118 protein-coding genes and 1 pseudogene (1 of these 119 running past the window's edge) are annotated in these 187,628 nt (G+C 35.8%); 41 read left to right on the top strand and 78 right to left on the bottom strand.

Annotated features, from left to right (window positions below):
- Window positions 1–242: 242 nt before the first annotated feature.
- The 7 genes from VB798_RS09340 to VB798_RS09310 form a co-directional block, all read right to left on the bottom strand.
- Window positions 243–563 carry a DUF3817 domain-containing protein gene (locus VB798_RS09340; protein WP_323258202.1) on the bottom strand — a complete coding sequence of 107 codons (321 nt, stop codon included), beginning with the start codon at window positions 561–563 and terminating at the stop codon, window positions 243–245.
- Between the two features lies 1 nt (window position 564).
- Window positions 565–1,026 (bottom strand): hypothetical protein, encoded by a 462-nt coding sequence (locus tag VB798_RS09335; RefSeq protein ID WP_323258201.1) that lies wholly within the window; start codon window positions 1,024–1,026, stop codon window positions 565–567.
- 70 nt (window positions 1,027–1,096) lie between these two features.
- On the bottom strand, window positions 1,097–1,687 hold the full coding sequence (locus tag VB798_RS09330) for a TetR/AcrR family transcriptional regulator (protein WP_323258200.1): 591 nt from the start codon (window positions 1,685–1,687) through the stop codon (window positions 1,097–1,099).
- A 133-nt stretch (window positions 1,688–1,820) separates the two neighbouring features.
- Window positions 1,821–2,612, bottom strand: a complete 792-nt coding sequence (locus tag VB798_RS09325) for a cyanophycinase (RefSeq protein ID WP_323258199.1) — start codon at window positions 2,610–2,612, stop codon at window positions 1,821–1,823.
- A 285-nt stretch (window positions 2,613–2,897) separates the two neighbouring features.
- Window positions 2,898–3,902: an NADP-dependent oxidoreductase gene (locus VB798_RS09320; protein WP_323258198.1), complete on the bottom strand. Its 1,005-nt coding sequence runs from the start codon at window positions 3,900–3,902 to the stop codon at window positions 2,898–2,900.
- An 11-nt stretch (window positions 3,903–3,913) separates the two neighbouring features.
- On the bottom strand, window positions 3,914–4,816 hold the full coding sequence (locus VB798_RS09315) for an alpha/beta fold hydrolase (protein WP_323258197.1): 903 nt from the start codon (window positions 4,814–4,816) through the stop codon (window positions 3,914–3,916).
- A gap of 1 nt (window position 4,817) precedes the next feature.
- A complete protein-coding gene (locus VB798_RS09310; protein WP_323258196.1) occupies window positions 4,818–5,618 on the bottom strand; it encodes an SDR family oxidoreductase in 801 nt (266 codons plus the stop codon).
- Window positions 5,619–5,718: 100 nt separating this feature from the next.
- Here VB798_RS09310 and VB798_RS09305 point away from each other — a divergent pair, with 100 nt between their 5' ends.
- The gene (locus VB798_RS09305) at window positions 5,719–6,153 is read left to right on the top strand and encodes a winged helix-turn-helix transcriptional regulator (protein WP_323258195.1); all 435 of its coding nucleotides are present in this window, start codon (window positions 5,719–5,721) and stop codon (window positions 6,151–6,153) included.
- A gap of 226 nt (window positions 6,154–6,379) precedes the next feature.
- Here VB798_RS09305 and VB798_RS09300 read toward each other — a convergent pair whose 3' ends face one another.
- Window positions 6,380–8,752, bottom strand: a complete 2,373-nt coding sequence (locus VB798_RS09300) for a glycoside hydrolase family 127 protein (protein WP_323258194.1) — start codon at window positions 8,750–8,752, stop codon at window positions 6,380–6,382.
- A 242-nt stretch (window positions 8,753–8,994) separates the two neighbouring features.
- Between VB798_RS09300 and VB798_RS09295 the strand changes: the two genes are divergently transcribed.
- A complete protein-coding gene (locus tag VB798_RS09295) occupies window positions 8,995–9,984 on the top strand; it encodes a PDDEXK nuclease domain-containing protein (protein WP_323258207.1) in 990 nt (329 codons plus the stop codon).
- A 56-nt stretch (window positions 9,985–10,040) separates the two neighbouring features.
- Here the strand turns inward: VB798_RS09295 and VB798_RS09290 are convergent, their stop codons facing one another.
- The 30 genes from VB798_RS09290 to VB798_RS09145 all read right to left on the bottom strand — a co-directional run bounded on the left by VB798_RS09290 (window position 10,041) and on the right by VB798_RS09145 (window position 68,660).
- A complete protein-coding gene (locus tag VB798_RS09290) occupies window positions 10,041–12,017 on the bottom strand; it encodes a glycoside hydrolase family 127 protein (protein WP_323258193.1) in 1,977 nt (658 codons plus the stop codon).
- 5 nt (window positions 12,018–12,022) lie between these two features.
- Window positions 12,023–15,355 (bottom strand): CRTAC1 family protein, encoded by a 3,333-nt coding sequence (locus tag VB798_RS09285; RefSeq protein ID WP_323258192.1) that lies wholly within the window; start codon window positions 15,353–15,355, stop codon window positions 12,023–12,025.
- 15 nt (window positions 15,356–15,370) lie between these two features.
- Window positions 15,371–18,676 carry a VCBS repeat-containing protein gene (locus VB798_RS09280; RefSeq protein ID WP_407654141.1) on the bottom strand — a complete coding sequence of 1,102 codons (3,306 nt, stop codon included), beginning with the start codon at window positions 18,674–18,676 and terminating at the stop codon, window positions 15,371–15,373.
- A gap of 36 nt (window positions 18,677–18,712) precedes the next feature.
- Entirely contained in the window at window positions 18,713–19,294 is a 582-nt protein-coding gene (locus VB798_RS09275; protein ID WP_323258190.1) for a hypothetical protein, read from the bottom strand.
- 15 nt (window positions 19,295–19,309) lie between these two features.
- The gene (locus VB798_RS09270; RefSeq protein WP_323258189.1) at window positions 19,310–22,609 is read right to left on the bottom strand and encodes a VCBS repeat-containing protein; all 3,300 of its coding nucleotides are present in this window, start codon (window positions 22,607–22,609) and stop codon (window positions 19,310–19,312) included.
- A 587-nt stretch (window positions 22,610–23,196) separates the two neighbouring features.
- Window positions 23,197–24,723, bottom strand: a complete 1,527-nt coding sequence (locus tag VB798_RS09265; RefSeq protein WP_323258188.1) for a RagB/SusD family nutrient uptake outer membrane protein — start codon at window positions 24,721–24,723, stop codon at window positions 23,197–23,199.
- 20 nt (window positions 24,724–24,743) lie between these two features.
- Complete coding sequence (locus tag VB798_RS09260; RefSeq protein WP_323258187.1) at window positions 24,744–28,010, bottom strand: SusC/RagA family TonB-linked outer membrane protein; 3,267 nt, start codon at window positions 28,008–28,010, stop codon at window positions 24,744–24,746.
- Between the two features lie 373 nt (window positions 28,011–28,383).
- Window positions 28,384–29,499 (bottom strand): FecR family protein, encoded by a 1,116-nt coding sequence (locus VB798_RS09255; RefSeq protein WP_323258186.1) that lies wholly within the window; start codon window positions 29,497–29,499, stop codon window positions 28,384–28,386.
- A gap of 115 nt (window positions 29,500–29,614) precedes the next feature.
- Entirely contained in the window at window positions 29,615–30,214 is a 600-nt protein-coding gene (locus tag VB798_RS09250; RefSeq protein ID WP_323258185.1) for an RNA polymerase sigma factor, read from the bottom strand.
- Window positions 30,215–30,421: 207 nt separating this feature from the next.
- A complete protein-coding gene (locus VB798_RS09245) occupies window positions 30,422–31,702 on the bottom strand; it encodes a bile acid:sodium symporter family protein (protein ID WP_323258184.1) in 1,281 nt (426 codons plus the stop codon).
- Window positions 31,699–32,364, bottom strand: a complete 666-nt coding sequence (locus tag VB798_RS09240) for an aspartate/glutamate racemase family protein (RefSeq protein WP_323258183.1) — start codon at window positions 32,362–32,364, stop codon at window positions 31,699–31,701. Before VB798_RS09240 ends, VB798_RS09245 begins: the two co-directional genes overlap by 4 nt.
- Before the next feature lie 26 nt (window positions 32,365–32,390).
- Window positions 32,391–33,728: a four-carbon acid sugar kinase family protein gene (locus tag VB798_RS09235; RefSeq protein ID WP_323258182.1), complete on the bottom strand. Its 1,338-nt coding sequence runs from the start codon at window positions 33,726–33,728 to the stop codon at window positions 32,391–32,393.
- A gap of 1 nt (window position 33,729) precedes the next feature.
- On the bottom strand, window positions 33,730–34,974 hold the full coding sequence (locus VB798_RS09230) for a ribulose-bisphosphate carboxylase large subunit family protein (protein WP_323258180.1): 1,245 nt from the start codon (window positions 34,972–34,974) through the stop codon (window positions 33,730–33,732).
- 6 nt (window positions 34,975–34,980) lie between these two features.
- A complete protein-coding gene (locus VB798_RS09225; RefSeq protein ID WP_323258178.1) occupies window positions 34,981–37,011 on the bottom strand; it encodes an aceric acid hydrolase in 2,031 nt (676 codons plus the stop codon).
- Window positions 37,012–37,037: 26 nt separating this feature from the next.
- Window positions 37,038–40,334, bottom strand: a complete 3,297-nt coding sequence (locus VB798_RS09220) for a glycoside hydrolase family 2 TIM barrel-domain containing protein (protein ID WP_323258176.1) — start codon at window positions 40,332–40,334, stop codon at window positions 37,038–37,040.
- A gap of 39 nt (window positions 40,335–40,373) precedes the next feature.
- Complete coding sequence (locus VB798_RS09215; protein ID WP_323258174.1) at window positions 40,374–41,447, bottom strand: mandelate racemase/muconate lactonizing enzyme family protein; 1,074 nt, start codon at window positions 41,445–41,447, stop codon at window positions 40,374–40,376.
- Window positions 41,448–41,895: 448 nt separating this feature from the next.
- Entirely contained in the window at window positions 41,896–45,417 is a 3,522-nt protein-coding gene (locus VB798_RS09210; protein WP_323258172.1) for a glycosyl hydrolase, read from the bottom strand.
- The gene (galB, locus tag VB798_RS09205; protein WP_323258171.1) at window positions 45,414–47,825 is read right to left on the bottom strand and encodes a beta-galactosidase GalB; all 2,412 of its coding nucleotides are present in this window, start codon (window positions 47,823–47,825) and stop codon (window positions 45,414–45,416) included. The genes VB798_RS09210 and galB overlap by 4 nt, the downstream gene beginning before the upstream one ends.
- Before the next feature lie 69 nt (window positions 47,826–47,894).
- Window positions 47,895–49,001: a glycoside hydrolase family protein gene (locus tag VB798_RS09200; RefSeq protein WP_323258170.1), complete on the bottom strand. Its 1,107-nt coding sequence runs from the start codon at window positions 48,999–49,001 to the stop codon at window positions 47,895–47,897.
- A gap of 11 nt (window positions 49,002–49,012) precedes the next feature.
- On the bottom strand, window positions 49,013–51,772 hold the full coding sequence (locus tag VB798_RS09195; RefSeq protein WP_323258168.1) for a family 78 glycoside hydrolase catalytic domain: 2,760 nt from the start codon (window positions 51,770–51,772) through the stop codon (window positions 49,013–49,015).
- Window positions 51,773–52,347: 575 nt separating this feature from the next.
- A complete protein-coding gene (locus VB798_RS09190; protein ID WP_323258166.1) occupies window positions 52,348–53,196 on the bottom strand; it encodes a sugar phosphate isomerase/epimerase family protein in 849 nt (282 codons plus the stop codon).
- 86 nt (window positions 53,197–53,282) lie between these two features.
- Entirely contained in the window at window positions 53,283–54,404 is a 1,122-nt protein-coding gene (locus VB798_RS09185; protein ID WP_323258164.1) for a Gfo/Idh/MocA family protein, read from the bottom strand.
- A gap of 80 nt (window positions 54,405–54,484) precedes the next feature.
- Window positions 54,485–55,249, bottom strand: coding sequence for a ThuA domain-containing protein (locus VB798_RS09180; RefSeq protein WP_323258162.1), 765 nt, complete (start codon window positions 55,247–55,249; stop codon window positions 54,485–54,487).
- 32 nt (window positions 55,250–55,281) lie between these two features.
- The gene (locus tag VB798_RS09175) at window positions 55,282–58,854 is read right to left on the bottom strand and encodes a PVC-type heme-binding CxxCH protein (RefSeq protein ID WP_323258160.1); all 3,573 of its coding nucleotides are present in this window, start codon (window positions 58,852–58,854) and stop codon (window positions 55,282–55,284) included.
- Between the two features lie 62 nt (window positions 58,855–58,916).
- Window positions 58,917–60,443: an MFS transporter gene (locus VB798_RS09170; RefSeq protein ID WP_323258159.1), complete on the bottom strand. Its 1,527-nt coding sequence runs from the start codon at window positions 60,441–60,443 to the stop codon at window positions 58,917–58,919.
- A gap of 117 nt (window positions 60,444–60,560) precedes the next feature.
- The gene (locus VB798_RS09165; protein ID WP_323258157.1) at window positions 60,561–61,265 is read right to left on the bottom strand and encodes a DUF3823 domain-containing protein; all 705 of its coding nucleotides are present in this window, start codon (window positions 61,263–61,265) and stop codon (window positions 60,561–60,563) included.
- 28 nt (window positions 61,266–61,293) lie between these two features.
- On the bottom strand, window positions 61,294–63,183 hold the full coding sequence (locus VB798_RS09160; protein WP_323258155.1) for a RagB/SusD family nutrient uptake outer membrane protein: 1,890 nt from the start codon (window positions 63,181–63,183) through the stop codon (window positions 61,294–61,296).
- 19 nt (window positions 63,184–63,202) lie between these two features.
- Window positions 63,203–66,667, bottom strand: coding sequence for a TonB-dependent receptor (locus VB798_RS09155; RefSeq protein WP_323258153.1), 3,465 nt, complete (start codon window positions 66,665–66,667; stop codon window positions 63,203–63,205).
- Window positions 66,668–66,880: 213 nt separating this feature from the next.
- Entirely contained in the window at window positions 66,881–68,008 is a 1,128-nt protein-coding gene (locus tag VB798_RS09150) for a FecR family protein (RefSeq protein WP_323258151.1), read from the bottom strand.
- Window positions 68,009–68,069: 61 nt separating this feature from the next.
- Entirely contained in the window at window positions 68,070–68,660 is a 591-nt protein-coding gene (locus VB798_RS09145; protein ID WP_323258148.1) for an RNA polymerase sigma factor, read from the bottom strand.
- A gap of 1,436 nt (window positions 68,661–70,096) precedes the next feature.
- Here VB798_RS09145 and VB798_RS09140 point away from each other — a divergent pair.
- Window positions 70,097–71,503, top strand: coding sequence for a replication initiation protein (locus tag VB798_RS09140; protein ID WP_323258146.1), 1,407 nt, complete (start codon window positions 70,097–70,099; stop codon window positions 71,501–71,503).
- Between the two features lie 105 nt (window positions 71,504–71,608).
- On the opposite strand, the gene VB798_RS09135 is transcribed toward VB798_RS09140, so the two are convergent.
- From VB798_RS09135 to VB798_RS09125, 3 genes are all read right to left on the bottom strand, one after another.
- Entirely contained in the window at window positions 71,609–72,475 is an 867-nt protein-coding gene (locus VB798_RS09135) for a ParB N-terminal domain-containing protein (RefSeq protein ID WP_323258144.1), read from the bottom strand.
- Between the two features lies 1 nt (window position 72,476).
- On the bottom strand, window positions 72,477–73,421 hold the full coding sequence (locus tag VB798_RS09130; RefSeq protein ID WP_323258142.1) for a ParA family protein: 945 nt from the start codon (window positions 73,419–73,421) through the stop codon (window positions 72,477–72,479).
- Window positions 73,422–73,755: 334 nt separating this feature from the next.
- On the bottom strand, window positions 73,756–74,625 hold the full coding sequence (locus VB798_RS09125; protein ID WP_323258140.1) for an AraC family transcriptional regulator: 870 nt from the start codon (window positions 74,623–74,625) through the stop codon (window positions 73,756–73,758).
- Between the two features lie 455 nt (window positions 74,626–75,080).
- Between VB798_RS09125 and VB798_RS09120 the strand changes: the two genes are divergently transcribed.
- The 24 genes from VB798_RS09120 to VB798_RS09005 all read left to right on the top strand — a co-directional run bounded on the left by VB798_RS09120 (window position 75,081) and on the right by VB798_RS09005 (window position 123,044).
- Window positions 75,081–75,773: a DUF3826 domain-containing protein gene (locus VB798_RS09120; RefSeq protein ID WP_323258138.1), complete on the top strand. Its 693-nt coding sequence runs from the start codon at window positions 75,081–75,083 to the stop codon at window positions 75,771–75,773.
- A 275-nt stretch (window positions 75,774–76,048) separates the two neighbouring features.
- The gene (locus tag VB798_RS09115; protein ID WP_323258136.1) at window positions 76,049–79,318 is read left to right on the top strand and encodes a SusC/RagA family TonB-linked outer membrane protein; all 3,270 of its coding nucleotides are present in this window, start codon (window positions 76,049–76,051) and stop codon (window positions 79,316–79,318) included.
- A 77-nt stretch (window positions 79,319–79,395) separates the two neighbouring features.
- Window positions 79,396–81,225 carry a RagB/SusD family nutrient uptake outer membrane protein gene (locus VB798_RS09110; protein WP_323258134.1) on the top strand — a complete coding sequence of 610 codons (1,830 nt, stop codon included), beginning with the start codon at window positions 79,396–79,398 and terminating at the stop codon, window positions 81,223–81,225.
- A gap of 319 nt (window positions 81,226–81,544) precedes the next feature.
- Complete coding sequence (locus VB798_RS09105) at window positions 81,545–83,185, top strand: pectate lyase family protein (RefSeq protein ID WP_323258132.1); 1,641 nt, start codon at window positions 81,545–81,547, stop codon at window positions 83,183–83,185.
- 469 nt (window positions 83,186–83,654) lie between these two features.
- Window positions 83,655–86,801 (top strand): DUF6298 domain-containing protein, encoded by a 3,147-nt coding sequence (locus tag VB798_RS09100; protein ID WP_323258130.1) that lies wholly within the window; start codon window positions 83,655–83,657, stop codon window positions 86,799–86,801.
- Window positions 86,798–88,195 (top strand): glycoside hydrolase family 140 protein, encoded by a 1,398-nt coding sequence (locus VB798_RS09095; RefSeq protein WP_323258128.1) that lies wholly within the window; start codon window positions 86,798–86,800, stop codon window positions 88,193–88,195. The genes VB798_RS09100 and VB798_RS09095 overlap by 4 nt, the downstream gene beginning before the upstream one ends.
- Window positions 88,196–88,207: 12 nt before the next feature.
- On the top strand, window positions 88,208–89,128 hold the full coding sequence (locus VB798_RS09090; protein WP_323258126.1) for a glycoside hydrolase family 43 protein: 921 nt from the start codon (window positions 88,208–88,210) through the stop codon (window positions 89,126–89,128).
- A 6-nt stretch (window positions 89,129–89,134) separates the two neighbouring features.
- Window positions 89,135–90,979, top strand: a complete 1,845-nt coding sequence (locus VB798_RS09085) for an exo-alpha-sialidase (protein ID WP_323258124.1) — start codon at window positions 89,135–89,137, stop codon at window positions 90,977–90,979.
- Window positions 90,980–91,073: 94 nt separating this feature from the next.
- Window positions 91,074–92,396: a sialate O-acetylesterase gene (locus VB798_RS09080; RefSeq protein ID WP_323258122.1), complete on the top strand. Its 1,323-nt coding sequence runs from the start codon at window positions 91,074–91,076 to the stop codon at window positions 92,394–92,396.
- Window positions 92,396–95,170: a glycoside hydrolase family 2 protein gene (locus tag VB798_RS09075; RefSeq protein ID WP_323258120.1), complete on the top strand. Its 2,775-nt coding sequence runs from the start codon at window positions 92,396–92,398 to the stop codon at window positions 95,168–95,170. Before VB798_RS09080 ends, VB798_RS09075 begins: the two co-directional genes overlap by 1 nt.
- Before the next feature lie 274 nt (window positions 95,171–95,444).
- Complete coding sequence (locus tag VB798_RS09070; RefSeq protein ID WP_323258118.1) at window positions 95,445–98,201, top strand: alpha-L-rhamnosidase; 2,757 nt, start codon at window positions 95,445–95,447, stop codon at window positions 98,199–98,201.
- Between the two features lie 50 nt (window positions 98,202–98,251).
- A complete protein-coding gene (locus VB798_RS09065) occupies window positions 98,252–99,382 on the top strand; it encodes a sialidase family protein (protein ID WP_323258116.1) in 1,131 nt (376 codons plus the stop codon).
- A 4-nt stretch (window positions 99,383–99,386) separates the two neighbouring features.
- Window positions 99,387–100,778, top strand: a complete 1,392-nt coding sequence (locus tag VB798_RS09060) for an alpha/beta hydrolase family protein (RefSeq protein ID WP_323258114.1) — start codon at window positions 99,387–99,389, stop codon at window positions 100,776–100,778.
- A gap of 5 nt (window positions 100,779–100,783) precedes the next feature.
- Window positions 100,784–101,662, top strand: a complete 879-nt coding sequence (locus tag VB798_RS09055; protein ID WP_323258113.1) for a sugar phosphate isomerase/epimerase family protein — start codon at window positions 100,784–100,786, stop codon at window positions 101,660–101,662.
- A 51-nt stretch (window positions 101,663–101,713) separates the two neighbouring features.
- A complete protein-coding gene (locus tag VB798_RS09050) occupies window positions 101,714–104,182 on the top strand; it encodes an L-rhamnose mutarotase (RefSeq protein ID WP_323258111.1) in 2,469 nt (822 codons plus the stop codon).
- Window positions 104,183–104,217: 35 nt separating this feature from the next.
- The gene (locus VB798_RS09045) at window positions 104,218–105,306 is read left to right on the top strand and encodes a Gfo/Idh/MocA family protein (protein WP_323258109.1); all 1,089 of its coding nucleotides are present in this window, start codon (window positions 104,218–104,220) and stop codon (window positions 105,304–105,306) included.
- Complete coding sequence (locus tag VB798_RS09040; protein WP_323258107.1) at window positions 105,306–106,889, top strand: sodium:solute symporter family transporter; 1,584 nt, start codon at window positions 105,306–105,308, stop codon at window positions 106,887–106,889. Before VB798_RS09045 ends, VB798_RS09040 begins: the two co-directional genes overlap by 1 nt.
- A gap of 18 nt (window positions 106,890–106,907) precedes the next feature.
- Window positions 106,908–109,100, top strand: coding sequence for an alpha-L-rhamnosidase-related protein (locus VB798_RS09035; protein ID WP_323258105.1), 2,193 nt, complete (start codon window positions 106,908–106,910; stop codon window positions 109,098–109,100).
- Between the two features lie 334 nt (window positions 109,101–109,434).
- Complete coding sequence (locus VB798_RS09030) at window positions 109,435–112,185, top strand: alpha-d-galacturonidase (RefSeq protein ID WP_323258103.1); 2,751 nt, start codon at window positions 109,435–109,437, stop codon at window positions 112,183–112,185.
- 60 nt (window positions 112,186–112,245) lie between these two features.
- Window positions 112,246–113,793, top strand: a complete 1,548-nt coding sequence (locus VB798_RS09025; protein WP_323258101.1) for an MGH1-like glycoside hydrolase domain-containing protein — start codon at window positions 112,246–112,248, stop codon at window positions 113,791–113,793.
- A gap of 111 nt (window positions 113,794–113,904) precedes the next feature.
- A complete protein-coding gene (locus tag VB798_RS09020; RefSeq protein WP_323258099.1) occupies window positions 113,905–116,712 on the top strand; it encodes a glycoside hydrolase family 95 protein in 2,808 nt (935 codons plus the stop codon).
- A complete protein-coding gene (locus VB798_RS09015) occupies window positions 116,712–120,230 on the top strand; it encodes a malectin domain-containing carbohydrate-binding protein (RefSeq protein ID WP_323258098.1) in 3,519 nt (1,172 codons plus the stop codon). Before VB798_RS09020 ends, VB798_RS09015 begins: the two co-directional genes overlap by 1 nt.
- Before the next feature lie 167 nt (window positions 120,231–120,397).
- A complete protein-coding gene (locus VB798_RS09010; RefSeq protein WP_323258096.1) occupies window positions 120,398–121,948 on the top strand; it encodes a sodium:solute symporter in 1,551 nt (516 codons plus the stop codon).
- Window positions 121,949–122,105: 157 nt separating this feature from the next.
- Window positions 122,106–123,044 (top strand): dihydrodipicolinate synthase family protein, encoded by a 939-nt coding sequence (locus VB798_RS09005; RefSeq protein ID WP_323258095.1) that lies wholly within the window; start codon window positions 122,106–122,108, stop codon window positions 123,042–123,044.
- Between the two features lie 27 nt (window positions 123,045–123,071).
- Here VB798_RS09005 and VB798_RS09000 read toward each other — a convergent pair whose 3' ends face one another.
- The 4 genes from VB798_RS09000 to VB798_RS08985 all read right to left on the bottom strand — a co-directional run bounded on the left by VB798_RS09000 (window position 123,072) and on the right by VB798_RS08985 (window position 127,807).
- Window positions 123,072–123,557: a Fur family transcriptional regulator gene (locus VB798_RS09000; protein ID WP_323258094.1), complete on the bottom strand. Its 486-nt coding sequence runs from the start codon at window positions 123,555–123,557 to the stop codon at window positions 123,072–123,074.
- Window positions 123,558–123,773: 216 nt separating this feature from the next.
- Window positions 123,774–124,166, bottom strand: coding sequence for a hypothetical protein (locus tag VB798_RS08995; protein WP_323258092.1), 393 nt, complete (start codon window positions 124,164–124,166; stop codon window positions 123,774–123,776).
- A 13-nt stretch (window positions 124,167–124,179) separates the two neighbouring features.
- Entirely contained in the window at window positions 124,180–125,487 is a 1,308-nt protein-coding gene (locus VB798_RS08990; RefSeq protein WP_323258090.1) for a Kelch repeat-containing protein, read from the bottom strand.
- Window positions 125,488–125,494: 7 nt separating this feature from the next.
- On the bottom strand, window positions 125,495–127,807 hold the full coding sequence (locus VB798_RS08985; RefSeq protein WP_323258088.1) for a TonB-dependent receptor: 2,313 nt from the start codon (window positions 127,805–127,807) through the stop codon (window positions 125,495–125,497).
- Between the two features lie 87 nt (window positions 127,808–127,894).
- Here VB798_RS08985 and VB798_RS08980 point away from each other — a divergent pair, with 87 nt between their 5' ends.
- The 3 genes from VB798_RS08980 to VB798_RS08970 are packed head-to-tail and all read left to right on the top strand — an operon-like array spanning window position 127,895 to window position 130,143.
- The gene (locus tag VB798_RS08980; protein ID WP_323258087.1) at window positions 127,895–128,206 is read left to right on the top strand and encodes a hypothetical protein; all 312 of its coding nucleotides are present in this window, start codon (window positions 127,895–127,897) and stop codon (window positions 128,204–128,206) included.
- Window positions 128,196–128,477, top strand: a complete 282-nt coding sequence (locus tag VB798_RS08975; protein WP_323258086.1) for a hypothetical protein — start codon at window positions 128,196–128,198, stop codon at window positions 128,475–128,477. Before VB798_RS08980 ends, VB798_RS08975 begins: the two co-directional genes overlap by 11 nt.
- A 1-nt stretch (window position 128,478) precedes the next feature.
- A complete protein-coding gene (locus VB798_RS08970) occupies window positions 128,479–130,143 on the top strand; it encodes a PepSY-associated TM helix domain-containing protein (protein ID WP_323258085.1) in 1,665 nt (554 codons plus the stop codon).
- 10 nt (window positions 130,144–130,153) lie between these two features.
- Here the strand turns inward: VB798_RS08970 and VB798_RS08965 are convergent, their stop codons facing one another.
- A complete protein-coding gene (locus VB798_RS08965; protein WP_323258083.1) occupies window positions 130,154–131,029 on the bottom strand; it encodes an AraC family transcriptional regulator in 876 nt (291 codons plus the stop codon).
- Between the two features lie 134 nt (window positions 131,030–131,163).
- On the opposite strand from VB798_RS08965, the gene VB798_RS08960 reads away from it, so the two are divergent.
- Genes VB798_RS08960 through VB798_RS08945 form a run of 4 tightly spaced genes read left to right on the top strand, consistent with a single transcriptional unit; the run spans window position 131,164 to window position 139,353 of the window.
- Window positions 131,164–134,391: a DUF1553 domain-containing protein gene (locus tag VB798_RS08960; RefSeq protein WP_323258081.1), complete on the top strand. Its 3,228-nt coding sequence runs from the start codon at window positions 131,164–131,166 to the stop codon at window positions 134,389–134,391.
- 3 nt (window positions 134,392–134,394) lie between these two features.
- A complete protein-coding gene (locus VB798_RS08955) occupies window positions 134,395–135,912 on the top strand; it encodes a DUF1501 domain-containing protein (RefSeq protein ID WP_323258079.1) in 1,518 nt (505 codons plus the stop codon).
- A 26-nt stretch (window positions 135,913–135,938) separates the two neighbouring features.
- Window positions 135,939–137,048: an NHL repeat-containing protein gene (locus VB798_RS08950; protein ID WP_323258078.1), complete on the top strand. Its 1,110-nt coding sequence runs from the start codon at window positions 135,939–135,941 to the stop codon at window positions 137,046–137,048.
- A gap of 16 nt (window positions 137,049–137,064) precedes the next feature.
- Complete coding sequence (locus VB798_RS08945) at window positions 137,065–139,353, top strand: DUF5703 domain-containing protein (RefSeq protein WP_323258076.1); 2,289 nt, start codon at window positions 137,065–137,067, stop codon at window positions 139,351–139,353.
- An 80-nt stretch (window positions 139,354–139,433) separates the two neighbouring features.
- Here VB798_RS08945 and VB798_RS08940 read toward each other — a convergent pair whose 3' ends face one another.
- On the bottom strand, window positions 139,434–139,709 hold the full coding sequence (locus VB798_RS08940) for an FUSC family protein (RefSeq protein ID WP_323258074.1): 276 nt from the start codon (window positions 139,707–139,709) through the stop codon (window positions 139,434–139,436).
- Between the two features lie 262 nt (window positions 139,710–139,971).
- Here VB798_RS08940 and VB798_RS08935 point away from each other — a divergent pair, with 262 nt between their 5' ends.
- A complete protein-coding gene (locus tag VB798_RS08935; RefSeq protein ID WP_323258072.1) occupies window positions 139,972–140,706 on the top strand; it encodes a 3-keto-disaccharide hydrolase in 735 nt (244 codons plus the stop codon).
- Window positions 140,707–140,831: 125 nt separating this feature from the next.
- Here the strand turns inward: VB798_RS08935 and VB798_RS08930 are convergent, their stop codons facing one another.
- From VB798_RS08930 to pcaH, 15 genes and pseudogenes are all read right to left on the bottom strand, one after another.
- Window positions 140,832–141,620 carry a PhzF family phenazine biosynthesis protein gene (locus tag VB798_RS08930; RefSeq protein ID WP_323258070.1) on the bottom strand — a complete coding sequence of 263 codons (789 nt, stop codon included), beginning with the start codon at window positions 141,618–141,620 and terminating at the stop codon, window positions 140,832–140,834.
- Window positions 141,621–141,703: 83 nt separating this feature from the next.
- Complete coding sequence (locus VB798_RS08925) at window positions 141,704–142,264, bottom strand: hypothetical protein (RefSeq protein WP_323258068.1); 561 nt, start codon at window positions 142,262–142,264, stop codon at window positions 141,704–141,706.
- Window positions 142,265–143,016: 752 nt separating this feature from the next.
- The gene (locus VB798_RS08920; RefSeq protein WP_323258206.1) at window positions 143,017–143,670 is read right to left on the bottom strand and encodes a 3-oxoacid CoA-transferase subunit B; all 654 of its coding nucleotides are present in this window, start codon (window positions 143,668–143,670) and stop codon (window positions 143,017–143,019) included.
- 60 nt (window positions 143,671–143,730) lie between these two features.
- Window positions 143,731–144,417, bottom strand: a pseudogene (locus tag VB798_RS08915) (CoA transferase subunit A); the annotation flags it as partial.
- 182 nt (window positions 144,418–144,599) lie between these two features.
- Complete coding sequence (gene pcaF, locus VB798_RS08910) at window positions 144,600–145,808, bottom strand: 3-oxoadipyl-CoA thiolase (RefSeq protein WP_323258066.1); 1,209 nt, start codon at window positions 145,806–145,808, stop codon at window positions 144,600–144,602.
- Between the two features lie 211 nt (window positions 145,809–146,019).
- Window positions 146,020–146,784 carry a malonate transporter subunit MadM gene (madM, locus tag VB798_RS08905; RefSeq protein ID WP_323258064.1) on the bottom strand — a complete coding sequence of 255 codons (765 nt, stop codon included), beginning with the start codon at window positions 146,782–146,784 and terminating at the stop codon, window positions 146,020–146,022.
- Window position 146,785: 1 nt separating this feature from the next.
- On the bottom strand, window positions 146,786–147,154 hold the full coding sequence (gene madL / locus VB798_RS08900) for a malonate transporter subunit MadL (RefSeq protein WP_323258063.1): 369 nt from the start codon (window positions 147,152–147,154) through the stop codon (window positions 146,786–146,788).
- A 141-nt stretch (window positions 147,155–147,295) separates the two neighbouring features.
- Window positions 147,296–148,780: an acyl-CoA synthetase gene (locus VB798_RS08895; RefSeq protein ID WP_323258061.1), complete on the bottom strand. Its 1,485-nt coding sequence runs from the start codon at window positions 148,778–148,780 to the stop codon at window positions 147,296–147,298.
- Window positions 148,781–148,899: 119 nt separating this feature from the next.
- Window positions 148,900–150,030 carry an ATP-binding protein gene (locus VB798_RS08890; protein WP_323258059.1) on the bottom strand — a complete coding sequence of 377 codons (1,131 nt, stop codon included), beginning with the start codon at window positions 150,028–150,030 and terminating at the stop codon, window positions 148,900–148,902.
- A 154-nt stretch (window positions 150,031–150,184) separates the two neighbouring features.
- Window positions 150,185–151,528 carry a 3-oxoacid CoA-transferase gene (locus VB798_RS08885; RefSeq protein ID WP_323258056.1) on the bottom strand — a complete coding sequence of 448 codons (1,344 nt, stop codon included), beginning with the start codon at window positions 151,526–151,528 and terminating at the stop codon, window positions 150,185–150,187.
- Between the two features lie 117 nt (window positions 151,529–151,645).
- Entirely contained in the window at window positions 151,646–152,815 is a 1,170-nt protein-coding gene (locus VB798_RS08880) for a 4-hydroxybenzoate 3-monooxygenase (RefSeq protein WP_323258054.1), read from the bottom strand.
- Between the two features lie 130 nt (window positions 152,816–152,945).
- Window positions 152,946–154,070 (bottom strand): bifunctional 3-oxoadipate enol-lactonase/4-carboxymuconolactone decarboxylase PcaDC, encoded by a 1,125-nt coding sequence (gene pcaDC, locus VB798_RS08875; RefSeq protein WP_323258052.1) that lies wholly within the window; start codon window positions 154,068–154,070, stop codon window positions 152,946–152,948.
- 126 nt (window positions 154,071–154,196) lie between these two features.
- Entirely contained in the window at window positions 154,197–155,525 is a 1,329-nt protein-coding gene (gene pcaB, locus VB798_RS08870) for a 3-carboxy-cis,cis-muconate cycloisomerase (RefSeq protein ID WP_323258050.1), read from the bottom strand.
- A complete protein-coding gene (gene pcaG, locus VB798_RS08865; RefSeq protein WP_323258049.1) occupies window positions 155,522–156,046 on the bottom strand; it encodes a protocatechuate 3,4-dioxygenase subunit alpha in 525 nt (174 codons plus the stop codon). The genes pcaB and pcaG overlap by 4 nt, the downstream gene beginning before the upstream one ends.
- A 194-nt stretch (window positions 156,047–156,240) precedes the next feature.
- Window positions 156,241–156,948: a protocatechuate 3,4-dioxygenase subunit beta gene (gene pcaH / locus VB798_RS08860; protein WP_323258047.1), complete on the bottom strand. Its 708-nt coding sequence runs from the start codon at window positions 156,946–156,948 to the stop codon at window positions 156,241–156,243.
- Between the two features lie 141 nt (window positions 156,949–157,089).
- On the opposite strand from pcaH, the gene VB798_RS08855 reads away from it, so the two are divergent.
- Entirely contained in the window at window positions 157,090–157,992 is a 903-nt protein-coding gene (locus VB798_RS08855) for a helix-turn-helix domain-containing protein (protein ID WP_323258045.1), read from the top strand.
- A 185-nt stretch (window positions 157,993–158,177) separates the two neighbouring features.
- On the opposite strand, the gene VB798_RS08850 is transcribed toward VB798_RS08855, so the two are convergent.
- The 7 genes from VB798_RS08850 to VB798_RS08820 form a co-directional block, all read right to left on the bottom strand.
- A complete protein-coding gene (locus VB798_RS08850; RefSeq protein ID WP_323258043.1) occupies window positions 158,178–159,554 on the bottom strand; it encodes an alkaline phosphatase family protein in 1,377 nt (458 codons plus the stop codon).
- Between the two features lie 206 nt (window positions 159,555–159,760).
- A complete protein-coding gene (gene eboE, locus VB798_RS08845) occupies window positions 159,761–160,972 on the bottom strand; it encodes a metabolite traffic protein EboE (RefSeq protein ID WP_323258041.1) in 1,212 nt (403 codons plus the stop codon).
- Between the two features lie 3 nt (window positions 160,973–160,975).
- Window positions 160,976–162,133: a 3-dehydroquinate synthase gene (locus tag VB798_RS08840; RefSeq protein ID WP_323258039.1), complete on the bottom strand. Its 1,158-nt coding sequence runs from the start codon at window positions 162,131–162,133 to the stop codon at window positions 160,976–160,978.
- A 32-nt stretch (window positions 162,134–162,165) separates the two neighbouring features.
- Window positions 162,166–163,047: a UbiA-like protein EboC gene (gene eboC / locus VB798_RS08835; protein ID WP_323258037.1), complete on the bottom strand. Its 882-nt coding sequence runs from the start codon at window positions 163,045–163,047 to the stop codon at window positions 162,166–162,168.
- Between the two features lie 3 nt (window positions 163,048–163,050).
- Window positions 163,051–164,070, bottom strand: a complete 1,020-nt coding sequence (locus VB798_RS08830) for a TatD family hydrolase (protein ID WP_323258035.1) — start codon at window positions 164,068–164,070, stop codon at window positions 163,051–163,053.
- A 126-nt stretch (window positions 164,071–164,196) separates the two neighbouring features.
- Entirely contained in the window at window positions 164,197–165,012 is an 816-nt protein-coding gene (locus VB798_RS08825; RefSeq protein ID WP_323258033.1) for an EboA domain-containing protein, read from the bottom strand.
- A gap of 84 nt (window positions 165,013–165,096) precedes the next feature.
- A complete protein-coding gene (locus VB798_RS08820; protein WP_323258031.1) occupies window positions 165,097–165,780 on the bottom strand; it encodes a recombinase family protein in 684 nt (227 codons plus the stop codon).
- A 492-nt stretch (window positions 165,781–166,272) separates the two neighbouring features.
- On the opposite strand from VB798_RS08820, the gene VB798_RS08815 reads away from it, so the two are divergent.
- Genes VB798_RS08815 through VB798_RS08805 form a run of 3 tightly spaced genes read left to right on the top strand, consistent with a single transcriptional unit; the run spans window position 166,273 to window position 169,392 of the window.
- Window positions 166,273–167,247, top strand: coding sequence for a lipid A deacylase LpxR family protein (locus VB798_RS08815; protein WP_323258030.1), 975 nt, complete (start codon window positions 166,273–166,275; stop codon window positions 167,245–167,247).
- A 43-nt stretch (window positions 167,248–167,290) separates the two neighbouring features.
- On the top strand, window positions 167,291–168,250 hold the full coding sequence (locus VB798_RS08810) for a D-2-hydroxyacid dehydrogenase (protein ID WP_323258028.1): 960 nt from the start codon (window positions 167,291–167,293) through the stop codon (window positions 168,248–168,250).
- Window positions 168,247–169,392, top strand: a complete 1,146-nt coding sequence (locus tag VB798_RS08805) for a glycerate kinase (RefSeq protein WP_323258027.1) — start codon at window positions 168,247–168,249, stop codon at window positions 169,390–169,392. The genes VB798_RS08810 and VB798_RS08805 overlap by 4 nt, the downstream gene beginning before the upstream one ends.
- Before the next feature lie 31 nt (window positions 169,393–169,423).
- On the opposite strand, the gene VB798_RS08800 is transcribed toward VB798_RS08805, so the two are convergent.
- The 8 genes from VB798_RS08800 to VB798_RS08765 all read right to left on the bottom strand — a co-directional run bounded on the left by VB798_RS08800 (window position 169,424) and on the right by VB798_RS08765 (window position 180,473).
- Window positions 169,424–169,954 (bottom strand): YceI family protein, encoded by a 531-nt coding sequence (locus VB798_RS08800; protein WP_323258026.1) that lies wholly within the window; start codon window positions 169,952–169,954, stop codon window positions 169,424–169,426.
- A 54-nt stretch (window positions 169,955–170,008) separates the two neighbouring features.
- Entirely contained in the window at window positions 170,009–170,638 is a 630-nt protein-coding gene (locus tag VB798_RS08795; RefSeq protein ID WP_323258025.1) for an alpha/beta hydrolase, read from the bottom strand.
- A gap of 16 nt (window positions 170,639–170,654) precedes the next feature.
- The gene (locus tag VB798_RS08790; protein WP_323258024.1) at window positions 170,655–171,593 is read right to left on the bottom strand and encodes a ring-cleaving dioxygenase; all 939 of its coding nucleotides are present in this window, start codon (window positions 171,591–171,593) and stop codon (window positions 170,655–170,657) included.
- Window positions 171,594–171,770: 177 nt separating this feature from the next.
- On the bottom strand, window positions 171,771–174,182 hold the full coding sequence (locus tag VB798_RS08785; RefSeq protein WP_323258022.1) for a glycoside hydrolase family 127 protein: 2,412 nt from the start codon (window positions 174,180–174,182) through the stop codon (window positions 171,771–171,773).
- A 34-nt stretch (window positions 174,183–174,216) separates the two neighbouring features.
- Window positions 174,217–175,650, bottom strand: coding sequence for an APC family permease (locus VB798_RS08780; protein WP_323258020.1), 1,434 nt, complete (start codon window positions 175,648–175,650; stop codon window positions 174,217–174,219).
- Between the two features lie 30 nt (window positions 175,651–175,680).
- The gene (locus VB798_RS08775; RefSeq protein ID WP_323258019.1) at window positions 175,681–176,682 is read right to left on the bottom strand and encodes a 4-hydroxyproline epimerase; all 1,002 of its coding nucleotides are present in this window, start codon (window positions 176,680–176,682) and stop codon (window positions 175,681–175,683) included.
- A 211-nt stretch (window positions 176,683–176,893) separates the two neighbouring features.
- Window positions 176,894–177,811 carry a dihydrodipicolinate synthase family protein gene (locus tag VB798_RS08770; protein WP_323258205.1) on the bottom strand — a complete coding sequence of 306 codons (918 nt, stop codon included), beginning with the start codon at window positions 177,809–177,811 and terminating at the stop codon, window positions 176,894–176,896.
- Between the two features lie 292 nt (window positions 177,812–178,103).
- Window positions 178,104–180,473, bottom strand: coding sequence for a beta-L-arabinofuranosidase domain-containing protein (locus tag VB798_RS08765; protein ID WP_323258017.1), 2,370 nt, complete (start codon window positions 180,471–180,473; stop codon window positions 178,104–178,106).
- 483 nt (window positions 180,474–180,956) lie between these two features.
- Here VB798_RS08765 and VB798_RS08760 point away from each other — a divergent pair, with 483 nt between their 5' ends.
- A complete protein-coding gene (locus VB798_RS08760; RefSeq protein WP_323258015.1) occupies window positions 180,957–185,099 on the top strand; it encodes a hybrid sensor histidine kinase/response regulator in 4,143 nt (1,380 codons plus the stop codon).
- A 63-nt stretch (window positions 185,100–185,162) separates the two neighbouring features.
- Here VB798_RS08760 and VB798_RS08755 read toward each other — a convergent pair whose 3' ends face one another.
- Window positions 185,163–186,668: an esterase/lipase family protein gene (locus VB798_RS08755; RefSeq protein WP_323258014.1), complete on the bottom strand. Its 1,506-nt coding sequence runs from the start codon at window positions 186,666–186,668 to the stop codon at window positions 185,163–185,165.
- 233 nt (window positions 186,669–186,901) lie between these two features.
- Between VB798_RS08755 and VB798_RS08750 the strand changes: the two genes are divergently transcribed.
- Window positions 186,902–187,628, top strand: the start of a protein-coding gene (locus tag VB798_RS08750; RefSeq protein WP_323258012.1) for a T9SS type A sorting domain-containing protein. The gene runs 3,581 nt beyond the window's last position; 727 of the gene's 4,308 nt are visible here — the first part of the coding sequence; the start codon lies at window positions 186,902–186,904; its stop codon lies off the right edge, out of view.

Here is a 187,628-nt window from a genome sequence, read left to right as displayed (position 1 = left end):
TAAATTGCCCTGCCTAAAGTGCATGGAAATGAATTCCTGATTTGGTAATGCAATTTATAAAAATATTTAATCAAATGAACTTGTTTCTTAACACAGCACCTTGATACAAGAAAAGTAACAAAAGAAATTCAAGAATTCCGAAACTCGCTTCGCTCAAACAGTAGGAATTCGTTTCCCATCAATCATAAAAAAGGGGTCAAAATTAGTTCTTATTCATTATGTTTTAAAAACAAAAATCATAGTTAAGCTTCTTTACTTTTCTGTATTTCCTTCAAAATCGTGTGGTCAATATAAAAAGTGCCAAATGGTAAAATACTGGCTAACAATACTTTCCAAGTTGTACTTGTAAATTTCCAGTTTTCTTCAACACTAACACTCAAAGCATTCAGGATAAAAATAATGAATAATGCGCCGTGAATTGGTCCTAATATTTTTGTTCCTGCCGGACTATCCATGTAATATTTCATCGGTGTGGCGATAAAAAGTAACAGGATAAATGATACTCCTTCTAAAAAAGCAATGATGCGTAAACGCCCAATATTGGTTGAAAATAATGTTTTCATCTTAAAAATGTCTAAAAAATACTCTGTGTGCGAAAGGAGAAAATGGCCAAGGAATAGCAATAAAAATCATGAATAAAGCTAAAGAAAACCAAACTAAAATCGTTTTGAATTTTTCTTCATCGGTTTTTCTTCTTTTTGCTAAAGCTGAGCCAATTGTTAAAACAATAATGGCTATCGACATCAAAAAGATGTGTATCAAACCGAAAAAAGTAAATTCTAAGTTTTTACTAGCCTCTTTAAAATTACTCAAAAAATATTGAACCGTCGGACTTTTGAAGTAAAGATTAATACCAACTGCCAATTGAATATGCGCAATCGTTGCCGTCCAATGCCGTACTGCATTATCTGTTTTACTAAACAAAGCTTGATTTTTCAAACCCCGATAAGCCCTAAAAAGCGAATAAATAATGCTGATTAAGACAAACCATCTTATCAGCGAATGTATAAATAAAAGTATCTGCATCTATGTTTGAATGTTAATGATGCAAAGATATTCCAAAAACATACCAAATAGTATGTTTTTGGAGAAAAAATTATTGTAAACTATCAAGATATGACTTTAAAGCCTTTAAATAAGCTTGATAATAATTACTTGTTCCATATAATTTGCCAAGATTTCTGATTCCGCCATAACCAGAAGCTATAAAGATTGATACCTCTTTACTACTAACTTCTGATTTTACCAAACCCAGATTTTTTGCTTTTTCTATCGCATTTTCCATTGCCAAAAGCATTTGATTCATAATTTTGGAAAGTGATTCACTAAATTTTTCATTCAATGGAGCCATTTCTTGAATCAAATTATTGGTTGGACAACCGTATTTTATCTGTAAATATGGGTCTTGAATCAATAAATATTCCATCATTTCATAAATGGCATTGAGCGGATTTTCTGAAGATAAAAGCGGTTCTAGCAACATTTTGCCCATTGTTTGCTCCATCATTTCATTAATTACAGCCAAACCCATTTCTTCTTTATTCTTGAAATGATAGAAAAAAGCACCTTTTGTTACTTGGGTAGTAGCAATAATATCATCAATACTGGTCGATTGATAACCATTAATATAAATCAATTCAAACGCTTTTTGAAGTATTGTCAATCGAGTTGCAGCGGCTTTGCCCATGAAATTTAAGATTATTGAATGCTTTTAATTACACAAAGATGCGTGATTTCTTTAAAATTTACTTGCCACAAAAATTTGCCTTTGAAAATTATCCATGGAATTTTCAAAGGCAAATCTATCGGTAACCAAAATATTATATTTTTACTTTCTTCCTTTTAACTAAATCAAACTTATCTCCTTTTTTCAAAAAGTAAAGTTTCATAGCTTCTTTGCTTTGTTGTGCATCAAAAATCAAGACTTGACTTTCCCCAAAAACCTCAGCTGATTTATTATTTTGCACATAAACGGCAGTGTTTTCATCAATACCAATGCCTAATAAAATTGGATATTGAAGGATTAAACCCATCAAACGGTTTTCCCTTTGGCGTTTGATAAAGTGTTGATCTACAATCGCATTAGTCAGTAATCCCAAACCTTTTTTGGTTTCTACTTGTGTGCCATCAATAACGTCTAGCTTTCCATTACCAGTAATCATTTTCTCAGACATAATCGCTGTTCCAGCACTTGTTCCGGAAAAAACAACATTGTTGTGATACCTTTCGTGCATAGCCTTAAAAAGCGTTTCATCTTCCAACACTTTCATGATTCTAACTTGGTCGCCACCCGTAAAGAAAACGCCTTTGGCAGATTTCAATTGATTCAAGAGTTTTGCTTTTGATTCAGGTGTCAGCGGAGAAAAAGGTGCGGAAACAACTTTTATAGGCGACAGTGCAGCAATATCTTTTTTGATAGATTCAACACCAACTTCTTGTTCACCACTTGCCCAAGGAATAATTAAGATTTCGCCTTGTTCTTTACCACTTAATTCAATCAGTTTATTAAGTGCATCCGCTGGACGTTTGCCACCTCCAATAACGATTAAATGTTCTTGAGCATAAGTAAAACTAGTACAAAATAAGATGATGGATAAGATTTTCTGAAGCATAAATTGTAAGGATTATTTGTTGAAGAATTTTCTTACAATATCGTAAATCTAAACTGGAAAAAATAGCGTTAACATATTCTGTTTTGTTTTCTTGACTTTATTAAGGTTTGTTCTGCAAGGTATAGGAAGGAATTATCACTCGAAGTTTTACTCCTCCAAGTTGGAGCAAGAAAAGACTGTATAATAAATACTTAGCAGAAAGCTGTTTTTGAGTTTTATTTTAAATTTAATCGCATATTAATAAGCCAGATGCTACTTTACCAAAGTAGCCCTGCATAGACAAAACTACTTAACTTTGACAACGACTTTTCCTCTTGAACGACCAGTTTCAACGTAAGACAAAGCTTCATTCGTTTGCACAAACGGAAACACTTTATCAATGACAGGTTTACTTATATCTGCTTCAATCAGTTTTGTGATTTCACCTAATTGTTTGCCTTCTGCTCTCATAAACAAGAATACAAAATTTGTATTAAGCTTCTGTGCTTTTTTCTTAGCACTTAAACTAATCAATTTCGTAACTAATTTTAAATACCAAGGCAAACCAATCTGGTTTGCAAATTCAGGTGTTGGTGGTCCGACTAACGAAATAAGTTGCCCATCAGGCTTTAAAATACTTAGTGATTTTTCTAGAATTTTTGTATCTCTATTACTGTGTAATACCAAATCATACTCTTTTAATTTGGTTTCAAAATCTTCAGTTTTGTAATCGATAATAAGGTCAGCACCAAGGCTTTTTACCAAGTCAATATTTTTTGCACTTGTAGTTGTAGCAACAAAAGCACCTAAATGTTTTGCTAACTGAATGGCAAATGTACCGACACCACCCGAACCAGCTTGAATGAAAACTTTTTGCCCTTTTTTAATTTTCCCTATTTCAACAAGAGCTTGCCAAGCAGTTAAACCAACCAACGGAATTGAGCTTGCTTCTTCCATTGAAAGATTTTTTGGTTTTAAAGCCACGTCATTTTCATCAATAGAAATATATTCAGCAAATGTACCAATACGATAATCTGATACACGGGAATATACTTCATCGCCTACTTTGAACTTACTAACTTTTGAACCTACTTTGGTAACAACACCAGCCACATCGTGACCATTTACAAATGGTGGTTTGTATGGTAAAAACAATTTGAATTCGCCATTTCTAATGAGTGAATCCAACAAATTAACACCTGCTGAATGGACTTGCACCAAAACATCATTCTCTTTTACAATTGGTTCTGTCCAATCAGTTAAATGCAACTTTTCATTTTTGCCGTAGCGTTTTACTATGAATGCTTTCATTGTTTTTTATTTTATTTAGTTAAAAATGGTAATGCTTTTTTAAGAAATTCTTCGTGATACTGGAATATACCCCCATGCCCTGAATTTGGATAAATTACAATTTCAGAATTAGTAAAACGATTTGCCAAATCATACGAATTTGGTGTAGGCACCATTCTATCGTTATCACCATTGACTACTAACACAGGATGCTTAAAAACACTCAAATCGGCAGGCTTATCATTTCCCCAATTTTTAATGGCTTTAAGTTGTTTTTTCAACACACTTAGTTTTACTTTCTTATCTCGGTTTTCGGTTCTTTCTTTCAATCTTTTCAGAAAATCACGAGCGGCAACCTTACCTACTTTATTTTGTGTAAAGAACAAATAAAATTTAGGGTCTCTGAAAGTGAAGAGTCCTTTAAAAATATCCTTGTAAGTTAAGCCGACTACATCGCTAACACCTTTACCACCACGAGGACCAGTGCCCGCAAGTACAATTTTTCGAGCCAAGGTAGGTTCTATTAAAAGTAATTCCTGAGTAATAAAACCTCCCATAGAAAATGCTACAATATCCACTTGTTTATATCCCAAGGCATGAATAAAGGCAATAGCATCTTTTGCCATATCAGGAATACTTGTTCCCTGATCACCAGTAGTTGCACCTACGCCCCGGTAATCAAAAGAAATAATTTGACGCTTTGCCGCAATGGCATCCATTATTCTTGGGTCGCAATTATCAAGATTAGCGGTTAGGTGATTAAAATAAATAACAGGTATATCACCTTCTTTACCATAAGAACGGTATGCAAATTTTATACCGTTAGCTTCTACAAATTTGGTGGGAACTGTTACGTAAGAGTAGGTTCCACTTTGTGCATTTGTTGCTGTCATTTTTAGAATGATTAAAATTGCTAGAAAAAATGTATTTTTCATTTTAAGCATTGTTTAATTGTTTGAGAACATTTTTTTCTAAAATTCCATAAGCAAAATGCTGCAAATTAATCAAGACAGAAGTGCCTTTACCCACAATATTCCTAAATTTTGGCTTATCTGTTTGAACTACTTTAAGCACTTTTTCTGCAACCATTTCAGGGTCTTCGGCTTGTTCTACTAAGTCGTTAGTAAATTTTTCAATCTTGCCTCTTAAAGAATTATAATCTTCAATTTTATTTAAGGTCGTTGATGAATTATCTAAAATATTGGTTTTGAAAGCAGCAGGTTCAATCATAGAAACACTGATATTAAATTCGTTCAGTTCATAACGTAATGATTTAAAATAACCCTCTAATGCGTGTTTTGAAGCAGCATAATAAGCGGCATTGGGAAATGACACAAGTCCAATTATTGAGCCCACAGTTATTATTTGACCGAATTTTTGTTTTCTAAAGTAAGGTAATACCGCATTTGTTACTTTGATAGTTCCCCAAAAGTTTGTTTCCAATTGTTGCCTACCTAACTCAATTGGCGTTTCTTCTGCAATACCTGACACTAAAAAACCAGCATTATTGATAAGAATATCCAACTGACCTATTTCCTTGAAAATTCTTTCTGGAAAAGTGTTTATTGATTGTTCTGAATCAAGGTCTAAAGCTATCATTTTGAAAGGCAACTTTGAAGCATACTTTTCTGGGTTGCGACTTGTGCCGATTACTTTATATCCACTTTTATGAAGCTTATTTGCGATTAGAAGCCCAAACCCTGATGACGCCCCTGTTACTAAAATTGTTTTACTCATGATTACTTGATTTAAAATTTTACTTGTAAATTTACTTTCAAATTGCAAGTGCAAATATACAAACAACTTTCAAAATGCAAGTTGTTTTTAAAGATATTTTATGAACACAAATAAAAAAAGATCTGACTGCCCATTGAGTTGTTCGCTTGACGTATTCGGCGACAAGTGGTCATTACTCATCATCCGAGACTTGATGTTCGGAAATAAATGTACCTATAATGACTTTTTAAAATCAGAAGAAGGTATTGCTACCAATATTTTAGCCTCAAGACTGAAAGGACTTGAAGAAAATGGTGTAATTGAAAAATCAGCACACCCCGACAGTAAGGCAAAAATTTTGTACAGACTTACACAAAAAGGAATTGACTTATTGCCAATTTTAATGGAAGTTTACATTTGGTCGGAAAAGTATTATGAAATACCAACCGACATAAAAGCTACAATCAAAGAAGCCAAAAAAGATAAAGATAAATTTGTAAAACAGGTTACAGAAACATTGAAAAACAAAATAATCGAGAATAAAAGCAGTAGCTAATAAGGGGTGTGAAGCGAATGGCTTAGCGCCAACTAGTCCAAGTTTTAAGCGAAGCGTCACTTGGATTTTTAAGTTGAAAATATTTACATAAATCCGGTTTCAATCAATAGGGGTGGACTTAAGTCCACCCCTATTGATTGAAACCGGAAAATGTTTTGCTAACTGGTACAAGTCTTAGGCAAAACGTCACTTGGACTTTTAGATGCTAAACCTATATATCAATAAGCTACTTCTTCATCAATCTAATACTATAAATTGCGCCAGTACTTTGCTTATTTTTTGCGACAAATTTGATATTAATGAGCTTTTTATTCCATTCCGCAGGCAATTCATAATCTACTTCAAATGGCTTTCTTGATTTTACAGCCTCGAATTGAACGGATTTAAATAACTGATTATCAATTAAAATATCAAAATCTCTTACTCTGTTTTCATTGCCGAAAGTAATTCTAATTTTCTGAGCATTTTGCTCGTTATTTCTTAAATCATAACTTATCCAGTCGGTAGTACTTCTCCAAAAAGCCCTGAGTTCTCCGCCTACATTCGATTGATTTCCTTGAAAATGATGGTCGGCTTCGGGTTGCTGTTCTCCCAAAGCAATTTGGTCAACGGTTTGTTGTTCTAAAGCCAATTTTACTAGTTCCTTCTCTTTCATTTCCTGAATTTTTCCCGCCAATTTCTCCTGATTCATCACAGGAAAATATAGCATATAACGGGCATCGTGCAATTGATAAAAAGGAATCAAAGTAAGCGATTGGTACTTGGTTGGATAAAGTGCATCGCCCATTGAAAACGCTAATTTTTGGTTTTTAATCGGCTGAATTTTAGATAAATAATCATTAGAATTACTTACCAAAATTGGTGCTTCGTCTAAAGGATATAATTTTCCAGACGCTTCGTGTCCCATTCTGCTATTATCAGCAAAAAGTCCTTTTAAGTCTGTTGTGTCTGTTTTCGCTGCCAAAACAATTGGCCCATGCACAAACGAAACCCAAGGCGAGCCGTCGGGAAGAGTTTCAGCAGTTGTCTCCATCGGAAAAGTAAGCGATACTTTATCGCCCGATTTCCAAGTTCTGTTAATGACAATAAATGAAGACGGTTTTTCATTCACTGTAAAAGTTTTACCATTTACTTTCACTTGAAAAGCCTTGTCTTTCACCCATTTCGGATAGCGAATATAGAGCGTAAAAGTTTGTGGTTTATTCAGTTTTAACGTAATTTCTGAGTTTGAAGCATTCGGAAATTGTGTGTTTTGCGTTAGCGTCAAGCCTTTTTCTTTCCAATTCAACGTAGAAGCCATAAATAGATTTACATACAAATCTTTGTCGGTATGTGCATAAATCATTTCGCCATACTTTCCATGATTTTCTATCCCAGAACCCACACAGCACCAAAAACCTTCTTGTGGCTGAGAATACACACGATAATGGCGTGGACGAATGGGCGTAAAATAGACAAAACCGCCTTTTGTCGGATGTTGCGAAGACAAAATATGATTGAAAAGCGTGCGTTCAAAAAAGTCGATATAATTAGCTTGGGGTTCTGACAAAAACAAAGATTTCGTCAGTTTCAACATATTGTATGAATTACAAGTTTCTGGCCCTTGATTGGATTCCAACATGGGCGTAAAATCATTGACAGGATTAAAATGTTCTCTGAAACTATTTCCGCCAAAAGAAACGCTACGTTTTGTACTCACATTTTCCCAGAAAAAATTCGCCGCATTTGCCCAGTCTTGGTTATGCGTTAAGTCAGCAATTTTTTGAAAACCAATTACTTTTGGAATTTGTGTATTGGCGTGCAAACCAGTCAAAGCATCTTTTTGAGCCAACAATGGGTCTAGTATAGCACGATGTGATATTTTTTGAGCAATTGCTAAATACTTTTTTTCATGCGTGATTTCATAAAGATTAGCAAACACTTCGTTCATGCCACCGTGTTCTGTTTTCAGCATTTTTTGAATTTGTTCATCATCCAAATTCTGAATTGTTTGGGCAAACCAATCCGCTAATTTTATCAAAACGTTCAGCGCTTGTTTATTTCCTGCAACGGTATAAGCATCTTGCAAACCCGCAAATAATTTATGAATGTTGTACAAAGGCACCCAAGTATTATTCAAGCCAAAACCACTTCCATCTAAGTCTCCTTTGGCGATTCTACTCCAAAATACTTTTCCTTGCGGAATACCACCGACATAACCATCCCCATTTTTTTGCTGACATTTTGCCAATTCCGACACCATGTAATCCAGCCTTTTTTTCATGTCAAGGTTATCCGTAGAAGCGTACATCAATGCCAAAGCAGATAAATAATGTCCGCCGATATGTCCGTCTAAACCAGAATTTTCCCAGTTTCCGTAGCGTTCAGCTTTCAATGGCAAACCTGCATCAATCAAGTATGGCGCCAATAATCTATCAGGATTCATAGCCAAAATATACTTTAAATCAACCTGCTGGGCATTTAAAAATGGACCCGCCTTTAAACGAACAGATTGAAGTGGAAAGCTTTGAATAATTGTATTATGGGTATTTTCTTGTGCATAAGCACTAGAAAGAAACATACTTAGACACAAGTATAAAATTTGTTTTTTAGCACGCATTGAGATAAAATCGTTAAATAGTTAATATTTTCTTTTGAAGAAAAGAGTAATGTGTAAAATTGACACAAATTAAAGTGTTTTTATTTTGAATATTATAATAATAGGCATTTTTAATATTTTAAATAGTATTTTTCCTTCATCTTTTGGAAATAGTATTCTCTATTATCTTTACAGAAAGATAATGAATAAACATAAATGCTCATGAGTAATCTCAATCTTACAAAAATCACTACGAAGGGCTAATTCAAAAAATCAGTTCTATTTTAAAAAACAATCAACTAAAAGCGTATCAAGCTGTAAACACTATTTTAGTTGAGACTTATTGGTATATTGGCAAGTATATTGTTGATTTTGAGCAAGATGGCAAACAAAAAGCTATTTATGGGAATGAATTACTTTCAACTATTTCAAAAGACTTGAAAACACAATATGGCAAAGGTTTTAGCAAGTCAAACCTCTACCTTATGCGCCAGCTATACTTAAAGTTTCCAATTTTCCAGACAGTGTCTGGAAAATTAAGTTGGTCTCATTATGCTGAAATCTTACCTGTATCCAACGACCTTGCTTTTAAGTTTTATTTGAATCAATGTGAACAAGAAAAATGGTCTGTTCGTGAACTTAAAAGACAAATTGATAGCGGATTATTTGAGCGTATTGCCCTAAGCAAAGATAAAAAAGGGGTTCTTTCACTTGCCCAAGAAGGACAAAATATCTCTCAACCAGAAGATATTATCAAAAACCCATACATATTTGAATTTCTAAATCTGCCAGAAAAGCAAAATTGGCTTGAAAAAGATTTAGAAGATGCTTTAGTTAATAAACTTGGTCAATTTTTGTTAGAATTAGGTAAAGGGTTTGCCTTTGTTGGAAAACAGTACCGAATAACATTAGATAATACTCATTTTTATATTGATTTGGTTTTTTATCATAGAATTTTAAAATGCTTTGTGTTAATTGAGCTAAAAAAAGGTAGAGTAAATCACCAAGATATTGGACAAATGAATCTGTATTTAAATTATTTCAAAGCTGAGGAAAGTACAGAAGGAGATAACCCTCCTATTGGCATTGTATTAGGAGCTGATAAAAATGATATTTTAGTTGAATACGCTACTGCTGGTATTACGAACCAATTATTTGTGTCAAAATATCAGCTTTACCTACCGAATAAAGAACAATTACAAAAAGAAGTTGAGTTACTTTTAAATGATAGTATTCAGGAAATAAAAGATTGAAATTATAGATGTTGATACTGTTATGTTATCAACATCTATAATTTCAATCTCTATCATTAATTCTTCCCTAACCAAACAGCCATCGGTTTAATCTCTCGGTGTCCCCAAACTACATAAGGAACCATCTGAATAAGCACTTCTTGTTTTCCTTCGTTGGTATTTATCCAGCCTTTCCCTTTTAAAACTGTTACTCCGTTCAATAAATCTTTTTGATATTCTGCCGTCAAAGGTGCTTGTTCGTTCAAGGAAATATCTAAAGCGTGATTGTCATTGTCTTGTGCTTCTACGCAAAATAACATTGGTCCTCTTTGAACAGCTACTTTATTCGCATTTGCCTTGATATTGGCGTTACTTGTTAAAGTTTTGTTTTCCATCGGGAAACTGATACTTACTTTATCGCCACTTTTCCAAGCATGATTAATTAAAGCATAGCCATTTTCGATTTTATAAGTAACCGCTTTACCATTTAATTTAATGATGGTTTTGGCAGATGAAGTAGCGTTGAAATAATATAAATCACTTGGTACAGCTTCGTTTTGCGACCAACCTGGAATACGAATACGTAAAGTAGCAGGCGTTAATTTTGAAGTTTTGACTGATAAATTTACTTCGCCACTCCAAGGATAATTCGTTGTTTGAGCCAATTGAATTGTTTGATTATTTACCGCTAAAGTCGCTTCCGAATTCATAAATAAGTTGACGAAAATGCTGTTATCTTTTACTGCATACACATAACCCGAAACCGAAGGCACAAATCTTGAAAGATTGGAAGGACAGCATGAACAATCAAACCACGGACTGCGACAAGTAGCTCCTTGATTGAATTTTTCTTTTCCATCAAATACAAGTGGATTTGGATAAAAGAATTTGTCTCCTTCTAAAGATAAACCCGACATCAAACCATTGTACAAAGTTCTTTCTAAAACATCCATGTATTTAGATTCGCCATGCAATAAAAACATACGGTGATTCCAATAAACATTCGCAATGGCTGCACAGGTCTCTGCATAAGCGTCGTTTGGTAAAGCATAAGCTACATCAAAACCTTCGATGCCATGTGCCGCTCCCAAACCACCTGTTACGTACATTTTTTTACTAACAATATCTTCCCAAAGTTTGTCAATCGCTTTGAGGTACGCTTTGTCTCCAGTAATGGCTGCAATATCTGCCATTGCCGCATACATATAAACCGCACGAACAGAATGGCCAACGGCTTCATCTTGTTGAGTAACAGGCAAGTGGTCTTGTGAATAAGCAGGACTATCAAAGTCGGTCTTTTTACCAGTAAGTGGCTGATGACCACGTCTTTCAAGCAATAATTTTGCTAAGTCAAGGTACTTTTTATTATTGGTTACTCTGAATAATTTAATCAAACCCAACTCTATTTCTTGATGTCCCGAATAGCTTTGTAAACCTTTATTTACACACAAATCATAAATCAAATCTGCATTTTTAGTAGCAATATTCAAGAATGTTTTTTTTCCAGTAGCGACATAATGGGCAACCGCTGCTTCATACATGTGACCAGCGTCATAAAACTCATGGCTCATTTTTTCACCCAAAAATCTACCTTTAGGGTCATAAGAACAACATTGGAATTTGTTGTAATCATTCGCTTTCAAAGTCCAAGCCGTATATAAATAGCCATCATCTTCTTGAGCAGCGTCGATGTACGAAATTACTTTGTCCAAATAAGCGTCCAATTTAGGATTGCGTTCGTTCATCAAAGAGTAAGAAGCTCCTTCGATGATTTTATAAACGTCCGAATCATCAAAGCCAAAACTTCCTTTAAATTTTCCTTCTTTTAGTCCGCCAGCAAAAATAAAATTATTGATTCTGCCTGTTTCCTCGCATTTCTGAAAAGCATAAGGAATCGTTTTGTTTTCAACAGTATCTAAACGACTTTTCCAGAAACCGCCTGTTACTTTTACTTTCGTAAAATCAATCGGTTTGATGGGATAATCATAAGAAAGCTTTTGGGCATTGGCATAAAAAGCCAAAAGCCAACACGCCATACAAAGTACTTTTTTCATAATATTTATTGTTGATTTTTAAAAAATTGAAATAATTGGATATGTTCGTTATTGTTTGCTATCAAAAGACAATCACGATTTCCGAGCCGAATTGATTGAATATCACGTACTTCTTTTGAAATATTAAAACCGCTTTTATAAGCTGGAATATGATTAAAATTACCTTTTGAATTGCCTTCTGAATATGTACCGACACTTGCCTTCATCATCCCAATATTGGGCTTGAATCCTGAAAAATTGCCACCAGAAACCAAATCATTTTTTCCATCTTGATTAAAATCTTTGGTACAAAAAGCGTAAATCGGAGCAAACTGAAAATGTTTCGGAAGTACTTTTATTTGAAAATTACTTTGTCCGTCATTGATTAATTGGAGCGATTCAAACGTTTCTACTTTTTTAATCACAGCATTTTTTTTGAGTGCTTCTGGAAAAATATCTTTCAATTGACTCACCGCAAAAAACTTATACTCATGAAAACGATTTTGAATCATGGGCATTTGCTTTTTGATTTCGTCCAAGCCTTCATAGAGCCTTTCTTGTCCATTTCTGAAATGACAAATAATCGGGTCAGTAGAAAAACTATTGTCGAAATCTTTCACCATCAATGTCACTGGATTTGCAGTACTCGCTCTCAAATCTGAATTAATGCCTCGGTTCCCTGCTAAAATATCAAGGTCTCCGTCATTGTCTAAATCACAGGCTTTCAAACAATTCCACCAACCTGCCGTATGTTCAATAATTCTTTTGGAGAAAATACCATTCGCTTCTCTTTTCAAAATAGTAATCGGCATCCAATCTCCAGCAACGACCAACTCTCTACTTTTGGGCAACCAAATGGCAGAAGTAACCATGCCTAAGTTTCTGAATACGACTGTTTTTTCACTTGTGTCTAAAGTAAACTCTCCATTTCCTTGATTCATCAGCACATAACTATCTGCTGAAATACCATATTGTTTTACAATAGAACGCACTCCTACAAAAATATCCATTCGCTTGTCATCATTGAAATCTGCCGTCACCAAACAAGATTTATTACTCCAAAGTAAAGGCAATTCTTTTGGCGAACGACTAAAGTTTGCTTTGCCATCATTCAAGTACAATCTTAATGGCGTAAGACTCGCCTCATTCGTTTGTCCCCCTGCACTCAGTATCAACAAGTCTAAATCGTTATCATTATCAGCATCAAAAAATTGAATATCAGCATCTTCGTATTGTTTATCTTTAATAAATGCCTGCTGATTCCCTAGTACAAATTTTTCGTTTTTCTGTAGATACAAAACCCCTGCTTGGTTCATGGCTCCGCCCACAAAAAAGTCTTCCAAACCGTCACCATTCACATCTGCCACTGCTAATTTGGGACCTTGTGTGGATAGCATTTGTGGCATTAAACGTTCATTAGCAAAATCTAAATAAGGGTTTTCTTGATGAACAAATTTGAGATTACTTTGCTCAGTAATATCTTGCCAGGGTGTTTTTTTTAGATTTTCGGGTAAAGATTTTTTACGAAAAGCATTCTTTTCAGAAACGATAAGCAATTGATTAACAGGCACATTTTTCAATACTTGTACTTTACCATTTGCCCAAGTTACTTTTATTTCTTGAATCGTTTTAATTGCTCCTAAACCGAAATTCAAGACATAATCTACCGAAGAAAGCCAACCACGAGTAGGCTGTAATTCCTGAACAATTTTACCTTTTGGGGTGACTATTTCTACTTTTGCTCCAATACCAAAGGGATTTTTCCCTTCGCCTTTTAGTTGAATTTTTAAGTAATGATTTTCTTCCGCATTCGATTTGTTTTCATAGATGGAAGCCAAAGCATTGAGGTTATTGATGACTAAATCCAAATCGCCATCATTGTCTAAATCAGTATAAGCCGTTCCCATCGAATAGCCCACGGTTGAAAAACCCCAAGCTTGCGAAACATCCTCATATTGTAAGTTACCCTGATTTCTATACGCAAAGTTATGTTCTGCTCCACTTGGCATCATTTGTGAAAGTTTCAAAGAAGAACTTTTTTTGACATTTTTCTGGTAGGTATAATTGATATAATCTAAATCATTCGGGCGACGATAAATGCCGTTTGAAACAAAAATATCCTTAAAACCATCGTTGTCTAAATCTACCAAAAGTGTTGACCAACTCCAATCAGTAGCATCCACGCCTGCCAACTGACCAATTTCTGAAAATTGACAACCAATTTTTCCATCCAAATTTCCTTGATTCAATTGCAGCATATTCCTTGGAAATTGTGCTTGATAACCAAAACTAAGTTTGAACTGAAATATATCAAAAGGGTCTGCACCTGCCGACTGTTTTCTAACAATATCATCGTCGGGCTTCATGTCTAAAGTCATAATATCCAGCAAACCATCATTATTAATATCGGCAATGTCACTTCCCATCGAAAAATTACTGGTGTAAGTCGTCGCTTCTTTACTTTTTTCCAGAAAAGTGCCGTCGCCTTGATTGAAATAGATATAATCATTTTCATGGAAATCATTGGAAACATAAATGTCAGCAAAGCCATTATTATCTAAATCAGCGACACCAACTGCCAAACCATAAGCAGCAGCCCAACCCCAAATACCTGCTTTTTCGCTGACATCAACAAATTTCCCATTATCATTTCTTAATAATTTATCGCCTGCTAAAGAGTCTCTTTTACTGCGCAGATTCGTGTTAAGATATACTTCTGGACTATGAACCGAATGATTCAATTGATATAAATCTAAATCGCCATCGTTATCATAATCAAAAAAAGCCGCTTGCTGACAGTAACCAACTAAATCAAGCTGATACTCTTTTGCTTTCTCGGAAAAAGTAAGATTATGATTATTGACAAACAAAAGGTTTCTCCCAATAAAACCCTTATAACCAGATACTTGACTAACATAAATATCTAACCAACCATCATGATTAATATCTACCATCACAACTCCTGTTGTCCAATATTTTTTACCCAAAAGCCCTTTTACATCTGCTTTTTCGGTAATATCTTCAAAGCTAATCTGTTCATTTTCTTTGCTTTTATTTAGGTACAGCGTATTGCCAGATTGATTAGCTGTAAAGTACATATCAGGAAAACCATCATTATTAATGTCGCCAACCGCCACGCCACCACCATTATAGGCATATAAATATTCGTTCAGATTTACTTCATCTGTTTCTAAAAAGCGATTTACGAAGTCAACTTTAGTGTTTTTATTATCTAATAATTGAAACAAAGGCTTTTTTTCAGAAGAACAAGCAACGAACAAAAGCAGGCACAAAAAAGCTTGAATAACTCTTTTGAAGTATAAATCATTACAAACGCTATTTGCTTTTTTTACAATCATTGCATTTATAAGTGGTTACTTTTCTTTACAAAAAACCTGAAACTTAGCCCCATTTTTAGCGACCATTAATACTTCTTTTTTGCCAACTTTCAAGGTTTTGAAATCTCTGATTTGCCCTTCTACATAAATACCAGCCGATTTATTCGGCATGACCGAAAAAGTACCATCGCCTTTTCCTAATAAGCAAAGTCCACGACCAGCATCGTATCTGCCTACTTCTGGTTTCGCTTCGTAGAGATTTCCACCCACAATTAAATCTGGAAATTTATCGTGGTTTATGTCTGTTACATAAATAGCATAAATCGGAAAAAGCTGTGCTTGATAAGGCAATTTTTGTACCTTAAATCCCTCTTTTTGTTGATTGATTAGTACGACACTTTCTAAAGTATTTACTTCCAGTTTTTTCGCTTTTAACAATTGCTCATTCGTAAATAAATCATTGATTTTCTGATTTTTATAACTTTCATTTTTCAAGTACTTCGTCTTCAAATAAGGCAATTGAGCCGTAATATTTTGGTGTAAAACCAAAGGATAAGATTCTTCGCCATTATAAGTACACAGAATTTGCTCAAAGAAACCATTGTTATCAAAATCACTGGCAAAAAGTTGAATCGGCATGCTTTCAGAAGCTCTAAATCTGGAATTTAATCCATGATTTCCGAGTATTAAATCTTCATCGCCATCATTATCCAAATCAGCAGATTGAATTGTATTCCACCAACCTTTTAAATTTGACAAGCCTAATTTTTCCGAAATATCTTCAAATTTTCCATGCGAATTTTTGAAGATATGAACGCCCATCCATTCGCCGATAATTACCAAATCAGGCTGTTTGTCTTTATCAACATCAATCCATTTTGCATCACGAATCAAACCGATTTGATTTAAAGCTGGAGCAATTTTTGGTGTAATATTGCTAAAAAGCCCTTTGCCATTATTTTGCAAAAAATAGCCATTTTGTGGCAAACCATAATGTCGATTAGCGGCACGAATGCCCACAAACAAATCAATATCGCCATCTTGGTCAAAATCAGCCGGTTTTACACAAGCCGAATTTTCAAATTTAATCGTTGGTAAAAATTGAAATGATTTTGCAAAATTCCCTTTGCCATCATTAAAATACAATCGATCGCTCAGTTCATTACTTTGCTCTTCTGCCTCACTCCCACCGCTTGCCACGTACAAATCCAAATCATGGTCTTGGTCGGCATCAAAGAAAACGGCATCAACATCTTCTGATTTTTTGTCCATTTCCCAAAGCTTTTGATTGGTCTGTACAAAACTGCCATCTGTTTTTTGTTGTAATAATTTAGCAGGAAATCCTTTTCCTGTACCGATAAAAATATCTTCTAAACCATCCCCATTTACATCTGCTACTGCCAAATGTGGTCCTTCGGTTGAGAGCATTTGGAAGAGTAAAGGCACATCGTCAAAATCGCTATATGTATTTTCTTGATGCGAAAAATCTGCTGAAAAATCCTTAGAAATGTCTTTCCATAAGGTAATATTTTGCTTGCTTGATTCAGAATTTAGGGTAAAAGTTGAAGCTTTTTTTTCATCAAAAACTAAAGTTTGATTTACTTTCACTTGATACATTTTAGTAAACAAACCTCTTGGCCAACGAATCAATAAGGAGTCAACTTTAGCGTTTTTCCCTAAACCAATTTGTAAGACATTACTTACCGAAGATTGAAAACCACGAGACGGAATTTGCTCAACCATGTACTGTTTTCCTGCTGAAAAGGCTATTACTTTTGCTCCAATTGCTGCGGTATTCTTATCTTTTCCTTTGAGTTGTATTTTTAAAAAATTGCCTTTAGGAATACCTGTATTACTTTCATTTCTATACACAAAGGCAGGCATATTGACGTTGTTTACAACTAAATCTAAATCACCATCATTGTCTAAGTCTCCATAAGCTGAACCATTAGAAAAACTGGGTGTATTAAGTCCCCAAGCTTTGGTTTTGTCTTCAAAAGCTAAATCAGGTTTGCCTGCAAAAACATAATTTTCAATCGGTTTGGATGGAATAATGTCGATTAGTTTCTTATAATCCACACCATCTTTTGAGATAACCGTTTTGGCAAAAGCATCGCTTGAAATAAATTTCAAATAATCTTGATTCAAAATATCTTTATAAATGCCATTACTCACATAAATATCTCGCCAACCGTCATTATCAAAATCTACCATCAAAGCCCCCCAACTCCAGTCGGTCGCTTCTACGCCAGCAAATCTGCCTATTTCACTAAATGAGCCTTTAGAAAGCTCATTTACTCCATTGTTGAGTTGCAACATATTGCGTGTAAACTGCTGATGATAACCATACTTTTGGTTGTATTGATACTTATTCCAATTCTCGAAAGTCATGGAAGTTTTCAGCCTTTCTTCGTCTTTCGGTAACATTTCAGTCACAAACAATTCTGGCAAAGCATCATGGTTTAAATCGGCGGCGTCTGCACCCATACTTGCCTGAGAAATGGAAGGCATTTGCTGAGTAAGTTCCTCTGAAAAAGTACCATCGTGTTGATTGATGTAGAGATAGTCTCTTTCAAAAAAATCGTTACAGACATACATATCCAACCAGCCATCGTTGTTAAAATCGGAAACAACTAAACCTAAACCAAAACCAATCGCACTGCCATAAATATGTGCTTCTTGGCTAACATCTTTAAACTTTCCCCCATCATTTCTATACAATTTATCACCTCCTAACTCATCTCTTGTATCTCTGTCAATAGTCGCCAAATTAAATGAGCCAATTGGGCGATAGGAATTATTTAAAATATAAACATCCAAATCACCATCTTGGTCATAATCAAAAAAAGAAGCGTGCGTTGACAAGCCTTTGTCTGCCAAGCCGTATTCTTCGGCTTTTTCGCTAAAAGTACCGTTTTGATTATTGATGAAAAGTTCGTTTTGTTTGTCGTCGCCTTTTACATCTCCCGAATTACAAACATAAATATCTAACCAACCATCGCCATTTACATCAGCCATCGTCACGCCTGTTGACCATGCTTTTGTGCCTTCTACGCCTGCTTTTTTAGCAATATCCTCAAATTTCCCATTACCCTTGTTCAAGTACAATTTGTTTTTCCCAATGTTGGCAGTAAAGTAAATATCTTGCCAACCATCGTTATTGATGTCGCCAATAGCTACGCCACCGCCATTATAAAAATTTCGATAAGTATAAATATTGAAATCTTTGGTATCGGTTACGGTATTCTGAAAATCAATGCCTGTTTCGGCAGCCGACAATTCGGTAAACAAAGGTTTTTCACTTTGACTCCACTGACAAGCCCAACAAGTAAATGATAGCATCAGACCCCATATATTTCTTTTCAAACCTTGCATGAACTACTGTTTTGGGGCTAATAAATCTATAAATCTTACATTGATGACATTGCTTTGGGCTTCTTCCGAAACTACAATTCTACAATTTCCACGAACCGTAACAAAAACATCATTTTTGAAAAAGTAAGGACTATTTATCTTGATAAATTTTCGTTGATACCAAGATTCTAAAAGCTGAATTACATCGCTCAAAAGTTTATCATTACTTGCTCCAACTTTCCACGCTACGGCATCTTGATAATAAAAAGCGGAATTTACTTCAGCTATTTTTTGGGCTTTAAAGGTTGGGAAAAAGTTAATTTCTAAGGTTTTACGATTGGGCACTTGTATTTTCGTCGTAATCCAAGCGCTATTTTTTTGTCCGCCTTGAAAGAAATCTTTATGAATGTTTTTCTTCAAACAAAAATCAAAAAAAGTAGAATCTTTCATGCCCAAGTAAAGTCCTTTAAAAAGCTTATCATGACGAACTTTTGTCGCTAATTCATCCGACTCTAAGCTTAAATATTGTTCTTCTGGCGTTTGTTCACAAGCTCCAAAAAGTAGAACAAACAGCAAAGACCAAATATATAATTGATTGATTTTCATAAATTTCCCTATCTATTACAAAGTATGCTTAATAATACTTATTTTTTCGTTCTTCTTAGCAATTAGCCAATGTGCTTTCCCTTTGACGGCTATTTTGTTGATGCTCCTAATTTCTCCTTTGATACACAAACCAGACTTTGCCATTGAATAAACTTTGAAATGCCCTTTGCCATCGCCTTTTAATAATTGCCCTACACTGGCATCGTAAATGCCTACTTCTGGTTTGGCGGTATGTAAATTTCCGCCACAGAGTATGTCTAATTGTTTATCTCCATCAAAATCATCCAATACCAAAGTATAAATCGGTGCAATTTGGGCTTCAATCGGTAAAGCTCTTTCGATAAATGTCCCTCGCTGATTGATAAAACAAGTAGATGCAGTTGTAAACACAGAAGATTTTTTTGCCTGATGTAAAATATCTTCATTAAACAAATCTTCTATTTTGGTATGTGCATAATCTTTTGCCAAAGGCAATTTGCGTTTCAACAATGGCAATTCTGCTAACAAATCTTTGCGAGTTGCCAAAGGATATGCTTCTTCGCCATTATATGCCGTGATGATTTGTTCGTTCTTTCCATTTTGGTCAAAATCATGAGCGTACATGGTTAAAGGTTTTTCTAATGAAGCTCTTAAACGAGTATTTTCGCCTAAATTTCCTGCTACAATATCTGGAAATCCGTCTTGGTTTACATCAGCCACCGCAAGACAAGTCCAAAAACCATTGCTGTTTTCAAAGCCTAATGCTTTACTTTTTTCCGTAAATTTTCCTTTATTATTTTCAAATAATTTGATGCCCATCCATTCACCTACGAGTACAAAATCTAAATCATGGTCTTGGTCATAATCCAGCCAAGCGGCGTCTGTCACCATTCCGATTTTTTGTAAAGCAGGGGCAATTTGCTTACTTACTTCCCTAAAATTCCCTTTACCATCATTTTGTAAAAGATGGGCATTCACCGAAAATCCATAATAAAAAGCTTTCGCTCTTGTGCCGACCAGTAAATCTTCGTCGCCATCTTGGTCAAAATCTCCTGCTTTTACGCAAGAAGTATTTTCTAAAATGTTCGGTAAAGCATTTTCTACCAATTGAAATTTCCCTTTTCCATCATTGATAAAAAGTCTATCTTTCAATTCTGGAGCATTGTCGATAAATGCCGTTCCGCCACTGGCAATGTATAAATCTGGGAAAGTATCGCCATTGGCATCAAAGAAGAGTACGGCGGTATCTTCATGAAATTTATCTTTTTCAAAACACGTTTGTGTCGATACTTCAAATTTCCCTGCTTTGGTTTGAAGATATAATTGTCCTGCTTTTCCAAAAGAGCCTGCTACAAAAAAGTCCTCTAATCCATCGCCATTCACATCTGCCACTGCCGTCTGAGTACTCTTATTTTCAATACCATGAAAGAGTAATGGGTCACGATTGAAATCAATGAAAGTGCTTTTTTGATGTTGATAATTCAATCCAAATTCATTGGTGACGTCTTGGAAAATCGTCTTTTCAACCATCTGTTTCTGAGCTTGAATAGGTTCAGAAACTTCTTGCTGAATCGTTAAAAATTGATTCGTTTTTATTTTTTTCAGTACTTGTGAGCTTTGATTTGACCAAAGAATTTGGATTGAATCGACTTCCTGAATATCGCCTAAACCAAAATGCAATCTATCATCTACGGTAGATTGATACCCTCGCATCGGTGCTAATTCTTGATAAAAACGTTTCCCTTGTTCATACACCGTTACTTGTGTGCCTAAAGCAGCGGTGTTTTTTCCTAAACCTTTGAGCTTGATACTTAAAAAATGTTGGTTTGGATTCACCGCTCTGGCATTATTTCGCAAAACCATTGCTGGCATATTTACATTATTGATGACCAAATCTAAATCGCCATCATTGTCTAAATCACCATAAGCTGAACCATTTGAAAAGCTTGGAATATCCAAACCCCAATCTTTGGCAATGTTACTAAACTGAAAAGCTGAAGCTCTATTTCCTTGATTTTGAAATACATAATTTGACAAAGGATTGGAAGGAATAGCATCAATCAATTCCTTTAAAAACTTCCCTTTTTCTTGCATCAATCTTTTAATGGTAATAGGGTCGGCGTAATAATTGATATAATCTAAATCGGTTAAATCTTTAAAAATGCCATTTGCCACATAAATATCTTTGAAACCATCATTGTCTAAATCTACCATCAAAGCGCCCCAACTCCAGTCCGTCGCACTTACACCTGCCAAGCGAGAAATCTCACTAAATGCCATTTCGCCCGTATTTGTTTTTCCTAAACTGAGCTGTAATACATTTCTGGGAAATTGTTTGTGATAACCCGTTGAGATATTGCTGTGGTATTTATTCCAATCTTCAAAAGCCGTTTTTGTTTTAATTCGCTCGTTACTTTCTGGCAACATTTCGGTGACAAATACATCAGGATATGTATCGTTATTAATATCAGCCATATCTGCCCCCATCGACCCGAGACTAATTTCGCCCATATACTGTTCTAAGGATTCCGAAAAAGTACCATCTTTTTGGTTAATATAGAGGTAATCTTTTTCAAAGAAATCGTTTGAAACATAAATGTCTTGCCAACCGTCTTTATTAATATCGCCAATCGTGACTCCCAAACCAAAACCGATGGCACTGCCATAAATCCCTGCTTGCTCGCTAACATCCTCAAAAGTATTTCCATTATTTCTGTATAATTTATTCGCTCCTTTTGGGTCACGAATCTTGCGTTGGTCTTTGATTAAATCATAAATACCAACCGTTCTGATAGAGTTATTGAGCAAATACATATCCAAATCTCCATCTTTATCATAATCAAAAAAGGCTGCGTGGGTCGAAAGCCCATAATCTGCAATGCCGTACTCAGTAGCTTTATCAGTAAAAGTGGGAATGTTTGTTCCTGCTTTTACACCGTTGTTGATGTATAATGAATTTTTGCGTTCAGCACCGCCTGGTTTTCCCGATTTACAAACATAAATATCTAACCAACCATCGCCATTCACATCCGCCATACTTACTCCTGTTGACCATACCTCTTGGGTAGTCAAACCTGCATTTTGGGTGATGTCTTCAAAACTTAAATCACCTTTATTGAGGTACAATTTATTGCTGACCATATTGCCACAGAAGAAAACATCGGGCAAACCATCATTATTCAAATCGCCAATGGCTACTCCGCCACCATTGTAAAAGTTTCGGTAGGTATAAGTGTTAAATGCTTCAGTATAAGTAAGGTTATTTTCAAAATCAATGTTTGTTTCAGAAGCGGGTAAATTGCTAAACATCTTTTGTTCGCCAAAGTATGATGACATTTTTTCGCAAGAAAAAAGCAAGCAACAAAATGGAATCAGCCAACAAAATCGTTTTTGAACAAACATGTATTTCTTTGTTTTGATATTTTGACAATCTCTTGTCATTACTTGTGTCTTCACGAGCAATTTACAAATTATGTTAGAACACATTGTCGCCCGTGGTGACACGGGCAACGGCAAAAGTGTAATTCTATCTTTAGGATAGGAAATCTCATCTTTTAGATAGCTCAATCCATCTCGGAGATAGAAGAATCTATCATTTTGATGGCTTGTCCTATCTCTGAGATAGGTTGTCGATTCATTTTTGCGGTTTTTTGCGTGAAAAAGATAGAAAATCCTATCTCGGAGATAGTTTTATCCATCTTTTTCACGCAATTTACCGTATAAAAACGATAAAAACCGCAAATTCAAAAATAAAAGGAAGTTGTGAATTGTGAATGAGTGAATCAAAATTGGATAAATAGGAATTCACTAATGCCATTGCTCGTGTCTCACGAGCAATAATTTACACACATTGTTGCCCGTGATGACACGGGCAACGGCAAGAGCTAAATTCACCATTCACTAACTCACTCTTTCCCTAAATATCAATACCCGGCATTCTGCTTGAAGTTTGGATTACCATTCAGCTGACTTGTTGGTACTGGAAATACCAATTTTGCCACAGTTGATTCTGGTTTTTCCCAACGAGCTCTGGTAAATTTCCCAAAACGAATAGCGTTCGTTCTTGAATGTCCTTCATAAGCCATTTCACGCATAATTTCTTTGTAAAGATTATCTTCGTTCAATGGTGTTAAAGCTGGCAAAGAAGCTCTGCTACGAATTTGGTTAATTAAATTAGCAGCTTCAACACTATTATTATCCAAACGCCAAAGTGCTTCGGCACGCATTAAAACCACGTCTGCGAATCTCAATATTGGGAAATCATTATCCATATTGGTTTGAATTCCTTTTTGGAATTCAAATTTTCCTAATCTCGCTCCCGACTGACTGAAACATTTTGGCGTAAGTTCGTTGATGTATGGTGTGAAAATTAATGGCGTTCCATCAGGGTCTTTTGCTCCTTTTGAATCTACTTCTGTTGCACCATTCGGGTCTTGAATTGGTTTACCATCCGAAGTATATTGTTGCCCAACGATAAATTGTTTTTTACGAGCATCATTATCTGGAAATGAATTATAGAATTCTTCCAAAGCTGTAAAACCATTCCAAGGACCAGAAGCAAAATTATAAGTATCCTTGTTTAATGGATGCAAAGTTTGCATGTGCAAACTGAAGCCGTTGGCATTTCCATTTTCGTAAGGAACGATAAAAATGTTTTCACGAGAAGCATTATTTTTTACAATGAAATTATTGAAGTAATTTCCCTCTAAAGCATATTTATTACCATCAATTACTAGTTTTGCCGTTGATGCCGCCAAAGCCCATTCAGTCTTGCCAGTATAAACGCCAGCATTCAAATAGAGTTTGGTCAGAATTGTTAAAGCACTCCATTTATTGATACGTCCATAAGTTGTAGCATTAACTGCTTCTGGCAAATTCGGAATAATTTCATTCAATTCCTTTACGATAAAAGCATATACTTCTGCACGTGGTTTTCTGGCTGGATTGGCTTCTGCGGCTGAGAAAGAAGTAATCAGTGGCGCATCACCAAACATATCAATCATCAAGAAATAATAAAAGGCTCTCAAGGCTCTTAATTCTGCCACGAAAGCGGCTGATTTATCAGGCGGAGCTAAAGCAGTGAGTTGTTCAATCAAACGGTTACAAGTAGAAATTCCACCAAAACCCATGTTCCAAGCCGTATTGAATGCACCAAAATTTGGATTGAACTGATGTCTGTGTAAGGCTGCCCACACACCGCCATCGTCCCAAGGACCAAATTTAGCGGGTGCCGCACTGGTTTCTGAACTCAATTCCTGAATCGTCCAAGGGTCGCCCGCATAAGAATATAGCGGAGTATATGCTGTACCAAGTGCTGCAACGAACTGGTCATCATTCTTGAAGAAATCATTTGGAGTAAGTTCACTATATAATTTTGAGTCTAAATCAGTACATGACAAGCATAAAAATGCAAGTATCGGCATGACTGAAGCTTTATACCATCTTTTCATAATACAATTTTTTTAAGTTCTTAGAATCCGATATTTACACCAAAAGTGAACGTCTTAGTTCTGAAATATGAAGTACGTTGATCAATACCCGGCGCTAAAGGCGTACCAGTAGTTCCTCCTTCATTATAATGTACTTCAGGATCTACGCCTGTATAGCCAGAAATAACAAATAGATTTTGTCCAGAAGCATAAAATCTAATTTTCTTGAAAGCCGATTTCTTGCTCAAGTTCACATTGTAACCTACAGTAATGTTATCAAGCTTTACAAAATCTGCTTTTTCTACGTAATAGCTATTCCAAGATTCTCCTTGTTTCAGGTTCGATAAATAGTATTTCGTTCTTACAGGGTTATAGTTATTCGATGCCGCTGGACTTTCATAATAAGCTCTGTTGATGTTCACCAAACTATGACCAAATGCACCACGGATTAAGAAATTCAAATCGAAATTTTTGTATTCAAGACTGTTATTCCAAGCCAATTCAAACTTAGGCAAACCATTTCCGACTACTACATAATCAGCTCTAGTGATTTGTCCATCGCCATTTTGGTCTTTAATAATTCTTGCTCCTTTATCATCCACTCCTTCAAAAATTGGCGCCATAATATCACCGATTTTCTCTCCTTCTTTCAAACGAACGACTAAAGTACCGTTCAAACCCGGAGGGCCTAGATTGGCTAAGAAAATCTCAGATTGCTTTCCATCAAAACTTACCAATTTGGTATTATAAGTAGAATAGACCAAACCTGTATTATACACCAAACCTTTGATTGCTTTTGGCATTACAGCATAGTTCAGTCCTACTTCCAAGCCATTACTTTTTAATTTACCGATGTTCAATAAGGATGTTCCGAAAAAATTTGGGGGTACAGAAACACTTACTGTTTGCAATACATCTTTGGTATTACGGACATAATAATCAACTGAACCCGTCAAACGATTGTCAATCAAACCGAAATCTAAACCAATGTTGGTTTCTGCTTTTTGCTCCCATTTCAAATCTGGATTTGGGTTTGAAGCCACCGCAACACTTGGCACGAAGTTACCTTCAAATAAGAATCTTGGTCCAGTGCCCAAACGTTGCAAATACTCATAGTTTTGATTTGGTAAAGCACCCGTTACACCATAACCAGCTCTTAGTTTAAGCGTAGTTAATGCTGAAATTTTCAAGGCTTTCAATAAATCAGCCCCACCACTTACTGAATAAAAATTTCCCCATCTGTGATTCGGTCCAAATTTAGAAGAACCCTCATGTCTGATTGCCGCTGATAAGAAGTAACTATCTTTATAATTCAACATAGCTCTACCAAAGAAAGCTACTAATCTTGATTCTTCTTTTGCACTGCTAATTCCAGCTAATTTATTGGCAATATCAAGTCCTAAACCTAAGTTATTATACAATAAATCATCGGTGATAAAGTTACCGTTAGCAGCATACACATTTTCAAAAGATAACATTTGTCTTGAATAACCACCCACTACATTTACTTTCAAATCGTTAAAAGTCTTTTTGTAAGAAGTAGTCATTTCAAATAATTCGTTATTGCCATCTTGCGAGAATTTCGTTGCTAAACCGCCTCTACCACTTGCTGCTCCGTATCGCATTTTTGAACTTAAATACGTAGAAGCCATATTGTTATCAATTTGATTCGAATAGAAAGCACCTACATTCCAGCCATCTAATACCTCAAAATCTGCACGAATACTTCCTACCAATGTTTTAATTTTCCCTTCCGAAGTAGCTTCTTTGGCAATGGCTACAGGATTATGAAATTCTGGACTGTTTGGCTCTAAATATCCTTTAGCGGGGTCATTATCGATATACACTGGAGCAGTCGGATTGGCAATAATAGCAAAACGAAGTCCGTCAGTAAAGCCATAACTTGCATTACGGTTGGTTACCCCAACGTTGAAAGACAAAGTCAAACGGTCGTTAATAGCTCTTTGGGTTAAATTCAAACGAGCATTAATTTGCTTGAAGCCTGTTCCGATATAAATCCCTTCAACATTTCTGTAGTTGATAGAACCTGTATAACTTGTTGAACCAGCAGAATTTGAAAATGATAAATTATGAACATTCGAGATGCCTTTTCTCGTTACTAAATCTAACCAGTTTGTTTTAGCACCAAGGTCTTGTCCGCCCGCCTCAACGAATTGCTCAGGTGTTGAGTTTTGAACAAATCTTGCTACTTCTTCGCTAGAAACATAAGTATTGTATTCAATACTTGCTTTACCATCTGTCGTTCCTCTTTTAGTCGTCACAATAATTACGCCTGACGAACCACGAGTACCATAAATTGCTGCGGCTGAAGCATCTTTCAGTACTTCAATAGATTTAATATCATTTGGATCTAAAGCATTTAATGAACCACCAATTACTCCGTCAATTACAATCAAAGGCTGAGAGTTTGCCCCAAAAGTAGAAAGTCCTCTTAATCTGATACTAAAATCTTCGTTAGGATTACCGCCCGGTCTTACAATTGATAAACCCGCTACTTTCCCTTGTAATAATTGTGCTGGATTATTTACGTTTCCTCTATTGAAATTCTTTGCATCAATTTTAGCGACAGAACTAGTTAATTCTTTTCTTTCAACCGTACCATAACCAATTACAACTACTTCATTCAATTGTGTATTATCATCTTCAAGAACAATATTGAATACCTTTTGTGAGCCAACCGCTGCCTGAAAAGGCTTATAGCCAACCGAAGTAAATACTAAAATTGATTTTTCATTTTTTACTGCAATTGTATATTTACCGCTTGCATCCGAAACGACCCCGTTTCCTGTACCTTCTTCTCTAATACTTACACCCGGTACTGCTTCACCTTTACTGTTAGTAACCGTACCAGTTACTTCAGTCAAGACAACAGCATTATCCATTGTATTATTAGCGGGGTCTTCGTTTTTTTGAGATTCCGTTACTTCGTTAGAACTCAATAAAATTCTCTTTTTACTAACCTCATAGCTAATCTTGAGAGGCAAAAGAAGCCTATCTAATACTTCAGAAAGTTTCTCGTTTCTCGCCGAAAACGATACTTTCCTCTTTGCCTGAATTACTTCGGCACTATACATAAACTTGACATCCGTCAGTTTTTCTACTTGCGTTAAAATCGTTTTGATATCTCGGTTCTCAATAGTCAAAGAAATTTGCTGATTGAGTACCTCCTGTGCATGAGAATCCCGAGCGAAAACAAAGCTCGTGAATAAAACAACCATGCAAATTTGAATCAACGTCACCTTCATAATTCCCAATAGTAATCGTTGTAAATTGTGCTTTTTTTTCATACTTTTGACTGTTTTGTACGGTTTTTAGACATATCTGGACAAAATATTCCCCTGAGGTTTTGTGCAAAAAAACCTCGAAATTAAAATCCGTTTTTGGGGAGACGTAATGGAATGGAGTCGGTAGTGGTGCAAACACTATCGGCTTTTTTCATGTAAAGTAAACTTATGTTTTCATAATTAAATTTGGGGTTATGGTTCGTATTTATAAATGGTAATTCATGTAATTCAGGTCTAAAAACCGCAATAAATTCAATAACGCTTTTCTTATACGTTTTACTAATTCACAAAAAGCATTTACGCCAATATCAATTCTTAAATCTTACCTACCTTACCTAAAGTCATCAAGTCTTAAATCTTGCGTCTTGCTTCTCTCCTATTTCTTACAACTCTTCACATTCATCACAATTTGTCCATCAATCATTTCATAATTTCCGTGGATAATTTTGCTAATGAGATTGAGTTTTTCAATCAAAGGTTCATCTGATAAAGTAGCCGTAAGCGTACAATTAGCCACTTGGTTTTCGTCAACAACGATTTTGATACCGTAAGCTTTCTCCAGTTTTTCAAAAACATCCATCAATGGCGTCTCGTCAAAAGTAAAATCATTTTCAGAAAGTACTGGATTGATAATCGCTGGACTATCTACCAGTTTCTTTTCAAACTTTGCTGTTTCTTTCAAATACTCTACCTTCTGATTCGCAGTAATGATTACTCCACGAACAGCAGGGTTGGTATCATTTTTCAACTTTTGCCATTCATTATTTTCAAAGACTGATACTTTTCCAGTTTTCACCAATACTTGCATTTTGTTGTCTCCCTTGGGTGCGCTGATGGTAAAACTTGTCCCTAATACTTTGACAACCAATTCATTAAAATGTACAATAAAAGGCTGATCAGGATTTTTTACTACATCGAAAAAAGCTTCTCCAACTAAATTTACTTCTCTTAATTCTTTATCAAAACTCTCTGGATAACTCACAGAACTGTTAGGTTCTAGCGTTACTTTAGAGCCATCGGGCAAAAGCACATTCATGCTTTCTGTTCCTTTGTTTACTTTTTCTATTTGGTCAGATGATTGGTCGTTGATAAACAACTCTGAAATTAAACTATTCACGCTTTGCTCACGGTTGGGCAACAAAACCCACATCAAGCCAACAATCAAACAAACAGATGCCGCAGCGACGAGCCAATCTACAATTCTAAATTTCTTTGCTGGTTCAATATCCTCAATATTCAAGTTTTTTTCTTCAGCTTTTTTCCAAAAATCTTGTATTTTATCTTCTACATATTCCTCAGAAATTTCAGGTTGCATATTGTGAATATTCAATAAATACATTCTCGCTTTTTCTAATTCATGACGGTTACTTTGGCTATTTGATAACCAAAGCAACAAATCATCATTAGCATCGAGTTCTTTGTTGAATACCCAAGCCCTAAATGCTTGATGATTCACAAAGTCTATTGCCTTGAAATTATCATAATTATTCATATATAAATCAAAATTTGTACTCGTTTAATTAGATTAGAAAAATGAAGGACTGAGATACTCGTTTTTTGACAAAAAAAACGAAAAATAATTACATAAAAATTCAATGATTTGATAATCAATCTATTAAACTCAATAAAAAGATGGAAGCTAACCAGTTATTTCTGAGAATAACGATGCTTTGTTGGAGAAGATTCGAAACCGATTGCTTGTTAATATCCATAATAGCAGAGATTTCTTCGTGGCTAAGGTTCTCGTAATATCGCAAGTACAAGGCTTCTTTCTGACGCTTGGTCAGTAATTTGAAGTATTCATTAAATTTAGAAAGCAATTCATTTAAATCATCTTCTTGCAAAAGCATGAATTCGATGTTTTCAAACTCAATCATTTGCTCGTCTTCTTGTTCAAGAAAATCAGTCGATAAATTACTTTTATTAACAGCTCTGATTAAATTATTTCGAAGTGCTTTGAATAAATAATTTTTTACAGAAGCTGGCGTAGAAAGGTAGGCTTTACGTTCTAATAATTCTAAAAATAAATCCTGAATGGTGTCTTCAATCAAAGATTTATTTTTGGTGAATTTTGTACCATACTGCAAAAGAGAGCGAAAATATCGTCTCATCAACTCGCTCAGTGCATCTCCGTCTCCATTTTTGAAGTTAAGCCATAAAAGGCTGTCAGAAACATGCTCTTTAGTATGTAATGTTACAATTTTCATATTCAAATGATTCTCGGATGCTCAAACACAAAGAGCATCTGCAAATACATACAAATGCTACATTGGGTTTTACATTGAAAAGTTTAAATGTGTTTAATTGACACAAAACTATATGTTTTTTTCTTATAATAATACTTTTATCCAAAAATATATTTGTATAATTAAATATTAAAAGAGATTATATTCAGAAATGGTTTAAAATCATCTTTACTCCTCATTTTCAACACTTTTCTTGCGCCAGTAATTTGCTAGAATTGAGCCTGAAATATTCATCCACGGACTGAATACTGCGGCTGGTAAACCAACAGTTCCGAGTTTCCCCATTCCACCTGCTAAACCAGATGCCATTCCACCATTTTGTAAGCCTACTTCAAAGGCAATGGTTCTCGATGAGTTTTTATCTAAGCCAAACAAACGACTCAGCCAATAACCAAAAAAGTAACCAGAAGCATTATGAATCACAGAACTGATAAATAATAAAAAGCCAACTTTCATTAAATTTTCTCTCCCAGCAGCGGTTGTTACTGTTGTAAAATAGATGATTCCAAACATTGAAATATAGGGCATAATTTTATCTAATTTAGGAAAAAGCTTAGCTCCTTGATGATACAAAACACCGACAACAATGGCAGCCAATAAGAAACTAAAAACTTCTAAAGATTGAAGTACTTCGGAAGAAAGTGATGATGATTCGAACCAATGCCAAAGTCCAAAAGGTAAAGCGAGTAGCCAAATTAAGGAAATGAACAAAAGAACATTTACATTTTTCTTTCCTTGTGGCGAAGCCATTTTCAAATAATCATGCAATAATGCCGCACTGATGGGAACAATAACGATTTTAATGATTTCCATCATCATATTGATAAAATGAATCTCGATTAAAGTTCCCGCTAATAATTTCATGATAAGCGGTGTTAAAAACGGTGCTACCAATGTTGCCATTGCCGTTACCACAACCGATAAAACGAGATTTGCCTTAGCTAAATACACCATCACATTTGAAGCCAAACCACTTGAACATGAACCGATTAGAATAATTCCCGCAGCAATTTCTGGTTCAAAATCAAATATCTTAGTCAATAACCAACCCATAAATGGCATGATTGAAAAATGACAAAGTAAACCAATGGCAACGCCTTTACCCGTTGAAGCCAATCCAGAAAAATCATGAATACTCATCTGAATGCCCATGCCAAACATCACAAATTGAATGATGATTAAAATAAGCCATTTGTTTCTTAAATCAATCGTTCCCCAATGTGTAAAAGCGGCAGGATAAACCATTCCTGCCACCACAGCCGTGATAATCCAGGCAGTGTATTGATAGTTTTTCAAGGATGGAATGCAAACCATGCCAATTGTAAAACTAAGTGCTGTTAAAACAGCCGTTATTCGACTCAATAATAGGTTTTCTTGCAGAATCGCATACAACAAAACCAATATTGATACAGCACTTACTCCTAATAGAAATTGCTGAATACTTTTCATGACAAAAGAATGGTTGCAAGATGTTGAACAGCAATGGTTGGACTCGCCAAAATAGGTACTTTTTTATCTGCTTCATCAAAAGTATCTACAACTCTCGCCATTGAAGCTTGCGCTAATAAAATAACATCTACTTTGGTCACTAATTCTTTCAAAGCAGCAGCTACCATTTCATCATGTTTAGGCGCATCGCCACTCATCAATGCTTCAAAAGCACCTTCGCATAATACTGAAACTAATTCAATTTCTTTATCTGCTTTTTCAGCACGACGAAGTACTAAATCGCTAGTTGGTCCTAAAGTAGTTGGAAGTGTTGCAATTACTCCAATTCTTTTTCCCGTTTGTACTGCTAAATCCGCCATCGGTTGGTCAACTCGTAAAACGGGTACGCCTGTCAAAGCCTCAGAAGCTTCCACCGCCGAACCGATTGAAGAACAAGTAACCATGATAAAATCTGCGCCAGCAGCTTCAGCCGAACCCACATAATTTACCACTCTTCTTGACACGTCTGGTCTAAGTTCGCCATGTTTGATAACGTTCTTTATCAGGCTATCATCCACAATATTAAACACTTGAATTCCAGGCAAGTATTCGTTACAAAGTTGTTGAAAAACAGGCACTAACGTTGCCGAAGTATGAATTAATCCTAAAGTTTTTGCTTGCATTTTTTTATCGCTAATGATTAATTGCTTTATAATTTTCCGTCTAATAATATTCCGAAGTATCGTTCATCGCCTACTTGTCCGCCTTTAAAATTTACTTCAATGCCATTGATAAAAGGATTGGCTGAACGAGCTTTACAAACTGGTGCGCCTGCCACTAAAGGTGCAATCATTTCTACTGCTTCAATTTCCATCGCTCTTGCGGCATAACTTGAAGTATCGCCTCCTGCAATCACAACTCTTTTTACTTCGCTTTCAGATACAACTTTTTTGGCAATCAAACCCAATGCTTTTCCTAGTTTTTCGGAAGATAACGTTGTTTGAACATTGGTTTTACTTCCATTGGTATGAATGATTATGTGATGACCTTCTTGGGCTAAACTCACAGCCTTTTTAATGTATTCTTTCAGCAATACCTCATTGATTTCGCCATCACAAATTGCCTGAGCGTCTATGATGATTTCTTTAAATCCATGTTCCAAAGCCCAAGAAATTTGTCGTGAAGTAACGGGCGAACAACTTCCTGCAATGACTAATAAGGGATTAGCTTTTTCGAGTTTTTCCCAAGTCGTAGCGGCTTGAAGTTCTTGGGTTTCGTTCCAATATTTCCCCAATGCCATTTCTATTCCCGAAGAACCTACCGAAAATAAAGGTTGTTCAGCATCTGCTAATTCATCTAATAATCTACCAATATTTAAAAATTGCGATTCATACATGGCATCAATCAAGAGTACTTCAGCTTGTACTTCCAGTTGTTTTTTCAACCCTTCTTTTAATTCCTGATAAGGTTTTGCTACTTCGAGAATATCCAACAAACCTATTTTTTTATCGGTCTGTTTCGCTAAATGTATTCTTAAATCACTTTCATCTGCAGGGGTTACAGGATGTTTACTCATAGAAGGATGGCGGTCAAGTCTGTGAATTTGTCCTTCACTCCCGATTCCCATTCTAGCAAATAAATTTCCAAAAGCACAATAACGCCCCAAAGAAGGCGCTGCAACTAATAAAGGAATACAAGTATTTTTGAAAACGGACGCTCCAACATCAATGGCTTTTCCGATACTTCCAATATTAGGAGAAGAATCAAAAGTTGAGCATACTTTATAATGCACGTGTTTTACACCCAACGCTTTTAAGGCTGAGAAGGTCGGAAAGAGTGTTTCTTCCATCTGCACTGGCGACATCGACCTCGACAAGCCCGCTACGCCAATAGCTTTTAAATCGGAATAAGCGGATAATTGTGTAGCCGTTGGTGCTTCGATAAAAAGTGCTGTCTTCGCTCCTGCCCTACTCAGAAACTCCAAGGCATCCGTCGAACCTGTAAAATCATCGCCATAATATGCCATGAGTAAATGATGATTCGCCATATTATTTCGAGCCAAATTTTTCTACAGATTTCGCAAATTCAGGATAGATTTTCGCTGCTCCTTCAATATCTAAACCATCTACTGCTGCTTGCCAAGCTTGTTGTAAAGCGGTTACGCCAGCGGCTGGTCCCATAGGATGCGCCAAAATTCCACCACCAGCCATGTACAATAAGTCTGTTGTTTTGGTACGACGATAGGTTTCGGGTGCTTGTCCGCCCCACTGTCCTGATGAAACTACTGGTAAAACTTCGTATCCGCCTAACATTGGTTTTAGGCAAGCTTCAATCGAAGCCACGACAGAATCATCACTTTCCCAGAATTTATTTTGAATACCATTTACGTGCAATTGGTCAACGCCAGCTAAACGCCAAAGTTTTTGATAGGCTCTAAAATCTATTCCTAATAATGGATGTCTGGTTAACATTCCCCAACCATTTCTATGACCATGAATTGCCAATGCTCCTTGGTCGCAAATCTTTTTAGTACCAGCCAGACCAACACTATTGATACTAACCATCGCACAAGTTCCGCCAGCATTCACTACTTTTTCGTAACGGGCTAACATTTCGTCTATTTCACCACTGATGTTAAAAGCATACATGATTTTCTTGCCTGTTTTATCTGCAAAACGATTAATCACGTTCATTACTTCATCGACTCTTTCATTGAAAGGCGAGTTAGCTGTTGAAGAAAGTAGTTCATCATCTTTGATAAAATCTATGCCAGCTTCGGCAAGTGTTCCTACTAAAGTTGCTGTTTGTTGTGGTGTTAAACCTACACTTGGTTTTATGATTGTTCCAATTAAAGGACGATTTTGTACGTCCGTTAATTTTCTACAACCTGCAATGCCAAATTTTGGTCCTGAAAAATGGTTGGCATAACTCTCAGGAATGTCAATATCCATCAATTTCAATCCTGTAAATTGACGAATTTCGTATAAATTACCTTGTAAGGAAGAAATCAAAACGGGCAAATTATAGCCAAAATTTTCAATCGACCATGATACTTTTACGATGGCACGATGATACTGATTGTCTTTACTTTCTGAGCCAGGAATAGCGGGCGTTGAAACCGTTTCCAGAAATTCAACTGATTCTACTCTGGCAGCGAATCTTTGTTTTAATTCTTCCGTTTCGCCCGGTACTTCGGTGAAAGTACCAGAAGATTGTTCTCCTGCTAAAACTGCGGCAGCAGATGCTGGCTCGAAAGGCGTTTCTATAAAATATGTTGCTGTTATTCTTTCCATAAAATTTTATCGGCTAATAGGAATCCAAACTTCCATTTCTGAGTGCCCACGGTTACTCCAAGCATAATATGGAATTAAACGTACTTTGGTTGAAACGGGCGTTTGTTCTGATACTTCTCTGTATAATTTATTTGACCAAGTACTTGCATCAACAATTTTTGCTTCGCCGTCTAAGGCTGTAATCGGACTGTTTTCAATTGTCATGCTACTGGTTTTCCATTTACTTTTTGGTGAAATAGCAAGTGTATTTAATTTCACATTGGCATTATCAACCGATTCCAAACAATATACTATTGGTCCTCTTTTTACAGCTACTTGGTTTCTGATTTCTTCTGCTAACGGATTGGCTTCAATCATTTTCACCGTCATTGGTAAAACAATTTCAATTTTATCCGAAGCCGACCATTTTCTATTTAATTCAACATAAGTTCCTGTTTCAATTTTTCCTGCAAATAATTTTCCGTTGATTTTGATACTTGCGCCTTTACTCCATTCAGGAATTCTTACAAAAACTGAAAAAGGATTTTTAGCAACTTCTTTCAACTCAATGCTGATATTGCCATCCCAAGGATAATTCGTTATTTGCACCAAACTAATTTTTGAACCATCTTTTAAAGAAGTAGAAAGCGTATTGGCTCCGTACAAATTCAACCATAAACCCTTGTCAGAAACGCTGTAGGCATAAGTATTGATTTGGGCGATGGTTCTAACCGTATTTGGCGGACAGCAATTTGATTTACTGATATATTTTTGTCTGCCACCCATCCAACGCAATTGGTAAGGGTAATCATCCGAAGCACTTAAAGGATTGGTGTAAAAAAACTTATCGCCATCTAAACTAATGCCCGATAAAATGCTGTTGTACAAAGCCAATTCCATCACATCGGCATACTTGGCTTCGCCTGTAATTTGTAGCATTCGCCAATTCCATAATAAATTTCCAATGTTCGCACAGGTTTCGTTATGAGCAGAATGGTTGGGTAATTGATACGATTTTCCATAAGATTGATGTACTTTTTGAACGGTATCAGGTTTGTAAGAAGTACCTTCTGGCGAAACGCCATCGTATAAAGCTCCACAACCACCCGTGATGTACATTTTGTGATTAATGACATCGTCCCACATCAAATCTAATGTCGATAATAAAGTACTGTCGCCCGTTTCTGCAAAAATATCAGCTGCACCAGCAAACAAATAATTCGCTCGCACAGCATGACCAACTACTTTTTTCATTTGTCTGAACGGTACTCTGTCTGAATTATCATCTGTTCCTTCCGAAAGTCCACGAATATTGATAAGTCGCTTCGCTAATGCTAAGTATTTAGGTTCTGAAGTAGTTCTGTACATTTCAATAATACCCATATAATGCGATGGACAAATGGCATTTCTTGCTTGTTCTGGACTTGCATTATTGTAAAATTCAATCAGGAAATCTGTCGCTTTTTTGGCAATATTCAATAAAGATGTTTTGCCTGTTACTCTATAATGTACGCAAGCTGCCGTCATTAAATGTCCGAAATTATAAGCTTCAAAACTTAGCTTATCGTCAAACATCTTTTGTTCGCCTGTTTTCTTTTGCTGGATAATTGCCTTTGTATAAATATAACCATCAGGCTTTTGGGCTTTACCGATTACTTCGATGGCATGATCCATCAATTCATCCAATTTTTTATCTTTCGTAGAAGCGTACATACTCGCTACGGCTTCCAAGGTTTTATAAAAATCACCATCATGAAAAGACGGACCTTTGAAAGCTCCATTCTCTAAGCCAGCAGCAATCTCAAAATTTTTGAAAGAATGACTCAAATTTGCATCCGTATAATTTTTCCATAAAGTAGGAACCATCGACGAACGACACACCGAAAAGCGGTCTGCCCAAAAACCAGAAGTCCACGTTACATCACCAAAATCTATACTTTGTAATTTGGCATTTGGACTTTTTGCCGTATTGACCAAGCCTTTATTTTGGGCTTGAGAATGACTCACGGAAAGTATTAGCAAACACAATACTCCTATTTGTTTCATTAATGTTTTCATATTTTCTTCAACGTTGAAACTGTCTTTTAAAACTTAAGCGCTTTTACTTTTGAACTAATTGATTCTTTTCCAGCAATATATGGTGTAATGTAAAAAGTATATTGATACGGTTTCGCTTTGATTTGGTATTCCTCTAAAGGTGCAGCGACGTCGCTCCAACTGTCATTTCCGCCCACGCCCATTTGTCTTATATCAATATTGAGGTTGATAAAACCAGCATCTTTTAGCTTATATGTATGTTTTGCAGTTTCAATGTTTTGGTCGGTATAAGGTCTAGCACTCATGCTCAACAAACTATCTGCCATCACTAATAAACCTTCTTGTTTTTTATTTGATAAGTACATCCAACGCACATCCGTTCTGTTTCCATTTTCTTGTGGAACAGCATAAGGCTCCATAAAATCTTGAATATTTTGCTGATAAATGCCTACATCAAAACCGTAAGAGCGGTCAACATAATTTTCTAATTCGCCTTTTCCGTACCAAGAAATGTTTTCAAAAGTTCTTTCAATACCGCATTGCATTCCTACTTTTGGCATATTAGGCAAAGCAAAAGATGGCTTAAAATCGTAAGCTACTTTAATAACGCCATCGCCATTGATGCTATAATTTATTTGAACAAAAGCACTATCGTTCACCAAAGAGTAATTTGTACTGATTTGAATAATTCCTTTTGAAATTGTTTTGGTGACACAACTTTTCAGTTTTAAATCAACATTATACCATTGCTTTAATTTGCGTTGCGCTTTCCAACCACGACGGTCGTTGTCTGTCAGCGGGCGACTAAATTTTGGCAATAGCGGACTAAAAATTTGTTCTTTCCCTTTGAAAAGATATGAACTTAAAGCTCCATTTGATTTATCAATCTTGATTTGAAAACTCTTTCCTTTAATTGTAAAAGCTGTATTTTCTTCCACCAACGCTAAAGTTGGAAATGTTTTATTGAGTGATTCTTTTTGAGAGAATCCTGTCAAAGAAAATTGATTGGATGCTACTTCAAAACCTTTTTCAGCCCAAACTTCATTTTTTGAAAGTACTACATGAAACTCAGCAAAAAACTCTGTATTTTCCTTGAATTTTGGTAAATGAGGAACTAAACTAAAAAGCGTATCTTTTCCTGCTTGCAAATTCATTTTAGGTAATTCTTTGGTAGAAATTACTTTTCCATCTTCCAAAATCTTTATGAAAATGGTATAGTCGCCCAAAGATTTGGTGGCATAACGATTTGAAATTCTTATCGTTGCTGTTTCAGCATTCTCTAAAGTACTTTCTATGCCTTGGAATACTCTTTTGCATTCGTACATCGCAGCTTTTGCTCTGCCATCAGAAGCGACTACTCCTTTTATCGTGAAATTATCGAAGTATTTTTCGCCAAAATCTCCCCCATAAGCATAAAAATCTTTACCAGATTCAGCATCTTTTTTCAATAAACCTTGGTCTTTAAATTCCCAAATACAGCCTCCAATTACTCTTTTTGTTTTTCGGAATAAATCCCAAAATTCTTTTAAATTTCCCGCACTATTTCCCATTGCATGGGCATACTCACAAAAGAAAATCGGTCTGGTATCTCCATTCGGCTGATTTGCCAAAAGTTCAGGTGTGTACATCGCAGGATACATTCTGCTGACAATGTCCACATAATATTGGTCTAAGGGATTTTGAATACGATGCGAATGGTCGTTTGGTTTTAAATATTTCGGGTCTTTATTGTCCATATACCCATCCATATTCGGACTTCCCATCGCTGGTTCGTAATGAACAGGACGAGTAATATCAAAATCATGAATCCAAGCTGCCATTGCCGCATGGTTTGGTCCACGACCAGCTTCATTACCCAAACTCCAAAAAATAATAGAAGGATGATTTTTATCTCGCAAAGCCATTCGATTACTTCGTTCCAAATAGGCGCCCGTCCAAGCAGCATCATTACTTAGTTTAGAACCCAAACCATGTGTTTCAAGATTGGCTTCATCAATCACCAAAATGCCATATTCATCGCATAAATCATATAAATAAGGATCGCTGGGATAATGGCTGGTGCGAATGCAATTAAAATTAAAGCGTTTTATCGTGAGAATATCTTGTAAAATGTCTTCACGAGAAAGTGCTTTTCCTTTGGTTGGATGATGGTCTGGTCGATTAACGCCATATAAATACGTTACTTTTCCGTTGATTAAGAGTTTACTATTTTCTTTGGAAAATTCAATGGAACGAAATCCTAATTTACAGCTTTTTGCTTCCAATAAATTGCCGACACTATCTTCCAAAGAAAGCACCAAAGTGTATAAATTTGGAATTTCATCACTCCATTTTTCTGGATTTTTTATTGGTGTTTCTAATAAACCAAACTTGGTATTATCTAATCGTGGATAGATTTCATTAATGATAGATTCTACACTTTTTTCTAGTGGTTTTTCCAAAACAGGCTGATTGTTTTTATCAAATAACTGTGCTTTTAACTGATAACCAACAACTTCTTTTCCAGTTAAATTCTCCATTCTTGGACGAATACTCAACAAGGCATCTTTATAATCTTTATCCAATTTGGTTTGATAGAAAAAATCCGCAATTCTTAATTTCGGTTCTGCATGAAGAAATACTTCACGATGAATACCACTTAAACGCCATTGGTCTTGGTCTTCCAAAAAAGAACCATCACTCCAACGAATCACCCAAACAGATAATACATTTTCTCCATCTTGTAAATAAGGAGTAATATTGAATTCAGAAGAAAGAAAACTATCTTCGGCATATCCCACAAATTTGCCATTCAGCCAAACTTTATAGGCTGAACTTATTCCACCAAAATGTAAAGTAACGTTACTTTCTTTCCAATTAGCAGGCACAGAAAATGAACGCTGATAACAGCCAACCCCATTATAATCTTTTGGAACAAAAGGAGGATTTACGGGCCTGAAAGGATAAACTGCACTTTTATAAATCGGTTTATCATAACCTTGCATTTCCCAGTTAGAAGGCACAGGAATTTTCTTCCATCCTGTTACTTTGCTTTTATAAAAATCTTTTGGCGCATCAGCAGGTTTTAGGGCAAAACTAAAATCCCATTCACCATTTAATGAAAGATAACGATTCGACTTTTCACGTTTCCCTTGTAAAGCACTCTGTACATTATCAAAAGAATAAGCAGTAGCCCTGGAAGCATCTCGGTTGATTCCACTGACGGTTGGGTCTTCATAAGGTTCTGTCTGATAAATACTTGGTGCATTCGGAACGGCAGCGGGCGTTTTATCGACCAACTGAGCCTTTATTCCGAACGGAATCAAACTGGAGAGAAATAACAATAAATATTTTAACTTCTTCATCTTATAAATGCTAAAAACTTGTGTGTGAATGGCTGAGAATTAAATCGCTGTCAGACATTCATCTTTGAATGAAAAACCCCAACCAGCACGGTCGTGAGGTTTTGCCATACCATTCTGAATTTGCAAAGGATGATCAATCAGTGGGTCAATCCAATCGAAAGACTCCGCTCCTACTCCATTTGAAATCGTGCAAAGCAATGGAATATCGTAATCTTTATAATAATGTGGCAACACTGGAATGTTAAAACTTCCAGCCAAAGCGGCACTGTTTCGCCAAGCTTCTACGCCACCCAAGCGTAAAATATCGGGTTGCCAAATATCGATAGCGTTTCTTTGCAATAATTCTCGCAAGGGTAAAGTCGAATATTCTCTTTCGCCCATTGCCAAAGAAATTCCCGCTTGCGTTCTTAATAATTGATAGCCTTCAAAATCTGTATGGTCAATTGGCTCTTCAAACCATTGAATATTCAATGCTCTGGCGGCTCTTGCCAAAGCCAACGCATTCGGCACATTCATTCCTTGGTTGGCATCCATCATGATATTAATGTCGTTGCCAACTGCTTCACGAACTAATTTTAGGCGTTCTAAATCTTCTTGCCAGTCGGGTTTTCCTACTTTTATTTTTACTGCTTTGAAACCTCTGGCTTTATAATTACTTACTTCGTCAATCAATTCTTCTGTACTGTACGAAATCCAACCGCCACTCCCATAAATAGGTACTTCGCTTCTCGACGAACCCAAAACTTTCCAAATCGGCTGGTTCAAAATTTTACACCAAGCGTCCCACATAGCAATATTATAAGCAGCTTGTGCCCAACGGTTTATACCTTCCATTCCAAAATACTCATTGGCATGATTAAGTTTTTCGAAAACTTTTACTGTATTAAAAACTTGTTCGCCAACAAGCATTTCGCCCACATCTTTCAAAGCTCCAGCGATAGCTCGTGGACTGTATTGAAAACTCAGCAGATAGGATTCTCCGATGATTCCATGAATGGTTTCGATTCTTAATACCAAAAAAGAAATTTCCGTCAGGGTATGCGTAGCGTCTGAGATAGGTTTTGCAAGTTTGGCTTTCGCTGAAAAAACTGCATATTTTTTGATAGCGTACATATTAAAAGGGTTTCGATAAAAAACCAAAATTAATAGCAATATACCTGTATTATATATAACATTTTCACAAGATATTGTAGGATGTTTGCATAAAGAGGATTTACTCATTTTCTGATTAAAATGAGTAAATAGAAAGATGAATCATCCAAAATTTTACCAAAAAATAGAGATTTTAGAGGGTCAAAATAAAATAGCCTCATAGAGGCGAAATATCGGTAGCGACATTTGCAGTAAAATGAAAATAATATTCACATCTAGCCCCTTTTGGGGCGAAATATTTCGCCCCAAAAGGGGCTAGATGGAGTGTAAAAATAGATACCCCTACCGATATTTAGTTCCTAACGGAACTGTAACTAAATAAAAAATCTGCCGAAATTAGTTTTTCGACAGATTTTCTTTGATTTTAAAATTCGGGATGACTCTTTTTAGAAAGAAACATACAATTGAATTATTCGTTTCCTTCACTTTGTAAAAGCTTTACTGGCCCAATCAAGCCTGATTCGTATAAAGTTTTCGTTTCTAAATATTTCATCGGAGCGGTTGTTTTTGTTGTTCTTTGATTTTCTGGTAAAAGCATATCGCCAATTAATCGATTTGCCCAAGTATTAGTTACTTCGATACTAAACTCGTTTTTGCCAATTTTTAAAGCTTTGCTGATGTCCAATCGGTAAGGAGTTGTCCAGACAATTCCGCAAGCAATTCCATTTACTTTTACTTCGGCAAGATTGGCTACTTTGCCTAAATCCAACCAAATTTCTTGATTTTTCTTGGGAAAAGAACTTACTTCAAAACTCTGATGATAATTAGCCGTACCAGCATAATAACGAATCAATGAATCTGTATTTACTGTCCAATCACTTAGCTTTTCAAAAGTTTTAGTAATTCTTTGATTCGTTTTTGAATGTTCAAAATCAACTTTCCAAACTTTATCTAAAGTCTGGATTGCTTTAAATTCCTGCCAGTTTTTTGCTTTGTCAACGCTTACTTTAACGTTGACAACTTTTGAAAAGTTGTCAAAACTATTTTTAAAAATCACAAAAACAGAAGCATTTGCTTCTAATTTCAATGTTAAAACCGTTCTCCCATTTTCAACTTTCCATGATGTTGGCAAAAAAGTTTTATCGCTCACCGCATCGTACAATTTAATACTTTTCCCATTGGCCCTTAAAGAAAAATGCAATACTCTTTCCGTATTTTGCTGATTAGCAAGAAAGTACAACTCTAAATCTGATGCTTTCCTGTGTGTCCAAGCAATTCCTTTCGCATAATTTCCTTGTTCATCTTTCACATTCACATCTTGCTCAATACCCAATTTTGCTAAAGTATTGGCTTCAAAAGGACTTTTTACTACTTTTCCTTTGCCAACATTTTTATAGAAAATTTTATCAGTACCATCCATCATTACTTCAAAATCTCCTTCCCAACATTGTTTCGCAAAGTTTTCAAGCGATTTACTGCTTTTTGTACCTGCTTCTATTTCGGGTTTGTCCCCAATAATCAATGTTGCGCCGTCGTTCACTAAGGCTAATAATTTTTCAGCCGTTTGGGCTGACATTGTATTGGCATTGGGAGTCATTGCATGTTTTTTGGGTAAAATTAAGACGCTATAACTGGTGCCATCACCAAAAATCACTTTCCCATTTTTTACTTTGGCAGTATTCAATAAAGCATCAGGATTGAAAGAATCATAAGCATAACCACGTAAAGCATTTACCCATTTTTCTGGATCAGCCATGTTGGCTGAATGCGTAACACTTGTAGGAATTTGTCTTAAAGGCTGACCTTCATTTTTCAATCGTTTTGCTTCTTGTTCCACTACTTCTTTTCCAAAAAGTCCTGTTAAAGTTGGTACTAATCTATCTGGCAAAACTGAACGTCTTGGAATTTCATCGCCAATAAAAACGGCTAAATCTGCTACAGGAAAGCCTTTTTGTAATAATGACTGACAACGTTGTGCATAGTCAACCCAAGCTTTTCCGGCTTTCCACCAAGTTTGGTCTCGTTGAAAATATAAGCCTACTCCGTCTAAAGTCATTCCAGGTTTTCTGTCTAACCAAGGATTGTGCATGAAAACATGATATACTAATTTATTAATTCCCAAAGCATAATTTCTGTCTTGGAGTGTTTTCAACATGGCTGGATGTTCGTTCCAAGTCATTCGTAAAGTAGTAAATGCTTCTGCTTGAATGGTAGGTTTTCCATAGATATGTCCCGCCGAAATAGCATCCAACATATCGTTGGGTTTATCATGCGTTGGGCTATTCAACCAAAATTCTCCCATAGGTACATCGACTAATTTATAATGCGCTAATCCATCACTCGTCATGGTTGGTGCTACACTTTCAGCTGAGAATTTTACACCTTTTTCTTTCGCTAAATCCGCAAGCGTTTTATAAAAAGTATCGACAACTAATTCCGAAACTGTTTGGCGAAAATCGTATAAAAATTTCTCCGAAAACGCTGCATTTTCAACTGGAATTCCTGCAACAATTGGCAAATAAGGTAACAAATCGTAGCCTCTTCTTTTCCTAAACTCCTCTCTGAAAACTGGCGACCAGTTCTGACTACCGCATTCCCAACTATCTACATGAAAAACCTTTAAAGCTTTTTTACTCAGTTCTGAGCCAAGTTGACGTTGAGCTTCGCCAAACCATTTATCAAATTGTAATTTGATGGCTTCAGGATTAAACTTATCGCATTCTAGTCCTTTTCCAGCACCACCAGTTGCATTTGTATGCCCTGTAGAAGTATGTCCGATTCTAAGAATCGTCCACGAACCCGCTGGAACATCCCAAGTCAATCGCCCATCAGCTGTTACTTTATCCGAAATATTAATGACTTTTTGTTGAGGAACACAAATACTATCCGCCAATTGCTCGGCTGTTGAAGCCTTACTTATTCGCCAAACTTCGGCAGCTTTTCCTTCAAATTGATGAATAACAGGTTCAGCCGAAAGTTCAATCCCAATGGTTTTAAAACTTGGTTTCCATTTGGCTGCATCTAAATCTTCAGCGCCTGGTTCTGTTCCAGTTTTGTCATAAACAAATCGGAAATATTTGGCAGTGGTTGGCGTAATTGCGTGTGTAATGTCGGTATCTGTATCTTGCCAGCCATGTCTTGGTGAGTCTAATCTGCCAATTGAACGAAAGTTTTTGCCATCATCACTTACTTCAATCAATAAACGTTGTGCTTGATAATTGTTTCCTCCAGTTTTTACAACGACCGTTCTGCAAATAAATGGCTTTTCAAAAGCGTACTGAATCCAGCAAGGTTCATCACTTTTAAAACCTTCTTTATTGCCTTCTTTTACCAAAAACTGTGGGTTTACATCGGCTTTGCTGGAAGTGACAACTGGAACAATCGATTTAGTAGATTGTCCTGTTCCTGTTAAGGATGGAAAAGCATAAACGGCAATATCTTGATAATAATTTTCATTCTTTTCAGGCTGAGGTAATTGAATGTCAATGTGTTGATTTCCTTTGATATTTAGTTTTGATGAAACAACTTTTTGCATGGAAAGTGCTGGCGTAATCCAAGGTCCGCCCGCCAATGCAAAACCGTCACTCACGTGCATTCCCATTTCTAGGTTTAGTCGAGCAGCTTCGCTCATTGCGTGCTTTACCATTTCCCACCAAAGCGGACTGAGCTGTTCAACCACTGGCGTAAAAATTGGCGGATTCGTCGCTCCTTTTATCGGCATTAAGTAAGCACCACCGATGCCTGCTTTTTTCATGGCTTCCAAATCTGCCGTGATGCCTTCTTTAGAAACAGCCGCTTGCATCCAATACCAAAATACCCACGGTTTTGAATCTTTGATACTCTTTTCCGTTTGGGGAATAATTGTACTCAAACCTGTTTTGGTTTGTGCTAAAGAAAGGTTTTTATTGAAAATAAAAAACGTAAAAATCAGTACAAAAAGCCTTCCTAAACAGACTCCTCTCCTATCTATTTGAAAATTTAATTCGCTCATTTTGTAGTTTCTATCATAATTGTATCCGACTGTAAACCTTCTGCACTAGCTTTTAAAGTAATCTTTCCTACTTTTTCAGAAGCTTGAACAATAGCTAAACAAAGTCCATTAAATGCTCTTCGATAATTTGCTTTGAAAGGTTCTAAACTTGCTTGATAACCATTATCAACGCCCACTATTGAACCTACTCCTTCCAAACTAAAATTCACTAAATGGTTGGCTTCTGGCACAAGGTTTCCATTTTCATCAACAATGCTTACTTTGATAAAAGACAAATCTTCACCATTGGCTTTGATACTTTGGCGGTCAGCCGATAATTTTATTTTAAAAGCTTTGCCTGCTGTTTTTACTTCTTCTGTCAATACGATTTTTCCATCTTTTCTTGAAACAGCTTTTAAAGTACCTACTTCATAATTGACCGACCATTTTACATGAAAATCATTTACGCCTTTTTTTCGAATGCCTAAAGATTTATCGTTCAAAAACAATTCTACTTCATCCGCTTGCGAATAATATGCCCATACTTCTACCGTTTTGCCTTTTTCCCAATTCCAATGTGGCAATAAATGAAGAACAGGTTTTTCAGTCCACTCACTTTGATACATATAATAAACGTCTTTCGGAAAGCCCGCTAAATCTATAATGCCAAAATAGGAACTGCGTGCTGGCCACGGATATGGATGTGGTTCGCCCAAATAATCAAAGCCCGTCCACACATAAGTACCTGAGATGAAATGCGCATTTTTTACTGCTTTCCAAGCTTCTTCGTGGGTCGTTCCCCAATAAGCAGCTACATTATCATAAGCTGAGGTCGTCCAATCGGCATTTCTGGTTTGTGTTTTTACATCTCTTGATGAAAATTGAATATTTTCTTGAGGCATTTCATAACGTCCTCTCGATTCCAAAGCTGAGGCAGTTTCAGAAGCTATAAATTTCTGATTTGGGAAATTCTTGAGGAAATCTGTATAGCCTTCGTGTTTATAATTAAAGCCAAGTAAATCCAACGCACCCGACTGAAAAATGAAATTTTTATCGGGTACATTTTCCGTTAAAGCAGAAGTAACTAAACGAGTATTGTCTAATTTCTTGACGATTTGAGCAAGCTCTTTGGTAATCGTGATGCCAGTACTGTCAAATTGTTCTCTGATTTCATTTCCGATACTCCACATAAAAATCGAAGGATGATTTCGGTCTCTTTTGATAAAATCTTCCAAATCTTTTTGATGCCAAGCCGTCCAATCTGAAGAGTAATCTTTTTTAGATTTTCTCTTCTTCCACATATCAAAAGCCTCATCCATGACGATAAAGCCCATTTTGTCGCATAAATCTAAAATTTCTGGAGCAGGAGGATTATGCGCTGTGCGGATGCCATTACAACCCATCGCCTTTAAAATCTCTAGCTGACGTTCCATCGCTCGTACATTCACAGCCGCACCCAAAGCACCTAAATCGTGGTGCATACAAACGCCTTGAATTTTTGTTGGTTTTCCATTCAATGAAAAACCTTTTTCTGTTTCAATATTGAAAAAACGAATTCCTAACGTACTTTCATAAACATCAATTTCATGATTTTGCTGAAAAACTTTAGTAATTACTTTGTATAAATATGGTTTTTCAATCGACCACAATTGAGGTTTTTTAATTTTCAGAAGTTGAAAATACTTTCCAGTACTGTCTTTTAAAGATAGATTTTTAGTGTGTTCGCTAACGATTACCTTTCCTCCCGAATCGACAATAATATTCTGAATATCAACAACTTGATTTTTTTTAGCACGATTTAGCAAATTCACTTCAACCTTTATTTCAGCTTCTTCTTGGCTTACTTTTGGTGTCGTCGCAAAAACGCCCCATTTGTCGATGGCAATTTGAGAAGTAATAACCAAGCGTACATTTCTATAAATTCCAGAACCTGTGTACCAACGAGAATTCGGTTGTTCTGAATTATCAACTTTTACAGCAATGATATTTTTCTCTTTCCCAAATTTTAAAAATTTCGATAATCCATAACGGAAAGAAGTATAACCACTTGGGCGTTTGCCTAAATAATGTCCGTTAATCCAAACTTCGCTGTTGCGATACACGCCATCAAATTCTATCCAAACTACTTTATTTTGAGCGGTCATTGGCATAGAAAAACTTTTTCTGTACCATGCCAAACCAGTAGGCAATGCGCCACCTTGTGTTGTTGATAAATGTTGTTCGCTAAATTGTCCTTCAATACTCCAATCGTGTGGAAGATTCAGTACTCGCCAATTCGCATCATTGAACTGATTCGTAATTGCCTTCTCATTATTTTCAAATGAAAATTTCCAAGACTTATTAAAATTGATTGTTTCTCTGCTTTTCGGTTGAGCAAAACCATCAATTGAAATGGCAATAAGTAATAATATATAAAAGAATTTCTTCATTGAAATTGACATGATTTAAACGATGCCTGAACGTTAAGAGTTTTGAATTGTGAATGATGAATTGATGATTTAATGGACCATAAAATTCAAGATACTTTTTCCTAAATCTTTGGAAGTAGCCACGGCAATACCTCTTTGGTCTTTTTTGTTTACGGCACAGTAAAAATGATAGACAACGCCTTTGTACTTCATCACATACGATTTGTGCGCATACAATTCATCATAAGATTCAGACGAATCTACCAAATTTGCACCGTTCCAATCTGTCCAATGAATTAAATCTTTAGAAGCCGCAAAACGATTGAAAGCTCCTTTTCTATCTTTCCAGAAGGCCCCAAAATAAAACATTACCCAAGTATCGCCAATTTTTTGAAGTTGCGGGTCGCCCGTAATTCCGACGGGATGATGAACGATTGGCTCATCAATCATGCGTTTCCAATCCAGCATATTATCAGAAACCGCCATCCCGATGCGTTCGTACCAACGAGTTTTGATGTTATTTTTGGCAGAATCGCCATTGGCATTATAATACATCACGAAGGAATGACCCGTCAAACGCTTTTTATCTTCAATCACCGTACTTTTAAAAAGTTTTCTATTTTCCCACCATCTTACATCATTATCTTTTGCCGTTAAAATTGGTGTTGATTTTCTTTGCCATTCATGTGCCACAGTTGGGTCTTCTGAAGTAAAAGCTATTCCTGCTGATAAATCTCCAGCTTCGTAACCACGAGTATTTCCACCAAAATACGACATCCAATATTTACCATCGTACTTTTTTAAGGCATAACTTCCAGCCCATTTGGTATCTTGCAAAGCCACATAACCTGCTTTTTGATTGCCATCCCATTGCGTAGTATCTGTGAAGGACATTATCTTCCCAACATTTTCCCAATGCAATAAATCATTACTTTTTGCCAACCAAGTTTCATAACCTCTTCCTCCATAAATAATGTAACTCATATACCATTTTTTGCCTTTTTTGAAAACCGTCGGACAATCCATTTTCTGTGAATTGTCGGTTGGTGTTAATACCAATCCATATTTATGAGGTGTTTTTACTGCTTCGTAAATGGCTTTCATTTCACTTTCAGGAACATCCGTATTCGCCTTTTGAGCAAATATTGACATTGAAAAAAGAGAAATTACGACAAAAGTTATGTTACTGATTTTCATGAGATTAATGCTTAATTTTCTACAATAAAATGATAATTCCCTGAACCGATTTCCACGATCGATTTACCATTTTCAAATCCTTGTTGCTTGATATTTTTATTCGTAATGAGTTCTTTGATCCTTGTATTTGCTTTTGAAGGCAAATAAATTTTAGCAGAAGTATTCGCAGGAATACTTACTTTTAATTCAAAAGTATTTGCGTTCTTTTTCCATTCCGATTGAATTTTCCCAAAAGGTGAATCATAATAACCTTTCGCAAAAGTAAGGTCGCCAACTACTTGCGGATTGATTTCAATCTGTTTGAAGGCCTGTGAATTTTCAGGTTGTTTAATCCCTAAAACGCCCGCATAAAACCACTCCATTAAATGCCCCAACATAAAATGATTGTTTGAAACCGTTGGAAGCGCTTGCCAAGATTCCGTCAATGCCGTAGCACCTTTGGCTAATTGATAACCATAACCTGGCACATCAGAGCGATTGTTCATGTCAAAAATCACATCCGAACGACCAGCATCCTCTAATACTCTTAGCACATAACGATAGCCAATATCGCCAGCAGTAAGGCTATTATTTCTTCCTTTTATTTCTTGAATCAAGTTTTCAATGACCGCTTCCTTATATTCAGGTTCAACCAGTTTCATGTAAACTGCCATTGCATTGGCAGTCTGACTGCCAGTAGCATATTGTTTGGTTACTGGATTGAAAAAGGTTTTATTGAAAGCATTTTTTACTTCAATTGATAAGGTTTTGAATTGCTTTGCATCTTCCGTTTTGCCTAAAATATTGGCGATTTTTTCCATAATGGTTAAATCATAATAGAAAATTGCCGTACCTGTTACACCCATCGGCGTTAATTGCGAAACGCCGGGTGGCTTTGGTCCAAGATCGTACCAATCGCCCAAACCTTGTGTCAGAATATTATTTTTACCTTTTGTAATCAAATAATCCACATAGCGTTTCATCATTGGATAACTTTCTTCCAGTTCTCTTTTTTCGCCATACCATTCATATAAATACCAAGGCACGATGATTCCGCTACTTCCCCATTCGGGAGAATCTCTAAACATATCGCCTCCCCATTCAAATTTTACATATTCTGGTGCAATTTCTGGAATGAGTCCTTCGGCAGTTTGCGAATGCTTCATATCCTGAATACCTTTTTTGAATAAATTCTGAGTTTGGTAATTGTAATGCACCGAACTTCCTACTAAATGAAGTTCTTCTAACCAACCCAATTTTTCACGATGCGGACAATCCGTAAATACAGAAACCATGTTACTCTTAATTCCCCAATCAATCAATTCTTTGGTTTTATTGAACAATTCATTTGAACTGCTAAAATCTCCAGCGGTTTCTGCGGCATTTCGTATGTGCAAACCTTTTAAATCAAGTAAAGTGGCTTTATTTTGTGGATTTTCTTCACCTTGTGGCGTAGCGCCTTTTACTTCTAAATATCTGAAACCATAATACGAAAATCTCGGTTGCCAAGTTTCTATGCCGTCTCCTTTCAAAATGTATTCAAAATAATAAGGACTTCCGGAAGCTTTTTGATTGCCAGAACCGTCTTCTTTCAGCAATTCAGCAGGAATAACACGCACAGTGTCGCCCATTTTTCCTTTTACTTTCAACTGAATAATACCAGAAGCATTTTGTCCTAAATCATAAATCCAATTGCCAGAAGGAAGCTTTTTAATACTTTTTGCCGAAAAATTATCGAAGACTTTTATGGGGTCTTGCATTTGGGCTACAAGCTCAATATCGCCGTCCACAATCTTAGCAGGTTTCCAAGATTGGTCGTTAAAAGTCGGCGTATCCCATCCTTTTTGTTCTAAATTGGCATTGTAGTTTTCGCCGCCATAAATACTTGAAAAAGTAATTGGACTAGGCGACATTTTCCAAGAATTATCACTCAGAATTGTGGACTTAGAACCATCTGAATATTCTAAAGCTAATCGACAAATCATTTTTGGATAACCAAAAGTCACTTTCAATTTTCTATAACGCTCTTTTACTGGTGGGATATAGTAAAAGCCATTTCCCAACATCACACCCACCACATTTTCGCCTTTTTGAATTTGCTTTGTCAAATCAAAAGTTACGTATTGTGCTTGTTTGTTGTACTTCGTCCAACCAGCATCTAAAAAATGGTCTCCTACTTTTTTGCCGTTTAAACTCATTTCAAAATGTCCCAAACCAGCAATAAACATGGTTGCTTTTTTTACTGTTTTTGCTATAGCAAAGCTTTTTCTGAAAATGGGTAAAATATTATTGCCTTGTACTTTGTCTTTTTTGCCATCTGTCGGTAAAGGATTCGCCAAAGTATCAGCCAATTTTTCATAAGCAATCCAATTTGCACCTTTCCAATCCGCTTTGCTCAATAAGCCCATTTGCCAGAAATGTGCTTTACTCCAAGCTGTGATGTGTTGTTGATTATCCCAGATTTTTACTTTCCAGAAATAGGTCTTGGTTGCCAACAAAGGTTTTCCTTGATACTTTACTTGGATAGAATTATCAGATAAGATTTTACCAGAATCCCAAACATTGCCTTGGTTTTTAGCCAACGCTTCGGGAGTATCCGCTACTAAAATTTGATAGGCATTTTGTAAAATATTTCTTTGCGAAGATTGTATTTGCCAACTTAGGTTTGGTGTGTTCGTTTGAACACCCAGCGGATTCAAGCGATACTCGCAACGTAAATGACTGATTTGTAAGTCTTGCGCTATTGTTTCCAATGATAACAAACAGCAAAGAATGAATATAATTTTTTTCATATAAAAGGTATGCTGATAGCTGAGATTAATTAGAATATACTTTAAAATATTTATATTATTTATGCCGAAAAAGAATTAAATCCTCCTTCTTAGGCTTTACTTTTCTTTCCTTGATGAAAGAAAAGTAACAAAAGAAAATCAAGAAATTCCGAAACTCGCTTCGCTCAAACAGCGGAATTTCGGAAAATGCTGACGCAAGAATTACTCTTTTCCAAAAAATATTCTATGGTATCTTCAAATATATTTATGTTAACTTTTAGGAATAGATTTTATAGCTTACAAAGGTAATAATCGCTAAAAGTACATATTTGTACCATTTTCTCAATGTATTATACAATTTTATCTTTAACAGATAGAGAAACATTATACAATTTGTGCATGACAAACTTTGTTCTTTTAGCTACTGCATAGCTACAAAAAAAGTCTGATAATTCACAGCCATAAACTGTGCCTTACCAGACTTTTTATTAGAGAATTGTTTTTAAAATTAAATGGTTAATGTTTGCTATATCTACAGCATGCAATAATTACCTGTCTTTTAAGTAAATATTGATTACTGTTAACTAATGACATTTTTACCTAAACATTGTTTGATAAAAATCTAGCCCTTCTTGGGCTAATTCGTCGGCACTATTTGCCAAAGGTCGCCAAATAGAAGCCGCTCTGGCTAATTCTTTAGAAGGTGCGCCAAAAGTTTCTACCACAATAGCTCCTTGATAATCAATTTCTAATAATGCTTCTTTGATTCCTTGCCAATCTAAATGACCTGTTCCGGGCGTTCCACGGTCGCTTTCATTTCCTTGAATATGACAAAGTAATTCTTTCCCAATTTTTCGAATGGCATTCGGAATATTTTTCTCTTCAATATTGGCATGAAAAGTATCCAACAAAATTTGGATATTAGGATTTGATACTTCTTTTACCAAAGAAATTACTTGGTCAACCGTATTAATCATATCGGTTTCAAAACGGTTTAAAGGCTCTACTCCTACAATAATTCCATAATCCTCAGCCACTTTTCCGACCGATTGAAGTGTTTCAACACACCATGCTCTTTCTTGCTTTTTTTGTTCCTCAGCGACCAAACGGGTTTTGCCCACTGCTGAATAAACTGGTCCACCAAAAACGGGACTTCCCATAAAATCAGCAATTTTGATACAATCAATGATGTACTTTTTCCCTTGCTCACGAATGGTAGCATCAGTACTTGAAATATCACGGTCAGCACCAAAAGCACCACTGATGGTTACTTTCAAGTCGATGTCACGAACTATCTCTCTAAGTTTTAACCAATCTATTCTATCGGCATCTTCTACGGCTACTTCAATAATATCATAGCCCATTCGCTTTACTTTGTGGACAATGTCAAAATTTTCGGTAGAAAATGGGGAAGCCCAAACAAAAGTACTTGCTCCAAATAGCATATTCAATTCATTTTAAAGGATAAAAAACAGGAGAATAAAATACTCTCCTGTTAAAAAAAACCTAATATTCAATCCTAGTTTAAATTTTATTCAAGCTCAAAATCTGGAATAAACACTCTTTTTCCGCCATTCATGGCCGACTCATGTGCACAGATTCCTGCACAAGTATAATTCGCCGCAACGTCGGCATCCACCGCTGAGTTTCTATTCTCGATAATTGCCGCCACAAATTCTTGTACCAAATGCGGATGCGAACCGCCATGACCTGCCCCTTGTAAAAAAGAAACGTGATTTGGGTCGTCGATTTTTTCTCTTTTGGTAAAATGTGCAATTTCGTCAATCAATAATTCGTCGGTGTCAGGCACATCAATTCTAACTGCATTTTCTCCACCATCAAAAATCACGTGTGATTCATCCTGTAATTGTTCCCATTCAAAAGACATTTTGTCGCCATAAACATCATAACTTTCACGATATTGACGAACTACATCAAATAAAGAGCGAGTAGCTTCTGCCACAACATCCGAATTTTTCAAAGTAAAAGTTGCCGTTTCAACTGCAAATGGCGAACCATAACGTTTTGTCAAATCTTCGCCCAATCTTCCCGAACCATGACAAACCACAGATTCAGCTTTGGTATTATTGATGCGTAATAAAGGTGAAATAGCGTGCGTTCCGTTCAACATTGGGGGGAAACCTTTCCAATATTCGCCCCAGCCTTCCATACTCATATCTTGAATATGTGAACCTCTAACAAACTGAATTCTACCCAATTGTCCCGTTTCAGCTAATTTCAACCCATACAAAAATTCACGAGTATAAAGTGCTGTTTCCATCATCATATATACTTTGTTCGCTTTGCGTTTTGCATCAACAATTGCTTGGCAATCTTCCACCGTCATCGCCATTGGAATGGTACAAGCTGTATGTTTGTTGGCATTCAACGAAGCGAGTGTCATCTGTGCGTGTTCTGGCACTGGCGTTACAATATGAATCGCATCGACGTCATCTCTTTTGGGTACATCTTCAAAATTCTCAAAACATAAGTTTCTGTCTAAATTGAATTTCGTCGCTAATTCATCTATCGTTTTAGGATTTCTTGTACAAATACCAACCGCTTTGATATTTGGATGATTTTGGTAAATAGGAATAAATTCTTTCCCAAAGCCCATTCCTACAATAACCACCGTGATTTTTTTCTGACTCATGACTAAACTATTTAAGAAATTATTAATATCTATTTTTTATTTAACTAATTGACAATAAGATAATTGAATCAAACTTAGCTCTATTTTTTAGCAACCCATTTCAAGGTATTCCTGAGTAAAGTTTGGTAAGGCAAATAGTTGTGCGATTCGGCATCATGCCCTAAAGTAAAGCCCACAATTTTCGCTTTTGGATGTTTTACGACGAATAAAAGCGGATATACTTTATCTGAACCAGCCATATTTCCAATGGCTAATACTTCAATTCCTGGACCATTTGGGTCTATTTGAAAATGATATAATTCATCTTTCAAAGTAAATTGCGCTTGGGTTTTCTTTGTAATTGGATGCTTTGGATTTACAATTTTCACATCAAACGCCCCATAACGGTCGTGGTTGCGTGTGCCACCACTTACCAAGTTTGCATTGTATGCCGACCAATCAGCCCAGTTGTACCAAAGTGCCGCATGACATAAAATCAAACCTTTTCCAGCTTCCACAAAATCAAAAATGGCTTTTCTGGTTGCTTCATCAGCAATTGGCTGATTGTTACACAAAATCAAAACGTCGACTTCGGGTAAGGTTGCCAAGATAGATTTTGGGTCGTTGGTATAAATAACTTTTGCCAAACCGTCTTTTTCTAAGGTTTCAACATCGGCAGTTTTATACCATTTGTCAAAATCGTGTGAGGAACCACCACCAACGATTAAAGCCCTAATACTTTTACTTTTTTTCTTGAAAAAAGGCTGATGAGCCAAGCTTGTCGAAAGACTAACTATCGAAAGCAAAAGCATCAATAAAGTGCCTTTTTTGACTATTCGAGAAAAAAATAAATGATAATTTTTCATGTTCAATCTATTTTAAAATGATTCTTTAAAAGCTATTTTACAATTCTTAAAATACCGTTCATCCCTCGCCAATGCCCCGGAAAAGTACAGACAAACACATAGTCACCAGCTTGCGTAGGTGCGGTGAATTCTAGCGTTACAGTTTCGTCGGTATTAATCAATTTGGTGGCAAACAGTACTTCTGGCATTTTCGGAACATAATTTTTCTCAGCACCTTTTGGGTCACGAGCCAACATATCGGCTGTAGCTCCTACTTTATTCAATGTTCCCGGTTTGATAATGACAAAATTGTGTTGCATACCATCTGGGTTTTCGATGTTGATGGTAATTTTCTGACCAGCTTTTACTTGAATCAATTTTTGGTCGAATTGCATCAATTCTTTTTCAATTTTCAAATCAATCGTCGAAGCCGTTGAAACAGCTTTCACTTCTGTTTTTTCGTTTGAAGCATTTGAATGATGATGTTCATGATTAGCTTCCATTACTTTAGGCTTTTTAAGTTCTAAAGAAACGTTTTGAAGATTTCCGCTTAAATTAAATGCACCTTGATAAGTACCTATTTTGGTTTCATCTTCAAAATCAAAACCTGTTCTTAAAGCGGTTGCTAATGGTTTTTCAAATAAAATGACGCCTTTGTTATTGGCTACGGATTTCCCGTCAATTTTAATCGTAGCACCTTCGTTGGCAGAAATTTCAGCAACTAATTCAAATTTTTCTGGCAAAGCTTCCTTACTTTCGGTTTGAATTGATTTACCATCTTTATTGAAAACAAGCTTTATTTTTCCATCTTGAATGAACAAAGCGTAGCCGTTATTTTTATCGCCTTGTGCCAAAATCATTCCTTGCAATTCACGATTATTATTAGGCTTCGCCAAATTTGCTTTGATGATGATTTCTTTGCCCATTACGTTTGGTGAATACTGCATCACATTTCTTCTTCCCAAAGTATATACTTCTTTGTTGATGGCCTCAACGATACTTTTCGTAAAAGCTGATTCTTGAATTTCTGGATTACTGTTTTTGTTAAATGCTTTGATAAATCCATCTTCATGCGTAATTGCGGCTACAAACAAAGCTTTAGAAAGCCATTCGTCTTTCGCATTCTTCTCATCTTTCGAAGCATTATAAAGTAGTTCTCCTAAGCTTTCAGAAGCAGAAGTTTCTGCCATTGCCAACAAAACTGATTTACGAACATTCAGATTTTTATCGAACAAAGCACCACTTTTCAGCATATTATCAAACACTTGCTGATTTTTCGGCAATACTTCAATCGCTGCTTTACGAACACCAGCCGCTGGATGAGACATCGCTTTGAAAACTACTTGCAATGCTTCTGGATTTGAGCCATCCAAAAGATTTAATCCGTGTAATGTCCAAAGTGCATGAACCGCTGGACTGTTTAAGCCAATTTCATCGACATTCGTTTTGTTGATAATAGCATACAATGCTGGTGCAACCGAAGTATTGTTACTTTCTACCAATAATCGTTGAGCCGTCATTCTCCAGAACATATTATCGTTTTCTAAAGCCGACAATAAGCCTGAAATATCATCTTTTGATAATTTCAGATTCGTTTCTTTTTTAGCATTTTTATAGACTACTCTGTAGATACGCCCGTGATTGGTATCTCTTAAAGGACTTGAAAAAGCATTTCCTTTTCCGTGTGGTTGACTGGTATTAGGAGGTAAAATTGTACCAGAAGGCGCTTGTGCTGGCACAAAAACATTGTGCTGAATGATAAAATTATACCAATCGGCTACCCAAACCGCTCCGTCTGGACCAACTTCAGCATGTACTGGACCGAACCATTCATCTGAACTTACCATTAAATTCCAGCCGTCTTTTTCTTTAAAACCTGCTCCATCTGGTTCAATAATCGCATTATGAATCAACCTTACTGTTGGTTCTGTCACCAAAGCGATTCTATTCCAATACTCTTTCGGAAAATTTCTAGCCGTGTATAAATGATGTCCTGCGGCAGCCGTAAAACCACCAACCACATCTACTTGTCGTAAATTTGGCGTCATTACGTGCACGTCATAATGTCCATCAATTTTTTGAACTGGCTGAATACCGCCTTGAAAAGTACGCTGGGTAAGTTTGGCTGGCATTGAATAATAGGCACTATGCGTATTATTGGCAGTTGAAATAAAGACGTTATTATCTTCCGAAAAGCCTAATCCCCAAGTATTATTGCTGGTTGAAGACAAGTATTCAAGGTTTTTACCATTTGGACTGAAACGATATACTCCTTGTCCGAAGTTTTGTTTTTTTCCATCCACAACTGCATTGAATCCTGAAAAGCCCAATACGCCCCAAATTTTATTATCAAAACCGTATTGTAAATTTGATGGACCTGCGTGCGTATCATTTTTTCCCCAACCCGACATGATGATTTCTCTCACATCAGCTTTATCGTCACCATTTGTGTCTTTCAAGAATACAAAATGTGGAGCCATCGAAACTATTACACCACCATTGGCAAAAACCATACTGGTCGGAATATTCAAATCGTCAGCAAAAACGGTGAATTTATCTGCTTTGCCATCGCCATCAGTATCTTCACAAATCTTGATTCTATCGTTGGCTACACCGTCAGTTTCTTTAAAAGTATTCGGATAATCTACAGATTCTACAATCCATAAACGTCCTTTTTCATCCCAAGCCATTGCGATTGGGTTAATAATGTCAGGTTCAGAGGCAAAAAGTTTTACATCAAAATCAACCGCTACTTGTGTTAATTTTTGTGATTGTTCGGGCGATAAAGCTTCTTGAATTTTTGGTACATTATGACGAACCGCATAATTCGCAATTGAATCTGAATTATAAATATCAACATCAGGAATGTTCAATTGACTAATGCGTTTCTTTACATCATCGCCCAAAGCCCAAAGTACGCCGTTTCTTACTAAATCCAAATAGCCTTTGTTCGTCCAAGTGCTATCGTTATGACCGTAAGCGGTGTAAAAAACACGTCCCTTTCCTTGATTTCTTACCCAAGTATAAGCTTCATGAACGCCATTTTCCACTCTTTCTGTCAAGATTTTTCTATCAGGATTCGTGTTTTTATGCACGTAGGTTTCATCCCAAGTTTTAAAATCGGTAATACCTTTCATGATGGGATGTGAAGCATTTACAATTGTTGCAGGAAATGTTCCTACTTCATGCGATTTGAATTGTCCACCAATGGTTTTTATGTACCAATCTGAATTTTTAAAACAACCTGCGGCAGAATGCAAAGGGATGAGTCCTTTTCCACCTTCTACAAAATTTTTCAAAGCTGATTCTTGCGAAGATGACAGCGAATCGTGATTAGCATAAATAATCAGGGCATCATATTTACTGAGATTCTCAGCATTCAAATCGCTAACGGTTGTGGTATAGGTCAAGTTAACCCCACTTTTGAATAATTTAATGGCAAGCCAAGGAGCATATTTTCCCGAATCGTGATGCTTACTGTTATGTCCTAAAAATAGTACTTCTGCTCTTCTCGCTCCTTTTTGCTGGGCAATTTCATTACTTGCGGTTTTTCCAGACAAGTTTTTATTATTGGTACAGGTTTGGAAAAACAATCCAACCAATACCAGTAAAATACATTTTCTCATATTTACTGAATGTTAAAATTATATTGAGGCAATAGGTTTATTGCTTGAAAACCACGTAAAAATTATTCCTTATCAATTAACAAAACGGGTTTATAACCACCTTTGAATTTGAAATAAAATATTAAAGCGATATAGCAAAGTAACATCAAGATTGGGAAGAGTGCGACGGTCTTTAAAGCATCCTTTTTTGCATCTTCTTGCGTCTGTGTTATTGTTTGTACTATTACTGGATTTGCACTCGCAAATTTATCTGTATCAAGTACTTTATAGGTACCAAATAATCCTGATTTTTCTTTATTCACATAGCTTGAATGAATTTCTGTATGATGCTGATAAAGATTTTTATCAAATTCTTTATCTTGAACAAAACCAAGAATTACCGCTCCGATTACTCCTACTCCTACTTGCCCAACAGCTCCTGTAAAATTCAAAGCTAAAGCGCCACCTTTAGGAAATTGTTCAGAAACTACACCAAGCATTGTCCCCCAAAAAAAGGTTTTACCAAGTGCATAAATTGTGGCTGCTAGAATGATGACAAAGCCTGTAGAAAACGATAAAAATTGTAAACCAATTGAGGCTGTTAAAGCACTGACCGCTAACAAACCCAAAGGTGAAAATTTGTGCACGATTGGTCCTGAATAGAACCTTAAAATCGCCATGATTAATGAAGTGTAAATCAAAACCCAGCCACCTTGTAGTCCCACTTTTTTCATCTCTGGTGTCATTAAATCCGTAATCCAGCTATCTGTGCCTAGTTCGGTAGTAGCCAGTGGAATCATGATTAGGAGCAATAAAATAAAGAGTGGACGCCCAAGTGAACGGACAAAATATCCAAAAGTACTGGTTAAAATAGCAATAGTGATTAGGTTTGTCGCTAATGACCAGTTAAATAGACTTCCCAATTGGAAAATACATAAAGAAACAATAATTAAAGCGCCAAGAATTCCGACTTCTTCTAGCATTTCTAAATAGCTAACGCCAGCCTTTACACGTTCGTTAACAGGAAATTCTTGATTAAAAATCAACCACGCATAAATCAGCGTTGGCAACATGATAAAAGCAATGATAATGTTCCAATTGAACTCAAAATGTAACATTCCAATACCAAGCAAACCTGCCAGAACCATTCCTGTTGGCCAACCTGCATGCAAAATATTCAACCATTTTGTCTTCTCTTTTGGGAACATACTTGCAACTACAGGATTTACCACCGCTTCAGCGGCGCCATTTCCCAATGCAAACAAGAGTGTTCCGATGTAAAGCATCCAGTAACCATCTGCAAAAATGGTAATGACTACTGAAAGCGAATGACAGATGAAGGCAAAAATCATTGATTTTTTGTAGCCAACTTGGTCGATAATAAGACTAAAAAAAACAATGCTAATTCCGAAAGGCCAAAAACTTACGCCAAAAATTTCGCCTTGCTGGGTTTTACTTAGTCCAAATTGTGTACCCCATTGTGCCATTAAAAAAGCACGAAAAACAAAGCCAAAAGCCGAGGCAACTAATACCATAAAACAACCCCAAAATAAGCGTTTATGGGCGGTATCCGCTTGGGAAGTGTTTTCTAGTTTGTTCAGTGAATTCATAGTTATACTCAGAATAAAATTATTATTCTTGATTAAATAAAAGACAAGCGTCTAATAACCCCTTCTCAAAAACTGAGAAGGGGAATTTTCATAAATTGGATAATAAATCAAAAAAGACTACTTGTACTGTATTTTCTGAACTGGAGAGAAAATCATGTCTTCGACACCACTGATTTTTACGCCAATTCTAGCAAATACATAATTTTGGGCTGGTGAAATCGTAGGAATATCAACAGTAAGATTTACATTGCTCAAATCAGTAATTGCTCCTCCGGCAATGTTGGTTGTGCCAACATTATTAGCCCCAGAAACAAATTGCGTTTTGTTAATGTATAATGATACTCTTTCAATGGTTTTAGCATTGGCATCCGTGATGATTTTATCGATTTTACAAGAAGCCGTTACTTTATTTTCACCTTTAGAAAAACTTGCATTTCTAAGCATGTAATAAGGCATTACTTCAATGTCCATCGTTTGGCTACCTTTCAAATCAATGTAAAGTGTATCTTTTACTGTTGTATTGATAACGTTGGTCATAAATGGACCTTCACCTTTAGGAAATAACATTTTGTATTTTCCTGTAAAAAGTACCGCTGAATAGTTTCCTTCTTGCGTAATGGCAACGTCAATTGGAGCAAGTTTACCCCAGCCTGGCTCCCATAATTGGAAACGCACTTGATTGGCTTCAACATTAATCGGTTCGCCTTTATAAACAATCCGACCTTTAAAATCGCTGTTTGGCGCCACGTAGTTGTCCATCGAACAAGATGTCATAAAAACACCTAGAGCGGCCACAAATAAAGAATAAATTGATAATCTCATGATATATATCGTTTAGATGTTATCGTATCTATTGATTTGGATTTCTAATAATTTTCGGATTGTTATTGATAATATCATCTCCGATTCTTGAATAATAATTCCCAAATTGGAATCTATCAGCACCTGTTACACGGCTTAGTTTTACGATTTTAAAAATCCACTTTCCATCATTTTCTGAACTTGGGTCGTAAATTTTATAAGGCCATAAAGCATAAGGTTGTGTGCTTCTTTTGGTTGCTTTCTCAATGTCTTGTACTAAATCTGTCGGAGTAATTGTACCACCATCAAGTACTAAGTGAGCAATTCTCCAACGTTTCATGTCGTAGAAGTAATGTCCTTCAAAAGCTAACTCAGCTCTTCTTTCATGAGCAATTCTATCAAAAGTAATTTCGCTGCTTGTCAAAGGTTTTACTAAGCCTGCTCTGGCACGAACTTGGTTCATATAAGTTGCAGCTACGGCTGGCTGACCTAATTCAAAGGCTGCTTCTGCGGCATTCAACAATACTTCAGAGAAACGATAACGGATAAACCAAACTTCACTTTGAACCCCACGCTGACCAGAACCTGTAACTGGATCTAAGTATTTACGTAAATAAAAACCAGATTGAGCTGTAAATTCAAAACCATCAATTGGACCATCGAAACCTACTACTTGCTCACGAGTTGTTTTGCCCGGTAAAGTTTTTTGCGCACCACGGTCATCACCACTGATAATACTTCCGTTTGCTAACTGAAAACCTGCCCAAATATCAACCGTTCTGCCTTTGAATCTTGTTCCTGGCAACATGACTGTTCCTGCTAAACGAGCATCTCTGTTTGCAAAAATATCGGTGATGTTTGTATAGTAATTGTAAGCACCTGAAGGAGCATTGGTTTCAAGCGGAGCAAAAGTATTATCCAATTTTTCGAAAGATTGTACTAAGTTCAAAGATGGGTTGATTCTTCCGCCTTCTTCTTCCTCAGCACCATATCTTGGCTGATTGGCAATTGTAAAACCATGTACTTTTCCGCTTTGTAATTTAAAATCTTCTACAAAAATCGCTTCTGGGTTATTGGCTTTATCATAAAAAATACTTGAGAAGTTTTCCGATAAATCAGGTTTTTTATTGTACAAAGCATAAGCACCTGCTTTGCCTTCAATGATTTCCTTTGCTGCACTTAAAGCTTTTGTGTAGTATCCTGTCGCTAAACTTGCTGAAATTCCTACTTCACCACCTTGTAAACTTACTGAAGGAGTTGTGCTACCATATTTAGCAATAGAACCTGCATAAAGTGCCGCACGAGCTTGCATTGCCAATACTGCACCGAGCGTTGCTCTTGATTTTTCAGCCGTATTGACAGGCAATTTTGTTTTGATTTCATCAACTTCTTTAATGATAAAATCGTACACTTCTGATTCCTTCGCTCTTGGATTACGCAAATAACTTGGGTCGCCACTGAAATCGTAAGTCATAGGTTCTGTAATCAATGGAACACCACCCATGCGTTTTACTAATTCAAAGTAATAAGCTGCACGCAAGAAACGAGCTTCAGCTAAAAATCTATCTTTAACAGCTACATCCAATTTATCAGTTGCCGAACATTTTTGGATGAATAAGTTAATATCACGGATATAAGCATAGTCCCAAATTCCCCAAGCACCATAATCATATCCATTGTTTTGGAAGTTTCCATACTGACCTGCTTCCGACCAGAAAGCTTCGTTGAAATCTGATGTTGAAGTCCAACTTTTTACGGTTGAATAATCGTTATAGCGATTGTACAAATCACCTAATACCGACAATACTTGGTCTGGGCTACTCCAAATCACTTCGTTTGTAAGAATATTGGTAGGTTTTCTATCCAAAAATTCATCGTCATTACATCCCCAGCTTATCGCTAGTAAGACTAATAGTTTTATCAATAAAATCTTTTTCATTGCCAATTATTTTTATATTTTAAAGAGAAAGATTGATTCCAATATTCACAAACTTATTTTGTGGGTATTGCAAACCGTTGTCGTCTGCAATTTCTGGATCTACTCCGTACTCTTTTAGATTATCCACTGAAAACAAGTTATAGCCATTTACATACACTCTTGCTTTTTGAATTTTCAGTTTGTCGAGTAATGTTTTTGGTAAAGAGTAAGATACTTCTAATGTTCTAGCTCTTAAATACTTAACATTTTGTAACCAGAAAGTAGAGTTTCTATTGTAATTACTATGACCACCATCGTTATAACGGAATGCTGGGAATCTACCCGGAATCCACTCGCTGTTTACATCAAATACATCAGCTCTATGCCATCTGTCTGTTAAAAGTTTGTTCAAAGCACCATCGTTTTGATAAGCCCAACGTTGTTCCCAGTTTTGATTCCAAGAATACATTCCACCACCAGAGAAATCAGCAGAGAAAGTAAAGCCTTTCCAACCTAACATGAAGTTCAAACCGAAGTTTACATTTGGCTGACCAGTCGTTGTATAGCCGATTGGGCGTTGGTCATATCCATCTATTCTACCGTCTCCATTTACGTCTTTGTAAATCAAATCTCCAGGATTTAGCGTTCTGTTTCCTTGTCCATCAATATTTACAGGATATTCATTGATTTGATCTCTTGATTGAAATTGTCCAATTGTTTCGTAACCCCAGAAAATATTACTGTAACGACCTTCAGCAGAGTTTCTGTAATAATCCCATGAGTTATTGAAAATTGGCTTGTAAGAAGAAACAAATTTACTTCTAGCATAAGACATATTTCCACCAATCGAATAAGTAAAGTCTCCTGATTTGCCATTGTAATTTAAAGAGAATTCACCACCAAACTGTGCATCGCTGTTCACGTTTTCATCAGGTAAGCTATAACCTAATTCACTTGGTACTAATAAATCGTATTTACGTCCCCTCAAACCAGTTCTCAAACGGTAGAAGTAATCTACACTACCCGTTAATTTTGTTCCTAAGAGCGAGAAATCAGCTCCAACATCGGTAATTTTACTTTTAAACCAAGAAATATTCGTAATTACCTGCCCTTTATCTCTTGAAGTAACAACTGGAGTGCCACTTAAAATTACGTTTCCAACATTGTAATTATAACCCGAAAGGTAATCGTAAGCACCAATACCAACGTTATCATCCCCTAAAATACCATAAGAAGCTCTGAATTTTAAATCATCCAAGATAGAACCACCACCTAAAAGATTCTTTGCGAAGTTTTCTTCGGTAATTCTCCAACCAATTGATGCTGATGGGAAAACGCCTGAACGTCTGTCTGGAGCAAACTTCCAAGAAGCATCTCTACGAGCAGAAACTTCAAAGTAATATTTGTTCGAATAATTGTAATTAAATCTACCGATATAACCTATACGTGCTTCTTGGTCATCCGCATCATTATAAGTATCAACCGTTGGGAAATAAATCAAAGGCAATACGTTTGTTTTAGGCACAGAGTGTACCCATTGGTCTTGAACACGCTGTTCTTGTCGCTCTGCTACGAATACTCCACCTACTGTGTGTTTGCCAAAAGTATTGTTGTAATTCAATTGTCCTTGGTAAATATTACGCATTACTTTTCTTGTACCACGTTCACGCCAAGGGTTTGTACTACCACCAGTCACTGTATAAGTATCGTTTGCTGGATTATAAGTATAAGCTTGATAAGTGTATTCGTGACCGTTCATTACTCTATCAGCGATGTAATACGAATACATTCCTTTCAACATCAATCCTTTAATTCCCGGAACTTGGTATTCTGCATTAAAGTTTGTTTGCAATACTCTCCAGTCTTCACGCCAGTAACCCCCTAGTTTTTTGTTGTTATAAGCCCAGTTTGTTTCGTTGTGCTTAATATCGTTCAAATACAATGGGTTATCGTTGGCATAAGGACGTTCGAAAGGACGGTTTCTTAAAATGGCAAAACGTGGTAACCAATAATCATCCCCACCCGGAACACCCGGCTGATCTCTCGTTTCAATTCTTCCATTAATTTGAACACCCACTTTAAGATTATTAGAAATCTTTGCATCAACGTTACTTTGAATGTTACTTCTTGCAAAAGTAAATTCACGACCTAATACTGAATTTTGGCTCAAACGAGTAGCAGAAATATAATAACTAATTTTATCTGAACCACCTGAAGTATTAATGTTGATTGAACTTAATGGAGAATTTCCTTTGATGATAAAATCTTTCCAGTTAAATGACTGATAACCAGGCTCTGTTCCAGCTTTATATTTATCTAATTCAGCTTGTGTAATGGCTGTTCTTCCGAATTGGTTGATTTCAGCATCTGCTTTACCTAATTGCCATTCATAAGAATTATTCACAACGTCTGGGAATCTCGACCAGTTCTGCCATCCAGTGTAAGCATCAATGTTTACTGTATTTTTGCTTCCAGCCTTGCCTCTTTTGGTAGTAACAACCACTACCCCATTGGCAGCACGAACCCCATAAATTGCCGCTGAGGCATCTTTAAGTACCGAGATACTCTCAATATCATTTGGCGCTAAGTTATTGAACTGACCAGCATCTTGCTGAATACCATCAATAACGAAAAGTGGGCTTCCCATGTTACGAATTTGAATATTCGCACTTGCACCTGGGCGACCATCAGCCATTCTGAAAGAAACTCCCGGAATTTTACCAGCTAAACCAGAACTAACTGTTGAACCACCGTGTACTCTCTCTAAATCTTTACTTGTAACAATGGCAATGGCACCCGTTAAAGATTCTTTCTTTTGTGTGCTATAACCTACAACAACTACTTCGTCGAGTCCTTGATTATCAGGTGCCAATTTAACATCTACAATCGAACGACCATTAACCGAAATCTCTTGTGATACATAGCCTACTGATGAAAAAATAAGAACCGCATTGCCATTTGGCAAAGAAAAACCATACTCACCATTATTATTGGTGGTAGTTCCCTTGTTTGTAGAGCCTTTCACCAAAATATTAACCCCCGGCAAACCAACATTATTTTCGTCGGTAACCTTACCTTTTATTGAAAATTCTAGGCTTTGGGGCACTATTTTGGAAGATTCTTCCTTTAAGAGTATTTGCGTGGCTTTAGCAGCTTGGGCACTCAGAATAATCTGGCTTCCAGCTACATCGTATTGTAAATTTAAAGGCTTTAATAGCCTTTCTAACACTTCTCCTAAAGTAACATTAGGAAGGTTTAAAGATACAGTGCGGCTTGATTGAATTATTTGCGGACTATAAGAAAACCTGACACCTGCCACGGTTTCTATATCCTTCAAGACAGCCTTTATCTTTTTGTCGGATACTTGTAAAGTCACTTTGCGATTTAATAATTCCTGAGCCGATAATTCTCTTGCCCAAGATACGCTAATGAAGAAACAAGCAATAAAGAGTTGCACCAACGAAATTTTCATACATTGGAATAGTAAAATTCTTAATTGTTTCATACTTTTGATTGTTTTGATCGTAATGACTAAATTTTCGAGCAAAAGAAGTCCCTGCCAGCCTAAATCATTTTAAGCTGTTTCTTGGATTCACAAGCCAATGATGGTACGAACATCGTTGGCTTTTTTCTTTTTTTAAATTAATCAGAAGTGGTAAGTAATTATGTTTTCATTTGTTAAACAGAGGGAGTTAAAAGGTACAATTATTTATTTAAGTTAATTTGATTGACACATTTTTGAATTGATAATTATCTGAGCATCAATTATTTCGTATGTTGCTCCGATAGATTTGCAAATAATATTGAGTTTATCTTGCAATGATTCTTCTTCCATAGATGAGGTTAACTGGCACGATTGCATCATCTCTCGATTAAAAATGATTTCTACTCCATAAGCTTTCGAAATTTCATCTAATACCGCTACAACGGGTGCTTCATCATAAATAAAAGTCGGTTTAGAAATATGTTGGGCTATTAAAAGTATTGGTTGTTCTACAATAGTTTTTTTAAAAAAGTCTTTTTCTCTTGAAAAAGTAACTTGTTGATTTGGTTTCAGTAAAACGCCTAGTTTTTCAATATTAGAGAGCGTCACTTTATCAAACTTCGGATTTTTATAAACACTTACTTTTCCACTTAATACTTTAACAATCACATCTTTTTCGTTATCAAAAGAAAAAACTTCAAATTTAGTACCTAATACTTTGGTAACCAATTCATTAGCATACACATAAAATGGTTTTGAAGGCATTTTCACCACATCAAAAACTGCTTTTCCGGACAAATAAACCGTTCGATTCTCTTTTCCAAAATTATTGACATAGCTAATTTTACTATTGGGCGAAAGATAAATCAATGAACCATCAGGAAGTTTTATCGTATCTATAGTCGTTTTATCATTCACTTTTTCGGTAAGCTTCTCTTCAGCAAATACTGCCATTTGTTTTTCATAAACTGATTCTGGCTGAATACTTTTATTAAAATATAGTACTTTTAAGCCTAAAAAAAGGATAAAACAAGCCGCCATTACTTGAAACCACGACTGTCGCCAAATTGGTATTGACTTTACTTCCTTTTCATCGCTTTCTGCATTGGTGATTAAAATTCGCTGCAATAAACTTTCCTCGGCTTCTTTTGATAAATAGGTACGAACATATTCACTAAGACCAAGCTGAACCGCTTCAATCAATTTTTGAGCCGCTAGCCACTCTTCTTTTTTTTCTGGATGATTACTCAGCCAGCTTTCCCAAAAAGCTTTTGAAGAATCAGTTGGTGATAAATAATGATTTAGAAAAGCATCATCTGTCACAAAGTCTGAAGAACTAAATTGTTCGTAGTGTATATTCACGGATTATGATATTTTAACAGTAGATGACAAAAAGCTATTTTTCATACTCACTAAAATCAAATTATTCTTGAAAAAAGACAAAAATTAAAATTGATAGCCAAGTTCTCAATTTTTCAACGGCTCTGAAGACGATATTTTGTGCCGATTGTTTATTGACTAACATGATTTCAGCAATTTGTTCATAGTTCATGTTTTCGGCAAATCTCAAACGCAAAGCTTCTTGTTGGCGATGCGAAAGCTGACTTACTAATTTGGTAATCATCTCTTGCCTATTGCTTGCTTCTTCTTTCTGAGTGAAGATTTCTTCGGCTGAAGGCTCTACCAAAAAATCCTCAAATTCTTCATTAAATGTTTCATGCGACCGTTCTTTTCTACTCAATAAATGTAAAATTCTATTTTTTAATGCTTTTAATAAGTAATATCGAACGTTATCGGGTACAATCAATCTATTTCTTTTAATCCAAATTTCAGTGAAAACATCATGAATACAATCGAATACAAAAGCCTCTGAAGCAGCAACAAGACTCATGCCGTATCGATACATTGCTTTTACATGTAATCGGTACAGTTCTGTATAAGCTTCTTCATCTCCCAATAAAAAAGCTTCCCACATTTCCTGTTCTTTATTTGATTCTTCCGTGATTTGATTCATCTTAAGTTTAATATCAAGTTAAATAAGTTAAATGCTGTTTTTATCTTTTACTTTTTTAAAAGAAACAAGGCTTGAATGCCAAAAGTATTTTACTCAAGCAAATCGAATTATACTTTAATGATAATAAATTTGAATTTACTCAGATAATGAGTTAGTAAAGATAGTTTGAAAAGATATGATAGGAAAGCCAATTTTCTTGGATTAGTCTTAAAAAACCTTGAAAACATCTATTTTGAGACATATTGAATAAAGTTTGAAACATTTCATCAAATGCTGCTTTCAATTTTGTACTTCTATCAAAGTCTTATTTCTCCATAATTTTCCTTTTGCTTTTCAATTTTTCTAAAAACGACTTTTGTGGGGTGAGATACCTAAGGTTAATTATCTGAATAAAAAACGACTTTTATGGGGTTTGTTAATTTGTTTAACGATAAAACTTACTCTTAATTTCTAAAAACGACTTTTATGGGCTAAAAAAACTCTCTGTTATAAAGTTGTTTCAAAATCAATTAAAGTGTTCATTTATTAAAAACGACCTTTATGGGGTTAAGTACTTTAAATGATTAAATTAAAGCATCTTGATAAAATTTTTCGGAGTTAAAAACTAAAAACGACTTTTATGGGGTGCTGAAGTATTCCTCTGTTTTCATTTAATATCCAATAAAAGTGTTGAACGAGAAAAACTCAAAAACGACTTTTATGGGGCTTGCGATTTCAGTGTAAGTTTAAATTTTACAATGATTTAATCTTTACAATCATTGACATTTTTAAAATGATACAATTCTCAGAGGAAATGATTAGAAAAGAAATATACTTTTCTAAAAACGACTTTTATGGGCTATAAAAAGGGAACGTATAGCGAACAAAAAACGACTTTTATGGGCTTGCCGTTTATTTTATTTTCAAAAATGTAAATAGAACCAATGTGACTATGAATGAGAAAATCAAAAATACAAAAACGACTTTTATGGGGTCTGATTTTTTATGAATATGAATAGAGCAAGCGTATTTTTATAGAAAATATTCACTAAATCATTTTAAATAAAGAATCTTCACTCAACAAATGTTATTCTTTGTTGTATTTCTTATTCTTTATTTCTTTTGTCTTTCAGCTTCCATAAGTGCTTGTAATAAAGTAATTTAACTATGCCAAAAACGACCTTTATGGGATGTATCGACGACTTTTATGGGGTACATCAACGACCTTTATGGGGCATATCAACGACTTCTATGGGGTACATCAACGACCTTTATGGGGTCTATCACGACTTTTATGGGCTGATTAAAACGACTCCTATGGGGTTGAACAAACGACTATGTTTTATTTGTCGTCGTTTTATTTTGTTTTTAGCAATTAAAGTATTTTTTTTGTAAAACGACTCTAAAAAAGTATCAGTCGTACATGCTATTTTTCATCTCAAACTGTTGGCAAGCGAATGAGTAACGAGAAAAACGATAAAAGAGACAAAGCAATCAACGCAATTTCGAAAGATCCTTATAGAATTATCAAAGGTAATCCGATTATCAATGCAAAATTTGATATTTCGGCGATTCAAATGAAAATCTTCTTGCACATGATTGCCAGTATCGACCAAGCAAAAGATTCCATACCTATCATTAAAATTACAGTAAAAGATTTTCAGCGACTTACAGGCATCAATAGCAATAATATTTACGCCCACGTAGAAAAAGAAGCAATGAAGATGAGAGAAAAACGGATTTTTTTCTCGAACAATAAAATCACCTTTGATGCCAACCTTATCAGTGCTTTTGTATATTATAAAGATGAAGGATATTTCACCTTAGAAATTCCGCAGGCACTTCACCCCTTTTTGCTACAGATTAAAGAAAATTTTACAGTACTTGATATTCGAAATATTTTAAGACTTGACAGCGTTTATGCCATGCGTTTTTACGAATTCTGTAAAGAGTATGAACGTTTCGGGAAATTCAGATTTGATGTAGATGAATTGAAAGCTACTTTGGGTTTGTCGGCTAGGTATAAAAATTACTTTGATTTTAAGAAAAAAGTAATTGAACAGGCTAAGAAAGAACTTTCACTCAATGCTGAAATTTACTTTGAATATCAGGAAATCAAAAATGGTAAAAAAGTAGAAAGCATAGAATTTCATATCAAGAAAAATGTAATTATTAATGACGACGTTCAAACGATTTCGATTATTAAAAATACTGATTTTGAAGAAAGCCCAGAAAGTACAACAGATTTGGCATCAGCGGTCAATCAAATTTTTTCAAAAGTAAAAGATTATGAAATTACCTTAAAAACCGTTGAGAATTGGTTAAAAGAAATTCCAGAAGAACAAATCATACTAGGAATTGATTATGTATTGAATGAAGTAAAAACAGGGAAAAAAATCACTAACGTTGGCGGTTACTTGAATCAAATGGTTAGGAATCCGATTTTGTTTGAAAAGAGTACACAAACAAAAAGCGAGGCATTAAAGAAAAAACAGCAGAATAAAGAAGAACAGAAAAAGCAAGATGATGCTAAAAAACTAGAGGCAAAAAGAGAAGAATTGAAAGTAGCGTTTTCAAACGCAAAAAGAGAAGTAGCTTTGAAAATTTTAGTATCAAACCCAGAATTGTATTTATTGGTATTGAATAAATTACAAGGAAGTTTATTGGGACAAATGAATTACAACAGTTATATGAATTACTGCGAGAAAAGGGTTTCTAACGAATCGTTCATTCAATACTTCACAGATGATGCTTCGTTTTTTGCAGGAGTAATGAATGCGATGACATCAGAATTTCCAGATATTATGGCTGTAAAAACTCAATTTGAAAAAACAGCCAATCGTTTAGGAATACAATTAATCTAATCTTAAATTTATTCTCAACAAAAAAACCAAAGTGACAGCCTGTCACTTTGGTTTTTTTGTTTGGTTTTTTGTTGGACTAAACCAAAGTGACAACGTGTCACTTTGCTATAATATTTCTAACAATTGATGAATTCTACTAAGCATTGATTCACAATCGTATTTGCTTAAATTTCCTTTAGCAATTTCTCTAATCTCACTTTGTAATTTAATTACTTGATTATTTTGTTGGTTTTCAGAAGTAGCAGAAAAAACTTGATTGTTTTTTGACAATTCGTCGGTGATTTGCTCAATACTTTCTAATGGCTCAGACGTTTCTAATTTTGAAATGGCATTGATTGTTGCTTTCGGTAGTTTTTGTTTTCCTGTCAGGATTTCTTGTTTTAAACTAGTCGATAATTTATTCAAACCAGAAGCAAATTCTCCGTCTCTTTTAATCGTTCGGCTGCTTACTCCATATTCAGTTCCGAGAGCGATGGATACATCTTGCTGACCTTCTGTTGAGAATTTATCGCCACCACGCATTGATTTTTGTTGAAGATAGCGTAAGCCTCTTAAATATGAAGCTTGTTCAGGAGATAAATTTCTACGCCCTAATTGAAAATCAATCATGTAGTCTTTTACTTCATCGAGCGAAGTAAATTTCAACAGATTGATACGATAGTCTAAACGATTCTTTTTACAAATATCATAACGGTTGTGACCGTCGATTAACACATATACTGGCGTATTGCTGTCGTCAATTTTAGCAATCGAAGCGGTAGTTTCCCAAATAGATAGAGGGTCTTTTACGCCATGTTTAAGAATGTTGAGTTCTAATTGATGTAATTCGTCGCCAGTAAGGGGTGGAATTAACTCACGGAGTTGGTCAAGTATTACAATTTGACTTTTTATATTTTCTTCAGAAGATAAAAGAGAGGGGCGAAGATCGCTAGTTTTCTCTTTCATGATATTCATAAAATCTTTCTTTGCCATATTAAAGAACCATTATTTCAGTTGCCAAATTGTGATATTGTTGCCATGAAGAAGATTTTGGGGCATAAGTAAACAAATCTTCTTTCGCAACTTGCGACTGCTTAATCACTGTTGAGCCTTCAATAATCGTATTATAAATATTAAAACTCTTAAATTTTTCTTCGATGTGCGTCATCATACTTTTGTGTACACTTTGGTTTTTATGAACCATCGTAAACACAATTCCTTTAACTGTTAAAGTTGGATTAATATAAGCACGCACTTCTGCTATTCTATTAAACAGACTTTCTACACCATGATAAGCACTCGCTTCTGGTTGAATCGGTACTACACAGTAATTAGAAGCTACCAATGAACAAGTAGTACAAATTCCCAAACTTGGCGGACAGTCGATTAATATATAATCAAACATTCCTTTTACTTCGTCAAGTTTTAAAGAAAGCCTTCTGTCGGCACCAATTGCATTTGCCAATTCAGATTCTTTGTAAGCCATTCTGATGTCGGAAGGAGCTAAGAACATACTTTCTGTAATGGGAATGATTGGTAATTCAGTATTACCCAATAAAGCATCAATCACCTGATTTTGGGGTTCATGCACACCAAAACATTGTGATAAATTTCCTTGAGAATCCATATCCACCATCAATACTTTATTTCCCAATAAACTCAACGCTTTTCCGACATTGATAGTTGTGGTCGTCTTTCCAACGCCACCTTTGTGGTTTACGATTGAAATAACGACAGCTTTATCAAACATTGTTTCAGAATAACCGTATTGTCTGAGGGCTTCGTCGATGGCAGGTAAATGTTTGGTTGGAATATCTTTTTGTTCAGCTAATGCTTTATGTAAAGTTTTGGAAGGAATCCCAGCTTCTTTTTCAATTTGAGTCAAGTTAAGAGCCTGCTTTGAGCGTAAAAACTTAACAACCTTTTCTTGTGTAATCATTTTTTAGGAGGGATAAAAAATTATCTTTTGTAAATGTAAAAATAACTTTTTTTATCCAAAAGAATTTTGACGAAAACTTGCTCGAAAAAGCAAAAAGAATTTTCAGAAAAAGAAAAACCAGAGGGTAGGAGGGAAGCAAATTGAGAAAAAAGGGATAATAATGATTTTTTTTCGCTTTGTAGAAAGAAAATATTGGTCAGAATTCTTAATAATTTTTTCTGTAGAAATCTCAAGCTTTTGATTTAAGATTTATTTTAGTGTAAATGTCTGAAAATTAGCAGTTTAAAAAGATTCTATGTTGATTTTTAAACTGCTAGATGAAATGAAAATTTGCCTATTGAGTCAGATATTTCCTTTTATATTCTAAAGGAGTTATGCCCGTTACTTTTTTGAAGTGTCGATAAAAATTTGAAACATTATTGAAACCACAATCGAAACAGATTACTTCTGTGGGCAGTTTGTCTTCAACCAAAGCTCTACAAGCATGGCTAATTCTAATTTCGATAAGAAAATCATAATAGGTTTTTTTCGTCATCAATTTAAAATATCGACAAAACGAAGTAACGCTAAGGTTGCTGATGGCAGAAATTTCTTCTAAAGTAATATCCTTTTTATAATTGGAAAGCGTATAAGTACAAACCTTATTCAAACGAATGGTATCCGATTCATTAGATTGATAAAAACTATGGTCGGTAGCAATCGTTGTGTATTCATCTGTTTCGGCAAGGATATTTAAAATAGATAAAAGTAAAATGATTCTTTCTAAATTATTTGCCTTAGTTACTTCGTGCATCAGTTTTGCTACTTTTTCACGAGCTTCACCACCAATCACCATTCCGCATTTTGCTTTTTCATACAATTTAGGAATCATGTAAGCTTCTGGTAAAGTCAATAAGTATTTTCCTAGGCAATCGGGTAAAAAATGAATCACAATTGCTTCTACACCAAGGTTAGGATTGTTTTCAAAATACTCTTCTTTACAACGCCAAGTATGGGGAAGGTTTTCGCCCATCAAAATGATTTCTCCATAAGAAAAGTTGCTGATATTATCCCCAATAAAGCGAACACCTTCTCCTTTAATGATATAATGCAATTCTAATTCTGGATGATAATGCCAGATGGTATCAAAATTGGGTCTTATATCATGACGAATACTGAATGAACTCTCAGGTTTTACAGGAACTTTATGAAAAAGTGGCTTCATTTCTGCTATATTTTTTATTTAAAATAAATTTTCTGATAAAGAGTTGGACTATAGTAATGATTCATAAAAAGAACGAAAATTCTATCAAATTATGCTACGAAGTACCAAATGTAACGATTCTTAGTTTAATTATGACAATATCATATACTAAGTTGGTAAAAATTTATACTAAAATACCTTTTTGATTGATGAAATTTGTATTCTAGTCATGTATTATGATACAATAGAAAAAGATAAGATATTATAATCAATTTATGTTTTGTAGGTTTTAGTAAATTTTCTCAGTAAAAGATATAAGTAAGAAAACTTAAAAATATACTGATTGTATTTGAGGAAAGACGAGTAAAAAGTATCAAGAGTAGTATTGCTTAGATAAAAGACCAAATGCTTTTATTAATAGCTTTTAGGAATGATAAATTAATACAATAAACAGCATAACATTATCAAATATTATTATGGAAAAAGTAGCGAAAAAAGTATTGGTAGTATTGACTTTGATGATTGTATCATCGAAAATGCTTTGGGCTCAGGATGTTCAAACGAAAGAGCAAAAAGAAGCAAATTACACCAAAATGATTACAGACAGAGCGGCGAAAATTGTAACATCGCTAGATATTAGCGATGTAGAAAAAAGTATTAAAGTAAGAGATATTATTAGCAAACAATATCGTGATTTAAGTGAAATCCATGATTTGAGAAAAGAAAAGCTGAAAATTGCGAAAGAAAAAGCAAAAGAAGATAAAGAGAAAAGCGAAGCTGAAGTAAAACAAGCAGAATCTGAGGCTGAATTAGCAATGAATAAATTGCATAAAAAATATTTGAAAAATCTATCCAAAAAACTCTCTGATAGCCAAGTAGAAAAAGTAAAAGACGGTATGACTTATGGCGTTTTACCGATTACTTATAAAGGCTATCAAGAAATGCTTCCAAGCCTTAGCGAAGCACAAAAGACGCAGATATTAGCATACTTAACAGAAGCACGTGAACATGCAATGGATGCTGAATCATCAGAAAAAAAACATGCTTGGTTCGGAAAATACAAAGGTAAAATCAACAATTATTTGTCTGCCGCAGGGATTGATATGAAAAAAGCAGGCTTGGAATGGGAGCAAAGAATAGCCGCTACCAAAGCCGCTAAGCAAAATTAATAGTACACAATAAAGGTAAAATATGCTTTATATTATCATAGAAAGCCTAATGCATGATAATATCTTATAATATCTTGAAAAAATTATATACAAAATTGGGCTAATATTACTCTAATTTTGATGCGTAGTAATTATGTTCAGACGAGGCATTTTTTTGTCATTTTTGAAATATAAATATTTAGAGAAAAAACCACATAAAATATAGTTTTTAATATTCCGCTTTTTAGTAACCCATTGATTTAATCTCATTTTTAAATTTTAAGATACCAAGTATTATGGAATTATTTTTACAAACCCAGCCCAATTTGGTAAAGAAGTCATTACTGGCTTGCTCGCCAATTTTGGCTGTACTTTTGTTCTCAGGAACATCCTTTGCAACAAAGCATAAAGAGGTTGCAGCCTCGAAACAGTCAATTTCAGCCATCAAAAAAGCAAACACGCCTGTAAAAGGGGTTGTGAAAGATGCCTCAGGAGAAGCTGTAGCAGGAGTAAGTGTAAGAGTAAAAGGAGGAAAATTAGGAACTGTAACTGATGCAAAAGGTGCATTTAGTTTAGATCTTCCAAAAGGAAATGAAACGCTAGTATTTACTTCTGTCGGTTTAAAAACACAGGAAGTTGCTGTGAATGGTCGTTCTGAAATCAATTTAACGATGGAAGATGATGTTTCTGCTTTAGATGAAGTAGTATTTGTAGGTTATGGACAACAGAAAAAAATCAATTTAACTGGTGCTGTAGCTACAATTGATATGAAATCGATTGAAGATTTAGCAGTTGGTAGTTTATCAGCTGCATTGGTGAGTCAGCAACCAGGAGTAGGAGTTTCTGGTGGTACTAGCCGTCCGGGAGATAACGCTTCAATTACCATTCGTAACCCAATTTTACTTTCTAAAGATGGTGGGTCGTTACGTCCATTGTACGTTATTGATAATATTGTTCGTTCAGAAGACGATTTCAACGTATTAGACGTTTCGGAAGTTGAAAATATTTCAATTCTAAAAGATGCGGCAGCGGCTATTTATGGTGCTAGAGGTGCTTATGGAGTTGTGGTTGTTACGACGAAAAGAGGTAAAACGGGTACGCCAAGATTCTCTTACAGTACATCTTATGGTACTTCAGATGCTGAATTACCCAAAATGATGAATGGATATGAATTAGCTACTTATGTTAATGATTATAACTTCAAAACAACAACTCCAAGTATTCTTTATTCACAAGATGAGCTTGATTACTTTAAAGCAAATAGCCAAGATTGGTTGAGCCAAGCTTGGAAATCATCAAGTGTAACTCGTCATGCACTTAACGTAAGTGGCGGTACAGAAAAAGCTACTTATTTTGCTGGGATTACTTATAACAAACAAGATGGAAATTTCGAGAAAATTAATTTTGATAGATGGACTTTCCGTGCAAGTACTGATGTAAAAGTATCTGCAAACGTAAGAGTTGGATTAGGTTTATCAGGAGATTTATCTAAGAAAGATAGATATTTATTAAAACAAGGTGGTTCTGATAATGAGAAAGATTATAAGTCTTTGATTTATGCTGCGCCATTTATTCCAGCTTATGTAGATGGTTTACCAGTAAACACAACAGGTGGTGGTTCAACAAGTGAAAACTTCCATTTTTTTGAAGCACAAAAATCAAATAACTACTTATTAGCAAAAAACAATGGTTTAAACATAAATGCTTATGTAGAATACGATGTACCATTTTTAAAAGGATTAAAAGCAAAAGTAACCTATAATAGAAACTTCGAGAACTCTTTTGGAAAAGAATTTGGTACAAGATACTCGCTTTATAACTTTAATATGTTGGGTACAAACAAACATATTTTTGGTGGTGGTGTAAGAAGTGTTTCAAATATCAGTAACAGTAATAGAATTTACTTCTCTCCAAATTATTCTGATTCATATCAATTAAATGGTTATTTGAATTACGATAAAACTTTTGGTAAACATTCAATCTCTGCTATTGCGTTATTTGAACAAAATGAAACATATTCTGATGGTATCACTTCATATTTAGATAATATGGTTGATGGTGCTTTAGATAATGCTGGATATGCTTTGGGTGGTACAGCTTCTGGTGCAGGTGTTGGTACAATTAATGAATCTGAATCCGAATCTGGAAGATTATCATTCGCAGGGCGTTTAAATTATACTTATGCAGGAAAATATTTAGCAGAGTTTTCTGTTCGTAGAGATGCTTCTACCAATTTTGCACCTGAAAATCGTTGGGGAACTTTCCCTTCTTTATCTGTAGGTTGGGTTGTTTCCGAAGAACCTTTCTTCAAAAATAATGTACGTTTTGTTGATTTCTTAAAAGTTCGTTTATCAGGTGGTTTAACAGGGATGGATAACACCAGAGCTTATAACTGGTTGAAAAGCTATAACTTAATTCAAACAGGAAATGGCCCTGTATTTGGTGGAAACTTAGACCGTGCAGGTATCTTCCGTTTGAAAAATGCTATTCCAAACCCAGAAGTAAGATGGGATAGTGATACAAAATTAAATGCTGGTATTGATGCTAACTTCTTACAAAACCGTCTTTCATTAGGAATCGATGCTTTCTATGATCACCGTTATGACATGCTTGTAACCTTGGCTTCATCAGTACCATTAACAGTTGGTGCCGCATTGCCATCTGAAAACTTTGCTACAATTGATGGTTTTGGTACAGAAGTTTCATTAGGTTGGTCAAGCAAAATCAATAAAGATTGGTCTTATAAAGTAAGAGGGTTCTTTGCTTGGAATGACAACAAACAAGTAAAAGTTGACTTCGATAAAGGCTTAACAGGGACTTATTTAGATCCAACAGGTAAATCTACAGATATGGGTTTATTAGGATACAAATGTTTAGGAATGCTAAGAACACAAGCTGATGTTGATGCTCTTTTAGCAAAATATCCAAATTATACCATTGATGGTACAAAACCTTTGCCGGGTATGTTGTATTATGAAGACGTTCGTGGAGCGAAGAATGCAACACCAAACGCAGATGGTACATATTCTTATGCTGAGCCTGATGGCAAGATTGATGTTAACGACAGACAATACTTGACAAACAAACAAGATAATCACTATGGTTTTGGGTTGAACTTCTCAACTAGCTATAAGCGTTTGTCATTCTCATTTGCGATGGGTGGTTCTTTTGGTGGACAAAGTATGCTTGAATCTGGTGCAAGAGGTTGGGGAACCTCAGCACAAGTTTCAGCTAAAACAAATTTACCACAGCACTTAACAGACCACTGGACTCCAGAAAACCCAAATGCTAAATATCCAGCACCAAACTATAGAGGTCAAAACAGTTTAGATTCAGATTTCTGGTTTGTTAGCTCATTCCAAATGTCAGTTAGAACATTGAATGTATCGTATGAACTTCCTGCCAATCTGCTTAAAAAATTGAACGTAAATGGTGCTAGAGTATATCTTACATCAACAAACCCGTTGAATTTATACAATCCTTATACTTACAAGCAGTATTCTGGAGCGTATGATGTATATCCAACATTGCGTTCATTCTCAGTAGGTTTAAACTTGAATCTATAATTAATTACCCATATTTTCTTATTCAAAAGATAGATAATCACTATCAATGAAATTGAAAACTTAATTATTACAGAAAAATGAAAAAGAAATATATTTTATGGTCGGCACTTTGTTCTATGCTTGCTTTGGCAAGTTGCGAAAGTGTGTTAGATAAAACGGACTTAGGAGCAGCTTCTCCTGATTTAATTGCTGGAGACTCTGTTTTAGCCAATATTGCCTTGAATTATGTGTATAATCAGAATTTGCCAGATTGGGGTGGTGCAACAGCCGTCAGCGGACTTGGTGGAAGTGTCTATTCTGAAGAATCTTATAATCAAGGGAGTTCAGCGAATAAATATTTAGAAGGAACAATCACTGCTACAGATGTAACAGATTTTGGAACTTCTTTGAGTGCTACCAATAATTATGGAAAAATCAGAACAATCAATTCATTTATTTATGATTTGGGTTCTGATAAATTAATGGATAATGGCGCTAAAAATAGGTTATTGGCTCAAGCATACTTTTTTAGAGCTTGGCGTTATTTCGAATTAGTGAAATTGTATGGGGGTGTTCCTTTGGTATTAACACCACAAGATGCAGTTGGCGATGAAGCACGTGAAGCAACTTTTATCCCAAGAAATTCAACAACTCAGTGTTACACTCAAATGGCAGCAGATTTAGATACTGCTATCAAGTATTTACCAACTGTTTGGCAGTCGCCATCGGCTAACTGGGGAAGAATTACCAGAGGAGCTGCTGCTGCTTTGAAAGGTAGAGTATTGTTATATGCTGCTAGTCCTCAATTCAATGCCAATGACGTAGCTAGTAAATGGCAGTCTGCTTACGATGCCAACAAACAAGCTTTTGATGTTTTAACGGCGAGTGGTTCGAAACTTTTTGCAGATTATGGTAAAATGTGGTTTACTGAAGTAGGAAATACAGAAGCAGTTTTTATTGCAGGTTATAATACTTCTGTTGGAGATCAACAAAAAAGAAATAATGGTTATGAAGCAAGTACTCGTCCGAAATATTCTACTTCTTCAGGTGGTGGTTCAAACATTCCTTCATGGGATTTAGTAAAGGCATTTCCAATGAAAGATGGTAAAAAGCCGGGAGCTTCTACGAAATATACTTATTCAGACCAATTATTTTACAAAGATCGTGACCCACGATTTGAGAAAACAATTGCTTATAATGGCTGTACTTGGCCAATGACAAATGTTACAAATAATAGATTGTGGACTTACGTTGCAGCGGGTAAAAGTGTAGAGAATGGAAATGTAAATATCAGTAATACAGGTTTTTATTGTCGTAAAGCTTTACAGACTTCTGATGTGGCTGGTTCAACGCTTGATGCTTCAAATACTATTTATTCTGGAACAGACTGGATGGAAATTCGTTTTGCTGAAGTATTATTGAACTTAGCAGAAGCAGCGACTGGAGTAGGAAGATTAGACGAAGCTTATACACAATTGAAGGCCGTTCGTGCTAGAGCAGGCATTGAAGCAGGAACAGATGGGCTTTATGGTTTAAAAGCAAATATGACTCGTGACGAAATGTTTACAGCAATTTTAGATGAAAGACAAATTGAGTTTGCTTTTGAAGGAAAACGTTTCTGGGATTTGAGACGCTGGAAATTGCTTGAGAAAACATTCAACGGAAGTAAAGGAACAAAAGTTGCTATTACTTTAAAAACTACAGGTGTACCTGCTGACTTTGCAACTACTCGTGATGGAATGAAGTTAGATGATGTCTATACAAATTACTTTACAGTAACATTAACACCAAACGGATTAATGTCAAGACCAGCAATTACTTGGAAACCAGAGTATTATTTCTTCCCAATTCCAACAGGAGCATTGAATAACAATCCATTGATTATACAAAATAATTCTTGGGGCGGTTCGTTTGACCCTTTACAATAAATTTGATTAAATCTTTTGATATTACACTATAATGAAGGCTTCATTTGAAGCCTTCATTTTTTGTTTTACTTGTCCTGTTCTATCTTGCTTTTATCATAAAAAAATAACATTTATTTGAGATAATATCCTACATAAAATTGAAAATTTTTTATATATCAATCTCAATAATTAGTACTAATTTTGGAAATAATATACTTTTTTAGCTAATTGTAATTATTGGTCTAGCAAAAGTTTTCATAAACTTAACATGCTTAGTTTTGAGGGTCAAAAAAGCAGATTTCTTGCTGATAATCAAGACTAAATTTATTAACAATCATTCATGAAAAAGATGTCTTTCTCAACGATACTCCGAGTAGTATTGGTTTTGCTAACAGTACAGCAATCGGTTGTGGCACAGTATCCACAGATTCCCGCCGATATCCAAAAACAAAGTGACTCGTTGCTCAATGCAGCTAGAAAACAATCTGATATTGCTTGGCAACAGGCTTTGCCAATTATTCAAAAAGAATCTCGTGAAGGTAAACCATATATTCCTTGGGCGGCTCGTCCTATAGATTTGCCTCAGGCTAATATTCCTGCTTTTCCGGGTGCTGAAGGTGGTGGTGCTTACTCTTTTGGCGGTCGTGGTGGTAAAGTATATGTAGTTACAAGTCTTGAAGATAATGGACCAGGTTCATTGCGTGAAGCTTGTGAAAAAGGTGGTGCAAGAACAATTGTATTTAATGTTTCTGGTATTATTCGTTTAAAAACTCCGCTTATTATTCGTGCTCCATATATTACGATTGCTGGTCAAACAGCGCCGGGTGATGGAATTTGTGTAGCTGGAGAGTCTGTTTGGATTAACACGCACGATGTCGTGATTCGTTTTATGCGTTTCAGAAGAGGCGAAACTGGAGTTGGTCGTCGTGATGATTCAATCGGCGGAAACCCAATTGGAAATATTATGATTGACCACGTTTCAGCAAGTTGGGGTTTAGATGAAAACATGTCGATGTATCGCCACATGTATAATGATAGCACAGGAAAAATTGAAGATAAATTGCCAACAGTAAATATTACGATTCAAAATTCTATTTTTTCAGAAGCCTTAGATACTTGGAATCACGCTTTCGGAAGTACTTTGGGCGGCGAAAACTGTACATTCATGAGAAACCTTTGGGCAGATAATGCTGGGCGTAATCCATCTATCGGTTGGTTTGGTATTTTCAACTTTGTAAACAACGTGATGTTCAACTGGGTACACCGTTCTACGGATGGTGGCGATTACCGTGCAATGTACAATATTATCAATAACTACTATAAACCAGGTCCACTTACTCCAAAGGATTCTCCAATTGGTTATCGTATTTTAAAACCAGAATCTGGAAGAAGTAAATTAGGTTATTTAACATTTGGTCGTGCTTACGTGAATGGAAATATTATGGAAGGCAACGAACGTGTTACGAAAGATAACTGGGATGGTGGCGTACAAGTAGAAAACTTCCCGAACGCCGATAAATATACGGCTGATATGAAGTGGAATAGCCCATTGCCAATGCCAAAATTGACGATACTTCCAGCTACTCAAGCTCGTGATTATGTATTGGCTAATGCTGGCGCAATTTTACCAATCAGAGATGCTGTTGATACTCGTGTTATCGAGCAGGTTCGTACTGGTAAAATAACTTATAAAGAAGATGTAAAATTGCCTGAAACTCAATTCAAGCACCGTCGTTTACCGATTGATTCTTATAAAAATGGTATCATTACAGACATCAATCAAGTAGGAGGATACCCAGTTTATAAAGGTGTTCCTTACAAAGATTCAGACAGCGATGGCATGCCAGATGCTTGGGAATTGAAAAATGGATTGAACCCGAAAGATGCTTCTGATGCTGCAAAAGATAGAAACAAAGATGGTTACACCAATATCGAAGAATATTTAAACAGTGTGGTTACTTTAAAAACAGTAAAACCATAATCGAATATTCTGAAAGAGTAAGAGGGGGATTGTTCAAGCAGTCTCCCTTTTTATTTTTATCATTATTATGTAAGAAATTAGCTAAAAATGTAAGCTATAAATCAGTGTTTTTAACATTATGATTAACTTCTTTAAAACGGGAATAAACTACTGATTTTCAGTATATATAGAAATATTTTAAGAAATTATAGGGAATATTGCTTGAAAAAACAAGCTAATACTCATTGTATTTGACCTGATTTATAAGGTGCTTTTTTAAGAAAAGATTTGATAATATTGTATAATAGCTTGAGAAAATGATATAAATACATGAGATTGATTCTTTCTAATTTTGTATTGAAGTATAGAAATAGCAAAATAATAAATCAAATAAATTATATTCTTTGACGAATTTATGGCTATTCCTAAATTATTGCTTAATTGTAAGTGAATTTTAAAAAGATTGATAGGTAGAAACTACCCAAGCAATATGGCGGGTTTAAAATATAAAATAATATTTATCCTTACAGCTGTTTTATTGAACAGTTTTCATCTTTTTGCGCAAAAGCCTAAAGTTGAGAAACCTCTTCCGCCAGTTTATCTTGGTGCTAATTCAACACTTGCCTATACTCCCGACGCCCAAGGGAATCGTATTCCAGATTTTTCATATTGTGGTTACATGGCTGGGGAACAAGCCATTCCGAATGTAGCTATTAAAGTAATTGTTCCAGCCAAAGCTGGTGATGCAACGCTTCGTATTCAATCTGCCATTGATTATGTAGCTACTTTGTCTCCAGATAAAGATGGTTTTAGAGGTGCAGTTTTGTTGGAAAAAGGAATTTTTGAAGTATCGGGCAGTTTAAAAATAAATACTTCTGGAATTGTTTTGCGTGGGAGTGGAGTCGGAGAGAAGGGAACAATAATTCTAGGAACGGGCGAAAGTCGTGAAAACTTAGTTACAATTGCTGGAAAGAATGATAAAGTAAAAGAAGCAGAAGAGAAAATTATCAATAATTATGTGCCTGTCAATTCAGCTAAAGTAAAGGTTGAGTTTGCTAGTAAATATAAAATTGGAGATAAAGTAATTATTCATCGTCCTTCAACAAAAGAATGGATTGAAAAATTAGGCACAGACCATTTTGGTGGTGGCGTAACAGCTTTGGGTTGGAAAGCTGGTCAGAGAGATATTTTTTGGGATAGAACCATTATCGCCATCAACGGTAATGAAATTACTTTAGATGTTCCTCTTACCACTGCTTTAGATGAAAATTATGGTGGCGGATTTATTGCAAAATATGCTTGGAATGGAAGAATAGTTCAGTCTGGTGTGGAAAATCTTAGTTTAGAATCGACCTATGACATTACAAATCCCAAAGATGAAGATCATCGTTGGGTGGCGATTGCCTTTGAAAATATCACAGATGCTTGGGTAAGACAAGTTACTTTCAAGCATTTTGCAGGTTCTGCCGTGAATGTGTTGGAAACAGCAAAAAGAATTACAGTAGAAGATTGTCAATCTTTAGCACCAATTTCAGAAATCGGTGGGCAGCGACGTTTTGCTTTTTTTACGACTGGTCAGCAAACACTTTTCCAAAGATTATATTCTGAATTTGGTTATCATGATTTTGCAGTTGGTTTTTGCGTAGCCGGACCAAACGCTTTTGTTCAATGCGAAGCACATTTACCTTTTAGCTTTAGTGGAACGATTGATAGTTGGGCTTCGGGCGTTTTGTTTGATATTGTCAATGTCGATGGACAAGCATTGAGCTACGCCAATCGTGGACAAGACGGACAGGGTGCAGGCTGGACAGCTGCAAATTCAGTTTTTTGGCAATGTTCAGCTTCAAGAGTGGATTGTTTTCAAGCGCCAACCGCACAAAATTGGGCATTTGGTACTTGGTCGCAATTTACTGGAAATGGTTATTGGGATATGTCTAACGAACATATCAATCCAAGAAGTTTGTATTATGCTCAATTGAAAGACAGAATTGGTTCAAAATTAGCAAACAGAGCCATTTTATTAGCTGTTCCTTCAGAAGCGTCAAGTAGTCCAAAAGTAGAAGTAGCAATGGCTTTGACCAAACAAGCAGAAAACCCAGCTCAAACACTTCAAGAATTCATTGCTCAAGCAGGAACACGAGAAGCAATTCCTACGCAAACCAATGTATCAACCATTGACCAAATCGGCATCAAAAAAGTTAATCCAATCAAAAAATCTGACATTTTACAGATTCAAAATGGTTGGTTAGTCCGTGGCAATCGTCTGGTTTCAGGCAGAAAACAAGAAGTACCTTGGTGGTCGGGAAGTGCCAGACCTTATGCTTTAGAAAATGCTAAAGCACATATTACTCGTTTTGTTCCGGGACAAACGGGCAAAGGTTTGACGGATAATTTAGAAACTTTAACGGATTGGATGAAAGATAATAACGTAAGTGCCATCGACCATAATTACGGACTTTGGTATGAACGTCGCCGTGATGATCATGAAAGGATTCGCAGAATTGATGGAGATGTTTGGCCTCCATTTTATGAATTGCCTTTTGCTAGAAGTGGTAAAGAAACAGCTTACGATGGCTTAAGTAAATACGATTTAACAAAATATAATAAATGGTATTGGAACAGGCTAAAGCAATTTGCCGATTTAGCTGACCAAAAAGGATTATTACTAATACACCAAAATTACTTTCAACACAATATTATTGAAGCTGGCGCACATTATGCTGATTTCCCTTGGCGACCAGCCAATAATATTAACAATACAGGTTTTCCAGAACCTGTGCCTTATGCGGGCGATAAGCGAATTTTTATGGCGGAACAATTTTATGATGTTTCGCATCCTGTTCGTCGAGAAATTCACAGAGCTTATATCCGTAAATGTCTTGAAAATTTCAAAGAGAATACTGGAGTGATTCAGCTCATTGGCGCAGAATATACTGGTCCATTGCATTTTGTACAGTTCTGGATAGACGTTATCAAAGAATGGGAAAAAGAAACAGGTAAAAAAGCAATCATCGGTTTAAGTACTACTAAAGATGTACAAGGTGCGATTTTGGCTGATGCAGAAAGAGCTTCTGTAATTGATGTAATCGATATTCGTTATTGGCATTTTCAGGCAAATGGAACGGCTTATGCACCATTGGGTGGACAAAATTTAGCTCCACGTCAACATGCAAGATTGCTGAACCCTAAAAAAAGCTCGTTTGAACAAGTATACCGTGCCGTGAATGAATACAAACAAAAATTTCCAGAGAAAGCCGTGATGTATTCTGCCGATAGTTTTGATGCAATGGGTTGGGCAGTTTTAATGGCAGGTGGTTCTTTGCCGAATATTCCTGTCGTTCAAAACCCACAGTTTTTACAAGATGTAGCGACAATGAAACCTGTTGAATTGACCGAAAAAACTGCCAATCAATGGGCAATAGCTAATCCAGAAAAAGGCTATCTAATTTATAATGAAGGACAAAATGCCGTAAAACTTGATTTATCCCAACAAAAAGCGACTTTCAATGTAAGTTATATCAATCCTAAAACGGGAGAAATTAGCAAACAAGAAGATAAAGTAAAAGGCGGGAAAACGATTCAATTAAACAATAAATCCTCTGAAACAACAGTCATTTGGCTTAGAAAAATATCATGAAATACAATTCTTTATATAAAAAAATAAGTATTCTTTTTAGCTGTTTGATATTGATTACAGCTTGTAATTCGTCAAAATTGGCTGATTTAAAAGTATCAGAAAATGGAAGATTTATTGCGACTAAAGATGACAAACCCTTCTTTTGGTTGGGTGATACAGGCTGGCTTTTATTCAATAAACTAACTCGTGAAGAAACCGAGACATATCTTGAAGACAGAAAACAAAAAGGTTTTAACGTGATTCAAGTGATGGTTTTGCATACCACAGAAGCCGTAAATGCTTATGGCGATTCTGCTTTGGTGAAACGAGATGTGGCGAATCCAAAATTGACAGAAGGAAATAATTTTACCAATGAAGAGGAGTATGATTTTTGGGATCATGTAGATTTTGTTATCAAAAAAGCAGAAGAGAAAGGCATTTATATGGCATTAGTTCCTATTTGGGGAGGTAATGTAAAAGCTGGTCATGTTTCACAAAAACAGGCTGAAATATATGCGTCTTTTTTAGCGAATCGTTACAAAAATCAATCAAATATTATCTGGCTAAATGGCGGAGATATTAAAGGAAGTGATTCGTTGGCTGTTTGGAAAACGATTGGAAAAACCATCAATGATATTGATACTAAACATTTAATTACTTTCCATCCAAGAGGAAGAACGTCTTCGTCTGATTGGTTTCATAACGAAAATTGGTTGGATTTCAACATGGTTCAATCGGGGCACAAATCCTATGAACAAGATACTTCTGCCAATGAAACTCGTCATTTTGGAGAAGATAATTGGAAATTTATCAACGATGATTATCGCATGAACCCAATTAAACCTACCATCGATGGCGAACCATCTTACGAGGGAATTCCACATGGTTTACATGATTCTTTAGCAACAAGATGGACGGCGGATGATGTCCGTCGATATGGATATTGGTCGGTTTTTGCAGGAGCATTTGGTTATACTTATGGGCAAAATGAAGTAATGCAAATGCACAAAGGCTATTCTAGTTCTACTTCTTTTGGACCAATAGAAAAATGGTCGGTCGGCATAAAAGCTTTAGGTTCAAGCCAGATGATTCACCTGAAAAATCTGATGTTATCAAAACCATTTTTTGATTTTGTACCAGACCAAAGTTTAGTAGTTGACCAAGGTTCAAGATATGATTATTTAGTGGCAACGAAAGCGAAAAATACCGCTTTGATTTATACTTACACGGGTAGAAATTTCAAAGTAAATATTGGAAAAATAGCTGGAGAGCAAGTAAAAGCTTCTTGGTATAGTCCAAGAGATGGAAAAACGCTTGAAATTGGAGTATTCGATAACAAAGGAGAACAGGCATTTAATCCGCCAGCTGAACCTAAAAATGGCAATGATTGGGTATTAATCTTGGATTCAAAATAGCCTGAAAATCAAATGGAACGTTTATTCGGAATATTATTAATTACGCTTTTATTAAGCGCTTGTTCGAAAGAAGTATATATGTTTAGTTCATTTCACGAACCCGCAACCGACGGACTAAGATTTTTATACAGTGAAAATGGCTATCAATGGAAAGACTTAAATCATGTTTTTTTGAAACCCAATGTCGGTAATCAAAAAGTAATGCGTGACCCTTCGATTGTACAAGGACCTGACGGAACTTTTCATTTGGTTTGGACAAGTAGCTGGAAAGGCGATAAAGGTTTTGGTTATGCGAGTTCAAAAGATTTGATTCATTGGTCTGAACAAAAAATGATTCCTGTGATGGAACATGAATCCACTACGGTGAATGTTTGGGCGCCAGAATTATTTTACGATGATGAAACAAAACAATTTGTCATTATTTGGGCTTCTTGCATTCCTTTTCGTTTTCCAAAAGCTTTGGAGGCAGAAGACAATAATCATCGAATGTATTATACAACGACTACAGATTTTAAAAGCTTTTCGCCTACGAAACTGTTAATCGATCCCAATTTCAGTGTAATTGATGCAGTGATTGTGAAACGAAAAGCAAAAGATTATGTCTTGGTTTTAAAAGATAATACTCGACCGAATAGGAATATCAAAGTAGCTTTTGGCGAAAGTGCGATTGGTCCTTTTACAAACGTTTCAGCACCATTTACGAAAAATTTTACAGAAGGTCCAAGTGTTGAAAAAGTAGGCAAAGATTGGTTGATTTATTATGATTCCTATCAAGATAAAACTTATGGTTCGATGAAAACGGCTGATTTTAAGAATTTCACAGAAGTGTCAGCACAAACGTCAGTTCCAGAAGGACACAAGCACGGAACAATTTTTAAAGTAAAAAAACGAATCTTAAAAGCTATTCAGCAAGAGATTCAATCAAAGAAATAATCAAGCATGAACCATTTAAAATATATACTTTCTTCTTTGTCGCTTATCTTGAGTTTTGCCACTGCAAATGCTCAAGATACGGTGCGTTATACTGGCGAAACACTTTCAAATGTTGATTATCATCACGGACAATTGAGTCCTGCGGTGGGAGTGCATAATATTCAGGTTTTTCATGCAAATAGAGAAAATCCTGCATTAGCAGGAGGGAGTAATTGGACATACAATCATGCGCCAATGTTGGCTTATTGGAATAATACTTTTTACTTGCAATACCTCAGCGACCCTGTTGGCGAGCATATTCCTCCCGGACAAACACTTTTGTTGACTTCAAAAGATGGTTATCATTGGTCGAATCCTACCGTTATTTTTCCACCATACAAAATTCCTGACGGCTGGAAAAAAGAAGGCTATCAAGGCATTGCCAAAGATTTATATGCGGTAATGCACCAACGTATGGGCTTTTTTGTATCGAAGAAAAAACGCTTGTTGACTTTAGCATATTATGGCATTGCGATGGATGCCAAAGACGACCCAAATGATGGAAAGGGAATAGGAAGAGTAGTAAGAGAAATTTATGCTGACGGGAAATATGGCGAAATTTATTTTATCAGAAATAATACTTCTTGGGATAAAAGTAAATCTGCTTACCCTTTTTACACCACAAGTAAAGACAAAGGCTTTATCGAAGCTTGCGACGAACTTTTAGCAACGCCTTTGATGATGCAACAATGGGTAGAAGAAGCCGACCGAAACGACCCTTTAATTCCACTAAAAAGAGAAGCAAAAGCTTTTAGTTATTATCATTTGCCCGATAATAGAGTGGTTGGTTTATGGAAACACGCTCTGACTTCTATCAGTAATGATGAAGGAAAAACTTGGCAATATAATCCTTTAAGAGCGCCGGGTTTTGTGAATAGCAATGCAAAAATTTGGGGACAAAAAACCTCGGATGGAAAGTATGCAACGGTTTATAATCCTTCAGAATTTCGTTGGCCATTGGCAATTTCAACCAGCAAAGATGGTTTGAATTACACCAATTTATTATTGGTAAATGGAGAAATTTCTACCATGCGTTATGGCGGAAATTTTAAGTCTTACGGTCCACAATATGTCCGTGGAATTATTGAAGGAAATGGCGTTGTGCCTGATGGAAATATGTGGCTTACTTATAGCATGAACAAAGAAGACCTTTGGGTAAGTAAAGTACCTGTACCAGTAAGTGACGAAGTAAAAAGCCATCCGAATGAAGTTTTTGCACAAATGAAAAATGGTGAAGAGCTAAAGTATTGGAATATTTTCAGTCCAATTTATGCTCCTGTGGCAATTGAAAAAATCGCTGATGGAACGAAAGCTTTGGTGCTGAGAGATAAAGATAAATTTGATTTTGCCAAAGCAGAAAGAGTAATTCCTGAATCAAAAAAAGTAGCGGTTGAATTTACTATTATTCCGCAACAATCAGACAGAGGTTTATTACACATTGATTTTCAGGATGGAAAAGGAACAACGGCTGTAAGATTAATTTTTGATGCAGACTCTGCTTTTAAAGCAAAAGTAGGCTACAGAAATTCTGGCATTATGAAGTACGAAGCAGGAAAAGAGTACAACGTTCGCATTGAATTAGACCGCCATAAACGCATGTTTAACATTTTTGTCAACGGACAAAGTAAAGGTACAAAACTCTTTTTTGCACCTGTTGCTTCTTTCAAAAGAGTAACCTTCAGAACGGGAGAAATTCGTCGTTTCCCTGATGCAGATACACCAACCGACCAAAACTTTGATTTGAAAAATGCTGGAGAATTAGACAAAGAAGCGGTTTATATCATCAAATCATTTAAAACGAGTCCTTATTAAAATGTCCAAAAAGAGTATCATATTTTTCCTTTTTTGTTTGCTTTCGCTCAAAGTCCAAGCACAAATTGTGTTGCCTAGAATTTTGGGACACAACATGGTTTTGCAACAAAATAAACCAATTACCATTTGGGGAAAAGCTTCTGTGGGCGAAAGAGTAAGTGTACAATTTGCAGGACAGGAAAAAACTGCTTTTGCAGATGAAAATGGAAAATGGACGATTGTCTTAAAACCTTTGAAGGCGTCTTCTACAGAAGCAGAAATGACTATTTCAGGAAAAAATGTTATCAAACTTGAGCATATTTTAGTGGGTGAAGTATGGCTATGTTCGGGGCAGTCGAACATGGAATATACCATGCGCAAAAATAGCAAAGTAAAAAGACCGAATATAGCCACTGAAAATCCTGTCGATGAATTGGAATTCGCTATAAACCCACAAATCCGTATTTTTTTAGTGAATCGGAAAGAATTAATCAAACCCGATTCATTGCATCGTGGTTGGAGTATCGCCAAAGATTCTGCCTTGCGTTCATTTTCTGCAGCAGCATATTTTTTTGCGAAAGAATTACACAAAAATCTAAATATTCCTATCGGAATGATTTCTTCAGCCATTCCGGGAAGTAGAATTGAGCCGTGGATTTCGGAAGAAGCCTTTGCAGAATCGGCTTACTTCAAAGGTCAAAAAGTAGAAGGTGAACCAGCCAAATTTTATACGCCAATGATTAAGCCACTTGTACCTTTTGCGCTGAAAGGTTTTTTGTGGTATCAAGGCGAAACCAATTGCTTTTTGAAAGAAACAACTGAATATACACAGAAATTAACAACCTTAATTAACAGTTGGCGAAAAGCTTGGGGCGATACAAAATTGGCTTTCAATTTTGTGCAAATTGCACCGCATAATTATTCGGATGCAAAAGGAAAATTGGTATTGACGAAGGAAACTTTGCCTGAATTCAGAGAAGCGCAAACGAATGTGTTGAAACTTCCGAATACTGGAATGATTATTACGACAGATTTGGTCGATAGTATTAGAGATATTCATCCAGCTTATAAATGGGAAATTGGAAGACGTTTGGCTCTTGTCGCTTTGAATCAGGATTACGACATGAAAAATATTGTTGCTTCTGGTCCAATCTTTAAAAAAGCAAAAGTAAAAGGGAATGAAATCCAGGTAACTTTTGACGAAATCGGAACAGGACTAATCAGCAAAGACGGAAAAAAATTGAGCGACTTTCAGATTGCTGGTGAAGACGGAAATTTTGTAAATGCCGAAGCGACTTTGAAAGATAACAAAGTCATACTGTCGTCACCACAAATTTCCAAACCAGTCAAAATTCGTTTTGCTTGGGACGAAGCCGCACAACCTAACTTATTTAATCAAGAAGGCTTACCAGCCCGACCTTTTAGAACAAATTTATAATGAAGCGTAATTTTTTAATCATATTTCTTTGCCTGATTTCTTGGTTTGTGAAAGCCCAAGAGACTCAAAAACTGTATTTGTCTGGAACAGGAAATGACAAAACCGTTAACTGGGATTTTTTCTGTACTGGGGGCAATAATTCAGGAAAATGGACAAGTATTCCTGTGCCTTCGAACTGGGAATTACAAGGTTTTGGAAAGTACAATTATGGTTTTTCGAAAGATAGTTCAAGAGGAAAAGAAAAAGGTTTGTACAGACATACTTTTAAAGTACCAAATACTTGGAAAGGCAAAACTATCAATATCGTTTTTGAAGGCGTGATGACTGATACCGAAGTGAAAATCAACGGAAAATCGGCTGGAGCTACGCATGAAGGGGCTTATTATGCTTTTCGTTATGACATTACGTCACTTGTAAATGTTGGTGAAAATAATTTGCTGGAAGTAACTGTTGCCAAACATTCAGCCAATGCTTCTGTAAATGAAGCAGAGCGAAAAGGCGATTTTTGGATATTTGGAGGCATTTTTCGCCCTGTTTACTTAGAAGCTTTACCGACGCAACATATTGAAAGAGTCGCTTTGGACGCTGATGCCAAAGGAGTTTTTAAAGCCAATGTTTATTTAAAAAACGCCAAAGCTTCACAACTAATTTCAGCCCAAATTTATACGCTTGATGGAAAGAAAGTTGGTACGCCAATACATCAAAAAGTAAGTAAAGCGGATGAAATTATAGGATTAAAATCGCAAGTAAACTCGCCATTATTATGGTCGTCCGAAAAACCAAATCGTTATAAAGTAATCGTTACTTTGGCGGAAAATAATAAAGTAATTCATTCGATTGAAAAGAAATTTGGTTTCCGCTCAGTATTGGTCAAACAAAGAGATGGCGTTTATGTAAATGGCAAAAAGATAAAATTCAAAGGCGTAAATCGCCATTCTTTTTGGCCAACTTCTGGTAGAACAACCAGTAAAGAAATTAGTCTTTTGGATGTAAAATTGATGAAAGACATGAACATGAATGCTGTGAGGATGTCGCATTATCCGCCAGATGACCACTTTTTGGAGGTTTGTGATTCTTTAGGTTTGTATGTGATGGATGAATTGGCAGGTTGGCACGGCAATTATGATACGCCAACGGGTACAAAATTATTGAAAGAATTAATGGTGCATGATGAAAATCATCCTTCGGTAATTTTCTGGATAAATGGCAATGAAGGCGGTCATAATTATGAATTAGACTCAATTTTTCCGCAAGAAGATATTCAAAAACGTCCTGTAATTCACGCTTGGGAAGCATTTGCAGGTTTTGATACCCAACATTATCGTGAATATAATTATGGAATTGGGAATTACGACAATGGACACAATATCGTAATGCCAACGGAATTTTTACATGGAATGTACGATGGCGGTCACGGTGCAGGTTTAGAAGATTACTGGGAAAAAATGTGGGTGAGTCCTTTGTCTGCTGGCGGTTTTCTCTGGGATTTTGTCGATCAAGGAATCGTAAGAACGGATAAAAATGGAGTATTAGATACAGACGGAAATCATGCAGCGGATGGAATTGTTGGCCCATATCGTGAAAAAGAGGGAAGTTATTTTACGATTAAGGAAGTTTGGAGTCCGATAAAATTTGAAGCCAAAGAAATCACTTCTGATTTTGATGGAGTCTTGAATATTGAAAATCGTTATTCGTTTACCAATATTAACGAATGTACTTTTCCGTGGAAATTGAAACAATTTGGGAACAAAAACCTTTTAGAAAAATCGGGTTCTGTTGTTTCTCCTAATATTAAGCCGAATGAAAAAGGGAGTATCAAATTGTCACTTCCAACAGATTGGCAAGCTTATGATGTGTTGTATGTAACTGCCAAAGATGCGAACAAACAAGAAATTTTTACTTGGAGTTTTAAGATTTCTTTGCCAAATAAAATTGCAGAAAGTATTGTCAAGAAAAGTGGAAATGATGAAGTGAAGATTACAATGGTAGATTCACTCTATACCATTTCTGTAAAGAACTTGCAGATTTCAATCAACAAATTCACGGGGCTTTTACAAAAAGTACAGAACGAAAAAGGAGTAATTCCTTTCAATAATGGTCCAATTGTACAAGAAGGAGCGACTAATTTCAAAAATTTCTCGCAACGTATTGAAAACGGAAATGTAATTATTACTTCTACTTTCGATAGAAAAAATAGCTACAATACTTTGGAATGGACAATTTATCCATCAGGTTGGGTAAAAATGAAGGTGAATTATTTCCCTGGAGATTACTTTACCACTTTTTTTGGAGTAAATTTTTCATTTCCTGAAAACCAAATAAAAGGTGTTGAATACATGGGAAATGGCCCTTTCAGAGTTTGGAAAAATAGAATGAAAGGAAATCAATTTGGGATTTGGCAAAAAGAGTATAACACTACGGAAACAGGAGAAATACCTTTTCTCTATCCAGAATTTAAGGGTTATCATTCAAATATGTATTGGTGTAAATTTATTGGAAAAGAACAAGCTTTTACGGTGGTTACCGAAAATGAAGATATTTTCTTCCGTTTGTTTACGCCAGCGTTTAAACAAGATCCTTACAAAAATTATCAAATTAATTTCCCGAATGGAGATATTTCATTTCTACAGGGTATTGCAGGAATCGGTTCGAAAACCAATAAAACCGAAAACTCTGGACCAATGGGCATGAAGAATATTTATTACGATTACGAAAAAGAACCAGCCAGAGCCAAAGAGTTGGTTTTGTATTTTGATTTTGTTGGAAATAAGTAGAAAGTTATGAATTGTGAATGATGAGTTGTGAATGGGGTTTTTAATTTAAAATAACTGATGTTCAGATATTTAACACGAATAATAATTTTTAGTGTTTTATAATAGGTCACTTAAATGTGCAAATCTGATTAAAAATTCTACAAAAAGTATGACTTTTTGTTTGAGAAATTATCAAAAAGTCAGGTTATAAGCTTTTACAAATAGATAAAAAATTATAAATCGCTCTATGTTTACCAATAGAATCACAAGATTTATATCAATTGATTATAAAAGAATGAAAATTACAAAACACATCTTCCTTTTTGTTGCTACCATACTTTTTGCTTCGTTTAATAAGCAAGAGGCGGGCATTCAATTACAAAATTTACGTTGCGAAATGCTCGTGAATCCAGAAGGAATTGATGTAGTAAAACCACGTTTAAGTTGGGAAATTATTAGTCCACAACGAAATGTTCAGCAAATTGCCTATCAAATATTGGTGGCTTCTAGTCCAGAAAAATTAGCCAATAATGAAGCAGATTTATGGAATTCTGGAAAAGTAAATACTGATGAATCTATCCATGTAAAATACGCTGGAATGACTCTAAAAAGTAAAAGAAGAGCTTTTTGGAAAGTAAAAATCTGGACGAATAAAGGTGAATCTGCTTGGTCGGGAAATGCTTTTTGGAGTATCGGTTTACTGAATTATGTAGATTGGAAAGGCAGATGGATTGGACTAGACCGCTCTTTTGAATGGGATAATGAAACACAATTTTCAAGACTTTCAGCAAGGTATTTCAGAAAAGAATTTCAAGCAAAAAAGACCATTAAACAAGCAACGGTTTATATCGTGGGCTTGGGCATGTACGAATTGTATTTGAATGGTCAAAAAGTAGGCGACCAAGTATTAGCACCTGTGCCAACGGATTATACAAAAGGAGTGAAGTACAATACTTTCGACGTGACAAAATTGTTGCAAACGGGTAATAATGCCATCGGAACAGTGTTGGGAAATGGACGTTTTTATACGATGCGTCAAGATTATAAACCCTACAAAATCAAGACTTTTGGTTATCCGAAAATGTTGTTGAATTTGGATGTTGAATACATAGATGGCACAAAAGAAACGATTTCTACCGATGAAAGTTGGAAAGTAACTGCCGATGGACCTATCAGAACCAACAATGAATATGATGGTGAAGAGTACAATGCGACCAAAGAAATGCCTAACTGGAATAAAGTTGGTTTTTCCGATAGTAATTGGCTAAAAGCTCAATTGGTGCAAGAAGCTGGAGGAATGTTTGAAGCACAGATGACGGAAAACATGAAAGTAATGGAAACCATCAAACCTGTGTCGATTAAAAACTTGAAAGCGAATACTTATATTTTGGACATGGGGCAAAATATGGCTGGCTGGTTGAGGTTGAAAGTAAAAGGTAAAAAAGGAGATAAAGTTACTTTACGTTTCGCCGAAACTTTACAAAATACTGGAGAATTGTTCGTCAGAAATTTAAGGGATGCTAAAGTCACTGATGTTTATACGTTAAAAGGAGAAGGACAAGAAATTTGGGAGCCTTCATTTGTATATCATGGGTTTAGATATGTAGAAATTACAGGTTTCCCGACTGTTCCAACGATTGAGGATTTTGATGGAAGAGTAGTTTATGACGATATGGCAACAATTGGTGAATTTGAAACCACTGATAAAACCATTAATCAAATCTATAAAAATGCTTATTGGGGCATCAGAAGTAATTATAAAGGAATGCCCGTTGACTGTCCTCAAAGAAATGAGCGTCAGCCGTGGTTGGGAGATAGAACTACAGGAGCTTATGGCGAAAGCTTTATTTTCGACAATGTGCGTCTTTACTCAAAATGGTTGAATGATATTGAACAAGCGCAAAAACCAGATGGAAGTATTCCAGATGTTGCGCCAGCTTTTTGGCGATATTATGGCGATAATGTTACTTGGCCAGGTACTTATATCACCATTGCTGATATGTTGTATCATCAATTTGGCGATAAAGAAACCATTAAAAAGCATTATCCTTCCATGAAAAAATGGATAGATTATATGCAAGAAAAATACTTGGTTAATGGCTTGATTACCAAAGATAAGTATGGCGATTGGTGCGTTCCGCCAGAATCTTTAGAATTAATTCATGCAAAAGACCCAGCTTTACAAACGGATGGCATTTTGTTAGCTTCTGCAACTTATGTGAGGCTTTTAGAATTAATGCAAAAATTTGCCCATTTATTGAACAAGCCTGAAGATGTAAAAGTATATTCAAAAGTTGCTGAGGATATTAAAAAGGCTTTCAATCAAAAATTCCTGAATACTCAAAAAGGAGAATACAGTAACGGAACGGTTACCGCCAATCTTTTGCCTTTGGTGTATGAAATGATTCCTGCCAATGAAAAAACAAAAGTTTGGAATAATATTGTCAACAAGATTTTGGTCGATAATAAAGGGCACATCAGCACTGGAGTAATTGGAACGCAATGGTTAATGCGTGGTTTAAGCCAAAATGGTCGTGCAGATATTGCCTATAAAATTGCTTCAAATCGTGATTATCCAAGTTGGGGTTATATGGCTGAAAATGGTGCAACAACCATTTGGGAGCTTTGGAATGGAGATAAAGCCAATCCAGAAATGAATTCTGGAAATCATGTTATGCTTTTGGGCGATTTGATTATTTGGTATTATGAAAATATTGCAGGCATTAAATCTGCAAAAGATGCTGTAGCTTTTAAGAAAATCATCATGAAACCAGAAATGATTGATGGCTTAAATGCAGGAAAAGCATCTTATCATTCCATGTACGGAACGATAAAATCAGATTGGAAAAAAGACGGAAACAAATTTCAATGGAATATCAGTATTCCTGCCAATACTAAATCTTTAGTTTACTTGCCTGCCAATTCTTTAGATAAAGTAAGAGAAGGAGGAAAGAAAATTGTAGGACTTGAAGGAATCAAATTTGTAAAAACAGAAGACAATCAATTGATTGTAGAAGTAAGTTCTGGCAATTATTCGTTTAGCGTCAATTAGTAAATATTCAGAAAAATACTCTCAAAATATTAAAATTTAATACGAATATTATGTTCAAAAAAAGCTTATTTACGGTACTATCGGTGATTTGCATACTTATAGCAAACCAAACGACTGCGCAAAAATGGAAATCGGGATTATTAGTCGATGAATTTGTGGTTGAAAATCCACCTTTTCCAGAAAGCCATGCCGCCACCATTGCTGAAACGCCCAAAGGTTTAGTTGCCGCTTGGTTTGGTGGTACGAAAGAGCGAAATCCTGATGTTTGTATTTGGGTAAGCAGAAATGAAAATGGTAAATGGCAAGCGCCACAAAATGTTGCAAATGGCATTGTGAACGATACTTTGCGCTATGCTTGTTGGAATCCAGTATTGTTCCAAATTCCGAATGGCGATTTAATGCTTTTCTACAAAATTGGACCAAGCCCTGCGAAATGGAAAGGTTGGTTAAAAACTTCTTCGGATAATGGTCTTACTTGGTCGGAAGCGAAAGCTTTGCCAGAAGGTTATATCGGACCCGTAAAAAATAAGCCAGTTTTGTTAAGTAATGGAAATCTGTTTTGTCCAACAAGTACAGAAGGTTCAGGTTGGAAATTGCATTTTGAAGTAACGCCAGATTTTGGAAAAACTTGGAGAATCGTTGGACCAATCAATGATGGAAAAACTTTCAATGCTATTCAGCCAAGTATTTTAGATCATGGAAAAGGCAAATTACAAATTCTAGCAAGAAGTAGAGACAGAGCAATTATTGAATCGTGGTCAACAGATAATGGTGAAACTTGGTCGCCTTTGGCAAAAGCTAGTTTACCAAACAATAATTCTGGAACAGACGCTGTAACCTTAAAAAATGGGAAACATTTATTGGTTTATAACCATGTTTTACCTCCGGGCGATTTAGCAAAAGGACCAAGAACACCTTTGAATTTATCGCTATCGAAAGATGGAAAAGAATGGTATGCCGCTTTGATTATCGAAGATTCTCCGATTAGCCAATATTCATATCCTTCTATTATTCAAACTTCAGATGGATTGGTGCATGTAATTTATACTTGGCGAAGAAAGAAAATTAAACATGCCGTAATCGACCCTTCGAAATTGAAATTGAAGAAAATTACCAATGGAGAATGGCCGAAAATCAAAGGATACGAAGCACCCAAAGGTGGAGAAATTACTAAAGACTAAGCGCATGAAATTCCTAAAAACTTTCTGTTTCTTGTTGTTGAGCTATTGTTCTTTGGCTCAAAATGCTGATAATGCTTTCAAAAAACCTTTGAAAGATGTCATTGCACAAATCGAAACTCGCTTTAAAGTGAAGATTCGCTATCCAGAAGATTTAGTAAAGGATAAATGGGTTACGTATGCTGACTGGCGTTTCAGACCAGATTTTGAAAAAACGATGACGAATGTATTGTCTTCTCAAGATATTACTTTTGCCAAAGAAGGCGAGAAAAAATACAAACTTCAGCCTTATCAATATCATTTAAAAACACCCGAAGAAGGCGAACAACAGCTTGCGTACTTATCAACTTTATACAACGACGAAGCAAGTTGGGAAAAACGCAAAGACGAATTACAAGCTTGTATGTGGAAAGCGCTGAAACTTTCACCTTTGCCAGCGAAGCCAACAAGTAAAGTAATCATCACGAGTAATAAACGTACAATGGACGGTTATACCATTGAAAATGTGGCGATTGAAACGCTTCCGGGTGTTTATGTTTGTGGCTCTTTGTATATGCCTTTGGAAAGTAAAGGAAAAATTCCTGTGATTTTAAATCCTGACGGTCACTTTGGTGATGGACGTTACCGTGCTGATTGTCAATATCGTTGTGCGATGCAAGCCCGAATGGGTGCTATCGCTTTTAGTTATGACCTTTTTGCTTGGGGAGAATCTACTTTGCAATTCAAATCTGAAAATCATAGAAAAAGTCTGGCGCAAACCATGCAGACGTTAAACAGTATCCGAATTTTAGATTGGTTATTGTCATTTAGTAATGCAGATGCTAGTCGTGTGGGCATTACTGGTGGTTCGGGTGGTGGAAGCCAAACGATGTTAATCACAGCTTTGGATGATAGAATTACTTTGAGCGTACCCGTCGTGATGTTGTCTTCTTACCATTCTGGTGGCTGTCCCTGCGAAAGCGGAATGGGCGTACACCTTTGTGGAAATGGTACAAACAATGTAGAAATTGCCTCAATGGCAGCACCAAGACCACAATTAATTTTATCAGACGGAAAAGATTGGACACAACATGTTCCTGAAACTGAGTTTCCTTTTCTTCAAAAAATCTATGGTTTTTACGGAAAAACAGACGAAGTAAAAAATGTACATTTTCCAGAAGAAGGACATGATTATGGAAAAAGTAAACGCTTGGCTTTGTATGATTTCCTAGCAAAAAACTTTCAGTTGGATGTGAAAAAATTGAAAGATAAAACAGGAGTAATGGATGAAACGAAAGTAATGATTGAGCCATTTCTAGCCATGTATGTTTTCGGCGAAAAAGGTGAAAATCTGCCCAAAAATGCGGTAAAAGATTTTGAAACTTTAGAGAAAATATTTGCCGAAGCGATAAAAAATTAGATAAAATGAAAAAGCTAACCATAGCGATTTTAGCAACGACAATGACTTTTTTCTGCTCGTTGCCATTGGAAAGTATTGCCCAAATAAATCAAAAATATAAAATCGGTGTCATTGATTTAATGCTTTTGAAAAGGCAAAAACTGGGAGCACTGACGCTGACGAAGGAAATCGGAGCAGATGGAGTAGAAATTGACATGGGTGGTTTGGGCAAACGCCCAACATTCGAAAATGCCTTGGCGAATGATTCTATCAGAACAGTTTTTATGAACAAAGCCAAAGAACTGAACATTGAAATGTTTTCATTGGCGATGACTGGCTATTATGCTCAGTCATTTTGTGGAAGAGAAGAGTATAAAAAATCAATTGAAGATTGCATCAAAACCATGCAATTGATGAATATCAAAATTGCTTTTTTGCCTTTAGGTGTTCAATGTGATTTGAAAAAAGACCCAGCCGTAAGAGATTCAGTAGTGGCTAGATTAAAAGTTGCAGGTGAAATGGCAAAAAAAGCAGGCGTAGTAATCGGAATAGAAACAGCGTTGAGTGCGAGTGAAGAAGTAAAATTATTAAAGGAAATAGGTTCGGAAGGGGTTAAAATTTACTTCAATTTTTCTAGCCCTTTAAAAGAAGGAAGAGATTTATACAAAGAGTTGAAAATATTAGGCAAAAATAGCATTTGCATGATTCACTGCACCAATAAAGATGGTGTTTGGCTACAAAATGACCCTGAAATTGACATGAAAAAAGTAAAAGCCACGCTCGATAAAATGAAATGGACTGGCTGGTTGGTCATAGAGCGTTCAAGAGATGCGAATAAATCAAGAGATGTCAAAGGGAATTTTGGTGCAAATACCGCTTTTTTGAAAAGCATTTTCCAGAAATAAATAATGAAATATTGCCACTACATACTTGCTTTTCTGACCTGCTGTTTTTCAATGCAAATTCAGGCACAGACGGATATTTGGGTTGCTCCAAATGGTGCTGACATTAATTTAGGTACAAAAGAAAATCCGCTTCAAACGGTTTCAATGGCGATTCGAAGAGTCCGTGAAATGCGTAGATTGTCAGAAAACAATTTCACAAAAGCCATTCATATTTATGTTCGTGAAGGAAATTATCAATTATATGAACCTATCACGATTCGTCCAGAAGATGCTGGAACTTCATTGAGTCCAACGATAATAGAAGCAGCTCCCAATGAAAAACCAATCATCAGCGGTGGTATTTCATTAAGTGGTTGGACAAAAGTAAAAGGCAACTTTATTGGCTTACCCAAAGAAGCGATTGGAAAAGTTTGGGTAGTAGATGCACCAAAAGTTGGAGGAAATGTATTGGATTTCAGACAATTATGGGTAAATAATCAAAAAGCGATTCGTGCAAAAGATACTCCTTATCCAAAAATGAATCGTATTCTGTCTTGGAATAAAAAAGAAGAAACTTGCTGGATTCCAACCCCAAAATTTGCCGAAATAGCAAAAACCAGTGGTGTAGAAATGTTTATTCATCAATGGTGGGCAATTGCCAATTTGCGAATCAAAAAAATGGAAGTACAAGGCGACAGCACAAAGCTTTCCTTTTTTCAACCAGAAAGTAAAATTCAATCAGAACACCCTTGGCCTGCGCCTTGGATTTCAAAAGAAACGGGTAATTCTGCTTTTTATTTAACCAATGCCATTCAGTTTTTGAACGAAGCTGGCGAGTGGTTTTTGGATAAAAAAGCTGAGAAATTATACTATATTCCACGAGCAAATGAAGTAATGGAAAAAGCGGAAGTAATTGTTCCTACGCTTGAAACTTTGGTACGAATAGAAGGGACAATTGATCATCAAGTATCTCATGTTTTCTTCAAAAATATTGCTTTTTGTCATACTTCATGGTTGCGTCCTTCTCAGCAAGGGCACGTTCCGCATCAAGCGGGTTTGTATATGTTGGATGCTTACAAACTTAAAATGCCCGGAACGCCAGACAAAAAAACCTTAGAAAATCAAGCTTGGGTTGGTCGCCCAAAAGCTGCTGTGGAAGTTTCTTATGCGAATCACACAGGTTTTGAAGCTTGCCGTTTTGAACATTTGGCTTCTACTGGTTTAGATTATCACAGAGGCGTTCATGATAATTCTATCAAAGGAAACCTATTTAAGGATATTGGCGGAACGGGTATTCAAGCTGGTTTTTTTGCAGATGAAGTCACCGAAATCCATTTGCCTTATAATCCTTCAGATGAAAGAGAAGTTTGTACAAACTTGCTGATTAGCAATAACTTAATTTCGGATGCTACTAACGAAGATTGGGGTGCAGTTGGTATTGGTGCAGGTTTTGTAAAAGGCATTAATATCGAACATAATGAAATTTCGGATGTATCATATTCTGGCATAAGTATGGGTTGGGGTTGGACAAAAACCATCAACACTATGAAAAATAATTACATTTCAGCCAACAAAATTCATCATTATGCCAAACACATGTACGATGTTGCGGCAATTTATACTTTGTCGGCTCAGCCCGGTTCTGTAATTTCCGAAAACTATGTCGATAGCATTTACAAAGCTCCTTATGCGCATATCCCTAACCATTGGTTTTATTTATACACAGACGAAGGCTCCTCTTATTTTACGATAAAAGATAATTGGAGTCCTTCTGCAAAATTTCTGCAAAATGCCAACGGACCGGGAAATACTTGGCAAAATAACGGCCCACAAGTAGCAGACAGTATCAAAGTAAAAGCAGGAATACAGGTAGAATATGCCTATTTATTAAAAGACAAAAAGCAAGCAGATAAGTATTGGGAAATCAATGTAGAGAAACCAGTTATTGTAGAATTGATTACTGAAAATGGACAGACCATTGACCGAAAAAAATTAGATGAAATACTCTTGAAAAGTAAGGTTTCACAAGAAGCATTATTTCAATGGGAAAATCATTTAGTGATTTTTGATAAAGTACAAGATGTGTATTTATTGCGAGAAAGACTAAAAAACGCTTTTCCGAAAGTTCAAATCAAGACTTATGATGATTTGTTTTATGAGTTCAACCAAGAAAAATGTAAAAATGGGAAGTCAGCGAAAGAATGGTCGCACACAATACTTACAGCCAATTTAGTGGCTGATACTACTTTACAAAAAGAGTACTTAAGCTATCATGCTACTCAATTTGAAAAGTGGCCAGAAGTATCACAAGGTTTTTGCAATGCCGATTTTCAGCAATTATTAATTTATAAAAATGGAAGACAATTGATGTTGGTCATCAGCATTCCAAAAGGTGAAAGTTTGGATAAACTCAATCCCAAAACGATAGAAAATAATCCTAAAGTATTGGAATGGAATAAGTTAATGACGAAATATCAAGAAGGAATTTCTGGTACAAAAAAAGATGAAACATGGGTTTTTCTAAAACCTGCGGGTAATTAAAAATTAGATTCTCAAAATTAAAAATAGCAATACAAATGTTGAAATTAGGAATTTTAGGTTTAGGAGAAGGAAGAAGTACAATGTCGGCAGCTTTGGCAAGTACGAAATTAGAACTGGTAAAAGTATGCGACCGCAACATTGATTTGTGTAAGCAAAGAGCCAAAGAATTTGACTTTCACAATTATACAACTGAATATCAAGATTTATTAGACGATAAAAGTATTGATATTATCGCCATTTATACGCCCGATAAATTTCATGCTGAACATACCAAACAAGCTTTATTGCATGGCAAACACGTTGTTTGTACCAAGCCTTTTATTGATGATTTATCAAAGGCTAAAGAATTAATAGCGCTTTCTGAAAGTACTGGAAAGAAAGTATTTGTAGGGCAAAGTTCTCGTTTCTTCGAACCGATGAAAAAGCAAAGAGCCGACTTTGAAGCGGGATTAATCGGTGAACTAATCACGATTGAAGGCTATTATCATGCTGACCACAGATGGTTTTTAGACAAAGGTTGGTCGCTAGAAAATGCTTTTAAATGGCTTTATGGCGGTTTGAGCCATCCAGTAGATTTTATCAGATGGTATTTGCCAAACATTGAAGAAGTAATGGGTTATGGCATGTTGAGTTCAAACGGTTTAAAAGGTGGGTTGAAAAATGCCGATACTATGCACTTTATTTTTAAAGCGACTGATGGAAGAATCGCCAGAGTAAGCGGTGCTTATACTGGTCCAGTTCAGCCCGTGGTGCGTGATAGCGAAATGAGTTGTATTTTAAGAGGAACAGAAGGCTGTAGCCAAGCCGATTATATGGATTTGCGCTATGCTGTTACCACAAATACAGGCGAAGAAATTGTACAAACGTGGGAACATAAGCTAAAACATTACTTCCGTTTTGAAGGGAAAAGTCACCATGCTGGCGAGTACCAAAATTATTTAGAATACTTTGCTGATTGTCTTGAAAGTGGGAAAACGGCTTATCCAAACATCAAAGAGGGTGTTGGAACTGTGGCTTTATTGCAGGCAATGGATAAATCCTTACAAACAGGTTTACCCGTAAAAATTGCTGATGTATTGGCAACGCATCAATTAAGTGCAGACATTTTAAATAATCATAAATAATGGGAAGCATTGTAGAACGCCTAACCATTTTAGATTATAGCATCGTTGTTTCCTACTTGGTGATATTGATTGTTATTGGTTATAGAGCAAGTTTTTCAGACAAATCTGATAAAGAAGAAACCTTATTTTTAGCCAATAAATCGTTGGGCTGGTCAAGTATTGGCTTTAATATGTGGGGGACAAACGTTGGGCCGTCTATGTTACTTGCCTTTGCCAGTATCGGTTACAGTACTGGAATTGTAGCCGTTAATTTTGATTGGTACGCTTTTGTCTTTTTGTTTTTACTCGCAATTGTTTTTGCACCAAAATACTTAGCTGCGAATGTAAGTACCATGCCCGAATTCATGGGAAAACGCTATGGCGATTCTACCCAAACAATTCTAGCTTGGTATGCCTTAATTAAAATTTTAATCTCTTGGTTATCATTAGGTTTGTTCGCTGGTGGGTTTTTAGTAAGACAAATTTTGGGCATTCCGATGTGGCAATCTGTGATTGTCTTAGTATTGTTTGCTGGACTTTTTGCTTTTGCAGGCGGACTCAAAGCCATTGCTAAAGTAAATGTTTTCCAAATGATTTTACTGATTGCTGTTTCGCTGACGCTTACTGTTTTGGGTGTTATCAAAGTCGGTGGAATTTCCAAAGTATATCACAGCGTTCCTGCTGATTATTGGACATTGATTCATCCTGCAAGCGACCCAAAATATCCTTGGTATGCCATTTTATTGGGCTATCCAGTAGCGGCAGTGGCTTTTTTCTGTACCGACCAAGCAATGGTTCAATCGGTATTAGGTGCGAAAAATTTAGAACAAGGTCAATTAGGCGTAAACTTTATCGCTTGGCTTAAAATACTTTCTTTGCCTTTATTTATCCTGACAGGAATTTTATGCTACATACTTTTCCCGAATTTAAAAGACCCTTCTGAAGCTTATATGACGATGGTGACGAATCTTTTCCCGCCCGGTATGAATGGTTTGGTCATCATTGTGCTGATTGCAGTACTTGTCGGAACGATTGGTTCTTCTTTAAATTCTTTAAGTACCGTTTTTACGATGGACGTGTATTTGAAGAAAATCAATCCTCAAGCTACCAATAATGAAATTATCAGGGTTGGTCGTATGACGGTAATTGCGGGTTGTTTTTTTGCTATCATGATGGCTTTGGCAATTGATAGTATCAAAGGCTTGAATTTATTCGATGTTTTTCAATCGGTTTTGGGTTTTATTGCGCCTCCTTTAGCTGTTGTTTTTTTATTGACTGTTTTCTGGACAAGAACGACTAAGAAAGCGGTAAACTTTACACTTTCGGCTGGTTCAGTATTTAGTTTGGGTGTAGGAGTAATGTATCTCTGGGTTTTTACGCCTGATAAATATCCTATTTGGCCTCATTATCTGTTACTTTCTTTTTTCATTTTTGCTTTCTTAGCGGTGTTGGCGATGATTATTTCATTGTTAGACAAAGTACCAACTGTTTATCTGGCAACTTTAGAGGAACAAAATAACATTGAAAAACCAAGTAAAAAAGTATGGATTTCTTGGCTTTTATTAGCGATTGTCATGATTGGACTTTACCTTTTTTTTAACTAATGAAAATTCAATTTTAAAATGATGAAAATACTTTCCACAAAAATCTCTTTGAAAACAAAGCTGCTGGCAGTCTTAACTTTCCTGTCTTTTTGTTCGCCTACTTTGGCACAAAATCAAGCTACTTGGATTTGGTATCCGGGTGATTTTGAAGTTTGGTTGAGTAACAAAATGCAAAATAGAAGAACAGAACGTGGTTCGTTTTTCCCACCATTTTGGAAATTGGACAGTCATTACAATTTAGTTGATTTTCATAAAGATTTTGATTTGCCCGTAGCTGAAGAAGTTTTATTGGCTGTAGAAGGACAATTCAATGTAAAAATTGATGGAAAAGCAATTGCAGGTTTTCCGAAAAAAATCACTGTACCCGCTGGAAAACATAAAGTGAGTTTAAAAGTATTTTGTCAAGACCGTGTTCCTGCCATTTTTGTACAAGGTAAAAAAGTGGTTTCGGATGCTTCTTGGCTCGTTACTTTTGAAGACAAAGAATGGATTGATGAAACAGGAAAAGCGTCTGACCAATCTGGTACAAAATGGCTTAATGCTGGTTTCTGGAATTTTAACTCGGCTTTAACGCCTCCTTCAAAATTCAAATTAGACACCAAAATTCAGCAAGCTGTAAAAACAGAAAGAAAGTCACAAAGTCTTTTATTGGACTTTGGTAAAGAGACTTTTGGTTTTATCAAATTGCAAGGTTTAAAAGGAAAAGGGAAACTAAAAATTTACTACGGAGAATCTAAAGAAGAAGCTTTGGCGACTGAAACCTGCGAAACGTTTGATGAAATTGAAGTAAATGAAACCAAGAAAAAAGACATGACGATGGAGCTTTCAAAAGCTTTTCGTTTTGTGAATGTGCAATTTGAGACTGGCGTTTCGCTTGATGGAGTATCGATGTTATATGAGTTTTTACCTGTAGCCGACCGTGGCGGTTTCCGTTGTTCTGATGAACAAATCAATAAAATATATGATGTTTCAAACTATACTTTTCATTTGAATACTCGTGAGTTTTTCATTGACGGAATCAAACGTGATCGTTGGATTTGGTCGGGCGATGCTTATCAAAGTTATTTGATGAACTATTATTTATTGTTCGATTCTCCTTCGGTTACTCGTACTTTATTGGCACTCAGAGGAAAAGACCCCGTGACAAGTCACATCAATACCATCATGGATTATACCTTTTATTGGTTTATCGGCATCAACGATTATTATCAATATACGGGCGATAAAACTTTTATTCAACAGTTTTATCCAAGAATGCAAAGTTTGATGGATTACTGTTTGTCAAGAAGAAACAGCAATGGAATGATGGAAGGCTTAACGGGCGATTGGGTTTTTATCGACTGGGCAGAAGGTTTAAGTAAAAAAGGAGAAGTAAGTTTTGAGCAATTGCTTTTGGCGAGAAGTTTAGAAACAATGGCAACTTGTGCCAATATTGTGAACGATACCAAAAATGAAGAAAAGTACAAACAATTGGCAACGGAGCTAAAAGCAAAGCTTTTCACCAATTATTGGAACAACGAAAAACATGCTTTGGTACATAGCCGAGTGGATGGAAAGCAAACCGAAAATGTAACTCGTTATGCCAATATGTTTGCAATTTTCTTTAATTATCTCGACGAAGCTAAAAAACAAGATGTTAAAACACATGTACTTTTGAACGATAAAATTCAGAAAATTACAACACCGTATATGCGTTTTTATGAGTTAGAAGCACTTTGTGCTCTGGGTGAACAAAGTTATGTATTGAAAGAAATGAAAGATTATTGGGGCGGAATGTTGAATTTAGGCGCTACTTCTTTCTGGGAAGAATACAATCCCAACAAAAAAGGCGATGAACATTATGCCATGTATGGTCGCCCATTTGGGAAAAGTCTTTGTCATGCTTGGGGAGCAAGTCCTATCTATTTGTTAGGAAAATATTTCTTAGGTGTAAAACCTACTTCTGCCGCATATAAAACCTATTTAGTAGAACCACAATTAGGCGGTTTGCAATGGATGGAAGGTAAAGTGCCAACACCCGATGGCGACGTAAAAGTGTATTGCAGCACGCAGCAAATCAAAATAACTGGTGCAGCTGGAGTAGGAACTTTAAGGTTTAAAAGTAAAATAAAGCCAAGTAGTAAAGATGGAGAAATCAAAGCTTTGGCAAATGATTTATATGAGTTAACGCTTGAAAAAGGCAAGACTTACGAAGTATTTTATGGGTTATAATATTTAGGAATATTGATTAAAAACAGACGAATTTTCGTCCGTTTTTTTATTGTCAATGCCCAAGAGAAATACTTCAATTGAATATTTGTGCTTGAAAGTTCTTTCTTGATAGATTTGAAATCTTTTTATCAAAAAATCATTGTCATTTAGAAATGATAAAATTGTACAATAGTTAGAAAAAATGATAGAGTAAAAGCCCTAGCTTTAACAATAAATTTGTAACGTTATTTTGAGCAAGTTGAATTTTATTAATACTTTATTAGATTTTTCTTAAAAATACAAAAGCTTTCCAATCGTTTTATCAATACATCAACTCATTTCAATGAATAAGTTTTTGAAATATATTATCCTTAACCTGCTCATTTGCTGTAGCTTCAGTGCGATAACATTCGCTGAGATAATTCCACAAAAAAAACGTTTAGCTACAATTTTAGTAACGGATTCTAGTCAAATTCGTATCAAATTTGGTGTCGAGAAACTTCGTTCGGCTTTAACAACTATTGGCTATGAAGTAAAGATTAAGCCTGTTTCAAATACAAAAGAAATGGGTAGCGTCATTGTGATAAGTACTTTATCTGATGAAAAGCTTCAAAATACTCTTTCTTTATACAATCTTGACAATAAAAAGGATTTTAAAAAAGAAGGATTCTCTATTTCAAAAGCAATCAATAAACCTATGTTGATTGTTGGAAAAGATGCTTCTGGTGTTTTGTATGGATGTTTGGAATTGGTGAATCAAATTAAAGAAACAGGGAAATTATCCGAACAAATTAATATCAGCGAACAACCAGAAATGGTTTTGCGTGGTACTTGTATCGGTTTGCAGAAAACGACTTTATTGCCCGGAAGAGGAACTTACGAATATCCTTATACGCCCGAAAGTTTTACGTGGTTTTATGATAAAGCCATGTGGATTCAGTATTTAGACATGATGGTTGAAAACCGTTATAATTCGTTGTACTTGTGGAATGGACATCCTTTTTCATCTTTAGTGAAATTAAAAGAGTATCCTTATGCAGTAGAAGTTGATGATGAAACTTTTAAAAAGAATGAAGATATTTTCCGTTTTCTAACCCAAGAAGCCGACAAAAGAGGTATTTGGGTGATTCAAATGTTTTACAATATTATCATTCCGAAACCTTTCGCTGAAAAACACAATCTTGAAACACAAGACCGTAATCGTCCGATTATTCCCATCATTGCTGATTATACTCGTAAATCTATCGCCGCTTTTGTTGAAAAATATCCAAATGTTGGTTTGTTGATTACTTTGGGCGAAGCGATGGAAGGCGTTGGTCAGGATGATGTTGATTGGTTTACGAAAACCATTATTCCGGGTGTGCAAGATGGTTTGAAGGCAATCGGACAAACGACAGAACCGCCGATTGTTTTGCGTGCACACGACACCGATGCACCAAGAGTAATGAAAGAAGCATTGCCACTTTATAAGAATTTATTTACAATGGCAAAATTCAATGGGGAAGCCTTGACAACTTATACGCCAAGAGGTTCTTGGGCAGAATTGCATAGAAAACTCAGTAGAATCGGAACGGTTCACGTAGAAAATGTACATATTTTAGCCAATCTTGAGCCTTTCCGTTATAGCTCGCCCGATTTTATCCAGAAATCTGTTTTGGCAATGCACAGTGTTTATGAAGCCAATGCTTTGCATTTGTATCCACAAGCCTCTTATTGGGATTGGCCATTTACGGCAGATAAAACTGACAAACGTTTATTGCAAATTGACCGTGATTGGATGTGGTACAAAACTTGGGCAAGATACGCTTGGAATTCAAACAGAAAACGAGAAAATGAAGTAAATTATTGGGGAAAAGAATTAGCGAAAAAGTACGGCTTACCGCAAGAAAAAGCCAAAAATGTCTTGACAGCGATGGAAGAAACGGGAGAAATTTCTCCGAAATTACTTCGACGCTACGGCATTACAGACGGAAACCGTCAAACACTTACTTTAGGGATGTTGATGACACAATTGATTAATCCTTTCCGTTATGGTTTATTTACGATGTTGTATGAATCGGAAGCACCCGAAGGCGAAATGATTATAGAATATGCTGAAAAAGAATGGAAAAATGAAAAGCACATTGGCGAAACGCCTGTAAGAGTAGCAGATGAAGTAGTGGCACATGGAAAAAAAGCCGTTGAAGCCATTGATAAAGCTGCCAAATTTGTCACCAAAAATAAAACAGAGTTTGCACGTTTGAAAAATGATACTTATTGCTACGATGCAATGGCGAATTTTTATGCAGAAAAAGTAAGAGCAAGTCTTTTGGTACTTCGTTATAAATATTCAAACGATGTGAAGGATTTAGAAAAAGCTTTACCACTTTTACAAAGTAGTGTAAATCATTTTTCTGATTTAGTAAAATACACTAAAAATGCGTACTTGTATGCCAACAGTATGCAAACCAAACAGCGTAAAATTCCGATGCGTGGTGTGGATGCTACTTTTATTCATTGGGAAGAAATGTTGCCAGTGTATCAAAAAGAATTAGCTCGTTTTAAGTTTTCAATTGATTCTCTGAAATCACAAAAAAATGTAACAGTAAAACAAGCTACACTTTTTGAAAATGTCGATGTAAAAGTATCATCAGGGGCAGAAGGTTTTTATCAAAACGAAAAAGGTCAGCAAGTATTCACAGATACTTTATCGGCAATTACTGATTTAGCCGTTCAATTAAAGCAATTAAAAGGTTTGAAATTTAACCGAGAAAAGCAACAATCTGTTGGAACAAGCTTAACATTTACGACAACAGAACCCGTAAAACTTTTAGTAGGCTTTTTTAATGATAAAAATCGTAAATTCTTGCAAGCACCTGAATTAGAAACAGATGCAAGTGCTAATGATTACGGTCAGTCGGAAATTAAGATTTCAAATGCAGTGCTGATAGCAGGGTTTCCAGCGGTAAATATTCACGCTTACTCCTTCAAAGCTGGCACTCATACATTGAACTTAGGCAAAGGAGCTTGTTTGGTTGTAGGTTTTATGAAAGGCAATCAAGAAATCCCAATTTCAGATGCAGGTTTAGCAGGAAACAAGAAAAATATTGATTGGCTATTTGAGTAATTAATCTAATCTCAAACCTATAAGGTTTCTAAAACCTTATAGGTTTAAAAGGTTCAAATAATGAAATATAAATCAAATCTTATCACCATACTTTTACTCTTTGTAATAAGTAATACTTTCGCCCAAAAAGCAAACATTTTATCGACTGATAAACTTAAAAATTTTGTCACAGAATTTAATGCCTCAGACGATGAAGCAGTAGAGAATTTTGTGCCAAATGCCCAATCTTTTGAATGGCTTTCACAAAATATTCCGCTTTTTGAATGTCCAGATTCTGTCATTCAAAAAGTATATTATTATCGTTGGTGGGCATTGCGTAAGCATCTGAAACAAACACCCGATGGCTTTATTTTCACTGAATTTATCACCAAAGTAAATCACGCAGGTAAGCACAATGCCGTAAGTAGTGCTTTGGGACATCATATTTACGAAGGGCGTTGGTTGCGTAATCAGCAATATATCAATGAATATACTTCGTTCTGGTTGGATGTTGACCCAAAGCATACCGTTCAGCGTTTTCATGGTTTTAGTAGTTGGATTGATGATGCAGTTTATAATCGTTATTTGGTCAATTTGGATAAAACTTTTATCGAAAAAAATCTTTTGACATTAGAAGCCGATTACAGAAAATGGGAAGTTGAAAAACAATTGCCTAATCAACTTTTTTATCAATTTGATGTAAAAGATGCGATGGAAGAATCTATCAGCGGTGGCAGAAAAGATAAAAATATTCGCCCTACCATCAACAGTTATATGTATGGAAATGCAAAAGCATTAGTGGAAATGGCGAAGTTGGTGCAGAATGATACTTTAGCCCAAAAATATGAAGCAAAAGCAACGGAACTTAGAAAATTGACGATTGATAACCTTTGGGATGAAAAAGCTAGTTTTTTCAAAGTAAAACTTGAAAAGACAAATGGATTTTCGGATGCTCGTGAAGCGATTGGGTTTATTCCTTGGTACTTTAATTTGCCAGATGATCAAGCGAATGTCGCAAAAGCATGGAATCAATTGATTGATACAACGGGTTTTAAAGCACCTTGGGGAATTACTACTGCCGAACGTCGTCACCCATTATTTAGAACACACGGTTCTGGTCACGGTTGCGAATGGGACGGGCCACTTTGGCCTTATGCCACGACCCAAACCTTAAAAGGCTTGTCGAATTTGTTAACAAATTATAAGAATCACGGAGCGATGAATGCCCAAGTTTTTTACGATGAATTATACAAATATGCCAATTCGCATCAAATGAATGGCAAATTGTACTTGGGAGAGTATCAGGATGAAAAAAATGGAGAATGGCTTAAAGGAGATAATCCAAGAAGTAAGTTTTATAATCACTCAAGCTTTGCAGATTTGATTATCAATGATTTGGTTGGATTAAAGCCAAGAGCGGATAATGTCCTTGAAATCAAACCATTAATTCCTGAAAAACAATGGGATTGGTTTTGTTTAGACAACGTTTTTTATCACGGAAAAAACCTGACAATTCTTTGGGATAAAACAGGTAAAAAGTACGGAAAAGGAAAAGGTTTCATGGCATTTGTTGATGGAAAACAAATCGCTAAAGCTAAAAAATTAAAACAATTGAAAGGGAGTTTATGAGTTCATGAGTTTAAGGTTTATGAGTAGTAGATTTTATTTACTCATAAACCTTAAACTCATGAACTTTTTACTCATAAATCCTAAACTCATAGACTCACAAACGCTAAACTCATGAACTTAAAAAGTATTGCTCTTTTCATTTTCTTGCCATTGCTGACCAACGCCCAAGCTTATAAACTTTGGTACAAAAAGCCTGCGGAAAAATGGACGGATGCTTTGCCAATTGGAAATGGAAGACTTGGCGCAATGGTTTTTGGAGGTGTTGAAAAGGACAGAATTCAGTTTAACGAAGAAACGCTTTGGACGGGCGAACCACGCAATTATAATCATCCTGACGCTGCTAAATACTTAGGTAAAATTCGACAATTATTACAAGAAGGGAAACAAAAAGATGCGGAACAACTGGCGGAAGAAAAATTCATGGGAACCAAAAGTAACGAAGGGAAACGTGAAGAATGGTTAGCAGAAGTTCGTCAATTAAAAGATTTTGTGAGAAATCCCGCCGCAGAAAATTTTGATGATTCAGCTTGGAAAACGATTAAAGTTCCAACTTATGAAGGTTGGGAAACCGTAGGTTTTGAAGGTTTAGACGGCGCACTTTGGTTCAGAACAACTTTTGATTTGCCAGAAAACTGGAAAGGCAAAAACCTAATATTGGATTTAAACAGAGTACGTGACCAAGATTTTACTTATATCAACGGAAAATTAATTGGAAATACCAATAATACAGACGTCAGAAAGTATATAATTCCTGCGGAAGTACTGAAAGTTGGGAAAAATAGCATCGCCATTCAAGTAATAAATTATTTTGATAAAGGCGGAATTGCGGGATACAAAGACACAACTCGTCACATCGGAATTTATCCAGCCAATGAAAATGGCGAACAAAGAATTTCTTTGGTAAAAGATTGGAAATACTTTATTCAAAACGATGAACCGCCAGCCGTTGGGAAATATCAAGCAGATTATCAGCCTTTTGGAGATTTGTCTCTTGATTTTAAAGGACTTCAAAATTTCACCAATTATAAACGTGAATTGTCGCTTTCGGAAGCGATTGCTAGAACAAGCTATACTTCAAAAGGCATTCAATTTACCAGAGAATACTTTGCCAGCGAACCAGACCAAGCAATCGTTATTCACCTTTCAGCTAGTCAGTTAAAAAGTATCAGTTTTGATGCAAGTTTTAGCAGTCCACATAAAAAATATGTTGTTCGTCAGCTTGATAAACATACTTTAAGTTTATCAGTAGCGGTAAGAAATGGCGTTTTGAAGGGGGAAAGTAATTTATTGATTCAAGCAAAAAACGGAAAGATTTCGACTGAAAATAATAAGATTTCAGTTGAAAATGCCGACGAAGTAAGCTTGTATTTAGTCGCTGCTACAAACTTTATTGATTATAAAAACACTTCGGGAAATCCTTTCGCCATTTGTCAGCAAAGACTAGCCAATATTCAAAAAAGTAAGCTTGCTACTTCGCAAAATTTTACCAAATTCAAACAAAAACATTTAAAAGAGTATCAACAATATTACAATACTTTTTCGATTGATTTTGGGAAAGACAAGTACGAAAATCTTCCGACCGACGAAAGAATACAACAATTTCAACATCATTCAGACCCATCATTTGCAGCATTATATGTGCAGTATGGTCGCTACTTGTTGATTTCTTCTTCCAGATTAGGCACACATCCAGCCAATTTACAAGGCATTTGGAACGATTTACTCACGCCACCTTGGGGAAGTAAATACACTACCAACATCAATGCAGAAATGAATTATTGGCCAGCCGAAGTACTCAATCTTTCGCCCATGCACGAATCACTTTTCAAAATGATTGATGAATTGGCAAAGAACGGAAAAGAAACTGCCCAAACACACTATGATGCACGTGGCTGGTTGGTGCATCATAACACGGATATTTGGCGAGGAACTGCGCCCATCAATGCTTCAAATCATGGTATTTGGGTGAGTGGTGGCGGATGGTTGAGTCAACATCTTTGGGAACATTATTTGTTTACCCAAGATAAAAATTTCTTGAAAAACAAAGCTTATCCTATCATGAAGGGAGCAGCAGAATTCTTTGTTGATTTTCTGGTAAAAGACCCCAAAATGGATTGGTTAATCAGTACGCCAGCGAATTCTCCTGAAAATGGTGGCTTGGTAGCTGGTCCAACGATGGATCATCAGATTATTAGAAATCTGTTTAAAAACTGTATTGAAGCGAGTAAAGTATTGCATTTAGACGAGAAATTTCGAGATACTTTATTGACAAAATACAAACAGATTGCACCAAATCAAATTGGAAAATATGGTCAATTGCAAGAATGGTTGGAAGACAAAGACGATACCACCAACAAACATCGTCATGTTTCACATTTATGGGGCGTGCATCCCGGCAATGATATTACTTGGGAAGAATCTCCTGAAATGATGAAGGCGGCTAGACAATCCTTAATTTATCGTGGCGACGAAGGAACAGGCTGGAGTTTAGCTTGGAAAATTAATTTTTGGGCAAGATTCAAAGATGGAGACCATGCCATGAAAATGGTAAAAATGTTAATTCGTCCTGCCAGTGGTGCGGGTGGTTCTTATGTCAATTTATTTGATGCACATCCGCCTTTTCAGATTGATGGAAACTTTGGCGGTTCGGCTGGTATTGCCGAAATGCTTTTGCAAAGTCATACCAAATACATTGATATTTTTCCTGCTTTACCCACTGATTTACAAGAAGGAAGCGTAAAAGGCATTAAAGCAAGAGGTGGTTTTGAATTAGATTTTACTTGGAAAAATGGTAAGTTGACGAGCCTAAAAATTCTTTCAAAAGCAGGAGAAAATTGTTACTTGAGATACGGAGATAAGAAAATAGATTTCCAAACGACAAAAGGGAAAGTTTATACATTTAATGGTGAATTGAAATAATGAAAAGATGCTTTTATAATTTATTTTGTTTGACTTTTTTGTTGTTGAACTCAACGCAGCTAAAAGCACAGACACTTCTTCGGAAAGATATTTCATTAAATAATAATTGGTTTACTACTGCTAAAGATTCGCTTGATAATTTTTCAAGTTTTGAAACGAGTACATTTTCGGTGAAAAATTGGAAAAAAGTAAATGTGCCACATAATTGGGATCAGTACGAAGGTTATCGCCGAATGCTTCATGGTAATAAACATGGTTATGCGTGGTATCGTAAAACCTTTAAAGTACAAGAACTCAACAAGGGAAAACGTTTTTTTCTATACTTTGAAGGCGTAAGTTCTTACGCAACAGTTTGGCTGAATGGTAAAAAAGTTGGTACTCATGCAGGTGGAAGAACTACTTTTACGTTGGATGTAACGGATGTTATTTTAAGTCAGAATCAAGATAATACTTTAGCAGTTCGAGCCGACCATCCAGCCAATATTCAAGATTTGCCTTGGGTTTGTGGTGGCTGTTCTCCTGAACGAGGTTTTTCAGAAGGCTCTCAACCGATGGGAATTTTTCGTCCTGTGCATTTAGTCATTACGAATGAAGTACGGATTCAACCTTTCGGAATTCACATTTGGAATGATTCTACGGCTTCAGAAAAATCTGCTTTGTTGCATCTTTCTACAGAAATTAAAAACTACAGTAACAAGCTTAAATCACTGACAATTCTCAATGAATTATTCGATAAAAATGGACAGAAGGTAAGTGAAATAAGTTCGAAAATTACGCTTGCTTCCAATACCGTTGCTAATATCAATCAACAATTTCCTGAAATTAAACATCCAATACTTTGGTCGATTGAAAACCCGTACTTGTATCAAGTACACACTAAAATCATTGAAAATGGCAATTTGATTGATGAAATAAAAACAGATTATGGTATTCGTACCATCAGTTGGCCAATTGGTAAAAAAGGCGCCAAACAGTTTTTATTGAATGGAAAGCCTGTTTTTATCAATGGCATTGCAGAATACGAGCATCTGATTGGCAATAGCCATACCTTCAGCAAAGAGCAAATTCATGCTAGAGTACAACAAATTAAAGCGGCTGGATTCAACGCATTTCGTGATGCACACCAACCTCATAATTTGCATTATCAGCAATATTGGGATGAATCGGGCATTTTGTGGTGGCCACAAATGGCGGCGCATGTCTGGTACGATACGCCTGCTTTCAGAGAAAATTTTAAAACACTTTTGAAAGATTGGATTAAGGAACGCAGAAATAGTCCTTCGATTGTGCTTTGGGGTTTGGAAAACGAAAGTACTTTACCCGAAGATTTTGCCAAAGAATGCACAGCATTGATTCGTCAGTTAGACCCAACGGCTTCTTCTCAAAGAAAAGTTACGACCTGCAACGGAGGAAAAGGAACAGATTGGGACGTTCCGCAAAACTGGACTGGTACTTATGGAGGCGACCCAAATTTATATGGAGAAGATGTAGAAAGACAAGTATTAATTGGCGAATATGGCGCTTGGCGAACCATAGATTTACACAAAAATCAAGGTTTCAGCGAAGATAAAATGACCAATTTGATGGAAATGAAAGTACGTTTGGCGGAAGCGGCGAAAGACAAAACGACGGGACATTTCTTTTGGTTATTCAATTCGCATGATAATCCGGGAAGAGTACAAGGTGGAGAAGGTTTACGTGAAATCGACCGTGTTGGACCAGTGAATTACAAAGGATTATTAACACCTTGGGAAGAACCATTGGATGTTTTTTATATGTTTCGGGCAAATTATGCTTCAAAGGAAAAAGAGCCAATGGTGTATATTTCCTCGCATACTTGGGCAGACCGTTGGACGAAGACGGGCAAAAAAGATAGTATTGTGGTGTATTCTAATACCGATGAAGTAGAATTATTTAACGACGTCAATCATGTTTCTTTAGGAAAAAGAAAACGAAATGGTATTGGTACACATTTTCAATGGGATGGCGTAGATATTCAATATAATGTTTTGTATGCGGTGGCTTATGTAAATGGTAAAGCTGTGGCAAAAGATTATATTGTGCTCAATCATTTACCGAAAGCCCCACATTTTCAGAGCCTTTATTCGATTAAGTCAGAAGTAGTAAGTGCCAAAAAAGATTACCAATATTTGTACAGAGTAAATTGTGGTGGAAATAAGTACATCGACCATGAAGGAAATACGTGGTTAGCCGACCAAAATAAAACCGAAAAAAATACTTGGGGTTCAAGTTCTTGGGCAGATGATTTTAAAGGAATGCCAAGTTTTTTTGCCAGTCAAAGAAAAACGAATGACCCAATTGCTGGCACAAAAGATTGGCAATTATTTCAAACATTTCGTTATGGACGTGAAAAATTGAAGTACCATTTTAATGTTCCTGACGGAGAGTACTTGGTTGAATTGTATTTTACTGAACCTTGGCTTGGTACGGGTGGTGGCATGAATTGTACAGCTTGGCGTTTATTTGATGTAGCGGTGAATGAGCAAACGATTTTAAAAAATGTAGATATTTGGAAAGAAGCAGGACACGATGGTGCATTGAAGAAAACAGTGAAAGTAAAAATAAGAGGCGGTCAATTGGTGATTTCTTTTCCGAATGTTAAAGCTGGGCAAGCACTTATTTCAGCCATTGCGATTGTCAGTTTGGATAAAAGACTAAGTACGGTTTCCCTAAATTCAGGTTTGATTCAAGTAAAAGAAGCAAATACTGATACAAAAATGCAATATTGGTTGGACACAGGTGATAAAGTATATTCAGACGATGATGCAAAATTTGTGTCCTTGCCATCAAATTTGTACAGTGCAACATACCTACAGTTTGCCAAAAATGAGAACACAGAAAAGCTTACATTTACAGCTACTGAAAATATTGATGTTTATATAGCAATACCAACATCAGTGATTAACAAACCAAATTGGCTTGTTAATTTTGAGGAAACGGGTACTTTCATCGAAAGTACTTATCAAAACAATACAGCTTATAAAGTTTTAAGAAAACGCTTGTCGGTAGGAAAGGAGTTAACGTTGGGTAAAAATCCTGAAAATTCAGCACATTATTTGTTGATGATAAACCAAAGCAGTACCATTGAACCCGCTTATGATTTAAAAACAGTAAAAAGTTACAAGGCCATTGAAGGTAAATTGCTAGGAAATGCAGTGAAAGAAATATTGATGGAAAAAGAAAGAGTATCTTTCAAAAAGCCATCTGGCGATGTTTTAGAATGGACAATTTCAGTAGGTGTTGCTGATACTTATTCTTTAACAATAAAGTACCATAACCCTCTTGATAAAATTTTACAAGCGAGATTAGCGATTGTTGCCACAAATGGAACCGTGATAAAAAAAGGAGATTTAATATCTTTTCCTCCTTCTAAAAAAGGAAAATGGAGCTATCATAACACAAGTACAGGAACAATGATTAACGCAGGAACTTATCAAATAAAATTGATAGGTGAAGATGCCGAAAATCTGACGCTCGATGCTATTGATGTGCAATAAATTGCTGGTTTGTCTAAAATATCAGCAAAAATTTTCAGAAGAAGATAATATCGTATAATACAAAAGAAAAATCCTATAAATAACCAGAGAAATACTACTGTATATTTGTCCTGTAGAATATAGAACAAAATACAGTTTTATAATCATACAATCCTGATTTAGCATACATGAAAAACCTTCCATTTTTTGATTTAGCCATCATTATTATCTACTTAATAGGGATGGTTTTGGTAGGGTTTTATTTTTCGAGAAAGAATAAAAACGCTGAGCAATTTACAACAGCCTCTGGTAAAATTCCGGGTTGGGCAATCGGAGCATCTATCTATGCTACTTTCTTGAGTAGCAATACATTTTTAGGTGTACCGGGCAAAGCATTTGGGACAAATTGGAATGCTTTTGTATTCAGTTTATCGATGCCTTTGGCTGCTTGGGTTGCATCGAAATATTTTGTGCCTTTTTATCGAAATACGGGAGAAGTATCCGCTTATACGCACCTCGAACATCGATTTGGTGCTTGGGCTAGAACTTATGCCGTTGTTTGTTTTTTATTGACACAATTGGCTAGAATGGGTTCCATATTTTTTGGAATAGCCCTTAGTTTACAAGCACTTACGGGTTATTCGATGGAATTAATCATGTTGGTGATGGGTGTTTGTATCATTATTTATACTGTTTTAGGTGGAATTGAAGCCGTTATCTGGACAGAAGTAGTTCAGGCAGTGATAAAAACCTTTGGAGCTGTCTTGATTTTGTATCTGATTATCAGTGAAATGCAAGGTGGAGTAGATAAAATTATTGATATTGGTGTAGCAAATAATAAGTTTAGTTTAGGCAGTTTTTCTCCCGATTTTGTGGATTCATCGTTTTGGGTGGTTTTGTTGTATGGTTTTTTTATCAACCTCAATAATTTTGGGATGGATCAAAACTATATCCAACGTTATCATACCACATCATCAGTAAAAGAAGCGGCAAAATCACTATGGCTTTGTGTGTGGTTATATGTGCCAGCGTCTTTAATTTTCTTTGTAATAGGCGCATGTTTATTTGCCTATTATCAGGTAAATCCAGAACTGATTGAAGCAGTAAAACATCAGGTTGCACTTGAGCGATTACCCAACGCATCGCCAGCAGAAATTCAGGCGATGATGGCAACTTTACAACCAGCAGATTATGGTGATAAAGTAATGCCACATTTTATGGTAACGAAAATCCCAGCCGGATTAATGGGCTTAATTATTTCCGCAATTTTATCAGCGGCAATGAGTACCATTAGTTCAGGGATGAATTCATCGGCAACGGTTTTTTCTGTAGATATTTATCAACGATACATCAGTAAAGATAATAGTGAAAAGAAGCAAATGAATTTACTCCATATCGCTACGGTTGTCTTTGGTTTGTTGGGAATGGGAACAGGAATTGCGATGATTGGCGTAAAAAGTATTTTGGATGTTTGGTGGCAATTATCAGGAATTTTTGCGGCTGGAATGCTAGGTTTATTTTTATTAGGAATTATAAGTCGCCAAAGTAAAAATCACGAAGCATTGATTGCTACGATAATTGGAATTTTAGTAATTATCTGGATGACTTTCTCTCCGAGTATTCCAGAAGAGTATGCTTTTTTGAGAAATACACTGCATAAAAACATGATTATTGTAATAGGAACACTGAGCATTTTTCTGACGGGAATCCTTATTACGAAGTTTAAAAAACGAGCATAATAAAGAAATAACAATATTTAATCATTAAAATTTTTGGTGTAAACGTTAATGTTTTCACCCTGAATGTCTGTACCCTTTTGGGTTCGAATGAATGAGTCGTACTCGCTTGTTAGCATTTGAATTTAATAGAGGTAACAGCTTATCTAATTTAATTACGATGGAAAAATCGAAAAAAGGTTTTATCCCAGTCATGCTTACGCCTTTTAATGACAACGGATACATTGATTTTGACGCTTTAACAAAACTCACAGAAATCTATTTAGAAGCTGGAGCGAGCGGTTTGTTTGCTAATTGCTTGTCTAGTGAAATGTTTGAGCTTTCAGATCAAGAAAGAATAGCATCAATAATGCACGTTATCAAAGTTGTAAACGGAGCTGTTCCCGTTGTAGCAACTGGTACTTTTGGCGGAGCAATTGAAAAACAAGCAGATTTTGTAAAGAGAGTAAACGATACTGGAACAGAAGCTGTAATCCTGATAACCAGTTTGTTAGCAGATGAAAATGAAGCCGATGAAGTATTTAATGAAAGAGTTTTTTCTTTATTAGATAAAACAGAAAAAATTCCAGTGGGCTTTTATGAATGCCCTGTTCCTTATAAAAGAGTACTAGCACCAACACAATTAAAAGGTTTTGTAGAAACGGGAAGAGTAATTTATCATAAAGATACTTGTTTGGATATTGAACAAGTAAAAGAGAAAATTAAGCTTACAGAAGGATATAAATTTGGTTTGTATGATGCTTACATGGCTCATGCCGTGGATTCGCTGAAAGCAGGTTCGGCTGGACTTTCGTGTATTCAGGGGAATTATTTTCCTGAATTGATTGTATGGCTTTGCGATAATTATGAGGACGATTCTCAGCAAAGTGAAGTAGCAAAAGTACAACAATTTTTGATTGATAACATGGATGTAATGCACAACGTATATCCAATAGTTTCAAAATATTTCTTACAAAAAAGAGGTTTAGATATTTCAACTTTTACTCGAAGAAAAGTGGGAAATTTTACGGATTCTATCACCAAAGAAATCGAAACACTTTATAATGATTATGGGCTTTTGCAGGATGAATTAGACTTGAAAATGGCACTGAATTACTAAAAACACAAAATTTTGACCAAATTATGTTTAGATATTTTGGTCTTTGAGATTCATCTTCATTCTTTCACTACAGTCAGCTTGTTTACATTTGCTGTAAAAAGTGAGAGAATGATGAAGAATTTCACAATTAAAAAACTCACCAACCATATTTTGTATGTTCTGAATTCTAGGGTCGCAAAATTCTGTAACTTTCTGACAATCAGTACAAACGATATGGTCATGCTGGCGCCTTCCGTAAGCTTTCTCGTATCTTGAAGAAATTTTATTCCCAAATTGATGCTTAATAATTAATGCTGCTTCAACCAGCAGTTCTAAAGTATTATAAACTGTTGCTCGGCTAACATGATAATTTAGCTGTTTTAGAGCTAGATACAATTCATCCGCTTCAAAATGGTCATTTCTTTCATAAATATGCTCTAGGATTGTTAATCGCTCATGCGTTTTACGGTATCCTTTTGTATCAAGAAATTCCTGAAAAGATTTTTTAACTGTATTGATATTTGATAATGCCATGCACTATTAATGTGATATGGTTTATAGATTGTTTCCCTAAATTTTTGAACGGTGTAAAATAAATTTAACACAAGCACACAAATCATTGATTGCGTACTTGTGTTAAATCCTTCATACTCTAATCATTGTGTGAAATTAGACTAAATCTAAATAAAAAACAACAAGATTGCACTGAAATTATTTTTTAATCGACCTAGCATGAAATTAAAGCTGATTTTACTCTTTTATCCATCGCCAACTTGCTAGATTCAATAACAAACTGCTGATAAAAACAAAACTCAGCAAATTCAATTGAGATAAATCCAGTTTTGGACTCATGAATTCTTCTACTAAATGAGCCAAGTTTGCCAAACTAAAAAGAATAGAAAGATAAAAATTGATTTGACGGATGAGTGGTTTTTCGATAAAAAGTATGAAAGTAACCAACATCATCGGTAAAATTTCAAAGACAAACCTGATAATGGCGGCACTTGTGGGAACAACACCATTGGCATTTGGTCTTTTAATATCAACGCCATAAAAAAGTTCACTAACGTGATAATTGAAATGGAGAATCATACACACCACGAATAATATCCAAAGTGTTACTATCTTTTGTGAATTGTTCATCTGTGAAAAAGGTTTATTTGCTTAGTTTAATGAAATGATTTGTCATTCCTCCTTTAGCGATATTAGTACTTTTTGTTGCTTTTCCCGTAGCTGGGTCGTACACATAAAAGCCATTTAAACCCAAGCTTGTATTATTTACATTGAAGTATAATTTACCGTCGTACTTATATGAAAAAGGATAGGCATAAGCGGCAGTTAAAGGAATATCTTGAATAATACTAGCTGTTTTTGCATTCAAATCCAACTTTACCCAACGTTGGTCTGGGTCATTAAATACGCTATTCGATAATTCTTGATACTCCACGGCTGTAATTGTTCCGTTCGCCAATTTTCCTACTAATTCTAATACTCTTGCAGAGTTTGATTGTCCAGATACTGCGGCAAAAGCAATTCCATTTTCATGATAAATTGTACCCATTGCTAATTGTACCAAAAGTGAGTTTAGCCCAATCGCATCAACAGGATTGAATTTATAAGTAGCGTCAAATTCAGTACTGTTTGCTGGGATTTTCAGAATTTGCGGACGAGAACGTTTGGCTGCATTAATACCAAGTTGATTATCGAGTCCGTAAGAACCTTGTGTTAAAATATAAATATTTCCAGTTTCATCCACCATACTATTTTCTAAACCTCTTGATACTGGATACATTGCTTGTTCTATCATCAAAGTTTTTTCCCATTGCTTTGTCGTCAAATTGATTACTTCAACATAAATATCCTGAGCATCATAAAAAGAACCTGTTTTAGAATTGTCAGTATAAAGTGGAAGAAACAACTTATTATCTTGCTTTCTATAGATAATGGTATTGTAATTATTTCGTTCGTTTGCTGGGAAATCTTTCGCTTTCGACATATCAATATCTCCCAACTTTTCCATCGTTGTCGGATTAAATAAATGTACAGAATGGTTTACGCCCGTAGTATAAACGCCAAGATTTTCATTAATGATTTCAACATCCCAAACATAACTTAGCAGAGGGATTGAAGCAACTTCGGTCAATAAACCTGTCGCTTTTGAAACGGCAATTTTAGAAAGCGTTTGTTCTGCTTTAAGCGATTGCCCAAACATAAAATTCTTCCAGGTAGCTCTTGGGTAAAAATATTCATAAGATGATTTGGTCGTCAAATCGAGATTTTCGCCTGGAATACTGTTATAATAGCCAACATAATAAGCGTTACTGGCGGTAGATTGCGACAATGAACTGACAACATAGCCTTCTTCCATATAAAGTGATGTGGATTCCGTTACAGGCTCGTCTTTTTTACAAGCACTTATTGAAAACAGAAGGGCAGCGAAAAGAAATAATTGTGTTTTTTTCATGGGTTTATTAAAAATTATTGATTTCATAAATGATTTTTCCGTTGAAATTGATGCCTGCTTTAGGCACTAAAAAGTTATCATAGAGTTCTGCATTCAATAGGTTTTGAACATTGAATGAAAGGGTTAAATTTTGTTTACTTAGTTTGTACGAACAACCTAAATCAACACGGTGCTGAACAGGCACATAGGCATCTGGTGTGGTTGATGGAGAATTGTTTGCGGCTACCAAAATGTGATTAAATGCTCCGATATAATTATAAAAAGTATAGAATCGTACTTGGTTTTTTTGTTTCAAAAAATTATTTTTTTGCCAAGATAATTCTACGTTGCCAAAGGTTGTTGGGTAATTTGGGAAAGCCGTTCCTATCAAATAACTATTGCGTGAATCCAAAACAGCCGTAAAGGTTTTACTGAGTAAAGTAAGGTTTGCCTTGAGGTTAATTGCTTTTTTGTACCAAAGTGAAACATCGCCTTCACCACCTAAAGTTCGTACTTGGTCGGCATTTTCATATCTTCTGAAAACGGAACTTCCTAAGTAAATGATATTATATTGTTGACGATAAAATCCACTTAATGAAGTACTTAAGCGAATATTTTCTCCAATCTGATGGTTTGATGAAAGTCCAATATTTAGGTTGTCACTACTTTCTGGCGAAAGGTCTGTATTTCTAAGAATATCGCCACCATTTCCCACAAATTGATAGAAAAGAGGAATTAAAAAACCTTTTTCAAAAGAGGCTCTCAAGAAAGTATTTTCATTGAAGCTATACTTTAAACCCGCATTCCAACCCCAAAAATTTCCATTCTTTTTTACCAATAAAAAAGTATTGTTTTCGGCACCATCCAGTTTATAATCATATTTTTTTACCGCTCCAGATAAAGTGATTTTTTCACCCAAAAGTCCTTCATATTGCAAGCCGCCAATGTTTTTGGTAAGATACTGAGGAATGGTTAGGTAATCTATTTCACCTTCTTCATTCAAGTAGTCTGTTCCTGTTAACTTTTGTTTTGCATAAAGGTTAGACAGTAATAATTTATGTTTTTCATTGATTCTGTATTCAATGCTAGTTCTGTTAGTGATTCCTTCATTGTAATTAATGCTATTTCCCAAGCTATATTCGCCCGCTTGGTTCTTTCCAATGATGCTACCGCTCCAGCTATATACGTTTGTTGTGGTATCAACAAATCGTAAAGATTGCTTCGTGAAATTACCAAGAGTACGTAACCAAACTTTTTCGTTCAAGAATGATTTTTCATACTTCAATACTGCCGATAAATTCTTGCCAGTATATTTTGCTTCACCAATGGCAGTATTCGCAATTCTGGCACCATTTTGCATTTCTTTATCTCCACCAGAAAGATTTAACGAAAGTCTCAATTCATCCGCCCAAGCTTTGCTATGTGTCCCCAAAGTAAGGCTTCCGTACAAAAAGCTATAAGTATCATGAAAACGTTTTACTTGTTCATACTTGTTGGTTTCATAGACCAAAGCCCTCATTTTGTAACTATTGTCTGAATAATTATAGCCCAATGAAGCATTCAAGAAATAATTGTTTTTGTTGGCTAAACCAAGATTTACGTCACTCAGATGAGTGTTGAAGGAAGCAATATTATAAGAAGCCTTCAACGTATTATAGGCTTTTTGTTCAGTGATAATATTGATTCCGCCGCCCATTGCATCAGAACCAACATCAACAGGTAAAACGCCTTTATAGACATCCACACGCTTGATATTGCCCAGCGGTAAGTTTGAAATATCGAAGGATGGATACATAAATTCCATCGGAATACCATCAATGTAAACCCTAATGGCATTACCTCTTAAACCGTTGATTGAAATATCAGAAGCTTCACCTAGTGAACTTGAACGACGAATTCGCACGCCAGAAATTTTATCAAGTACGTCTGTTAAAAGTACAGTCTGATTAATCACATCTTTGATTTCAATGCTTTTAATGGATAGCGCTTTTGTTTCTTGAACTTTTGTTTGTGCTGTTGCTTTTACGACGACTTCATTTAATTCTTTGGTGGAAGATGCTAATTGAATGTCAATTTTTTGAGAAGAATTACTTACAATGACTTTTTGCTCGATACTCTGAAAGCCCACTGCACTGAAAAGTAAAATCTGTTCGCCCAAAGGTAATTTGGATAATTTAAAATAGCCATCCGCATTTGTGATAGTTGCATTTTTTGAATGTTTCAAGGATACAGTAACGAATGGTAATACATGTCCTTCTGTATCTTTTACTACTCCTTCAACTACACTTTGTTGTGCATATAGCTGAAAGGTCATTAACGTAAAGAGGAAAATTAGTCTCATTTTTTGGATTAGGATTATTGTGCAACAAAATTAGAATATTATTTGGAAATAGTCTAAATAAAAATAATATTTGCAAAAAATATTTTTATGATAGCTATATACTTTAACCTAATGGGTATTTTATTGTACTATTCTGAGACCAAATACTTTCCGAAGAATATACAAATCCCAAATTTATCTTACCAAAAACCTATCAGTTTATTGATTTGTATCATTGGACTTGTCATTTTCATTGACCAATGGGGCTGGACAATGGGTTTGTTAATGAGTTTGAGCAGTCTTGTTTTATCGGCATCTGTTTGTCAATTATTTACTGTTTTGGGGAAGCAATGGTTCATCGCTTTCTTGGTGTTTATTCATAGTTTACTCATCCTAAACCTCTTTAACTATGCCAGCTAAAAAAGAATATTTATCGACTTCGGGACAAAGATTTTTGAAAGTATCAGCAGGAATTTTAGGAGGATTATTCCTTTCAGTTGCTATTCATTTATTAATTGGTTCGCTTTTAAAAAGTGAAGTAGTCGTCATGCTTACTTCAACATTCACCGCTTTTCTATTGTGGGCAGCACTGCTTGCCATTGCTTTTTTAGCTAAAAACGGCTGGAAAATTTGGGGAATTTACCTAGCAGGAATTCTAATTTGTTCATCAATTATTTACTTAATTCGCTAAAATGAAGTTAAAAGGACTATCAAATCGAGCATTTAATATTTTTTTTCATACACATACTGTCGCTGGAATTGTGATAAGCTTTGCCTTGTACATCATTTTTTTTGCGGGAGCATTCACTATTTTCAGAAGTGAATTTTATCAATGGGAAAACCCTGAAGCAAGAATTATTCTGAAAGAAAACCAGCTTGATTATGAACAAATAATCCAAAAAGTTCAGCAAGAATACAAAGATGCAGATACTGAAAAAAATCTAATTATTAGGTCTGGAACAGCCAAAGAACCGCTCACTACCATTTGGGTTCCAATGAAAGAAGTTGTTGAAAAAGCAACCAAAAACAAGAAAGTAAGTCCAAAATCAAGAGCCGAGTTGATAGAATTGTCGTATCATCCCATCAATAAAACCTTAAAAGTATCCGAAGGAAAATTCCAAAAAGAGGGAACAACAACCATTGGCGAAACCTTATTTCGTTTGCATTATTTTAGCCAGATTCCATTAATTGGCTCGTATTTATCTGGTTTGGTGGCTTTTTTCTTTTTATTTGCGAGTATTACAGGGGTGTTGATTCATTGGAGAAATATCATTACAAAATTTTATGGCTTTTCAATAAAAGGTACTTGGAAACAAATCTGGACGAACGCCCATACCGTTTTCGGACTTATCGGATTACCTTTCCAGATGATGTACGCCGTTACGGGGGCATTCTATTGTTTGTCAATTTTACTGCTAGCTCCCGCCACTTTAGTTTTTTTCAATGGTGACCAGAAAGCCGCACTCGCCGCATTCAGACCTGATAGAGTAATTGAAGTAAATGAAAAATCGCCAGTCAGTTCAACCCTAAAACCAATCAATACAGTAATTGGTGAAATCAAAAAAAGAAATCCTGAACTGGAAATTAGCAATGTAACCATCAAACATTTGGGTAGAGAAGACGCTGTGCTGACGGCTCAGGTAAAAGACGAATCCATCTTCAACGGTTACGGAGTAATTGGAATTACCTTAAAAGATGGAAAACGAATTGTTGAAATGTTACCCAAAGAAAAAACATATATTCAAGCTGTTTTAGGAGCAATCGGAACAATACATTTTGCAGAATTTGGTGGAATTTCCTTAAAAATCATGTTCTTTCTTTTAGCATTAATCACTTGTTTTATCATCATCAGTGGCGTACTAATTTGGAAAGAAGCCCGAAACAAAAAAGAATATACCGAGAAACAAAAGAAATTCCATCACCGAATTACGATGTGGTATTTGGCCATTTGTTTTGGTTTGTTTCCAGCCACAGCTATTTTATTTATGGCTGAAAGATTTATTCCTATAACTTTATCAAACCATAGTTTTTGGGTAAATACCAGCTTTTTTAGTTCATGGCTTTTGTTGATGATTTTGGGTTTATTTTGGAAAAATGAATCTCTTCTGACGAAAAGATTTTTATACATCAATGGCTTTTTATCTTTGATTGTGCCAATTTCAAATGGAATTTCAACAGGAGATTGGTTTTGGAAAATGCTTGTTAATCAACAATTCTATGTGGCTGCTGTTGATATTTTTTGGTTGTTAACAGCTTTGATAAGTATTGTTTTAGCAAGCACTATTCTGAATAAATCTGATGAAACGAAGAAAATGAAAACGGTATCAATGATAAAAAATAATGAACAACTAGCTTAAAATGAGTGATTTACACCACACGATTATTCTTTTTATATTCACTCGGTGTTTGTTGCGTTACTTGTTTGAAACTTCTTGAAAAATAAGATAAACTCTCAAAACCTGTCTTGCTGGCGATTTCCAAAAGTGGTAAATCAGAAGTAATCATTAGTAATTGTGCTCTTTCAATGCGTTTAAATTGTATGTAACTCAGCGGTCTTTCTCCTGTATTTTCATGGAAAATTCTAGAAAAATAATCTGGACTTAAATTTGCTCTGTCAGCCAAATGTTCAACGGTAAGGTTGTCTTCAAGATGAGTCTGAATGTAATTAATAGTTTCTAAAATTTTGGATGGAATAACAGTTTTCTCTTCAGAATCAAAATACTCTCTTGCCAAAAATCGAGAGAGTAATTGCATAATAATTCCTTGGGTTTCCATCAATGCTGAGGCATCTAAAGCATCATTTTTCTCTTTAAATTCTTGAAGAATTGGATACTTTTCATAGACTTTTGGGTCGTTAGATTGCGTCAACCCTCTTCCTTTATTCAGGCTCAAAAGTCTTTTAAAATGTGTAAAATCTTGGGCTTCAGCTGGTACTTTAATGATTTTTCGATGATTCGAAAATAAGGCATTTCCATCAATAGATTCTTCAATAAATTGTATGTAATACTGGCTTAAAAAGTGATTACACTGATAATTGCAAATGGTAAAGCTTGGCACCAAGTATAAAAAATTAGGTGCTAAAGTTTGACTTTCTTGTGCATTAAAAAGTAAACCTTCGCCTTCATCTATCAAATACATTCTGTAAAATGGACTAATTACATGTTTGAAATTCCAAGTTTTGTTCAACTTTACGTAATCAGTATTTAAGAGGGAAAAAGTATTTTTTAATGATTTCCTGAGCATTTTTTTATTTTATCAGCTTAAAATCTTTTTGTAAAAATATTCATAAAAGTCGGATTTGTGAAAATATTTGTCAGTTTTGTATAATATTAATAATATATTGTATTATAGATTTGTAATATTCTTTGCTCAATTTTATGATAATAAACCGACTGTTATTGATATTAATTTTCTTGGCAAGTTTTACTTTACTTTCCTGTTCGCCGAAAGTACCTGAAGAGGTTGAAATCGCCATGAAAGAAATCCCAGATGAATTGGATTATAATATTCATGTAAAACCCATTCTTTCAGATAAGTGTTTTGCTTGTCATGGGCCTGATAAGGCTAAACAAAAAGCAGGGTTAAGATTAGATTTAGCCGAATTTGCGTATAGAGATTTACCAGAAAATCCGAACAAAGTTGCTATTGATCCAGGCAATTTGGCAGATAGTGAATTCTTCCACCGAATCATTTCCGACGACCCAAATTATGTAATGCCTACTCCTGAATCGCATTTAAGTTTAAGTGCCAAAGAAAAGGCGATTTTAATTCGATGGATTAAAAAAGGTGCTGAGTATAAACCTCATTGGGCTTTTGTAAAGCCAGAAATGCCAGATGTTCCTGAAGTAGAAAATGAAGAATTGGTTAACAATCCGATTGATAATTTTATTCAGGAGAAATTGAGTCAAGAAAAATTAGTCCCTTCAAAAGAAGCTCCCAAAGAAATTTTATTGCGTCGATTATCGCTTGATTTAACAGGATTACCGCCAACAGTTCATGAAATAGACGCTTTTTTAAAAGATAATACTCCAGACGCTTACGAAAAACAAGTAAACAGATTGCTGAATTCGCCACATTATGGCGAAAAAATGGCTGTAGATTGGCTAGATTTAGCTCGTTTTGCAGATTCACACGGTTATACTGTGGATAGATTGAGAGATATGTCGCCCTACCGTGATTTTGTAATTAATGCTTTCAATAAAAATTTGCCTTACGACAAATTTGTTCATTGGCAACTGGCTGGTGATTTGATGCCGAAACCTACGAAAGAAATGATGATAGCTACAGCATTTAACCGAAATCATCAGCAAAATATGGAAGGTGGAATTGTGGAAGAAGAATTCCAAACCGAGTATGTAATAGATAGAACCAATACTTTTGGCGATGCTTTCTTAGGGCTTTCTGTTGGCTGTGCCAAATGCCACGACCATAAATATGACCCTATTTCACAGAAAAATTATTATCAATTATTCAGCTTTTTTAACAATGTAAAGGAAGCTGGACAAATTTCTTGGGATGACGCTTTGCCTACACCAACGATGATGTTGCCAAGCAAGGAACAAGAACAAATACTTCATTTTATCAATACCAAAATTGCCCAACAAGAAAAAGTAATTGCCCAAACAGTTACTCAAGAAAATTCTAATTTTCAGCAATGGCTCACCAATAAAGGCTATCAAAATCTTGCGAAAGAAAGTATTCCAAAGGCTGGTTTACAGGCATTTTTTACTTTTGACGACAGTTCTTTGAAAAATTCAGTCAATCCAAAACAAGTAGGTGTGATGAAAAGAGAATCGGGACAATTGGGCGATAAACCTGTTTTTGAAAACACTGCGAGCGGAAAATCAATGCTGATGAATGGAGATGTTTTTCTAGATTTAAACCAAGTGGGTGTTTTCAGAAAATCTCAAGCTTTTTCAGTTGGTATTTGGGTAAATATTCCAAAAGATTTGAAAGAAGGAGTAATCCTACACAAAAGCCAAGCAGAGCGATTGTATAATTTTAGAGGCTATCATTTGTACTTGAAAAACAATCGTTTAGAAATCAATATGGCACACACAGCTCCATCAAATGCCATCACAAAAATTTCAAAACAGCCAGTTATTCGTAATCAATGGATTCAATTGACGATTACTTATGATGGTTCGTCAAAAGCAAATGGTTTTAGGTTGTATCAAAATGGAGATGAAATGGCGATGGAAACCACAACAGACCAATTGACCAAAGATATTTTGTTTGGATTTGATGTACAACCGGGTTTGCAAATTGGCGCTTGGTGGCGTGGTTTTGGTTTTAAAAATGGGAAAGTAGATGACATTTCGGTCTATAACCGAGTACTAAGTCCTTATGAATTAAAGATACTTGCCCAAAAGGCTAATTGGTCAAGTTTGGCAAATAAAAATAGCAATCAACTTTCGGTACAAGAAGTATCAGATTTAAAGCAATATTACTTATCAGCAGTTTCTCCAGCTTTACAAAATTCAAGAAAAGTATTAACACAATTGCGGACTACCTTAGCAGATTCAACAGAAAAAATTGATGAATTGATGGTGATGCAAGAAATGCCAAAACCTAAAAAAGCACATATTTTACTTCGTGGGAATTATGATGCTTTTGGGGAAGAAGTATTTCCGAATACGCCAGAATCCATTTTAAGTTATCCTGAAAATTTACCTAAAAATCGTTTTGGCTTAGCACAATGGCTTACGCATGAAGACCATCCGCTGACGGCAAGAGTAGCTGTAAATCGTTTTTGGCAAAATTTCTTTGGTGTTGGTTTAGTAAAAACAACGGAAGATTTTGGAAACCAAGGAGAAATGCCAACGCATCCAAAATTGTTAGATTGGTTGGCAATTACTTTCAGAGAATCGGGTTGGGATGTTAAAAAGCTCAATAAATTGATTTTAATGTCGGCTACTTACAGACAAGATTCCCGTGCGACGAAAGAAGCGAGGGAAAAAGACCCTGAAAATCGCTTATTGGCGCATGGCCCAGTCAACAGAATGACGGCAGAAATGATTCGAGATAATGCACTCATGGCAAGCGGATTGTTGAATCCTAGCATTGGTGGGAAAAGTGTAAAACCTTATCAGCCAGAAGGACTTTGGGAAATTAATAACACTACTTATAAAGCAGATTCAGGGAAGTCAGTCTATCGTAGAAGTTTATACGTTGTTGTAAAAAGAGCCGTTCCGAATCCTACTTTAGCAACTTTTGATGCTACTTCAAGAAGCTTTTGTGTAGTGAGGCGACAAAAAACAAATACGCCTTTGCAAGCTTTAGTAACATTAAACGACCCAACTTTTGTGGAAGCAAGTAGAGTAATGGGCGAGCAAATGGCAAGAATTCCAGATGTTAGAAAAGCAATTATTGATACTTATAGAAAGCTAACGGGAAGAATACCACAAAATAAAGAAGTAACATTATTGGTACAACTTCAACAAATATCGTTGGCAAAATTTAAGCAACATCCACAAAAAGCAAAAGGTATTTTGAAGGCTGGGCAATATCAGGTAGATAAAAAAATAGATACTTCATTGATTGCAGCCAATGCCGTGGTGGCGAATACAATTTTAAATTCTGATGCTACTTTAACCAAAAGATAGAAAATGGCACATCATCATGACGAAGAATTTAGGCTTCATACGCCCGAATTCAACCATTTACATAATAAATTAGACAGAAGAAATTTCTTGACCAAAACCTCTTTGGGTTTAGGTTCTTTGGCTGTTGGCTCATTGCTGACTGGTGTATCGGGCTTTTTTGATGCACCCAAAAAGATTGTTCAAGAAAGTGCGCCAAATCTTGAAGAAGAAATTTTAAAGGCTTTGCCACATATTGCCCCCAAAGCTAAAAGAGTAGTTTATTTGTTTATGAGTGGCGGTCCTTCGCAGTTTGAAACTTTTGATTATAAGCCTAAACTCATCAGTTTAGCAGGACAAAATTTACCAGATTCTGTTAGAAAAGGACAAAGATTGACGGGCATGAGTGCTAACCAAAGTGCTTTGCCAATGGTGCCTTCTGCTTTTAAATTCAATCAACACGGGCAAAGCCAAACGTGGATTAGTGAATTATTACCGCATACTGCACAAGTGGTAGATGAATTGTGTATCATTAAATCTATTCATTCAGAAGCCATTAATCATGACCCTGCCATTACTTTTTTTCAGACAGGAAATCAACTTCCCGGACGACCGTCAATCGGTTCTTGGGTGAGTTATGGTTTGGGTTCTGATAATCAGAATTTACCAACTTTTATTGTATTGGTTTCTAAAAATGGTCAGAAAGACCAGCCACTTTATGCTCGTTTATGGGGAAATGGCTTTTTGCCTTCCAAACATCAAGGCGTTCAGTTTAGGTCGGGCAAAGACCCTGTTTTATTTTTAAATGACCCCGAAGGATATGATGGTAAAGACCGCAAAGAAATGTTGGATTATCTTTCAAAGCTCAATAAACTACAAAACGATACTTATGCCGACCCAGAAGTAGAAGCCAGAATTGCACAATACGAAATGGCTTATCGTATGCAAACTTCTGTACCTGAAGTAATGAGTACAGCCGATGAACCAGACGAAGTATTTGATTTGTACGGTGCTGATAGTCGTGATGCGGGAACGTATGCAGCGAATTGCCTTTTGGCTAGAAAATTACTGGAGAAAGATGTAAAATTTGTACAATTATATCATCAAGGTTGGGACCAACACGGCGGACTTCCACAAGGAATTGCCCAACAATGTAAAAGTACAGACCAAGCCACAGCAGCACTTATCAAAGATTTGAAAAGAAGAGGAATGCTAGAAGATACTTTGGTGATTTGGGGAGGTGAATTTGGCAGAACGGTATATTCACAAGGAAAGCTCAGTGCGAATGATTATGGTCGTGACCATCACCCAAGATGCTTTACCATGTGGATGGCAGGCGCTGGCGTAAAAGCTGGGTTGAGCTACGGAGAAACGGATGATTTTAGCTATAATATTGTAAAAGACCCTGTTCATGTGCATGATTTTCAAGCTACTTTAATGCACTTGATGGGTGTTGACCATGAACGTCTGACCTATAAATTTCAAGGAAGAAGATTCCGATTGACCGATGTGCATGGCAAAGTAGTGAAGGATATTTTAGCTTAATTTCAATCAATCAGAACTTAATAACTATGACAACCAGAAGAAATTTTATTAAAAATACAACGCTCGCTACTGCTACTACTTTATCAAGTTCAAGCTTTGGTTTTTCTATCTTGCATCAAGATAAAAAAGCGGAAGAATTAATCATTGGTCATGGAGATTTTAAATATAAAGTAGATAAAAGTTGGGCAAAAATCAGTGCGAATTCAAATCCAATTTTCAATTGCCACGAAATGGTGCAAGACAGCAAGGGGCGATTGATTATGCTAGGCGATAATGTCAGAAACAATATTTTAATTTTTGATAAATCGGGCAAACTCCTTGATTTTTGGGGAACTGCTTTTCCGGGTGGTCATGGTTTGACATTGACAAAGGAAGGTGGAGAAGATTTTTTATTGATTGTAGATTGCGGTTGGTATCAAGATAAAACTGGAAAATGGAATCCTCAAGCTGGACAAGTACTAAAAACTGATTTGAACGGGAGAGTGATTTTTACAATAGGTCACCCACGTACCATTGGTATTTATAAAGATAATGAGCCATTTATGCCAACCGAAACCGCCGTTGCACCCAACGGAGATATTTATGTGGCTGATGGTTATGGCTCAGATTATATCATTCATTACAATAGCCGAGGGCAGTATATTCGCCATTTTGGCGGACAGCATAATGCAAACAAAGAACATAATTTGTACAATGCCCACGGCGTGGCGATTGATTTACGAGACAAAAATAATCCAGTATTGATTTGTACTTCTCGTGATGAAAATTGCTTTAAATACTTCACTTTAGATGGAAAATTTATCAAAAGAGTAGATTTGCCAGGAATGTACGTTTGTCGTCCCGTACTTGATGCTGAAAATATTTATGCAGGAGTATGCTGGTCGAAGGATGCGAACGGGCAAAAATTAGGAGGTGATTCTGGTTTTGTAACCATTTTGGATAAAAACAATAAAGTAGTTTCTAGTCCGGGAGGAACGGCACCGACCTATAAAAATGGAATTTTGCAAGCTACCTTACAAGCTACAAATCCTATTTTCCAACACGGACATGATGTTTGTGTGGATGAAGACAAAAACTTGTATATCTGCCAGTGGAATGCCAATCATACAGCACCCGTAAAATTAACAAGAGTATAAAATCGTGCAATTTAAAATGAGAAAATATATTCTTTCAGTTGTTTTGATTTGTTTATTTTTGAGCCTAAAAGCACAAAATAAACAAATAAGTGCCTATAATGTCGTTTGGAATAGCCAGAGTAAAAACTCGTCTGAATCAATGCCATGTGGCGGTGGCGATATTGGGTTGAACGTTTGGGTTGAAAATGGTGATGTTCTTTTTTACCTTTCCAGAAGCGGTACTTTTGATGAAAATAACGCTTTCCTCAAGCTTGGTCGTGTGCGTCTTCAATTATCTTCCAATCCTTTTAATACTTCTGATTTTAAACAAGAATTACATTTGGAAGAAGGTTTTGTGAGTATTTCCGCTTGGAAAACGAAATTGAAAATTTGGGTAGATGTTTTTCGTCCTGTTGTCCATCTTGATTTGCAAAGTGACAAAGCCATTACCCTAAAAACTTCCTTCGAATCTTGGCGAAATGAAGACCATCTTATCACGGATGCAAAAGAATTAAGAGCCAATTCTTACAAAGTAAAGCAGAAATTTGAAGTAAAAACTTTTAAAGATAATATTGATTTTCAAGGAAATAACATTCTTTTTTACCACAGAAATAGGAGTGACCTAGAAAACGTTTTTGATTATACCGTGAAAATGGAAGGGATGAATTCGGTGAAAGACCAACTTTATAATCCCATCAAAAACAATACTTTTGGCGGAATCATCTCAGGAAAAAATTTAAAAGTTGCGGGCAATACTTTCGGAAAATATGCTGATACTGAGTTTAAAACTTGGTCGCTCGAAAGTATCAAAGCCAGTCGTTCACAGCAAATTGATATTGCTTTGCACGTGGTGCAAACCGAAACTTTTGAAGAATGGAAAAAAGGATTAAATAATATTTTAACCGAAGCTGAAAATCATAAAAAAGAAGCTTTTCAGCAAACAAGTACTTGGTGGAAGAATTTCTGGAACAGAAGTTATATCTACATCGAAGGGAAAGACAGTACTGTTTCTCGCAATTATCAACTCTTTCGTTATCAGTTGGCTTGCAATGCTTATGGCAAATGGCCAACAAAATTCAATGGCGGATTATTTACTTTTGACCCTGCTCATGTAGATAAAATTTATCCTTTTTCAGTAGATTTCAGACTTTGGGGAGGCGGAACGATGACGGCACAAAACCAGCGTTTGGTTTATTTCCCGATGTTTAAAAATGGGGATTTTGATATGCTAAAACCTCAATTTGATTTTTATTTACGTTCGCTGAATAATGCGGAATTAAGAAGTAAAGTTTATTGGAATCATGCGGGAGCTTGTTTTACCGAACAAATAGAAAACTTTGGGTTACCGAATGTTTTTGAATATGGTTTGAAGCGACCAGAAGGTTATGATGCGGGCATGGAGTATAATGCTTGGTTAGAGTATCAATGGGAAACCGTTTTTGAATTCTGTTTGATGATGCTAGAAACCGAGCGATACGAAAGTAGAGATATTTCTGAATATGTGCCTTTTATAGAAAGTTGCCTTACTTTTTATGATGAACATTATCAGCAATTAGCCAAAAAACGTGGTGCAAAAACCTTTGATGAACAAGGACAATACATTTTTTACCCAAGTTCGGCCGCAGAAAGCTATAAGATGACTTATAATTCTACCACGGTGATTTCAGCGTTAAAAGTAATTTTATCGAGAGTAATCGAACTTCCTGAAAAATACCTTGACAGTACTCGCAAGGAAAAATGGACGGTGATGTTAAAACGTATTCCGCCGATTCCTTTGCAGGAAATTGAAGGACATAAAACCCTTGCGCCAGCACAAACGTGGGCAAGAATTCAGAATTCGGAAGCGCCACAATTATACCCTGTGTATCCTTGGGGACTTTATGGACTTGGAAAACCGAATATTGAAACAGCTATCAATACTTATCGTTTAGACCCACACGTACAGCAATATAGAACGCATATCGGTTGGCGACAGCACAGTATTTTTGCCGCTCGTTTAGGATTGAAAGAAGAAGCACAAGAACTGACAAGGGAGAAATTCAAAGATGCCAATCATCGTTTTCCTACTTTTTGGGGACCAGCTTTCGATTGGACACCCGACCATAATTGGGGCGGTTCGGCAATGATTGGTTTACAAGAAATGTTGATGCAAGTGGATGATAAAAAAATCTATTTATTACCTGCTTGGCCAAAAGATTGGAACGCTCAATTCAAATTACATGCGCCATACAACACAACGATTGAAGGCATCGTGAAAAATGGAAAGATAGAAAAACTAACAGTTTCGCCAGCATCTAGGAAAAGCGATGTAGTGGTGATGGAGTAATAAATATTACCTTTAGTTTATACTTTCAATCAAATCAATAGGGGTGGACTTAAAGTCCACCCCTATTGATTGACAAGGGTTTATTTATCTTTTTCCCCATTTTTGTTGTTGATTTCTACTTGAATTTCTTTAAGATTTTGTTTCTGAACCTGAGAATTCTTAAAAATTCCAGCAATCAAGAATATTGGAATAGCAAGATATAGGAAACCAAAACCGTTTTTTACAACGCCAAAAACCATTACGCCAATTAAAAATCCTATTAATACAGCAGAGAAAATTTCATTTTTTTTAATCTTTTTTTCTTCAATCAATAACTCTTCAAGAGTCAATTGCGAGTAATCCTTTTTGTCAAACATGTTTTGTTTAGGTTTAATGTTAAAAATTTATGCTTTGTATAGTTGTTTCTTATGGTAGGAATTTACTTACTTTTTGTAAACAAAAGTTTCTAAACCTTGAAGTTATATATTTTCGTTCAAATTCTGGATTTTATCAATTTTGAATTTGGCACTTTGCTTGCCAGCTATAATGGGTCTTTCCTAACTAAGCGGGTCATAATGCTAGAACGTTATTTGTATTTTTGAATGAAAAAATATTCTTAAACAATCAAAATACAGCTTTATGAAAAAGACAATCATTTCCTTACTTTCGTTTGGTTTAATCGTTGCACTATTAGGTTCATGCTCTGAAAAAAAAGTTGCTAATAATGAATTAAGTGACCAAGAAAAAGAAGAAGGTTGGACTTTGCTTTTTGATGGAAAAACCACCAACGGTTGGCATTTATATAACCAAGGAAAAGCACCATCGACTTGGATGGTGAAAAACGAAGAATTATTGTGTAATCCAGATTCTGCAAACTTACTGCATGGCGATTTGGTTTCAGACAAAGTATATAAAAATTTTGATTTAAAATTTGAATGGAAAATCTCAAAAGCTGGGAATAGTGGCGTTTTTATCAATGTAATTGAGCAAGATACAATTCCGACGGCTTGGGCTTCTGGGCCAGAATATCAGCTACTCGAACACGAAAATATTGGAGCAGACTATCTAAAAGATTCCACTAAATGGTCTGCCTGTTTGTATAGTTTTGCACCTCAAAAGAATATAGCAAAACTCAAACCATTTGGCGAATGGAACGAATCGAATATCAAACAAAACAACGGGAAAATTGAATTTTATTTGAATGGCGTACTAACAGCCGAACAAGATTTAACCGCTGAAACTTGGAAAAAAATGGTCAGTAATAGCTACTTTAAGAATTTTCCGATATTCGGTAAAAATACTGCTGGTCGAATTGCCCTTCAAGAATGGTCGAAAGGGGTGGCTTTTAGAAATATTAAGGTGAAGGAATTGTAGGTGATTTTGCAATGGGTGGTGTATTTACTACCCATTGCGAAATGACTTTTATTTACACATGAAATTTGGTTTTGATAATGTTTGAGTTGCCTCAGTAGTTCTAATGATAGAAAAACTCACCAACCTCATTCCGTCCATAAAGTACCAATGGAGTACGTTTTGGCTTGACCGCTGATGAGTACTCTATCATCAATCAATTCGCAAAATAGTTTTCCGACTCTTTCAGAAACTTGTAGGGCTGTGAATACTTGTTTGTTGAGCCTGCTTGCCCAAAATGGAATCAATGAACAATGTGCTGAACCTGTAACGGGGTCTTCAAGAATGGATGCTTGAGGCGTAAAAAACCTTGAAACAAAATCACAGTTGTCTCCAATTGCCGTAACAATTACGCCACCGGGGTCAAGGTTGATTTGGTCAAAAATTTGTCTGTTGATTTGGATATTTTTTACTTCTGTTTCAGTATCATAAACCAAAAGATAGTCTCTTGCTTTTAACACTTCTTTGGGTTTGATATTCAAAGATTGTTCAATGATAGCTGGCAATTCGGCTTTCTCAGGCATTCTTGAAGGAAAGTTCATTTGGTAGTAATCCTTATCAACCTTTACCTTCAGGTCGCCACTTAGCGTATCAAAAATAATTGTATCGTTTGGGTAATTAAGTAGTGTTTTTAAGCAATGAGCCGTTGCTAAGGTAGCGTGTCCGCATAAATCCATTTCAATTTCGGGCGTAAACCAACGCAAATGAATTTTGTCACCCTTATTTACAAAAAAAGCAGTTTCGGCAACTGCATTTTCTTGGGCAATTTTCAATAAAATTTCATCAGGAAGCCAAGTGTCTAATGGCACAACACAAGCAGGATTTCCGCCAAAAACCTTATCGGTAAAAGCATCTATTTGATATAAATCTAATTTCATTGGGGTAAGGCAGACTGAGTCTGCATTTTATTTATTGTTCAAAGTCGAAAGAAGACTTTGAACAGCAAACGTTTTGATGATTTTTATTTCAGCGTCACATTTGTCAAATTCATGCTGTCCAAAGAATCCAATAAGGTTTCAAAGTCTTCAATTGTTCCCGAACCTAAATCTATGTCAACCAACTGTAAGCCATTCAATTGATAGGGGTCTGAAATGTAATGAACAACCAAATTAAAGTCTTCCTCAATAGTCTTTTCTTCAAATGAGTTCATAAACCAGTTTTTAATTGGTGTCCAATTCAAGTTCTGATGATTGTTATCAAACTCAATTGTCAAGGCATTCCATTGAAAAGGCTCAATTGTTACCGTTAAAGTATCTGACCATTCCAAAGTAATAGGGTCAAAACTTAGTTTGGATTCTGTGTCCACCATGACTGATTGAATTGGCTCATCGTCCTTCAACAAAATTAGGTCGTTGCGGTAGGGTGTATCGAAAAAACCTTCGGTAACTTGTTGTCCTAATCTATCCAATAATTCAGGTTCTATTATCACCTTAAAACCGTTTGCGATTTGCTCATCAATTTCATCTTTAAATCTTGTTAAGTAATAGTCTCTGATTGCCTCAAGTAATTCAGTTAATGTCATTTTCTCAATGTATATTTAGAGATGAGCGAATATCTTATCGTTCTTTTTGTATTATTAGAAACGACTAAACTTTCCAATTCCCTAAAGTATCAAATTACCTTCAAGATATAAAACTGTTATCAACTTTCTACCCAAAAACTTATTACACGGTATATTCTTGCTCTAAAGTGGAAGGCTCACTCATGGCATGACTAACAAAAACTTAATGCTTCTCAAAACTTACTGAAAGTCATGCCATGAATTTTTGTTGAAACCTTCCTGCAAATTGCAGGAGCAAAATGATAGGCTGAAATTCCTTCCCGCAAATTGCAGGAGCAAAATGATAGGTTGAAATTCCTTCCCGCAGCTTGCAGGAGCAAAATGATAGGTTGAAATTCCTTCCTCCAACTCGGAGCAACAAAATGATTGACTGAAATTCTTTCCTCCAATTTGGAGTAACAAAATGATAGGTTGAAATTCCTTCCTCCAACTCGGAGCAACAAAATGATTGACTGAAATTCTTTCCTCCAATTTGGAGCAACAAAATGATAGGTTGAAATTCCTTCCTCCAACTCGGAGCAACAAAATGATTGACTGAAATTCTTTCCTCCAATTTGGAGAAACAAAATGATAGGTTGAAATTCCTCCCTCCAATGCGGAGCGACAAAATGATAGACTGAAATTCCTTCCTCCAAATGAGAGCGACAAAAAAATAGAGCCATGTTTTATCAAAAACACGGCTCTAAAAAAACTCAAAGCTCACAGCTATCAGCTCAAATCTCAATCACAGGAATATCACCCTCAATGATTAATTTACCTTCTGTGGCAGCTTTTACTTCGTCGATACTTACGTTGGGAGCGATTTCTAACAATTTAAAACCGCCTTCGGCTAATACTTCCAATACCGCTAATTCGGTTACGATTTTCTTGACACAATGGATGCCCGTGATGGGTAAAGTACAGTTGCTCAACAGTTTCGATTTACCATCTTTACTCACGTGTTGCATCGCTACGATGATGTTTTTGGCAGAAGCCACCAAGTCCATCGCACCACCCATTCCTTTTACCATTTTGTTAGGAATTTTCCAGTTGGCAATGTCGCCATTTTCTGAAACTTCCATAGCTCCCAAAATCGTCAAGTCCACGTGTTCGCCTCTTATCATGGCAAAACTTTCGGCAGAACTAAAGAGCGAAGAACCTGCTTGCATCGTAATGGTTTGTTTGCCTGCATTGATTAAATCAGGGTCGATTGCCTCTTCCGTAGGGAATGGGCCAATCCCCAACAAACCATTTTCCGACTGCAATACTACGCTGATATTTTCAGGAATATAATTGGCAACCAACGTAGGAATCCCGATTCCCAAGTTTACATAATCACCATCTTTGATTTCACGAGCAATTCTTTTGGCAATTTGGTTTTTATCCAAGCCTTTTGCTGTGGAAACCGCTGTTGCTTTTTCTTCTTTGGTAGCACTTGTCGGAATACTTATCGTGCGTTGTTCAATTCTTTTCTGGTAATTTTCACCTTGGAAAATTCGCTGTACATAAATGCCGGGCGTATGAATTTCGTTAGGGTCTAAAGTCCCAGCTGGAACTAATTCCTCTACTTCGGCAATGGTAATTGCCCCAGCCGCCGCCATCATCGGGTTGAAATTTCTTGCCGTTCCTTTGAAAATTAAATTCCCTGCGGTATCGCCTTTCCAAGCTTTTACAATAGAGAAATCGGCTCTAAGCCACGACTCCAACAAGTATTTTTTACCATTAAATTCTCGTATTTCTTTGCCTTCCGCTACTTCTGTACCTACGCCAGCAGGTGTAAAAAAGGCAGGAATTCCTGCACCGCCTGCTCTTACTCTTTCGGCTAAAGTACCTTGTGGAATCAGTTCTACTTCGAGTTCGCCAGACAATAATTGTCGCTCAAACTCCTTGTTTTCACCCACATAAGAAGAAATCATTTTCTTCACTTGGCGACTTTTCAGCATCAGACCAATGCCAAAATCATCAACCCCAGCATTGTTTGAAATACAAGTAAGACCAGTAATGCCTTTCTGAATCAAGGCAGCAATACTATTTTCAGGAATACCGCAAAGTCCAAAACCGCCAAGCATCAGCACGGCGTTGTTTGGAATATCTTTCACCGCCTCTTGGGCGTTTTTTACTACTTTATTTGTCATGGTAATGAATATTGTTAAACCTCACCCGTAGCGACGGTCGCCCCAACCCCCTCTCTTGCTGAGAGGGGGCTTTTCGTTTACAAAGCTCCCCTTCTCTACAGGAGAAGGGGTTGGGGGATGAGGTTAATAACTATGATATTTAGATTCCCTTAAGTCCTAATCACCAATCACTATTTACTAAACTAAACTCTCTCAATAATTACCGCATAACCCATTCCTACGCCAATACACATGGTAGCAAGGGCATATCTTTTGTTTTGTTTCTGTAATTCTAAAGCCGCAGAATAAGTAATTCTTGTGCCTGACATTCCGAGCGGATGTCCTAAAGCAATCGCTCCGCCATTGGGATTTACTCTTTCGTCTTCATCTGCAATGCCTAAAGCTCTGGTACAAGCCAAAGACTGTGCAGCAAAAGCTTCGTTGAGTTCGATAATATCAATATCGTTTAATGTCAAACCTGCTTTTTTCAAGGCTTTTTGCGTTGCTGTCACTGGCCCTATTCCCATAATGCGAGGTTCAACACCCACTATTGCCGAAGAGACAATTCTTGCTTTTGGGCTTAAACCATATAAATTAATGGCAGATTCAGAAGCTAAAAACATGGCTGCCGAGCCATCATTTAAACCTGCGGCATTACCAGCGGTAACACTTCCTCCGTCTTTTTTGAAAGCAGGTTTCAAGGTCGCTAACTTCTCAAGTGTTGAATGGGGTTTCACAAATTCGTCAGTATCAAAAAGTTTGGTTTCACCTTTTTTCACGGTAATTTCTACGCCTACAATTTCTTCTGCCAATCGTCCTGATTGTTGGGCTTTATAGGCTTTTTGATGTGAACGATAAGCAAAAAGGTCTTGGTCTTCACGGCTGATTTTATAAATCTCTATCAAATTTTCCGCAGTCATTCCCATAGCATCCGTGCCGTACATGGCTTGCATTTTTGGATTAATAAAACGCCAACCGAAACTTGAATCGAACATTTGGGCATCGTTGCCAAAAGGTTTTGAAGTTTTGGAAATCACCCATGGGCCACGAGTCATGTGTTCCATTCCTCCAGCAATCATAATTTCGGCATCGCCCACTTGAATACTTCTGGAAGCATCAATCACCGCCGACATCCCCGAAGCACATAATCGATTGACGGTTTGGGCTGGCACAGTATAAGGCAAGCCTGCCAACAAAGAAGCCATTCTGGCTACATTGCGGTTATCTTCTCCTGCCTGATTGTGATTTCCGAGAATCACTTCATCAATCATTTCAGTAGGAATGTTAGGATTTCTTTTGACTAATTCTTTAATCGTCAAAGCCGCCAAATCATCCGCTCTGACACTCGACAAACTGCCACCAAAATTCCCAATGGGCGTTCTGATGCCATCAATGATATAAGACTGGTTCATATATTTTAATTTTAAGCTATCAGCTTTTTAGCTTTGAGTTATGAGCTACGAGCTTTGAGCTGAAAGTATTGATTGTGCTTTTATGGCTATTTGAGATTTCTGATTTCGGAAATTGGATAAAATTCAATAAAATACGAGACAATACTTCATTTGTTAATGCCGAAATCCGACATCTGAAATCCGACATCAAAAATTCTGTATAACTAATTACTTAATCAGCAAAAACTATTTTCATCATAATAAATAAAAGTGAAGGACAAAAAAGACAGCCTAAACCTGTGTAAAAAGTGGCGGTTAATGCACCATAAGGCACTAATGTTGGGTCGGTCGCTGCTAAACCTGCTGATACGCCACTGGTTGTACCCATCAAACCACCGTAAACCATTGCAGTATGGGGGTTATTTAAACCAATGTACTTAGCAATAAAAGGCGTTCCGATGGTAACAAAAACCGCCTTCACCACACCCGCTGCAATACTGAGTGCTATTACATCCGAACTTGCTCCGATGGCCGCACCCGTAACAGGCCCAACGATATAAGTACAAGCTCCTGCACCGATGGTTGTTAAACTAATGGCATCGTGATAGCCCCAGAGTAGAGCAATGAGTGCGCCACCGATAAAAGACAGCGTGATTCCTAAAAAAAGAGAAATAACGCCTGCCCAACCTGTGCGTTTAATCACGATAAAACTTGCTCCCATGGCTGTGGAAACAATGGCGAAGTCACGAAACATTGAACCACCCAAGACACCAAAACCTGAAAAGATTTTAATATCGGCAATGCCTTTTTCTCCACCAGTGGCAACACCCCCGAAGTATGCCAAGAGTAAACCTATAATAATCGCAATAGCAGAGCCGGGAATTTTTTTATTCGTTGCTTTTACAGAGATAAGCTCTGAAAAATAAATGATAAGACTGACTACCAAAAACGTAAAAACAATACCATTTTTTTCAAGGAACTTTGAAATGATTTCCATATTAGTCTATTTGAGAGCTTTTAGATATTTTAGCCAAAAAAGGAATGACAGCGATACAAATGAGTACAGGAACAATCCCTGCCAGAATAGCCATAAAGCCACTGGAAACCGCCACTTTTACATTCTGTGTCGCCGACATCGCCACTACAATCGGTATGTACATCTGACTCCAGAATAAAATTCCTTTTTCGGTAGAAGTATCTAAATAATTCTTCTTCTTGAGCCAATCGTTGATGAGAATCAGTAAAATCATGGCAAAGCCAACGCCGCCAACATTGGCATCTACGCCAATTAATTTCCCGATAAACTCCCCAAAAATCTGCCCCACAACATAGCAAAAGGCTAATATGCCTACTCCGTAAATAATCATAGTTTAATAGTAAAGTGGTTGGTAATGGTTAGTTATGAATTGTGAATTAGTGCTTTAGGAAGGATTGTTTTCGGATTTCAGATGTCGGATTTCGGCTTTATTCTATTTTCCGAAATCAGAAATCTCAAATCCAAAATTGTGTTAAAACAGCTTCTTCAAATCATTCTTGGTGACTTTTCCCATTGCATTTCTCGGTAGTTCATTGGCGATGATGTACTTCCGAGGTGCTTTGTAGGCTGGCATTTTTTCTCTAATCCAAGTATTAAGTTCCTTTAAATCAATCTCTGGATGATTCACAATCAATACTCCTGCTACCAATTCGCCCCATTCTTCATTAGGAATACCTATTACACTACAATCATTAATGTGCGGATGTGTTCGAAGTACTTCTTCAATTTCTAAAGCTGAAATTTTATATCCACCTGATTTAATAATGTCGATAGAATCTCTTCCTAAAATTCTATAATAACCTTCTTCAACCACCGCAATATCGCCCGTTTTAAACCAACCATCTTCAGTGAAAGTTTTCTGTGTCGCTTCTGGTTTGTTCCAGTACTCCAAGAATACATTTTTACCTTTAATCTGAATTTCTCCCGGTTGTCCTACTGCTACTTCTTGATTATTTTCGTCCACCAATCTGGCTTCCACGCCCTCAAGCGGTTTTCCGATATAACCAGCCTTGCGTTCACCATCGTAAGGATTACTGATACCCATTCCGATTTCAGTCATTCCATATCTTTCCAATAAAGTATGCGTACTGATATTTTTCCATTTTTCCATCACAGAAACAGGTAAAGCCGCCGAACCTGAAACCATTAATCTAAATTTCGACAAGGTTTCGGTAAGTACTTCTTGCTCTGCTGTTGGCAGACTTTCCCAATAAGCAATCAGTTTGAAATAAATCGTTGGCACAGCCATAAACACATTGATTTTACCTTGTTGGAAAGCGGCAAAAACACCTTCGGCTGAGAAAGAAGATAAAAATTCAACTGTTGCTCCCGACCACAAAGCACAGGAAATGACATTAATAATTCCGTGAACGTGATGCAGGGGCAAAATACAAAGAATATGGTCTTGTGATGACCATTGCCAAGATTCAACCAAAGTAGAAACTTGAGCTTCAATATTGCTATGCGTTGTAACGACACCTTTAGGTAAATTGGTCGTGCCACTGGTATAAAGAATCATCGCACGACGCTCGGAGCTAAGTTCAGGCAATACTTTTTCTTCCGAAGCTTGTGTTGGAATATCTGAAAGAATAATAAATCTAAAACCTTTTTCTGCGGCAAGTGGTGCTAAAATAGCAGCGTATTCTTCGCCAGCAATTACGATTGTTGCTTCTGTGTCATCAGTAACATATTGCAATGAAGGCAAAGGATAAGTAATGCACAAAGGCACAGCAATGCCGCCTGCTCGCCAAATTCCCCACTGAACCTTTACATAATCAAAGCCGGGAGAAACCATGAAAGCTACTCGTTGTTCATTCAAATCAGTGGCATCTTGCAACAAATAAGTAGCCACAGCATTTGAGTTATCTAAAAGTTCTTGATAAGAAAATGATTTCTCATCTGAAATAATAGCTTGATTATTGAGGTTTTTCGTAGCGTTTTCAACAAGTTTGAGCATTGCTATATTTGATTAGTTATTTTTATTCTTTATTTCAGACAAATTTATGAGATTTTCTCAGTAAACCTATGTCGTTTTGACTCTTGACTTTCTTTCAATAGCTGAATGAATACCTACACTCAACTGATAAAATCTAAATAGTTTTCTCGACTAACAATGGTAAACGTTGATTCGGGATATGCCTCTAAAAATACTTTTGGGATTTTAGCTTTTTTATTTCCCCATTTGAATTCAAAAGCTTCAATCATTTGATTCTTGACCTCTAAATAATCTATTTCTTGTTGGTCGTAGGTTCTCCAGAAATATGAATCCAAGTATTTTCTCTCGTACTTATACTTTTTAATTCTTTCAGTAATCAAATAATTCTCCCATAATTCGCCAATATCACTTCTGAATTTGATGGGTCTAAAATCACCAATAATGGCATTACGAACCCCATTATCCCAAAAATACCAACGGGAGCTTTTAGAAATTTCTTTCCGCAAATTTTTACTGTATGCCCCTACTCGCTTTAATACATAAACCTTCTCTAGCAAGTCCAAATATTTTTCAACGGTATTTTTACTCATTCCTAACTGATTACCCAATTCTAGTAAAGAAATTTCTTTTCCTAGCTGATACGCAATAAGTCGTAATAAATCATACACTTTAGCAGAATTTCGGATGCCATCAAAGCTAATAATGTCTTTTAGTAAATAGGAATTAACCAACTCTCGCAAATACCGCTCTTTTTCCTCAAAACTGGATAATAAATATACATCAGGGTAACTCCCATAGAGAAGACGCTCCTCTAAATTGCGTTTCGTTTCAAGTATGTTTTCATACTGTTTAATTTCTTGTTGCGCCAAAGGAAACATCTCATGCCAATAAGCCCTTCCGACTAAGGGTTCACCTAACTTATTGTTTAAATCAAAAGCAGAAGAACCACTTGCAATTACTTTTAAATTAGGCATTTCGTCAATAATAATTTTCAAAACTAGCCCAATAGCTGGAATTACCTGAGCTTCGTCGATGACAATCAGCTCTTTTCCTTCAAAGATATTACGGTATTTTTCAATGTTCCTTTCAGCTAAAAACTCCTGATTATCAGGTAAGTCACCATTAAAAAAAAGTGTTGATATGCCTAACTCTTGAATAACTTCTTTCAATAGAAATGTCTTACCTACTCGTCTTGCTCCAAAAATTATATTTACTTTTCCTGCTACTAAATACTTTAATAGCGTAGCCTTCAATACCCTTGTTATCTTCATTTTCTTATTATTTTACATTGGTAAATATAAAGAATTTGAAGCAATAAAAATGACTAATGACAATTTTTAGCTAAATTTTGTCATTATATTGACATTTTTTCTATTAATTTTGTCAATATATTGACAAAATTTACATTAATTCTGTCAATAGAAGCTAAACTGCATTAATAAAGGAAGCACTAGTTTTGGCAGTAACGTCTTCTAAAGTCGCATTGGGCATTAATTCGATAAGCGTTAATTTTCCGTCAGGATAAGCAAAAACTGCTAAATCGGTAATAATCATACTTACCACTCCTTTTGCTGTTAAAGGCAGTACGCAAGAAGGAACAATCTTCGACGAACCATCTGGATTTGTGTGCGTCATGGTAATAATCAGACGTTTTGCCCCTTTGGCTAAATCCATCGCACCACCAACGCCCAAAAGTGGTTTGCCCGGCACAGCCCAGTTGGCTAAATTGGCTGCCTCATCTACTTCTAATCCGCCCATAATTGCCACGTCGATATGTCCACCACGAATCATCGCAAAGGAATCCGCACTATCGAAATAGCTACTGCCTTTCAAAGCCGTTACGGGTATTTTACCAGCATTTACAGGATAATCCATCGCTCCGCCACCGTCTGTTGGCACTGGGCCAACACCCAACATTCCGTTTTCGGTATGAAGAATGATGCCATGTTCTTCGGTAATCAAATCAGCCACCAAAGTAGGAATACCGATTCCTAAGTTTACCACGTCGCCTTTTTTTAATTCCGCCAAAGCTCGTTTCGCCATATTCATACGGCTTTCATCTACTTTTTTAGAAGAAGAAACCGAAGCAGAACTTCCTAAATCTTCTAAAGTAATTTTGGCTTCCACTAAATAATCGACATAACAACCTTGCGTATGGATAAACTCTGGAGCAATTTCTCCGACTGGTACAATTTCTTCTACTTCAGCAATGACCAAATCCGCAGCCGTTGCCATGGCTTTGTTGAAATTATTTTCGGTCATTCTGTACTGCAAATTCCCAGCAGTATCCGCACGCCAAGCACGGATAAATGCCACATTGCCACGAATACTTTTGATAAATACTTGTTCTACGCCATCCAAAATTTTTGTTTCTCTACCTTCGGCAATGATAGTCCCTGCCGAAGTAGGCGTATAAAAGCCACCGATACCAGCACCGCCAGCACGGATGGCTTCGGCTAATGTTCCTTGTGGGAGGAGTTCGTAAGCAACATCGCCATTTTGGGCAGCTTTTACAGCATCTGGATTAGAAGTAAAAAATGAACCTATCATTTTTTTAAGTTGTCCGTTTCTTAATAAACGTCCGCCTCCAAGTCCAGCTTCGCCAGTATTATTGCCAATAAAAGTCAAATTCTTTGTGCCGATTTCCGCCAAAGCGTGCATCAAATGAACGGGATTTCCCGTCATGCCAAAACCGCCTTGCAGTAAAGTGTCTCCATCCTTTACCATCGAAGCGGCAGTGTGTAAGTCGATAATGGGTACTGTTTTCATATTTTTGGAGCTTTCAGCTATCAGCCTTGAGCTGTCAGCGATGAGCTTTTTGTTTTTTTTAAAATCTATAATCTCAAAGCTCATTGCTCACAGCTCACAGCTCATTGCTGAAGGCTATCAAGCAAATGTATCTAATGGGAAACCAACGTAATTTTCTGCGATGGTTTTTTGATATGCTTCTGAAATGGTTAAATAATCAAATTTTGATTTTTGTAAAAGACTTTCAAAACTGCCTTCTGCGGCTTGTTTATGGCAGAGGTAAGTCATGAAGTTGGAAAAATCCTGTACTCGCCAAACTCTTGCAACACATTTTTTAGAGTAATTCTCTAAACTCTCCTGACTACCCGATTCATAAAATCCAATCAAGCCTTGTGCTAAATTATGAATATCAGCCACAGCTAAATTCAAACCTTTTGCTCCTGTTGGTGGCACGATGTGGGCTGAATCGCCTGCCAAAAACAAGCGTCCAAACTGCATATTATCAATCATAAAGCTTCGCATTGGCGTAATACTTTTTTCAAAAACTTCGCCTTTGTCTAAAGTAATACCCAAACGTAATTCGAGTTCGTTCCAAATTTTTTCGTCAGACCAATTCTCTACGCTGTCGTTATTGTCAACTTGTAAATACAAACGACTTACTTTTTCAGAACGCAAACTTGCCAAAGCAAAACCATTTGAATGGTACGCATAAATAAGTTCGTCGTAAGTAGGCACAGAGTACGCCAAAATTCCTAACCAACTAAATGGATACTCAATTTTATATTCGTTGTAAGAATTTTTCGGTAAAGTTTTGCGAGCTAAACCGTGGAAGCCATCGCAACCGCCTACAAAGTCGCAATAAATTACCTTTTCTTCACCCAAATGCATGAAATGAATTTCAGGATTTTCACTTTCTACATTTCTAATTTCTTTCGCTTCTGCTTCAAAAATAATGGGAATTTGACGAGCCTCACAAGCATTAATTAAGTCTTTCACTACTTCTTGCTGTCCGTAAATTGTCACTTGTTTCTGAGTATATTTCTCAAAATCAATACGTTGACTCACACCATTATAATTGATATAACAACCATGATGAACAAGTCCTTCTTTATGCAGACGCTCCGAAACTTGCAAGCCATCAAATACTTCAACGGTATTATGTTCTAATAAACCCGCACGTACTCGGTTTTCAACATACTCTCTACTTCTGTTTTCAATAATAACAGATTGAATTCCTTTTTGCTGGAGTAAAAGAGCCAAAGTAAGTCCCGATGGCCCCGCTCCGATAATTCCTACTTGTGTTTTCATTGTTTTATTTTTTAAGCTGTGAGCGATGAGCTTTGAGCTACGAGCTTTGAGCCATAAGCTTCGAGTATTTAGGTTATTATCAAAGCCGACAAAGCCAATTGCTAAAAACTCAAAGCTCATAGCTCACGGCTCATAGCTCAAGGCTATTAAACACTTCCTCAGCCGTATGAAAGGCTTCGTTGGCGGCAGGTAAACCGCAGTACAATGCCGACTGCATCAATACTTCTTTGATTTCAGCAATCGTTACACCATTGTTGAAGGCGGCACGAATGTGCATTTTTAATTCTGCTTTTCGGTTCAAGGCAATCAACATCGCAATCGTAATTAAGCTACGGCTATGCTTTGATAAATTCGGACGAGTCCAGATTTCTCCCCAAGCGTAATTGCTAATAAACTGTTGAAAATCAGCATTAAAATCATTGATATTGCCATTGGCTCTGTCAACGTGAGCATTGCCCAAAACACTTCTTCGCACGTGCATCCCTTTTTCAAAAGTGCTTTCGCCAACAATAAAATCTATCAATACTTGTGCATATTCTTCGGGCAATTCTGTACTGGCTAAATGACGAGCGTGCAGTACTCTCAAGTGAGCATTCGGGATATTTTCAGCGATAAATTCAGCCTGTGCAACATTGGTTACTGGGTCTTCGTCGCCCGTAATCACCAAAGTTTCTACCGATACTTGTGATAAACTTTCTCTGAAATCAGCATCACGAATGGCAGCACAGCAATTTGAATAACCCAAAATATCACTCCGTAAAAACATGGCTTTGGTTTCGGCTACTCTTTGTGGATTGTGATTTCTGAAACTTTCGGTAAACCATCTTTCCATCGTATCGTCCACAATGGCTTGCATCCCATTAGCTTTGATGGTTTCAATTCTGCCATTCCAGCGTTCATCGTTTCCGATTTTTGCACCAGTATTACTGACAATTAGTTTTTTGATGCGATTAGGATAATGAATTCCCAACCATTGACCAATCAAACCACCCATCGAAAGTCCACAGAAGTGGGCTTCGTCAATTTTTAATTCATCCAATAAATCAATAACATCTTGTCCCAACAAAGCAATACTGTAAGGTTCGGGCGTAATTTCACTTCCGCCATGTCCACGAGTATCGTATCTCAAAACCCTAAAATATGGTAAAAGAAAAGGCACAAGTTCATCCCACATCAACATTTCAGAACCCAAAGAGTTAGAAAAAATCAACACAGGACTATTCGGCGTTCCTTGTAGTTTATAGTTAGTTTTCATTTTAGCTTTGAGCCATCAGCTATAAGCTTTCGGCTTTTTATTTAAAATTTAGTTGGGCTTTATACTGTATGCTTTAGGCAATAAGCCTAAAAATTTGATAATACTTAATGAAATATTGCTTAAAGCCTATTGCCTAAAGCTTACCGCCTTTCCCAAAATATTATCAATAATCTCCAAACTCAATCCAATCGCATTTTCGGCTTTAAAGAGTGGTTGGAGTTCGGTTTCTGTTAAATAATGTTGAGTTTCTGCCAAAATCTGTTTCAAATGTTTTTGTTCTGCAACAGCTTTTTTACAGGCTTTTTCTACTAATTCGTGAGCTTCACTTTTACCGATTTTTTCAGCCAAAGCCAGTGAAACATTTTCTGCATAAATCAATCCTTGCGTCAGTTCAAGGTTTTGAAGCATTCGACTTTTATCTACTTCTAAACCGCTGAGAAGTTCAATACTTCGTTCAACAGTACCAGCTGTGAGCTTCATTAAATCATTCAAAACTTCCCATTCCGAATGCCACAAGCCAGCCGAACGCTCATGTTCCTGAGCCATTGCAGTCATCAATGTTGCCACCAAATGCGGTACTCTTTGGGCATTTGCCAAAATAATTGCCGAAGCAACAGGGTTACGTTTATGCGGCATCGTACTTGAACCACCTTTGCCAGCTCCAGCTCCTTCAAATACTTCGCCTACTTCGGTTTGCATGAGTAGCGAAATATCTTTGGCAATTTTTCCGATACTTCCTACCAAAACACCCAAAACAGCAGCAAAATGGACAAAAACATCTCGGTGGGTATGCCAAGAATGAGTAGCCTTTAACCCTAAAATATTGGCTAAACTTTCTTTTACTTTTTGATTAATCGCTTGATTCTGAGAACCTACCGCACCAGCCAATTGTAAAACTAATAACTCACCTTTCAAAGATTGAATACGTTCTGCCGAACGCTGAATACTTTCTAAGCACAAAGCCATTTTTAGTCCGAAAGTAATGGGTTTGGCTTGTTGCAAAAGCGTTCTACCAATCATCAAAGTTTGGCGGTGTTCTTGCGTCTGTTTAATAAGTACTTCTTGTAAAGTATTTAATTGATTTTCAAGCCATTCGACAAATATTTTGATTTGTAAAACCGTAGCCGTATCAACTACATCCTGACTTGTAGCTCCGAAATGCACAAATTTGGCAGCTTCTGCATCTTGGTTTTTGACCAATTGCGTCAATTGTTTTACCAAAGGAATGGCAACATTTCCGCCCAATTGTATCGCTTTTTTCAAAGCTTGTAAATCTATCAAATCAGCTTGCGAACAAGACGCAATGATACTTGCCGAAGTATTTGGAACGATACTATGTTCGGCTTGGGCTTTTGCCAAACTTGATTCAAAAAGCAATAAATAGCTCAGACTCTTTTCATCAGAAAAAAGTTCGTTGATTTCATCGGAATAAAATACTTCGGAATATAGACTCATATTTCAAAAAAAACAGTTTCGTTTTCGCCTTGCATATAAATGTTTAATTCATATACAGAACCTTTTTTCTGAGCAATCAGCGTATGTCGTCTTTCACTTGGTACAGTATTCAGTACTTCGTCTTGTTCGTTCAGTGTTGTTTCATCTGAAAAATAAATACGAGTATAAGAATGTATGAGCTGTCCACGCATAAAAATGATAACCGTCAGATAAGGAGCTTGCCCAGCAACCGATTCAGGTTTTAAGGTATGAAAAATAAAGCGACTTTCGGGGTCTGTACCTGTACCAAATCTTCCGAAGCGTTGATTATTTTCATCAATTTGCCATAATTCAATCATGGCATCAGGAATTGGTTGATTTTCGCCATCCAAAACCTTCCCAATGATAGTAATACTATCAGGATTATCAATCGGATTTACCATCAGGTTTCCGACCAAGCTTTTAAAATTATATAAATACTGTTCGGGCGAAAGTCCATAAGCAAAATACGGCCCAACAGTTTGCGAAGGAGTCTGTAACATAATTATTAGTTTTGAATTAGTACTGCAAGAATTATTGATTTCGGATTTCAGGTATCGGATTTCGGATTTATTTTACGTATTACCAAAATAGCCTTTAAACTTTCGTCAGCACTAATTATTAAAATCCTTTAATACAATATTTTAACCTACAAAAAAGCTGATAGCTCATTGCTCAAAGCTGAAGGCTAAAAAGCTTACTGCTTCTCAAATGGCGTTGCGTTATTTCCTCTCAAAACAAAATCAAAGCGATAACCCAAAGCAAAACTTGGTTCAGTGATACTCAAATCAAAAGATGAAATCAACAATTCACGACCTTTTGGAGGTACTCCCAAGAAAATTGGGTCATATTGCAAAAGTGGGTCACCCGGAAAATACATTTGCGTTACCAAACGGTTGGTAATATTTGCCCCAAACAAAGAGAAGTGAATATGGTTGGGTCGCCAAGCATTAAAATGATTTCCCCAAGGATATGCACCTGGCTTTATCGTATAAAATTTATAATTCCCTTCGGCATCCGTCATACATCTACCAGCACCCAGAAAATTCGGGTCGAGCGGAGCTGCGTGCTGATCCACCTTGTGGACATAACGACCAGCGGCATTCGCCTGCCAAATTTCTATCAAAGTATTTGGAATGGGTTTTCCATTTTCATTCATTACTTTACCATGCACCACAATTCTCTCTCCCAAAGGCTCGCCGTTGTTGATAGCATTTTTGGTTAAATCATGGTCAAATTCACCTAAATTAAAATCACCAAAAATTGGCCCGCTCAATTCAGATAATGATTGCTTTAATGGAATCAAAGGCTTACTTGGAGCTCTTAAAATCGTTGACTTATAGTCAGGCGATAAATAAGGTGGATGTACTTCCCTGTCGAAAAGGTTATAAATAATATTGCTCATATTTTTGTATTAATTATATACAAAAATAGATTATTTCAATGAAGTGAATCTTGTAAAAAATGACATATATCTTGTAAAAAACAAACATTTATCACATTTTTACCATTAAATACCCTAATGGATAGTATTTTTTAAACATTTATGAAAAAAGACTTAGTAAATTTTAGAGGATTGTACGGAGAGAATCAAACAGATTCTTTAGCAGATTATATTCACATCGAAGAGCTTGAGGTAAGGAGTAAATTATATGACTGGGAAATCACCGAACACTTGCATACAGATTTATATCAGATTTTTATATTTCCAGAAGGCGAAGGACTTTTAATTTCTGAAAACACAAAAATCGCTTTGAATACACCATCCATTTTGATGATTCCGCCCAATACTTTGCATGGCTTTGTATTTCAGTCGAATATGGTTGGCGATGTACTTACTTTTTCACAGTCTTTTGCAGAAAGTATTTTTAAAAATTCACAGCATATTGTTTTAGAAATCAGTCGTTTAAAGCAATTTACATTTGAAGAATCCTTAGAAGTATTTGAGTCGTTGAAGCAATTAAAACAGCAAATAGCCGCAGAGTTTATAGCCGAAAATCCTGAAAAACAGCTTTTTATGTCTTCATTATTTCAGCTACTTTTTATGCACTTATACCGTTTGAGCGTAGCCGTAGAACATCAAATTACGAAATCAGATAATAGAACATTACATTATTTTCAATCATTTCAGAAGCAAATTAAGCAATCATTTCACGAATCAAAATCCGTAACAGAATACGCCAAAGAGCTGAATATCACAGCCGTACACCTCAATCGAGTGTGCCAAACCTTAGTCCAAAAATCCGCTTTACAAATTATTCACGAGTACATGATTAACGAAGCTCAAAAATATTTGTTAAACACGTCCTACACCATTGCCGAAATTTCCTATTTCTTAGATTTCAAAGACCCAGCTTACTTTACACGATTTTTTAAAAAACAAACTGGCTTTTCTCCAAGTGAGTTTAGGGGAAGAGTTTCGCCGAATACTTTATCCGAAAAGCTTTAACTAATTAGATAGAGCCAAATACTAATCTCAATTTGGCTTAATGTCGATTTCTGATAAGTAACAGAGGAAATATTATTAAAGGATGGACTTTATCACGTCTTTGAAATTACTTCAACTAACGGTTTTCAATAAGGCTTCCAATTACGTCTGCATTGCGGACGTAATTGGAAACTGTTTATATCGTTTTATTCTTCTCCTCCAAACAAAGCCTTCCAAATCACATCATACACATCTGTAGCGATAATTTCGCCGTCACCAATTTTCTGGTCTGAAATTAGTATCGGATAATATTCTTTACCGATATTGATACCTCCATGAGAGCCTTTTACTAAGGTAGCATCTAAAGGTATTACATCCATCAAATACCTGAATCCTAATAGTTTACGAGCTAATTTATAGGCTGCCCGTAACTTGATAAATGGATTGGCTGGATTCATAAACATCTCAACTGGGTCATAACCTGGTTTTCTGTGAATGTCCACCAAGCGAGCATAATCAGGAGCTTTGGCATCGTCTAACCAATAATAATAAGTAAACCAGCTATCTGCATCCGCCATAACTACTAAATCTCCAGAACGTTCGTGGTTGAGATGATGTTCTTTTTTACCTTCTTCATCCAAGACTAAAGCAATGCCTTTGGTATTTTCTAAAATACTTTTTACTCTTGCTTTTTCGCTTGGGTCGTTGATATAAATGTGGGCAATTTGGTGGTCTGCAATGGCAAAAGCTTTAGAAATTCCTGCATCCAATAATTCATAATCACGTTCAACTCGCACAGAAATCAATCCATTTTCACGTAAAATTCTATTGATATGAACGGGATTATTAACCGTATTGATGCCATATTCAGATAAAATAATGATGTTGACATCTTGGGCTTTGTAATGATTCACCAAGTCTTCGACCAATTTATCTACTTCACCTAATTCTTTATGAATTTTAGAAAAATCGACCCCTAATTTTTGTAAACAGTAATCTAAATGAGGCAAGTAAATCAAAGTAAGTGTTGGGTCGTGGGCTTTATCTACCCACACAGAAGCATCTGCAATCCATTTTGAGGATTTGATATTGGCATTGGGTCCCCAAAAACTAAATAATGGAAATGTCCCTAAATCTGCTTGAAGTTTATCTCGTAAATCTGCTGGTTGTGAATAGCAATCGGGAGCTTTTACGCCGTCAGCGTGGTATTGCGGTCTCGGAGTAACGGTATAGTCTGCCGATGAGTACATATTATACCACCAAAACATTTTGGAACAAGTAAAATTGGGATTCTTACGTTTGGCTGCTTCCCAAATTTTTTCTGCTTTTACAATCTTGTTCGACTGCTTCCAAAATTTATGTTCGTTATCTTCACGGTCATACCAGCCATTTCCTACAATTCCGTGAGTATCAGGGAATTTCCCTGTTACGTAACAACTTTGTGAAGTAGTGGTAACAGCAGGGAAAACGGGTTTGATATGGGTAAGTTGATGTTCTGAAAGGTATTTTTTGATGAATGGAGTATATTCTCCGATGACGCTTGTGCTTAAACCAACGACATCTATTACAACTGTTTTTTTCATATAGCTGTTAGCTTTAAGCTCTGAGCCGTGAGCTTTGAGCTTTTTGTTTTAAATAAGTTTTGTAGCTGTGAGCTTCGAGCAATGAGCTGTGAGTTTTATTTATTGTGTTTACTGATGGCATGACTTGAAGTCATGCCATCAGTAATTCTTCATCACAAGTAATTGAAAAAACTAAAAGCTAATTGCTCAAGGCTCATAACTAAACACTAAAGCAATCCCTTCACCCAAGTAACTTCACGGGCAATTGATTCATTTAGTGGTACTTGCACTTCTGGCGGTAAAACACCCCAAGTATAAGTTTCAATTTCTAAATGATTGGTAAATGGCTTTTGTTTATGAATCGCAATCGTATCTACAATATCAGATTGTGTTGATGAAAGTTCGCCGTATTGTTCTATAAACAGAGGTACGTGAAAATGTACTCGCCATTCTTCATGTTTCCCTGTTTGATAGTCTTCAATAGCAAGGTTCAAATCTTGATATTTTTCAAAAGTTCCATCTGCTTTTCTGGCAATTACTTGGTGCAAATAACTGGCTTCATCGTACTGAGCGATGGCTTTTAATTTTGTCTCAGCATCATTTTTAAAGTCAACTTTTATGGCAGAACTAATCTGAATTTTGCCGACTGCAATATTAGCTTTTGCTAATTTCTCCACTACAACTTCTGGTTTTTCATAGCTTACTGCAAAGTGACAAACATCATAACATAACTGAATATGTGTATGCAAAATCGCCAATGTTTCTTCGGTTGAAATTCCTTTTTTTGCAAAGTATTCAATGGCAATTGGTCTTAAATAATCTTCGTACCAAGTGATAAATTCCGTAGAATTTTCTAAAATTCCATCTGGTTCTGGTTCAATGTCCAAATGTAAAACTTTACCCGTTGCTTCTTTGATGGCGATTAATTCGTCCAAAACTAAAAGCATATTTTTTGTGGCTAAAGTAGTGGCATGATGAAGTGTTTCTAAAGGATTTTCACTTTCAACTTTCCACCAAAAACGATAAGAAAGCGGCGAAGTAGAAATTCCTCCTTCTTGCATATCGGCTGGTAATAATTTCGCCAAAAGCTTGAACATTCGGATGGAATACTGTACTCTATCATCTGTCGTCCAGTCGGGTGCGTGTACTTGGTCTTTTACAACTACATCATGAAAACCGCCATAAGGAAAACCATTCATAGTAAAAACGTAGCAATCATTTGCTGACAACCAATTTTGAAAGGCTTCAAAATTAGCGGCTTCCGACAAATCGATACTTGCTTGATTCGCCAAACGCAAACCAATTCCCATCGAAGCGTTTTTGCTAACTGAATTTTTAATTTCAGGAATGCTACTTTGAAGTACCGAAAAATGATGTTTCCAATCTTCACCAGGATGAATATTACTACAATATGTTAAAAGTCCGAATGGGGTTTTCATAATTTATGAGCGTTTTTCGAGATAATCTACGGCTTGTTTTACCAATTCAAAATCAATTTCGTGTACTTCAATCCCTTTGCCAAGTCCTTCTAATAAAGTAATGGTAAGGCGTCCTCCCAAGTGTTCACGGAATTCGTTTAAGCCTTTCCAAAGATTGATTTTATCATTTTCTGCCAAAGCTGGATGATATAAATCAAAGCCCAGATTCTCTAAAACTAATAAAATTCTATCTAAAGCATCTTCCGAAATCATGCCTTTTAAGAAGGAATAAGCACAATCTAAAGCGATACCAATGGCAACGGCTTCGCCATGACGAATTTCAAAATTGGTAAGATATTCTAATTTATGAGCCGCCCAGTGACCAAAATCTAAAGGACGAGCAGAACCACTTTCAAAAGGGTCGCCACTTGAAATGTGTTGAACGTGTAATTCTGCGCAACGGAAAATTTGCTCATTCATCGACTCTTCGTCACGATGTGCTAATAAAACAGACTTGTTTTCGAGCCATTCAAAGAAAGCTAAGTCTTTGATTAAGGCTACTTTAACCGCTTCAGCAATACCTGAACGCCAATCTCTGTCGCTCAAAGTTTTCAGGAAAGTACTGTCATTGAAAACCGCTACTGGCGGGGCAAAAGTGCCAAGGAAATTCTTTTTCCCGAAGTAATTTACACCATTTTTTACCCCAACTCCTGAATCATTTTGAGAAAGTACTGTCGTAGGAATACGAATATGTTTTACGCCACGATGTGCAATTGCCGAAGCGTAGCCCGTCATATCTAAAAATGCTCCACCTCCAATAGCTGCCACAAAAGAGTGGCGGTCGATACCATAAGTATCAATGGCACGAAGTGTTTGAGCTAAATAGATTTCATCATTTTTTACTTGTTCTCCACCCGGTAAGACTAAAATATCGGCTACTAATTCAATTTCTTCTTGATTGGCGAAGTAATTTTTGATAGCTTCTTGTAGATATTGATGATTTTGGGCAACGCCTTCGTCGATGACAAATAAGATTTTCTTACGAAATTGGTTCGCCCCGTAATGGTTGCCAAAATTGTTTAAGAAAGTAATTAAAGTAGTATTTTCAGGAGCGAAAAGATTTTCGGTAAATAAAATATTATACGAAAACTGAACCTGAAAGCTTTGCTGAATCTGAGACATTTATTGTAAGAGTAAAAATCGAATTTATTAAATTAAGTAACTGCGAAAATCTTCGCCAATTTCATTGAAAAAGGTAATAAAGCTAAAACACACAAAGCCAGTATCCAGTTTCCTGAAACACTTACCCAAGCGGCATCCATTACGATAAGCGAGAGCACTCCAGCCTTTACAGCTTTGCCAATATTCGGACCGATTGGATTTGAAATAGCAGTAATTAATGGTTTGAAAATCAAATAAATATGCAATAATACAAAGCCAATGGCGAATAAAAAGTAGCCTAATTGATAAGCGAAAAGTAGCTGAGAAATGCTAACAAAAGCGTATAAAAATCCTGCAAAATATAAAGTTTTTTGACTGCCTCCATGTACTTCTCCACGACTAACCATCGTAATAGCAGCAATGTAAATTACTGGAATTACGCCCAACCACCATAAAGACGCTGGAGCAGTTGCTACGGCTGACATTCCTAAAATAAGGTTTCCACCACGACAAAGTCCCATATTGATTGGACCTAAAATATCATGATGTTTTCCGAAACGATTATAGACTAAAGCTAAAATAGCCACAGCAATAGCAATGAGTCCGCTTTGAGTACTGTTGAGAAAAGCCGCTACAATACCCATTAAAAGCCAAAAGCTACCCCATAAGGTAGCATTTGTTTTACTCACTTTTCCACTTGGAATTGGTCGTTCGGGTCGTTCGATGGCATCTAATTCGGCATCAAAAACATCATTAAATACAATTCCACCGCCGTATAAACCTTTAGTGGCGATGGAAAGTAAAATGACTGTTTTAATACTGGCGATGTCAGTTGAAAAAGTAAAACCAGCGATAGAAATTCCGGCGAAAATATCCGCTACGGATGTTACAATATTGGCAGGTCTTAGCAGTTGGAAGTATGCTTTTATATTCAAAATCTAACGAATGATTAAGGCATTTTTATCGACTCTCGGCTGTTGTCCACCTCTCAAAATCGTATTGCCATTATATTTTAAAGTTTGGTCAATTTCTTGTGGATTTTCAAAATCTTCCACATTAATTTGTCCGCTTTGTGCAAAAGCATCAATCGCATTTTGATAAGTAACCAAACGAATATCATGGTCTGAAATTCCTTTAATTTTCATCAAAGCGGCTGTTTTTGGTATTGCCAATGGGTCACTGATGCCCCAATCGGCAGCAGAATTAATCATAATTCTTTCAGAACCGTACTGTTTTACTACTTCTACCATACGCTCATTTCCCATTTTGGTAAATGGATAAATGGTAAAAGCTGCATAAAAACCTTGGTCTAAAACACTTTTTACAGTTTCTTCATTGTTATGATCGATGATAACCATTTGTGGATCAATGCCATGTTCTAGGGCAATAGCCATACTTCTTTCCGTTCCTTTTTTCTTGTCACGGTGCGGAGTATGAACTTGTACGGGCAAACCAGCTTCTTTGGCTAACTCTAATTGTAAACGATAATACTTTTCTTCGGCAGCAGTTTGGTCGTCAAAACCGATTTCACCAACCCCTACTACGCCTTCTTTGTATAAATACAATGGTAAAATTTCCATTACTTCTTCCGCAAGCGCTTCGTTATTGGCTTCACGAGAGTTCAAACCAATAGTACAGTAATGTTTAATACCAAACTGAGAAGAACGAAAACGCTCCCAACCAATCAAACTACTGTAATAATCTTTGAAAGTCGAAAGTCCAGTACGTGGCTGACCAAGCCAAAATGCAGGTTCAATAATTGCCACAACACCAGCATCAGCCAAAGCTTGATAATCGTCTGTTGTGCGTGAAGTCATATGAATGTGTGGGTCAAAAAATTTCATGTCTTTGATATAATCCATAAAATTTACTTGCACATTCGTTGCCGTTGCCAATTCTTCGGCTGTTCCTTCAAAATGAGAAGGATTTTTGGCTATTTCATTATGTTTTTGACACATTTTTTTAGTGGCTAATGGCTCAATTCAAGATTTTACACACAAAACCGTTCTTGAATTATGCCTAAATTTCAAATAAAATACTTATTTATATATCCTTTATTATCGGAGAGTTGAGTAGCTTCTCTCCTACTTTTCTAATTTTTTCCAAGTAATATTGTCTTCTCCCAAGTCATTAATAATAGAAACATACTTGATTAACAATGCTTTAGCTGGTTTAAAAGCGGTTTCTTTACAAACTAAAATAGCAGCAATTTGATTTTCAGAATTATCAGTTTGCAACAATTTTTCAATGTCTTTCAAAATTTCTTCATTCAAAAAATTAGGTACTAATCGCCAAACTTGGGCAGGAACTGAGCGACCAGCCGCCCAACGTTCATGGGCAAAATCGGAAAGTGTATCAGCTAATTTCTGGTTAGCTCTTTCCGCTAAACCTTGAATTAAATGAATCGGTTTATCATTAAAAATACATTTTAACACCAATTGATTCCATTCTGCTTCAGTAAAATAAGTAGCAGGAAAAGTATTTCTAAAAGCCAAGGAATCGAAAATCAAACCGATATTCGAGCGAACTGCTTCTGTCGCTCTGTAAATCCATTTCTCTTGGAAAGCCAAATAAGGTAATGCAGAATAAAGTGCTACTGCTTCGTTGATTTCGGCAGTATCAAAAAGTGCGTTGATATTTTTGAGATACGTTTCTTCAGCATCATGCGGAATAGACAATAACAAATAAACTCGTGTCAGTCTATCCAGTGTCCATTCGTGAAGTATATCTTCTTCATCAAAACTTACTTGTACTGTTTTTTTCGATACAAATCTTGGTGCGGCTACAAAGGCAGTTAAAATATTTTTGCTATCGCCTGAAGTTTTACTTACAATCCAATTCTGTTCTTTTTCTGAAGTGTTTTCTTGGATAATATTCAAAAGTTTGCTGACTATACTCACAATATCTATTGTCTAAATAATAAAAAATAATAATTATCAAAGGTAAGAAGCCTTTCTTAAATTTAACTTAATAAAAGTCATTGTTTAAGCAAGATTTATCTCTTTTTGCCTTTTTATCAAATACCAAACCGTTGAACGGTTGAACAGTTTACCTTTAACGGTTCTAAAACCAAAATTATTGAGTTCTTGGGCGATACTTTCCAAAGTATATTCATCACGATTATATCTAGCAATCATCCCACTTGCCATTTTATTATTAATATTTTTAATGGCTTTTTCTCTTTGCATTTTTCCGCCAAGCTCACGAGTTTCCTGTGTAAAGTACTGCGGATTGCCCATTTTCTCGCCTCTTTTTTTCTTGGCTTCTAAAGCTACTTTTGTTCTAATACTGATAATTTCTCTTTCTCTTTGGGCAAAAATCGCATAAATTCCAAGCGTAACTGTATCAGTATCAGGCAAATCGCAACTTTTAAAATTATCACCCAGTATTTTTTTCAATTTGAAAATATGTTCAATGTCACGACTTAAACGATCTAATTTTGCTACGATAAATGTATATTTATTTTCATTGCACAATTTTATGGCTTCCATCAATTTCGGACGATTTTCAATATCTTTTCCGCTGATGGCTTCAATAAATTCATGCTCAATTTCGGCTTCATCAATTTTTGCATAATGTTCAATGATGGCTCGCTGGGCTTCTAAACCCAAACCTGAACGCTCCTGCCCTTTTGTAGAAACTCTTAAATAACTGACATATTTTTTCATAGCATTTTATTTTTCTGAATCTAGGAATTGTTGCTTAAACATTTGATTATCAGACTGAAATTGTCGAAAAATCAAAATTTCAATTTGCTGAGATTTTAATATTCATTTTCTGAATGAATATTGATATGAAATGTTGGATTCTCATCGGCTTTGGTTTGAATTTTCAGAAAGAATCTTTTCTCTGAATATGTCACATTAATAAAACTGAAAATAGTCGGATGCTTTTTCACGTTTAAGCAAAGATAATAAGCTTTGTTTAAAATCTTAGAGGGTCATATTAGATTTTAAACAAAAGTGCTAAAACCCAGATTTTATTTTTCGAGTGTTGATTTTTCACTTTTTTTTAACTAAATGAATTTTATTTTTTCAAAATGGATTATTGTATTTATAATCCTTTACTGATAATATTATTTCTTGTTCTATGACAATGTTTAGATGTAGTACATTTCCCAAATTTGAAATGTCAAGAGAAATATTCAAATTTTAATCGTCATGAGAAAAGCTATCCAAATTTTAAGTATCATTTTTATTTTTACCAATACTTTAATTGCCCAAAAATCAGAACCAAGATTTCTGTTTAGGTTATATGAAGACAATGACTTTTTTAATATTCGTGGTATCGGGACTGACGAAGCCTACAGTAACGGCACGAGGTTTGATTTGTTTTATACCAAAAAACATGAATCGAAATTTTTTGTAGATAAATTATTGCCGAAAGCGGGTGATAGTACAATAAATGTTTTTGGTTGGGGATTGACTCAACTGATGGTAACTCCGAGAGATATTACTAAAACTGAATTTCAACCAAATGATTATCCTTTTGCAGGTTCATTATATGTTTCGCATACTTTGTACTCTTATAATCCTGAAAAGAAATATGATTTTCAAACAGAAGTGATTGCAGGAGTGAGAGGTCCAGCTGCATTGGCAAAACGAACTCAGATATTTGCGCACAAACTAATTAATGATAGAACTCCAAGAGGATGGGATAATCAATTAGCCAATACTGTAATTTTCAATGTCAATTTTACGGCTGAAAAAGAGCTATTTCATTATCACAAATTTGTTGAAGTAATGGTAGGAGGAAGGGCGACTGTTGGCAATATGCTGAATTCATTGACAGTATTTCCAATGGTTAGAATCGGGAAATTCAGTCCGTATTTTCAAGGGTTTTTGAATCAATATGGAAGTAAATCTAAACGATTTAAGAAATTTCAAGCTTATTTTATCTTTAAACCAGAAGCCTCATTTATCGTAACCAATAAGTTAATGAATGGAGAGTTGAAAAACTCACAAACGGCTGTATTTGAGAATGATATAAGAAATTGGTTCGCCGAAGTTTCGTATGTAGCAGTGATTACAAAAGGAAATTTCGGGATTTCATATACCCAAAAAGTAGCAAGTGCTTATAAAAAAGGACTCTATCGCCACAGTGTTGGAAATCTTTCATTGTATTACAATTGGTAAATTAATTAGCTTTGTGATAATTATGAATTATTAACAAAGCAAGATGAAAATAGTAGTTTTAGATGGATTTACTTTGAACCCAGGAGATTTAACTTGGGATACTTTACACGCTTTAGGCGATGTGTTGATTTATGATAGAACTTCTCCAGAAGAAATTTTGGAGCGTTCTTTGGATGCAGAAATATTACTCACGAATAAAACACCATTAAGGGCAGAGGTTATTTCTCAGTTAAAATCTTTAAAATACATTGGAGTACTTGCTACTGGCTACAACATAGTTGACATTGAAGCCGCTAAAAATCAAGGAATTTTTGTAAGTAACGTGCCAGCTTATAGTACAGATTCGGTGGTGCAATTAACCTTTGCATTGATATTAGAACTTACTTTGCACGTTCAAAAACACAGCGATGCAGTTCGTGAAGGGAAATGGGCAAATTCAAAAGATTTTTGTTTTTGGGATTTTCCATTGATAGAACTAGCAGGAAAAACAATTGGCATCATAGGTTTTGGAACTATTGGGCAAAAAGTAGCTGATGTTGCTACGGCATTTGGCATGAAAGTAATTGCTAATAGTCGTCGACCAACCGACCAATCTCATCGTAAAAATTTTAAGTGGGAGAGCATAAGTACTTTGTTAGAAGAATCAGATTTTGTAAGCATTCATTGTCCGCTTACAGCTGAAACGCAAAGTTTGATGAATCGGGAGAATTTACAAAAAATGAAAAGTTCAGCCTTTTTAATTAATACTTCTCGTGGACCAATTATCGTTGATGAAGATTTGGCAGAGGCTCTCAATAATAATACAATAGCAGGAGCAGGCATCGACGTACTTTCTGTAGAACCGCCTCAAAAAAATAATCCATTATTTACAGCACAAAATTGTATTATTACGCCACACATCGCTTGGGCTACGAAAGAAGCAAGGACTAGATTATTAGCGATTGCGCTTGAAAACATCTCGGCTTATCAATCAGGAAATCCTAAAAACGTTGTGAATTCATGAGAATATTGATTGCTCCCAATGCCTTTAAACATAGTTTGAATGCTAAGGAAGCTTCAAAAGCCATTCAAAATGGTTTTGAGCGAAGTCACTTAGATTGTATTTGTGAATGTTTTCCGATTGGAGATGGTGGCGATGGAACAGGTGAATTAATCATTAGTCATTGTGATGGAATTGTCATTTCGGAAGAAGTGTTTGACCCGCTCATGCGAACCATTCAAGCAAATTATGGTTTGACTGATAACAAGAAAACAGCAGTGATTGAAATGGCGAGTGCTTCAGGCATTCGTTTGTTAAAAAAGGAAGAATTAAATCCTTTAGAAGCTTCAACTTTTGGTACAGGATTGTTGATTAAATCAGCTTTAAATCAAGGAGTTAATAAAATTGTATTAGCTGTAGGAGGCTCTGCTACTGTTGATGGAGGATGCGGAATTTTAGCTGCTTTAGGAGTAATATTTTTGAATCAAAAAGGTGAAAAATTGTCATGTTTACCTAAAGATTTAATCAATTTGGCCAGCATTGATATTACTCATCTTGATAAACGAATACTTGATTGTGAAATCGTTATTTTATCAGATGTAAAAAATCTTTTATTGGGCGAAAATGGTTCAGCCAAAGTTTTTGGTCCACAAAAAGGAGCGACGAATACTGATGTTGAATTCCTTGAAAAAGTACTTATTAATTTTGCTGATGTGATTTATCGTCAATTTGGAAAAAGTATTGCTAATTTGGAATATGGTGGAGCAGCTGGTGGTGTTTCGGCTGGTTTAGCAGGTTTATTGAATGCTAAATTAGTAAATGGAATTGACGCTTTTTTGTCATTAACTAGATTTGACGAAGCATTGAAAAGAAACGATATTGTCATTACTGGAGAAGGAAGTCTTGATAGCCAAACGCTTCAAGGGAAAGGACCTTTTGGTGTTGCCGAAAGAGCAAAAACTTTGAATATTTCAGTAATTGGTTTGGCGGGCAGAGTGCCTTTAGAAGATGCAGAGGCTTTAAAACCACATTTTGATGCTGTTTTTGTGATAGGGAACGAACCAACCGAATTAAAAAATGCCATCGAAAACACGGCTGAAAATCTAGCTAGAACGGCTGAACAAATTGCTAATTTATTAGCTATTAGTCATAAAAAAATGGGATAATATGTTCATCAATATTATCCCATTTTTAATATTAAGCTTGTTTCACTAACTGAATATTTGCGATTAATTTTACTTCTTCACTTACTAATACACCGCCTGCTTCTGTTGGTGCGTTCCATGTTAATCCAAAATCTTTACGGTTAATTTTTGCTGTTAACTCAAAACCAGCTTTTACATTTCCCCAAGGGTCTGTTGCTGTTCCACCGTACTCTACTGATAATTTTACAGATTTTGTAACATCTTTAATCGTTAAATCTCCAATTAATTCAAATTCTTCATCGTCTGTTTTTACAAATTTTGTAGAAGAAAATGAAAGCGTAGGATATTTTTCAACTTCAAAAAAATCAGCACTTTTCAAGTGTCCGTCACGTTGTTCGCTGTTAGTATTGATAGAATCTACTTTTGCTTCGAATGATATTTTTGCATTTTCAAAGTCGTCTCCAGCTTCAACAGTTCCGCTGAATTCTTTGAAATTTCCTGTTACAGTTGTGATTACTAAATGTTTAACTTTAAACTGTACTTCTGAATGTGAAGGGTCGATTGCCCAAATGGTAGTTGACATGATTGTTGTTGTTTAATGTTGTGAATATGATAATTAATGTTGTGAATATGATAATTAATTTTCTTTGAAAATATATTGATTTGCTAAATTGATTTCCTCGAAAGAAATTGAATGCTGTTTTCCGTTAAATACTTCCGAATGAACATTCGAATTAAAACTTTTTAAGATACTTATACTTTCTTGAACTCTTGTTAAAGGTACATGCGGGTCAGGATTTCCAGTTGAAATCAAAATGGGTGTTCCTTCAAAATCACCTTTATATCGTTCTGTAATCAAGGTTTCTCCAATTAATCCACCTGTAAAAGCGACTGCTCCACCATATTGTTGAGCATTTCTTGCAAGGTATTCTAAGGTAAGACAAGCACCTTGTGAAAAACCTAAGAAGTAGATTGAATCGGCGGGAATACCCGCCTTTTCAATATCTTGTACCAAATCATTTATTACACCCAAGGCAGAATCTAAAGCAGGCTGATTTTGTACTTCGGGTGCCATAAAACTGTATGGATACCAACTTCTTTGCGAAGCTTGTGGAGCAAAAATTGCCATTTCCTTAAGATTCAAATGCTCTTTTAAAGTAACAATATCTTGAGCAGAACCACCACGACCATGAATCATCACAATCGCTTTTTTAGCTTTCTCGACGGAAATACCTGTGGTTAAAACTTGTTTACTATGTAAATACATAATTTTAAATGGATACTTAATCCAGTTTTGGAAGTGTTTTTTCGATACTATCACGATACTTTTCGTATTGTGCTGGCAATTTTAAATTTAAGCCTAGTTCTTCTAAAGATTCATCCACAGTGAAACCAGGATTATCACTCGCAATTTCAAAAAGTACTCCACCCGGTTCACGGAAGTACAATGAATAGAAATAATTTCTATCGATTTTCTCCGTGATTTGTAAACCAGCATTCATTACTTTTTTACGGAATTCCATCAAAATATTGTCGTCACTTACTCTGAATGCTACGTGGTGAACAGAACCTTTTGAAACATGTCCAACTCCTTCGCCCGGTACTTCTACTAAGTCAACAATGGCTGCTTGTTCAACCGCATCGGTTACAAAACGATAACGATTTACATGTTGTTCTAGTAATCGATAACCGAAAATATCTGTTAAAACTTTAGCGGTAGCTTCAATGTTGTTACTTGTAATTGTTACACTATGGAAACCTAAAGTAGCATGTTTCGCTGTTACTTCACTGGTTTCAAAAGGAGTGCGAGTATCAGCTTTTTTAGGAACAATCAATTCAAATTTCAAACCATCTGGATCCAAGAAAGTAAGATATTGTTCTCCGAATTTTTCTGCTACTTTGTTATAAGTAACGTTATTGTCTTCAAATCTTTTTTGCCAGAATTCAAGACTTCCTTCTGGAACAGCGTAACCAATTTCTGTTGCTTGACGAGTACCACGACGTCCTTGTGGAATTCCATCTCCCCAAGGGAAGAACGTAAGTACAGTTCCCGGTTCACCTGTTCCATTTCCATAATAGAAATGATATGTATTTGGGTCATCGAAATTGACAGTTTTTTTAATCATTTTCAATCCCATTACTCTTGTATAAAAATCAAAATTTCTCTTTGCATTTCCTGCAATAGCAGTGATATGGTGCAATCCATTTATTCTATTTTCCATAATTGTTTTCTTTTTTGTTGATACAAAGTTATCTGCTCGAATATTGATTTCTCTTGAACTAGGACAAGAAAACACAAGAATGAAAATATTTATGAAAAGTCGCTAAAAAGAAAAATAGCTTATTATTCACAAATTCAATATGTGAATAATAAGCTATGATTTTTGGATTGAATGAAATTACTTCACCTTCCACTCATGAATTCCAGCGGCATTGTCTTTTGATAATTGTACTTCTAATTTCAATGCTTTTGTACTTACTGGTTCAAATTGAATATTATTGAATTTATCTTTAGCGATAGCGTCTTGAGAAATCACTTTTACAGGAATCCATTCTCCATCTTTTTGATATAAAATTCTCCATGAAGTTGGTAAATAACAACCTCCCCAAGGACTATCGTCGAACCAATAAACATCAGAAGATGAAACCGTATAAGTTTGGTCGAAATCATATTGAATGAATTCTGTAGAGTTTTTCTTTGGCCACCAGTGGAAAAAATTACCACTTCTATCGATTGAGTTTTCGGCATCATATTGGTCGTTCAATGCTTTTAACATCATCGGACTTTTAATTGAAGCCGATACTTTACTTTTGCTAGCAATGGTCGGAGCAGGCTTTGGTTTTGATGCTGAAGCTTCAAAAGGAATCCAAACTTCCATTTCAGAAGAACCACGATTTGCCCATGTATAATATGGAATGGCCGTTACTTTTTGCTGTGTTTTAATTAAATCGTTACTGTTGACTTGTCTTTTTGTAGAAGAACCTTCCATTTCTAAAGTCATAATTCCATTCAATAAGCTGGCTTGAAAGTTTGGAATTATTGTAGCATTTTTATCAACAACAAGGTTTAATACAGAAGAATCTGCATTGTCAATTCCTTCCAAACAATAAACAAGTGGACCTCTTTGCAAAGCAAATCTTTTTAAATCTGCTTTTACGCTGTCTTTTGCTTCAATTTTCTTCACGTCCATTGGCAAATCTAAACTAAGTTTATCGCCTTTTGTCCAAGTACGATTTATCACGGCATAACCTTTTTCGATAGAATAATTGGCAGGCTTTCCATTTAGCAAAAGGGTGAAATCGCTTACTTTACTTTTATCTTGATACAAATCGCCTTTAATTGGTTGATTAATTGCCCAACCCGGAATACGAATGTGAATATTGAAATTTGCTTTTTTAGCAGGATTAATCGTAAACTCATCTTTGCCAGACCAAGGATAATTCGTTTCTTGATGAATGGCTACTTTAGTATTAGTTAATTGAATATCGGCATCGCCACCCACAAATAAATTGATATACAAATCATTTTGATTTTGTGCATAAGCATAGCCGGGAACTGAAGGTAAAAAGCGAGTCATGTTAGAAATACAGCAAGCACAGTCGTACCAAGTTCTGCGCTGATGTTGTCCCATCGAAGCCAAGGGATTTGGATAAAAGAACTTGTCGCCTGTCAGAGAAATACCAGAAAGTAAGCCATTATAGAGTGTACGTTCTAAAACGTCAATATATTTGGCATCTCCGTGAAGCAAAAACATTCTATTATTCCAATAGACATTGGCAATGGCTGCACAAGTTTCAGCGTATGCACTCATGTTGGGTAAATCATAATCTGCGCCGAAAGCTTCGCCATTCCCTGTTGCTCCAATTCCACCTGTGATATAAATCTTTTTGTCAACAACATCATTCCAAATATCATCAATGGCACTTAAATATTGCTTATCACCAGTCAAAGCTGCAACATCAGCCATGCCCGTGTACATATAAGTTGCACGCACAGCATGACCAACCGCCGTGTGCTGATCAATCACTTTTTTGTGCGATTGACTATACTCTTGGTTTAAATGTCCTTCTTTTCCTCTTAAATCCAGAAAGAATTTGGCGAGCGACAAGTACTCTTTTTTACCTGTTACTCTGTATAATCTTGTTAAGCCAGTTTCTACAATTTGATGACCTGGAAAACGTTCTTCTTTCCCCCAACCAAAAGTTTTTACTAATAAATCAGCATTTTTAATGGCAATATTCAAGAGATTCTTTTTTCCTGTAGCTTGATAATGCGCTACGGCAGCTTCATACAAATGACCAGCATTGTATAATTCATGACTTAAGTCCTCTTCTTTTTCCCAACGTTTTGAACCAATCCATTCATGTGGTTTGGCAATGTTCATGGTTCTAAAAGTATATAAATAGCCGTCAGGTTCTTGAGCCGCTCCGATATTACTGATGAGCGTATCTAAATATTTTTCAAGCGAAGCGTCTTTTTTAGTTTGTAAACTATAAGAAGCTCCTTCAATTACTTTGTATAAATCTGTATCGTCAAAAGTATAAGTAGTACTTTTTTCAACAGGCATTTTGCCTGCCGCTTTCGCAAAGTTGTCTATCCTTCCCGTGATTTTACATTGATTTAAAGTATAGGGAATGGTTACTTCTGCATTGATTTTCATTTTTGGCAACCAAAAATTGTCTTTAAAATGTACTTGCGTAAAAGTAACAGGCTGAATCGGATAATCGTTTTTTTGCGCATTTATACTATTTGCCCAACATAAGGAAATAGCGAAGATTGCTATGTTTTTTTTGAAAGATAGTATTGACATATTTTTTGAGTGTTTTATGGCAAAAAAGAATCCATTACTTTTTCTTACCGAGAAAAAGATAATACGCAGGAATACCTAATAATACAATTATCAAGCCCGGTAAAGTATGTGAAGGTTTGTAAATCAATAATGAAATACAAATAATAGATGCTGAAATGATGTAAATAAGAGGCAAAATAGGATAGCCAAAAGCCTTGTAAGGACGAGGTAAATCTGGTCGAGTAATGCGTAATCTGAAAATACCGATGATGGTTAGGATATAAAAAATAAGTACAGCAAAAATTACATAGTCTAATAATTCTCCATATCGACCACTCAAACAAAGTATTGAAGCCCAAAAACATTGAATCCAAAGTGCTTTTTCAGGAACGCCATTTTTATTGAGTTGTGCTACTTGTTTAAAAAAAAGTCCATCTTTTGCCATGCTATAATACACTCTAGCACCTGATAAAATCAAGCCATTATCACAACCAAAAGTAGAAATCATCAAAAATACGGCAATAACGATCGTGCCAATTTCTCCAAAAATATGCTGTGAAGCAACCATCCCAACACGGTCATTTTCGGCAGTGGCAATTTCTTGTAAAGATAAAACACTTAAATACATTACGTTACAAAGAAAGTAAGTTGCGGTAACGATAAGTGTTCCTAAAAATAAACTTAAACCAATATTGCGTTCTGGTCTTTTGATTTCCCCAGCGATAAAAGTAACATTATTCCAAGAATCACTGCTGAATAAACTACCAACCATACTGGCGGCAATCGCTCCCATAAAAGCCATATTGGAGTATGGTAAAGAAGAAATTCCGTCAAATTGAAAGAATGAGAAACCTGTTTTCCAGTTTGCTTCCCAAATTTCTTTTTTGGCTGCTAAGGTAAATCCAAAAATTATCAGCCCGAATAATGCGATAATTTTAATAAGTGTCAGTACTGTTTGAATGGTTTTTCCTTCTTTCACACCACGAGTATTGATATACGTCAGGAAAGAAACCATTAAAATAGAAGTAAGTTGAGCAGCAGAAATTTGGAACAATCCAACATCCAATAAGATGTTTTTTTCGCTGAGAAAAGGGAAAATATAGGCTGAAAATTTACTAAAAGCCACACCAACAGCTGCAATTGAACCCGTTTGAATGACGGCAAAGAAACTCCAACCATATAAAAAGCCTACAAGTGGATTGAAGGCTTCTTTTAAATAAATATATTGTCCGCCAGCTTTGGGAAACATGGCGCTTAATTCTCCATAACTTACTGCAGCAGTTAGGGTTAATAACCCTGTAATCAACCAAATAACGAGTAACCAACCCGCTGAACCGACGTTACGAGTAATATCGGCACTTACAATAAAAATACCTGAACCAATCATAGAACCCGCAACAATCATGGTGGCATCTAATAAACCTAGTGAACGTTTAAACGTACTTGAACTTTGTTCAGAAGATACTTCTATGGGATTTGCGGGATTCATATTGTTAAGGGTTGTTGATGAATTGATTGCTTACAAAACTTGAAAACCAAAAGCATAAGGGTCGTCTTCGTCGTCTATATTAATAGTATTATAGCCGTAAATTCTAGCCCAACCTTCAATACTTGGTCTGATGGCTGGCTTGCCACCCACTGTAGTTTCCTCTTCAATACGACCAATGAATTTTGAGCCGATAATACTTTCATGAACAAAATTATCGCCCATTTTGAGCTTGCCTTTGGCATACCATTGCGCCATTCTTGCCGAAGTACCAGTGCCACAAGGCGAACGGTCTATGGCTTTATCGCCATAAAATACTGCATTTCTAGCGGTTGAACTTGGGTCAAGTACATCGCCAGTCCACAAAATATGAGAACAACCGTTAATGGTTTCGTTATCTGGATGAACAAAAGTATATTGTTCGTTGATGCGTTTACGCATTACTCTACTCCAACTAATTAATTGGTCGGCTGTGTAATGTTGTAAACCTTTGAAGTTTTCTTGGAAATCTACGATTGCATAAAAATTCCCACCATAAGAAACATCCACTGTTAAAGTTCCTAAATCTGGACATTCAACAGTAATATTTTCAGCAGCTAAAAAAGAAGCTACGTTAGTTAGTTTAACACTTTTAACTTTTTTGCCTTCTTGTTTATATTCAATCATCACCAAACCTGCTGGTGCTTCCATTCTGATAATACCTAGCGTTTTTGGGATAATTAGTCCTTCTTCAACAGCAATTGTGATAGTACCGATGGTGCCATGTCCGCACATTGGTAAACAGCCACTTGTTTCAATAAAGAGTACTGCAACATCATTTTCAGGAGAATGAGGTGGGAACAAAATGCTCCCACTCATCATATCATGTCCACGTGGTTCAAACATTAGCCCTTGTCTGATCCAATCATATTCTTTTAAAAAGTGCTGTCTTTTTTCACTCATGTTTTCTCCAATGAGTGTTGGTCCGCCGCCTGCTACTAATCTGACAGGGTTTCCACAAGTATGCGCATCAATGCAAAAGAATGTTTTTTTCAAAATAATTGTATGGTTAAGTAATCGAAATACTAAAGATTGTGTGCCATAAGCATTAAAGTTTGTTGATGAAGGTTACGTCTTTAAATAACTTATGGAGAATAATCGGGAAAACATTCTAGAACCCAGTGAAGGGTTCTAGAGATGTTGCAATAAATTATATATATGATTTGGTTTAAGAATTCTAATTTAAAAATACTCAACTCAATATAATCTAGTCAATCACAATTGATTTATAATCTGGCAAAGTTGGTCTTGTTGCAATTCCAGTATTGATAATATTCAAAATTGCTTCTCTTTCTTCACCAATTAAAGTAAGTCTTGGCGGTCTTACAGCCTCGCTTCCTAAACCAACTTGTGCTTCAGCCAATTTGATGTATTGAACCAATTTCGGATGAATATCCAATTCCAACAAAGGAATAAACCAACGATAAATACTTCTAGCTTCAGCCAATCTACCAGCTTTTACCAGTGTATAAATCGCAACCGTTTCTTCTGGGAAAGCACATACTAAACCTGCAACCCAACCATCTGCACCCATTACCAATTGTTCCATCGCAATGGTATCAACTCCGCAAAGAATACTGTAACGGTCGCCAAATAGGTTTCTCATACGAGTAACGTTGGTCAAATCACGAGTAGATTCTTTTACTGCTTGAATATTCTCGCAAACAACTAATTCAGAGAACATTGCTAAAGTTACTTCAATTTTATAATCTACAGGATTGTTGTAAATCATAATTGGTAATTTTGTAGAATTTGCAACTGCTTTGAAGTACTCTACCGTTTCACGATGGTCGGTTTTATAACGCATAGGAGGCAACATCATTAAGCCTTCTGCGCCCCATTCTTCTGCTAAACGAGCTAACTCAATAGCATCTTTAGTAGCTCCTTCTGCAATATTCAAAATTACTGGTACTTTGCCAGCCACTTTTTCTACAGTGAATTTTACCAAAGCACTTTTTTCTTCCAAACTCAATACGCTGGATTCCCCTAAAGTTCCACCCAAAATAATTCCGTGAACACCAGATTCTAACTGAAATTGTAAGTTCTTATCAAAAAGCTCGAAATCAAGCTCATCTTTTTCATTAAATTTTGTAGTAACCGCAGGGAATACTCCTTTCCAATTAATAGCCATAATTATCTTTATTTTTAATCAAAATTAGCTTAAAAACAGTGTGCATAAATTACCATTTTTAATCAATTATAGATTGATATTAACCTATTAAAAAGAGAATGGTTGTAATTGAGGTTAATAGCTTGAAGATAAATTATGAAGAAAGGATTTTGAGAAATTTTATTCATAAACTTGTAGCGAAAATCCCTTGCAGTTGCCGCTCCTTATTCTTGGATTTGGCAACCGCAAGGGATTTGACGCTACGGTTTCAATAATATTTAAGAATCTTATTAATTTCTCTCAAAAATCACTTCTCAACTTTAATAATTCTACAACCAAATACTCTTCCAGCGGTTCTGCCTGCATTGGCTAATATTTTTACTTCGATAGTACTTTTTCCTTGAAGAATTTCTGCTGGAATTGGATAAACAACATCAAAGAATTTTCCAGTAGTTCCACCTTTTAATTCTTGCGTTGCGATTTTTGTTCCGTCGATTACAATGTCAAAAAGTCTTCCTTTATCGTCGCCTAAATAAGTTAATAGCAAACTATTTTCTATGCTTGGATTTACTTTCATTTGAAATGAGAAAAATCCGCCAGCTCTTACTTCTCTTCCAGTTCTGCCCAAGGCGATGTCTGTATAAGACTGTTCGCTGGCTTTTAGTTGATGGTCACGTTCAGGTTGCATTTCTCCAATTCTGAAATTATCTATCGTCATTTCTTCAATCTTTTGTTGACGTTTTTTCTCTGCTTCATATTCCGCTTGGCGATTTTGCCAATCTGTATTGGTGAAAAAATCCCAATAAACACTGTAATGTTGCTGATAAGTTTGGTAGAATGGAATCAAAGTAGCATCAAAAGGTTTTCCAGTTTGTTCCATTTTAAAAGTCAAAGGCTGATTAGGAACAGGTTTTAACCAATTATTGATATTTTTATCGTCAGTCAACAATACTGGAGTTCCATAAATTGGGTCTGGTAAATCCTTGCCTAACTGTCCTGCCAAAACCAATGGTCCATATAAAAAAGCAATACGATTGGCATTATCAGGCATACTTTCGGTGTAAAGCGACATCGGGAAAGTAATCTCTACTTTATCATTATTTTTCCAAGTTCTGTTGATTACTAAGTAGCCCGTTTCGTCTTTTTCAATTTTTTGAAGTTTTCCATTTACAGCAATTTGTACTCCTTTGCTAGCCCACCAAGGCGAGCGTAAACGCATGGCAAAAGCTTTAGTCTTTTTAGTTTGGATACTCAAAGAAGTACTTTCACTGTTTGGATACGAAGTATTTTGCGTGATGGTGATGCCTTTTTCTTGCCAATCAAGTACCGAAGGGATGAATAAATTCACGAACAAACTTCCATCTGCCCCTTCATAATAAATGCTTTCGGTGTATTTAGCATGGTTTTCCATGCCACTTCCAACACAGCAAGTGAAGGTGTTGAAAGGCTCACTAAATTCTTTTTTAGTCCCCATTCTCAAGGGTACAAAATAGCACATCATCCCACTTTCCGGATTCTGAGATGCCAAGATGTGATTGTACAAAGCTCTTTCGTAATAATCACCAAGCTGACTGTTGGGTTGCCAAGTAAACAAATGTCTTGTCAGTTTTAGCATATTATAAGTATTACAAGTTTCGCAAGTATTGTCGCTGAGATGGTCGTTCAATTTGTGTGGCTCGGTACAATATTCATAATTACTGTTTCCGCCAATTACATAGCTGTGGTTATGCACCATAATATCCCAAAAGAAAGAAGCGATGGTTTTATCAGACTCATTGCCTGTTAATTCAAATTGGCGAGCGCTACCAATGGCTTTTGGAACATTGGTATTGGAATGTTTTCCAGCCATAGGGTCGATTTTTTTCGACAAAGGAACCATCACAAAATCGTCGTAGAATTTATATGACAAATCTAAATATTTCTTATTTCCAGTGATGGCATAAATATTCGCCAATACATCATTCATGCCTCCGTACTCACATTTTAGCATTTTTTGTAATAATTCAGGCGAAAGCGGATTGACCGTATTAGCTGTCCAATCTGCCATTCCCACAACGATTTTTAAGGCTTCTTGATTATCACAATACAAGTACGCATCAACCAAACCCGCCATTACTTTATGAACAGTGTACCAAGGACTCCAGCCTCCATTCAAATCGAAACCTCCAGATTTTATTTCTCCACGAGCTACTTTTGCAAACAAAGTATCTTCTTTAGGAATTGCCCCGACATAACCATTTTTTCTAGCTTTTTGGCATTTTCCAAGTTCTGTAACGATATAATCTGTACGATTTTTGAATTCAATATTTCCTGTAGAAACATACATCATCGCACAAGCCGAAAGATAATGTCCTAAAGTATGTCCCGAAAGTCCTTCGCTTTCCCAACCTCCGTAAACGTCTCCTTTGGTGGGTAAATTTGCATTTTTATAAAAGCGATGCAGTAAACGATTAGGTTCTACCGACAATAAATAAGCTGCATCTTTATCCATTGCATTTTTAAAAGGACTTCCTTCTAAAAGCTTTACATCTTTTAAATTAAAAGCAAAAGCCTTCAAATCAATCACAGATTTTACCTGAAAACGTTTGTCTGCTTTTTCAGGAATGTATGATTGTGCGAATAAAGTAGCATTGCAAAGCAAAAGAATTAGCAAGGTAAAAGCACAAGACCTTTTCATAAAATCGGGATTTTTAAAAATGATTATCGTCGATACAAAGGTGAAAATATTTATTGAGCAAGTCTTGGCTGTAATTAGTAAGAAGTAGCTAAATATTAGCCATAATTTTAGTAAACACACCTTATATTAGGCTAATAATTTTCTATTGAATTACGCTAAATTTTAATGCAAATGCTTTAGCAATATTTATTGAGAATACACTTGATATAAGTTGTTCTAATTAAGAAACCCGCCTTAATTAGTAAGCTTTAACTTAGGATGTTCTTTTATTTATTTATTGATAAAAAATAATAACAATCGAAAAACAGGATTTTTCAACTTTAAAAAGCATATTTTTTTATCTATCACACAAATGCTTCATATAATATTTCAATTAAATGTCATTTTTGGTGAAATATTTGCTATTTTTCCAATATATAATACAATTTTGGCAATTTGCTAATTGCTATTATAATTAAAAACTAAAAGTTTATTGTGTTAATTATGAGATATAAGCATATAATTTTATTCATTTTTATAGTACTTCAGCATACATTACTTTTTTCGCAAGAATTTAAACCAGTATTTAAGCGTATTTCTACCGAAGATGGTCTTTCACAAAGTCATGTGAGTGCCATATTAATGGGAAATAAAGGATTTATGTGGTTTGCAACTGACGAGGGGCTTAATAAGTATGACGGGTCTAAATTTACAATTTACAAACACACCAGAGGCGATAAGGAAAGTCTTAATGATAATTATATTTATGATTTGATAGAAGACCATGCGGGAAATCTGTGGGTTGGAACCCCTCTGGGTTTAGATAAATTCAATCGTGGAAAAGATATTTTTGAGCATTTTTTTAAAGAAGACTACCATGTAACTGTTCGGAAAATTTTTGAAGATAGTAAGAAAAGAATATGGCTTGGAACAACAACTGGCTTATATTTGATTGATGCTGAGAAAGGTACATACACTGTTATTAAGCATCAGGAAAAGAATAAAAATAGTCTTAGTTCCGATTTTATTTATAGCATTGCTGAAGACCAAACTGGAAATATTTGGATAGGTACTAAAGAAGGATTGAATAAGTATAATCCAGAACGGAAGTTGTTTTCGCATTATTTTCACGAAAATAATAATCCTAAAACCATTGGTTCAGATTGGGTAAATACAATCTTTGTTGATAGTAAACACACCCTTTGGGTAGGAACTTTAACAGGGGGGATTTCAAAATATAATCCACAAAATGATACATTTACAACATTTAAACACGATGTTAACAATCCAGAAAGTTTAGCCTATGATGATATACTTTCTTTTTTGGAGGATAAAAATGGAAATTTATGGGTTGGCACTGAAAACGGCGGAATCAGTATTTACAATCCGGAAACGAACAAATTTAAAACGATTGCTTTTGATATTAATAACCCAAATAGTTTAAGCAATAATTCCGTTTATTGCATGTATGAAGATAGAACTGGGAATATTTGGATTGGTACTTACTCGGGCGGAATTAATTTTTTGCCAAAGTATGGTAGCAAATTTAACGTGCTAAAACAGACTGTCGATAAAAATGGATTAAATAATAGTAGTGTATTGAGTGTTTTAGAACATGGAGACAACAAAATTTGGTTTGGTACAGATGGCGGTGGCTTGAACGTACTTGATAAAAACACCAATACTTTTACAGCTTATAAAAAGAATCCAGCTAACAAAAATAGCATCAATTCAAACTATGTTTTATCGGTGGTAGAAATAGATAAGGATTGGTTGGCTTTGGGATTTTTTATTGGCGGGTTCGATTTATTCAATACAAAAACGAAAGAATTTATTCATCATTTACCTAATCCGAAAGATAAAAATTCAGTATCGTCAAATAGTATTTTTACTATATTGAAAAGCCAAGATAATAATCTTTGGTTAGGTACTTGGACAGGCGGTTTGGGATATTATGATATTAAAAATAAGCAATTTACCAATTATTTACATGACCCAAAAAATCCTAAAAGTTTATGCAGTAATTATGTAAAAGCATTGTATGAAAACGGGAACGACGAACTTTGGGTAGGCACTGAAGACGGGCTTGACCTTTTTAATAAAAAGACTAAAATATTTACTCATTTTAGGGCTAATGCCAACAATTCTAATAGTTTATGCAATAATAATATTCAGACAATTGTAAAAGCTAAAGAGGGCTTTTTGTGGGTTGGAACAACAGATGGTTTGTGTTTGATGAATTTGAAGACAAAAACCTTTCAAACATTTACAGAAAATAATGGCTTGCCAAATGATTTTGTGAATGCAATTTTGAAGGATAAACAAGGAGTTTTTTGGATAAGTACCAATAAAGGAATCACCAGATATAATCCCAAAAATAATACTTTCAAGAATTTTAATACTTCTGATGGTTTGCAAGGGAACGAGTTCAAACCTAGGTCTGCTTGGCAAACTAAAGACGGTGAAATGTATTTTGGCGGTCCTAATGGTGTAAACTCATTTTATCCTGATAAAATTCAGTATAATACTTTTCTTCCGCCTGTGTTTATTACTGATTTTCAAATCTTTAATAAATCGGTTATTCCCGGAGAAAAGGATTCCCCACTTTCTACCCATATCAATTATACAAAAGAAATTGTATTAGATTACAAGCAATCGTTCTTTTCATTTGAATTTACGGCATTGAATTATATTCTGCCTCAAAAAAATGGTTATGCGTATAAACTAGAAGGTTTTGATCCTGGCTGGAATTATACGGGCAATCGTAACAGAGCATCATACACTAATCTTGACCCAGGGAAATATGTTTTCAGAGTGAAAGCCTCTAATAATGATGGCTTTTGGAATGAAGAAGGAAGTGCTATAAGTATCGAAATTTTACCTCCTTATTGGGCTACATGGTGGTTTAAAGCATTTATATTTTTGTTGGTAGTTTGCTTAGCAACTTCCTTTTATAAGTATAGAATGAATCGAATAAAAGCTCAAAATTTAAAACTTGAAAAAGAAGTAGAATTACGCACAGCACAGTTGTTAAAATCTACTGAAGAAGAACATAAAGCCAGAGAAGAAGCAGAAAGAGCCAATAAAGCTAAAAGTGTTTTTCTGGCAACAATGAGCCATGAAATCAGAACGCCACTAAACGGTATTATTGGTATGGCATCGTTATTAGAGGAAACACCTTTGAACGAAGAACAAAAAAGTTACTCTGATACCATTCATGCTTGTGGAGAAGGTTTGCTTACGGTTATTAATGATATTTTAGATTTTTCTAAAATTGAGTCGGGTAAGATGGAGCTTGATTTACATGATTTTAATCTTAGAAATTGTATTGAAGAAGTTTTGGACGTTTTTGCAGCCAAAGTAGCAAGTCTGAATCTGGATTTACTTTATTTGATAGAATGGAATGTGCCTGCTCAAATTGTTGGAGACAATCTTCGTTTACGTCAGGTTCTACTGAATTTAATTGGTAATGCGATAAAATTCACCAATAAAGGCGAAGTTTTTGTGAGAGTCTTTTTGGATGAAAGTAATGATAATGATGAAATAGTATTAGGTTTTGAAGTCAAAGATTCTGGGATTGGCATTCCACCAGATAAATTAGACAGACTTTTCAAACCTTTCTCACAGGTAGATTCTTCAACTACAAGAAGATACGGTGGTACAGGTTTGGGCTTAATTATTAGCGAAAAAATCGTTAATTTAATGGGTGGTGCTATTCGAGTAGAAAGTACTGTTGGGAAGGGTACAACCTTCAAATTTGAAATCAAAACAAAAGTTAGTTCAGCGAAACTCACTACTTTCCCTTTTAACCTTGAAGTATTAAAAGATAAAAAGGTATTGGTGGTAGATGATAACAATACCAATTTGTCTATCTTGAAAGGACAATTAGAGCATTGGAATATGCAGGCTACTTTATTTTCTTGTCCGAAAGAAGCCATTGCTTTGATAAAGACAAACGAAAATTTTGATTTGGTCATTACTGACATGCAAATGCCTGATATTGATGGAATTTCTTTTGCTTTGGCTGTTAAAAGACAAAGACCTAATATCCCCATTATTTTACTAAGTTCCGTTTCTGATACTTTCTATAAAGAGTTTCCCGATTTATTCAGGTCTGTCTTGATGAAGCCCGTTAAACAGCATATTCTTTGTAAAAGTATTCATGATAATTTACTTAGGAGCGAGCAAACCAAAATGGTGGATAAACCAGCACCGACTGCCCAAACGCAGAAATTGCAAAGCGATTTTGCCTTGCATTATCCGATGAAGATTTTAATTGCTGAAGATTATGTAATGAACCAAAAATTAGCGTTGAAAGTACTAAGCAAACTGGGTTTTGAAGCAGATTTGGCTGAAAATGGACTAGAAGTACTTGAAGCATTCGAGAAAAAGCATTACGATTTGATACTAATGGATATGCAAATGCCTGAAATGGATGGAATAGAAGCAACGATATTACTTCGTTCAAAACCTATTCAGCAACCTGTGATAATAGCTATGACAGCTAATACTTTAGCTGAAAATAGAGAAGAGTGCAAAGCTGCTGGAATGGACGATTATATCAGTAAACCTATCAATCTTGATTTTTTGGTGAGTGTGCTAGAAAAATGGGGGAAAAAAATTAAAGAAAGACATGAAGTTTCGTAAAGGATAAATTCCTAGCTTGAAAGCTTTAATTTTTATAGCTTTCAAGCTAGGGAAAAGATGAAATTACTTTTCTGGTAAAATTTCATTTCCCGGTTTTATATGCTTGAAGTCGCCATCATTAGGCAAATCATTCATCGGATTCATGCGGAAAACTTCTTTACTCACAATTCTTTGAAGCACAATTTCTACCAAAGTGGTACTATTGGGTTTTAATACATAATCAAACATGGTTTGGTCGGCTTTGATTTCGCAAGGAGCATAATAGACAAAACCTTCTGAGGGACGTGGGATGATTTTTAACCCTAATTTATCAATCCCTTTTTGTTTAGGACGAACATCTTTTTTGCCATCTTTTATTGCTGCTATTCCTTTTAAAATATCGTAATTGAGGTAATAAGTAATGTTTTCAGGATTGTTTTTATTTTTTTGACGGTCTTGGAAAAAGCCTTCGGGTAAATGGTTAGGGTCGTTGGCATCTCCTGCTGAAATAATTAAATCAAAATCTCTAACAGAATTCCCTTCGGTATCAATTACTCTAAAAATTACCATGCAATATTGGTCATGAATAAAATAACGTTTTGAAGTAAAAAAACTTGAAACAGTTTCCAATTGTTCTTCTTTCAAAACCTCTTTGGTTTCTCTTTCAAATTGTTTGTAAAGTTTATCATAATCAGCTTTTGTTTTTACTTTGATACAATCCAAAATAGCCTTCAATGTCTCTTGACTTTCAGTTTGGTCATTTTCTTGAACGCTATTCATAATACCCATTTCGTCACCAGAATGCGATTTACCTTTGATGATTCTTAGAGGTGTTTTGGGGGATTGTCTATAATCTGCAATTTCAAAATCAGCAGTTTTAATAGGTCTTTCATTCGTTGGATAAGGCTGTTTTAATTTCACATAGCTACTCTGTAAATTAGCCGCTGCAACACGCACAACGCCATCAGAACCTAATTCTCCAGTATAAGCATTGAGATTATCATAAAGTTTACGGTCAATCGATTGACCGATAATTTCAAATGGGAAAACGTTTTCAGGTTTAATCTCCTTTTCATCAGATTTAATCCAGCTTTTATTCAGTTCCCAAGCATCAAAACTTCCTAGTTCTAGCCAATCTAATACACCTTGTCCGGGTTCGACGCCACTGAACCAAGCTTTCAATCGACCAACTCTTCCTTTTCCTAATTGGGCAAGTGCCGAACCAAAGTTGGCAGGAGCAAGCATAATTAAGTGACTCATCGGGCAGGGAAGTTTTTTCTTAGTAAAAAATCTTTCCCACCAATCACGTACCACAGGTCCACCCGTAGAGTGAGTAATACAAACAAACCTTTCGCCAGCAGTAATTTCAGCATCCAGTTTTTCAATAACAGCTGTTTGAAGAGCCTTAGAAATATCATTGAGGCGTACTTCATCATGAAAACTAATGTACTGTCCCAAAAAGATTTCCTCTACCTGAATATCAAAGCCATTGGCTTTGGCTTCATTGTGTAAACGAATCGGTAATTCGCCATAAGTATCAAGATTTGAGACACTCCAGCCGTGTACAAAAACAACAATTAATTTAGACATAGTAAATGATGATTTAGAAATTATTAAGATAAATATTGGACTTAAACGGAAGAACCAAAGATAGAGAGAAAGCATAAAAATATGCTTTAAAAGGCTTCAATTTTTATTAAACGGTAAGCCATTTAAAAGTGATAATTACCATTAGATAAAGTATTGCTAATAAGTTGGGATATTAGCAATAATTGAAATATTTTTGTCCACATTTTTTATAACTCTATCATCAATATCGTTCTATGTTACGAAAACTACAATTATTACTACTCCTGATGTTCTTCACTTTTGTTTTGAAAGGGCAAAGTATTGAAATTGGTAAAATTATTGGCGAATCAGGTTTGAGTGTTTGCTTAGGTAAAAAAATATATGTTGCTTATACCAAAACAGGAACTTACAACCAAAATAATTTATTCAAAATACAACTGAAACCTGCTTATTCGAATTCTTGGGTAGATGTTTTAACGAAAGACTCTTCAGGTTATTTAGTTGGAATTTTACCTAGTGATGTTCATAATATTTCAAATGGCTATAGTAATTATGCGAGCTTCAGAATTATCAGTTCTTCTCCAGAAGTGAGTAGTGGCATAGAGTTCTACGTAAATATTTATTTACCTGCTGACATTGAATTGATAAACCTTTCTAAAAAAACTTTACTCCCATACGAACCAGTATCATTAAGCGTAAAATATGCTGGGACATTACCAATTAAAATATTGACTAGTGATAGCATGTCTGTTGAGGTTTTAAATGGAGATAATAACATTTATAATACGTTAGTCTCAGTAACTAAATCTGTGAGTTACAGTGTTCTAAATGCCAGTAATGTCTGTGGAATAGGAAAAAGCTCTGGCAAGATTGATATTAAGGTAATAGAAAGTGGTTTGAAAATTCTTGGATATACACAAGAGCAAATTTGTAAAAATAGTAAGATAGGATTGAAAGTACAGAAAATAGGTAAATGGAGTA

Origin of the sequence: Arcicella lustrica, assembly GCF_034930985.1 — a bacterium.
GTDB classification, from domain to species: Bacteria; Bacteroidota; Bacteroidia; order Cytophagales; family Spirosomataceae; genus Arcicella; species Arcicella lustrica.
Note: the sequence above shows the minus strand (reverse complement) of the source record. Positions and strands in the feature narration are given on the sequence as shown.

What these genes read in the sequence shown, in the direction of transcription:
- VB798_RS09340 (WP_323258202.1), bottom strand. Translation starts at nt 563, where the DNA reads ATGAAAACATTATTTTCAACCAATATTGGGCGTTTACGCATCATTGCT.
- VB798_RS09335 (WP_323258201.1), bottom strand. Translation starts at nt 1,026, where the DNA reads ATGCAGATACTTTTATTTATACATTCGCTGATAAGATGGTTTGTCTTA.
- VB798_RS09330 (WP_323258200.1), bottom strand. Translation starts at nt 1,687, where the DNA reads ATGGGCAAAGCCGCTGCAACTCGATTGACAATACTTCAAAAAGCGTTT.
- VB798_RS09325 (WP_323258199.1), bottom strand. Translation starts at nt 2,612, where the DNA reads ATGCTTCAGAAAATCTTATCCATCATCTTATTTTGTACTAGTTTTACT.
- VB798_RS09320 (WP_323258198.1), bottom strand. Translation starts at nt 3,902, where the DNA reads ATGAAAGCATTCATAGTAAAACGCTACGGCAAAAATGAAAAGTTGCAT.
- VB798_RS09315 (WP_323258197.1), bottom strand. Translation starts at nt 4,816, where the DNA reads ATGAAAAATACATTTTTTCTAGCAATTTTAATCATTCTAAAAATGACA.
- VB798_RS09310 (WP_323258196.1), bottom strand. Translation starts at nt 5,618, where the DNA reads ATGAGTAAAACAATTTTAGTAACAGGGGCGTCATCAGGGTTTGGGCTT.
- VB798_RS09305 (WP_323258195.1), top strand. Translation starts at nt 5,719, where the DNA reads ATGAACACAAATAAAAAAAGATCTGACTGCCCATTGAGTTGTTCGCTT.
- VB798_RS09300 (WP_323258194.1), bottom strand. Translation starts at nt 8,752, where the DNA reads ATGCGTGCTAAAAAACAAATTTTATACTTGTGTCTAAGTATGTTTCTT.
- VB798_RS09290 (WP_323258193.1), bottom strand. Translation starts at nt 12,017, where the DNA reads ATGAAAAAAGTACTTTGTATGGCGTGTTGGCTTTTGGCTTTTTATGCC.
- VB798_RS09285 (WP_323258192.1), bottom strand. Translation starts at nt 15,355, where the DNA reads ATGATTGTAAAAAAAGCAAATAGCGTTTGTAATGATTTATACTTCAAA.
- VB798_RS09280 (WP_407654141.1), bottom strand. Translation starts at nt 18,676, where the DNA reads ATGCTATCATTTACTTGTTGGGCTTGTCAGTGGAGTCAAAGTGAAAAA.
- VB798_RS09275 (WP_323258190.1), bottom strand. Translation starts at nt 19,294, where the DNA reads ATGAAAATCAATCAATTATATATTTGGTCTTTGCTGTTTGTTCTACTT.
- VB798_RS09270 (WP_323258189.1), bottom strand. Translation starts at nt 22,609, where the DNA reads ATGTCATCATACTTTGGCGAACAAAAGATGTTTAGCAATTTACCCGCT.
- VB798_RS09265 (WP_323258188.1), bottom strand. Translation starts at nt 24,723, where the DNA reads ATGAAAAGATGGTATAAAGCTTCAGTCATGCCGATACTTGCATTTTTA.
- VB798_RS09260 (WP_323258187.1), bottom strand. Translation starts at nt 28,010, where the DNA reads ATGAAAAAAAAGCACAATTTACAACGATTACTATTGGGAATTATGAAG.
- VB798_RS09255 (WP_323258186.1), bottom strand. Translation starts at nt 29,499, where the DNA reads ATGAATAATTATGATAATTTCAAGGCAATAGACTTTGTGAATCATCAA.
- VB798_RS09250 (WP_323258185.1), bottom strand. Translation starts at nt 30,214, where the DNA reads ATGAAAATTGTAACATTACATACTAAAGAGCATGTTTCTGACAGCCTT.
- VB798_RS09245 (WP_323258184.1), bottom strand. Translation starts at nt 31,702, where the DNA reads ATGAAAAGTATTCAGCAATTTCTATTAGGAGTAAGTGCTGTATCAATA.
- VB798_RS09240 (WP_323258183.1), bottom strand. Translation starts at nt 32,364, where the DNA reads ATGCAAGCAAAAACTTTAGGATTAATTCATACTTCGGCAACGTTAGTG.
- VB798_RS09235 (WP_323258182.1), bottom strand. Translation starts at nt 33,728, where the DNA reads ATGGCGAATCATCATTTACTCATGGCATATTATGGCGATGATTTTACA.
- VB798_RS09230 (WP_323258180.1), bottom strand. Translation starts at nt 34,974, where the DNA reads ATGGAAAGAATAACAGCAACATATTTTATAGAAACGCCTTTCGAGCCA.
- VB798_RS09225 (WP_323258178.1), bottom strand. Translation starts at nt 37,011, where the DNA reads ATGAAAACATTAATGAAACAAATAGGAGTATTGTGTTTGCTAATACTT.
- VB798_RS09220 (WP_323258176.1), bottom strand. Translation starts at nt 40,334, where the DNA reads ATGAAGAAGTTAAAATATTTATTGTTATTTCTCTCCAGTTTGATTCCG.
- VB798_RS09215 (WP_323258174.1), bottom strand. Translation starts at nt 41,447, where the DNA reads ATGTACGCTATCAAAAAATATGCAGTTTTTTCAGCGAAAGCCAAACTT.
- VB798_RS09210 (WP_323258172.1), bottom strand. Translation starts at nt 45,417, where the DNA reads ATGAGCGAATTAAATTTTCAAATAGATAGGAGAGGAGTCTGTTTAGGA.
- galB (WP_323258171.1), bottom strand. Translation starts at nt 47,825, where the DNA reads ATGAAGAAATTCTTTTATATATTATTACTTATTGCCATTTCAATTGAT.
- VB798_RS09200 (WP_323258170.1), bottom strand. Translation starts at nt 49,001, where the DNA reads ATGAAAATCAGTAACATAACTTTTGTCGTAATTTCTCTTTTTTCAATG.
- VB798_RS09195 (WP_323258168.1), bottom strand. Translation starts at nt 51,772, where the DNA reads ATGAAAAAAATTATATTCATTCTTTGCTGTTTGTTATCATTGGAAACA.
- VB798_RS09190 (WP_323258166.1), bottom strand. Translation starts at nt 53,196, where the DNA reads ATGCTATTTGGAGCAAGTACTTTTGTTTGGGCTTCCCCATTTTCTACC.
- VB798_RS09185 (WP_323258164.1), bottom strand. Translation starts at nt 54,404, where the DNA reads ATGAGTCAGAAAAAAATCACGGTGGTTATTGTAGGAATGGGCTTTGGG.
- VB798_RS09180 (WP_323258162.1), bottom strand. Translation starts at nt 55,249, where the DNA reads ATGAAAAATTATCATTTATTTTTTTCTCGAATAGTCAAAAAAGGCACT.
- VB798_RS09175 (WP_323258160.1), bottom strand. Translation starts at nt 58,854, where the DNA reads ATGAGAAAATGTATTTTACTGGTATTGGTTGGATTGTTTTTCCAAACC.
- VB798_RS09170 (WP_323258159.1), bottom strand. Translation starts at nt 60,443, where the DNA reads ATGAATTCACTGAACAAACTAGAAAACACTTCCCAAGCGGATACCGCC.
- VB798_RS09165 (WP_323258157.1), bottom strand. Translation starts at nt 61,265, where the DNA reads ATGAGATTATCAATTTATTCTTTATTTGTGGCCGCTCTAGGTGTTTTT.
- VB798_RS09160 (WP_323258155.1), bottom strand. Translation starts at nt 63,183, where the DNA reads ATGAAAAAGATTTTATTGATAAAACTATTAGTCTTACTAGCGATAAGC.
- VB798_RS09155 (WP_323258153.1), bottom strand. Translation starts at nt 66,667, where the DNA reads ATGAAACAATTAAGAATTTTACTATTCCAATGTATGAAAATTTCGTTG.
- VB798_RS09145 (WP_323258148.1), bottom strand. Translation starts at nt 68,660, where the DNA reads ATGAATCAAATCACGGAAGAATCAAATAAAGAACAGGAAATGTGGGAA.
- VB798_RS09140 (WP_323258146.1), top strand. Translation starts at nt 70,097, where the DNA reads ATGAGTAACGAGAAAAACGATAAAAGAGACAAAGCAATCAACGCAATT.
- VB798_RS09135 (WP_323258144.1), bottom strand. Translation starts at nt 72,475, where the DNA reads ATGGCAAAGAAAGATTTTATGAATATCATGAAAGAGAAAACTAGCGAT.
- VB798_RS09130 (WP_323258142.1), bottom strand. Translation starts at nt 73,421, where the DNA reads ATGATTACACAAGAAAAGGTTGTTAAGTTTTTACGCTCAAAGCAGGCT.
- VB798_RS09125 (WP_323258140.1), bottom strand. Translation starts at nt 74,625, where the DNA reads ATGAAGCCACTTTTTCATAAAGTTCCTGTAAAACCTGAGAGTTCATTC.
- VB798_RS09120 (WP_323258138.1), top strand. Translation starts at nt 75,081, where the DNA reads ATGGAAAAAGTAGCGAAAAAAGTATTGGTAGTATTGACTTTGATGATT.
- VB798_RS09115 (WP_323258136.1), top strand. Translation starts at nt 76,049, where the DNA reads ATGGAATTATTTTTACAAACCCAGCCCAATTTGGTAAAGAAGTCATTA.
- VB798_RS09110 (WP_323258134.1), top strand. Translation starts at nt 79,396, where the DNA reads ATGAAAAAGAAATATATTTTATGGTCGGCACTTTGTTCTATGCTTGCT.
- VB798_RS09105 (WP_323258132.1), top strand. Translation starts at nt 81,545, where the DNA reads ATGAAAAAGATGTCTTTCTCAACGATACTCCGAGTAGTATTGGTTTTG.
- VB798_RS09100 (WP_323258130.1), top strand. Translation starts at nt 83,655, where the DNA reads ATGGCGGGTTTAAAATATAAAATAATATTTATCCTTACAGCTGTTTTA.
- VB798_RS09095 (WP_323258128.1), top strand. Translation starts at nt 86,798, where the DNA reads ATGAAATACAATTCTTTATATAAAAAAATAAGTATTCTTTTTAGCTGT.
- VB798_RS09090 (WP_323258126.1), top strand. Translation starts at nt 88,208, where the DNA reads ATGGAACGTTTATTCGGAATATTATTAATTACGCTTTTATTAAGCGCT.
- VB798_RS09085 (WP_323258124.1), top strand. Translation starts at nt 89,135, where the DNA reads ATGAACCATTTAAAATATATACTTTCTTCTTTGTCGCTTATCTTGAGT.
- VB798_RS09080 (WP_323258122.1), top strand. Translation starts at nt 91,074, where the DNA reads ATGGTTTTGCAACAAAATAAACCAATTACCATTTGGGGAAAAGCTTCT.
- VB798_RS09075 (WP_323258120.1), top strand. Translation starts at nt 92,396, where the DNA reads ATGAAGCGTAATTTTTTAATCATATTTCTTTGCCTGATTTCTTGGTTT.
- VB798_RS09070 (WP_323258118.1), top strand. Translation starts at nt 95,445, where the DNA reads ATGAAAATTACAAAACACATCTTCCTTTTTGTTGCTACCATACTTTTT.
- VB798_RS09065 (WP_323258116.1), top strand. Translation starts at nt 98,252, where the DNA reads ATGTTCAAAAAAAGCTTATTTACGGTACTATCGGTGATTTGCATACTT.
- VB798_RS09060 (WP_323258114.1), top strand. Translation starts at nt 99,387, where the DNA reads ATGAAATTCCTAAAAACTTTCTGTTTCTTGTTGTTGAGCTATTGTTCT.
- VB798_RS09055 (WP_323258113.1), top strand. Translation starts at nt 100,784, where the DNA reads ATGAAAAAGCTAACCATAGCGATTTTAGCAACGACAATGACTTTTTTC.
- VB798_RS09050 (WP_323258111.1), top strand. Translation starts at nt 101,714, where the DNA reads ATGCAAATTCAGGCACAGACGGATATTTGGGTTGCTCCAAATGGTGCT.
- VB798_RS09045 (WP_323258109.1), top strand. Translation starts at nt 104,218, where the DNA reads ATGTTGAAATTAGGAATTTTAGGTTTAGGAGAAGGAAGAAGTACAATG.
- VB798_RS09040 (WP_323258107.1), top strand. Translation starts at nt 105,306, where the DNA reads ATGGGAAGCATTGTAGAACGCCTAACCATTTTAGATTATAGCATCGTT.
- VB798_RS09035 (WP_323258105.1), top strand. Translation starts at nt 106,908, where the DNA reads ATGATGAAAATACTTTCCACAAAAATCTCTTTGAAAACAAAGCTGCTG.
- VB798_RS09025 (WP_323258101.1), top strand. Translation starts at nt 112,246, where the DNA reads ATGAAATATAAATCAAATCTTATCACCATACTTTTACTCTTTGTAATA.
- VB798_RS09020 (WP_323258099.1), top strand. Translation starts at nt 113,905, where the DNA reads ATGAACTTAAAAAGTATTGCTCTTTTCATTTTCTTGCCATTGCTGACC.
- VB798_RS09015 (WP_323258098.1), top strand. Translation starts at nt 116,712, where the DNA reads ATGAAAAGATGCTTTTATAATTTATTTTGTTTGACTTTTTTGTTGTTG.
- VB798_RS09010 (WP_323258096.1), top strand. Translation starts at nt 120,398, where the DNA reads ATGAAAAACCTTCCATTTTTTGATTTAGCCATCATTATTATCTACTTA.
- VB798_RS09005 (WP_323258095.1), top strand. Translation starts at nt 122,106, where the DNA reads ATGGAAAAATCGAAAAAAGGTTTTATCCCAGTCATGCTTACGCCTTTT.
- VB798_RS09000 (WP_323258094.1), bottom strand. Translation starts at nt 123,557, where the DNA reads ATGGCATTATCAAATATCAATACAGTTAAAAAATCTTTTCAGGAATTT.
- VB798_RS08995 (WP_323258092.1), bottom strand. Translation starts at nt 124,166, where the DNA reads ATGAACAATTCACAAAAGATAGTAACACTTTGGATATTATTCGTGGTG.
- VB798_RS08990 (WP_323258090.1), bottom strand. Translation starts at nt 125,487, where the DNA reads ATGAAAAAAACACAATTATTTCTTTTCGCTGCCCTTCTGTTTTCAATA.
- VB798_RS08985 (WP_323258088.1), bottom strand. Translation starts at nt 127,807, where the DNA reads ATGAGACTAATTTTCCTCTTTACGTTAATGACCTTTCAGCTATATGCA.
- VB798_RS08980 (WP_323258087.1), top strand. Translation starts at nt 127,895, where the DNA reads ATGATAGCTATATACTTTAACCTAATGGGTATTTTATTGTACTATTCT.
- VB798_RS08975 (WP_323258086.1), top strand. Translation starts at nt 128,196, where the DNA reads ATGCCAGCTAAAAAAGAATATTTATCGACTTCGGGACAAAGATTTTTG.
- VB798_RS08970 (WP_323258085.1), top strand. Translation starts at nt 128,479, where the DNA reads ATGAAGTTAAAAGGACTATCAAATCGAGCATTTAATATTTTTTTTCAT.
- VB798_RS08965 (WP_323258083.1), bottom strand. Translation starts at nt 131,029, where the DNA reads ATGCTCAGGAAATCATTAAAAAATACTTTTTCCCTCTTAAATACTGAT.
- VB798_RS08960 (WP_323258081.1), top strand. Translation starts at nt 131,164, where the DNA reads ATGATAATAAACCGACTGTTATTGATATTAATTTTCTTGGCAAGTTTT.
- VB798_RS08955 (WP_323258079.1), top strand. Translation starts at nt 134,395, where the DNA reads ATGGCACATCATCATGACGAAGAATTTAGGCTTCATACGCCCGAATTC.
- VB798_RS08950 (WP_323258078.1), top strand. Translation starts at nt 135,939, where the DNA reads ATGACAACCAGAAGAAATTTTATTAAAAATACAACGCTCGCTACTGCT.
- VB798_RS08945 (WP_323258076.1), top strand. Translation starts at nt 137,065, where the DNA reads ATGAGAAAATATATTCTTTCAGTTGTTTTGATTTGTTTATTTTTGAGC.
- VB798_RS08940 (WP_323258074.1), bottom strand. Translation starts at nt 139,709, where the DNA reads ATGTTTGACAAAAAGGATTACTCGCAATTGACTCTTGAAGAGTTATTG.
- VB798_RS08935 (WP_323258072.1), top strand. Translation starts at nt 139,972, where the DNA reads ATGAAAAAGACAATCATTTCCTTACTTTCGTTTGGTTTAATCGTTGCA.
- VB798_RS08930 (WP_323258070.1), bottom strand. Translation starts at nt 141,620, where the DNA reads ATGAAATTAGATTTATATCAAATAGATGCTTTTACCGATAAGGTTTTT.
- VB798_RS08925 (WP_323258068.1), bottom strand. Translation starts at nt 142,264, where the DNA reads ATGACATTAACTGAATTACTTGAGGCAATCAGAGACTATTACTTAACA.
- pcaF (WP_323258066.1), bottom strand. Translation starts at nt 145,808, where the DNA reads ATGAACCAGTCTTATATCATTGATGGCATCAGAACGCCCATTGGGAAT.
- madM (WP_323258064.1), bottom strand. Translation starts at nt 146,784, where the DNA reads ATGGAAATCATTTCAAAGTTCCTTGAAAAAAATGGTATTGTTTTTACG.
- madL (WP_323258063.1), bottom strand. Translation starts at nt 147,154, where the DNA reads ATGATTATTTACGGAGTAGGCATATTAGCCTTTTGCTATGTTGTGGGG.
- VB798_RS08895 (WP_323258061.1), bottom strand. Translation starts at nt 148,780, where the DNA reads ATGCTCAAACTTGTTGAAAACGCTACGAAAAACCTCAATAATCAAGCT.
- VB798_RS08890 (WP_323258059.1), bottom strand. Translation starts at nt 150,030, where the DNA reads ATGAAGATAACAAGGGTATTGAAGGCTACGCTATTAAAGTATTTAGTA.
- VB798_RS08885 (WP_323258056.1), bottom strand. Translation starts at nt 151,528, where the DNA reads ATGAAAACAGTACCCATTATCGACTTACACACTGCCGCTTCGATGGTA.
- VB798_RS08880 (WP_323258054.1), bottom strand. Translation starts at nt 152,815, where the DNA reads ATGAAAACACAAGTAGGAATTATCGGAGCGGGGCCATCGGGACTTACT.
- pcaDC (WP_323258052.1), bottom strand. Translation starts at nt 154,070, where the DNA reads ATGAAAACTAACTATAAACTACAAGGAACGCCGAATAGTCCTGTGTTG.
- pcaB (WP_323258050.1), bottom strand. Translation starts at nt 155,525, where the DNA reads ATGAGTCTATATTCCGAAGTATTTTATTCCGATGAAATCAACGAACTT.
- pcaG (WP_323258049.1), bottom strand. Translation starts at nt 156,046, where the DNA reads ATGTTACAGACTCCTTCGCAAACTGTTGGGCCGTATTTTGCTTATGGA.
- pcaH (WP_323258047.1), bottom strand. Translation starts at nt 156,948, where the DNA reads ATGAGCAATATTATTTATAACCTTTTCGACAGGGAAGTACATCCACCT.
- VB798_RS08855 (WP_323258045.1), top strand. Translation starts at nt 157,090, where the DNA reads ATGAAAAAAGACTTAGTAAATTTTAGAGGATTGTACGGAGAGAATCAA.
- VB798_RS08850 (WP_323258043.1), bottom strand. Translation starts at nt 159,554, where the DNA reads ATGAAAAAAACAGTTGTAATAGATGTCGTTGGTTTAAGCACAAGCGTC.
- eboE (WP_323258041.1), bottom strand. Translation starts at nt 160,972, where the DNA reads ATGAAAACCCCATTCGGACTTTTAACATATTGTAGTAATATTCATCCT.
- VB798_RS08840 (WP_323258039.1), bottom strand. Translation starts at nt 162,133, where the DNA reads ATGTCTCAGATTCAGCAAAGCTTTCAGGTTCAGTTTTCGTATAATATT.
- VB798_RS08830 (WP_323258035.1), bottom strand. Translation starts at nt 164,070, where the DNA reads ATGTGTCAAAAACATAATGAAATAGCCAAAAATCCTTCTCATTTTGAA.
- VB798_RS08820 (WP_323258031.1), bottom strand. Translation starts at nt 165,780, where the DNA reads ATGAAAAAATATGTCAGTTATTTAAGAGTTTCTACAAAAGGGCAGGAG.
- VB798_RS08815 (WP_323258030.1), top strand. Translation starts at nt 166,273, where the DNA reads ATGAGAAAAGCTATCCAAATTTTAAGTATCATTTTTATTTTTACCAAT.
- VB798_RS08810 (WP_323258028.1), top strand. Translation starts at nt 167,291, where the DNA reads ATGAAAATAGTAGTTTTAGATGGATTTACTTTGAACCCAGGAGATTTA.
- VB798_RS08805 (WP_323258027.1), top strand. Translation starts at nt 168,247, where the DNA reads ATGAGAATATTGATTGCTCCCAATGCCTTTAAACATAGTTTGAATGCT.
- VB798_RS08800 (WP_323258026.1), bottom strand. Translation starts at nt 169,954, where the DNA reads ATGTCAACTACCATTTGGGCAATCGACCCTTCACATTCAGAAGTACAG.
- VB798_RS08795 (WP_323258025.1), bottom strand. Translation starts at nt 170,638, where the DNA reads ATGTATTTACATAGTAAACAAGTTTTAACCACAGGTATTTCCGTCGAG.
- VB798_RS08790 (WP_323258024.1), bottom strand. Translation starts at nt 171,593, where the DNA reads ATGGAAAATAGAATAAATGGATTGCACCATATCACTGCTATTGCAGGA.
- VB798_RS08785 (WP_323258022.1), bottom strand. Translation starts at nt 174,182, where the DNA reads ATGTCAATACTATCTTTCAAAAAAAACATAGCAATCTTCGCTATTTCC.
- VB798_RS08780 (WP_323258020.1), bottom strand. Translation starts at nt 175,650, where the DNA reads ATGAATCCCGCAAATCCCATAGAAGTATCTTCTGAACAAAGTTCAAGT.
- VB798_RS08765 (WP_323258017.1), bottom strand. Translation starts at nt 180,473, where the DNA reads ATGAAAAGGTCTTGTGCTTTTACCTTGCTAATTCTTTTGCTTTGCAAT.
- VB798_RS08760 (WP_323258015.1), top strand. Translation starts at nt 180,957, where the DNA reads ATGAGATATAAGCATATAATTTTATTCATTTTTATAGTACTTCAGCAT.
- VB798_RS08755 (WP_323258014.1), bottom strand. Translation starts at nt 186,668, where the DNA reads ATGTCTAAATTAATTGTTGTTTTTGTACACGGCTGGAGTGTCTCAAAT.